The organism is Erythrobacter sp. (genome assembly GCF_035194505.1).
Taxonomy (GTDB): Bacteria; Pseudomonadota; Alphaproteobacteria; order Sphingomonadales; family Sphingomonadaceae; genus Erythrobacter.
This window is the reverse complement of the sequence record NZ_CP136573.1, coordinates 2,708,489-2,939,174: the sequence shown is the minus strand read 5'-3', so window position 1 is coordinate 2,939,174 and position 230,686 is coordinate 2,708,489. Positions and strand designations below refer to the sequence as shown.

General features: G+C 66.5%; 174 protein-coding genes, 2 tRNA genes, 1 pseudogene and 1 riboswitch (2 of these 178 cut by a window edge). Of the genes and pseudogenes, 77 read left to right on the top strand and 100 right to left on the bottom strand.

The window, feature by feature from the left end; translation table 11 throughout:
• On the bottom strand, positions 1-416 hold the beginning of the coding sequence (gene serA, locus RSE14_RS14140) for a phosphoglycerate dehydrogenase (RefSeq protein ID WP_324074725.1). It extends 1,171 nt beyond the left edge of the window; only the first 416 of its 1,587 coding nucleotides appear in the window; its start codon is at positions 414-416; the stop codon falls past the left edge of the window.
• Positions 417-534: 118 nt separating this feature from the next.
• A complete protein-coding gene (locus tag RSE14_RS14135) occupies positions 535-1,713 on the bottom strand; it encodes a phosphoserine transaminase (RefSeq protein WP_324074723.1) in 1,179 nt (392 codons plus the stop codon).
• A gap of 175 nt (positions 1,714-1,888) precedes the next feature.
• On the opposite strand from RSE14_RS14135, the gene RSE14_RS14130 reads away from it, so the two are divergent.
• Positions 1,889-3,067, top strand: a complete 1,179-nt coding sequence (locus RSE14_RS14130) for a glycosyltransferase family 4 protein (RefSeq protein WP_324074721.1) — start codon at positions 1,889-1,891, stop codon at positions 3,065-3,067.
• A gap of 12 nt (positions 3,068-3,079) precedes the next feature.
• Here RSE14_RS14130 and RSE14_RS14125 read toward each other — a convergent pair whose 3' ends face one another.
• Positions 3,080-3,514, bottom strand: coding sequence for a hypothetical protein (locus RSE14_RS14125; protein WP_324074719.1), 435 nt, complete (start codon positions 3,512-3,514; stop codon positions 3,080-3,082).
• A gap of 78 nt (positions 3,515-3,592) precedes the next feature.
• The gene (locus tag RSE14_RS14120; protein WP_324074717.1) at positions 3,593-4,243 is read right to left on the bottom strand and encodes a PadR family transcriptional regulator; all 651 of its coding nucleotides are present in this window, start codon (positions 4,241-4,243) and stop codon (positions 3,593-3,595) included.
• A gap of 113 nt (positions 4,244-4,356) precedes the next feature.
• Between RSE14_RS14120 and RSE14_RS14115 the strand changes: the two genes are divergently transcribed.
• The 3 genes from RSE14_RS14115 (at position 4,357) to RSE14_RS14105 (ending at position 6,688) form a co-directional block, all read left to right on the top strand.
• Entirely contained in the window at positions 4,357-5,670 is a 1,314-nt protein-coding gene (locus tag RSE14_RS14115) for a replication-associated recombination protein A (protein ID WP_324074715.1), read from the top strand.
• On the top strand, positions 5,667-6,551 hold the full coding sequence (locus RSE14_RS14110) for a hypothetical protein (RefSeq protein WP_324074712.1): 885 nt from the start codon (positions 5,667-5,669) through the stop codon (positions 6,549-6,551). Before RSE14_RS14115 ends, RSE14_RS14110 begins: the two co-directional genes overlap by 4 nt.
• Positions 6,552-6,612: 61 nt before the next feature.
• Positions 6,613-6,688 (top strand) — tRNA-Thr (locus RSE14_RS14105).
• Here the strand turns inward: RSE14_RS14105 and RSE14_RS14100 are convergent.
• The 3 genes from RSE14_RS14100 to RSE14_RS14090 all read right to left on the bottom strand — a co-directional run bounded on the left by RSE14_RS14100 (position 6,689) and on the right by RSE14_RS14090 (position 16,928).
• The gene (locus RSE14_RS14100; RefSeq protein ID WP_324074709.1) at positions 6,689-7,603 is read right to left on the bottom strand and encodes an acetyl-CoA carboxylase carboxyltransferase subunit alpha; all 915 of its coding nucleotides are present in this window, start codon (positions 7,601-7,603) and stop codon (positions 6,689-6,691) included. It lies immediately after the preceding tRNA gene.
• A gap of 13 nt (positions 7,604-7,616) precedes the next feature.
• Positions 7,617-11,315, bottom strand: coding sequence for an SDR family NAD(P)-dependent oxidoreductase (locus RSE14_RS14095; RefSeq protein WP_324074708.1), 3,699 nt, complete (start codon positions 11,313-11,315; stop codon positions 7,617-7,619).
• A 105-nt stretch (positions 11,316-11,420) separates the two neighbouring features.
• Complete coding sequence (locus RSE14_RS14090; RefSeq protein ID WP_324074706.1) at positions 11,421-16,928, bottom strand: AMP-binding protein; 5,508 nt, start codon at positions 16,926-16,928, stop codon at positions 11,421-11,423.
• Between the two features lie 322 nt (positions 16,929-17,250).
• On the opposite strand from RSE14_RS14090, the gene RSE14_RS14085 reads away from it, so the two are divergent.
• Positions 17,251-17,736: a PAS domain-containing protein gene (locus RSE14_RS14085; protein ID WP_324074704.1), complete on the top strand. Its 486-nt coding sequence runs from the start codon at positions 17,251-17,253 to the stop codon at positions 17,734-17,736.
• Positions 17,737-17,866: 130 nt separating this feature from the next.
• Here RSE14_RS14085 and queF read toward each other — a convergent pair whose 3' ends face one another.
• The gene (gene queF, locus RSE14_RS14080; RefSeq protein ID WP_324074702.1) at positions 17,867-18,340 is read right to left on the bottom strand and encodes a preQ(1) synthase; all 474 of its coding nucleotides are present in this window, start codon (positions 18,338-18,340) and stop codon (positions 17,867-17,869) included.
• 93 nt (positions 18,341-18,433) lie between these two features.
• On the opposite strand from queF, the gene RSE14_RS14075 reads away from it, so the two are divergent.
• The 7 genes from RSE14_RS14075 to RSE14_RS14045 all read left to right on the top strand — a co-directional run bounded on the left by RSE14_RS14075 (position 18,434) and on the right by RSE14_RS14045 (position 24,476).
• A complete protein-coding gene (locus tag RSE14_RS14075; RefSeq protein ID WP_324074701.1) occupies positions 18,434-19,291 on the top strand; it encodes a sulfurtransferase in 858 nt (285 codons plus the stop codon).
• Complete coding sequence (gene metC / locus RSE14_RS14070) at positions 19,288-20,472, top strand: cystathionine beta-lyase (RefSeq protein ID WP_324074699.1); 1,185 nt, start codon at positions 19,288-19,290, stop codon at positions 20,470-20,472. Before RSE14_RS14075 ends, metC begins: the two co-directional genes overlap by 4 nt.
• A gap of 66 nt (positions 20,473-20,538) precedes the next feature.
• A complete protein-coding gene (gene cobA / locus RSE14_RS14065; RefSeq protein ID WP_324074696.1) occupies positions 20,539-21,297 on the top strand; it encodes a uroporphyrinogen-III C-methyltransferase in 759 nt (252 codons plus the stop codon).
• Positions 21,294-21,593 carry a DUF2849 domain-containing protein gene (locus RSE14_RS14060; RefSeq protein ID WP_324074695.1) on the top strand — a complete coding sequence of 100 codons (300 nt, stop codon included), beginning with the start codon at positions 21,294-21,296 and terminating at the stop codon, positions 21,591-21,593. Before cobA ends, RSE14_RS14060 begins: the two co-directional genes overlap by 4 nt.
• 1 nt (position 21,594) lies before the next feature.
• Positions 21,595-23,265 (top strand): nitrite/sulfite reductase, encoded by a 1,671-nt coding sequence (locus tag RSE14_RS14055; RefSeq protein ID WP_324074692.1) that lies wholly within the window; start codon positions 21,595-21,597, stop codon positions 23,263-23,265.
• Positions 23,255-23,710, top strand: coding sequence for a DUF934 domain-containing protein (locus tag RSE14_RS14050; RefSeq protein WP_324074690.1), 456 nt, complete (start codon positions 23,255-23,257; stop codon positions 23,708-23,710). The genes RSE14_RS14055 and RSE14_RS14050 overlap by 11 nt, the downstream gene beginning before the upstream one ends.
• Positions 23,700-24,476 (top strand): phosphoadenylyl-sulfate reductase, encoded by a 777-nt coding sequence (locus RSE14_RS14045; protein WP_324074688.1) that lies wholly within the window; start codon positions 23,700-23,702, stop codon positions 24,474-24,476. The genes RSE14_RS14050 and RSE14_RS14045 overlap by 11 nt, the downstream gene beginning before the upstream one ends.
• A 4-nt stretch (positions 24,477-24,480) precedes the next feature.
• Here RSE14_RS14045 and RSE14_RS14040 read toward each other — a convergent pair whose 3' ends face one another.
• The 31 genes from RSE14_RS14040 to RSE14_RS13890 all read right to left on the bottom strand — a co-directional run bounded on the left by RSE14_RS14040 (position 24,481) and on the right by RSE14_RS13890 (position 57,986).
• Positions 24,481-25,398 carry an NAD-dependent epimerase/dehydratase family protein gene (locus RSE14_RS14040; protein WP_324074687.1) on the bottom strand — a complete coding sequence of 306 codons (918 nt, stop codon included), beginning with the start codon at positions 25,396-25,398 and terminating at the stop codon, positions 24,481-24,483.
• Complete coding sequence (gene proB / locus RSE14_RS14035) at positions 25,395-26,513, bottom strand: glutamate 5-kinase (protein ID WP_324074686.1); 1,119 nt, start codon at positions 26,511-26,513, stop codon at positions 25,395-25,397. The genes RSE14_RS14040 and proB overlap by 4 nt, the downstream gene beginning before the upstream one ends.
• A 9-nt stretch (positions 26,514-26,522) precedes the next feature.
• Positions 26,523-27,587, bottom strand: coding sequence for an Obg family GTPase CgtA (cgtA, locus tag RSE14_RS14030; RefSeq protein WP_324074684.1), 1,065 nt, complete (start codon positions 27,585-27,587; stop codon positions 26,523-26,525).
• 143 nt (positions 27,588-27,730) lie between these two features.
• Complete coding sequence (locus RSE14_RS14025; protein WP_324074682.1) at positions 27,731-29,674, bottom strand: TonB-dependent receptor plug domain-containing protein; 1,944 nt, start codon at positions 29,672-29,674, stop codon at positions 27,731-27,733.
• A 116-nt stretch (positions 29,675-29,790) separates the two neighbouring features.
• Positions 29,791-30,017: riboswitch (cobalamin riboswitch) on the bottom strand.
• Positions 30,018-30,128: 111 nt separating this feature from the next.
• Positions 30,129-30,204: transfer RNA gene (locus tag RSE14_RS14020), tRNA-Ala, on the bottom strand.
• A gap of 94 nt (positions 30,205-30,298) precedes the next feature.
• Positions 30,299-31,228, bottom strand: a complete 930-nt coding sequence (locus tag RSE14_RS14015) for a hypothetical protein (protein WP_324074680.1) — start codon at positions 31,226-31,228, stop codon at positions 30,299-30,301.
• Between the two features lie 197 nt (positions 31,229-31,425).
• On the bottom strand, positions 31,426-32,166 hold the full coding sequence (locus RSE14_RS14010) for a Bax inhibitor-1/YccA family protein (RefSeq protein WP_324074678.1): 741 nt from the start codon (positions 32,164-32,166) through the stop codon (positions 31,426-31,428).
• A 139-nt stretch (positions 32,167-32,305) separates the two neighbouring features.
• A complete protein-coding gene (locus tag RSE14_RS14005; protein WP_324074676.1) occupies positions 32,306-33,100 on the bottom strand; it encodes a pyrroline-5-carboxylate reductase family protein in 795 nt (264 codons plus the stop codon).
• A gap of 16 nt (positions 33,101-33,116) precedes the next feature.
• The gene (locus RSE14_RS14000; protein WP_324074671.1) at positions 33,117-33,608 is read right to left on the bottom strand and encodes a type III secretion system chaperone family protein; all 492 of its coding nucleotides are present in this window, start codon (positions 33,606-33,608) and stop codon (positions 33,117-33,119) included.
• A 184-nt stretch (positions 33,609-33,792) separates the two neighbouring features.
• The gene (locus RSE14_RS13995; RefSeq protein ID WP_324074669.1) at positions 33,793-35,355 is read right to left on the bottom strand and encodes an SPOR domain-containing protein; all 1,563 of its coding nucleotides are present in this window, start codon (positions 35,353-35,355) and stop codon (positions 33,793-33,795) included.
• A 113-nt stretch (positions 35,356-35,468) separates the two neighbouring features.
• Positions 35,469-37,193 carry a cell division protein FtsZ gene (gene ftsZ / locus RSE14_RS13990; RefSeq protein WP_324074667.1) on the bottom strand — a complete coding sequence of 575 codons (1,725 nt, stop codon included), beginning with the start codon at positions 37,191-37,193 and terminating at the stop codon, positions 35,469-35,471.
• Positions 37,194-37,332: 139 nt separating this feature from the next.
• Positions 37,333-38,652 (bottom strand): cell division protein FtsA, encoded by a 1,320-nt coding sequence (gene ftsA, locus RSE14_RS13985; protein WP_324074666.1) that lies wholly within the window; start codon positions 38,650-38,652, stop codon positions 37,333-37,335.
• Positions 38,652-39,575 (bottom strand): cell division protein FtsQ/DivIB, encoded by a 924-nt coding sequence (locus tag RSE14_RS13980; protein WP_324074664.1) that lies wholly within the window; start codon positions 39,573-39,575, stop codon positions 38,652-38,654. The genes ftsA and RSE14_RS13980 overlap by 1 nt, the downstream gene beginning before the upstream one ends.
• Complete coding sequence (locus RSE14_RS13975; protein WP_324074662.1) at positions 39,553-40,548, bottom strand: D-alanine--D-alanine ligase; 996 nt, start codon at positions 40,546-40,548, stop codon at positions 39,553-39,555. Before RSE14_RS13975 ends, RSE14_RS13980 begins: the two co-directional genes overlap by 23 nt.
• 114 nt (positions 40,549-40,662) lie before the next feature.
• Entirely contained in the window at positions 40,663-41,628 is a 966-nt protein-coding gene (gene murB / locus RSE14_RS13970; protein ID WP_324074660.1) for a UDP-N-acetylmuramate dehydrogenase, read from the bottom strand.
• The gene (gene murC, locus RSE14_RS13965) at positions 41,625-43,058 is read right to left on the bottom strand and encodes a UDP-N-acetylmuramate--L-alanine ligase (protein WP_324074658.1); all 1,434 of its coding nucleotides are present in this window, start codon (positions 43,056-43,058) and stop codon (positions 41,625-41,627) included. Before murC ends, murB begins: the two co-directional genes overlap by 4 nt.
• Positions 43,055-44,278, bottom strand: a complete 1,224-nt coding sequence (gene murG / locus RSE14_RS13960) for an undecaprenyldiphospho-muramoylpentapeptide beta-N-acetylglucosaminyltransferase (RefSeq protein ID WP_324074657.1) — start codon at positions 44,276-44,278, stop codon at positions 43,055-43,057. The genes murC and murG overlap by 4 nt, the downstream gene beginning before the upstream one ends.
• Positions 44,275-45,516: an FtsW/RodA/SpoVE family cell cycle protein gene (locus RSE14_RS13955; protein WP_324074656.1), complete on the bottom strand. Its 1,242-nt coding sequence runs from the start codon at positions 45,514-45,516 to the stop codon at positions 44,275-44,277. The genes murG and RSE14_RS13955 overlap by 4 nt, the downstream gene beginning before the upstream one ends.
• Positions 45,513-46,877, bottom strand: coding sequence for a UDP-N-acetylmuramoyl-L-alanine--D-glutamate ligase (murD, locus tag RSE14_RS13950; RefSeq protein ID WP_324074655.1), 1,365 nt, complete (start codon positions 46,875-46,877; stop codon positions 45,513-45,515). Before murD ends, RSE14_RS13955 begins: the two co-directional genes overlap by 4 nt.
• A gap of 11 nt (positions 46,878-46,888) precedes the next feature.
• Complete coding sequence (mraY, locus tag RSE14_RS13945) at positions 46,889-47,959, bottom strand: phospho-N-acetylmuramoyl-pentapeptide-transferase (RefSeq protein WP_324074654.1); 1,071 nt, start codon at positions 47,957-47,959, stop codon at positions 46,889-46,891.
• 33 nt (positions 47,960-47,992) lie between these two features.
• On the bottom strand, positions 47,993-49,474 hold the full coding sequence (locus tag RSE14_RS13940; RefSeq protein WP_324074652.1) for a UDP-N-acetylmuramoyl-tripeptide--D-alanyl-D-alanine ligase: 1,482 nt from the start codon (positions 49,472-49,474) through the stop codon (positions 47,993-47,995).
• Positions 49,471-50,961, bottom strand: a complete 1,491-nt coding sequence (locus tag RSE14_RS13935; RefSeq protein ID WP_324074650.1) for a UDP-N-acetylmuramoyl-L-alanyl-D-glutamate--2,6-diaminopimelate ligase — start codon at positions 50,959-50,961, stop codon at positions 49,471-49,473. The genes RSE14_RS13940 and RSE14_RS13935 overlap by 4 nt, the downstream gene beginning before the upstream one ends.
• Positions 50,961-52,676 (bottom strand): peptidoglycan D,D-transpeptidase FtsI family protein, encoded by a 1,716-nt coding sequence (locus tag RSE14_RS13930; RefSeq protein WP_416379384.1) that lies wholly within the window; start codon positions 52,674-52,676, stop codon positions 50,961-50,963. The genes RSE14_RS13935 and RSE14_RS13930 overlap by 1 nt, the downstream gene beginning before the upstream one ends.
• A 5-nt stretch (positions 52,677-52,681) precedes the next feature.
• The gene (locus RSE14_RS13925; protein WP_324074647.1) at positions 52,682-53,254 is read right to left on the bottom strand and encodes a hypothetical protein; all 573 of its coding nucleotides are present in this window, start codon (positions 53,252-53,254) and stop codon (positions 52,682-52,684) included.
• Positions 53,251-54,192 (bottom strand): 16S rRNA (cytosine(1402)-N(4))-methyltransferase RsmH, encoded by a 942-nt coding sequence (gene rsmH / locus RSE14_RS13920; RefSeq protein ID WP_324074645.1) that lies wholly within the window; start codon positions 54,190-54,192, stop codon positions 53,251-53,253. The genes RSE14_RS13925 and rsmH overlap by 4 nt, the downstream gene beginning before the upstream one ends.
• Complete coding sequence (locus RSE14_RS13915) at positions 54,192-54,683, bottom strand: division/cell wall cluster transcriptional repressor MraZ (RefSeq protein ID WP_324074643.1); 492 nt, start codon at positions 54,681-54,683, stop codon at positions 54,192-54,194. Before RSE14_RS13915 ends, rsmH begins: the two co-directional genes overlap by 1 nt.
• A gap of 395 nt (positions 54,684-55,078) precedes the next feature.
• Positions 55,079-55,813, bottom strand: coding sequence for a hypothetical protein (locus tag RSE14_RS13910; protein ID WP_324074642.1), 735 nt, complete (start codon positions 55,811-55,813; stop codon positions 55,079-55,081).
• The gene (locus RSE14_RS13905) at positions 55,788-56,198 is read right to left on the bottom strand and encodes a hypothetical protein (protein WP_324074640.1); all 411 of its coding nucleotides are present in this window, start codon (positions 56,196-56,198) and stop codon (positions 55,788-55,790) included. Before RSE14_RS13905 ends, RSE14_RS13910 begins: the two co-directional genes overlap by 26 nt.
• The gene (locus RSE14_RS13900) at positions 56,195-57,223 is read right to left on the bottom strand and encodes a cysteine synthase A (RefSeq protein ID WP_324074639.1); all 1,029 of its coding nucleotides are present in this window, start codon (positions 57,221-57,223) and stop codon (positions 56,195-56,197) included. Before RSE14_RS13900 ends, RSE14_RS13905 begins: the two co-directional genes overlap by 4 nt.
• 51 nt (positions 57,224-57,274) lie before the next feature.
• A complete protein-coding gene (locus RSE14_RS13895) occupies positions 57,275-57,646 on the bottom strand; it encodes a DUF1905 domain-containing protein (protein ID WP_324074637.1) in 372 nt (123 codons plus the stop codon).
• Between the two features lie 22 nt (positions 57,647-57,668).
• Positions 57,669-57,986, bottom strand: coding sequence for a 2Fe-2S iron-sulfur cluster-binding family protein (locus RSE14_RS13890; protein WP_324074635.1), 318 nt, complete (start codon positions 57,984-57,986; stop codon positions 57,669-57,671).
• Positions 57,987-58,093: 107 nt separating this feature from the next.
• On the opposite strand from RSE14_RS13890, the gene RSE14_RS13885 reads away from it, so the two are divergent.
• Positions 58,094-58,711: a DNA-3-methyladenine glycosylase family protein gene (locus RSE14_RS13885; protein ID WP_324074633.1), complete on the top strand. Its 618-nt coding sequence runs from the start codon at positions 58,094-58,096 to the stop codon at positions 58,709-58,711.
• A gap of 40 nt (positions 58,712-58,751) precedes the next feature.
• Here the strand turns inward: RSE14_RS13885 and RSE14_RS13880 are convergent, their stop codons facing one another.
• Positions 58,752-59,063: a GIY-YIG nuclease family protein gene (locus RSE14_RS13880; protein ID WP_324074631.1), complete on the bottom strand. Its 312-nt coding sequence runs from the start codon at positions 59,061-59,063 to the stop codon at positions 58,752-58,754.
• Positions 59,064-59,188: 125 nt separating this feature from the next.
• On the opposite strand from RSE14_RS13880, the gene RSE14_RS13875 reads away from it, so the two are divergent.
• Complete coding sequence (locus RSE14_RS13875; protein WP_324074628.1) at positions 59,189-61,150, top strand: S9 family peptidase; 1,962 nt, start codon at positions 59,189-59,191, stop codon at positions 61,148-61,150.
• A gap of 69 nt (positions 61,151-61,219) precedes the next feature.
• Positions 61,220-62,044: an SDR family oxidoreductase gene (locus RSE14_RS13870; protein WP_324074625.1), complete on the top strand. Its 825-nt coding sequence runs from the start codon at positions 61,220-61,222 to the stop codon at positions 62,042-62,044.
• A gap of 153 nt (positions 62,045-62,197) precedes the next feature.
• Here the strand turns inward: RSE14_RS13870 and RSE14_RS13865 are convergent, their stop codons facing one another.
• Positions 62,198-62,503 (bottom strand): 4a-hydroxytetrahydrobiopterin dehydratase, encoded by a 306-nt coding sequence (locus RSE14_RS13865; RefSeq protein ID WP_324074623.1) that lies wholly within the window; start codon positions 62,501-62,503, stop codon positions 62,198-62,200.
• A 62-nt stretch (positions 62,504-62,565) separates the two neighbouring features.
• Here RSE14_RS13865 and ccmA point away from each other — a divergent pair, with 62 nt between their 5' ends.
• From ccmA to RSE14_RS13850, 3 genes are read left to right on the top strand one after another with little or no spacing between them, the layout of a single operon-like run.
• Positions 62,566-63,171: a heme ABC exporter ATP-binding protein CcmA gene (ccmA, locus tag RSE14_RS13860; protein ID WP_324074621.1), complete on the top strand. Its 606-nt coding sequence runs from the start codon at positions 62,566-62,568 to the stop codon at positions 63,169-63,171.
• A complete protein-coding gene (locus RSE14_RS13855; protein WP_324074619.1) occupies positions 63,168-63,818 on the top strand; it encodes a heme exporter protein CcmB in 651 nt (216 codons plus the stop codon). The genes ccmA and RSE14_RS13855 overlap by 4 nt, the downstream gene beginning before the upstream one ends.
• 2 nt (positions 63,819-63,820) lie before the next feature.
• Complete coding sequence (locus tag RSE14_RS13850; protein WP_324074617.1) at positions 63,821-64,318, top strand: hypothetical protein; 498 nt, start codon at positions 63,821-63,823, stop codon at positions 64,316-64,318.
• Positions 64,319-64,488: 170 nt separating this feature from the next.
• On the opposite strand, the gene map is transcribed toward RSE14_RS13850, so the two are convergent.
• Together map and RSE14_RS13840 are read right to left on the bottom strand one after the other, a co-directional pair.
• The gene (map, locus tag RSE14_RS13845) at positions 64,489-65,316 is read right to left on the bottom strand and encodes a type I methionyl aminopeptidase (protein ID WP_324074614.1); all 828 of its coding nucleotides are present in this window, start codon (positions 65,314-65,316) and stop codon (positions 64,489-64,491) included.
• A 32-nt stretch (positions 65,317-65,348) separates the two neighbouring features.
• Positions 65,349-66,125 carry a DUF4163 domain-containing protein gene (locus RSE14_RS13840; protein ID WP_324074612.1) on the bottom strand — a complete coding sequence of 259 codons (777 nt, stop codon included), beginning with the start codon at positions 66,123-66,125 and terminating at the stop codon, positions 65,349-65,351.
• A 166-nt stretch (positions 66,126-66,291) separates the two neighbouring features.
• Here RSE14_RS13840 and RSE14_RS13835 point away from each other — a divergent pair, with 166 nt between their 5' ends.
• The 5 genes from RSE14_RS13835 to glnA all read left to right on the top strand — a co-directional run bounded on the left by RSE14_RS13835 (position 66,292) and on the right by glnA (position 71,104).
• Positions 66,292-67,677, top strand: coding sequence for a leucyl aminopeptidase family protein (locus tag RSE14_RS13835; protein ID WP_324074610.1), 1,386 nt, complete (start codon positions 66,292-66,294; stop codon positions 67,675-67,677).
• A gap of 100 nt (positions 67,678-67,777) precedes the next feature.
• Positions 67,778-68,131 carry a hypothetical protein gene (locus tag RSE14_RS13830; RefSeq protein WP_324074608.1) on the top strand — a complete coding sequence of 118 codons (354 nt, stop codon included), beginning with the start codon at positions 67,778-67,780 and terminating at the stop codon, positions 68,129-68,131.
• A gap of 3 nt (positions 68,132-68,134) precedes the next feature.
• Positions 68,135-69,058 carry an N-acetyl-gamma-glutamyl-phosphate reductase gene (argC, locus tag RSE14_RS13825; RefSeq protein ID WP_324074606.1) on the top strand — a complete coding sequence of 308 codons (924 nt, stop codon included), beginning with the start codon at positions 68,135-68,137 and terminating at the stop codon, positions 69,056-69,058.
• A 219-nt stretch (positions 69,059-69,277) separates the two neighbouring features.
• On the top strand, positions 69,278-69,616 hold the full coding sequence (locus tag RSE14_RS13820) for a P-II family nitrogen regulator (RefSeq protein WP_324074604.1): 339 nt from the start codon (positions 69,278-69,280) through the stop codon (positions 69,614-69,616).
• Positions 69,617-69,694: 78 nt separating this feature from the next.
• Positions 69,695-71,104, top strand: coding sequence for a type I glutamate--ammonia ligase (gene glnA / locus RSE14_RS13815; RefSeq protein ID WP_324074602.1), 1,410 nt, complete (start codon positions 69,695-69,697; stop codon positions 71,102-71,104).
• A 76-nt stretch (positions 71,105-71,180) separates the two neighbouring features.
• On the opposite strand, the gene RSE14_RS13810 is transcribed toward glnA, so the two are convergent.
• Both RSE14_RS13810 and RSE14_RS13805 read right to left on the bottom strand, forming a co-directional pair.
• Complete coding sequence (locus RSE14_RS13810) at positions 71,181-71,867, bottom strand: hypothetical protein (protein WP_324074600.1); 687 nt, start codon at positions 71,865-71,867, stop codon at positions 71,181-71,183.
• Positions 71,848-72,534, bottom strand: coding sequence for a hypothetical protein (locus RSE14_RS13805; RefSeq protein WP_324074598.1), 687 nt, complete (start codon positions 72,532-72,534; stop codon positions 71,848-71,850). The genes RSE14_RS13810 and RSE14_RS13805 overlap by 20 nt, the downstream gene beginning before the upstream one ends.
• A 611-nt stretch (positions 72,535-73,145) precedes the next feature.
• Here RSE14_RS13805 and RSE14_RS13800 point away from each other — a divergent pair.
• On the top strand, positions 73,146-76,631 hold the full coding sequence (locus tag RSE14_RS13800; protein WP_324074596.1) for an autotransporter domain-containing protein: 3,486 nt from the start codon (positions 73,146-73,148) through the stop codon (positions 76,629-76,631).
• Positions 76,632-76,706: 75 nt separating this feature from the next.
• Here RSE14_RS13800 and RSE14_RS13795 read toward each other — a convergent pair whose 3' ends face one another.
• Positions 76,707-77,363: a hypothetical protein gene (locus RSE14_RS13795; protein ID WP_324074595.1), complete on the bottom strand. Its 657-nt coding sequence runs from the start codon at positions 77,361-77,363 to the stop codon at positions 76,707-76,709.
• Positions 77,360-77,566, bottom strand: coding sequence for a helix-turn-helix transcriptional regulator (locus RSE14_RS13790; protein WP_324074593.1), 207 nt, complete (start codon positions 77,564-77,566; stop codon positions 77,360-77,362). Before RSE14_RS13790 ends, RSE14_RS13795 begins: the two co-directional genes overlap by 4 nt.
• A 228-nt stretch (positions 77,567-77,794) precedes the next feature.
• Between RSE14_RS13790 and RSE14_RS13785 the strand changes: the two genes are divergently transcribed.
• On the top strand, positions 77,795-78,370 hold the full coding sequence (locus RSE14_RS13785) for a lysozyme (RefSeq protein WP_324074591.1): 576 nt from the start codon (positions 77,795-77,797) through the stop codon (positions 78,368-78,370).
• Here the strand turns inward: RSE14_RS13785 and RSE14_RS13780 are convergent.
• The 4 genes from RSE14_RS13780 to RSE14_RS13765 all read right to left on the bottom strand — a co-directional run bounded on the left by RSE14_RS13780 (position 78,364) and on the right by RSE14_RS13765 (position 87,249).
• Positions 78,364-82,614 carry a translocation/assembly module TamB domain-containing protein gene (locus RSE14_RS13780; RefSeq protein WP_324074589.1) on the bottom strand — a complete coding sequence of 1,417 codons (4,251 nt, stop codon included), beginning with the start codon at positions 82,612-82,614 and terminating at the stop codon, positions 78,364-78,366. The genes RSE14_RS13785 and RSE14_RS13780 overlap by 7 nt on opposite strands.
• Positions 82,614-84,950: an autotransporter assembly complex protein TamA gene (locus RSE14_RS13775; RefSeq protein ID WP_324074587.1), complete on the bottom strand. Its 2,337-nt coding sequence runs from the start codon at positions 84,948-84,950 to the stop codon at positions 82,614-82,616. Before RSE14_RS13775 ends, RSE14_RS13780 begins: the two co-directional genes overlap by 1 nt.
• Positions 84,919-85,764, bottom strand: a complete 846-nt coding sequence (locus tag RSE14_RS13770; RefSeq protein ID WP_324074585.1) for an arginyltransferase — start codon at positions 85,762-85,764, stop codon at positions 84,919-84,921. Before RSE14_RS13770 ends, RSE14_RS13775 begins: the two co-directional genes overlap by 32 nt.
• A gap of 222 nt (positions 85,765-85,986) precedes the next feature.
• The gene (locus RSE14_RS13765; RefSeq protein ID WP_324074583.1) at positions 85,987-87,249 is read right to left on the bottom strand and encodes a threonine ammonia-lyase; all 1,263 of its coding nucleotides are present in this window, start codon (positions 87,247-87,249) and stop codon (positions 85,987-85,989) included.
• Between the two features lie 139 nt (positions 87,250-87,388).
• Between RSE14_RS13765 and RSE14_RS13760 the strand changes: the two genes are divergently transcribed.
• Positions 87,389-89,035: an amidohydrolase gene (locus RSE14_RS13760; protein WP_324074581.1), complete on the top strand. Its 1,647-nt coding sequence runs from the start codon at positions 87,389-87,391 to the stop codon at positions 89,033-89,035.
• A 143-nt stretch (positions 89,036-89,178) separates the two neighbouring features.
• Here the strand turns inward: RSE14_RS13760 and tatC are convergent, their stop codons facing one another.
• From tatC to RSE14_RS13715, 9 genes are all read right to left on the bottom strand, one after another.
• Positions 89,179-89,988 (bottom strand): twin-arginine translocase subunit TatC, encoded by an 810-nt coding sequence (gene tatC / locus RSE14_RS13755; RefSeq protein ID WP_324074579.1) that lies wholly within the window; start codon positions 89,986-89,988, stop codon positions 89,179-89,181.
• Positions 89,981-90,358 carry a Sec-independent protein translocase protein TatB gene (gene tatB, locus RSE14_RS13750; RefSeq protein WP_324074577.1) on the bottom strand — a complete coding sequence of 126 codons (378 nt, stop codon included), beginning with the start codon at positions 90,356-90,358 and terminating at the stop codon, positions 89,981-89,983. The genes tatC and tatB overlap by 8 nt, the downstream gene beginning before the upstream one ends.
• Before the next feature lie 42 nt (positions 90,359-90,400).
• On the bottom strand, positions 90,401-90,643 hold the full coding sequence (locus RSE14_RS13745; RefSeq protein ID WP_324074576.1) for a twin-arginine translocase TatA/TatE family subunit: 243 nt from the start codon (positions 90,641-90,643) through the stop codon (positions 90,401-90,403).
• A 122-nt stretch (positions 90,644-90,765) separates the two neighbouring features.
• Complete coding sequence (scpB, locus tag RSE14_RS13740; protein WP_324074574.1) at positions 90,766-91,392, bottom strand: SMC-Scp complex subunit ScpB; 627 nt, start codon at positions 91,390-91,392, stop codon at positions 90,766-90,768.
• On the bottom strand, positions 91,389-92,180 hold the full coding sequence (locus tag RSE14_RS13735; RefSeq protein ID WP_324074571.1) for a segregation and condensation protein A: 792 nt from the start codon (positions 92,178-92,180) through the stop codon (positions 91,389-91,391). The genes scpB and RSE14_RS13735 overlap by 4 nt, the downstream gene beginning before the upstream one ends.
• The gene (gene nagZ / locus RSE14_RS13730; RefSeq protein WP_324074569.1) at positions 92,177-93,199 is read right to left on the bottom strand and encodes a beta-N-acetylhexosaminidase; all 1,023 of its coding nucleotides are present in this window, start codon (positions 93,197-93,199) and stop codon (positions 92,177-92,179) included. Before nagZ ends, RSE14_RS13735 begins: the two co-directional genes overlap by 4 nt.
• Positions 93,200-93,268: 69 nt before the next feature.
• Positions 93,269-93,967: an SPOR domain-containing protein gene (locus tag RSE14_RS13725; RefSeq protein ID WP_324076933.1), complete on the bottom strand. Its 699-nt coding sequence runs from the start codon at positions 93,965-93,967 to the stop codon at positions 93,269-93,271.
• A 30-nt stretch (positions 93,968-93,997) separates the two neighbouring features.
• Positions 93,998-95,746 (bottom strand): arginine--tRNA ligase, encoded by a 1,749-nt coding sequence (argS, locus tag RSE14_RS13720; protein WP_324074567.1) that lies wholly within the window; start codon positions 95,744-95,746, stop codon positions 93,998-94,000.
• A gap of 193 nt (positions 95,747-95,939) precedes the next feature.
• Entirely contained in the window at positions 95,940-96,590 is a 651-nt protein-coding gene (locus tag RSE14_RS13715) for a hypothetical protein (RefSeq protein WP_324074561.1), read from the bottom strand.
• A 95-nt stretch (positions 96,591-96,685) separates the two neighbouring features.
• On the opposite strand from RSE14_RS13715, the gene ispH reads away from it, so the two are divergent.
• Genes ispH through rnhA form a run of 3 tightly spaced genes read left to right on the top strand, consistent with a single transcriptional unit; the run spans position 96,686 to position 99,157 of the window.
• Positions 96,686-97,684: a 4-hydroxy-3-methylbut-2-enyl diphosphate reductase gene (gene ispH / locus RSE14_RS13710; RefSeq protein ID WP_324074558.1), complete on the top strand. Its 999-nt coding sequence runs from the start codon at positions 96,686-96,688 to the stop codon at positions 97,682-97,684.
• 16 nt (positions 97,685-97,700) lie between these two features.
• On the top strand, positions 97,701-98,669 hold the full coding sequence (locus RSE14_RS13705) for a homoserine kinase (protein WP_324074556.1): 969 nt from the start codon (positions 97,701-97,703) through the stop codon (positions 98,667-98,669).
• Positions 98,670-98,698: 29 nt separating this feature from the next.
• On the top strand, positions 98,699-99,157 hold the full coding sequence (gene rnhA / locus RSE14_RS13700) for a ribonuclease HI (protein ID WP_324074555.1): 459 nt from the start codon (positions 98,699-98,701) through the stop codon (positions 99,155-99,157).
• A gap of 132 nt (positions 99,158-99,289) precedes the next feature.
• On the opposite strand, the gene RSE14_RS13695 is transcribed toward rnhA, so the two are convergent.
• From RSE14_RS13695 to RSE14_RS13685, 3 genes are all read right to left on the bottom strand, one after another.
• Positions 99,290-99,466 (bottom strand): YegP family protein, encoded by a 177-nt coding sequence (locus tag RSE14_RS13695; RefSeq protein ID WP_081095341.1) that lies wholly within the window; start codon positions 99,464-99,466, stop codon positions 99,290-99,292.
• A 67-nt stretch (positions 99,467-99,533) separates the two neighbouring features.
• On the bottom strand, positions 99,534-100,628 hold the full coding sequence (locus RSE14_RS13690; RefSeq protein WP_324074551.1) for an NAD(P)/FAD-dependent oxidoreductase: 1,095 nt from the start codon (positions 100,626-100,628) through the stop codon (positions 99,534-99,536).
• Positions 100,625-101,524 (bottom strand): alpha/beta fold hydrolase, encoded by a 900-nt coding sequence (locus RSE14_RS13685; protein ID WP_324074549.1) that lies wholly within the window; start codon positions 101,522-101,524, stop codon positions 100,625-100,627. The genes RSE14_RS13690 and RSE14_RS13685 overlap by 4 nt, the downstream gene beginning before the upstream one ends.
• 169 nt (positions 101,525-101,693) lie before the next feature.
• Between RSE14_RS13685 and RSE14_RS13680 the strand changes: the two genes are divergently transcribed.
• From RSE14_RS13680 to RSE14_RS13650, 7 genes are all read left to right on the top strand, one after another.
• On the top strand, positions 101,694-102,302 hold the full coding sequence (locus tag RSE14_RS13680; RefSeq protein ID WP_324074547.1) for an A24 family peptidase: 609 nt from the start codon (positions 101,694-101,696) through the stop codon (positions 102,300-102,302).
• Positions 102,275-103,354 (top strand): Flp pilus assembly protein CpaB, encoded by a 1,080-nt coding sequence (cpaB, locus tag RSE14_RS13675; protein WP_324074545.1) that lies wholly within the window; start codon positions 102,275-102,277, stop codon positions 103,352-103,354. The genes RSE14_RS13680 and cpaB overlap by 28 nt, the downstream gene beginning before the upstream one ends.
• Positions 103,355-103,428: 74 nt before the next feature.
• Positions 103,429-105,015: a type II and III secretion system protein family protein gene (locus RSE14_RS13670; protein WP_324074543.1), complete on the top strand. Its 1,587-nt coding sequence runs from the start codon at positions 103,429-103,431 to the stop codon at positions 105,013-105,015.
• A gap of 19 nt (positions 105,016-105,034) precedes the next feature.
• On the top strand, positions 105,035-105,733 hold the full coding sequence (locus RSE14_RS13665; RefSeq protein WP_324074541.1) for a CpaD family pilus assembly protein: 699 nt from the start codon (positions 105,035-105,037) through the stop codon (positions 105,731-105,733).
• A gap of 3 nt (positions 105,734-105,736) precedes the next feature.
• Entirely contained in the window at positions 105,737-107,017 is a 1,281-nt protein-coding gene (locus RSE14_RS13660; RefSeq protein WP_324074539.1) for a pilus assembly protein CpaE, read from the top strand.
• 113 nt (positions 107,018-107,130) lie between these two features.
• Complete coding sequence (locus RSE14_RS13655) at positions 107,131-108,102, top strand: type II secretion system F family protein (RefSeq protein WP_324074537.1); 972 nt, start codon at positions 107,131-107,133, stop codon at positions 108,100-108,102.
• Between the two features lie 15 nt (positions 108,103-108,117).
• Positions 108,118-109,137, top strand: a complete 1,020-nt coding sequence (locus RSE14_RS13650) for a type II secretion system F family protein (protein WP_324074536.1) — start codon at positions 108,118-108,120, stop codon at positions 109,135-109,137.
• Positions 109,138-109,224: 87 nt separating this feature from the next.
• Here the strand turns inward: RSE14_RS13650 and RSE14_RS13645 are convergent, their stop codons facing one another.
• The 4 genes from RSE14_RS13645 to RSE14_RS13630 form a co-directional block, all read right to left on the bottom strand.
• On the bottom strand, positions 109,225-109,701 hold the full coding sequence (locus RSE14_RS13645; protein WP_324074532.1) for a MarR family winged helix-turn-helix transcriptional regulator: 477 nt from the start codon (positions 109,699-109,701) through the stop codon (positions 109,225-109,227).
• Positions 109,694-110,566 (bottom strand): crotonase/enoyl-CoA hydratase family protein, encoded by an 873-nt coding sequence (locus RSE14_RS13640; protein WP_324074530.1) that lies wholly within the window; start codon positions 110,564-110,566, stop codon positions 109,694-109,696. Before RSE14_RS13640 ends, RSE14_RS13645 begins: the two co-directional genes overlap by 8 nt.
• Positions 110,567-110,784: 218 nt before the next feature.
• Positions 110,785-111,570, bottom strand: a complete 786-nt coding sequence (locus RSE14_RS13635) for an SDR family NAD(P)-dependent oxidoreductase (protein ID WP_324074529.1) — start codon at positions 111,568-111,570, stop codon at positions 110,785-110,787.
• A gap of 38 nt (positions 111,571-111,608) precedes the next feature.
• On the bottom strand, positions 111,609-112,778 hold the full coding sequence (locus tag RSE14_RS13630) for an acetyl-CoA C-acetyltransferase (protein WP_324074528.1): 1,170 nt from the start codon (positions 112,776-112,778) through the stop codon (positions 111,609-111,611).
• 189 nt (positions 112,779-112,967) lie between these two features.
• On the opposite strand from RSE14_RS13630, the gene RSE14_RS13625 reads away from it, so the two are divergent.
• Both RSE14_RS13625 and RSE14_RS13620 read left to right on the top strand, forming a co-directional pair.
• The gene (locus RSE14_RS13625) at positions 112,968-113,696 is read left to right on the top strand and encodes a 2OG-Fe(II) oxygenase (RefSeq protein ID WP_324074526.1); all 729 of its coding nucleotides are present in this window, start codon (positions 112,968-112,970) and stop codon (positions 113,694-113,696) included.
• Positions 113,693-115,372, top strand: a complete 1,680-nt coding sequence (locus RSE14_RS13620) for a tetratricopeptide repeat protein (protein ID WP_324074524.1) — start codon at positions 113,693-113,695, stop codon at positions 115,370-115,372. The genes RSE14_RS13625 and RSE14_RS13620 overlap by 4 nt, the downstream gene beginning before the upstream one ends.
• Before the next feature lie 118 nt (positions 115,373-115,490).
• Here RSE14_RS13620 and RSE14_RS13615 read toward each other — a convergent pair whose 3' ends face one another.
• Positions 115,491-118,451, bottom strand: a complete 2,961-nt coding sequence (locus RSE14_RS13615) for a TonB-dependent receptor domain-containing protein (RefSeq protein ID WP_324074521.1) — start codon at positions 118,449-118,451, stop codon at positions 115,491-115,493.
• A 275-nt stretch (positions 118,452-118,726) separates the two neighbouring features.
• Here RSE14_RS13615 and RSE14_RS13610 point away from each other — a divergent pair, with 275 nt between their 5' ends.
• Positions 118,727-119,278 (top strand): hypothetical protein, encoded by a 552-nt coding sequence (locus tag RSE14_RS13610; protein WP_324074519.1) that lies wholly within the window; start codon positions 118,727-118,729, stop codon positions 119,276-119,278.
• A gap of 78 nt (positions 119,279-119,356) precedes the next feature.
• Here RSE14_RS13610 and RSE14_RS13605 read toward each other — a convergent pair whose 3' ends face one another.
• The 3 genes from RSE14_RS13605 to clpB all read right to left on the bottom strand — a co-directional run bounded on the left by RSE14_RS13605 (position 119,357) and on the right by clpB (position 127,880).
• Positions 119,357-121,357 (bottom strand): alpha/beta hydrolase family protein, encoded by a 2,001-nt coding sequence (locus RSE14_RS13605; RefSeq protein ID WP_324074517.1) that lies wholly within the window; start codon positions 121,355-121,357, stop codon positions 119,357-119,359.
• Positions 121,358-121,511: 154 nt separating this feature from the next.
• Positions 121,512-124,946, bottom strand: a complete 3,435-nt coding sequence (locus RSE14_RS13600) for a TonB-dependent receptor (RefSeq protein ID WP_324074515.1) — start codon at positions 124,944-124,946, stop codon at positions 121,512-121,514.
• Positions 124,947-125,303: 357 nt separating this feature from the next.
• Positions 125,304-127,880, bottom strand: a complete 2,577-nt coding sequence (gene clpB, locus RSE14_RS13595) for an ATP-dependent chaperone ClpB (RefSeq protein ID WP_324074513.1) — start codon at positions 127,878-127,880, stop codon at positions 125,304-125,306.
• Positions 127,881-128,090: 210 nt separating this feature from the next.
• On the opposite strand from clpB, the gene RSE14_RS13590 reads away from it, so the two are divergent.
• The 4 genes from RSE14_RS13590 to RSE14_RS13575 all read left to right on the top strand — a co-directional run bounded on the left by RSE14_RS13590 (position 128,091) and on the right by RSE14_RS13575 (position 135,418).
• Positions 128,091-130,301: an acylase gene (locus RSE14_RS13590; RefSeq protein WP_324074511.1), complete on the top strand. Its 2,211-nt coding sequence runs from the start codon at positions 128,091-128,093 to the stop codon at positions 130,299-130,301.
• 47 nt (positions 130,302-130,348) lie between these two features.
• A complete protein-coding gene (locus RSE14_RS13585) occupies positions 130,349-133,192 on the top strand; it encodes a M16 family metallopeptidase (RefSeq protein WP_324074510.1) in 2,844 nt (947 codons plus the stop codon).
• A 123-nt stretch (positions 133,193-133,315) separates the two neighbouring features.
• Entirely contained in the window at positions 133,316-133,615 is a 300-nt protein-coding gene (locus RSE14_RS13580; protein ID WP_324074508.1) for a hypothetical protein, read from the top strand.
• A 132-nt stretch (positions 133,616-133,747) separates the two neighbouring features.
• Positions 133,748-135,418, top strand: a complete 1,671-nt coding sequence (locus RSE14_RS13575; protein WP_324074506.1) for an MFS transporter — start codon at positions 133,748-133,750, stop codon at positions 135,416-135,418.
• 3 nt (positions 135,419-135,421) lie between these two features.
• Here the strand turns inward: RSE14_RS13575 and acs are convergent, their stop codons facing one another.
• Both acs and RSE14_RS13565 read right to left on the bottom strand, forming a co-directional pair.
• A complete protein-coding gene (acs, locus tag RSE14_RS13570) occupies positions 135,422-137,347 on the bottom strand; it encodes an acetate--CoA ligase (protein ID WP_324074504.1) in 1,926 nt (641 codons plus the stop codon).
• A gap of 236 nt (positions 137,348-137,583) precedes the next feature.
• Positions 137,584-138,252 (bottom strand): OmpW/AlkL family protein, encoded by a 669-nt coding sequence (locus tag RSE14_RS13565; protein ID WP_324074503.1) that lies wholly within the window; start codon positions 138,250-138,252, stop codon positions 137,584-137,586.
• A 162-nt stretch (positions 138,253-138,414) separates the two neighbouring features.
• Between RSE14_RS13565 and RSE14_RS13560 the strand changes: the two genes are divergently transcribed.
• The 13 genes from RSE14_RS13560 to RSE14_RS13500 all read left to right on the top strand — a co-directional run bounded on the left by RSE14_RS13560 (position 138,415) and on the right by RSE14_RS13500 (position 153,396).
• A complete protein-coding gene (locus RSE14_RS13560; protein WP_324074500.1) occupies positions 138,415-139,176 on the top strand; it encodes a Crp/Fnr family transcriptional regulator in 762 nt (253 codons plus the stop codon).
• A gap of 65 nt (positions 139,177-139,241) precedes the next feature.
• Entirely contained in the window at positions 139,242-140,897 is a 1,656-nt protein-coding gene (gene ccoN / locus RSE14_RS13555) for a cytochrome-c oxidase, cbb3-type subunit I (RefSeq protein WP_324074498.1), read from the top strand.
• 24 nt (positions 140,898-140,921) lie between these two features.
• Positions 140,922-141,689 (top strand): cytochrome-c oxidase, cbb3-type subunit II, encoded by a 768-nt coding sequence (gene ccoO / locus RSE14_RS13550; protein WP_324074496.1) that lies wholly within the window; start codon positions 140,922-140,924, stop codon positions 141,687-141,689.
• Positions 141,686-141,847, top strand: a complete 162-nt coding sequence (locus RSE14_RS13545; protein WP_324074494.1) for a cbb3-type cytochrome oxidase subunit 3 — start codon at positions 141,686-141,688, stop codon at positions 141,845-141,847. Before ccoO ends, RSE14_RS13545 begins: the two co-directional genes overlap by 4 nt.
• Positions 141,840-142,754 (top strand): cytochrome-c oxidase, cbb3-type subunit III, encoded by a 915-nt coding sequence (ccoP, locus tag RSE14_RS13540; protein ID WP_324074492.1) that lies wholly within the window; start codon positions 141,840-141,842, stop codon positions 142,752-142,754. The genes RSE14_RS13545 and ccoP overlap by 8 nt, the downstream gene beginning before the upstream one ends.
• Positions 142,755-142,860: 106 nt before the next feature.
• Entirely contained in the window at positions 142,861-144,309 is a 1,449-nt protein-coding gene (ccoG, locus tag RSE14_RS13535; RefSeq protein WP_324076932.1) for a cytochrome c oxidase accessory protein CcoG, read from the top strand.
• Positions 144,309-144,764 (top strand): FixH family protein, encoded by a 456-nt coding sequence (locus RSE14_RS13530; RefSeq protein WP_324074489.1) that lies wholly within the window; start codon positions 144,309-144,311, stop codon positions 144,762-144,764. The genes ccoG and RSE14_RS13530 overlap by 1 nt, the downstream gene beginning before the upstream one ends.
• Entirely contained in the window at positions 144,761-146,899 is a 2,139-nt protein-coding gene (locus tag RSE14_RS13525) for a heavy metal translocating P-type ATPase (protein WP_324074488.1), read from the top strand. The genes RSE14_RS13530 and RSE14_RS13525 overlap by 4 nt, the downstream gene beginning before the upstream one ends.
• Positions 146,896-147,042, top strand: a complete 147-nt coding sequence (ccoS, locus tag RSE14_RS13520; RefSeq protein ID WP_324074486.1) for a cbb3-type cytochrome oxidase assembly protein CcoS — start codon at positions 146,896-146,898, stop codon at positions 147,040-147,042. The genes RSE14_RS13525 and ccoS overlap by 4 nt, the downstream gene beginning before the upstream one ends.
• Entirely contained in the window at positions 147,039-147,269 is a 231-nt protein-coding gene (locus RSE14_RS13515; RefSeq protein ID WP_324074483.1) for a hypothetical protein, read from the top strand. The genes ccoS and RSE14_RS13515 overlap by 4 nt, the downstream gene beginning before the upstream one ends.
• A gap of 150 nt (positions 147,270-147,419) precedes the next feature.
• Positions 147,420-148,730 (top strand): oxygen-independent coproporphyrinogen III oxidase, encoded by a 1,311-nt coding sequence (hemN, locus tag RSE14_RS13510; protein ID WP_324074481.1) that lies wholly within the window; start codon positions 147,420-147,422, stop codon positions 148,728-148,730.
• Positions 148,731-148,858: 128 nt separating this feature from the next.
• The gene (gene gdhA, locus RSE14_RS13505; protein WP_324074479.1) at positions 148,859-150,214 is read left to right on the top strand and encodes an NADP-specific glutamate dehydrogenase; all 1,356 of its coding nucleotides are present in this window, start codon (positions 148,859-148,861) and stop codon (positions 150,212-150,214) included.
• A gap of 194 nt (positions 150,215-150,408) precedes the next feature.
• The gene (locus tag RSE14_RS13500; protein WP_324074476.1) at positions 150,409-153,396 is read left to right on the top strand and encodes a CHAT domain-containing tetratricopeptide repeat protein; all 2,988 of its coding nucleotides are present in this window, start codon (positions 150,409-150,411) and stop codon (positions 153,394-153,396) included.
• Positions 153,397-153,408: 12 nt separating this feature from the next.
• Here RSE14_RS13500 and RSE14_RS13495 read toward each other — a convergent pair whose 3' ends face one another.
• Complete coding sequence (locus tag RSE14_RS13495) at positions 153,409-154,359, bottom strand: tetratricopeptide repeat protein (RefSeq protein WP_324074474.1); 951 nt, start codon at positions 154,357-154,359, stop codon at positions 153,409-153,411.
• Positions 154,360-154,480: 121 nt separating this feature from the next.
• Here RSE14_RS13495 and RSE14_RS13490 point away from each other — a divergent pair, with 121 nt between their 5' ends.
• The 4 genes from RSE14_RS13490 to RSE14_RS13475 are packed head-to-tail and all read left to right on the top strand — an operon-like array spanning position 154,481 to position 160,578.
• The gene (locus tag RSE14_RS13490) at positions 154,481-157,009 is read left to right on the top strand and encodes a cyclic nucleotide-binding domain-containing protein (protein ID WP_324076931.1); all 2,529 of its coding nucleotides are present in this window, start codon (positions 154,481-154,483) and stop codon (positions 157,007-157,009) included.
• Positions 157,009-157,890: a hypothetical protein gene (locus tag RSE14_RS13485; RefSeq protein WP_324074472.1), complete on the top strand. Its 882-nt coding sequence runs from the start codon at positions 157,009-157,011 to the stop codon at positions 157,888-157,890. The genes RSE14_RS13490 and RSE14_RS13485 overlap by 1 nt, the downstream gene beginning before the upstream one ends.
• A gap of 10 nt (positions 157,891-157,900) precedes the next feature.
• Positions 157,901-159,694 carry a cytochrome c3 family protein gene (locus RSE14_RS13480; protein ID WP_324074468.1) on the top strand — a complete coding sequence of 598 codons (1,794 nt, stop codon included), beginning with the start codon at positions 157,901-157,903 and terminating at the stop codon, positions 159,692-159,694.
• 2 nt (positions 159,695-159,696) lie between these two features.
• Positions 159,697-160,578, top strand: a complete 882-nt coding sequence (locus RSE14_RS13475) for a metallophosphoesterase (RefSeq protein ID WP_324074465.1) — start codon at positions 159,697-159,699, stop codon at positions 160,576-160,578.
• A 158-nt stretch (positions 160,579-160,736) separates the two neighbouring features.
• Here the strand turns inward: RSE14_RS13475 and RSE14_RS13470 are convergent, their stop codons facing one another.
• From RSE14_RS13470 to RSE14_RS13425, 10 genes are all read right to left on the bottom strand, one after another.
• Positions 160,737-164,885 carry an LVIVD repeat-containing protein gene (locus RSE14_RS13470; RefSeq protein WP_416379352.1) on the bottom strand — a complete coding sequence of 1,383 codons (4,149 nt, stop codon included), beginning with the start codon at positions 164,883-164,885 and terminating at the stop codon, positions 160,737-160,739.
• A complete protein-coding gene (locus tag RSE14_RS13465) occupies positions 164,885-166,753 on the bottom strand; it encodes a hypothetical protein (protein WP_324076929.1) in 1,869 nt (622 codons plus the stop codon). Before RSE14_RS13465 ends, RSE14_RS13470 begins: the two co-directional genes overlap by 1 nt.
• Positions 166,750-168,702 carry a heme-binding protein gene (locus RSE14_RS13460; protein ID WP_324074463.1) on the bottom strand — a complete coding sequence of 651 codons (1,953 nt, stop codon included), beginning with the start codon at positions 168,700-168,702 and terminating at the stop codon, positions 166,750-166,752. Before RSE14_RS13460 ends, RSE14_RS13465 begins: the two co-directional genes overlap by 4 nt.
• A 2-nt stretch (positions 168,703-168,704) precedes the next feature.
• Complete coding sequence (locus tag RSE14_RS13455; protein ID WP_324074462.1) at positions 168,705-170,090, bottom strand: multiheme c-type cytochrome; 1,386 nt, start codon at positions 170,088-170,090, stop codon at positions 168,705-168,707.
• Between the two features lie 211 nt (positions 170,091-170,301).
• Complete coding sequence (locus tag RSE14_RS13450; RefSeq protein ID WP_324074460.1) at positions 170,302-171,051, bottom strand: hypothetical protein; 750 nt, start codon at positions 171,049-171,051, stop codon at positions 170,302-170,304.
• Positions 171,038-173,086 (bottom strand): CHASE2 domain-containing protein, encoded by a 2,049-nt coding sequence (locus tag RSE14_RS13445; protein ID WP_324074458.1) that lies wholly within the window; start codon positions 173,084-173,086, stop codon positions 171,038-171,040. Before RSE14_RS13445 ends, RSE14_RS13450 begins: the two co-directional genes overlap by 14 nt.
• Positions 173,087-173,107: 21 nt before the next feature.
• Complete coding sequence (locus RSE14_RS13440; RefSeq protein ID WP_324074456.1) at positions 173,108-176,164, bottom strand: CHAT domain-containing protein; 3,057 nt, start codon at positions 176,162-176,164, stop codon at positions 173,108-173,110.
• A gap of 1 nt (position 176,165) precedes the next feature.
• On the bottom strand, positions 176,166-184,709 hold the full coding sequence (locus tag RSE14_RS13435) for a beta strand repeat-containing protein (protein WP_324074454.1): 8,544 nt from the start codon (positions 184,707-184,709) through the stop codon (positions 176,166-176,168).
• A gap of 1 nt (position 184,710) precedes the next feature.
• Entirely contained in the window at positions 184,711-186,468 is a 1,758-nt protein-coding gene (locus RSE14_RS13430; protein ID WP_324074453.1) for a ShlB/FhaC/HecB family hemolysin secretion/activation protein, read from the bottom strand.
• 382 nt (positions 186,469-186,850) lie between these two features.
• On the bottom strand, positions 186,851-187,708 hold the full coding sequence (locus tag RSE14_RS13425; RefSeq protein WP_324074450.1) for a 4-helix bundle domain-containing protein: 858 nt from the start codon (positions 187,706-187,708) through the stop codon (positions 186,851-186,853).
• Positions 187,709-187,865: 157 nt separating this feature from the next.
• On the opposite strand from RSE14_RS13425, the gene RSE14_RS13420 reads away from it, so the two are divergent.
• The 4 genes from RSE14_RS13420 to RSE14_RS13405 all read left to right on the top strand — a co-directional run bounded on the left by RSE14_RS13420 (position 187,866) and on the right by RSE14_RS13405 (position 194,604).
• Positions 187,866-188,516 carry a DUF1826 domain-containing protein gene (locus RSE14_RS13420; RefSeq protein WP_324074449.1) on the top strand — a complete coding sequence of 217 codons (651 nt, stop codon included), beginning with the start codon at positions 187,866-187,868 and terminating at the stop codon, positions 188,514-188,516.
• An 88-nt stretch (positions 188,517-188,604) separates the two neighbouring features.
• The gene (locus RSE14_RS13415) at positions 188,605-190,746 is read left to right on the top strand and encodes a S46 family peptidase (protein WP_324074446.1); all 2,142 of its coding nucleotides are present in this window, start codon (positions 188,605-188,607) and stop codon (positions 190,744-190,746) included.
• A 79-nt stretch (positions 190,747-190,825) separates the two neighbouring features.
• Complete coding sequence (locus RSE14_RS13410) at positions 190,826-191,833, top strand: glucokinase (protein WP_324074445.1); 1,008 nt, start codon at positions 190,826-190,828, stop codon at positions 191,831-191,833.
• The gene (locus RSE14_RS13405) at positions 191,830-194,604 is read left to right on the top strand and encodes a phosphoenolpyruvate carboxylase (RefSeq protein WP_324074443.1); all 2,775 of its coding nucleotides are present in this window, start codon (positions 191,830-191,832) and stop codon (positions 194,602-194,604) included. The genes RSE14_RS13410 and RSE14_RS13405 overlap by 4 nt, the downstream gene beginning before the upstream one ends.
• A 118-nt stretch (positions 194,605-194,722) precedes the next feature.
• On the opposite strand, the gene RSE14_RS13400 is transcribed toward RSE14_RS13405, so the two are convergent.
• Positions 194,723-195,757 carry a LacI family DNA-binding transcriptional regulator gene (locus tag RSE14_RS13400; protein WP_324074442.1) on the bottom strand — a complete coding sequence of 345 codons (1,035 nt, stop codon included), beginning with the start codon at positions 195,755-195,757 and terminating at the stop codon, positions 194,723-194,725.
• Between the two features lie 166 nt (positions 195,758-195,923).
• On the opposite strand from RSE14_RS13400, the gene RSE14_RS13395 reads away from it, so the two are divergent.
• The 4 genes from RSE14_RS13395 to eda all read left to right on the top strand — a co-directional run bounded on the left by RSE14_RS13395 (position 195,924) and on the right by eda (position 201,313).
• Positions 195,924-197,339 (top strand): sugar MFS transporter, encoded by a 1,416-nt coding sequence (locus RSE14_RS13395; RefSeq protein ID WP_416379351.1) that lies wholly within the window; start codon positions 195,924-195,926, stop codon positions 197,337-197,339.
• Between the two features lie 92 nt (positions 197,340-197,431).
• Entirely contained in the window at positions 197,432-198,871 is a 1,440-nt protein-coding gene (zwf, locus tag RSE14_RS13390) for a glucose-6-phosphate dehydrogenase (RefSeq protein WP_324074440.1), read from the top strand.
• Positions 198,872-198,877: 6 nt separating this feature from the next.
• Positions 198,878-200,701 carry a phosphogluconate dehydratase gene (gene edd / locus RSE14_RS13385; RefSeq protein WP_324074438.1) on the top strand — a complete coding sequence of 608 codons (1,824 nt, stop codon included), beginning with the start codon at positions 198,878-198,880 and terminating at the stop codon, positions 200,699-200,701.
• 3 nt (positions 200,702-200,704) lie between these two features.
• Positions 200,705-201,313, top strand: coding sequence for a bifunctional 4-hydroxy-2-oxoglutarate aldolase/2-dehydro-3-deoxy-phosphogluconate aldolase (gene eda / locus RSE14_RS13380; RefSeq protein ID WP_324074436.1), 609 nt, complete (start codon positions 200,705-200,707; stop codon positions 201,311-201,313).
• On the opposite strand, the gene RSE14_RS13375 is transcribed toward eda, so the two are convergent.
• A complete protein-coding gene (locus RSE14_RS13375; RefSeq protein ID WP_324074435.1) occupies positions 201,310-202,218 on the bottom strand; it encodes an alpha/beta hydrolase in 909 nt (302 codons plus the stop codon). The two genes, eda and RSE14_RS13375, sit on opposite strands and share 4 nt — an antisense overlap.
• 134 nt (positions 202,219-202,352) lie before the next feature.
• Here RSE14_RS13375 and RSE14_RS13370 point away from each other — a divergent pair, with 134 nt between their 5' ends.
• A complete protein-coding gene (locus RSE14_RS13370) occupies positions 202,353-203,360 on the top strand; it encodes an XdhC family protein (protein WP_324074434.1) in 1,008 nt (335 codons plus the stop codon).
• Positions 203,361-203,389: 29 nt separating this feature from the next.
• Here the strand turns inward: RSE14_RS13370 and RSE14_RS13365 are convergent.
• From RSE14_RS13365 to RSE14_RS13350, 4 genes and pseudogenes are all read right to left on the bottom strand, one after another.
• Positions 203,390-203,845, bottom strand: a pseudogene (locus RSE14_RS13365) (nucleotidyltransferase family protein); the annotation flags it as partial.
• Between the two features lie 23 nt (positions 203,846-203,868).
• Entirely contained in the window at positions 203,869-206,139 is a 2,271-nt protein-coding gene (locus tag RSE14_RS13360; RefSeq protein WP_324074433.1) for a xanthine dehydrogenase family protein molybdopterin-binding subunit, read from the bottom strand.
• Positions 206,136-206,618 carry a (2Fe-2S)-binding protein gene (locus RSE14_RS13355; RefSeq protein WP_324074431.1) on the bottom strand — a complete coding sequence of 161 codons (483 nt, stop codon included), beginning with the start codon at positions 206,616-206,618 and terminating at the stop codon, positions 206,136-206,138. Before RSE14_RS13355 ends, RSE14_RS13360 begins: the two co-directional genes overlap by 4 nt.
• A gap of 88 nt (positions 206,619-206,706) precedes the next feature.
• Positions 206,707-207,411, bottom strand: a complete 705-nt coding sequence (locus RSE14_RS13350; protein WP_324074430.1) for a VIT1/CCC1 transporter family protein — start codon at positions 207,409-207,411, stop codon at positions 206,707-206,709.
• A gap of 144 nt (positions 207,412-207,555) precedes the next feature.
• Between RSE14_RS13350 and RSE14_RS13345 the strand changes: the two genes are divergently transcribed.
• Genes RSE14_RS13345 through RSE14_RS13335 form a run of 3 tightly spaced genes read left to right on the top strand, consistent with a single transcriptional unit; the run spans position 207,556 to position 210,233 of the window.
• A complete protein-coding gene (locus RSE14_RS13345) occupies positions 207,556-207,936 on the top strand; it encodes an ArsR/SmtB family transcription factor (RefSeq protein ID WP_324074428.1) in 381 nt (126 codons plus the stop codon).
• Between the two features lie 13 nt (positions 207,937-207,949).
• Positions 207,950-208,615 carry a carbonic anhydrase gene (locus RSE14_RS13340; RefSeq protein WP_324074426.1) on the top strand — a complete coding sequence of 222 codons (666 nt, stop codon included), beginning with the start codon at positions 207,950-207,952 and terminating at the stop codon, positions 208,613-208,615.
• A gap of 49 nt (positions 208,616-208,664) precedes the next feature.
• On the top strand, positions 208,665-210,233 hold the full coding sequence (locus RSE14_RS13335; protein ID WP_324074424.1) for a SulP family inorganic anion transporter: 1,569 nt from the start codon (positions 208,665-208,667) through the stop codon (positions 210,231-210,233).
• Between the two features lie 41 nt (positions 210,234-210,274).
• Here the strand turns inward: RSE14_RS13335 and RSE14_RS13330 are convergent, their stop codons facing one another.
• The 5 genes from RSE14_RS13330 to RSE14_RS13310 all read right to left on the bottom strand — a co-directional run bounded on the left by RSE14_RS13330 (position 210,275) and on the right by RSE14_RS13310 (position 215,974).
• Complete coding sequence (locus RSE14_RS13330; RefSeq protein WP_324074422.1) at positions 210,275-210,640, bottom strand: ArsR/SmtB family transcription factor; 366 nt, start codon at positions 210,638-210,640, stop codon at positions 210,275-210,277.
• 13 nt (positions 210,641-210,653) lie between these two features.
• Complete coding sequence (locus RSE14_RS13325) at positions 210,654-211,829, bottom strand: hypothetical protein (RefSeq protein WP_324074420.1); 1,176 nt, start codon at positions 211,827-211,829, stop codon at positions 210,654-210,656.
• Between the two features lie 118 nt (positions 211,830-211,947).
• Entirely contained in the window at positions 211,948-214,566 is a 2,619-nt protein-coding gene (locus RSE14_RS13320; protein WP_324074418.1) for a hypothetical protein, read from the bottom strand.
• Between the two features lie 27 nt (positions 214,567-214,593).
• Positions 214,594-215,415, bottom strand: coding sequence for a fimbrial biogenesis chaperone (locus tag RSE14_RS13315; RefSeq protein WP_324074416.1), 822 nt, complete (start codon positions 215,413-215,415; stop codon positions 214,594-214,596).
• Between the two features lie 67 nt (positions 215,416-215,482).
• On the bottom strand, positions 215,483-215,974 hold the full coding sequence (locus tag RSE14_RS13310) for a DUF4402 domain-containing protein (protein ID WP_324074414.1): 492 nt from the start codon (positions 215,972-215,974) through the stop codon (positions 215,483-215,485).
• 302 nt (positions 215,975-216,276) lie between these two features.
• On the opposite strand from RSE14_RS13310, the gene RSE14_RS13305 reads away from it, so the two are divergent.
• From RSE14_RS13305 to RSE14_RS13295, 3 genes are read left to right on the top strand one after another with little or no spacing between them, the layout of a single operon-like run.
• The gene (locus RSE14_RS13305) at positions 216,277-217,905 is read left to right on the top strand and encodes a PAS domain S-box protein (protein ID WP_324074412.1); all 1,629 of its coding nucleotides are present in this window, start codon (positions 216,277-216,279) and stop codon (positions 217,903-217,905) included.
• Entirely contained in the window at positions 217,905-218,750 is an 846-nt protein-coding gene (locus RSE14_RS13300; protein ID WP_324074410.1) for an ATP-binding protein, read from the top strand. Before RSE14_RS13305 ends, RSE14_RS13300 begins: the two co-directional genes overlap by 1 nt.
• Positions 218,738-219,352 carry a response regulator gene (locus RSE14_RS13295; protein WP_324074407.1) on the top strand — a complete coding sequence of 205 codons (615 nt, stop codon included), beginning with the start codon at positions 218,738-218,740 and terminating at the stop codon, positions 219,350-219,352. The genes RSE14_RS13300 and RSE14_RS13295 overlap by 13 nt, the downstream gene beginning before the upstream one ends.
• Positions 219,353-219,362: 10 nt before the next feature.
• On the opposite strand, the gene RSE14_RS13290 is transcribed toward RSE14_RS13295, so the two are convergent.
• From RSE14_RS13290 to RSE14_RS13275, 4 genes are all read right to left on the bottom strand, one after another.
• Positions 219,363-220,478 (bottom strand): M14 family metallopeptidase, encoded by a 1,116-nt coding sequence (locus RSE14_RS13290; protein WP_324074405.1) that lies wholly within the window; start codon positions 220,476-220,478, stop codon positions 219,363-219,365.
• Between the two features lie 62 nt (positions 220,479-220,540).
• A complete protein-coding gene (locus RSE14_RS13285) occupies positions 220,541-223,606 on the bottom strand; it encodes a TonB-dependent receptor domain-containing protein (RefSeq protein ID WP_324074402.1) in 3,066 nt (1,021 codons plus the stop codon).
• A 2-nt stretch (positions 223,607-223,608) separates the two neighbouring features.
• The gene (locus RSE14_RS13280) at positions 223,609-224,580 is read right to left on the bottom strand and encodes an alpha/beta hydrolase (RefSeq protein WP_324074400.1); all 972 of its coding nucleotides are present in this window, start codon (positions 224,578-224,580) and stop codon (positions 223,609-223,611) included.
• The gene (locus RSE14_RS13275) at positions 224,577-225,965 is read right to left on the bottom strand and encodes a dicarboxylate/amino acid:cation symporter (RefSeq protein WP_324074398.1); all 1,389 of its coding nucleotides are present in this window, start codon (positions 225,963-225,965) and stop codon (positions 224,577-224,579) included. The genes RSE14_RS13280 and RSE14_RS13275 overlap by 4 nt, the downstream gene beginning before the upstream one ends.
• Before the next feature lie 214 nt (positions 225,966-226,179).
• Between RSE14_RS13275 and RSE14_RS13270 the strand changes: the two genes are divergently transcribed.
• Positions 226,180-227,844 carry a sensor histidine kinase gene (locus RSE14_RS13270; protein WP_324074396.1) on the top strand — a complete coding sequence of 555 codons (1,665 nt, stop codon included), beginning with the start codon at positions 226,180-226,182 and terminating at the stop codon, positions 227,842-227,844.
• Positions 227,841-229,181 (top strand): sigma-54-dependent transcriptional regulator, encoded by a 1,341-nt coding sequence (locus tag RSE14_RS13265; protein WP_324074394.1) that lies wholly within the window; start codon positions 227,841-227,843, stop codon positions 229,179-229,181. The genes RSE14_RS13270 and RSE14_RS13265 overlap by 4 nt, the downstream gene beginning before the upstream one ends.
• A 277-nt stretch (positions 229,182-229,458) precedes the next feature.
• Here RSE14_RS13265 and RSE14_RS13260 read toward each other — a convergent pair whose 3' ends face one another.
• Positions 229,459-230,686, bottom strand: the end of a protein-coding gene (locus RSE14_RS13260) for an ABC transporter permease/M1 family aminopeptidase (protein WP_324074391.1). It continues 2,369 nt past the right edge of the window; the window shows 1,228 of its 3,597 coding nt (coding positions 2,370-3,597); its start codon lies off the right edge, out of view; the stop codon is at positions 229,459-229,461.

Here is a 230,686-nt window from a genome sequence, read left to right as displayed (position 1 = left end):
TCCACGCCCATGAAGCCGCTCTTGGGCCACAGGCCGGCCTGGGTCTGGGCATTGGCTTCGGGGATCTGGCGGGCCAGCGCGAACATCAGCGCGATGGCGTGTTCGGCAGTGGTGATCGAGTTGCCGAACGGGGTGTTCATCACCACCACGCCCTTCGACGAGGCGTAGGGAATGTCGACATTGTCGACGCCGATGCCGGCGCGGCCGATCACCTTCAGGTTGGTGGCGGCATCGAGTACCGCCTTGGTCACCTTGGTCGAGGAACGGATCGCGAGGCCATCATAATCGCCGATGCGGGCGATCAGCTGTTCAGGGGTTTCGCCGGTGATGACATCGACGTCGCAGCCGCGCTCTTCGAAGATGCGGGCGGCATTGGGGTCCATCTTGTCGGAAATCAGAACTCTGGGCTTGGTCATTTTGAATACCTTCCACTCGTCATCCCGGGCTCGACCCGGGATCGCGCGCGACACGCGCATTGGGAACAGGGGAGAGCGGCCCCGGCGCCAAGGCCGGGGCGACGCGAATTGGACGGCCTCAGCCGTTCTTGACCTTCTCGTAGGCCCACTCGATCCACGGCAGCAGGCGCTTCAGGTCCTCCTGCTCGACAGTCGAGCCGCACCAGATGCGCAAGGACGGCGGCGCATCGCGGTAGCCGTTGAAGTCATAGCCGACATTGCGCTCTTCGAGCAGCTTGACGATCTTCTTGGGAACACCGGCCTTGTCCTCGTCCGAGAGGCTTTCGTACCACTCGCCCTGGAACATCATGCACACGCCGGTATTGGTCTGCTGGGCCGGATTGGGCACCATGTTGCGCAGCCACGGGGTGGACTCGATCCAGTCCTTGACGATCTTGGCATTGGCATTGGCGCGTTCGACCAGCGCCTTGCGCCCGCCGATCGCCTTGGCCCATTCCAGCGCCGCGATGTAATCTTCGGTCGCCAGCATCGAGGGGGTGTTGATCGTCTCGCCCGCAAAAATGCCGGCGTTGATCTTGTTGCCCTTCTTCATGCGGAACAGCTTGGGCAGCGGCCAGGCCGGATCATAGCTTTCGATCCGCGCGACCGCCTTGGGGCTGAGGATCAGCATGCCGTGCTGGGCTTCCGAGCCCATCACCTTCTGCCACGAATAGGTGGTGGCATCGAGCTTCGACCAGTCCATCTCCTGCGCGAAGATCGCGCTGGTGGCGTCGTTGATGGTAATCCCCTCGCGGCCCGGTTCGAGCCAGTCGGCATTGGGAATCATCGCGCCCGAGGTGGTGCCGTTCCAGGTGAAGACAACGTCATTGCGCTGCGGGATGGTGGTGAGATCGGGGATCTCGCCATAATCGGCCGTCAGCACCTGCAGATTGGGCAGCTTCAACTGCTTCACCGCGTCCTGGATCCAGATATTGCCAAAGCTTTCCCACGCCGCGACCGTCACCGGGCGCGCGGGATCGAGCATCGACCACATGGCGGCTTCGATCGCGCCGGTGTCCGAGGCAGGCATGATGCCGATCAGATAGTCATCGGGGATGCCGAGCAGTTCGCGGCTGAGGTCGATCGCGTACTTCAGACGCGCCTTGCCCAGCGCGGAGCGGTGCGAGCGTCCAAGCGATTCGGTTTTGAGCTTGTCCAGCGACCAGCCGGGGAATTTTGCCGTGGGGCCCGACGAAAAGAAGGGGCGCTCAGGCTTAAGCGTCGGCTCGTGTGCGAGCCCGCGTGCATACTCAGTCATGTATTCTCTCCTTGCAGAGAGCTCGCGCGGCGTTGGGACCGCGTGGCCCGCTGGCCGCTCTAGTGGGGCGGGGCGCGGAGTCAATCGAATAAACCCCGTAGCCGTGCGAATTGCCGGGGCCACCCCAATGCTCCCTCTCGCAATATTCGCAGACCTCGCCTAAACGGGCCGCTCCATGACCATTTCCGACCTCCGCATTGCCCTGTTCAGCGGCAACTACAATTACACCCGCGACGGGGCCAATCAGGCCCTCAACCGGCTCGTCGGCTCGGTGCTGGCCAAGGGCGCGAAGGTGCGCGTCTATTCCCCCAAGGTCGCCAATCCCGATTTTCCGCCGACCGGCGAACTGGTCGGCCTGCCCAATGTGCCGATGCCGGTTAAGGGGCGCGGCGAATATCGCCTGCCGACCGGGCTGGGCGCAGATGTGAAGCGCGATCTTGAGGCCTTCCGCCCCGACATCATCCACGTCTCCTCGCCCGATCCTTCGGGCCATGCCGCGCTCAAATGGGCGCAACAGCACGATATTCCGGTGCTCGCCAGCGTCCACACCCGGTTCGAGACCTATCCGCGCTACTACAACATGGCCTTCCTCGAGCCGCTGGTGATCAAGCTGCTCAAGCGGTTCTATAACCGCTGTGACGCGCTGGTCGCGCCGTCGCAGAGCATGATCGACGAACTGCTGGCGATGGAGATGCATCAGGATATCGGCCTGTGGACCCGCGGGGTGGATCGCACGATCTTCTCCTCCGCCCGCCGCGATCCGGAATGGCGCCGCGCGATCGGGCTGGCCGAGACGGACGTGGCCATCGTCTTCCTCGGGCGGCTGGTGATGGAAAAGGGGCTCGACGTCTTTGCCGAAACCATCGTCCGGCTGCGCGCGCGCGGCGTGGCGCACAAGGTGCTGGTGATCGGCGACGGCCCGGCACGCGGGTGGTTCGAAGCGAACCTTCCCGAAGGCATCTTTACCGGCTTCAAGACCGGTGATGCGCTGGGACAGGCGCTCGCCAGTGGCGACATCTTCTTCAACCCTTCGGTCACCGAGACCTTCGGCAATGTCACGCTCGAAGCCATGGCCAGCGGGCTGCCGGTGGTGGCCGCCGGCGCAACGGGCAGCGCCAGTCTGGTAACCGACGGCGTGACAGGCCGGCTGGTGGTGCCGACCAACAAGCAGGCCGATGCAAACGCCTTTGCCGAAGCGCTCGCCCCCTATTGCCTCGATCCGGCCCTGCGCGCCGCGCATGGCGCCGCGGGCGAGACCCGCGCTTGCGAATACAGCTGGGAAGCGATCAACGCAGTGGTGGCGGACATCTATGTCCGGCTGGTCGAGGAACGGCGCAGGCTGCGCGCCGCCTAGGAGCCGGAACGGCTATTTCAGCACGCCAGCCTTCACCATCCTGCGCGAATAATACAGCAGGAACAGCGTCACCACCCAGATCGCGACGTCGAGCGCGGGGGCTTGCATGCTCGCCGGCACATCGGCCATGCCGTAATTGTAGGCCGTCGTCCCGATCAGGCCGAGCAGCGCGACCAGCATAGCCGGAACCGCCCAGCGCATACGCAGCAGCAGGAGCACGGATCCGGCAAAAGCGCCCCACACACCCAGCGCCCACAAGGTGCTCGCCCATGCAGGATAAGAGTCCATGAAGGCGATCTGTTCGGGGGTCATGCCGAGATCAGCCAGCTTGCCCAGTTTGGTCATGGTGTAGCTGAACACGCCCATGGCGTTGAACAGCAGCGTCGCAATGCCGACCAGCCAGAGGTGCCACGGCGCTTTCGCGCGCGGGTTCAGATTGCTGTTCACAGGCGTCTCTCCCCATCCGCTGCGACCCGGACGGGGAGAGACTACGCCTCAAACGGCCTTGCGGCAATCGGCGGCGGTTCAGAGCCGCTCGATGCGCTTGGCCATCTCGTCGATCATGTCGACGATTTCCTTGATGGTGTTCTCGTCGAGCTTGCCCGCCCGCGCACGGTTCTTCAGCACAGAGCCGAGGTTGCCCATCGCCCGGAACACGTCATGCGAGCGGACGGTAGTGGTGCGTTCGCCGTGACGGCCGAGGCGGCGGAGCAGCGCCTTGACCTCGACCTTGCGATCCTCGAGCTCCTCAAGGCCCTGCGCGGTGGCGGCAAAGGGCTTCTTCGCGCCTTCGGCCTCGGCTTCCTCGATCGAGCCTTCATCCTCGAGCAGCTGGAGCGTCGGGTAGACCGCGCCCGGGCTCGGGGCATAGTCGCCGCCAGTCATTTCCTCGATCGCCTTGATCAGTTCATAGCCGTGCGACGGGTTCTCGGCGATCAGCGCCAGCAGCGCGAGGCGCAGCTCGCCCTGACCGAACATCCGCCCGCGCCGACCACGTCGACCGGGACCGCGTTCTTCGCCCTCGCCATCGGCTTCACGCGGGAAATCCTCGTCGAAGCGCGCGCGCATCTTGAAGCCCGGCCCGCCGAAATTGACGTTTCCGTTCATCGCCATCGTCGCCATTGCCTCGGCGAGCTTTTCCCAGCCACCGCCACGCCCGTACTTGTTCCAGGTCATGCTATCCTCCATGCATCTTCGATACATCCAAGATATATCTTAGACCTATCTTATCAAGAGGCGCACCGCGAGGCGTTTTCCTTTTCCGCCCGAGAGCCTATCACAGCCGACGAATGACTGATCTGTTCGGACAAGACGCATCCCCGCGTGCATCAGACGCGCCTGCGGCCGACGCGCCGCTGGCTGACCGGCTGCGTCCGGCGAGCCTTGCCGAAGTGATCGGACAGGAGCACCTCACCGGCCCCGAGGGCGCGATCGGGCGGATGGTGGCGGCGGGCCGGCTGTCCAGCATGATCCTGTGGGGGCCGCCGGGCACCGGCAAGACCTCCATCGCCCGCCTGCTCGCCGATGCCGTGGGCATGCGCTACGCCGCGATCAGCGCGGTGTTCTCGGGCGTGGCGGACCTGAAGCAGGCCTTTGCCGAAGCGGAGAAGATGGCCGCGGCGGGCCGCAAGACGCTATTGTTCGTGGACGAGATCCACCGTTTCAATCGCGCCCAGCAGGATGGTTTCCTGCCCTTTGTCGAGCGCGGCGTAGTGACGCTGGTGGGCGCGACCACTGAGAACCCGAGCTTTGCCCTGAACGCCGCGCTGCTGAGCCGCGCGCAGGTGCTGGTGCTGAACCGGCTGGACGAGACAGCGCTGGCCGCCCTGCTCGATCGCGCAGAGGCGCTCGAAGGCCCCCTTCCCCTCACCCCCGAAGCCCGCAACGCACTGGTCGCACAGGCCGATGGCGACGGGCGGTTCCTGCTCGGCCAGGCCGAAACGCTCTACGCCGCCGGACTTTCAGAGCCGCTTGATCCCGCCGCGCTCGGCCAGTTCCTGCAGCGCCGTGTCGCCGTGTACGACAAGGACCGCGATGGGCATTACAACCTCATCAGCGCCCTCCATAAATCCGTCCGCGGTTCTGATCCGCAGGCCGCGCTTTACTGGCTGGCGCGGATGCTCGTGGCAGGGGAAGACCCGCTGTTCCTCGCCCGGCGGCTGGTGCGCATGGCGGTGGAGGACATCGGCATGGCCGATCCGCAGGCCCTGCCGCAATGCATGGCAGCGATGGAGGCCTACCGCTTCCTCGGTTCGCCCGAGGGCGAACTGGCGCTGGTGCAGGCCTGCCTCTACCTCGCCACCGCCCCAAAATCCAACGCCGCCTACATAGCGCAGAAGGCGGCGTGGAAGGCGGCGAAAGACACCGGCAGCCTCGCCCCGCCCGCCAACATCCTGAACGCGCCGACCAAGCTGATGAAGGATATCGGCTACGGCGCGGGCTACACCTATGATCATGACGCGGCCGAGGGCTTTTCGGGTGACAATTACTGGCCCGAAGGCATAGCGGCCGAAGCCTTTTACGTGCCGGTCGAGCGCGGCTTCGAACGCGAGGTGAAGAAGCGCCTCGATTACTGGGACAGGCTGCGGAGCGAGCGCGGGTGAGCCGGTTCACCCGCTTTCTCGCAGTCGACTGGTCGGGGGCAAAGGGCGCGCGGCAAAAGGGCATCGCGCTTGGCCTCGCATTGGCCGATGGCGGCGCGCCGGTGCTTGTCACGCCGCCCGATCCCAAAGGCTGGGCGCGGGCCGAGGTGCTGGCGCTGCTGTCATCGCTCGAGGAACCGACCTTGGTCGGACTCGATCTCGGTATCGGACTGCCACACGTGGATGGGGGGGCGTTCTTCCCCGGTTGGGACGCTTCGCCAGGCGATGCCCGCGGGCTGTGGGCGCTGATCGATGCGCTGTGCACTGATGATCCGAACCTCGAGGCGGGCGGCTTTGTCTCGCACCCCGAGGCCTCGCGCTATTTCCGCCACGGTGCGGGGCTCGAGGGCGATCGCTTCCTTCTCCCCGATGCCACCAGCCGCGAGGGCCGGTTCCGGGTGGCCGAGATCGCACAGCGCGCGGCAGGCGTACGTCCGGTGAGCAATTTCAACCTTGTGGGCGCGGCGCAGGTCGGCAAGTCGAGCCTGACAGGGATGCGGATGCTCCACCGCCTAGGCCCGCGTGTCCCGGTATGGCCGGTCGACCCGTTGCCGGAGCAGGGATCGGTGGTAACCGAAATTTACACCTCCGTCGCTGCACGGCTGGGCGGGGTGACGGGCGCGGCGACGAAGATCCGCAGCTACGAGGCGCTGAACGATGCGCTCGATGCGCTCGGCTCGCCGCCAGTCAAGGGCAGCGGCCCCATCGACGACCATTCCTCCGACGCCCTCCTCACCGCCGCATGGCTGCGGCGCGTCCACGCAGAGCGCGATCTATGGCACCCGCCCGGACTCACTGCCGATGTTGCGCGAACCGAAGGCTGGACTTTCGGCGCGTTTTAGTCGCCCTACTGCTTCGCTACTTGAGGGCGGGCCGGATTGGAGTTAGGGCGCTGCGCGGATAGCCGGCTTAGCTCAGTTGGTAGAGCACCTGATTTGTAATCAGGGGGTCAGGGGTTCGAGCCCTCTAGCCGGCACCATCACCCAAGCGACAGGAAGAATTCCTCCCGCTCGGCCCGCAGTTCGTCGGCGCTTAGCGGCGCGAGGGTGTCCAGTTCGCTGCGCAGCGCGAGCGCCATGCGTTTCACCATTTCATCGGGATCGCGGTGCGCGCCGCCCTTGGGTTCGTAGACTATGCGGTGGATCACCCCGAGTTTGAGCAGATCGCCCGCGGTCACCTTCATCGCCTCGGCTGCATCGGGGGCCTGCGCGCCGCTGCGCCACAGGATCGATGCACAGCCTTCGGGCGAGATCACCGAATAGACCGCGTGTTCGCACATCAGCACGCGGTTCGCTGCTGCCAACGCGACTGCACCGCCCGATCCGCCCTCCCCGATGATCACCGCAATCAGCGGAACGCCCAGCGCGAGGCAGGTTTCGGTCGAACGGGCAATGGCCTCGGCCTGCCCGCGCGCCTCGGCATCAACGCCGGGAAAGGCGCCGGGGGTGTCGACCAGCGTGACGACCGGCAGGCCGAAACGGTCCGCCAGATCCATCAGCCGGATCGCCTTGCGATAGCCTTCGGGCCGGGCCATGCCGAAATTGTGCCTGAGCCGCCCGGGCGTGTCCTCGCCCTTCACATGGCCGATCACGACCACGCGGCGCCCTTCGAAGCGGGCAAAGCCGCCGATGATCGCGTGATCATCGCCGAACACACGGTCCCCCGCAATCGGCAGGAAATCGGTGAACAGCCCCGCCACCAGCCGCTCGAACCGGGGCCGCTGGGGGTGACGGGCGACCAGCGTGCGCTGCCACGGGGTGAGCCGCGCATAAGTGTCCGCAAGCAGGCGTTCGGCCCGCTCGGCCAGCATCGGTGCCTCGGGCGTGCCGGCGGCCTCGACAACGTGCCGGTCGAGCGCCTCGATCGGCTTTTCGAAGGGCAGATACTGGATCATTCCTGATCCTAGATCACACCGTCATCGACATGCCGCGATAGATCCGCGCCCGGTAGCGCGAGTCCTCCGCGTCCGGCAACGGCGCGCCGACCAGCAGCACTGCGCGGGCGAAGCGGCGCACCTCTTCGAGATGCTCGTCGAGATCGCGCGGTTCTTCGGACTGAACGCGGCGGGTGAGGTTGATCTGGTTGACCGGCACATCATGCACCAGCCGCTCGTTCTCCACGGCGAGGGTCGCGGTGAAAGCGTGCAGCGTCGTCTTGATGAAGTTCGCCAGCGCGAAGGCCGGGGACTTGTCGCCCATCGCAACGTCGGGGCTGGTCAACACCAGCTGGCAATCATCATAGAGCGAGGCGCGGCGCGAGACGCGGAAATGGTGGGTGAGGTTGTCGGCCACCACGGTGCGGAATTCCTCCGGGGTCAGCGGATTGTCGGTAGCGAAAAGCTTGCCCGGCAGGGCCGACATCGGGGTCGAGAGGATCGTGGTCGGCCTGCCCCACAGGGTCAGCGCCTCGTCCATCGTCGCTTCGATATCGGTGCTCTTGACCAGCGAGGTCAGCGAGGCGGCCACATCCGGTTCGAGCTGCGCCTTGATCGCCTCGAATGCCTCGGCCGTGCGGGTGATCGCCACCACATTGGCCACGCCGCAATCCTCGATGAAGGCGCGCGCGGTTTCGGCGAGATAATCGGTGAGATGCTCGCCGATGATCCACACCGTCTTGCCCCGCATCTGGTCGAGCCGCTCCTGCTTGGGACTGCCGAACAGTTCGCGCTCGGTGGTCGAACGCTCCACCGAGAGGCCGCCAGAGGGCATGAATGTCTCGCCCGACACGGCGCGGTCGGCGAGGAAGAACACGGTCGCCTGTGCCACGTCATGCTCGGTCGGCATCTTGCCGAGATAGAGCTTGGAGAGCACGCCCGTGCCGACCTTGTGCGCCTCGGTGGCGATCTTGTCGGCGGGCAGGAAGGGCGCATCCTCGGGCGGCACGCGCATCAGCCAGTCGGCATCGGCCTCGGGCGTGGCAGGACGATCATTCCATTCCGGCGCATCGAGGAACAGGCCCGCCTGCCGCAGACGGCTGACCAGTGCAGCGGCGATCTGCGGGGTGAGGAGATACTGGTCCCAGGTGCAGGTGCCATCGCCCTCGCGCGCGCAGGCCAGCGCCAGCTCGCGCAACTCGTGCGGGTTGTTGGTGTCGTGGCTCATCTTGACGGTGTCGTTGCGGGCCAGCCGCGCCAGCACCGCCTCGACCCGCACGCCGCGCCGGATCGCCTTGATCGCGGCGGCGTGGACCGCATTCAGGCGCTTGTTGGCGAGGATCAGCTTGCCGCGCCGCTCGAACAGGCCGGGCTTGCCGCCCGTGCCCGAGAGGCGATCGCCATCCACCGGCCCCGGCGCAATCGCGTTGAACTGAACTTCGGGGCCGAGATAGCGCGCCATGCTCTCCACCATCGCGCGCTGGCCGGCCTTCGACACGGCATAATCGGCGCGGTTGGGATAGGCGACCGCGAGATATTTCTCCCCGCCGAAATAGGACGAGACATTGAGGATGTAGCCCGAGCCTTGCGCCTTCATCAGCGGGGCGACGTGGTGCATCAGGAAGAAGTTCGACACGAGGTTCGCATCGAGCGTGTAGTTCCACGCATCGACCCCCATATCGACGACCATATCCTCGGCGCCGGCGACACCCGCATTGTTGATGAGGTAGTCGATCCGCCCGAAGGCCTTGAGCGTCGCGTCAACCGCGCCCTTGAGGCTCTCGAAGTTGCTGACATCGACATTGGCAAGGGTCTGCACCCGGCGTTCAACGCCCGCAAAGCCGATATCCTCGAGCTCGCTGACGATCCGCGCACGGGCGACGGCCAGCTCGCTTTCGCGGCGGGCGACCATCATCACCTTGCCGCCGGCCAGCGCCAGCAGGCGCGCGACCTGTCCGCCGATCCCGGCCGAACCGCCGGTAATCAGCGCAACCTTGCCGAGATGCAGCCCGGTGATGTTCTCGGAGAAGCCGGGCATGGCCTTCCGCGCCCCCGTCGCCTCTCCGATGTTCGACGGCACGTAGAGCGTGATCTCGCCGAGCTTGCTTTCCTTCAACAGGATGCGCGCGGCATGACCGGCGGTGAAGCGGATGTTCTCGGCTTCGGTGTTGGTGAAGCGCACGATCTGGTTGCCCCACTCGGCCTGACGGCGGCGGCCATGGGCGGTGTCGATCGCGCTCTCGTCGCGCCAGATGCGGATCAGCTGTTCGGTCGCTGCGCGCAGAACGTGCGCGTAGATATCGCCTTTCCCGTCGCTCTTGTGGCTGACGAACACGAAGCGCGGCGGTTGCAGCAGGTTGTCGTGGCGCTTCCAGTAACGGCTTAGCGTGCGCGCCAGAGCCATGTTGCCGGCAAGCTCGGCGTCCATCAACGCCTCGACCACATCGTCACCGGCCTCGGTCAGCGCGCCAGACAGTTCGCCCGCGCCCAGAGCGGGGAGGAACAGCGCGCCGCTGATCGGCGTGCCTTTCGCTGTGTAGTCCTCCAGCGCGGCTTCCATCGCGCCTGCATCCTTGCGGCTGAAGCGGATGATCGAAAGCTTGTCGGAAATGCCCATCGCCGCGCAGCGCTTTTCGGCGATGGCAACGTCGGCAGCGCGCGGCAGACCGAGCACGACTTCCGCCCCGCAGGCCAGCTGCACCTGAGCGATCTCGAGTGCCTCTTCCCAGTCATCGCCAGCAGCAATCAGCACAGCAAGGCCGGTGCCGTCCATCGAGCGCATGGTCGGCCGCGCAAGATAGGTCGCGCGCTCTTCCTTGCGCACGGTCATCCCGTGGGTGACCTCGAAATCATGGCCGTTATAGGCCGCGCTCTCGTCGGAGCCGAGGAAGACGCAGGTGGTGGCGATATCCGTGGGTGTGGGGAAGGTCTTGGCCTTGTCGTTCCCGCCAGTGGCACGCTCCAGGCTCATCATGTCGAAGAACTGGTTCGCGGTGGTGCCCTGTTCGTCGCCCCGCGCGGTATCCATCGCGGCAAAGACATTGCGGATACGCTCGCTCTCGATCGGCCCGGGGTAGACGAGATTGACCCGGATGCCCCTGGAACCGAGTTCAAGGCTGAGTTCGCGGCTCCACGCATTCATCGCCGCCTTGGGGACGACATAGGCAGCGCGCGCATAGTAAGGCGTGCGGCTGAAGATGGTCGAGACGTTGATGATCGACCCGCCTTCGGGGATGTGCGGTGCGGCGGTGCGCGCGACATTGAAGGCAACGCCGAAGATGTTGCGCAGCGCATCGCCCACGGTCTCGCTGTCACTCGCGCCCTTCTTTTGCAGGGCGACCAGTTCCTCCGCCGACAAGGGCAGGTTCTCGATCGGCTGCTTCGGGCCCGCGCTGCCGGCGTTGTTGACGAGGATGTCGATCCGCCCGAACTGTTTCACCACCTCGGCAATCGCCGCGCGCACCGAGCCGATATCCCCGCCATCAAGAGCGACTGTGGCGAGCCGTGCAGGGTCCGCGCCGGTGGCCTTGAGCAGCGCGTCGGCCGCCGCCTTGGTGCGATCGGGCGTGCGGCCCGTCATCACTACGGTTGCGCCTTCGGCAAGGTAATGGGTGACGATATGGCCGCCCAGATTGCCCGCAGCGCCGGTGACGACGGCGATCTTGCCGGCCAGACGGCCCGGAACAGCCCCCTGCAAGGCGGGCGCGGCAGCGGCAGCTTTCGATTTGGCCATAAGCTCTCTCCTCACAGAATTACCGCGAAGCCGTGCTTCGCTTTGTGTTTCGTTCAAACCCTGGGGAGGAGAGCTAAGAACGTTTCAAAATGCGCAACGCGCGGATTACGTGTCCGGTTCCCCGGCAGGCCCTGAAGCGGCCCCCGAACCAGCCCAGGCTTCGAGCAGTGCATCGCGGCTTCTGAGGCCGAGTTCGGGCAGGGCGTGATTGACGACATAGGTGGAGCCGGTGTGCCGGTTCTCCCACATCGCCTGATGCGCTTCCGGCAGGCCGTCCCAGCTCACCACTTGGGGCTCGGTCACTTCGAGCAGGCCGGCGGCGATCATGTCGTTCATCCGCGCGACCTCGTAGGCGTTGCACAGGTGCGTGCCGAGGATGCTCGCGGTCGGCATCAGGATCTGGCGCTGACGGGTCCAGACCTGCGGAGCGTAGAAGGTGAAGCGGCAGCCGGTCAGGTCCTCGGCAAAGATCACGCGGCCGGTGAAGGGCTTCACCAGCGAGGTCGAAATGCCGAGCGTGTCCTGCCCGGCGCGTTCGAACACCAGATCGGGGCTGCCGCGCGGATTGTCGGGCGAGCGCAGGATCTTGCCCACCGCCGAGCCGAAGGGCTTCATCACCCGGTCCTGATAGTCGCGCACGGCGGCCTTGAAGACCTCGATATCCGCTTTCGCGTCCGGCAGGCGCGGCATGGTGTCGGGCCAGTAGAAATTCGCGCCCTCGCGGCGGCGGATGCTCTCGAGGCTGACAATCCCCTCGATCGCGTCTTCCAGCCCCAGCGATTGCAGGAACTCGCGCTGACCATCGGTGGTGGTGGCGATCACGCTCTTGGCGTTGAACCGCCGCGCGGCTTCGATCATTTCGAGGCCGGTCTCGTCGAGCAATTCCGACGAGCCCGGCCCGTAGAAGATCAGCACCGCCTCCCCGCCCCGCAAGGCCGCGCGGCGGAGCATCTCTTCGGGGCTGGCCGCTCCCGGCTTGCCCATGAAGCTGAAGTGGTAGCCTGACGAGGCGCCGTAGAAGGCGAGCGTGCCGCCCTCGGCCAGCAGCTGGAACGAGCGCGGAAACGCGGTTTCGCCGGCGTGGCTGACGACATAATCGGCGAGCTTTCCGCCGTTCAGCGCCTTGTATTCCTCCAGCAAGGGCGCGCCGGCGGCTTCCCATGCAATCGCTTCTGCCTGGTCTTCCGGCACCACCGAGTAGAGATCGGCAAACCGCGCATCCTTGCGGTTGATCGCGCCCACCGCGCCCTGCACCTTGGTGATGAAACCGGCGCGCTCCTCCGAGGACACCAGCCCTGTCACCTGCAATCCAGTGCGCACCGAGGAGCGCAGGGCGTCAAGCCCCGTCCCGGTCGCCGCGCCCTCGACGAACAGCGTCCGTCCCGGCGCAATCTGGAGCGTCGTGAACAGGCAGCGCGCAATCGTGCCGAGGTTGAGCACATAGCTTCCGGCCTGCTCCAGCGTGAGATCGGGTGGCACCTTGTGCATCTGCGGGGCCTGCACCGTCAGGAACTGCGCGTGGCTGCCGGTCTCGGTCTCGTAACCCTGAATGCTGAAATCGGCATACATCGGGTCATTGCCCACCATCGGCGAGAGCAAGTCGTTGGTGCCGGAATAGACCGTCACCAGATCGCCGACCTTGATCCGCCCCTGCGCCCGGGTCTCTGACCCAAGCGCCGCGACCAGCGCGATCCCGCCCGAGCCGGTAATCTGGACGTCTTCCTCGTGGCTGTCGAAAGGGGAGACCGGAATGCCGGTCAGCGCCCAGATATCGTTGAAGTTGACCTCGCTCGTCAGCATGTAGAGCAGCGCCTCGTTGGCCGCTGGCTCGGGCACCTTGACGATCAGCTCCTTCTCGTGGCTCGCGGGCGGGCCGAAGCGGGGCTGGCCGGTGTCGGGATCGCGGGCGATGCCGAAGGCGTATTGGTGGCCCGGGATCGGGGTGACGCCGGGATAGAAAGGCGCGCCAACGGGCAGCAGATCACCTGCCGCCTCCAGGGCCTGCGCGCGCATTTCATGCTCGGCATCGATCCACACGCCGTCGCGCCGCACCGGGAGCGGGGGCGCGACCTTGTCCATGAACTGCCGGATGCCGGTCTTGCCGCCTTCGGGATCGACGATGGCTTCGGCGAACAGCTTGGCCTCGCGCTGCGTTCCGGCGGTGATGCCCGCTTCGAGCCCGGTGCGCACCGCATCAAGCGCCCGCGCGCCGGCCTCACCGCGCCCGGCCCAGTCGAGCTGCCTCAGGATACGCTGGAGGAAGTCATCCTCAAGCACCGCATCGAGGTTCACATCTGCCGCACGCTCCCAGCGCATCACGGCCGCCTGCCGCTCCGCGAAGGCGCAGCCGAGCGCACTCTCCGCGCCGTTCTTCACATAATCGCGTACCGCCGCATGGGCCGCCGAGAGCGCATCTTCCGCACCCTCGACCAGCGCATCGACCACCCCGATCTCGGCCGCTTGTTCCGCCGTGATGCTGCGCCCGCCAAGGATCAGGTCGAGCGCATCGCGCACACCGTCGGCTCCGCGCCTGTCAGCCAGCAGGCGCGGCAGGCGCTGTGTGCCGCCATAGCCGGGCAGCAGCCGCAGCCGGATTTCAGGCTGGCCGAAGCGCGCCACGGGCTCTGCCACGCGGTAATGACAGGCGAGCGCGAACTCCATGCCTCCGCCCAGCGCCACGCCCTGCACCGCCGCAACGCAGGGCTTGCCCATGCTCTCGATGGTGCGGAAGGCGAGGTGCGCATTGTTGGGCAGCACCATGGCTTCATCGACGGTGTGGATCTCCTCCAGCATCTGGCGGATATCCGCCCCCGCGACGAAGGAGCTTGTGCCCTCGCCCGTGAACACCACCGCCACCACGGAGTCGTCGCGGGCAAGGGTTGCGGTGACCAGCACCAGCTCGTCGATCGCGCGTTCGTTCAATGCGTTGACCGGCGCGTTGGTGACAGTGACCGTCGCCACCTGCTTGCCCGGCGCGACGGTATTGTACTGCACGAGGAAATAGCGGTGGCGATCGAACAGGGCCTGTTCGTCGCTCATGCGCTGCTTGCGCTGCCAATCGGTGATGACGGTGCGCAGTTCGTCCAGCGCTTCGCGATTGCGCAGCGTCGTGACGTCTCCGACGTCCTCCCCCACCACCAGCGCGCGGACCATGCGGCGCATATACTTGCCCGAGCGGGTTTCGGGGAATTGGCTAACCTCGATGAAGTCCGCCGGAACCGCGACCGCGCCCTTTTCGGTCCGCACGAGATCGAACAGGCGGCGCTTGTCCTCGTGGGTCAGCTTGCGGCCTGCGACCGGCACAACGAAGGCGAGCGGGGTCAGCCCCTTCTCGCGGTGCGGCGCGCCGACCACCAGCACATTTCCGACCGGCGAGTCCGGCGCCAATGCCTTGTCGCGCAGCACCGCGCCTTCGATCTCCTCGGTGCCCATGCGGTGACCCGAGACGTTGATGACGTCATCTGAGCGCCCGTGGAGCGAGAAGGAACCATCGGCATGCTGGATCGCGAAATCGCCCTGGGTATAGGCCCAGGCACCCTTCCAGCGCCGCCAGTATCCCTCTTCCCAACGCGCCGCATCCCCGCGCCACGCGGGATCGACCCGGCCGTCCTCGACCTTGAAGCCTTCGATATCGCCCCAGATGGTGCGCGCGAGATAGGGGTACGGCGCGGCGATCACGATTTCGCCCTTTTCGCCGATATCGGCCTTGCGCCAGGGCACCCCGCCGGCATCGGCGCGGGCAAAGGGCACTGCTGCGCCTGCGCCTGCCTCATCCTCGACCCACACATCGCCGACAATCCACGGCAGCGGATAGGCATGGGCATCGGGGCGCAGCGGGAAGTCGTCATTGCCGAACATATGCGTCCAGGCGATCCCGCCGTGCTCGGTCGCCCAGTAGGAGTTGATGTAGCGGGGGGTCACGTGCTCCATCCCGAAGGCCTGCACGGATGGCGAGACCGGCTCGGCGCAGAAGGTCGCGACGCGCAGCCCGCTCATGTCATAGCGTTCGACTTCGGCAAGGTTTGCCGGGTCCGACATGATCGCCTTGAGGAAGGTCACGCCCGCCTTGAAGATGCGGATATTGTGCCGCTCGATCATCGAGGCGAAGCGGCCCGCATGCGGGAACACCGGCGAGCCTTCCGAGACCAGCGAGGTCACCCGCGTCATCAAGGGCGCGCAGATCAGGTAGCTCTGGCCGGTGATCCAGCCCGGATCGGCAACCACGAACAGCGTGTCCCCGGGGCGCGCGTCGAAGCTTGCTGCCATGGTCTCGGCCACGCCCGCGGCATAGCCGTGCGAATGGACGATCCCCTTGGGCTTTCCGGTCGAACCCGAGGTGTAGATGAAGAACATCGGATAGTCGGCATCGACCGGCATGGGCTTGGAGGAAGCCCAGATCGCGCGGACGAAATCCGTGTCCGAGAGCGCCAGCAGATCGGCTTCCGCCTCTACCGCGAAACCCGCCCCGCGCGCCTTCTCTAGCACCACGGCAAGCGCCGCGTCGGTGAGCTCGTGGCTCCAGCGGTCGCGTTCTTCGCGCCAGATGATGTCGGGCTGATGGGTGTGGCGGCAGACAATCACCGCCTCCACGCGCGGCGGCAGGGTGACGAGGCTGGAGGCAATCGCGATCCGCACCCGGGCGGCGTCCGCGCTGGTAATGCGCCCTTCCGCCCCAAGGTTGATCAGCGCCCGGCCCACACCGCGCATCACATCCGAACGGTCGACCGTGATCTCGCCCGCCAGCGCCTCGCGCACGGTCTCGATGATCGTTTCGTGCCCGCCCTCGGGCAGGCCGAGATCGAGCCCGCCGAGGATTTCCAGCGCCGTCGTCACCGGCACGAAATTGTCGAGCGCAGGATCGGTATAGGCGTTCTTGAAGGCGGCGACCTGCGCGTTGCGATAGGAGCCGTCGGAAGTGACGATCACCCGCGCACCGGTATCGGCGATGCGGTCTGACAGGGTCTTGTCCGAAAAGCCGCCGAACACCGCCGTATATACCACGCCCATGCGCTTGGCGGCCTCGGTCCAGTAGATCTGGGGCACGATGCTGGGCATGTTCAATGCCATCCGGTCGCCCGGCTTCAGCCCCAGCCCCTCCAGCGCGACGGCGCATTTCGCCACTTCCAGCAGCAATTGCTTGCGGCTGACGGTGAAGCAGTCGATCGGCGCGCCCTTGCCGCCGTTCGCGCTCATGTCCCAGCGATCGCCCTCGAAGATCAGCGCGGCTTCATCGCCGTGGCCAGCGAGCACATGGCGATCGAGTTCGGAGAAGGCGGCATTGGTGCGCCCGCCCACGAACCAGCGCCAATGCGGCGCGGCCGAGCCGTCGAAACCGGCGCTCCAGGGCGTGAAACCGGCGGGGAGCGAAGGACTGACCGGAGCGCCGCTGGCCGCGTCCCAGCCGTGCCATTGCCCGTCATCCGCGCGTGCAAGCCAAGCGCCATTTGCGCCGCAATCGGCCACGAACCAGTGCATGTTGCGGCCCGCGATCTCGCCATGGAAAGCGCCGGGATCGGCCAGCGCACTGCGGCGCATCGCATCCCAATCGGCGCGGGTGCGCACGCGATTAACCTCGACCCCGCGCGCCAGCGCGCCTGCACCGCCCTCAGGCATTTCCGCTTCCCTCAGATGATCTGCAGGCCGCCAGAGCTGATCCCTGGGCACGAAGCGGCAATGCAAAATTATTACGCTGCGATTAGCCCCCGGGCAATAACGTTCCGCCAGACCTTGCGAGCCGATAACGCGCCTCTATCCGCAATGTTCCAGCCAATCGCACACATGGTGCAGAAATTGCACCGCGCGAGACCCAGCGTAACCCTTTCTCAATCGCCTTGGGTTAGGCGTCATCCGATTAACCATGGGCCAACCCGGCAAACGCCGCTTGGCCCGAACCGGAGCAATGGGTCGCGCACCGGTTTGCGGATGAGGACAGTCGATGCCGTTGGGCTTTCTGAAATCGAGTAAGGAGCACGCGGGCAAAGCCGCCAGATCCGCGCGGCACGCGGGTGGCAAGGGGCGTGACCAGTCCCACTGCGCGCCGGTCCGGACCGACATCCTCAGCGATGTCGAAGAGCTCGGGATCGGCATGTTCTGGGCCACCGACGCCGAAGGCCACCTCACCTTCCTCTCGCAGCGTGCACTTGATGATCTGGGCAGCGATGGCGGGGAGCTGATCGGCCGTCCGCTGTCGCAGGTGTTCAGCGATGTCGAGCCCGAACCCGGCGCGCCCGTCCAGCGGGCGATCGGCTTCAAGCTCAAGGCCCGCTCGAAGATCGAGGAGCACGTCGTCGGGGTCGGCGCGACCAACAAGCGCGGCAGCGAACCGACCATCCGCTGGCGGCGCTGGGCGCAGGGGCCTTCCCGCTCGCCAAGTGGCGCGAGGCGCACAAGACCTCGCCGGCCTTCGTCCAGCTTGATCTGAGCATCTGACCCGCCGAAAAACGCGCCCCAAGGGCCCGAATGTTTCACGTGAAACATCGTGAAACAGCGCGCCGAACGGGGTCATCTCGGGGTCAACTGGGGGTCAACTGCCACCCAAACCGGGTCTGGAATCAGCCCCTGCCGCGATATCCGGGCACGCCCTGGTCGGGCAGCCACAGATCGGCCGGAGGCGGACCGGACTGCCAGAACACATCGATCGGGATGCCGCCGCGCGGATACCAGTAGCCGCCGATCCGCAGCCATTGCGGGCGCATTTCCGTAAACAGGCGCACCCCGATGCCCACGGTCACATCCTCATGGAAGCCGTTGTGATTGCGGAAGGATCCCAAAAACAGCTTGAGGCTCTTGCTCTCCACAATCGTCTCGCCCGGCACGTAATCGATCACCAGATGGGCAAAATCGGGCTGATTTGTCACCGGACACAGCGAGGTGAACTCCGGGCTGACGAAGCGCACCATATAGGTGAGGCCCGGACGCGGATTGGGCACGTAGTCGAGCACCGCCTCTTCAGGCGATGCGGGAAGCGGCGTGTCGCGGCCGAGAAACTGCGGGGTGCCGGCGGGGGGCGGAGTGGTGCTGGTCATGGCCGCGCAATTGCCCCGATCCGTGTCCGGGCGCAAGCCGGGAACTGGTCGCAGCGCTTGGCGCGCGGCCCCAGTCGCGCTAGGCCTTGCGCCATGACGACACCTGTCCCGAGCCTCGTTTCGAGCGACTGGCTGGCAGCCCGGCTGGGCGCGCCCGGTCTGGTCGTGCTCGATGCCTCCTACCACCTGCCCGCCGCCAACCGCGACGCCGCTGCCGAATTCGCCGCCGGACATATTCCCGGGGCGCGGTTTCTGGCCGTAGCGAGCCTGTTCGATGCAGGTTCCTCCGTGCCCTATGCCTTCCCGACCCCCGATCAGATTGCCGAGCGGCTTGCGGGCCTCGGGGTCGGGCCGGATGATGCGATCGTGCTCTATGACGACAGCGCGATCCGCACCTCCGCACGGGCGTGGTTCGTGCTCACGGCGAGCGGGCGCGGGAATGTCGCGATCCTCGATGGCGGGCTGGCGAAATGGCGCGCCGACGGCCATCCGGTGGACAGCTCCGCCGCCGATATCGCGCCTGCCACCCCTGCCCGCTTCACCGCGCCCGCACGGGTGCGCAGCAAGGCCGCCATGCTCGCCAATCTCGCGAGCGGCGCCGAACAGGTGATCGACGCGCGCGCAGCCGAGCGGGTGTTCGGCACCGGCACCGATCCGGTCAACGGCCTGCCGATGGGCCGCATCCCGGGCAGCGGCAATCTGCCCTATACCGATCTCTTCAACGCCGACGGCACCTACAAATCGCCCGATGCCTTGCGGGCCGCTTTCGCAGCGGCGGGGATCGACCTGACGCGCCCCGTCACCACCACCTGCGGCAGCGGGGTTACGGCGAGCGTGGTGCTGTTTGCCCTGCACCTCGTCGGCAAGGACGATACCGCGCTCTATGATGGCAGCTGGAGCGAATGGGGTGCAGACCCCGCCACGCCCAAAGCGCAAGGGCCAGACGCATGAGCGGCGGCGGGGACGACAGCTCTCGCAGGCCCGCCACCCGCGTGGTGCGCGGCGGACGGCGTCCGGAATGGACCGGCCCGGTGGTCAATCCGCCGGTGTGGCGCGCCTCGACCCACCTCTATGCCAGCGACGCCGAACGGCGCGAGGCGGGCAAGCACAATAATGATGGCCAGTTCTTCTATGGCCGCCGCGGCGCGCCGACCCAGTGGGCGCTGGCCGATGCCCTGACCGCGCTGGAACAGGGCGCACATGGCACGGTGCTCTATCCCAGCGGCGTGGCGGCGATTGCGGGCGCGATGCTTGCGGTGCTCAAGCCGGGCGACCGACTGCTGATGTCGGACAATGCCTATGATCCCACCCGCAGCATGGCGACCGGCCTGCTCGCGCGGCTGGGGGTGGAGACGGCATTCTTCGATCCGCGCGATCTCACAGGCTTTGCAACTCTGGTGGAGGGCGCCAAGGCCGTGTGGCTGGAGGCGCCGGGCAGCCTCACCTTCGAGATGTGCGATGTGCCTGCCCTCGCTGCTGCCGCGCGCGCGGCGGGCGCAGTGAGCATCCTCGACAATACCTGGGCCAGCCCGCTCGGCTTTGCCGGCCTCGCGCATGGCTGCGACATCGTGATGATGAGCCTGTCGAAGCATGTCGGCGGCCATTCGGACCTGATGATGGGCAGCGCGAGCGCGGGCAAGCGCTGGTACACCGCGCTGCGCCGCACCGCGCAGGAACTGGGACAGGTGGTCTCGCCCGATGACGCCGCGCTCGCCGCGAGGGGCCTGCGCACCATGGGCATCCGGCTGGAAGCGCAGACGAAGAGCGCGCTCGCCATTGCCGAATGGCTGGAAACCCAGCCGCAGGTGGCGCGCGTGATGTGTCCGATGCTGCCCTCCGATCCCGGCCATGCGCTGTGGAAACGCGATTTTACCGGCGGCTGCGGATTGTTCGCCTTCGTGCTGGCGAGCGATGACCCGGCCGCCTCGGCCCGGGTGGTGGACGCACTGGAGCTGTTCGGGATCGGTTACAGCTGGGGCGGCTATGAAAGCCTCGCCCTCGCCATCACGCCGGAGGATTATCGCAGCTGCATGGCCGGCACCGGCGGCAAGCCCGCGATCCGCCTGTCGATCGGGCTGGAGGATGCGCAGGATCTGATCGGGGATCTGGGGCAAGCGCTGGCGCGGGTATAGTTCCGCTACTCTACTGCCAAACCATTCTCGCTGGCAGCTTGCCGCGCGCTCGCCCATCTGCCTGCCATGCGAAAGACCGGCACCATCTATCTCGTCGGCGCAGGGCCGGGTCCGGTGGACCTCCTCACCCTGCGCGCCGCCCGCCTGATCGAGCGGGCCGAAGTGATCGTCCATGACGGGCTGATCGGCCCCGATATCCTCGGCCTTGCGCGCACTGATGCGCGGCTGATCTCGGTCGCCAAACAGCGCGCCCGCCACACCCTGCCGCAAGACGGCATCAACGCGCTGCTGGTGCGCGAGGCGCTGGCGGGGCGCGATGTGGTGCGATTGAAGGGCGGCGATCCCTTCATCTTCGGGCGCGGCGGCGAGGAAGCCGAGGCTGCACGCGCGGCTGGTGTGCCGGTGGAAGTCGTCCCCGGCATTTCCGCCGCCAATGGCGCAGCGGCGGCGGCGCAGATCGCGCTCACACACCGCGAAGCCTCCAGCATCGTCAGCTTCGTCGCGGGCCAGTGCAAGGGCCTGTCCGAACAGGACTGGTCGGGATTGGCGGGCAAGGGCCGCACTCTGGTGATCTACATGGGCGTCTCCACCGCGGGCGCAATTGCCGACAAGCTGATGGCCGATGGCCTTGCTCCCGACATGGCGATCGCCGTGATCGAGAACGCCGCGCGCCCCGAAATGCGGGTGCTGCGCGGGCTGCTCGCGGGGCTCCCCGATCTGGTCGAGGCGGAAGCCGTGCAGAGCCCCGCGCTCATCGTCATCGGCGAAGTGACCGCGCGGGACGACATCACCGTAGCCGCGCTCGCGCAGGAGAGTGCAGAATGAAAATCCTCACTGGCAATGATCTGCGCTCGGGTGCTGTCACGTGGTGGACCGGCAAGGGCTGGTCGCTGTTCGTCGACGATGCCGTAGACGTGGGCGACGAGGCCGAGGTGATCCTCGCCCGCGAACAGGCCGCGCGCCGGGTCAATGTGCCCTACGCCATCGAGGCAAGCATTGACGCGAGCGGCCATGTCCGCCCCGCACACATCAAGGACCGCGTGCGCGCATTGGGGCCGACCGTCCGCCGCGATCTCGCCGTGGGCATTGCCGACAAGACCGGCTGGGACTGGGTGATCTGATATGTACCGTTATGATTCATACGATCAGGCGATGGTCGATGCCCGCGTCGCAGAAATCCGCGATCAGGCCCGCCGCCGTCTCGATGGCTCGCTGAGCGAGGACCAGTTCAAGCCCTTGCGGCTAATGAACGGGCTCTACCTGCAATTGCACGCCTATATGCTGCGCGTCGCGATCCCCTATGGCACGCTCGACAGCCGCCAGATGGCGATGCTCGCCGACATCGCGGAGAAGTATGACCGCGGCTACGGCCACTTCACCACCCGCCAGAACCTCCAGTACAACTGGATCAAGCTGGAAGATGCTGCCGACATTCTCGCCGATCTGGCGACGGTCGAGATGCACGCGATCCAGACCAGCGGGAACTGCATCCGCAATATCTCGTCCGATCACTTCGCGGGCGCTTCCGCCGACGAGGTGGTCGATCCCCGCCCCTATGCCGAGCTGATGCGCCAGTGGTCGAGCTTCCATCCGGAGTTCACCTACCTGCCGCGCAAGTTCAAGATCGCGGTGATCGCCAGCGAGAAGGACCGCGCGGCGATGCGGCTGCACGATATCGGCGTGCGCATCATCAAGCGTGACGGTGAGCTGGGCGCGCAATTCTATGCCGGTGGCGGGATGGGCCGCACACCCATGATCGCGCCGCTGATCCGCGACTTCGTGCCGCTCGATCACTTCATCACCTATGCCGAGGCGTGCCTTAGGGTCTACAACCGCTACGGCCGGCGCGACAACAAGTACAAGGCGCGCATCAAGATCCTCGTCCACGAGCTGGGCGCGGCGGAATACACCCGTCAGGTCGAAGAGGAGTTCACCCACCTGCTGGGCGTCGGCGTCGAACCGCCGCGCGAGGAACTGGCGCGGATTGCGGAATTCTTCTCCGACCCACCGTTCGTGTCGAGCGAAGTCGAGACACCCTTCGAGCAGCGCCTCTCGACTACGCTCGAGGCGAACGGCGGTCATGGCAGCGCGTTTGGCCAATGGGTCCGCCGCAACACCCATCGCCACAAGCATGATGCCTACGTCTCGGCGGTCATCAGCCTGAAGCCCGCCGGCGGCATTCCGGGCGATGCCACGGCCGAGCAGATGCGCGTCGTCGCCCGGCTGGCGAAGGAATACTCCTTCGACGAACTGCGCGTGATGCACACGCAGAACCTGCTGCTGCCCCATGTCCGCATCGCCGATCTGCACGCAGTTTGGAGCGCGCTCGACGCCGCAGGCCTTGGCGCGCCCAACATGGACACGATCGAGGACATCATCGCCTGCCCGGGCCTTGATTACTGCAGCCTCGCCAACGCCCGCTCGATCCCGCTCGCCCAGCGCATTTCGGAACGGTTCGCGCAGGCCGGCCGGACCGAAGTGGTCGGCGAGTTGAAGCTCAAGATCTCCGGCTGCATCAATGCCTGCGGTCACCACCATGCGGGCCACATCGGCATCCTTGGCGTCGACAAGAAGGGGGTGGAGAACTACCAGCTCTCGCTCGGCGGATCGGAGGCCGAGGACGTCAGCCTCGCCAAGATCACCGGCCCCGGCTTCGACGAGGACGGCGTGATCGCCGCAGTCGAGACAGTCACCGACGTCTATCTCGCCCAGCGCGCCGACGGCGAGCGCTTCCTCGATACCTATCGCCGCATCGGCATGGAGCCGTTCAAGGAGGCGCTTTATGGGCAGTGATCTGGGCACCAGCCCCGACGAGGTACAGTTCCGCTTCCGCGATGACGAGCCGGTCGATCATGCCGCCGTCACGGTCGATTCCTGCTGCGACCAGACCAACGCCACAGCCGTGCGGATCGAGCCTGGCGATGATGCGCGCCTGCTGCTGCCCTTCCTTGACCGGCTGGCGCTGGTGGAGGTGAACTTTCCCGTGTTCGGCGACGGACGCGGCTATTCCGCCGCCCGGATCCTGCGCGAGGCAGGCTACACCGGCGAATTGCGCGCGGTCGGCGATGTGCTCATCGACCAGCTCTCGCACATGCGCCGCTGCGGGTTTGACAGCTTCGCCCCGGACAAGCGGCTCGACGAGGCAGACGCGGCCCGCGCCTTTGCGACCTGGGAGAATGTCTACCAGCGCGCCGCCGATCGCAGGGCCACCATCGCGGACAAGCGCCATGAAGCCTGAGCTCTCGCTCTCCGGCAGCGATCGCACCCGCGACGCGCTCGACCTCGCCCCGCGCTTTACCGAGCATGATGCGGTGCGCCTCAACCGCATGTTCCGCGGCTCCTCGACGCAGGAGATGCTGGAGGCGGTGATCCGCGACAATCTCGCGGGGGATCTCGCGGTCGTCTCCAGCTTCGGCGCGGAGAGCGCGGTGCTGCTGCACCTCGTCGCCAGCGTCGATCCGGCGGTGCCGGTGCTGTTTCTCGACACGGGCAAGCATTTTGCCGAAACGTTGGCCTATCGCGACGAACTGGTGGCGCGGCTGGGCCTCGATCTGGTGGTGCTGACCCCCGATCCGGTAGACCTTGCCAAGAAGGACGAGACTGGCCTTCGCTGGTCCTACGATCCCGATGGCTGCTGCGAGATCAGGAAGGTTCGCCCGCTGGAAAAGGTGCTCGCCGCCTATGATGCGAGCTTCACCGGCAGGAAGGCGTTTCAGGCCGCGACCCGCGCCAATCTGCCGCGCTTTGAAGTGGACACCTCGGACGCGCAGGGGCGGCTCAAGATCAATCCGCTGATCGATTGGGATGCGAGCCAGATCGAAGGATACTTCATCCAGCACGATCTGCCGCGCCATCCGCTGATCGCACAGGGCTATCCCTCGATCGGCTGCTCGCCCTGCACGAGCCAAGTGCTGCCTGGCGAAGACCCGCGCTCGGGCCGCTGGAAGGGTTGGGACAAGACCGAATGCGGCATCCACAAGCCGGGCGAGGAACCCTTCCTCTAACCCGTCAAAGCCACCCCTCGCGGCGGTACCATTCGGCGGTCGCTTTGAGGCCTTCGTCGCCCGCAATGCGTGGGCACCAGATGCCCGGCGGCGGGCGGTGGTGCGAGCGGGACACCCAGTTGGGGTGGCACATGTAGCCCACGCGGTCGGCGGTAAGCTTGGCCCGGTCGCCGCGCACAAAGCGGTCTCCTGCGGCCGCCGCGATCAGCAACCCGGCGGGGAGATGCGGCGCAAAGACGCTGGCCTTGCCGACCGCGCGGCCGATGGCCTGGGCGAGTTCCTTGTGGCTCCACCCGCCCTCGCGGCCATCGTCAGGCTCGTAAGTCTTCTTGCGCGTCGGCGCGGCGTTGCTGGCCGCCAGCGTCACCAGCAACCGCGCCAGATCATCGGCGTGGATGATCGAACTCGCCCCGCCCGGCGGCAGGGGGACAAAGCCCCACTTCGCGGTGCGGAACATGTCGAGATAGTCGATATCGCGCGGCCCATAGACACCGGGCGGGCGCACCGTGGTCCAGTCGAGCCCGCTCGCCTCCACCACCTGCTCGGCCCGCGCCTTGGACGCACCATAAGCCGAAAGCTGCGGCTCGCGCGCCGAGAGCGAGGAGACGAACACCAGCCGCTTCACGCCCCGCGCGCGCATCGCCGCGATCACCGCGATGGTGCCGGTGACATTGGCGGTCTCGAATTCGGCAATATCGGGCGTGTTGGTGAGGCCTGCGACATGGATCATCGCGTCGGCACCCTCGCACAGGTCTGCGAGCGCTTCGGGCTTTGCAAGGTCGCCCGCGATCCAGTTCACGCCGTCCTGCGCAGCTTGCGGCTTGCGGGTGAGCGCGCGCACCTCGTGGCCCTCGGCCAAGGCGGCAGCCAGCACCGCAGAGCCGACGAATCCAGTCGCGCCGGTGATGGCGAGTGTGCTCATAGCAGCACCAAGTGATCGCGGTGGATCACGCAGGAGCGCGGGGCATAGCCCAATCGCGCCTCCTGATCCTCGGCCCGCCGGCCGGCGATCGTCTGCACTTCGGCGGCGTCATATTCGGCGAGGCCCTGCGCCAGCCGCTCGCCGCGCAAGCTCAGCACGCTGACCAGATCGCCGCGCCGGAAGGTGCCCGACACGCCGACCACGCCCGCCGCCAGCAAGCTCGCACCGCCCTTCAGTGCCTCGGCGCAGCCCTTGTCGACGCGCAATTCGCCCGAAGGCGCCAGCCGCCCGCCGAGCCATGCCTTGCGCGCCGATGCCGCGCTGACCGGCAGGAACAGCGTGCCCGTATCGCTCGCCAGCGCGCGCGCAATCGGGGCTTCGTGGGTGCCGTTGAGGATCGCGAGCGCAATCCCGGCGCGCGTCGCGATCTGCGCGGCCTGAAGCTTGGACACCATCCCGCCCGAGCCGAGGCCCGAGGACGAGGCCCCGCTCGCCATGGCCATCACTTCCGGCGTCACCGTATCGACCACCGGCACCAGCGCCGCACCGTCTTCGCGCGGATCGCAGGTGTAGAGCCCGTCGATATCCGAGAGCAGCAGCACCAGATCGGCATTCGCCGCCTGCGCCACCCGCGCGGCGAGGCGATCATTGTCACCGAAGCGGATTTCCTCGGTGGCAACCGAATCGTTCTCGTTGATCACCGGGATCACGCCCGCTTCCAGCAGCCGGTCAAGCGTCGCGGCGGCGTTGAGGTAGCGGCGGCGGTCTTCAAGATCGCCCAGCGTCAGCAGCATCTGCGCGGCGGCAATGCCCTCCCCGCCAAGCGCGCGGCTCCACAGATCGGCCAGCGCAATCTGGCCCACGGCAGCGGCCGCCTGCGCATCGGCGAGGCTCCCGCGCCCGCCCTTGGGCAGGCTGAGGCGCGCCGCACCCAGCGCAATCGCGCCCGAGCTCACCACGATCACCTGCGCGCCCGCCTTGCGAAGAGCGGCGAGATCTCCCGCCATGCGCGCCAGCCACTCAGTGCGCGGGCGTCCGCCGCCGACCAGCAGGGCCGAGCCGATCTTGACCACGATCCGCCGTGCGGTGGTGATATCGGACAACTGGCTCAGCATTGCGTCAGGTCAGAGCGGCGACCACTCGGGCGCGTCGTCATCGTCTTCGATCTCGACGGCCTTGGTCTCGGTCGCGGTGCGATCCGGCAGGAAGCTGAGCACGGCGTCCAGCAATTCGGGGATGCCCGCGCCGGTCGCGCCGGAGACGGCAAAGACCTTGTCCGCGCCCGCTTCCAGCAGCTCTTCGCGATAGGCCTCGACCAGTTCGGCGTCGGCCAGATCGAGCTTGTTGAGCACCACCAGCCGCGCCTTGTCATCAAGGCCCGCACCGTAGGCCGCCAGCTCGTCCTCGACGATGCGCATGGCTTCGGCAGGGTCGGCATCGTCGGTGCCGGTGATGTCGATCAGGTGGATCAGCACGCGGCAGCGCTCGATATGGCCGAGGAACCGGTCACCGATGCCGACACCCTCCGCCGCCCCTTCGATGAGGCCGGGAATGTCGGCCAGCACGAATTCGCGGCCCTTGTGGCGCACCACGCCGAGCTTGGGCACCAGCGTGGTGAAGGCGTAGTCGCCGACCTTGGCCTGCGCGTTGGAGACCGCGTTGATGAAGGTCGATTTGCCGGCGTTCGGGAGCCCCACCAAACCGACATCGGCGAGCAGCTTCAGCCGCAGCCACACCCACGCCTCCTGCCCGGGGATGCCCGGCTGGTGCTGGCGCGGGGCGCGGTTGGTGGAGGTTTTATACGACGCGTTGCCGCGTCCGCCCATCCCGCCTTCGAGGAAGGTGATGCGCTGGCCGACCTGCGTGAAGTCGGCGAGTACCTCTTCCTTGTCCTCCGAGAGGATCTGCGTGCCGACCGGCACCTTGATGACGAGCGGCTTGGCGCTGGCGCCAGTGCGGTCCTTGCCCATCCCGTGGCCGCCGCGCGCGGCCTTGAAGTGCTGCGAATAGCGGAAGTCGATCAGCGTGTTGAGGCCGGCGACGGCTTCGAACACGATGTCGCCGCCATTGCCGCCGTTGCCGCCGTCAGGGCCGCCATATTCGACGTACATCTCGCGCCGGAACGAGACGGCCCCGGGGCCGCCGCCGCCGGACTTCACATAAATCTTGGCTTGATCGAGGAAATGCATGGGCGCCCCTTATGCAATTCCTACCGCAAATGCGAGGATAATGGCGAGCCAGCCGTTCGTGTCGAGCGAAGTCGAGACACCATGGCCTCTCGAGTTCTACCTTCGGCAGTGCTTCGCAACCGCTCGAGGAGAACGGATTTTTCCTAGAACCTCGCTTCGATCCCCACCATGGCGCTGCGCCCCGGCGAGACGAAGCTGAACACCTGCTCGTAGTTCTCGCCCAGCAGGTTATCGACGCGGGCAAAGACATCGAGGCTGTCAGTGAGCTTCGCCCGCGCATTGAGGTTCACCAGCGTGTAGTCATCGAGGCTCACCCGCACCGGCACGAAGCTCGGATCGGTGAAGGCGACGTCGCGTGCCTGCCCGTTGTGCCGCACCACCAGCGTGGCCGAGGCGGCATCATCCGGCGCGGTCCATGTCAGCGCCGCGCTGGCGATATGGCGCGGGCGGCGCACCTCGCGCACGCCGTTCTCCTCGGCATCGAGATAGCTGTAAGCCGCATCGAGGCTCCACTGATCGGCAATCCGGGCATTGAGCGACACCTCCACCCCGCGCTGCTGGCTGGTGGTGGTGCGGTTGGCGGGGGTGGCGATGAAGGTCGGCGGCGGGAAGGTGGTGAAGATCTCGCCGTCGAGCTCGCTGTCGAAGTAAGTGACCGCTACGCTGGCGTTGTCGCCAAGCTGCTGGTCAAGGCCCGCTTCCCAGCCCGTGGACTTTTCGGGGCGCAGCGCGGCATTGCCGATGAAGCGCCCGTCGACGAAGCCGTAGAGCTCGAAGAAGCCGGGGTTCTTGACCCCGCTACCCGCAGCGGCGCGGATGCGGGTGGTGTCGGTCAGACGATAGCCCGCGCCGACGCGGAAGGTCGTGGCATCGCGGAACAGATCGTTGATGTCATGGCGCAGCGCCGCGCTGAAATCGAACGCCTCCCCCGTATAGCGATATTCGCCAACGAAGCCGACCGTCTCGATTTCGCGGCGACCATTGAAGGCAAAGCCGCCCGGCGTGGTGTTGCGGAAGCCTTCGACCTCGTAATCGGCGGCGAAGGTGACTTTATGCGCCTCCGCGATCTTGAAGGCGCTGACATAGGAGGCCTTGAAGCGATCGCCCTTGCTCGAATTGGAGCGCCCGAAGGGGCCGAAGGTGTCGCGGGTGATATCGGCCAACTGCACCGAGAGATCATGGGTCCAGCGCCCCTCCAGCGCCTCCGCCCGTGCGCCGACGAGGGCATAGATCGCCTCGTTGGTGAAGCGGGTGCCGGGGCTGTCGATGACGAAGCCGAAGGTCGGGTTGGCCGCGTTGAAGTCGCTGTCGTTGAACAGCCCCTCGGTACGGATGAAACGGGCCGCGGCGCGCAGGGCGAAGCCTTCGGCCACATCCAAGCTGGCCTTGCCCGCCAGCGTATAGCTGTCGCGCCCGATATCGCGAACGCCATTGCGGGCGTTGGGCTGGCCATCGGTGCTGACAACGACCGCAGACAAGCTTGCGTCCCAGCCATTGCCGTAAGCGCCATAGCGCGCCGCGCCGTTAACCGTGCCTTGCGTGCCGCCTTCGAGCCGGGCGGCAAGGCCGGAGAGGGAGCTGCCACTGGCGGTTTCATAAGCGATGACGCCGCCGATCGCATCGGGGCCGTAGAGCGCCGACTGTGGCCCGCGCAGCACCTCCACCCGCGCGCCGATATCGGCGGCCAGCGTGCCGATATCGAATTCGCCGGCGAAGGGATCGGACACCTCGATCCCGTCAACCAGCACGAGGACGTGGTTTGCCTCCGAACCGCGCAGGCGGATCTGGGTCTGGCCCGCAACGCCCGCCACAGCCACGCCCGGCACATCGCGCAGCACATCGGCAATGTCGCGGGTCTGGCGCGCTTCGAGCTGGCTGGTCGTGATGACCGTTACCGAACCGGTAAAGCTATCGCGTTCGAGCGATCCGTCACGGCTGGCGGAAACGAGGATTTCCGGTGGCAGGCGAAAATCGGCGATGACAATCTTTTCGCCATCGTCCTGCGCGTTCGTATCCTGCGCGCTTGCAGGCACGCCCCACACCAGCGCCGCCCCAGCGACGCTGCACAAAAATGCAAAATTTCTCACGGATTCCTCCCGTCATCAGCAACATGGGGGCCGCGAGGGGATCCCATCCCTCACAGCCCGGTGATGTCGCTCACAACGAAAGTCAGTTTCCGCGCCTGGCCAACCCCTGAACCAAGCAAAGAGCGACACGCCCCGGTCGGTCTCCTGGCTCACGGATCAGCGCATGGGGTGCTCGCCTTCCCGGATGCCCGAAAGCTCCAGTGGCTGCCCTCTTGGAAGAGGGGGCGCACTCCATACTCACCGCTTACAGTTGCAGGGACAGCTGCGGATTTGCACCGCATTCCCGTTACCGAAACGCGCGCTGGGGATAGCGTCAGGCGAAACTGACGGCAAGAGATGTAAAGCGATGAGAAAGTTTCAGAGGGAGCCCGTCGTGCTCAACCTCCTCCGGCGCTTGCGCTTGGGCGCTTTTCGGCCGAGCCTGTCCCCCGGACAGGCTCGCGTCACGAAAAACTGGTGGAGCCGAGGGGGATCGAACCCCTGACCTCGTCATTGCGAACGACGCGCTCTCCCATCTGAGCTACGGCCCCGTTCCAGGTTTTCAGCCCGCGCCAGCCGAGGCTGGCCTGCAGGCGAGGGCGGGCATTAGCGAGAAGATTTCCCCCGCGCAACGCCCGATTTTGGCTACTTCTGCGGGGGACGCGGCGTGCCGCTCTGGATCGGCTGCACCACCGGCTGCGAGGTGACGTTCTCGTTGACCGGAACCACCGGCACTGCAACCCCGGTCTCCGGGTCGGTCACCGTGGTCACCGGCAGCCCTTGCGCGGTCAGATCAGCCACGCCCGGCACCCGTGCCCCGCTTGCGCGGGCTTCCTGCACCGCCACCCAGCCGGGCTGCGATGCGCCATATTGCACGCCCCACTTGGCGTCCCATTCGGCCGAGGCGCGCTGGTAGGTCTCGTATTCGTCGAAGAAGGTCTCGAACGGCGCCAGCAGCCCGTCGAAATTGGCCTTGGCAAAGGCCAGCGGATCAGCGGGCGGGAGCGCCACTGCGCGGTTCGCCATGTCGAGCGCGGCGCGGCAGAAGCCCGAGCGCGCGGCCGGCAGGGCGAAGAAGTTGTAGACCTGCGTCACCGAACCGTCGCGCGCGACGATCGCATCGCGCCTGGTCTTGTGGCGGCGGGCAAAGTCCTTCTCCAGCCGGTCGTTCACCGCCTTCAGCGGGCGGGCGTTCTTCGTCAGGAAGGTGCGGTAGCCAGCCAGGATCGGCTCGTATTCGGGCGCAAGGCAATTCAGTGCGGCCACGTTCCACGCCGAACGAAGGTGCCACACCAGCTGATCATCGCCGAGCCCGGAATTGACGGTGATGCGCCGCCCGTCCGGCCCGCGCGCCGGAATGTCCATCACGTAGTGCGCCCCGCCCGGCGGGAGCGGACGATAGGGCACAGCCTCGACCACGCGCACAGGCGGCGGCGGAGGGGGCGGAGGCGGCGGCGGGGGTGCAGGCGTGGCGCAAGCTGCCAGCAGCGCCGAACCGACCGCCACGGCCGTGATCGTCAGGCCGAAGGGCGTGCGCCGCACGTTCGGGGACAATTGCTGCGGAACCACGGACATGTCTCTCACCCTCTTTTGCTGCCGGCGCGCACGAAGATATTGATGAAGCGCGCCTTGCTCCAGCCTTAAGCCGTCCGGCGATAGCTGCGTAAGATAACAAAGCAAATGCCCGGAGCCTATGGAAAGGCCCCGGGCATTCGACATTTCAACACCTGCGTCAGGCCGGCGGTCCGGCAGTCTGCAATTACGCGCGCCAGTTACTCACGATTGCCGAGGAACTGCAGCAGGAAGGTGAACATGTTGATGAAGTCGAGATAGAGGTTCAGCGCGCCCAGGATCACGGCCTTGCCCGCGAACTCGGTACCGCGCAGATACTGATACTCGGTCTTCAGGCGCTGCGTGTCATAGGCGGTGAGACCTGCGAAGATCAGCACGCCGATGAAGCTGATCGCGTAGTGGAACGCGGGCGACTTGAGGAACATGTTGATGATCATCGCCACCAGCAGGCCAATCACGCCCATGATCAGGAAGCTGCCCATGCCGGACAGGTCCTTCTTGGTGGAGTAGCCCCACAGCGACAGGCCGGCAAAGGCCGCCGCGGTGGCGAAGAACGTCGTGGCGATCGAGCCGCCGGTGTAAACGAGGAACACCGAGGACAGCGACAGGCCCATCAGCACCGCAAAGCCCCAGAACATCGCCTGCAAGGTGGCGGTGCTGAAGCGGTTGGCGCCAAAGCTCATCGCGAAGACCACGATCATCGGCGAGAGCGCGACGATCCAGCGCAGGATGCCGCCGGTGAAGATCGTTTCGGCGACGCCGCTGGTGAACGCCATCAGAGCCACGATCCCCGTCAGCAGAATGCCCGAGGTCATGTAGTTGTAGATCGAGAGCATGTGCTTGCGCAGGCCCTCGTCAAAACGGCCAGCGACATCGCCACCGGCGCGCGGCACCGAGCCGAGGCGCTGCGCATTGCGCGAAGTGTCATTCCAGTCAGCCATTGTGAAACCCTTTGATCCTTCCATCGGAGCGCGAAACGCCGCGCTCTCCAGTGCTGCGAATATCGGGGTTTCGTAGCGGCATTTCAAGCGAAACCGGATTGCAAAGCGCGCAATCCGTTCAGATTAACACCGGTTAATCTTAACTACCCTTGGAGAGCGCCGCGCCCTTGGCAGCGGTGGCGCGCAAAGTCTCGGTCAGCAGCCGCCGCAGCGCTGCCTCTTCGTCGAGCACGTTCAGTCCCTCGCGCGTCATCCCGCCCGGGCTCGCCACGCGGTCTGCGAGGGTGGCCGGGCCGACATCGGACGTCGCCGCCAGCGCCGCTGCGCCCTCGACCGTGGCCAGCGCCAGCGCATCGGCGCTCGCCTGATCCAGCCCGAGATCGGCAGCCGCCCCCGCCAGCGCATCGATGAAGCGGTAGACAAAGCCCGGCCCCGATCCGGCCAGCGCGGTGACGAGATCGAACTGCGCCTCGCCATCGAGCCACAGCGCCGTCCCCAGCTGCCCGAACAGAGCAAAGGCAGCGTCGCGCCGCGCTGCGTCCAGTCCTGCCTCGGCGAGGATCACGGGCGATTTGTTGATACGCGCAGCCAGATTGGGCATCACCCGCACATGGGCGGCGGCCCCGGGAAAGGCGGCCTGGAGCTGATCCAGCCTTATTCCGGCAAGCAGCGAATAGACCGTCCGGCCCGTTGTCAGCCCTTGCAGGCCCGGCCCCAATTGGCCCAGTTGCTGCGGCTTGAACCCGAGCAGCACCGCATCATGCGTGCTCGGCACCGCGGCAGCATCGCGGTAGAGCGCAACGCCTGCGGGCGCTTCGGAGAGGGCCGGATCGAGCACAGAAAGCCGTGCCGGATCGACGCCCGCTGCCAGCCAGCCGGCCAGCATCGCCCCGCCCATATTGCCGCAACCGATGATAAGAAGCTGGTTCGTCATCCTGTGCGGGAGGCTCTCAGGCCTCGCCCGCCGCGTCAACCATCGCCGCTTCGAGCGCCGCGCGCGGGCTCTTGTCGCCCCACAGCACGAACTGGAAGGCGGGGTAGAAGCGGTCGCACTCGTCGATCGCGATCTCGACCAGCGATTGCGCCATGTCGATCGTCAAGCGCCCTTCCTCGCCCAGCAACGCGCCGTGGCGATAGAGCAGGACATCGCCGTTCGACCAGATGTCGAAATGCCCCAGCCACATCTGTTCGTTGACGAGGCAGAGCAGTTCATAGGCCGAACCGCGCTTGTCATCGGTGACGCGGATATCGGGCAGGCAGAGGAATTGCAGCACCCGGTCTTCCGGCCGCCAGATCGCGCGCAGCTGGTAATTGGCCCAGCTGCCCTGCACCTCGCCGCTCATCTCCTCGTCGGAGACCATCTCGCACGGCCACCCGCGCGCCTCGAACAGCGCAGCGAGCATTTCGACCGGCGCGGCATCATCCTCGGCGGAATAGTCCATGGTACGCGGCCTCATCGGGCGTTGGTCCGAAGGGCAAGCTTGCAAGTGAGGCGGAAGGCGCGTCGTGCTGTCATCGGCGGCACGAATGGACGGGCAAGGGGGCGCTTGGCAATGCGGCGGCGCGGGCGAGTTGGGGAGAACCGCGCAAGGCTGTGCAAAGCCTGTGCAAAGAAACCCGTGGAAGCTATTTAAGCGGTTGAACCGCCTCACCTTCTTCGCTCAGCCACATGAAGGCGTCGAGCCCCTTCTTCTTGAGCTCGCGCACCACCGCCTCGGCCTTGTCGCGGCTAGCGACGGGGCCGATCACGAGCCGGTTGGTCTGCCCCCAGCGCGCCGTGTGCGGCTTGTAGGCGCTGGCGGTTGCCCCGGCCTCGCGGCCGATGCGCTTCCAGTCGAAGGCGAGCGCGTCGATCTTCCTGCCGGTCGCCACCTGCACCCAGACGCGGCTGGGGTGGACGGGCTTGGGCGGCTCCTTGGGCTTGGGCTTCTCGGCCGGCTTGGCTGCGGCTGCCGGCTGCGGCGGGGCCTCGCGCCGAACCGTGATTCGCGACAGGTCGACCGCATCGCCGCTGACCTTGGCATCGGGCAGCGGATCATCGCCGAAATCGGCAAAGACATCGGCCACCCGCTCGGTTCGCGCCGGAGCCGGAGCGGGAGTCGGAGCGGGCGCGGGAACGGGAGCCGCAACACGGGCCGGGGCCGGAGCAGGCGGCGGAGGCGGCGTGTAGGTCGAAACCGCCGGTCGCGGCGCCGGTGCGGTTGCGGGTGCGGGCCCGGGTGTCGGGACCGGAGCGGGTTTGGGAGCCGGCGCAGGGGCCGCCGCGACGCGGACGGGTGCGAGAGCCGGCGCGGGCGAAGGCGTTGGCGCAGGCTCGCTCCTGCCCAGCGGCGCACCTGCGGGCTCAAGCCGGCTGTCGACCTTCGCCTCGCTCGCCATGCGCGCCAACCGCGGATCGTCGCGCCCGATATCCGCCGCGCGCGGGAAGATCCCGAGGTTCGCCGCCGCGGCCTGCTGGGCTGCGGTGAGGCGTGGCATATAGGCAAGGTAAGGCACGATCCGCTGCGACAGATCGCGCGGCATCACCTGTTCGACAATCGCCGTGGCGCGCTCCTGATCGCCAAGGATCGCAAGGCCGAAGGCCCGGGCGCGGAAGGCGGCCATGTCGCGCTTGTCGAGCAGCGGGCGCAGCACCTCTTCAAAGCGCGCGCGGTTGCCGAGGATCGCGTGGCTCACGGCGAGACGGCGGCGCGCCTCGTCATTGCCGGGATCAAGCTCGATCGCGCGGGTATAGGCCGATTGCGCCGGGGCCTGCTCGCCCACCAGATCGAAGGCCAGCGCCTGATCGGTCAGCACATCGCGCTCGGGCACACCGGCGGCGCGGGCGCGGTCGAACTGCGGGATGGCATCGCCCGGTCGGCCCGAGCGCAGATAGACCGTGCCCAGCCCCAGCGCGACCCGCGGGTTGTTGGCATCAATATCCGCAGCCCGCCCGAAAAAGCCGACCGCCGCTTCGAGATCATCCACCCCCATCGCCGCGTTCCCGGCCTCGACCAGCGCGTCGATATCCTTGGGCGCCTTGGCGAGCGCGACCAGCGAGCGGTTGAGGCGCTGCACTTCCTCGCTGGGGAGCGGCTGCACCACCTCGCGCGAGACCACCTCCTGCGCGGCAAGCGGCAGGGACGGCAGGGCTGCGGCCAGCACCGGGGCGAGCGCAATGAGCGATGGGGAGAACAGACGGGATGTCACGCGGGCTGACCTAACGCGAAACGGCGGGTTTGCCAGAGCGGGCGTCCCGCCACGCGGCGAACAGCGCCGGATGCGCGCCGGACGGACCTGCCGCCCGGCGCGTGAGTGGCGGCTTACTGGTTGCGGTTGCGATCGATGAAGCGCGGGATGCTGAAGCCGCCGGAGCTGCCGTCGCCCTCGTCCTCATCCTCGTCCTCGTCGTCGGCGCGGCCGGTGCTGCGCGACAGGTTGGCCATGCGCTCGAACAGCGTGCTGCCGCCCGCCGCACCGCCGCCATCCCCGCCAAGCAGCGGACGCCGACGCGCCCCGCCAAGACGCGCGGTCACGGGCTGATCATCGGCAGCAAGGCGATCGGCACTCGCGAGCAGATCGTCCTGCGCAGGATAGGGAGCCGGAGCCGGAGCCTGTTCGACTTCGTCATAGGGGGCGTAGCCACCGGTCAGATCGAGCGTCTCGCCGTCTTCCTCGTCAGCGCCGTATTCATCCTGCCCGACATTGCGCAGGCCCGCGAGCGGATCGACGATCTCGTCGACATCGTCCTCGTATTCCTCGCCCATGTCATCGCCGGCCTGCATGCCGGTGAGATCGAACGGCGCCGCGATGTTGAAATCGCCTTCACCCTCGTCCTCTTCCTCGGCCTCTTCAACCGCGTCATAGGCAGGGGCGATATAGCCGGCTTCCTCGGCGATCTCTTCCTCGGCCGCCTCGTAGGAATCGGCTGCGAATGCCGCAGGCGCAGGCGCGGGTGCGGGCGGTTCCTCGGCCGGCAGTTCGACCAGGCCTTCGTCCTCGGACAGTTCCAGCACCGGACGCTTGGGCGCGCGCGACAGGCCGAGCGAGACCGGCTGCGGCCGCTCGATATGGCCGATCGCACTTTGCTCGATCCCGGTGGCGACCACCGAGACGCGGATCTTGCCCTTGAGATCGGGGTTGAAGGCGCTGCCCCAGATGATGTTCGCGTCCTCGTCCACCAGTTCGCGGATGTGGTTCGCGGCTTCATCGACTTCGAGCAGGCGCATGTCCTCGCCGCCGATGATCGAGATGATCACGCCCTTGGCGCCCGCCATGCTGACCCCGTCGAGCAGCGGGTTGGCAATCGCCTGTTCGGCAGCCTGAAGCGCGCGGTTCTCGCCCTCGCCCTCGCCGGTGCCCATCATCGCCTTGCCCATCTCGCTCATCACCGAACGCACGTCGGCAAAGTCGAGGTTGATGAGGCCCGGCATCACCATCAGATCGGTGATCGAGCGCACGCCCTGCTGGAGCACTTCGTCAGCCAGCTGGAAGGCTTCCTTGAAGGTGGTTTCCGCCTTGGCGACCAGGAACAGGTTCTGGTTGGGAATGACGATCAGGGTATCGACGTGCTTCTGCAGCTCCTCGATCCCGGCTTCGGCAGCCCGCATACGGCGCGTGCCTTCGAACAGGAAGGGCTTGGTGACGACGCCCACGGTGAGCACGCCCATGCGGCGCGCAGCCTCGGCGATGACGGGCGCGGCGCCCGTTCCGGTGCCGCCGCCCATGCCGGCCGCGATGAAGCACATGTTGACGCCCGCCAGCGCCTGCTCGACATCGAGCACGGTCTCCTCGGCCGCGGCCTTGCCCACTTCAGGGCGTGCGCCTGCGCCCAGACCGCCGGTGATATCGGGGCCGAGCTGGATGCGCTTTTCCGCCGGACTGGAGGCCAGCGCCTGCGCATCGGTGTTGGCGACGATGAACTCGACACCCTCGATCTCGGCCGCGATCATGTTGGCAATCGCGTTGCCGCCCGCTCCGCCGATCCCGATCACGGTGATGCGCGGACGCAGGTCATCGATGGCTGCGGGTCCGATATTGATGCTCATCTGTCTGTCCTCCAGAGCGGGATATACGGCCTTTTCACCCTATTCCCGCCGTCTTAGCACCTCTGTGGCATAATCGTCGGTGACATTTTATAGCGGCAAACCCCTTATCCACAGCGGCTGCCCCTGCGGCAAACGGGCTTCAGAAGTTCTCGCGCAGTGCCCGCACCAGCCGCATTGCGGTTTCCATCAACCCGCCGCTGCGCACCGCGCCGCGATAGATGCCGCCGCGCCCGCTGCCTACTGCGCGGATATCGACCGGGTCTTCGGCGGCATAGAGGCACAGGCCGGCCAGCGTCGCAAAGCCGGGCGCATGATGCGCCTCGGGCATGCCGGGAAGCTGCGGCGGACGCCCAAGCCTGACGGGTTGTCCCAGCGCGCCCTGCATGAAGTCGGCCATCCCGGCCAGTTCCGCGCCGCCGCCGGTGAGCACCACCTGACCTGCGCGCGCGCCCGAAAAGCCCATTTCCTTCAGCGCCTTGCCCACCTCTCCGGTGAGCGTGGCAAGCTGCTGGGTGACCACCGAGACCAGCTCTGCCCGCACGATCCGGTTCTTGTCATCCGCCCCGCGCGCCAGCGGCCCGGCGGCCACGCCCTCGGGCCCGTCATTGGGACCGTTCACAGGGATCAGTTCGCGGTTATCGGTCGGGCTGGCAACCGCCGAGCCCGCCACACACTTGAGCCGCTCGGCCTGCGAGCGGCGGATGCCGAAGCCGCTGGCGATGGCATCGGTGATATCGGCCGAGCCCATCGGCACCGCCTTCAGCCCGAGCAGCATCCCGCCCGCAAACACCGCGACATTGGTGACGTCCGCGCCGATCTCGACCAGCGCCACGCCCAACTCGCGCTCTTCCATGGTGAGGCAGGCATGGCCCGCAGCCAGCGGCGCGGCGACCACGCCTTCGACCGAAAGGTGCGCGTTCTGCACCGCCTCGGTGAGATTGCGCACCGGCGCGCCATCGGCCAGCATGACATGGATATCGACCCCCAAGCGCTCGGCATGAAGCCCGCGCGGATTGGCCACGCCATGCGCGCCGTCCAGCGTGTAATGCGCCGGCTGGGCGTGGAGCACGGTGCGGCCATCGGGCTGGATCATGTCCTGCGCCTGGATCAGCAGCGTCTCGATATCCTCGTCCTCGATCCGGCGTCCGCCGATCTCGATATCGACCGCCACGACATTGCTGGCGAGGCCTGCACCTGCGCAGGCGATCCACACCGATCGCACCGTGGTGCCCGCGCTCTTTTCCGCGCGCTCGACTGCGTCACGGATGGCGTGGGCGGCGGCTTCCATGTCGGTGACATAGCCGCGCTTCACCCCCGCGCTGGCACGGTGGCCGGAGCCGAGCACCTGCAATTCGCCGGTCTCGGTCTCGCCCATGATCATCGTGGAGATGCGGAAGCTACCGATATTGACCGCGCCGAAGGTGCGGGCAAGGCGGCGGGCGGCAGGTTTGCTGGCCATCAGAGCGATCCTCCCGTTGCGGCGGCCACCTGCGGCGCAGGTCCGGCGTCATCGGGCAGGCGCATGTAGAGCCGCGGGGGCGAGCGCATGTCGAAGGCCAGCACCTTGCCGCCCAAGAGGCGGTTCTGCCCGTCCAGCCGCGCGAATTTCACCAGCGCGGTCGCCGCTTCGATCTCGCCTTCGGGCAGGGCGAGCAGCTGGCCGGTCTTGAAGGTGATGTTCCAGCGGCGGTTGCCGACCCATTCGGCGCTTTCCACCTGGGGGCCAAGCGCAGGGGCGGAAGCGAGCAGGGCTTCGAGCGCCGGGGCCTGCTTGCCCGCGCCCGGGCCTGCCAGCAGCAGCAGCCCCTTGGCCTTGGCTGCGCTCACCGGCTCCAGTTCCTCTCCGGTGGCATCGATCAGCATCAGCCGATCAGGCTTTTGCAGCACGGCGTGCGGCGTGCGCTCGACAATGTCGATCGCCAGCGTGTGCGGCAGCTGGAGCGAGACGCGCGCGTCCTTGACCCACGGCAGGGTCTTCAATTCGGTGCGCAAGGCGGCGACATCGACGTCCGGCATGGCGCGGGTGCGCTGCGAGAGGACGCGGGCATAGACCAGCCGTTCGTCCATGCGGCTGGTGCCGGTGACGCGCACGTGGCGGACCTCGAAACCCGCGTCGGCGGCGATCTTCGCCACCTGCGCCTGCGCCAGCGCAGGAACGCCCGCAAGGCTGGCGATCACCAGCGCGATACCCACCGTCCCGCCGATAATCACGGCGAGCCAGATGCGGCTCCACTGTTCCTCGGTGAAGGGCAGAAGGCCCATCAGCCAGTCGATGAAGCCGCTTGCCGAGCCCTTGGCCTTGCGCGCGGTGACCGCGCGGCTCTGCGCCTTGGCGGCGCGGCGCACGCCGGTGGAGCCGTTACGCCGGATCTGCTGCGCCATGCGTGCCTCCCTTGGCTGACTTCAATGCGTGAACCCGCAAGGCCTCGGCGCACAGCATCTCGACCAGATCGCCATAGCTGATGCCGCAATGCGCCGCCTGCTCGGGCACCAGGCTGAGCGGTGTCATCCCCGGCTGGGTGTTGGTTTCGAGCACGAACAGCCCATCCTCGCCCGCCTCGTCATCCCAGCGGAAATCGGTGCGGCTGGCGCCGTGGCAGCCGAGCACCTGATGCGCCTTCACGGCATAGGCCTCGCACAAGGCGGTGATTTCGGGCGGCAGCTTGGCGGGGAAGATGTGCTCGGTCCGCCCGGCGGTGTACTTGTTCTCGTAATCGTAGAAGCCGTTGGCAACGACGAGTTCGGTGACGCCGAGCGCGCGCGGACCATCGGGTCCGTCGAGCACGGCGGCGGTCAATTCGCGGCCCTTGATGAAGGGCTCGGCGAGCAGCTCGGCAAATTCCTGCCACGGCCCGCGCGCGTCCGGGCTGATCGGATTGCCGACGTTGCTGTCGGCGGTGACGATCGCGACGCCGACCGAGGACCCTTCGTTCACCGGCTTCAGCACATAGGGACGCGGCAGGGGATCGCGCACGTAGAGTTCCTCGCGGGTCACGATCCGCCCGCCGGGCATGGGGATGCCGTGGGGCACCAGCGCCTGCTTGGTCAGCTGCTTGTCGATCGCGATCACGGACGTGGCGAGGCCAGAATGCGTATAGGCGAGGCCCATCAGATCGAGCATCCCCTGCACCGTCCCGTCTTCGCCGGGAACGCCGTGGAGCGCGTTGAAGACGACGTCAGGCTTGGCCTCATGCAGCTTGAGGGCAACATCGCGCCCCATGTCGATGCGGGTGACGCGGTGGCCCTTGCTCTCCAGCGCATCGGCCACGCCCGCGCCGCTGGTGAGCGACACGGGGCGTTCATTCGCCCAGCCGCCCATCAGGACTGCGACATGGAGGGGTTTGTCAAACATCATTCAAATCCGTTCGGGCTGAGCTTGTCGAAGCCCTGCACTTCACTTTTGCTGCGGCGAGAAAGAAGGACGGCCCTTCGACAAGCTCAGGGCGAACGGAAGTGGGTGCGTGGTGCATCACGGCCGTCCTACCCGCTGGATTTCCCATTCGAGGCTTACGCCGGTCGCGGCGTAGACCTTGTCGCGCACCAACTCGCCCAGCCCTTCGATATCGGCGCTGGTGGCGGTGCCGGTGTTGATGAGGAAGTTGGTGTGCTTTTCCGAAACCTGCGCGCCGCCCAGCGTCAGGCCGCGGCAACCAGCCTGATCGACCAGCTGCCATGCCTTGTGGCCTTCCGGGTTCTTGAAGGTGGAGCCGCCCGTCTTGGTGCGCAGCGGCTGGCTGGCCTCGCGCGCGGCGGCGATGCGGTCCATCTCCGCGCCGATGGCGGCAGGCTCGCCGGGACGTCCGCGAAACCGCGCCGAGACCACGATCGCCCCGTCTGGCAAGGCCGAGTGGCGATAGGAATACTCAAGTTCCGCCGCGTTCAGCGTGATGAAGCTGCCATCGTGCAGGATCACCGCGCAGTCCAACAGCACATCGGCCACCTCGCGTCCGTAGGCCCCGCCGTTCATGCGCACGAACCCGCCGACCGTGCCGGGGATGCCGCGCAGGAATTCCAATCCCGCAATCCCGAGATCGCGCGCGGTCGAAGCAACCAGAATGCCGCTCGCCCCGCCGCCGCAGGTGAGTTCCAGCTCGCCGGTGTGCTTGACCCCCGCAAAGGCCTTGCCCAGCCGCACCACCACGCCCGGAACCCCGCCATCGCGCACGATCATGTTCGAGCCGAGCCCCAGCGCCATCACCGGAATCTCGCCGCCGAGCCGTTCGAGGAAGGTCTTCAAATCGTCCATGTCAGCCGGTTCGAACAGCCAGTCGGCCGGGCCGCCGGTCTTGAACCACGTATAGGGCGCAAGCGGAGCCTTGCAGGTCAGCTTGCCGCGAATGCCTTCGAGCGGCACGGGCGAGGAAACCGCCCCTTCGACCGCGCAGGTTGGGGCCGAGCCGTCATCGTAATCGAAGGTATCGCCGGGCTGGTTCATGCCGCGCCCCGCTGATCGGCGATGGCCGTTGCGAGTCCCGCCGCCCAGCGCGTGATATCGCCCGCGCCAAGGCACACGATGATATCGCCAGCGGCAATCTCGTCAGCGAGGGTCGCCGCGAGCGCATCGGCACCGGCAATCTCGCGCGCGGCACGATGCCCGCGCGCCTTCATGCCCGCGACCAGCGCGGCGTGGTCGACGCCGGGAATCGGCTCCTCGCCCGCCGCATAGACCGGCGCGACATAGGCGATGTCGGCATCGTCGAAGCAGGACTGGAAGTCGTCCATCAGATCGCCGAGGCGCGAATAGCGGTGCGGCTGGGCGACCGCGATCACACGCCCTCCGGAGCCCGCCACAGCCTCGCGCGCGGCGGCGAGCACAGCGCGGATTTCGACCGGGTGGTGGGCGTAATCGTCAATCACCGTGGCCTTGCCGCCGGGCAGATCGACCGTGCCGACCCGGGTGAAGCGCCGCCGCACCCCTCCGAAACGGGCAAAGCCGGTGCGGATCACATCGTCCGAACAGCCCATCTCGATCGCCACGGCAATTGCGGCAAGAGCGTTCTGGACATTGTGGCGGCCCGGCATGGGCAGGTGCACGCCCTCGATCCGGCGATCCTCCAGCCCGCGCTGGCGCACGATCACATCGAAGGTGTTGCCCCCGTCTTCGCTGCGGATGTTGACCCCACAGATATCGGCCTGAAGCGAGAAGCCGTAGGTGACGACCTTGCGATCGCGCACCTGCCCGATCACCGCCTGCACCACCGGATGATCGACGCACAGCACCGCCGCGCCGTAGAAGGGCACGTTGTGGATGAACTCCACAAAGGCGCGCTTCACGCCGTCGAAATCGCCGTAGTGATCCAGGTGCTCGGGATCGATATTGGTGACGACCGCGATGGTGCCGTCCAAGCGCAGGAAGCTGCCGTCGCTCTCGTCGGCCTCCACCACCATCCAGTCGCTATCGCCAAGGCGCGCGTTGGAGCCATATTGTTCGATGATCCCGCCATTGATCACCGTCGGGTCGATCCCGCCCGCATCGAGCAGGGTGGCGATCATGGAGGTGGTGGTGGTCTTGCCGTGGGTGCCTGCCACCGCGACGGTGGATTTGAGGCGCATCAGCTCTGCCAGCATTTCCGCCCGGCGCACCACGGGGACGCGGGCTTCCAAGGCTGAGGCGACTTCGGGGTTGGAGCGGCGCACGGCCGTCGAGGTGACGACCACCGCCACGCCTTCGACGTTCTCGGCGCGGTGCCCGACATGGACCGTAATGCCGCGCGCGCGCAGACGCTCGACACTCGGCCCCTCGGCAATGTCCGAGCCCTGCACCTTGTAGCCGAGATTGTGCATCACCTCGGCAATGCCGGACATGCCGATCCCGCCGATGCCGACGAAATGGATCGTGCCGATATCAGTGCCAACGCCCTTCATGCGTCTGCCCTATCCTTGGCGGCCTCGCGCGAGGCGGCTTGCGGGCGTGCGGCTGCCTGCGCCGCGCGCGGGGCTGCCTCGCCGACGCGGATGACGTCCATCAGATCGATCCCGCTCATGCCTTCCACCAGATCCGCCAGCGCCTTGGCCGCATCGGGGCGGCCGCAGTTGAAGGCGCAATGCGCGGCATTGGCGAGGCTGGAGGGGTTCATTGCCATCGCCTGTATCTGCTTGGCGAGTTCCTTCGGCTGGAACGCCTCCTGCCGGATCATCCGTGCCCCGCCCGCCTTCACCATCTCGCGGGTGTTGACCGCCTGATGATCGTCGGTCGCAATCGGCAGCGGCACAAGGATCGCGGGGCGGCCCACCGCGGTCAGCTCGGCAATGGTCGATGCGCCCGCGCGGCCGATGAACAGGTGCGCGTCGGCCAGCCGCTCGTGCATGTCCTCGAAATAGGTGCCGAGTTCGGCGGGAATGTCGTGATTGGCATAGCGCGCGCGCACCGCCTCAAGATCTTCCGGGCGGCACTGCTGGGTCACCTGCAAGCGCTGGCGCAGCGCGGGCGGCAGCATGGCGAGACCATCGGGCACCACTTCCGAAAGGACGCGCGCACCCTGCGATCCGCCGGTCACGAGAATGCGCAGCAGGCTCTCTTCGGTGAAGGCGGGGAAATCCTGTTCGCGCAGGGCCAGCACCTCGGCGCGCACCGGATTGCCGGTGAGATGCACCTTGGATGCATATTGCGGCTTCAGCCGGTCAACCTTGTCATAGGAGGTCGCGATCGCATCGACCCGGCCCGCGAGCAGGCGGTTGACCCGGCCCAGCACGGCGTTCTGTTCATGGATCACGCTCGGCAGCCTGGCCGAAACGGCCGCGAGCAGCGCAGGCAGCGCCGGATAGCCGCCGAAGCCGACAATCGCGCTGGGTTCAAACGCCTCGAACAGGCGCAGCGCCATGCGCCGCCCTTCCAGCACCGCGCGGATGCCTGCGGGCCAGCCGAGCGGGTTCTTGCCGAACCGGCCTGCGGGCAGGACATGCGCGGTGAGGAAATCGGGCTTGCCGGGGATCGATGCCCCGCGCTCGTCGGTGATGAGGGCCACGTGATGCCCGCGCGCGTGCAGCTCTGTCGCCAGCGCAAAGGCCGGGATCAGGTGGCCGCCGGTGCCGCCTGCGGCCAGCACGTAATGGCGGGTGGCGCCTTTCGGAGTCTCGCTTGTCATGCGGGCGAATCCTTGCGTTCGATCAGCTCGCGCAGGCCCCCGCTCTCGTTGACGAGGAAGGGATTGCGCCGGGTGATCGCGAGCAATAGCCCAAGCGTGAAGCACACCGCCAGTGTCGATGAACCGCCATAGGAAATCAGCGGCAGCGTCATCCCCTTGGACGGGAACAGCTTCAGGTTGACGAGGATGTTGATGAAGGCCTGCCCGCCGAACTGGGTGATCAGGCCGACGCCCGCCAGCAGAGCGAAGAGATTGTCCTCGCCCGTCATGCGGTAAAGCGCGCGCACCACCAGCGCGGCATAGAGCGCGACGATCATTCCGCAGATCAGCAGCCCGAATTCCTCGCCGATGACCGAGAAGATGTAGTCGGTATGGGCCTCGGGCAGGTTCATCTTGCGCACGCCCAGCCACAGCCCGCTGCCGGTCCATCCGCCGGCAAGCAGCGTGCGCTGCGCCAGATCGACCTGATCGAAGGCCGTGCCGCCGCCCAGAAAGCTGTCGATGCGGTGGCGGGCATTGTCGTAGAACATGTAGGCGAGGCTGAGCGCGGCCGCGCCGCCGCCGATCAGCATTGCGATGCGCTGCCAGGCCACGCCCGCCAGCACCACCATCACCAGCCAGATCCCGCCGAACAGGATCGCATCGCCCAGATTGGGCTGCGCCATCAGCAGCGCGGCGATCAGGCCCATCAATCCGGTGACGAAGGCGATCACCGGCATCGAGGCATCGCGCAGCTTCCAGCTCAGCACCCAGGCGCAGATGATCGCGAAGCCGGGCTTGAGGAACTCGGACGGCTGCAAGCTCATTCCGACATTGATCCAGCGCCGCGCGCCGTTCTTCTCCTCGCCGATGACCGGCACCACGAACAAGAGCGCCAGCATGATCGCGCCCACCACGATCCCCAGCTGGCGCGCCTTGTCGCGGCTGAGGAAGCTGAGGCCGATCATCAGCGACAGGCCCATCAGCTGGAAAACGATGTGGCGCTTGAAGAACATGAATTCATCGAGCGTGACCTTGGCGGTCGAAAGCTGGTCGGCGCTGGCGGGCGACGCGGCGGCCACCGCCAGCACGCCGATCGCCATCAGCAACACGATCAGGCCGAGCAGCACCTTGTCGATCTCGCGCCACCAGATGCGCAGATTGTCGCGCCAGCGGCGCTGCACCGAGGCGGGCGGGAGATAGGCACCCGGGCCCGCCGGGGCCGCGGTGCTGCGTGACGGGGTCCAGGCCGTGCTCATGCGCCGGCGCTCCCGCTCTCGCCTGCATCGCCGCAGCCGGTGATCGCGACCACCATCTGGCGGAAGTGGTGCCCGCGCTTCTCGTAGTCGCGGAACTGGTCATAGGAGGCGCAGGCGGGCGAGAGCAGTACCACCTCACCCGGACGGGCGGCTTCGGAGGCGCGGCGCACCGCCTCGCTGATCAGCTCGCAGCGCTCCACTTGCACCAGCCCGTCGAGATGTTCGGCAAACATCGGCCCGGCCTCGCCGATGGTATAGGCCGCCGCGACATTGCCGATATGGGCCGCGCAGGCGCCCAGCCCCTCTTCCTTGGGCAGCCCGCCGACGATCCAGTGGATCCGCGGCGCTCCGCCGTTGATCGCCGGATCGGGCGGGAAGGCGGCCAGCGCAGGAGCGGCAGAGGCGGTGTTGGTCGCCTTGCTATCGTTGATGTAGATCACCCCGCCCGCATCGCACACCGGTTCCATCCGGTGCGGCAGGCCGGGATAGGTCGCAAGGCCGTGGGCGATCTGCGCCTCGCTGAGGCCCAGCTGGCGGCAGATTTCGGCGGCGACCGCGGCGTTCTGGGCATTGTGCGGCCCGGCGAGCGAGGGCGCGCGGCCCTCGGCAAGACCGGCTGCGGCAAGATCGCCGGTCTTGACCCGCACCAGCGGCTTGCCTGCCGCCTCCAGCCGCGCCGCAATCGCTTGCGTGGGCTCGTCCTCGTCGCACACCAGCGCCGTGCCGTGCGCCTGCATGGCGAACAGACGCTCCTTCGCGGCGGCATAGGCGGCGAAATCGGCATAGCGATCGAGATGATCGGGGGTGATGTTGGTGAGCGCGGCCACGTCGCAATCGAGCGTGAAGGTGAGATCGATCTGGAAGCTCGACAGCTCCAGCACATAGACCCCGCCCTCAAGCAGAGGCTCCTGCGCGAGGATCGGATCGCCGATATTGCCGCCCATCACGCTCGGCACGCCTGCCGATTGCAGGATGTGGTGGGTGAGCGCGGTGGTGGTCGACTTGCCGTTGGTGCCGGTGATGCCCACCACCTTGTGCGGCGGCAGCGCGGCGCGGGCCTGCGCGAACAGCTCGATATCGCCGATCACCGGCAGGCCATATTGCCAGGTATGCGGCCCGATGGGGTGGTTGTTCAGCGGCACGCCGGGCGAGACCACCACGCCCGCAAAACCGGTCAGATCAAGCTCCAGCGGGTCAATCAGCCGGCAGCGCCCCTCGAAGGGTTCGCGTGCGATATCCTGCCGGTCCCACCCGATCACCTCCGCCCCGCTCGCCAGCAGCGCCTCGGCTGCGGCTGCGCCCGAACGGGCGAGCCCCAGCACCGAAAAGCGCTTGGACTTGAAGGCGGGCGAGGTGATCATCCGCGCGCGGCCTACCTGAGCTTCAGCGTGGAAAGACCGATCAGCGCCAGCACGATCGCGATGATCCAGAAGCGGATCACGACCTTGCTCTCGCTCCAGCCCAGCTGTTCGAAATGGTGGTGGATCGGCGCCATGCGGAACACCCGCTTGCCGGTGCGCTTGAACCAGAACACCTGCACGATCACGCTTACCGCTTCGAGCACGAACAGCCCGCCGACAATCGCCAGCACCACCTCGTGATGCGAAGCGACCGCAATCGCGCCCAGCGCTCCGCCCAAGGCCAGCGAGCCGGTGTCACCCATGAACACCGCCGCCGGCGGCGCGTTGAACCACAGGAAGGCAAGCCCCGCGCCCATGATCGCTCCGCAGAAGATCGCGAGTTCGCCCGCGCCCGGCACATGGGGGATGCCGAGATAGGCGCTGAAATCCGCGCGGCCCGCCAGATAGCAGATGATCGCGAAGGTGCCGCTGGCGATGATCACCGGCATGATCGCCAGCCCGTCCAGCCCGTCGGTGAGGTTCACCGCATTGCCCGCGCCCACAATCACGAAGGCGGCAAACACGTAATAGGCCGGCCCCAGCGGGATGCTGACGCCCGAGAGGAAGGGCAGGTAGAGATTGGTGTTGATCTGGCTGACGATCAGCCAAGCGGCGATGCCTGCCACCACGAATTCCGCCGCCAGCCGCACCCGTCCGGGAACGCCCGCATGGCTGTTCTTGGCGACCTTGTCGTAATCGTCGAGGAAACCGATGATGCCGAAGCCGATCGTCACGGCAAGGCAGGCCCAGACGAAGGGGTTGGCAAGATTCATCCACAAGAGCAGCGACAACGTCAGCGCGGTCAGGATCATCAACCCGCCCATCGTCGGCGTGCCGCGCTTGGCGAGGTGCGACTGCGGCCCATCCTCGCGGATCGGCTGGCCCTTGCCCTGCCGCACGCGCAGAAGATTGATGAAACGCGGACCGATGACGAGGCCGATCAGCAGCGCGGTCATCAGCGTCGCGCCCGCGCGAAAGCTCTGGTAGCGCACCAGATTGAAGATGCCTTCGAAGCCCAGCCATTCGGCAAGCAGATAGAGCATTCAGCTATTCCTCGGTGCCCGGTAGCTTGGGCGTCAGCCTCCCGCGCGGGCCTTATCGGTAAAATGTGACACCAGCCTGCCCAGACCCACCGAATTGGAGCCCTTGACCAGCACCGCGTCCCCGGGAGCAAGACCATATTGTCCCAGTGCCGCGATGGCTTCGGCAGGTGATCCGCAATGGGCGAAGGTGATGGCCTTGCCAAGCGCAGCGCCGGACAGTTTCCCCAGTTCCTCCGCGAGCGCGCGCATCTCCTCGCCCACGAGGATCGCATGGGTGACGCCCGCCTCGCCCAGCGGCTCGGCCAGCTGGCGGTGGAAGGCATCGGCAAAGTCGCCCAGTTCCTTCATGGAACCCAGCACCGCAAGGCGGCGGGTGGCAGGCGTGGCGGCAAGTGCCTTCAGCGTTGCGCGCATCGAAGCGGGGTTGGCGTTGTAGCTTTCGTCGATCAGCAGCGCGGTGCCGCCGTCCAGCGCAATCTCGTGACGCGCGCCGCGCCCTTTGAGGCCGCCCATTTCCGCCAGAGCAAGGCCCGCCGCGCCCAGATCGCCGCCCGCCGCGCGCACGGCGGCCATGACGCCCAGCGAATTGACGATCCAGTGCTCGCCGGGTTCGGCCACGGTGTAGCAGATGCGCCGGTCGCCGAGGTCCGCCGTCACCAGCGCCCCGCCGCCCGCCGCCGGGATCGCATCGAGCAGGCGCACATCGGCGTCTTTGCTGCGCCCGAAGGTGATGATCGTCGCGCCGCAGTTGCGGGCATGGGCGATCAGGCGATCGGCCCATTCGCTGTCCGCCGGAATGATCGCGGTGCCGCCTTCCACGAGGCCGGTGAAGATTTCCGCCTTCTCGTCCGCGATCGCCTCAAGGCTGCCGAGGTTCTCGATATGGGCCGGGGCAATCGTGGTGATCAGCGCGACGTGCGGGCGCACGCGGGCCGAGAGCGGTGCGATTTCGTGGCGATGGTTCATCCCCATCTCGAACACGCCGAACTTCGCGCGGGCTGGCATCCGCGCAAGGCTGAGCGGCACGCCAACATGATTGTTGTAGGAGCGCACCGAACGATGCGCCGCGCCCCGGCTAGCGCGATCGAGGCAAGTGAAGATCGCTTCCTTCATGCCCGTCTTGCCGACCGATCCGGTGATGCCGATGCGCACTGCTTGTGAGCGCTCACGCGCAAATTCAGCCAGCGCATGGAGCGCCGCCGTGGTGTCTTGCACCAGCACATGCGGATAATCGACGGGGCGATCAACAATGGCTGCGACCGCGCCTTTTTCAAAGGCTTGGGGTAGGAACTTGTGACCATCCATCGCCTCGCCCTTGAGCGCGACGAAGATGTCGCCCGACTTCACATCGCGCGAGTCCATTTCCACGCCCGAGGCCTGAAAATCATGGCTGGCGATGCCTCCGCAAGCCTCGGCAATTTCGCCTGCGGTCCACAGGGCGAGCGGCATCGTGTCGGCAGGCGTGACCGGCCAGACGCGCAAGGCGGGGTGCATCAGGGGGCTTGCAAGGTTCATGCGCCTGCGCTCCCGGCACCGGCACATTCGCGCGCGACTTCGACATCATCGAACTTCTCGATCCGCATGCTTTCTCCTGACCCGAAGATCTGTCCCTGTTCGTGGCCCTTGCCCGCAATCAGCACGATGTCGCTGGCGCCCGCTTCGGCAATCGCGGCGGCGATGGCTGCGCGGCGGTCGCCGATTTCGCGCAAGGCCCCGCCGCCTCCCGCCATGATTGCAGCGCGGATCGCAGCCGGGTCCTCGCTGCGGGGGTTATCATCGGTGACAATCGCCACGTCTGCATCGCGCGCGGCGATGGCGCCCATTTCGGGCCGCTTGCCAACGTCGCGGTCACCCCCTGCGCCGAACACCACGATCAGCCGGCCACCGCTTGCCACATGCGGACGCAGCGCGGCAATCGCGGCTTCGAGCGCATCGGGGGTGTGGGCATAATCGACATAGGCCGGCGCGCCCGCAGCGTTGATCGCTGCCCGCTCCAGCCGTCCGCGCACCGGTTGCAAGCGGCCGAGCGCATCGAACACGGTAGAGGCCGGAACACCGGTCGCGAGCGCAAAGCCAGCGGCGACCAGCGCATTGGCGGCCTGATAGGCGCCGATCAGCGGCAGATTGACCTTCCGCGAACCACCTTCATGCTCGATGTGAAGAACCTGCCCCAACTGGCCGGGTTTGCGAGCTGTCAGCCGCAGGAAGTTCCCGCCCTCGCCCACGCTTAGCACCTGCAATCCGCGCGCTTCGGCTTGCGCAATCGCTCGTGCGGTCCATTCGCAAGCCTCGCCCGCGTCATGGATGATAGCCGGACTGCCGGGCGCGACCACTTCGGTGAACAGCCGCATCTTGGCCGCGAAATAGGCCTCCATCGTGCCGTGGTAATCGAGGTGATCGCGGGTGAAATTGGTGAAGGCCGAGGCCGAGACCGTCAGGCCCTCATTGCGATACTGGTCCAGCCCGTGGCTTGACGCCTCATAGGCGACATGGCTCACGCCCTCGCGCGCAAGGCCCGCCATATTGGCAAGGAAAGTGACGATGTCGGGGGTGGTAAGCCCGGTCGAAACCGAGCCGTCGGGCGTGGTGACACCCAGCGTGCCGATGCTCGCCGCGCGCTCGCCCGCCATGCGCCAGATCTGGCGGGTCATCTCGACAGTCGAGGTCTTGCCGTTGGTGCCCGTCACCGCGACGATGGTGGCGGGATAGGGGGCGAAGAAGCCCGCCGCCAGACGCGCAAAGGCGCGGCGCGGCTCGGCGTCCTTGATGTGGAGCGCGCCTTCAACACGGGCCTCGGGCCGCGCGACAATCGCCACCGCGCCCGCTTCGATCGCGGCGGGGATGAAGTCCTCGCCATTGAAGCGCGCGCCGGCAAAAGCGCCGAACACCGTGCCGGGCGCAACTTTGCGGTGATCGATGGCAAAGCCGGTGATCGCGGCATCGCCTGCATCCCCGCCCGCAGCCGTCAGTCCTGCCTTGGCCAGCAATTCATCGAGGCGCATCAGTGGCTGTCCACCAGATAACGCAGATCCGAGATATCGACATCGCGCTGCTCGTCGGGCTGGACGCCCAGCATTGGGCCGATGCGCGGCACCAGACGGCCCACCACCGGGGCCGAGGTGAAGGCCGCCGTGCGCTGGAACGAGCTGGCGACCGTGCCCTTGGGCTCGTCCACCACGACCACGACGACATAGCGCGGCGCATCCATCGGGAAGGCTGCGGCAAAGGAGGACACCAGCGCGGTCTTGTTATAGCCGCCCACGCCCGCCTTTTCGGCCGAGCCGGTCTTGCCGCCCACGCGGTAGCCCTTGGCATCGGCACTGCGGCCGGTGCCGTAGAGCGAGATCATGCGCAGCATCTGGCGCATGCGCGAGGAGGTCGATTCCTTGAACACCCGCCGCCCGCGCGGCACATCGGCCGGATCGAGCTTCATCAGGGTGGCCGGACGCCAGATCCCGCCGTTCACCATCGCCGCATAGGCGCTGGCAAGGTGCAGCGGGGTGACCGCAAGGCCATGCCCGAAGCCGACCGTCATGTTGGTCACCCGGCTCCAATTGCCCTGCGGCCAGATCGGCCGGCCCTTGGCGGGCAGTTCGATGAACGGGCGGCGGTCCATGCCAAGATCAATCATCGCGCTGCGCAACCGTTCCGGCCCCAGCGCATCGGCGATGCGGGCGGTGACGGTGTTGGAGGAGTGGACCAGCGCCTGGGGCGCGTTGAGGCTGGCGCCGAGCGGGTGCGAATCCTTGATCGTGCGGCTGCCCACCGGCACCGGCGCGGCATTCCACTGGCGCGACAGATCGCTCACCACGCCCGCGTCCATCGCGGCGGCCACAGTCAGCGGCTTGAAGGTCGAGCCGAGCTCGTAGACCCCGTTGGTGGCGCGGTTGAAGACGTTCTTGGCCCCGTTGGCACCGGCCACATTGGGATCGAACTCCGGCAGGCTCGCCATCGCCATGACTTCGCCGGTGTCGACATCGAGCACGATGCCGGCCGCGCCCAGCGCATTGGTCGCCAGCATTCCGCGCCGCAGCTCGTCCTCGAGCGCGCCCTGCACCCGCACATCGAGCGACAGCGCCACCGCCTCGCCGCGCTGCGCCGGATCGGCGAGGCGCTTTTCCAGCACCTCTTCCATGCCCAGCTTGCCGCCCTCGTCCTCGACCACATAGCCCAGCACATGGGCCGCGAGCGTGCCTTGCGGATAGTGACGATCGGTCTCGCGCGGGATTTCCAGCGCGACTTCGCCCAGCGCGAAGACCTTGTTGGCTTCCTCGGGCAGCAGGCGGCGGCGCAGATAGCCCGCGCGGCCCGAGGCGAGACGCGCGGCCATGCGCGCCTCGTCGATATCGGGGAAGATCGTCTTCAACTCGCGCGCGACTTCCTGCGGCGAGCGCACCAGCGGCGCGCCGGTATCGCCCATCGCGGCCGGATCGAACCACAGGGCATAGGCGGGGAATGCGCGCGCCAGCGGCACGCCGTTGCGATCGCTGATCTCGCCGCGCGGGGGCAGCAGGGCTTCGGCAAGGCTGGTGCGCTCGGGCGCCTGCCCGTCAAAGGCCAGCGCCACGATCCGCGTCAGCGCGATCAGGGTCACCAGCGCGAACACGGCCATCACCCACAGGATGCGGAAGCGCGCGGTCCACAGCAATTGCGCCCGCAGGTTGACGCGCTGGACCCGCCCGGCGGGGATCGAGGGGACGGCTGCAGCGGCAGCCATCGCGCTCATTCGGCCAACCCCTTCGCGCTCATGCCCTTGGCAACCATCGACTGGGCCTGCGCGGGGCGGATCGGCGAGGCATCGCCGAGGAAATCACCAAAGGCCTGGGCAAAGACCTCGCCTGCGTCCTTTTCCTTGGAGGCCGAAGCCAGCGTCACCTTCGCGCCCGACAGCGGCGAGCGCATCGGCGCTTCGGCCTTGGCGATGGCGGCTGCGGCCTCGGGGCTGCCCTCCGGCGCTTCGGCGCGGGCCAGCATGATCGGCGCCGGGCTGCCGGGTGCACGGCGCTGGCCGAGGCTTGCGAGCTGGCGCTCGCCATCGAGGAACTGATCGGCGCGCGGTGCTTCATAGCCGAATTCGACCGCGTTCCACGCCGCCAGCTGGCGCTGGCTCGCGCGGGTCTCGAACTCGGTTTCGAGCAGCATCGCCTCGCGCTTCAACCCGAGGATCTGGCGCTCGGCGAGCAGCACTTCGCTCTTCACCGCGTGCACCTTGAAGCTGAGCACCACCATCAGGGCAAGGCAGGTGACAAGCACCGCCATCCAGCCGAGCGAACGAGCCTGAAGTCCGTTGATCATGCTGCCATGCTCCTTGCCGGTGCCATGGTGCGGATCGCATGGCGCAGGGTGGACGAACGCGCACGCGGGTTGCGCAGGGTTTCGGCTTCGGTGGGGCGGATGCCCTTGGAAACGCGGGTGAAGGTGGGCGCAGGGCCAGCGATTTCGCCGGGCAGGTGGCGCGAGACGGCACGGCCCGCCCCGCTGGCTTCGCGCAGGAAGTGCTTGGCGATGCGGTCTTCAAGGCTGTGGAAGCTCACCACGGCGAGCACGCCGCCTTCGCGCAGCAGCGCTTCGGCTGCGGCGAGCCCTGCTTCGAGTTCGCCCAGCTCGTCGTTCACATGGATGCGCACGGCCTGGAAGGTGCGGGTGGCGGGATCCTTCTTGTCGTGTGGCTTGTGGCCGAGAGCGCGGCGCACCACGCGGGCGAGTTCGCCCGTGGTCGCCAGCGGACGCGCAGCAACGATCGCGCGCGCAACACGGCGCGACTGGCGCTCCTCGCCGAAGCGGTAGAGCACGTTGGCAATGGCTTCCTCGTCAGCGGTGTTGAGGAAATCGGCAGCACTCTCGCCCGACTGGCTCATGCGCATGTCGAGCGGGCCGTCATGCATGAAGGCAAAACCGCGGTCACCCTGATCGAGCTGCATCGAGGAGACGCCGATATCCATCACCACGGCATCAACCTCAGTAATGCCGATAGCGGCAAGCTCTGCCCGCATCTGCGAGAAGCGCGCGGGGTGCAGCACCAGCCGGCCTTCGTAGCGCGCCACCAGCGCGGCCCCTGCGGCAATCGCATCGGGATCGCGGTCAAAGGCGTGGACCACCGCACCCGCTTCGAGCAGGGCAGTCGAATATCCGCCCGCGCCGAAAGTGGCATCGACGATGGTCATGCCGGCAGCCGGACGGATGGCCTCGACCACTTCATCGAGCAGCACGGGGATGTGGGGCGCATCGCTCATCACGCAGCCCCCTTCTTTGCGGCGGCGACCAGCTTGGCGCAGGCCGCCTGCGCGCCCTTCCATTCGGGGCCCATGCGGTCGAGCTCGTCCGGGTTCCAGACGAAGAAGAAATCGCCCGCGCCCTGGAAATAGAGGCCCTCGCCGACATTGCCGAGATCGCGCAGATGCTCGGGCATGACGAAGCGGCCGCTTTCGTCGAAGGGGAGCTGTTCAAAGCCGAAGAGCTGCTGGGCGCGCACATCGCGGTCGAAATCGGCAAGGCCGAGGCGGATCGCGCGCTCTTCCTCGCGCTCAAGCTGGGCGTCGAGCTTTGCGGTGCGCGAGAGGCCGAAGCCGACGAGGCAGGCGAAGCGGTCGTGGGCGGCGAGGCACAGGATGCGGCCGTCCGAGCTTTCCTTCACGGCCTTGCGGAAGGCGGAGGGCAGGACAAAGCGACCCTTGTCGCCCGCGGGCGAAAAGGCCTGTCCACTATATCCTCCGAAACCCGACACTGATGCCGATCCCCTCTTGCCCCGATACGGACCGACCTCCCCACGAGACCGGCACGATCACCAGACATGCCTTCTCCGCCGCCGCCCGCGCGCATGGCGAGGCAGCACGCCGGCTCCACCAGCCGCGCGCATCGCAAACAGACATGTTTGATGGACCACATTAATATCGGGGAAGGTCGCGGGATGAAAGGGATTTTTACGGGAAATCGCGGGAAAACTCGGCAAAACTATGGATTCTTGTCATTATTCTGACCCGAACCCGCAGTTTCCCTGAGTTCAGCGCCCCTTGGAACCCCCGAATCCCGCCTAAAAATGCCCCTTTCCCGTGATTTTCCCGGCCGCAAGGCCCCCGAGTCCCGCTCCGAGTCCCTGCTCTCCCGCAAAATCCCCGAAGGTTACTGATCGAAGGCGGCGGTCAGCACCCGGGCGATCTCATCCCCGCCCTCGCCCGCCAGTTCGGCATGCTCGAACAGCGCGGCGTCCGCGATCAGCGTGACCTCGCCCTTGCCGATGCGGCACTGTGCGATGGCGCTGCCGGGCTGCGTGCAGGCCTTGGCGCCAGCGGGGAGCAGGTCGACCTTGCCGACATGGCCTTGTGCCGTTTCGTCGGCAGGCAAGGAGGTGCTCAGCCCCCAGCGCTCCACCACCGGCGGGATCAGGGCAGCATCGACCGGACGGCGCGGATCGCCCAGCGGCGCTGCATATTCGCCCGTCAGCACCGGATCGAGCACCATGAGCAGCCGCCCGCCCCCGCGCACCCAGCTATCGAGCGCGACATTATCGGCAGGCGAAAGCCCGCGCGGCTGGATCACCGCGAGCCGCACCAGCCCTTTCAAGGGATCGGTCTCCGGCCCGCCCGGGGAAAGCGCGGGGATCGGCGATAGCGTATCGAGCGGAACGATGCGGTAGCGCGTCTCGATTGCGCGGCGCTGCCACGGCAGGGCGGCGGTGCCTGCGGCAATATCGGCGAGCGAAGCGCCTTCGGCCCAGTAGAGCGGCAGGCTCGTCATCAACCCCAGCGCGGGGGTCGCTTGCGGCGGCTCCTGGGCCGGTGCCGCACCGCACGCCGCCAGCAGCAGCGCGAGCGCGGGCGCCGCGCTCTGCCTATTGACCCACAGGCGCATTGCCATTGCCCGCAGCCGGCTCCGGCGCGCCGGAGGGTGCGGCGGCAGGCTCTGCCGCGATATCGGGCACCACGCCCGCATCGGCGAGCGGATTGGCCTGCGAGGGGGCAGGCGCAGGCTCGGTGGTGGGCGCAGCTTCGGGGACGGCGGCTTCCTCCGTAAAGTCGGCCTGCGAGCCGATGATGCTCGCCAGCCCCACCAGCAGCACCATCGCGGCAATGCCGGTGACCCCGATCTGGAGCCGCTGGATCGCCTCCTGCCGCGCAATCGCGGGCGGGGTGGCGAAATCGGGATCGGGATCGATCGTCGGCGCCGGCGAAGCGCGGGGCCCATCGAACAGGCTGCGCTGGGTCATGCCCTTCAGCCGTGAGAGCAGCGAGGGCCGCGTCATGCCACGCCTGCCTCTGAACGCGCCAGCCAGCCGAACACCGGCAGGCCCTTCGCGGCCAGCCAGTCGGCATTGTAGAGCGTCGAGAGATAGCGGAAGCCCGTATCGCACAGGATCGTGACGACCTGCGGCTTTGCGCGCCCCTCGGCCACCAGTTCCTTGCCCAGCCTCACCGCGCCCGCGACATTGATGCCGGACGAGAGGCCGAGGCACAGGCCTTCCTGCTTCAAGAGCCGCTCGACCCAGACGAGGCCCTCCTCGTCCGAGACCCGGTATTGCGTGTCGATCAGCGCGCCTTCGAGATTGGCCGTGATGCGCCCCTGCCCGATCCCTTCGGCAACCGAAGAGCCTTCGGCCTTCAGCTCGCCGTGGGCATAGTAGTTATAGAGCGCTGCGCCATGCGGATCGGTGAGCGCGATGCGGATGTTCTCATCGAAGGCCTTGAGCCCGAGCCCCACCCCCGCAATCGTCCCGCCGGTGCCTGCCGCGCAGGTGAAGCCATCGACCCGCCCGCCCAGCTGCTCCCAGATTTCGGGCGCCGTGCCTTCGATATGCGCGCGGCGGTTGGCGATGTTGTCGAACTGGTTGGCCCACACCGCGCCCGGCGTTTCTTCCGCAAGGCGGCGCGAGGTGTGGACGAAGTGGCCCGCGTCGGCAAACTTGGTCGGCGGCACCAGCACCAGCTCCGCGCCCAATGCGCGCAGGGTGTCCATCTTCTCCTTGGACTGGTTGTCCGGCATGACGATGATCGTCTTGTAGCCGCGCGCATTGGCCACCAGCGCAATGCCGATGCCGGTGTTGCCCGCCGTGCCTTCGACCACCGTGCCGCCGGGCTGCAATTCGCCGCGCGCCTCGGCATCGCGGATGATCCACAGGGCCGCGCGGTCCTTCACCGAGGAGCCGGGGTTGGCGAATTCGCACTTCCCCCAGATGTCGCAGCCCGCCTCTTCGCTGGGGCCGGCCAGACGGACCAGCGGGGTGTTGCCGATAAGTGCGAGCGTATCGCCAAAGGGCTGGGTGATGTTCATGGGGGCAGAGTTAAGCCCTGATGCGGCGCGGGGCAAGCCAGCCCTGCCCTGTCACGTGAGGCTCAGCTCCGCCTCGACCACTGTCCCTTCCGCGATTTTCTCGGCCTTGCGCACCGCGGCCTTGAGAGGGAGCAGCCAGCCACCCGCCTGTTTGGAGGGGAACAGCGAGGTGCGCCATGTGGTGGAGCCGATCGTCACCGCGACATAGACCGAGCCCCAGGCCGCCGCGTTCACCGCCGCGCCGCGGATCGCCTGCGCAGTCTCGCCATCGATGGTGAGGAAATACCAGCTTCCCTTGGCGGGCGCGCCGTCGCTGCCCTGCCACAGCCATACGGGGCCGCGCACTACCCAAGGGCCAGCCGCGCTGCCTTCGGGCGCATGGCCCAATTCGTCGCGCAGGAACCGGGCGAGGTCAGCATCCATCGGCTGCCCCGCCCGCCTGAAATCAATCTTCCGGAGCGATGGTGACGTGCAGGCCGTCAAGCTCGGCGGTGAAGGGAATCTGGCACGACAGGCGGCTCGTGGCGCCACGGTGATCGGAGGATTCGAGCAGATCGTCCTCGTCTTCGCTGATCTTGGGCAGCTTGTCGGCGAAGGCCGGATCGACATGGATGTGGCAGGTCGCGCACGAACAGCAGCCGCCGCACAGCGCCAGCAGTTCGTCAAAGCCGTTGTCGCGGATCGCTTCCATCACGGTGAGGCCTTCGCTGACCTCGATCTCGCTGGTGGCGCCTTCGCGGTTGGTGACGACCAGTCTGGGCATGGATAGGGCTTCCTTTTCGGCTATTGCGCGCAAGAACAGGCGCTGTGAGAGGTTCGCTCGCGCTGCTAAGGCAGTCTGGCGACCAGTGCAAGTTAAGGAAAGTGCGAGTGGGGCTGACAGGCGAAAAATTGCGGGCAGACCTTGATGCACTCGGCGCGCGCGAGCCGCGTCTGGCGCAGGAAATCGCGCGCATCGGCTATCCCGAACCGCGCATCCGTGAGCGCGGCACCACCACCTTGCTACGCACCATCGTCGGCCAGCAGGTCTCGGTCGCGGCAGCGGCTTCGATGTGGGGGAAGCTGGAGGCCGAACTCGGCCCCGACTTCACCCCTGCCTGCCTTCTGGCGCGCGATTTCGAGACCCTGCGCGCCTGCGGCCTCTCGCGCCAGAAACAGGGCTATGCGCGGTCCTTGTGCGAATTGGTCGAGGCCGGAGAGGTCGATTTCGACAACCTGCCTGCGGACGACGAGGAAGCCATTGCCCTCCTCACCCGCATCAAGGGCATCGGGCGCTGGTCGGCCGAAATCTACCTCCTCTTCGCCGAAGGCCGCGCCGATATCTGGCCCGCGGGCGATCTCGCCGTGCAGGAAGGGGTGAAGCGCCTGCTCGATATGCCCGAACGCCCGGCGGAAAAAGCCACCCGCGCTCTGGCGCAAGACTGGTCCCCCCAGCGCGGGGCGATGGCGATCTTCACCTGGCACTTCTACGCCAACCCGGCGCTCTAGGCGCAAAATTTCGTCGCCCCGTGCTTGACACGGGGCTTGGCTAACCTTCTTCAAGCGGCGAAGCGAACCATCGCTGCCACAGATCGTCCCAGTCGGGATTCTCGGCCTCAATCAGCGCAAATTTCCATTCGCGCCGCCATTTCTTGACGAGCTTTTCGCGGGCGATCGCCTGTTCGATCTCTTCATGGCGCTCGACATAGACGAGCCGCGTCTTTCCGAAGTCCGCGACATGGCGTGAGCCTGTGCCTTCACGGTGCTGGTACACACGGGACAGGGCATTGGCCGTCACGCCAACATACATGCCGCCCCGATAGCGGTTTGCCATGATGTAGACCCAGCCGCCCTTCGCCATTCGCCGAGTATTGCGGCAATGGGGAAGAAAGAAAAGCCAAGCCCCGTGTCAGGCACGGGGCGACGGCTCGGGGAAGGCTTGCAGCCCCGCGCATGGTGTCTTACCTGTCCAACACAGGAGAGACCATGACCGCACAATCCGACACAACCCCGCTGATCCCGCGCGCTGCGCTTTTCGGCAATCCTGTCCGCATGCAGGGGCTGATCAGCCCAGATGGGCAGTGGCTCAGCTGGATCGCGCCCAAGGACGGCGTGCTCAACATCTGGATCGCGCCCGCTGCCGATCCCGAGGCCGCCCGCGCCGTGACCAGTGCCACGACACGCCCGATCCGCCAGCACTTCTGGGCGCCAGATGCCAGCGCTGTGATGTATATTCAGGACAAGGGCGGGGACGAGAACTTCCTGCTCTACCGCGTCGACATCGCCAGCGGGGCCGAGACCACCCTCACCCCGTTTGAAAACACCCGCGTCGATCTGGTCGGCGCGTCGAGCACGATCAAGGACCGGCTGCTGCTCGGCCTCAACAACCGCGATCCGCAGTGGCACGATGTCCATATGCTCGATCTGGCCACCGGCGCGCTGGAGCTGGTGATCGAGAACAATGCCTATGCCGGCTTCATGGCGGACGACAATCTGGTGCTGCGCATGGCGATGCGCCAGAACGAGGCGGGCGGGACGGACTATTTCCGGGTGACGGACAATGTGGTGGAAGCCGAGCCGTTCGAAACCTCGGCGATGGAAGATGCGCTCACCACTGCGCCCGCAGGCTACACGGCGGACGGCGCGACGCTCTACTGGATCGACAGCCGCGGGCGCGACACCGCCGCCCTGTTCGCACAGGACACCGCGACCGGCGCAAAGCGCCTGATCGCCGAGGACGAGCGCGCCGATATCACCAGCACCCTGCGCCATCCGGTCACCGGCGAGGTCGAGGCCTATGCGGTCAATTACCTGACCAGGCAGTGGGTCGCGACTGACCCCGGCATCGCCGCCGCGCTGGCATGGCTGGGCGAGCGGCTCGAAGGCGATTTCGGCGTCAACAGCCGCACCGATGACGACACGGTGTGGATCGTCTGGAACGACCCGCTGACCAGGCCGGTGCGCACCTTCATCTATGACCGGGTAACGCAGACGCTGATCCCCTTCTACGTCTCCCGCCCCGATCTTGAAGGCGCGCCGCTCCAGCCGATGCACCCCCTCGAAATCGCCAGCCGCGACGGCCTCACCCTGCCCTGCTACCTCACCTTGCCGCCGGGCAGTGATGCCGATGGCGACGGGCGGCCCGACGCTCCTGTGCCGATGGTGCTGCTGGTCCATGGCGGGCCGTGGGCGCGCGATGCCTATGGCTTCAATTCCGCGCACCAGCTGCTCGCCAATCGCGGCTACGGCGTCCTCAGCGTCAATTTCCGCGGCTCGACCGGGTTCGGCAAGGGCTTCATCAATGCCGGCAACAAGCAGTGGGGCCTCGCGATGCATGACGACCTGATCGACGCGGTCGACTGGGCCGTGGCGCAGGGCATTGCGCAAAAGGACAAGGTCGCGATCATGGGCGGCTCCTATGGCGGCTATGCGACGCTTGCGGGCCTCACCTTCACGTCTGAAGTCTTCGCCTGCGGGGTGGATATCGTCGGGCCGTCGAACCTTGAGACCCTGCTCTCCACCATTCCGCCCTACTGGGCGCCGATGGTGAAGATCTTCCACGAACGCATGGGTGATCCCTCGACCGAAGAGGGCCTTGCCCTGCTGCGCGCGGCGAGCCCGCTCTACAAGGCGGACCAGATCACCAAGCCGCTGCTCATCGCGCAAGGGGCCAATGATCCGCGCGTCAAGCAGTCCGAAAGCGACCAGATCGTGGGCGCGATGCAGGCGGCGGGGATTCCGGTCACCTATGTGCTCTACCCCGATGAGGGCCACGGCTTTGCGCGGCCCGAAAACAGCATCGCCTTCTATGCCATTGCCGAGAACTTCCTTGCCGAATGTCTCGGCGGGCGCGCCGAGCCGCTGGGCGATGCGCTGGCACCGGCGAGTGCGCAGATCATCGAGGGCGCGGGTCATGTGAAAGGTCTGGAAGCCGCGCTCGTCACCTGATTTGCCCTGCTGACAAGCGTGTCAGTCCGCTCTAGATGGGTTGCAAACAGCAATCGGAGAGGGATCACCATGGTAGTCTCAGGGGCAGAACGGCGCAGCATCTTCATCACCGGCGGGGCATCGGGCATCGGCCGCGCTGTCGCCCGCCATTTCGGCGAGCGCGGGTGGTTCGTCGGGATTGCCGACGTCAATGTCGAAGGGATGGAGGACACGCTCGGCCTGATCGAGGGCGGGTTCAAATATATGCACCGCCTCGATGTGCGTGACCGCGCGGCGTGGGACGAGGCGCTCGCGGCCTTCAACACCGCCGCCGGATCGCGGATCGACGTGGTGGTCAACAATGCCGGGATCGGTACCGGAGGCCCGCTGGCCGAGCTCGAGGTCGAAGAGATCGACCGCTGCCTCGACATCAACCTGCGCGGGGTGCTCTACGGCGCGCAGGCGGCCTATCCTTACCTCAAGGCAAGCGCGCCGGGCAGCGCGCTGGTCAATATCGCCAGCGCTGCGGGCCTCACCGGCGGCAGCGGGATGAGCGTCTATTCCGCCACCAAATTCGGCGTGCGCGGGATCGCGGAGAGCCTCGATGCCGAATGGGCGCCCGACGGGATCAAGGTCTCCTCGATCTGCCCGAGCTTCATCGAGACCCCGCTGCTCGACGGCACCGGCAACCGCAAGACCAACGAGAACATCCGCACCCGCGTCACCGCCGCCGGGCTGGAGATCACGCCGGTGGAAGAGGTTGCGCAGGCGGTGTGGAACGCGGTCCACGGAGACGATCTGCATTACCTCGTCGGCAAGACCGCGCGCAGCCTCGCCTTTGCCAAGCGCTGGATGCCCGGCAAGGTGCGCAAGCAGCAGCGCGCTGCGGGGCGGCAGGGATTGCTGGGGCGGTAAGAGTTTTTGTGTCCGCATCGCCTCCGCGATGCGAAATCCTCGCTCACACGCGCTGACGCGCGGGTGTCCCGCCTGCGGCGGTTCAGCTTCGCTTCCGCTGCGGGCGCGCGTTCGCGCTTGCGGCCCGTCCGATGGCGGGCCGAACCAGCGCGATCAGCTGCCGATTATCCCGTCGATCGTCGAAGCGAGCTTGGCATCGCGGGCCGACAATCCGCCGCTTTCGCCCGCATCATGCGTGGTCAGCGTCACTTCGACCCGGTTGTAGACGTTGAACCATTCGGGGTGGTGGTCCTGCGCCTCGGCGAGCAGGGCGACGCGGTTCATGAAGCCCCAGGCTTCGGAGAAATCCTTGAACCGGAAGGTCCGCGCAATCGCCTTGCCCTCGCGCGCCAGCGCCCACGCGGGGTGCGCCGCCAGCAATGCGGTGATTTGGTCAGAGGTGAATTCGGGGACGGACATTGACGGGTTCCTTGTGCGGGTCGCTTGTTTGCGCGCCGCCTTTTCCCTAACGCTGGCCGCCGATGCAAGCCTCGCTGCCGTCCCTTGTTGCTGACAACCTCGCCTGCCGCCGCGGCGAGCGGCTGCTGTTCCGGCGGCTGTCGTTCCGGCTGGAGGCGGGCGCGGCGTGCCATGTGACGGGCGCGAATGGCGCGGGCAAGACGACGCTGATCCGCGCGCTGGCGGGCCTCACCACGCCCTATGCCGGCAGCGTCAACCGCGAGGGCGCGCTCGCGCTGCTGGACGAGCGCACCGGGCTCGACCCCGCCCTGCCGCTGGGCAAGGCACTGGCCTTCTGGTTCGCGCTCGACGGGGCGGAGACAAGCTCCGCGATCATGGAGCGCCTGCGCCTCGATGCGCTGGCCGAAGTGCCGGTGCGCTATCTTTCGACGGGCCAGAAAAAGCGCGCAGCCCTCGCCCGCGTGATCGGACAGGCCGCCCCCGTCTGGCTGCTCGACGAGCCGGTCTCTGGCCTCGATGCCGCCTCGCAAAGCCTCGTCAGCACGCTGGTGCGCGAACATTGCGCGGGCGGCGGGATCGCGCTGATCGCCTCGCACCAGGCGCTCGATGTGCCGGGCATGACGAGCTTTGCGATCGAGGACTTTGCCCCTGCGGGAGAGGACGCATGATCGCCGCCCTGCTCCGCCGTGACCTCGCGCAGTTCTTCCCCTTCACCGGCAGCGGCGCGGCCCTGCCCGTGGTGTTCTTCGTCGCGGTCGCCATGCTGTTCCCCTTCGCGGTCGGGCCGGATGCGAACCTGATGCTCAAGACCGGCGGCGGGGTGGTGTGGATCGCGGCGCTGCTGGCGGCGATCCTGCCGCTCGAAAAGCTGGTGGCGCGCGACATCGAACTCGGCTTCTTCGACCAGCTGCGCCTGCGCGGGATGACGGAAGAGGCGATGATGGCGGTGCGCCTTATCGCCCACTGGCTGAGCTTCGGCCCGCCGCTGCTGCTGGCGACCTTCCCCGCCGCCGCGCTGCTCAAGATCGAGGGCGAGACCTTCGATATCCTGCTGCTCGGCCTTGTCGCAGGCACGCCGGGGCTTGCGGCCATCGGGCTGATGATCGCCGCGCTCACCGCAAGCTTGCGCGCAGGCGCGGCGCTTTCGGGCCTGCTGCTGATCCCGCTCGCGCTCCCGATCCTGATCTTCGGCGCAGGCGCGCTGGCCCGTCAGGACGTCGCGAGCCTAGGCTTCGTCGGCGCGATCAGTCTCGCGCTGGTGGCAATCGCGCCCTTCGCCGCAGGGGCAGCGATCAGGGCTGCTCGGGAGAACTGATCATGCACAAGCAAGCCCGGCGGTTGGCAATGGCGGCAGTGGCGGCAATGGTTGCGGCCGGAGCCACGCCATTACCCCTAACCCGCCCGGCCGCCGCACAGGACTCGGCTGCGACAGCCGAGCGCGATCTCTATCTCGAATGCACCGCCGTGAGCGGGGATTACGCCAGCATGACCCTTGCCATCAACGCTGAGCGCCGGCTCGCGTACGGCAGGCCGCATAACCACCCAAGGGGGAGGACGAGCTTCGGGGTCAGATACGAGACCGATGCGATCTGGCTTTATCGGAACCGATTGTCAAACGGTTGGCCTAAGGTCAACAGCTCGATTGATCGAAAGAGTCTGGTGCTCACCCATTGGCTGACCGCAAATGCAGAATCGCAGGAACGCGAGGTGATCGGCACCGCCCAATGTCGCGAAATCGAGCCTGTGCCGGGCTTGATGCCGTTCGAGAGGCGCAGCGATCAGGGCGGCGCGGGAGGGGCGTCTCCCCGGCCTTGAGCCGGGGGCCCGCTATTTTTCGCAGCCGGGAAGGAAGCTGGATCCCGGATCAAGTCCGGGATGACGAAAAGGGGGGCAAGGGCGCCAAAGCGCTCCGGCGCCCGCCCGCAGCGGGGGCAGCTTGCTGCAGTTCTGGCGAGGATCGCGCGCCCGGAGGGGCGTGCAAAAACCTAAACGTAAGGCGGGCAGTCCCGACCCGTCGGGCTTTTCGTGAAGATCTCGTTGCCCGTTTCGGTGATCGCGATCGAATGCTCGAACTGGGCGCTCAGCGATTTGTCGCGCGTCACTGCGGTCCAGCCGTCGCCGAGCACCTTGGCCCAGGGCTTGCCGAGGTTGATCATCGGCTCGATGGTGAAGAACATGCCCGGCTTCAGCTCCGGCCCCGTCCCGGCCTTGGCGGCGTGGACCACTTCGGGGGCGTCGTGGAACAGGCGGCCGAGGCCGTGGCCGCAGAACTCGCGCACCACGCCGTAACGGAACTGGTTGGCATGGGCCTCGATCGCCGCGCCGATATCGCCCAGCCGCGCGCCCGGCTGCGCCGCCGCGATGCCGAGCATCAGGCATTCATAGGTCACCTCGACCAGCTTCCTCGCCTTCAGCGAGGGCTCGCCCGCGTAGAACATGCGGCTGGTATCGCCGTGCCAGCCGTCCACCAGCGGGGTCACGTCGATGTTGAGGATGTCGCCATCCTTCAGCACCTTGTCGCCCGGAATGCCGTGGCAGATCACATGGTTGATCGAGATGCAGCAGCTATGCGCATAGCCGCGGTAGCCGAGCGTTGCGGGGATCGCGCCCGCATCCAGCATCATGCCGCGCACCGCATCGTCGATGGCCCCGGTGGTGACGCCGGGCTTCACCAGCTCCACGCAGGCATCGAGGATCTCGGCGGCAAGGCGGCCTGCCTTGCGCATGCCTTCAAAGCCCTCAGCCGTGTGGAGCTTGATGGTGCCGTCGCGGTAGACGGTCTGATCGCCGTCAACGAGTTGGTATTCGTGCATGGCCCCCACATAGCGAGGGCCAGCGCAAATTGCTACTTCGCCCTTGCGAAGGCGGCGGCATATTCGGGTTTGACCGCGGCGAGCACCTTGGCGGTGACGGGCAGGGTCACCTCATATTGCCCCTCGGCATAGGAGCCCGCCACGTAAGGCGCGGCGATCAGGCCGATGCGGTTGAAGCGGCGCCTGTTCGACGAGCCGAGCAGCACCGCGAGATCGGCAATCGGCGGGCAGGGGAAAATCCCGTCATCCTCGATCACCTGGCTGGTCTCGGCGCCCATGCGCTTGATCCGCTCGGCCTTCAGCCCCTTGCACCATTCCGCCCCCAGCGCATCCTGCAAGGCGGCGGGGGAGCGGAACAGGTCTTCGGGCATGATCGCGGCCATGGCCTGCCGGTCCCACAGCAGCGCATCGGTGTAGTAATTGCCGTGGGCGCCGCCCGTGTATTCATAAACCTCGACCGAGAGCGAGAGGAAGCGCGGCAGGTTGGTCACCACCTTCCAGGTCTTCTGGAAATCGCGGATCGTGCAGCCGCCGCAATCCTCGCCCGCGAATTCCTTGAGCGAGGTCTGCCATTCGCTTTTCTGCTCGGCCAGCAGCCGCTCGCGCTCGGCGGCGAGTTGTGCGGCAAGCGCGGGGATGGCCGAGACCGCAGCCGGCCAGCGATAGACGAAGTCGCGGGTGGCATTGCCCGTGCCCTCGTGCTCGACAAGCTGCGATCTCAGATCGGGTTTGGGTGCGGCTTGACCCGCAGTTGGCACTGACTGGGCGAGCGCCGCGCCCGGAGCGACGCAGGCCAGAACGGCGGCCATGATCGCCGCCAGACCCCTGCCAGACCCCCCGTAGCCCCGCTTTGATGGCCGGTTGGCATTGCGCGGCGAATGTTTCACGTGAAACATTTCCAGAACACCCATTTCCCTTTTCCCTTGCGTCCGAATCTGCTGGCGACAACCCCGTGCCCGTGATTATGGAACAGGCATGAGCGAAGCCAAAGCACTGATCCAGCCCGATCGCGGAACCGACGCGATTGCCATCCACCTCGTCAACAAGGACGGCTTCGAGGCCTTCGCCAAGGGCCTCTCGGCAGGCCAACGCGCCGCGCTTGCCGCGCAGAAATTCGAGGGCGGCACCTTCCAGACCGGCATCGTGCCCGATGGTGACAGCTGGTTCGCTGTCGGCGGCGTGGCGAACCCGGAAAGCCTGACGAGCTGGTGTCTGGCCAAGCTCGCCGAGGACCTGCCCGAGGGCACCTATCGCCTCGCCAAAGGGGAAGCCGGCCCCGCGATGTTCGGCTGGATCACCGGACAATACCGCTTCACCCGCTACAAGAGCGAGGACAAAGCCCAAGGCCCCCGCGTGCTGCTGACCGCGCAGGTCGGCCAGATCGACGCGCTCACCGCCGAGGCGCAGGCCGAATGTGCGCTTCGCGATCTCGTCAACATGCCCGCCGAGGACTTGGGGCCCGCCGCGCTCGAAGCCGAGTTCGAGAAGCTCGCCAAGGCGCACAAGGCCGATCTCACCGTGGTGCGCGGGGATGCGCTGGAACAGGGCTATCCGATGGTCCATGCGGTCGGGCGCGCGGCGGCGCGGCACCATGCCCCGCGGCTGATGCACCTCGCCTGGGGCGATCCGTCGCACCCGGTGCTGGCGGTGGTCGGCAAGGGGGTGTGCTTCGATAGCGGCGGGCTCGATATCAAGCCTTCCTCCGGCATGCGGCTGATGAAGAAGGACATGGGCGGCGCAGCCCATGCGATTGCGCTTGCGGGCCTCATCATGGGGGCGCGGCTGAAGGTGCGGCTCCATGTGCTGGTGCCCGCGGTGGAGAACGCGATTTCGGGCGGGGCTTTCCGGCCGGGCGATGTGCTCGCCAGCCGCAAGGGGCTGACGATCGAGATCCACAACACCGATGCCGAAGGGCGGCTGATCCTCGGCGATGCGCTGACCCGCGCTTCGGAGGAGAACCCCGATCTGATCGTCGATTTCGCCACGCTTACGGGCGCTGCGCGGGTGGCGCTGGGGCCGGATCTGCCGGCGCTGATGGCGCGCTCCGATGCGACCGCCGAGGCCTTCCTCGCCGCCGGCCGCGCGCAGGATGATCCCGCTTGGCGCCTGCCCCTGCCCGAAGGGTACCGCGAATATCTCGCCTCGGACGTCGCTGACATGGCCAATGCCTCGGCCAATCCCTTTGCCGGCGCGAGTGTTGCGGGACTGTTCCTCGATCGCTTCGTGGGCGAGGGGATCGACTGGGTGCATTTCGATACCTTCGCGTGGAACCCCTCGCCCCGTCCGGGCCGTGCCCGCGGCGGCCGGGGGCTGGGCCTGCGCGCGTCATGGCACGCGATCCGCGCCCGATATGGCGCCTGACCTTGCCCCGCGCGCCGCTTGGCGCTAACGGGCCTGCCACGCTGGCGCAGGGGAGAGCGCGGGCGCAGACGAGAAAGCTGACGGAACGCAGATGAGCGGCATGGCGCCCGACCAAGTGATGTATCAGGTGCCCGAGGGCGTGCTGGGTCTCAAGGGCCCGGTGGAAAAGCCTGCGCCCGGCACTCTGCCCCTGCGCGGCGATCTGGCGCATATTGCGCTCGCCGGTAGCCATCTCGCGGCCCATTATGTGATCCCCCATGTCCACGCGGTGGGCGATGCGGGCGCTGGCCTCAGGCTCAACCCCCGCGGCGATGCCGAAGTATTTGTCACCCTTGCCGCCGGAAGCCGGTTCGAACTGCTCGATGTGGCAGGCGAATGGGTGTGGGGCTGCCCCGGGCCGCAGGGGCCGAGCGGCTGGTGCAAGGCGAGCGAACTCGCCGCACCCGAGGCCTGATCCATGCCGACCCGCCTGTTCATCGACGGGGCTGCGGGCACCACGGGTCTGGAAATCCGCGAACGGCTGGAAGGCCGCAGCGAGTTTGATCTCATCATCCTCGATGATGCCCAGCGCAAGAGCGAGGCCGCGCGCCGCGACGCGCTCCATGCAGCCGACATCGCGATCCTGTGCCTGCCCGATGACGCCGCGAAAGAGGCCGTGGCGCTCGCGGAAGGCTCCGCCACCCGCTTCATCGACGCCTCCTCCGCCCACCGCGTGGCAGGCGGCTGGGCCTATGGCTTCCCCGAGCTGGTGGGCCGCGAGACCATCGCCAATGCCCGTTTCGTGAGCAATCCGGGGTGCTACCCCACGGGCTTCCTCGGCCTTGTCGCCCCGCTGGTGCGCGCGGGCCTGCTGCCTGCCGATTGGCCCTACACCGTCAATGCGGTGAGCGGCTATTCGGGCGGGGGCAACGCCCTGATCGACCGCTTTGCGCGCGAGCCCGACATCGCCTTTCGCGCCTATGGCCTCGGCCTTGGTCACAAGCATCTGCCCGAAATGCAGGCCTATGCGGGCCTTGCCCATGCGCCGGTGTTCTCGCCCGCGGTGGTGCCGGCGCATCGCGGCATGGTGGTCGATGTACCGCTGCCGCTCGCCGCGATGGGGGCGACGGTGAGCCTTGCCGCCATGCGCGAATGTCTCGCCGCGTTCTATGCAGGCAGCAGCGTCGTCACCTGCGCCGAGAGCGTGCCGGACGAATTGCTGCTGCGTCAGGGCGCGCCCGCCAGCGACGGGATGGAACTGTTCATCACCGGATCGGCCGATGGCGCGCAAGCCCGTCTGCTCGCGGTGCTCGACAACCTCGGCAAGGGCGCTTCGGGGGCTGCGATCCAGAACCTCAACATCATGTGCGGCCTCAGCGAGACTACGGGCCTTCGCCTATAGTCGCGGCGCAGTTGCTTAAAATTTAGGCAAGGTCCGTCCATGCACTGTGCACCATTGCGCGGTGCACCATAATCTTGCTACCGGCGCTGGCACGGCGAAAGACATCCCCTGTCGGGAATCCCCTGACAGCAAGGATTGTTCAGGACACCGCCGGATGGCCTTGGCACGATTCTTGTAAGGATTTGGTCAGGAATCCGGTCAGCCGCGGATAGGAACGACGTGAAAAAGATCGAAGCGATCATCAAGCCCTTCAAGCTCGACGAGGTGAAGGAAGCCCTCCACGAAATCGGCGTGTCGGGCATCACCGTCACCGAAGCCAAGGGTTTCGGCCGCCAGAAGGGCCATACCGAGCTCTATCGCGGCGCCGAATATGTCGTCGACTTCCTGCCCAAGGTGAAGCTCGAAGTGGTCGTCGCCGACGATCAGGCCGCGCGCGTGGTCGAGGCGATTGCCGCTGCCGCGCAGACCGGGCGCATCGGCGACGGCAAGATCTTCGTCAGCGCAATCGAAAGCGCGCTGCGCATCCGCACCGGCGAGACCGACGAAGACGCCATCTGATTTTCCACCCTCTCCGGCCCGCCACGGTGGCGGGCAGGTCCACCACACACGCAACCACAATTCGGAGGCACCAAACAAATGTCGAAAGCAAAAGACGTCCTGAAGCTGATCAAGGACGAGGAAATCGAGTGGGTGGACCTGCGCTTCACTGACCCCAAGGGCAAGTGGCAGCACCTCACCATGGTCGCAGGCGTCATGGGCGAAGACGAGCTCGAAGACGGGTTGATGTTCGACGGTTCGTCGATCGCCGGCTGGAAGGCGATCAACGAGAGCGACATGATCCTCAAGCCCGATCTCACCGAGACCTGGATCGATCCGTTCAGCGCCACCCCGATGCTGATCATCAACTGCGACATCGTCGAGCCGTCGACCGGCGACTGGTACAGCCGCGACCCGCGCACCACCGCCAAGCGCGCCGAAGCCTACCTCAAGTCGACCGGCCTGGGCGACACCGTCTATGTCGGCCCGGAAGCCGAGTTCTTCATGTTCGACGACGTGCGCTTCGAGGACGGCTATGCCGGCTCGGGCTTCTCGATCGACGACATCGAACTGCCGACCAACACCGCCAAGGAATATGACGCGGGCAACATGGGCCACCGCCCGCGTGCCAAGGGCGGCTACTTCCCCGTCGCGCCGGTCGACAGCGCGGTCGACATCCGCGGCGAGATGGTCACCACCATGCTCGAAATGGGCCTGCCCTGCGACAAGCACCACCACGAAGTCGCCGCCGCCCAGCACGAGCTGGGCCTGACCTTCGGCACCCTCGTGCAGACCGCCGACCGCATGCAGATCTACAAGTATGTCGTGCACCAGGTCGCCCATGCCTATGGCAAGACCGCGACCTTCATGCCCAAGCCGATCAAGGCTGATAACGGCTCGGGCATGCACACCCACATGTCGATCTGGAAGGAAGGCAAGCCGCTGTTCGCGGGCAATGAATATGCCGGCCTGTCGGAAATGTGCCTCTACTACATCGGCGGCGTCATCAAGCACGCCAAGGCCCTGAACGCCTTCACCAACCCGACCACCAACAGCTACAAGCGTCTGGTGCCGGGCTTTGAAGCACCGGTGCTGCTGGCCTATTCGGCCCGCAACCGTTCGGCCTCGTGCCGCATCCCCTATGGTGCGGGCGAAAAGGCCAAGCGCGTCGAGTTCCGCTTCCCCGATGCACTCGCCAACCCCTACCTCGCCTATTCGGCGCTGCTGATGGCGGGTCTCGACGGGATCGAGAACAAGATTCACCCGGGCGAGGCGATGGACAAGAACCTCTACGATCTGCCGCCGGCCGAACTCGCCGAAGTGCCGACCGTGTGCGGTTCGCTCCGCGAGGCGCTGGACTCGCTGGCTGCTGACCACGACTTCCTGCTCAAGGGCGACGTGTTCACCAAGGACCAGATCGAAGCCTACATGGAACTGAAGTGGGAAGAGGTGATCCGCACCGAAACCACCCCGTGCCCGGTCGAATTCGACATGTACTACTCGATGTAATCCGGCCCGGATTTCATCCAGTCACAAGAAAGGCCCGGAAGGTTCGTCCTTCCGGGCCTTTCGTTTGCCCCCGACCCTATTTGCCCGAGGTCATCACCGAGCCGATCCTGAGGTAGCGCTGGATCACCTCGCGCTGGTGGCCGGGATCGGCCCCCATGCAGGCGAACAGCAGATAGCCGATCTGCGAGGGCATCAGCGTCCAGGTCGCGCGGATGCCGTTGTCCGAGCGCGAATCCCACGCCAGCAGCTTGAGCGGGACGGCGCTACGCTGTCCGGCCGAATCGAGCACGAGGCTCTCGCGGTGCTCGATCGCGAAGCCCGCACCGGTGATGGCGCTGTCGAACTTGGGATAGAGCGTATCGAGCTCGGCCTGGATCTGCGTGATCGGGAACTTGGCGAGGCTGGCCTCCTTCACCTTGATCGCAAAGCAGGTGGTCGGGATCGTCCCGGCGGGGAAGGAGAACTGTCGCATCTCCCCTTCAAGCGCGGTGGTGCCGCCATCGGGCATCATGAAGCGATACCAGCCGAGCTCGTCAGCGAACACCACGCCGCCGGTCGCAGCGTTGTCGGGATCGGGCCGCAGCTGGCCGCGCTCGGGTGCGGGGATGATGAGCCCGCCGAAGCTATCGGTCGTGGCGGCTGCCTGCGGTGCGCGGGTGGCACCGGCAAGCGGATTGGCGTTCTGCGCCCCTGCGGGCACGGCGAGCGCGATCAGCGCTGCAGCGAGCGGGGCAACCCCAAGGCTAGGCCGGACGATTGGCATTGATCACCCCCATGTAAAGCCCGTGCGTGGCGCGCGCGGCGTCGAGCACAGCATTCTGCAGCAGCGCCGGATCGACGCGGTATTGGTAGTTCGAATAATTATAGCCCAGCGTCGGGCGGCTGGGGGCGGCCATGTTCGGCTCGGTCCACCAGGCGTTGGAGCGGATATAGGCGTTCCATTCCTCGATCTGGGCATTGTTGTTGAAGTTTCTGGTCTGCACCAGCTCCCCTGCCTGCCCGACCGCGACCCGGTCTTCGAGGATCAGCCGCCCGCCCTCGCCTGCCAGCGCGATCTTGGCGTGGTAGAAATTGAAGTGGGTGAACAGCGGCACCATGAACAGCCCCGGCTGGATGCCGACATTCGCGCCCCCGCCATAAACCCGGTGCCCGCTGCCGGTGAGCGCGGCGAAGTCCATCGCCAGACTGGGGATCATCACCAGACACTTGAGCGCGGCCGACATGGAATTGAGCGCCCGGGCATTGCCGAGGTTGAACGGCGAGCGATCGGACAGCGGCGCTTCAGGCCCGACGGTAAGCAGCGGCAGATATTCCGGGCTGACCACCGCAACCGTGCGCGAATCCGCAAACGGCTTCTTGATGAAGGGATCGGGCGTCGGATCGAGCTTCTTGAAGCCCTCGCTTGCGCTGATCTCGTCCCAGCCGAGCACGGTGGGCCCGTGGCGCGCAGCCGCTCGATGAAGTCGCTGAAGGCAAGGTGCGCCAGCTGGCGCATCAGGCCTGCATCCACCCCGACGAGATCGGCGGTGAGATCGACCGTGGTCGTGCCGGACCCGCCGCTTGCACCCATGCCGTTGCGCATCACCAGACCGAACCGGTAGGACGGCACGGCAATGCGCTCGGTCCGCGCCAGCACCTTGGCCATCACCTGATGGTAGTTCTTGAGGCTCATGGAAGTGAGCGGCACCATGCCACCGGCCGCCTGCGCCGGGCTGGCCGAAAAACCGCCTGCCGCCAGCGCTCCCATCACGCCCATGCCGCCATGCAGCACCGAACGCCGATCCCAGTCATGTCCGCTCATTTGGCTCTCCCCAAAAGCAAATGCGCGACCCGGTTATCTATGTGCCTGCAAGACTACCAATCCACGCATCTTCCTGCAAGTTCGCGCCCCGGAGATGCGCGTGGAACCGGCTGGGAAACGGGAACAATTCGCAGCTGTTGAATGTTGCCAATTTTCGAATTGCCTTCGCACAACGGGACGTTAAAGCGTCTCATCCAATTTTCGCTGCCGTCGTAAATTTTTTCGTCAAAAGGGGGCCCAATGACGTTCACCGATACCTGTCGCCGCAGCCTGCTGGCCGGCTCCGCCACCCTTGCGCTCGCCATGGCTGCCACGGCCACCCCGGCGCTGGCCGTTGTGCCCAACGAGAACACCACCTCGGGCAACATCGTCGACAACCCGGATGAATTCCGCGGCGTCGGCATGATCGTCACCAATGTCGTGGGCCAGGGCGGTATCGGCATCTGCACCGCAACGCTGATCAACCCGCGCACCGTGCTGTTTGCCGCGCACTGCGTGAACACCCGCCCGGAAACCGGCTATGACCAGACCACCGTGCGCGCCGCGGTGTCGTTCAACGTCAATGCGCTGCCGGGCATCCAGAGCTGGTTCGCCAACACCCGCACCAACACCGCCCAGCGCGTCTACAACATCAACCGCATCTTCTGGGACGCGCGCTCGCGTCAGAATCCGGCTGCCAGCGGCTTCATCGAAGCCGACATCGCGCTCGCCAGCCTTGATACTCCGGCGGTCGGCCTGCCGACCTGGGCGATGCTGTTCAGCACCCTGCCCGCTCCGGCTTCGATCGATCCGGTGCGTGGCACCGGCTACCAGGTCGAGATCGTCGGCTACGGCGGCACCGGCAACGCGACCCAAGGCGCGGTTTCGGGCATCGACTTCCGCCGCCGCGCGGCCGAGAACATGCTCGGCGGCTTCATGTCGCTGTCGGATCGCAACGCCGTGATCTTCGGCGCTCCGAACACGCTGACGCAGAACCTCTACCACCTCGATTTCGACTCGCGGAACCGCAACTTCGCGACCGACATCAATGCCCACCGCGATGCGGCCCTGCCGAACGAAGGCACCACCGCAGGGGGCGATTCGGGCGGTCCGCTGATCCTCGATTCCTCGACCAACACCCTGTCGAACGAAGACCTCGTGATCGGCGTGCTGTCGGGCGGTTCGCGCTTCTTCGGCAACCAGCCGTTCAGCTCGATCGGCACCACCAGCTTCTACCAGCCGCTCTCGCTGTTCTGGCAGTATATCGTCGCCAACAACCCCTACCGCTACGTCGGCACGGTGGCCGGTGACGGCAACTGGGAAGATCCGAACCGCTGGGTCACGCTGCTCGACCCGATGTACCGCGTGATCAACGCCAATGGTCAGGTCGTGAACGGCCTGCCGACCACGCCGGAACTCGGCCTTGGCGGCACCGGCGGCGATTTCGGCTCGGTCTGCATCGAATTCGAGAACCCGAACGATTTCTGCACCGACACCCGCACCGGCGTGACGACCAGCACCGCTCCGCCGGCCAATCCGACCAATGCCGCGACCGAAGTCGACTTCTCGCCCTTCATGAACGGCGGCGAGCAGCAGGACGCAGGCACCGCCCCGGCGCAGGTCGCGGGCGCACGTGCGGTTGCTCCGGCCAACACCGGCCGCACCGGCACCGAGCTGACCGTGCAAGACATGGCGCTGCCCGGCTTCGCCACTGTTCCGGGCGCGCCTGAAGACGCTGCGATCACCGCCACCGCCGTGGTTCCGACCGATGCTTCGGCGAGCGCGATGCTGGAGACTTCGGAAGAGACTCCGCAGAACGGCACCGCGACCCTGCCCGCCCCGACGCTGGCCAATGGTCTGCCCGGCGCGACCGGCTTCATCGCCAACAACGTCAACCCGGTGGTCAGTTCGACCAACCCGGCCGCCAACGTCCTGCCGCGCTACTTCGACGTGACCCTCAGCCAGAACGGCACCACGACGCTCAGCAGCACCGTCACCATCGATCGCCTGACGATCCGCAACAATGCGGGCCTAAATGTCGCGGCGGCGGGCAACCTCACCTCGCTGATCGACATCAACCAGTTCGGCGGCCGCGTGAATGTGGCGGGCGCGGTGACCTCGGTGGGTGACTACACGCTGTTTGCGGGCATGATGGAAGGCACCGGCATGATCACCGCGCCGTTCCTCACCAGCATCGGCGGCACCTTCTCGCCCGCCACCATGGGCACCACCGGCACGCTCAACGTCACCGGCAACCTCGTGATGGCTTCGGGCACGACCTACCTCGCCGACTTCACCGGCGCGGGCGCGTCCGACCGGATCGCGGTGACGGGTGCGGCCAATGTCGGCGGCCTCGTGGCGCTCGGCGGCGGGCTGACCCAGCAGGTCAACGGCCAGGGTCGCCGCTACACCATCCTCACCGCCACCGGTGGGGTGACCGGCACCTTCATCAACACCACCATCTCGCCGATCCTCAAGCAGGTCTTCGTCTACCAGCCCAACGCGGTGCTGATGGAGATCACTGCGGCGAGCTACAACACGGTGATCAACCAGAACGACAAGATCCAGACTGCCTATGCGCAGCTGTTCGACCAGAACCGCCCCAACGCGGCGCTGGCCGGCCTCTATGGTCTGGACTTTGCCACCACCGACACGATCCGCTCGACCTTCCGCAACCTTGCTCCGGTGAGCGAGCAGGCGGTGCGTTCGCTCGCGGCGCAGAACGTGAACCTGCTGCAGAACTTCAACGACCAGCGCATGCGCGAGGCTGATCGTGCCCGCGCCGGCGGCAAGATCGCGGTGAGCGGCGCGCCGATGGGCGTGGTGCAGGCCGGTCTTGCTCCGCAGGGCCAGCCGGTCGGTCTGGAAGTCATGGCGCTCCAGAGCGCCGGAGAAGAGACCGAGCTCAAGGACGTGAACCTGCCCGAGAACGTCGCGGCGTTCATCTCGGCCGGGATCGTGGCCGGCAACGTCAATTCGCTGCCGGGCTTCACCCAGAAGAGCGAAGTGAACGGCCTCTACGTCGCAGGTGGTCTGGAGTTCTATCCGGGCGACAAGACCATGGTCGGCCTGTCGGGCTACTTCAGCACGCTCGAAGCCGATGCGCCGCTCGGCCAGCAGGTCGACAGCGAAACCTATGCCGTCTCGCTCTACATGCGCCACAAGTTCACCGATGGTCCGGTGGTCGACGGCCAGTTCTCGATGGCGAACATGGGCTTCGACACCCAGCGCAACGTGCCCTTCCTGGCGGGCTTCCAGAGCCTCACCTCCTCGACCGACGATCTGCTGGTCTCGGGGGCGCTGGGCCTGTCCTATGACATCGACACCGGCATCGGCACGATCTCGCCGGGCGTCGAGGGCCGTTATGCCAGCGTCGATCTGAGCGCCGCGCGCGAGACCGGCGGCATCGCCGCGCTGCGCTTTGATCGCGAGAGCTTCAAGAGCACCCAGGCGCGCTTCGGCTTCGATTTCGAGAAGGAATCGAGCATGGTGCAGATCAACGCCACCGCGCAGCTGGTGTGGGAGTTCGAGGAAGGCCCGCAGCTGGTCGGCGCCAACTTCGCGCAGGGCATCGGCCCGAATGCGAACTTCGTGCTCGAAGAGGCCGATCACACCTGGGGCGAACTCGGGATTTCGGCGACCGTGGGCGATGGCCCGCTGGTGGCGAGCTTCGGGATCGACACCACCGTCGGCCGCGACACCGCCGAAGCCCGCGTGTTCCGCGCCACTGCAACCTATCGCTTCTGAGCGACGGCCACAGGCACAAAAAAGGGGGCGTCCGCGAGAAGCGGACGCCCCTTTTTTGTCGGGTACAAGGTGGCTTTAGCGGATCGTCAGCATTCCGCGCCGGCCCACCGCGATAAAGCTCGCCGCGAGTGCCAGCACATAGAAGATGGTCAGCAGATCGAGCGGCGCAGGCGCGGCCACGAAGCCGAGATGCGCGAGGATCGCCCACATCCCGATCACCACCAACGCCATGGTGTAGCTGATAGTGCTGCCTTCGAGATTGACCGCCAGCATCAGCTCGTCACTGGCGCGGTAGACGATCACCGACAGCGCGGTGCCCGCCAGCAGGCCGCCAGCGCCGATCACCAGCGCGGCGGTCTGCGGCAGCGGGCCATCGGGCGCCGCCAATGCCAGCGCCAGCAGGGCGACGCCCCACAGCAGCATTGCCGCGCCCGACCACATCAACACCCGCTTCTGTTCGCGCAGCTCGTCGGCATCTTCGACATTGAGGAAGCGCGCGCCCAGCCCCGGGCTCGCCGTGCCCAGCAGCATGCCGATTGCTATCACGCAATAGAGCACCGCCACCAGCGCCGCGATGCTGGCCGACAGGTTCAGCCCGCCCACCGCGTCGCTATCGATGAAACGCATCATCGCGAAACTCGCGCTACCGCCGGCCACGCCGCCGATCAGCGCCGGGATCACCAGCTTGCGCATCACGCGGCTGGATTGGGAGGTCTGATTCTCGCTCGTCATACTTCGGGTTCCCATTGATCGATGAACAGCTCGGGCACTCCCACGCCGAACAGCCGCGCCATGCGCAGTGCCAGCGGCAGGGAGGGATCATACTTGTCGGTCTCAACCGCATTGATCGTCTGGCGCGACACGCCGAGCCGGCGGGCAAGCTCGCCCTGGCTCCAGCCCTGCGCCTCCCGATAGTGCTTCACGCGGTTTTCCAAGTCGTCTGATCCGGTGGCTGGTTGATGGACTGCCTCCAGAGCGCGGTTTGCCGGTGAACCGAATCAATCCGCGCCCTGACAAGAGCTCTTTACAGTCAAGAACTCTTGTCAGTCAAGAACTCTTGTCACCCTCTCTGCCGCGCGGGCGAAAAGGCATTTTCCTACTCGCCCGCCTTGTGCCTAATTGCCGCGCCTCACCGCTGTTCACCCCGATGAGGAGGCCCTGCCATGCCCTATCAACCCGCCACTCCCCTGGTCTCGCTGCTGCGCAAGCTGGCCGCCCTGCCCGCTGCGGCAAGCCGCGAGAGCGCGCCCGCAGCGCCCGCCAATCCCGCGGCGGTCGGCCCGGCCGGGACTGCGCTGATCAAGCGGTTCGAAGGCTGTGCGCGGCTGCGGCCTGACGGAATGGTTGCAGCCTATCCCGATCCCGGCACCGGGGGCGAGCCCTGGACGATCGGCTGGGGCGCAACCGGCAAGGATCATTTCAACGGCGGCAGGATCGGCCCGGCGACCATGTGGACGCAGGCACAATGCGACGCGCGGATAGCCGCCGATCTGGGCCGCTACGCCGCCGATGTTGCCGCCGCCTTGGGCGATGCGCCGACCACGAAGGCGCAGTTCGATGCGCTCGTCGCCTTCCACTACAACACCGGTGCCATCGCCCGCGCCACCCTGACAAGGAAGCACCGCGAGGGCGCCGCACGCGAATTCGCGCGCTGGAACCGCGCCGGGGGCAAGGTGATGAAAGGCCTCGTCCGCCGCCGCGCCGCCGAGGCAGAGCTTTACCTTAGCGACCCTCAATAATCCCGGCTGATTTCCACCAGCACCGAATCGCGGCCGATGGTCGACACCGTGCCCAGCAGGGAAAGCCAGCTGGTGATGCGATATTCGACCTGCGTGGCGCTGTAGCCCTGCCCGTCGGTCACCAGTTCGACATAGATGCGGCGGGTGATGTTCTTGCCCACCGCCACGCCGACCTCGCGCCCGATCAGCGGATCGGCGCTGATGATGCGCAGCTGGTCGAGCCCGATCGAGCGGCGCAGATCGCCGATCGGATCGAGCCCCGCGCCTCCGCCCTGCAAGGCCGCCAGCGCTGCCGCCAGCTGCAAGGCGTCGGTTGCCGAGAGCGAGGTGACCGATCCGCCGAACAGCAGGCGCGCAACGATCTCTTCCTCCGGCAGGGCCGGATCGGAGGAGAAGCCGATCAGGGGTGACTGGGCATTGCCGCTGATCGCGATATCGACATTGGTGCCGCTGCGCGAGGTTTCGGCAAGGATGTCGAGCCGCGGATCGATCGGCCCGTTCTCGTCGAACAGGATGCGCCCGCGGGTGAGTTCGAAACGGGTGCCCGCGAAGGTATAGTCGCCGCGCACCAGCCGCGCCGTGCCGCCGATGCGCGGATCATCGACCGTGCCGCGCAGAGCGATGTCGATGCCCCATTCGCTCTCCAGCCCCAGCCCGTCGACCTGCACCCGCGAGGGAGCCGAGGCGTTGACGAGATAGCGCCACGCCACATCGCGGCCCGAGACCCGCTCGCGCGTGCGGCCATCCTGGCCATTGATCTCGCGTGTGCCGATCTGCGGCAGGGCGACATCCTCGGCCGCCATGCCCAGCGCCCAGCGCGCGCGGTCGATGGTCACCCGGCCCGCGATGGTTCCGCCGCGCCCGTTGGAGACGATCCGCAAGGGGCCGGTGATGGTCGCCTCCAGCCCGTTCGCATCGAGTATCCGCGCATTCTTCGCCGCGGCGCGCAGATCGAGGCTAGGCCCGCGCGTGGCGCTGATTCCGGCGAGATCGATCGTGCCGCTGCCGTTCACGCTCCCGCCGCCCGGCGTGGTGCCGGCAAAGCGGGTCAGCTCCAGCCGCGAGCCGGCAAAACGCCCGCGCGCGGCGACCTTCTCGATCCGCGTGCCGGAGAGCGCGCTCGATACCTTGAGCGCATCGCTCGCCAGCGCGCCGGTGATGCGAGGCTCGGCCAGCGTGCCGGTGGCGCGCGCGGAGATGGTGACGGGGCCGGTGAGATCGAGCGCCTCGATCGCCGCCAGCCGCCACAGTGTCTCGGCCGCGCCTTCGAACATCAGCCGCCCTTGCAGCCGCCCTTTGAGCAGCCGGTCAGCCAGCGCGCGTTCGTCCGGAAAATCGGTGATGCGCAGGGCAATATCGCCGAGCCGCGCCCCGCCCTCGGTCAGGCGCCCGGCAGCTGTGAGGCGCTCGGCATTGAGATCGATCACCCCCAGCACGCCGACGGGTTTGGACGACAGCACCAGTCCGGCGCGGCTGAAACGGTCGATCTTTACTTTCGCCGTGGCCGTCGGCGCGGCCTCGCCCGTCTGGCGGTAATCGACCACGCCCGACAGGCGCCCGCCAAAGCCCAGTTCCGCGCCCGCCAGATCGAGCAGGCGCAGCGGCATGCGCGCAAACTTGAGCTGGAGCGCGGTCTCCCCGCCGCCAAGCTCGCCCTCGATCAGCGCATAGCCGCCCGCAAAGCCGATCTGCGATTGCGCCAGTTGCCAGCCGCCATCCTCCTGCCGGCTCAGCACCGCGCGGCGCGGCATGGTGATCGCCTCGCCCGCAAACTGCCCGCGCGCGACCGCCGCGATCTGGTCGGCCGCGACGTCCGCATCGAAATTGAGCGCAAACCGCTCGCGCCGCCTGCCCGCCACCCCGCCGGTGACCTTGCCTCTGCCATTGTCGATATCGGCCTTGGCCTCCAGCGTGGCGAGGTAAAGCGCACCATATTCGAACCCGCTGGCGCTGATATCGGCATCGATGCGGGTGTCGTTTTTGGCATAGCGGCCCGTGGCGACAATGCGCGCGCGATCAATGCTGATCGGCACCGCTCCGCCAAAGCTCGCCTTGCGCGCCGTGAGATCGACCGCGAAGCCCAGCGCATCGCCGCTCTGCGGGCGGAAAGACAGCGTGCCATCCAGCCCGCCGCCTGCCAGCGCGAGATCGCCCGAGATACCTTCGTCACCCAGCACCACAGCACCCCTCACCTTGGTGCGATAGACATCGAGCCGCTCGATCCCGATCCGCGCAGGGCCGGTCTCGGGCAAGGTCAGCCCCAGCCGCCCGTCAAACCGCCCGAGCAGCGATCCGCCCTCGACATCGAGCGCAAAGCCCTGTTCCGAGGGCGCGACAGCGATGCGGACATTCTCAAGCCCCGCGGCGGGATAGGGATCGGCCAGCACCAGCACCCCGCGCGGGCCATCGGCGGCGATCTCGGCGTCGAAGGTGAAGGGGCCATATTGCGCCTGCTTGCCGCTGCCGGCGAGCACGGTGCGCGCGCCGCCGGGGCCGGTCACGATCTTGCTGTCGAGCCTGGCATTCAGCCGCGCGCTCTCCCCCACCACCTCGCGCAGCACCAGCGGCTGGTCTGCGCCGATGCCGAGCATCCCCTTGAAGCGCAGCGGATCGCCCGCGAGACCGGCGATGGTGTCATTGCCGATCTTCGCCAGCGTGCCCGCCAGATTGGCGCGCAGGCTCCACGGCACGGAAGGGCCGAACTTGACGAGGATCTTGGCATTGGCAGTGACCTCGCCCGCGCCGTCGACCTTGAGGNCGCGCGCTGCCACCGGACCGGCGATAGCATAGGCTCCGGCGCGGATATCGCCGCGCAGCGCGAGCGTGCCTTCGAGGCCGGGGAAGCTCACCCGTCCGGCATCGATCGCCAGCTTCTGGCGCGCAAAATCATAGGTCAGCGCGCCCGCCAGCTTGCCTTTGACCAGGCGCGGATCGGCATATTGATTGCCGGTGGTGATCCGCTCCGCCGTCACCGCCAGCGGCACCGCGATCATCTTGCCATCGAACTGCGCAAGGCCCTCCTGCACCAGCCCTGTGGCCTCGACCCCGTTCGCCAGCAGCCGCCCGACCGCAAGGCGATGATCAATCGCAAGGTCGCGGAAATCGCCTTCGATATCGGCGGCGATGCGCGTATTCTCGAACCGCCAGCCCGCACCCAGCAGATCGGGATCGCGCAAGGCAGCGCTGGTGCGCGCGCCTTCCACTCGGTTTTCCGCCAGATCGACCACGCCTGCGCCGCGCAGATCGAGCGCGCGGCTCACCAAAGCTGCGCGGCCTTCCAGCACGCCATCCTCCAGCGTGAAACTGGCCGCGAGCGCGAGCTTCTCGCCCACCGCGCGGGCCAGCAGGCTCTCCCCCGCCAGACCCGGACGCACCCGGCCCAGCACGCCGATCTTTCCGGCGGTATTGGTGACCTGAAACGCCGCCACCGCCGGGCCGCTCACCGGCTTGCCGCTGCCCTGCTCCAGCTGCCGCGCCACCGCCCAGCCGCGCCAGCGCTGCCATGTCCCGTCGCCCGCAATCCGCGCGTCATACCCTTGCGCAAACCCCGCCAGCCCCGCCAGCACGCCGCCCGCAGGCGCGCGGTATTCGCCTTCGAGATCGAAACGGTCCCCGTCCGGCTCGGCATCGAGCAGCAGCGCGATCCGGTCACGCTGGCCCAGCTCGGCCTTGGCATCCACCAGCGCGCGGCCTTCGCGGATGTCGATCTGCGCCAAGGCGTTCACCCGCTCGGCACGGGCCGTCGCCACGCCTTCCGCGATGACGAGGTTCTCAATCGCCAAGCGATCCACGCGGATATCGAAATCGGGCAACAGCGGCGCATCGGGATCGCCGGGGAGCAGTTCGGGCAGCCGCGTCAGCCGCCCGCGCCGCGCCGTCAGCTCGCGGATATCGAGCCCGCTCCACAGCCAGTTCAATGGCCGCCATTCGAGCGCGACTTCGGGGATGGTGAGGAACACGCCCTTGGGATCGCTCACCCGCACATCGCGCAGCACCGCCTTGCTGTAGATATCGCCCTCGATCCGTCCGACCGCAAAGCGCAGGCCCGATGCCGGCGCGACGGCCGCGATCTGATCGGCGATGTAGCGCTTGCCGATGGGGGTGGAGAGGAAACCCGCCACCAGCACCAGCGGTGCCAGCAGCAGCGCCAGCGCCCAGCCCAGCCGCTTGCCCCAGCGGCGCTTGTTGCGCACGGCGGGCGTGTCCTCCCCCGCGTCCAGCACGGTGTCCCCGGCCTCTGCCATCAGAAGGCCTGCCCGAGGCTGACATAGACCACGACGGGACTATCGAAGGGGGTGGGATTGAGCGGTGCGGCGACATCGATGCGGATCGGGCCGAAGCTGGTCTTGTAGCGGATGCCCACGCCTGCGCCGACCTGGATGAAGCGGAAATCGGGGGTGGAGCCGAGCGAGACCGTGCCCGCGTCGATAAAGGGCACCACCTCGACCGCGCCGCCCAGCAGCGGCGTTTCGATCCGCGCTTCCACCGAGGCCTCGACCAGCGAGCTCCCGCCCACCGGCTCGCCGCGATCATTGCGCGGGCCGACGCCCTGGAAGCCGTAGCCGCGCACCGATCCGCCCCCGCCCGAATAAAGCCGCCGCGAAGGCGCGACATCGACGCGGCTGGCGCCCTGGATGCTGGCGGCTCTGAGGCGCGCGGCCAGCACGGTCGAGCTCACCTGTTTGTAGATGCTCGCATCGGCCTGGGCGCGGACATAGAAACTGTCGTCCCCCTCCGAACGCGAGACTTCAGGCGCGAGGAAGAAGGTGGCGCGATAGCCGCGGCTGGGATCGAGCAGATCGTCGCTCTGATCGAGGGTGATGTTGCCGAACAAGCCGCCGATCCAGTAGGTCTGGCGCGGCAGGGGGATGGTGCTGCCCCGCGCACGCCGGTTGCGTTCGTCGGAATAGACCAGCTCGCCCCCCAGCTGCCAGCTGACCGGCTTCTGGAACAGGATGTTGGAGACCTTCTCGAAGGTCGCGCGCAGGCCGAAGCCGCGCGAATCCACCGCGAGGGTCTTGATATCGCTGGCATAGAGATCGGCGGAGAGGATCTGGTCGCGCCCGCGGAAATTGTTGCGGCGCACGCCGATGCTGGCCAGCGCCTCGCGCGTGCCGAGGATGCCGCGCAGCCGCAGCGCGCCTTCGGGCGGGAAAATGTTGCGATGCTCCCAGCGGCCCTCCAGCTTGAAGCCGTCCTCGGTGCCGTAACCGATTGCCCCCGCAATGGTGCGCAAGGGTGCGCGCTCCAGCGCCACATCGAGCGCGACCTCGCCCGGCTGGCCATCGGCAGGGGGCGTGGTTTCACTCGGAGTGATCGAGACGCTGGTGACAAGGCCGGTGGCGATGATCGCGCGCCGCAGATCGGTCTCCATGCTCTGCTGGTAGACATCGCCCGGCGCAAAGCGGGCAATGCGCGCTAGATGGCGGCCGGAGAGGAACTTGGGATCATTGCTGGTGACCGGCCCGAACACATATTTCCCGCCGGGATCGACCGCGAGGGTGAGATCGCCCTCGGTCCGGGCGTGATCGATCAGCAGATCGGGATCGCCGAGCTTGGCGAAGGGATAGCCGCTTTCCCCCAGCGCCACGCGCAGCTCCAGCTCGCGCTCAAGGATGCGGTCCGCATAGAGCGGATCGCCCGCGGCAATCGCGAATGCGGCCCTCAGGCGCGTGCCGTCGGGATCGGGCATCTGCGACAAGCCCCCCAGATCGACCGCGCCGAACCGGTAGCGCGTGCCGGGCAGCAGATCGAAGCGCACGGAGGGCTCGATGGCGGCGTCGGCATCGACGAGCGTATCCTCGCTCGCACTATCCTCGCCCGCGCGCCGCCCGCCGGAAAGCTGGCGCACCACCTCGCCCGCGTAATAGCCATAGGTGCGCAGCATATTGCCGAGCAGCTCTTCATCCGCCCGCGCCCGCGCGGCGACCAGCGGCGCGCTGTCGGCCCCGCCATCGAGCCCGCGCACAGTCGAAAGCTGGCGGAAGCGCTCGATGAATTCGCGCTGTTCTGGAAAGGCACCGGGCGCAGCGGGGAAGCCGAGCACCAGCGTGTCGCTGATCCGCACATCGGCGAGTTCGGGCAGCTCGCCGGTGACCGGCATGGCGATCGCAGCCAAGGCCTCGACTTCGGGATCGGGGGTCAGCGGCTCGGGCAATTCGAGCGCGAAATCGGCAAAAGCGGCGTCGATTGCGTCCTGGAGGCCGGGTGGAGGGGCGGGAAGGAAGCCACTTGACCCCTCGATGACCCCGACTTGGGGCGGGTTTGACCCCGCCTCAGCGGATGTTTCACGTGAAACATTTGCCTCTTCCGGCCCCTGCGGCGCGCCGCGGGTGGCCCAGCCTTCGGGATCCGCGACCGCTTCGGCCGGGATCAGCTCGTCCAGCGTGGCGGGGACCGGGGGCGGTTCGGGCGGAGCGGTGATCGCGGCGGGCGGCGGGGTCTCGCTCTCGTCCTGTGCCTGCTGCGCATGGAGCGGCGCTGCTGCCAGCGCGACCGGCGCGAGCCCGGCGGTCAGCAGCAGACCGCGCTTTATCGAAAGGCGCGTGTCAGCTGCCCGGGAACTTGACGGGCTGGCCATCCTTGCCTCGGGCGCCGGCCAGCGACGCGTCCTGCGGCTGGCGCGGCGCTGTCGCCGCGGCGATCAGCCGGTGCTGTTCATCGGAGTCCATCAGCTGCCAGCCCTCACGCGTCAGACGCTCGAGCGGGCGATAGCGGACCTTGTACTGCATCCGCGGGCTGCCTTCGACCCAGTAGCCGAGATAGACATAGGGCAGGCCTTCGGCGGCCGCGCGGCGGATGTGATCAAGGATGATGAAGCTGCCCATCCCCGCCCGGCCTTCGAGATCGGGATCGTAGAAGGAATAGATCATCGACAGCCCGTCACCCTGCCGATCAGTGAGGCAGGCGCCCACCAGCCGACCGGGACGACCGCCCGGCCCGGGCAGGCGATATTCGGTGACGACCGAACTGACCGGCGTATGCTCGATCATGTCGGCATAATCGAGCTCGTCCATCGCCGCCATGCCGCCATCGGGGTGGCGTGCGCCGAGATATTTGGCGAGCAGGGCGAATTGTTCATCCGTCGCCCAGGGGCGGCATTCGGTGACGATCAGATCATCATTGCGCTTCAGATCGCGCTTCTGCGTCCCCGAGGCGCGGAACTGGCTCGCCACCACCCGCACCGAAACGCAGGCCTGACAATCAAGGCAGGAGGGACGATAGGCAACCGTCTGGCTGCGGCGGAAGCCGATGCGGCCCAGCGCCTCGTTGAGCTGATCGGCGTGGGCGCCCTTCAGCTCGGTGAAGACCTTCCGCTCGCTGCGCCCGGGCAGATAGGGACACGGTGCCGGGCTGGTCACGAAGAACCTCGGGAAGCGGATCGGTGCCGTCACGTGCGCGCTCAGTCCTCTTTGCCGGTTGCTATGGCCCCGGAATCACGGGGTGCGATGCATGGTTGCTGAGAACTTTATGCATGCACGCGTGGTTCGGTAAAAGTCCCTTAACCACGAAACTGCGCGAAATATCCGTCACTGTGGACAAGCGGGGGCGCGAATTGCTGCCGGAATGGCGCAAAACGGCACGCCCCGCTGGCGCAAATGCGAAAAAATGACGGCTTAGCCGAGCTCGACGAGCTGCACCGAATAGCCATTGGCGCGCAGACCCTCGACCAGCCGCTCGACCTGCTCGGCATCGCGGGCCTCGCATTCGATATCGGTGATCAGGCCCTTGGCCGGCAGGGTGGTGAAGATGCGTTGGTGGTAGATCTCGATGATGTTGACGTTGTGCTCGTCGAACAGGCGCATCACCCGGAACAGCGCGCCCGGGCGATCCTGCAAGGTGATCCGCAGCCGCGCGAGGCGGCCCTGCCTCGCCAGATCGCGCAGAAGCACATTGGCGAGCAGGCGCGTATCGATATTGCCGCCGCACAGCACCAGCCCGATGGTCTTGCCGGCAAAGCGCGAGGGATTGCTCAGCACCGCCGCCAGCCCCGCCGCGCCCGCGCCTTCAACCACGGTCTTTTCGATCTGCAGCAGCAGCGCCACCGCCTTTTCGAGCGCGGGCTCGTCCACCAGCAGGATGTCATCCACCCGCTCGGCAATCACCTTGGAAGTGAAATCGCCCGGCACCTTGACCGCGATGCCTTCCGCCAGCGTATCGCCGCCGCAGGGTAGGCTCGCGCCCTTGATCTTGTCGAACATCGAGGGGAACAGCGCGGCCTGCACGCCCACTACCTGCATGTCGGGATTGGCTGCCTTGGCAACCGTCGCCATGCCCGAAATCAGCCCGCCCCCGCCGATCGGGGTGACGATGCAATCAAGATCGGGCTTCACCGCCAGCATCTCGAGCGCGACCGTGCCCGCGCCGGCGGCGACATGGGGATCATCGAAGGGGTGGACGAAGGTCAGCCCCAGCTCGACTTCCAGTTTGCGCGCATAGGCATAGGCCTCGTCGAAGGTCTCGCCCTCCAGCAGCACCTTGCCGCCGACGCTCTCGGTCTGCATCACCTTCACCGTCGGCGTGGGCTTGGGCATGACGATGGTGACCGGCACGCCCAGCCGGGTGCCGTGATAGGAAAGGCCCTGCGAATGGTTGCCCGCCGAGGCCGCGATCACGCCGCGCGCGCGCTGTTCCTCGGTCAGTTGCAACAGCGCATTCAGCGCCCCGCGCTCCTTGTAGGCGGCGGTGAACTGGAGGTTCTCGAACTTCAGCCAGATATCCGCGCCGGTGATCTGCGACAGAGTAATCGAATGCATCATCGGGGTGTTGACCACCGCGCCGGCAATGCGCTGCGCGGCGGCGCGCACGTCGTCGATGGTGAGATCCGCCGGAGTGGCGGCGGCGCCCTTGGGGTTCGATGCTGCTAGCTGTGTCGACATAACCTGCGCGGATTAGGCGCTCGGGCGCGCAAGGGCAATCGCCTGCGCGCGGATTTCGTATGCGCACGCAGGCGTTGGCAAGTGCGCGGCAAAGCGATAGCAAGCCCGCGCCTCCATCATCCTGCCTGCAAGGATCGCCATGTTCCGCTCTGCCGCCTTTGCTTTTGCCGCCGTCTCCGCTCTCGCGCTTGCTGCGCCCGCCTGGGCTGACACACTGGTCGACAATGTCGACGGGGTGACGATCGACGAGGCGGGCAAGGTCAAGCGCTTCACCGGCCTCGTGTTCGACGAGGAAGGCAAGGTGGTGGCCGTGCTCGCGCGGGGCGAGGCGCGCCCGCAGGTCGATTACCGGCTCGATGCCAAGGGCCGCGTGATGCTGCCCGGCATGATCGACGGCCATTTGCACGTGATGGACATCGGCTTTGCCGCGCTGACGCTCGATCTGTCGGACACCAATTCGCTCGAAGAGGCGCTGGCCAAGATCAAGGCCTTCGCTGCCGAGAACCAGGGCCGCCCGTGGATTCTCGGGCGCGGCTGGAACCAGGAGAAGTGGGGCCTCGGTCGTTTCCCGACCGCCGCCGAACTCGATGCGGTGGTGTCCGACCGCCCGGTGTGGCTCGAACGCACGGACAACCACGCCAATTGGGGCAACACGCTCGCAATTACCACTGCGGGGATCACCGCCAAGACGCCCGATCCCGCTGGCGGGCGGATCATCCGCGATGCCAAGGGCGCGCCCGCCGGCGTGTTCGTCGACAAGGCGGTTCAACTGGTGGGCGCGGTGGTTCCTGCCCCGCGCCCGGAAGACCGCGATCTTGCTTTCGCCAAGGCGCAGGAGGTGCTGCTGGCCAAGGGCGTCACCGCGGTTGCCGACATGGGCACCAAGGCCGCCGACTGGACCAGCTATCGCCGCGCGGGCGACGAAGGGCGGTTGCAGGTCCGCATCATGTCCTATGCCGACAGCTTCGAGACGCTGGAGCTGATGGCGGGGCCGGAACCCACCGGCTGGCTTTATGATGACCGGTTGCGGATGGGCGGGATCAAGTTGTTCCTCGACGGGGCGCTGGGATCGCGCGGGGCGAGCCTCAAGGCACCCTATGCCGACGAGCATGGCACCCGCGGCCTGCCGCTGCTCAGCCCTGCCCAGCTCAGAAACATGATGAGCCGCGCGAGCATGGACAATTTCCAGACCGCCGTTCACGCCATCGGCGATGCTGCCAATGCCGAGGTGCTGGCCGCGATCGCGGAGCTTTCCGAAAGCTACAAGGGCGATCGCCGCTGGCGCATCGAACACACGCAGATCGTCGATCCCATCGACCTGCCCAAGCTGGGAGAGCACGGGGTGATCGCGTCGATGCAGCCACTCCACCAGACCTCCGACCGCCTGATGGCCGAGGCACGGCTCGGGCCCGACCGGCTGGCGGGCGCCTATCCGTGGCGCAGCGTCGTCAGTGTCGGTGGGCGGCTGGCCTTCGGCTCGGACGCGCCGGTGGAACCAGCCGACCCCTGGGCCGGGATGGCTGCCGCGATCAGCCGCACCGATGCCAGCGGACAGCCTTTCGGCGGCTGGTTCCCGCAGCAGACCGTGACGCGCGAACAGGCGCTGGCAGGCTACACCTCGGGCGCGGCCTATGCGGGCTTTGCCGAGGGGCGCTTCGGTCGCCTGATCCCCGGCGAGCGCGCCGACTTCCTGCTGGTCGACCGAGATCCTCTGATGAGCGCGCCCGACGCAATCCGCGACACGAAGATCCACGAGGTGTGGATCGGCGGGGTGAAGGTGCGTTAATCATGCGGGTTCGCTAACGCGAACCGCAGACCGCCCGCCCCGCCTCCCCACCCGGCCACCAATGATACCATCAGGCTATGGTGGCCGGGTGGGGAGGCGGGGCGGGCGGTCTGCGCCACCGACAGGTGGCCGAAAACAAAACGCTACTCCGCCGCTTGCCCCTCGGCAGCCGCTTCAACCTCGCGCGCGGCCTTGTCGGCGGCGACGGCCTTTTCCTGGAAGCGCATCAGCAGCAGCGAGGCTTCGAACAGCAACCACAGCGGCACCGCCAGCACGATCTGCGAGCCGGGATCGGGCGGGGTGACGATCGCGGCGATGATGAAAATGCCGACAATCACATAACGCCGCGCCGCCACCATCTGCGCGCGGCTGACAATCCCGGCGCGGTGGAGCAACAACAGGAGCACCGGCAAGAGGAAGGTCAGCCCGAAGGCGAGGATGAACTGCATCACGAGGCCGAGATAATCGCCGGCGCTCGGCAGGGCCTGCACCTGAAGACCGCCCGCCTCTCCGCCAAAGCCGAGGAAGAATTTGAAGGCGACCGGCATCACCACGAAATAGGCGAGCGCTGCGCCTGCGCCGAACAGCACGGGCGTTGCGAAGAGGAATGGCAGGAACGCCTTCTTCTCGCGCGCATAGAGCCCCGGCGCGACAAAGGCCCAGAGCTGGTTGGCGATCACCGGAAAGCTCACCATGAAGCCGGCAAACAGCGCGACCTTCAGCTCGACGAAGAAGACTTCGGGCAGCTTGGTGAAGATCAGCTGGCCCTCGCCATCGGGGAAGGCCTGCTTGAGCGGCAGGACCAGGAGGCCGAGGATTTCGTCGGCGAAATAGAAGCAGATCGCAAAGCCCACGCCCAGCGCCAGCAGCGCGCGGATGACGCGGGTGCGCAGTTCGATCAGGTGATCGAGCAAAGGCTGGCGGGTCTCGTCGAGATCCTTCACCTCAAACATCGGCGCTGCCCCTAGGCGCTTCGACAGGTGCTTCGACCGGTGCGGGGCTCGGTGCAGGTGCAGGTTCGGCTGGCGGAGTGTCGACCGGAGGCGGCCCGGTCATCATCGGCGCGCCCGCTTCAGCTTCGGTGAGCGCGGCAGAACGGCGCATGATTTCCTCGTTCTGCGCCTTCCACTTCTTTTCCATGTCCTCCAGCTCGGCCTCGCGCACCATGGCGTCGATGCCGGAGCGGAAATGGGCCGACATGCGGCGCATCTTGCCGATCCAGCGGCCCGCCGTGCGCATGGCGAGCGGCAGGTCCTTCGGCCCGATCACGACGACCGCGACGATCAGGATGACCAGCAGTTCTCCGATGCCGATGTCGAACATGACAAGGTGCGGCCGCGCCGCCTCCTAACGAGGGGCGAGAAATCAGGCGCCGGTGGTGTCGGTCTTGTCGGCCGCAGCGGCCGTTTCCGCCGGAGCGGCAGGCGCTGCCGGAGGCTCGATCCGGGCCGCCTTGGTGACGGTGTCCTCGGTTTCGTTGAGGCCCTTCTTGAAGCTCGAAATGCCCTTGCCGAAATCGCCCATCATCTCCGAGATGCGGCCGCGTCCGAACAGCACAAGCACGATCACGAGCACGATGACCCAGTGCCAAATCGAACCAATACCCATTGTCTCAACTCCTGAACTGCGCACCGGGGGAGCAGGCCTTGTCAGCCGGGGCGGCGCATGACCGGGCCAGACCCCGGCGGGTTACAACGCAGCATTTAGGACAAGCCTTCGCGAAATGCGAGTCAGTCCGCCAAATTCTCGTCGTCCCCGCTATCGCTTTCGTCGGGTTCCTCGTCCGGCTCGAAGCGCATCTGCGCCTCCAGCGCCTCGTCGACCGGATCGAGCAGGCCGGCGGCGCGCAATTCGTCGATCCCGGGCAGGTCGCGGCGGCTTTCAAGGCCGAAATGATCGAGGAAGGTCGGCGTGGTGGCGTAGATCACCGGACGGCCGGGAACCTCGCGGCGGCCCGCAGGACGGATCCAGCCTGCCTCCATCAGAACGTCCAAGGTGCCCGCACTGGTCTGCACGCCGCGAATGGATTCGATTTCGGCGCGGCTGACGGGCTCGTGATAGGCGATGATCGCCAGCACCTCGGTCGCCGCGCGGCTGAGGCGGCGCACCTGCTCCTTCTCGCGGCGCAGCAGGTGGGCAAGATCGGGCGCGGTCTCGAAATGCCAGCGGCTGGCGCGCTCCACCAGATCCACGCCGCGCGCGATGTAATGGCTCTGCAAGCTCGCGAGCGCGCTGCGCACATCGGCAGGCTCCAGCCCGCCGAGATGGGCAGCCAGCGCCTCGACCGTCATGGGCTCCTCGGCGGCGAACAAAGTCGCCTCGATCGCGCGTTCGAGGGTGCCCAACTCTTCGCTCACGCGGCAACGCCCTGCTTCAGGCGGCGGATACGCAAGGGGGCAAAGGTGCCGTCCTGATCGAGTTCGGCAGTCCCGCGCTTGGCCAGCTCCAGCGCCGCGACGAAGCTCGATGCCAGCGCCGAACGCTTCAATTCGGGCGAGGCATGGGGCGGCAGGAAGTCGCGGATCTCCATCCATTCGAGCGTCACGCCGAGCATCGAGGACACGCGTTCCAATGCGGAATCGAGCGTCATCACCGGGCGGTTCGCCACGTGGTAGATGCGCGGCGCGGTGCGCGCCTTGACCTGCCCATAGGCCTGCATCAGCGCGAACATGTCCGAGCGCCACAGGATCTTGCGATCGGTGCGAAGGCCCTCAGGGGCCCCGCGCAGGAAGACATCGCGCCCGATCCGGTCGCGCGCCATCAGCCTTGCGGCCGCCTCGCGCATCGCGCCGAGGCGTTGCAGGCGGATCTGGAGGCGCAGCGCGAGTTCTTCGGGGCTCGGGTCTTCCTGCTCGTCCTTGGGCAGCAGCAGCGCCGATTTGAGATAGGCGAGCCAGGCCGCCATCACGAGGTAATCGGCGGCGAGTTCCAGCTTCAGCGCGCCGGCCTTCTCGATGTAGCCGAGGTACTGGTCCACCAGCGCAAGGATCGAAATCTGGCGCAGATCGACCTTCTGCCGCCGCGCCAGATCGAGCAGCAGATCGAGCGGGCCTTCCCAGCCATCGAGCGCGATGTAGAGCGCATCCGTGTCCGGCTTGGCCGGATCGGGCGGCGGGAACATGAAGGGCTGATCGAGATCGCTCATGCCGCAGCGCCCGCAAGCGCCAGCAGCGCGTCGCGCTTGGCCAGCAGTTCGCCCTGTTGAGGCGCAATTTCAGGGGCAATGCGGGTGGGTGCGAGGGCGCGGTCGAGCCGCGCGGCGGTCGCAGCCGACATGGCGGGGAGCACCGCGCAGATGCCCTCCATGTCGTCCATCTTGGCCCAGCAATTGAGGATGATGTCGCAGCCCGCCGCATGGGCGCGCGCGGCGCGTTCAGGGATGGTGCCGCCCAGCGCCTCCATGTCGATATCATCGGTCAGCAGCAGGCCGTCAAAGCCGATGCTGCCGCGGATCACATCGCGGATGATCGCAGGCGAAAGCGTCGCCGGGTTTTCCGCGTCCCACACAGGAAACACGAGGTGCCCCGTCATCCCGATCAGCGCGTGATTGAGCGTGCGGAACGGGGCGAGATCATCCTCCAGCTCCGCCGCGCTGGCCGAGACTGTCGGCAGGGCCTTGTGGGTATCAACGTCCGTCCGGCCATGCCCCGGCATATGCTTGACGCAGCCGGTCACGCCGCCAGCCGCCAGCCCTTCGAGCACGGCGCGGCCAAGGGCTGCGACCTGCATGGGATCAGCCCCGAAAGCGCGGTCCCCGATCACGTCATGCGCGCCGGGAATACGCAGATCGAGCGGCGGGTGGTAATCGACCGTGATGCCCATCGCCGAGAGTTCGAGCCCCATGGCGGTGGCATTGGCCCGCGCCGCCTCGATCGCGCTGGCGGGCGCAATGTCGTAGAGGCGGGCAAAGGCCTCTCCGGCGGGGTAAGGCGACCAGTGCGGCGGACGCAGGCGGGCAACGCGGCCGCCTTCCTGATCGATCGAGACCAGCAGGTGCTCGCGCCCGTGGATGGACCGCAGATCATCGGTGAGCGCGCGCAATTGCTGCGGGTCCACGCAGTTGCGGCCGAACAGGATATAGCCCGCCGGATCGGCCTCGCGGAAGAAGGCGCGCTCGTCAGCGGTAAGGTGCGGGCCGCCGAGGCCGAAGATCGCCGGAATCATGCATGCAGCCTTGCAGGCAAGCCCGCATCAGGCAAGCGGGCTAACCATCCGGAACGGGGAAAAGCGCGCCTACTTGACCTGGCAATCGAGCCCGTCGGCCTTGAGCGCGCCGCACAGGCGCTCGGCTTCGGCGCGGCTGCCGGCGACGGCCTGCAGGCGGAACACCGTGCCGATATCCACCTTGCCCTCGATCACGCGGTGCTTCACGCCGGTCAGCGCATCGGTGCGGCGGGCGAGATCGACCCAGCCCTGTTCGGCCCGGGCGCGCGAGGAATAGGCGGCGAGCTGCACGCCCACGCCCGACATGTCGACCGGCGCGGCAGAGGCGGCGGGCTTGGCGGCGGCAGCAGCGGTCGCCGAAGCGCTCGGCGCAGGCTTGGGCGCGGCGGGCTTGACCGCAGGTTCGCCCACGACAGCCTCGGTCGAAGCCCCCTCGCCCACCAGCGGCGCGATATTGCCCGTGCCGGCAAACTGCTTGCCGCCCGGATCCTCGGGACGCTCCTTGATCGGACCGGCAGGCGCTTCGATGATGCTGCCATCGGCCACCGCCTCGACGTTGGCCGAGCGGTTCGTGACGAACCACACCGCACCCACGACCACTGCGAGCAGCAGCAGCAGCACGCCCGCAAAGCCGAGGATCTGGCCCATGTCGAGCCCGCCTGCGTCCTCGTCCTCGGCATCGGATTCCAGCCACGGCAGATTGTCCGTGTCGGCCAGATCAAGCTCGCCGTCGAAGCCGTCCAGCTCCTCGTATTCCGCATCGACCATCACGACACCACCAGCCCCCCAAAGGCCAAATTACATGCTTTCCACCGCCTCGACGCCGAGCACGCCGAGACCATTGCGGATCACTTGCCCGATTGCCTGCGCAAGGAAAAGCCTCGCCGCAGTCAGTTCGGTGTCTTGTTCCACGATGAAGCGCTTTTCCGGACGGTCATTACCGAGGTTCCAGTAGGAATGGAGATCGGCGGCCAGATCGTAGAGATAGAAGGCGATCCGGTGCGGCTCGCGCGCACGCGCTGCGGCTTCGATCTCGCGCGGGAACTGCGCGGCGCGGGCGACGAGCGCGAGCTCCTCCGCCCCGAGCCTGTCCAGCGCAGCATCGGACGGGGTCACGCCCAGATCGGCGGCCTTGCGCAGCGTCGAGCGGATCCGGGCATGGGCATATTGCACATAGAACACCGGATTGTCCTTCGAGGCTTCGACCACCTTGTCGAAGTCGAAATCCATCTGCGCATCGGGCTTGCGGGTAAGCATGGTGAAGCGCACCACGTCCTTGCCGACCATCTCGACCACATCCGCCAGCGTCACGAAATTGCCCGCGCGCTTGGACATCTTGAAGGGCTGGCCGCCCTTCATCAGCTGCACCATCTGGACGAGCTTGACCTCGAAGGGCTTCGGCGCCGCGCCGTCCGCGCTGGTGAGCGCAGCGACGGCAGCCTTGATCCGCTTCACCGTGCCGGCATGGTCCGCACCCCAGATATCGACCAGCGCGTCGGCATCCTGTGCCTTCTGGAAGTGGTAGGCGAGGTCCGCGCCGAAATAGGTCCACGCGCCGGAGGACTTCTTGATCGGGCGATCCTGATCGTCGCCGAACTTCGTCGAGCGGAACAGCGGCAGCGAGACCGGCTCCCAGTCCTCGGGCGGGGCCTTGCCCTTGGGCGCTTCGAGCACGCCGTCATAAACGAGATCATGCGCGCGCAGCCACGCCTCGGCGGCATCGACCTTGCCCGAGGCCTGCAATTCGGCCTCGGAGGAGAACAGGTCGTGCGCGATGCCGAGCGTCGCCAAGTCCTCGCGGATCATGTCCATCATCGCCGCGACCGCGCGGGTGCGGAAAAGGATCAGCCAGTCGGCCTGCGGCGCGGCGGCGTATTGATCGCCGAACTCGGCGGCGAGCGCCTCGCCCACCGGCTTCAGATATTCGCCCGGATAGAGACCCTCGGGAATGGTGATCTCTTCCCCCAGCGCCTCGCGGTAGCGCAGGTGCACCGAGCGGGCGAGCACATCGACCTGCGCGCCCGCATCATTGACGTAATATTCCTTGGTGACCTTGTGGCCCGCAAATTCGAGCAGCCCGGACAGCGCATCGCCCACCACCGCGCCGCGGCAGTGGCCCATGTGCATCGGGCCGGTGGGATTGGCCGAGACGTATTCGACATTGACGCGCGTGCCACCGCCCATCCCCGAGCGGCCATAATCGTTGCCGAGCTGCGCGATGGCAGCGAGCTCCTCCAGCCATGCCACGGGCGCAAGGCGCAGGTTGATGAAGCCCGGGCCGGCAATCTCGGCGCTGGTGATCGCGGGGTGAGCCGAAAGCTTGGCGGTGATCGCCTCGGCCAGTGCGCGCGGGTTCAGCCCGGCGGGCTTGGCCAGCACCATCGCGGCATTGGTCGCCAGATCGCCATGCGACGGATCGCGCGGCGGCTCGAGCGTGACGTTGGCAAAGGACGTGCCGGCAGGCAGCGTGCCCTCGCCGACGAGCTCGGTCAGCACGGTGTCGATCAGCGCCGCATAGGCGGCGTAAAGGGTCTTGGGTTGGGTCATCGTGGTCTCGTGCGGATTTGCGCGGATGCAAAGAAGCAAGCGGGGTCCCGGGTCAAGCCCGGGAAGGCGTAGGATTGAAATCCCCTCTCGACGCCGCAGGCGTCGCGAGCGCAAGCGCGCGAGCCGCAGGTGCCCCGTAGCGGAGCGGAGGGAACAGCACCGAGGACGCGGGCGCGGAGGCGCCCGCGAAAAACTAACGCCTGACGTTATAGGCCAGCTGGTCCTCGGTCAGCTGGAAGCCGACGAGCATTTCGAAGCGGGTGCGGGCAATCGCCGCCTTCACTTCGGGATCGGCCAGCGGATCGAGCGCCGCATCGACATCGCCGGCGCGACGTCGTCGGGTAATCTTCTCGCGCACATCCTCGGGCAGCGCGGCATCGGCGCGGTTCACGAAGGAGCCGACCTTGGCGGTCGCCACGGCGCGCTCCTGCCCGTCGGCGAAGGTCAGCGTGACCTGGCCCACGCGCTTGCTGACCACGGCATTGCCGCCGCGCAGCACGGTGACGAAATAGGGGAGCGAGACCGTGCGGCTGCCGCGCACATCGGCGCGGCGGGCGTGAACCTCGAAGGTGCCCTCGCTATAAACCTGCTCCGCGCTGTCATTGCAGCTGGCCCGCAGATTGGTGATCGCGGCGCTGATGTCGAGGCTCGCGGTGCTGCGATCCTCGCCCGGCGCGAAGGTGGTGATATCGCCGGTATAGTCGGGAATCCCGACCGCAGGGCACGTGCTCAGCACCGAGGTGATGCCGACGCCCTGATCGATAACCAGTTCGCCTTCGCTAGCACAGCCGGCCAGCACCGCCACTGCGGCAAGGACAGGAAGAACGCGGGTGCGAGACATCATCAGGGGGGCCGTCCTCGAAAAACCGATCCATTTGCGCAACAGCTTGCGCAACCACGCCCTAGCGAGACGCGCCGCAAAGCGCTAGAGAGGATGACATGAACGCGTCCTTTCCCGTTTCGCCCCCCGGTTCACCCGATGCCGCCGCCAATGTGGCCGACCGTCCCGACCTCAATCTGCTGATTGCCGCCCCGCGCGGCTTCTGCGCCGGGGTCGACCGGGCGATCGAGATCGTCGAGAAGGCGCTCGAGCGCTATGGCTCGCCGGTCTATGTGCGCCACGAGATCGTCCACAACAAATATGTCGTCGAAGGGCTGAAGGCCAAGGGCGCGATCTTTGTCAAGGAACTGGACGAAGTGCCGGACGATGCCCCGGTGGTGTTCAGCGCCCACGGCGTGCCCAAGGTGGTGCCGGCCGAAGCCAAGCGCCGCCAGCTGCTCTACGTCGATGCCACCTGCCCGCTGGTGAGCAAGATTCACCGTCAGGCCGAACGCCAGATCGAAAAGGGCCGCCACATCATCTTCATCGGCCATGAAGGCCACCCCGAGGTGATCGGCACCATGGGGCAGGTCGAACCCGGGCAGATGACCCTCGTCGAGACCATCGAGGATGTCGACAAGCTGCCCTTCGATGCGGACGAAGAACTCGCCTACCTCACCCAGACGACGCTTTCGGTGGATGACACGCGCGAGGTGATCCAGGCGCTGGAATGGCGCTATCCCAACATCTCAGGCCCGCGCGCCGAGGACATCTGCTATGCCACCTCGAACCGCCAGGCAGCGGTCAAGGAACTGGCGCATGACTGCGATCTGGTGCTGGTGATCGGCGCGCCCAATTCGTCCAATTCGCTGCGGCTGGTCGAGGTGTCGGAACGGCTGGGCACGCCTGCCAAACTGATCCAGCGCGCGAGCGAGATCGACTTTGCATGGCTCGAAGGGGTCGAGACGCTCGGCCTGACCGCCGGGGCTTCGGCGCCTGAAATCCTCGTGCGCGAAGTCGTCAGCGCCCTCGCGGAGCGGCGGACGATCCACGAGAAGGAAATCACCGCCACGGTCGAGAAGATGGTGTTCAAGCTCCCCCGCCAGCTGACCGAATAACGCCGGAGCGGGGCGGATGGCGGTCTATACCCATCTCGGGGCGGAAGACCTCGCGCGGCTGATCGCGCAATATGACGTGGGCGATCTGGTATCGGCCAAGGGCATTGCCGAGGGCGTGTCGAACTCCAACTGGCTGGTCGAGACGACCGGCAACGGGAGCAGCGGCACGCGCTTCATCCTGACGCTCTACGAACGGCGGATCGACTATGCCGATCTGCCCTATTTCCTCGACCTGCTCGATCATCTCGCCGAACGCGGATGTCCGGTGCCGCGCACCATGCATGACCGCGAAGGCGCATCCTTCCGAATGGTCGAGGGCAAAGCCGCCGCGCTGATCGAATTCCTGCCCGGCGTCTCGCCCACCCGGCCGACCGCCGCACAGGCGAAAAGCGTCGGCGCAGTGCTCGCGCAGCTCCACCTTGCCGCGCGCGATTTTCCGCGTGCGCGCGCCAATGCGATGGATTTTGCCGCCAGCGCCGCGATCCTCGATGCGTGCGGGGCCGACCGGCTGGCGACCATAAATCCCGCCCTTCCCCCGATGCTCCCGCAAGCCGAGGCCGCCGCCGCGCTCGATCTGGCCGCCCTGCCGCAATCGCAGACCCACACCGATCTCTTCCCGGACAATGTGCTGATGCTGGGCGATCAGGTGACGGGCCTCATCGATTTCTACTTCGCCTGCACGGGGCCGATGGTGCTCGATCTGGCGGTGACCCATGCCGCATGGTGCTTCGACAGCGACAACCGTTATGCCCCCGCGCTCGGCTCCGCGCTGATCGCGGGCTACGAAAGCGTCCGCCCGCTGGAGCCGCAGGAGCGCGCGCTGTTTGCGCCGGTGGCAAAGGGCGCCTGCCTGCGCTTCGTCGCCAGCCGCGCCGAAGACTGGCTCGACACGCCCGATGATGCGCTCGTCACCCGCAAGGACCCGATGCAATTTGTGGAACGCTGGCGGTTTTACGACACTGAGGGCGCCGCGCTGCTTGCCTGACGAGCGCTCACGCCCCTAGGGCTCACCCGATGAGACAGGTCGACATCTTCACCGACGGTGCCTGCAAGGGCAATCCCGGCCCGGGCGGCTGGGCCGCGATTTTGCGCAGCGGCGGGCACGAGAAGGAGCTGGTCGGCGGCGAGCCCGAGACCACCAACAACCGGATGGAAATGACCGCGATCCTGCGCGGCCTGTCGGCGCTGAAGGAGCCCTGCGCCGTCACGGTCCACACCGACAGCCGCTATGTCATCGACGGCATGACCAAGTGGATCTTCGGCTGGCAGAAAAAGGGCTGGGTCAACGCGGCGAAGAAGCCCGTCGCCAATGAAGACCTGTGGCGCGAACTGCTCGCCGCAGCACGGCCGCACAAGCTTTCATGGGAATGGGTGAAGGGCCACTCGGGCCACCCCGAAAACGAACGCTGCGATGCGCTTGCGAGTGCCGAGGCCGCACGGCAGGCGGATCCGGGTTCAGCATTTTCGCACTGATCTCTCCTCGTCATTGCGAGGAGCCGTATGCGACGAAGCAATCCATTGACCGGGCGCGCTTCAGGCGGAAACCTCAGGCCATGGATTGCTTCGCGACGCTCGCAATGACGAGCGAACAGTTGGCGTCAAAAATCAGCTGTTGTCTTCGACCTCGGCGTCGGGGCCGTTCTTCTTGATCGAATCGATTGCGTTCTGCGCGCTGGCCTTGCTCGAATAGCCCTGCGTCGAGAACATCACTTCCGAATTGTACTTGAACCGCACGCGGAACTCGCCGGCGTTATCCTTGTAGATCTCGAACTTGTGCGCCATCGGGCCCTCCTCCTTAGCTGTGCTGCCGTTCAGCACGCCTTTACCATACAGCAGGATAAGCCGCTGGCTAGCGGGCAAAACGCGCCGGAGAATAGCGTGCCGGATCAATGGCCGCCGTCATCGCGTCGGGCGCAAGGCCTAGCGCGATCTGCGCTCCCAGCCGCGCGGCGGCAGGGGCGGTCTGGATGCCGAAGCCACCCTGGCCTGCAAACCAGAAAAACCGCTCTTCGGCAGGATCAAAGCCATAGACCGGCAGCCGGTCGGGCGCGAAGCTTCTGAGGCCCGCCCAGCGCCGCTCGAGCGCGGCGATGTGCCAGTCGCTCACCTGTTCGAAGCGGTCGATCGCGATGGCGACGTCAAGCTCGTCAGGCGCAGCGTCGACCGGATCGGATGGCACCTCGTCATGCGGGCTCAGCCACAGGCGGCCATTATCGGGCTTGAAGTAGAAGCCTTCATTGATGTCGAGCACCAGCGGCAGATTGGCAGGCGCAGGCGGATCGACGCGCAGTTGCACCACGGTGCGGCGCAGCGGCTGGATGCCGATCGGTGCAAGGCCTGCCAGCCCCGCGACCTGATCGGCCCAGGCCCCCGCCGCATTGACGATGCGCGCTGCGCGATGGACATCGCCAGCGGCGGTCACGATGCGCCAGCCATCCTCGTCGCGCATCAGCCCGGCAATCCGCGCCCGGCAGGCCAGCTCCACCCCGCCCCGCCGCGCCATGGCGAGATAGTGCTGGTGGAGGCCTGCCACATCGATGTCGGCGCAGGCCGGCTCGTGGATCGCGTCGCACCAGTCCGCATGCATGGCGGGCACCAGCCGTTCGAGCCCGGCGCGGTCCAGCCGCTCGATGGTGACGCCGGTGCCGGCGAAGGTTGCGACAAAAGCGTCCATCGCGGCGCGATCCTCGGTCCGCCCGACATAGAGCGCACCGCGCGGGGAGAGGAAGCCGTGCTCGGCCAGATAGGGGCCGGATGCCAGCGTCAACGGCACCACGCCGGGGCCGCCATAGCACTCCTCCCAGAACGCGGCCGAACGCCCGGTGGCGTGATAGCCGGGCGCATCCTCGGCTTCCAGCAGCAGCACCCGCGCATAGGGCGAAAGTTCGGCCGCAAGGCTTGCACCGGCCATGCCGGCACCGATCACCGCAAAATCATAGGTCATTGTGCGGGTGCCGCCTTGTCGAGAAACTGGGCGATGTGCGCCATTACCGGCCCGCGCACACTATCCTCCTCGCGCAGGATCTCGTGATGCGCCTCGGCCCCGAACGCGACCATCTCGCCCTTGGGCAGGCGCCGGGCGGCGCGCAGGTTGGCGGGGTGGCTCACCAGCTTGTCGCTGCTGGTCGAGAGGATCAGCACCGGCACCGCGACCTTCTCGAGCGCGCCGGGCGCTTCGAGCAGACGGGAGGAGGCATAGGCCCGCTCGACCCAGCGCCAGCTCGCCGGGCCCATCACCAGCTCAGGGCGGTGATCGCGCCACCATTCCTCATCGGCATAACGCTCGGCGTCATGGGTGAGCAGGTTCGCCCGGCCAGCGGGCAGCACGCCCGGCTTCTCGCTCCACTTCCATGCCTGCCGCATGGGATCGCCAACCGCGCACATCATCCGGGCGACCGCGTGGAGCGCCGAGAGCGGCAGCGGCGGGCCGTTGATACCGGTCATCGGCGCGCTCAGCACCACTGCATCGGGGGTGACCCTGCCCTCCACGAGCGCGCGCAGCACCAGATGCCCGCCCATCGAATGGGCCGCGAGCACATGCGGGCCGGGGGTCTCGGCCACCCAGCGCGCCCAAAGATCGGCCAGATCATCGACCCAGATCGCGAGATCCTCGACATGGCCGGTGACCGCATCCTTGCCCAGCCGTCCCGATCCGGCCTGCCCGCGCCAGTCCGACGCCGTGACCCGCCAGCCGTCGCGATGCCATTGCTCGAGGGTTTCGAGATATTTCTCGTAACAATCGCCGCGTCCGGGAAGGAACAGGATCGACCCGCGCGCGCGCGCGCCAGCACCGGGCCAGTCGATCCGGCGCACCGCATGGCCATCGCCCGCGTGCCACACGCTCTCTCGCGCCGCAGGGGGAATGGCCCTGCGGTCGATCGGCCCGGAATCGCTGGAATCGTAAATGGGAAGCCTCCGAGCGTGGTTACTTTTTGGTAAGCATACACCTGTAACACCGGCTCGAAGACCGCCCGAGAGCACTGACGCTCTTGGCCACTTCGGGGGCACGATGTTGACGACCACCATTCACTACGGGCTGCTGATTGCCTTGGCAATCGCGCTGGTTTTCGCCGCTTTCACCGACATTCGCCGGCGTCAGATCGACAATTGGCTCAATGCGGCCGTGGCGCTGGCAGCGCCCGCCTTCTGGTGGTCGAGCGGCCTGTCGCTGTGGCCCGATGTCGCGCTGCAGGTGGGTGTGGCGCTGGCCGCCTTCGTGCTGCTCGCCGGCCTGTTCGCCATGAAGATGATGGGCGGCGGCGATGTGAAGCTGCTGACCGCGCTGGCGCTGTGGATCCAGTGGGACATTTTCATCCAGCTGCTGGTGGTGATGGCCATCGCCGGCGGCATCCTGACCGTCATCATGGCGGGATACCACGCCATGCGCCGCCAGCGCGAGAAGCTGGCGATCCCTTACGGGGTCGCGATCGCGATCGGCGGCTTGTGGGTGCTTTACTTCAATCTGCTGCCTGCGGCCGTTCCGGCCATGGCTGCAGCACAACCCGATTTTAACCAATCAGGACTTACGCATCGAAACCTTACCTGCCCGCTGACGAAACCACGGGCGATTACGAGGGGGCTATTTGAGCCATGGATAGGAAGAAACTTGTTCTGCTGATTGGCGCGCTGATCATCGCGATCGGAACCGCCTTTGCTGCACGGAGCATCTTCGCCGGAGGTTCGGCCCCTGCTGCCGAAGCCGCCGCCCCGACCGGCCCGCGGGTCCTGGTCGCCAAGCGTGCGCTGACCGCAGGCACGATCATCACCGCCGATGCGCTGGGCTTCCAGCCCTGGCCCAAGGAGCTGGTGAAGGACGCCTATTTCATCGACGGCGAAGCCGACATGAACAAGCTGCTCGGCACCGTCGTGCGTTTCCCGATCACCGCAGGTGAGCCGGTCACGCAGGGCACGCTGGTGGCTCCGGGTGACCACGGCTTCCTCGCTGCCGCGCTCGGGCCGGGCATGCGCGCTGTCACCGTTCCGGTGTCGGCCATGACCGGTGTCGCCGGCTTCGTCTTCCCGGGCGACCGCGTCGACCTGGTGCTGACCCAGACGGTCGAGGGTGACGAAGGCCCGTCGCTGCGCGCCGCTGAAACGGTGATCCGCAACCTGCGCGTCCTCGCAACCGACCAGACCACCGAAACCACCACCGACGAGAACGGCAAGACTGTCGTGACCGCGTTCCGCACCGTCACGCTCGAAGTCACCCCGAAGATCGCCGAAAAGGTCGCCGTGGCCCAGACCATCGGGACGCTCAGCCTCGCGCTGCGCTCGCTGGCCGATAACGACGCCGAACTCGAGCGGGCGATTGCCGCGGGCGATGTCACCATCCCCGACAACGCCACCCCCGAGCAGGAAGAGCGTCTGCTCAAGGCTGCCATGGCCCGTCCGATCGACAAGGGTGCCAGCTTCGTGACCGGCGGCGACGTCTCGCGCTTCCAGCGCAAGACCATGCCGGCGCAGGATTCCTCGCGTCCGCAGGCTGCTCCGGCTGCCCCCACCGGCATCCCGGCCCAGGCCAACAGCGCCCCGGTCTACAAGGGCCCGAGCGTCCGCGTGACCCGTGGCAAGGAGACCGAGGAAACCCAGGTCAGCAGCGGGATCGTGCGCACCCAGTCGAGCGCGACCCGTCGCGCCGGCCAGGTGATCAGCTCGACCATGGGCAATTGAGGGGAATGACCATGGGTCTCAATCAAACGCTCGCGCACCAAGTTGCCACTGGCAAACCCGAGGGGAGCCGCAAAATGACACTGAACCTGAAAGCCAAGCTGCTGCTTGCTGCCATGGTGGCCGCACCGCTTGCCTCCATGCCGGCCACCACGGCCACCGCGCAGCAGGTCGTCAAGCCGTCGCAGGAAATCGTCCTGTCGATCGGCAAGGGCGAGCTGGTGACGGTGCCCGGCGCCATGGCCGACGTCTTCGTCGCCAATGACGAAGTCGCCGACGTCCAGATCAAGTCGCAGCGCCAGCTCTATGTCTTCGGCAAGGCCGGCGGCGAGACCACGATCTACGCCAGCAACGAACGCGGCGACGTGATCTTCTCGGCCAATATCCGGGTCGGCTCGAACATCGGCAGCGTTGATCAGATGCTGGCGCTGGCCATGCCCGACGCCAAGATTTCGATCTCGACGATGGGCGCGGACACCGTGCTGCTGACCGGCACCGTCGGCTCGCCCGAGGATGCTGCCGAGGCCGAGCGCCTGGTGCAGGCCTTCCTTGGCGACAAGGCGAACGTCATCACCCGCCTGCGCACGGCCACGCCGCTGCAGGTGAACCTCAAGGTCACCATCGCCGAAGTCAGCCGTTCGCTGCTGCGTGCGATCGGCGGCAACCTTAACAACATCGACGGTTCGAGCGGCTTCCGCTTCGGCGTCGGCACCGGTCGTCCGATCGGCGGCAAAAGCTTCCGCTTCGATGGCCCGCTGGGGGTCGGCAATGAGGTTGCACAGGCCGCCTTCATTCTGCCCGATGGCACCGAAATCCCCGGGCCAGCCGTCAGCTCGCGCGGCGGCACCACGATTGCGGGTCTTGGCCGCCTGTTCGGGATCGACATGCTCGGCGCACTCGACCTGTCGGAGCGTATGGGCCTCGTCAACACCCTGACCGAACCCAATCTGACCGCGCTGTCGGGCGAAACCGCGACCTTCCTCGCGGGCGGCGAATTCCCGATCCCGATCGCACAGGGCCTCGGCCAGGTGACGGTGCAGTTCCGCCAGTTCGGTGTGAGCCTCGCCTACACCCCGACGGTGCTCTCGAACGGCCGCATCTCGATGCGCGTGCGTCCGGAAGTGTCCGAACTCTCGACGCAGGGCTCGATCACGCTCAACGGCTTCCAGGTTCCGGCGCTGACCACCCGTCGCACCGAAACCACGATCGAACTCGGCTCGGGCCAGAGCTTCATGATCGCCGGCCTGATGAGCTCGAACTCGCAGAACGTGCTCGACAAAGCGCCCGGCCTCGGTGACGTGCCGATCCTCGGCAACCTGTTCCGCAGCCGCGAGTTCCGCAAGGGCGAGACCGAGCTGGTGATCGTCGTCACCCCCTATCTGGTGAAGCCGGTCGACGCCAAGGACATCAAGCTGCCGACCGACGGCTATCGTGCCGCCAACGAAGCCGAACAGCTGCTCGGCTTCCAATCGACCGCCGGTGTCTCGGGCGAACAGCGCCCCGGCCCCGTGTCCTCGCAGCCCGAAGCCCCGCAGCCCAAGGTGAGCGCCGCCGATCCGGCCGCGATCGTCCCCAACGCTCCGGAAGCGCCGCGCCGCGCCGACAAGAAGGGCCGCAAGGACCAGCGCGAAGCCAGCGCCGCCACCCCGGGCTTCAGCCTCTAACGTGAGAAAGGTGACCACAATGCCTGTTGCACGACCGAACACTTTGACGGGACGTCTGGGCCGCGCGCCTGGCCTCGCCCTTGCTCTCACGCTTGGCCTCGGGCTCGCCGGTTGCGGCGGGATGCCGACCAACACCACCCTCTATTCCGTCAAGCAGCCGGTGGTCGAGCGGACCAATTTCACGCTCGACGTCAACACCAGCCCGTCGGGCCTGCCGATCTCGGAACTCCAGCGCCTCAACGGCTGGTTCGAGACGATGGACCTGCGCTATGGCGACCGCATCGCGATCGAGAACCCCGGCCAGAACCCGGCGGTGACGGGCGCGATCCGCGAGCTGGCGGGCCGCTATGGCCTGATGATCAGCGATGCGGCTCCGGCCACGGCGGGCATGATTGGGCCGGGTCAGGCGCGGGTGGTGATCACCCGTTCGAACGCCTCGGTGCCGGGCTGCCCCGACTGGTCGGCCAATTCGGACATGAACTACACCAACGGCACCAGCCCCAATTTCGGCTGCGCCGTGAACAGCAACATGGCCGCGATGGTGGCCGACCCGCAGGATCTGCTGGAAGGCAAGCAGGGCTCGGGTGAAACCGTGCTCGCGACCTCGAACAAGGCGATCAAGACCTTCCGCGAAGCCGCTCCGACCGGCGCGGCTGGTTTGTTGGATGCAACCGCCGGTGGCGGCGGCGGCGGTGGCGGCACCGGAGGAGGTAACTAAGCCATGAATGCTCCCTGGAAATCGGGCCTGCCCGGCAATCGTGATCCGTTTGCAGCCTATATCTGCGACGACAGCGCCCTCGACGTTCTGCGTCCGGTCGTGATCGAACTCGGCTGGCAGCCGGAGAAGTGCAACAAGGGCGGCCTGCGCAACGCGGTGCAATCGCTCTCGGTCAGCGCCTCGCCGGCGATCCTCGTGGTCGACCTGTCGGAAAGCTGCGATCCGCTCAACGACATCAACGCGCTCGCCGAAGTGTGCGAGCCGGGCACGGTGGTGATCGCCATCGGCCAGGTCAACGACGTGCGCCTCTACCGCGATCTGCTCTCGAGCGGGATCCACGACTATCTGCTCAAGCCGCTTTCGGCCCAGCAGGTGCATGATGCGCTCAACCAGGCGCTGGCCGTGTTCATGAGCCCCAAGGGCGGCGATACGGACTCCTCGCGTCGTCACATCTCGACCGCCGTGGTCGGGACGCGCGGCGGCGTCGGTGCCTCGACCATCGCGACCTCGCTCGCCTGGCTGTTCAGCGAACACCACAAGTCGCCGACCGCGCTGCTCGACCTCGATGTCCATTTCGGCACCGGCGCTCTGGCGCTCGATCTCGAACCGGGCCGCGGTCTCACCGACGCGATCGAAAACCCGAGCCGCATCGACCCGCTGTTCATCGAACGCGCCATGGTGCGCGCCAATGACAACCTGTCGATCCTCTCGGCCGAAGCGCCGATCAGCCAGCCGCTGATGACCGATGGTGCCGCTTTCGTGCAGCTGGAGGATGAATTCCGCCAGACGTTCGAAATGACGGTGATCGATCTGCCGCGCAACATGCTGATCAACTTCCCGCAGCTGATGGCTGACGTGAATCTGGTGCTGCTGACCTGCGAACTGACGCTCGCCTCGGCGCGCGATACCATCCGGATCCTGTCGTGGCTCAAGAGCAACGCCGCGCACGCCCATCCGATGATCATCGCCAACAAGGTGCAGCCGAGCCTCGCGGAAATCAGCAAGGCCGATTTCGAAGCCTCGATCGAGCGCAAGATCGATTTCATGGTGCCCTATGATTTCAAGGCCGCCTCGAATTCGGCGAAGCTTGGTCAGGTGTTCGTCGATGCCAACCGTTCGAGCAAGGCGAGTGCGGCCATCCGCCAGATCGCCGAGCGCGTGATGGGGGCGAATGCCGACGATCTTTCGTCCGCGACCGAAGAGAAGAAGTCGCTGCTCGGCGGGTTCGACTTCAAGTCGCTGCTGGCCAAGAAGGCCAAGCCCGAGCCCGAAGCGGCAGACTAAAAGGTGCCCCGTGCGGGGCGGGCGGCTGGCACCGATGCCGGCACGCCTGCCCCCACAGGGAGCAAATTTGATCCGGCGCGGCACGCCCGCGCAGCAAGGCAGGAAGCTTCAGCATGGACTTTTTCCAATCCCTGCTCATCACGACGGTGATCTTCACCGTGCTGGTTGTCGGCTATCTGGCCGCAACCGGATCTGGCGCGGCCAAGGCCCAGAAGCGCCGGATGCAGGCGCTGCGCTTCCGCCATTCCGAGAGCGTCGATGCCAAGGTCGACGCGCAGTTCAAGCGCGCCGTCGCCGCCCGCAAGCCGAAGGGCTACAAGGTCGCCGGCTCCGGCTCGCGCACCGAAGCCCTCGCCGTCCGCCTCGAGCGCACCGGCAAGGGCTGGTCGGTCTCGCAATATATCTACACCTCGCTCGGGCTCGGCATTGCCGTCGCCGTGATCATCTTCATCCAGAGCGGCGCGCCGATGCTGTCGCTGGGGATCGGCGGCGCGGTCGGCGCAGGCCTCCCGCACATGGTCGTGGGCCACTTCATCAAGCGCCGCACCAACGCCTTCATCACCAAGTTCCCCGATGCGCTGGAACTGCTGGTGCGTGGTCTGCGCTCGGGTCTCCCCGTGACCGAGACGCTCGGCGTCGTGTCGCAGGAAGTGCCCGGCCCGGTGGGCATCGAATTCCGCAGCATCGTTGACCGGATCAAGGTCGGCAAGACCATGGAAGACGCGCTGCAGGACACCGCCGACAAGCTCGGCATTGCCGAATTCAACTTCTTCACCATCACCCTGGCGATCCAGCGCGAGACGGGCGGCAACCTTGCCGAAACGCTCTCGAACCTCGCCGACGTGCTGCGCAAGCGCGGCCAGATGAAGCTGAAGATCAAGGCGATGAGCTCGGAATCCAAGGCCTCGGCCTATATCGTCGGCTCGCTGCCCTTCATCGTCTTTGCGATGATCACCTGGGTCAACCCCGAGTATATCGGCGGCTTTTTCACCGATGATCGCCTGATCGTGGCCGGCCTCGGCGGGCTCACGTGGATGGGCATCGGCGTCGCCATCATGGCCAAGATGGTCTCCTTCGAAATCTGATCCGGGACACAAGCGATGATCGATCAACCCACCGGACCCATGCTGCTCGGTTTCGACGTGATCATGGTCGGCACCGTGCTAGCCGGCCTTGCCGCCTTCGCGATGGTGCTGGCGATCTACGCCGCCGTCACGATCCGCGATCCGATGGCCAAGCGCGTGAAGGTGCTCGAAGCGCGGCGCGAACAGCTCAAGGCGGGGATCATCACCTCCTCGGCCAAGAAGCGCACGCGCCTGACGCGCCGCAGCAACAACACCGACAAGGTCAAGGAAAACCTGTCCAAGCTCAACGTGCTTCAGGACAGCCAGATCAAGGTCATCCAGCAGAAGCTGGCCCATGCCGGCTATCGCAACAAGGAACTGGCCTATTTCATCATCGGCGCCCGCGCGATCCTGCCGCTGGTGCTGGGCGGCATTGCCGGCCTGATGATCTACATCGTCGATTTCTGGCCGACCTGGGGCCCGATGACCCGCCTGTTCGCCTTCGCGGCGGTGGTGGCTGTGGCCTACAAGGGCCCGGAAATCTTCCTCTCGAACAAGGCCAGCAAGCGTACCAAGGAAATCCAGAAGGGCCTGCCCGATGCGCTCGACCTGCTGGTGATCTGCGCCGAAGCCGGTCTGACCGTGGACGCCGCCTTCAACCGCGTCGCCAAGGAACTGGGCCGCGCCTATCCCGAACTGGGTGACGAATTCGCCCTGACCGCGATCGAGCTCTCGTTCCTCACCGAACGCCGGCTGGCCTTCAACAACCTCGCCTACCGCGTCAATCTCGAAGCGGTGAAGGGCGTGGTGACGACCATGATCCAGACCGAGCGTTACGGCACCCCGCTGGCCTCCGCGCTGCGCGTGCTCTCGGCCGAATTCCGCAACGAGCGCATGATGCGCGCCGAGGAAAAGGCCGCGCGTCTGCCTGCGATCATGACCGTGCCGCTGATTCTGTTCATTCTGCCGACGCTGTTCATCGTCATTCTCGGCCCGGCCGCCTGTTCGATCTCCGACGCGCTGATCGGCCCGGGCTCGGCCATGGGCGGCGGCTAGCCGGAGACTGCACCCCATCCCGCTGCGCCACCAACGGCGCGGCGGGATGGGGGCGCACTACCTTGGCCCCTTCTACCTCGGCCCCAACTACCTCGGGCTACGCGCCATTTCGCCAGCCCGCTTCCGCAGCGCTTCCAGCATATCGCGCAGCACCTGCTGCTCGTCGGGCGCAAATCCGCTCAACAGATCGCGCTCGGTCGCCAGCGCCAGCGGCATGACCTCGGCATGGATCGCCCGCCCCTCGCCCGTCAGTTCGAGCAGGTGCGAACGTCCGTCATCGGGATTGGGCACCCGCGCCACCAGCCCGCGATCCTCCAGCACCTTGACCGCGCGGTTGACCGCGACCTTGTCCATCAGGGTCGCCGTGGTGAGATCGCGCTGGGTCATGCTGCCGGCATCCCCCAGCACCGCCATCACCCGCCATTCGGGCACCTTCAGCGCAAAGCGGTTGCGATAGCGCTCGGCGATAAGATCGCTCACCGCGTTGGACGCGACCGACAACTGATAGGGCAGGAACCCGGCCAGCCGTCCTTCATTCGGCCGCGCCTCACCGCCCTCACTCATAGGGCCGCGCATCCCACCAGGGGTAGAAATCGGGCATGTCGGCGCTCACCTTGCCGGGATAGGCGGGGGCACGCTTTTCGAGGAAGCTGGCGATGCCTTCCTTGGCATCGGCCCCGCGGCTGAGGCGATAGATGGCGCGGCTGTCGATCTTGTGGGCTTCCATCGGGTGATCGGTGGCAGACAGGCGCCACATCATCGCCCGCGTCATGGCGACGGAAATGGCCGAGGTGTTGTCGGCAATCTCGCGCGCCAGCGTCTGGGCTGCGGGGAGCAGGTCCTGCGGTGCGTGCACCGAGCGCACCAGCCCGCCCGTCTTGGCTTCCTCGGCATCGAAGATGCGGCCCGTGTAGCACCACTCCAGGGCCTGCTGGATGCCGACGATGCGCGGCAGGAACCAGCTCGATGCGGCCTCGGGCACAATCCCGCGCCGGGCGAAGACAAAGCCGTAACGCGCCGTGCTGCTGGCAAGGCGGATGTCCATGGCGAGCTGCATCGTCGCGCCGACGCCGACGGCGACGCCGTTGCAGGCCGAAATCAGCGGCTTCTTGCTCTCGAACAGGCGCAGGGTGAGCAGCCCCCCGCCATCGCGCACGCGGGTGTCCGACAGACTGTCCACCGTATCGCCGCTGGAGAACACCTGCCCGCCGCCTTCGGGGGTCAGGTCCGCGCCCGCGCAGAAGGCCCGCTCGCCGCTGCCGGTAAAGATCACCGCGCGCACAGCATCATCGGCGTCGATATCGTCCATCGCCGCCATGATCTCCTCGCCCATGGTGCGGGTATAGGCGTTGAGCTTGTCCGGCCGGTTGAGCGTGATCGTGGCGATGCCATCGGCCTTGGTGACGATGATCTGGGTATAGTGGCTCATGCGGTGTTCTCTCCTGACAGATGGCTGTGATGCCATGGTGCGCGCAAAAGAAAACCCCCGCAAAAGCGAGGGTCTGGCTGGCTGAAGGGTGGCCGGAAGTTGGAAAAGGCGGCGATTTTAGACCCCCTCCAGCCCCGGTTTGACCCCGAGTTGGCACTCGTTTGGCAAGGCCGGGGGCAATGTTTCACGTGAAACATTGCCCCTCTGGCGGCCCCTTTTTAGCGCGGCGCCATGCGAATTGCGCCGTCGAGGCGGACGTCTTCGCCGTTGAAGTAGCCGGTCTCGATCATGGTCATGGCGAGCTTGGCATATTCCACCGGCAAGCCGAGACGCTTGGGGAACGGCACCGACGCGGCCAGCGCATCGCGCACATTCTGCGGCGCAGCGGCGAGCAGCGGGGTGTCGAAAATGCCCGGCAGGATGGTGTTGACGCGAATGCCCTCGTTCATGAGGTCACGCGCGATGGGGAGCGTCATGCCGATCACGCCGGCCTTCGAAGCCGAGTAGGCGGCCTGACCGATCTGGCCATCTTCGCCCGCCACCGACGCGGTGTTGACGATCGCACCGCGCTCGCCGAATTCGTCGATCGGATCAAGGGTCATCATGCCCGCCGCCGACTTGGCGATGCAGCGGAAGGTGCCGATCAGGTTGACCTGAATGACAAAATCGAAGGCGCTGACGGGGAAGTGCTTGATCGAGCCGTCTTCCTTCGAGCGGCTGGCGGTCTTGATGGCGTTGCCGATCCCTGCGCAGTTCACCAGGATGCGCTCCTGGCCGTGGGCGGCGCGGGCCTTGGCGAAACCGGCGTCGACGTCCTCCTCGCTGGTCACGTTGACCTTGCAGAAGATGCCGCCGAGTTCTGCTGCGAGCGCTTCGCCCTTTTCCTCGTTCATGTCGAAGATCGCGACCTTCGCGCCTTTGGCAGCCAGCGCACGCGCCGTCGCCGCGCCGAGGCCAGAGGCACCGCCGGTGACGACGGCGGGGGTATTGGCAGAAACTTCCATTATTATCTCCTGATATTCAAAGGTTTTCGCGGGGAGCCTCAAAGGCTCTCGATGATGGTCACGTTGGCGACGCCGCCGCCTTCGCACATGGTCTGGAGACCATATTTCTTGCCATGGCGCTTGAGGGCGTGGACGAGGGTCGCCATCAGCTTGGTGCCCGAGGCGCCCAGCGGGTGGCCCAGAGCAATCGCGCCGCCGTGGACGTTGAGCTTTTCCGGGTCCGCGCCAGTGTGCTTGAGCCATGCGAGCGGCACGGAAGCGAAGGCTTCATTGACTTCGTAGAGGTCGATATCGGCCATCGTCATCCCGGCGCGCTGAAGCGCGCGATCGGTCGCAAACAGCGGCTCTTCGAGCATGATCACCGGATCGCCCGCCGTCACAGTGAGGTTGTGGATGCGCGCCAGCGGGGTCAGGCCATGGGCCTTGAGCGCCGCTTCCGACACCACCAGCACCGCCGAGGAACCGTCGCAGATCTGGCTGGCCGAGGCCGCCGTGATCGCGCCATCCGGCGAGAGCAGCTTGACGCCCGCAATGCCTTCCAGCGTCGCATCGAAGCGGATGCCCTCATCGATGGTATGCATCTGGGTGCCTTCGGGGGTTTCGATCTCGACGGCCACGATTTCGCGGTCAAAGGCGCCCGCCTTTGTCGCGGCAATCGCGCGCTGGTGGCTTTCATAGGCGAAGCGATCGAGATCGTCCTTGGTGAAGCCATGCTTCTTGACGATCATTTCGGCGCCCATGAACTGGCTGAAGTTGATCCCCGGCCACTTCGCCTCGATCCCGTCGGCCTTGGCGTAGAGGCCTTCCTTCATGTGCAGCGTGACGTTGGAGCCCATCGGCACGCGGGTCATGCTTTCGACGCCGCTGGCGATCACCACGTCCTGCGTGCCGCTCATCACGGCCTGCGCGGCGAACTGGATCGCCTGCTGGCTGGAGCCGCACTGGCGATCGATCGTCACCGCCGGGGTCGATTGCGGGAGCAGCTTGGAGGCCAGCACGCCCATGCGCCCGACCTGCATTGCCTGCTCGCCCGCCTGGCTGACGCAGCCGGTCACCACATCGTCGATCGCCTTGGGATCGATGCCCGACCGCTCGACCACGGCATCGAGCGACTTGGCCAGCAGATCCACCGGGTGCACCCCGGCCAGACGCCCGCCGCGCCGGCCACCGGCCGTGCGAACCGCTTCGACGATATAGGCTGTGCTCATCTCTCTCTCCTTGAAATCCGGCTTCGGATGGGGCGTATCCGGCAATCAGTTGCGGATCGCCACTTGCCTTGCGGCAACCCGACTATTGAAGGCGCTTGCGCAAATCAAGCGGCCAAAATGATGGTCCTGCGGCGGGAGGAATGCTTGCCTTGGCGCTGGCAGGGTGGCAGGCACCGAGCGGGAGCGGCGATGAAGACCCTGTTTGAACTCAACCCTGCACTCGACATCGCTGCGCACGCGGCGCGCTTTGCCGCCACCGGGCGTGTGCAGATCCGCAATGTGCTGACCGACGAGACCGCGCGCGAGCTTCAGATGGTGCTCGCCCGCGGGACGCCATGGGGCATGGCGGTGGGTGCCGGCACCGCAAAGCCGCGCAGCTTCCGCGCCGCCGAAACCCGCAGCGCCCAGGGCCAGCAGGCCCTCGCCGCCGCCTCGCGCAGCGCCGAGGAACATTCCGCCCGCGGCGAATACGGCTTCCGCTTTGCCCATTACCCGATGCTCGACGCGCTGAAGGAAGGCTGGGACCCGGACGGCCCGCACGAGGTGCTGCTGGAGCATATCAACACCCCCGATTTCCTCGGCCTCGCCTGCGCGGTGACCGGTCTCGATCTGATCAAGGCCGACGGGCAGGCGACGCTCTATGCACCCGGCCACTATCTTGGACGCCATATCGACAGCCACGTCGCGGAAGGCTGGGAAGTGGCCTATGTGCTCAATCTCGCGCGTGATGACTGGCATCCCGACTGGGGCGGCTATCTGCTGTTCCTCGACGAGGACGGCGATGTCGTCGAGGGATTCCGCCCGCGCTTCAACGCTCTAAACCTGTTCCGCGTGCCGACTCCGCACTGCGTCAGCTATGTCCCGCCCTTCGCGCCGATGGGCCGCATGTCGGTGACCGGCTGGCTGCGCAGCAAGTGAGCAGCGCCCAAACCCTCGCGATGGCGGCCAACCAGCTCGCCCAGCAGGGCGACGACAGCGGGGCCGAGGCAGCCTTCGTACAGGCACTCGCCGCCTTTCCCGATGACGCGCGGCTGGCCAACAGCGCGGGCAATTTCCACTTCAAGGCTGGCCGGACGGACCGCGCGCTGGCGCTGTTCGAGCGGGCGCTGGCGCTGGCGCCTGACATGGTCGAGGCGGGCGTGAACGCCGCAATCGCACTCGGCCGGGTGGAGCAGCACGCCCGTGCCGCGGCCCTGCTCGCCCCGCTCGAACCCCACGGGGCAAACAACGCCGGATATTGGCGGGTGCGGGCCGATAGCCAGCGGCAAGCGCGGCGCTGGGCCGAGGCGAGCATCAGCATGGAACGCGCCGTGGCGCTCGATCCGGCAAACCCGCGCACCGCCCGCAGCCGCGCGCGCCTGTCGCTTGAACGCCATGATCCGGCAGCGATCCCCCATCTCGAAACCGCGCTTACCCTCAATCGCGGCGACCCCAATTTGCTGTTCGATTACGCGCAGGCGCTCGCCATTGCCGGTCGGCTCAGCGAGGCGCTGGAGTGCACCACCACGCTGGTGACGCATGTTCCCGGCTGGACAGATGGCCTCAAACTCCATGCCGAACTGCGCTGGGCCGCGGGTGACCGGGCGCGCTTTGCCGATCATTTCGAGGGGATTGCCGCGGCGCAGGGTGCGTCGCCATCGATATATCTCGCTTGGGCCGAGACGCTGGACGGCGTTGACCGGCCGGAGGAAAGCACCGCCGCCCTCGCCCGCGCCCGCCGGCTCTGGCCCGATGAGCCGGCTCTGGCGCTGGCCGAGGCGGTCTCTCTCGGTGAAGCCGGACAGGCGCGCGAAGCACAGACAGTGCTCGACAGTTTCTCCGCACTTCAGACCTCCGAGTGGATGACCGCGCGCGGGCGCAACCTCTTGCGGCTCGGCGACCCGCTTGCGGCCGAGGCCGCGCTGGCGGCTGTTCTGGCGGAGGCTCCGGGCGATGTCGCGGCATGGGCGCTGACCGATCTCGCATGGCGCATGACCGGGGATGATCGCCATGCGTGGCTGCACGGGCAGGAGGGGCTGGTGCGCCAGATCGCCCTGCCCCTCACCGCAGAAGAACGCAGCGAAACCACCGCGCTGCTCGATCAGCTTCACCGCCACTCGGCCATGCCGATCGGGCAGTCGGTCAAGGATGGCTCGCAGACCAAGGGCGCGCTGTTTGCCCGGGCGGAGCCGGAGCTGGCGCGGCTGGAGGCGGCGCTCTTTGCCGCGATGGAGGACTACCGCTCTGGCCTGCCCAAGGCTGACCCCCGTCACCCGCTGCTGGCGCACCGCGATGCGCGCTGGGCGATTACTGGCAGCTGGTCGATCCGGCTTGAGGGACAGGGCCACCACGCCGCGCATATCCATCCACGCGGGGTGCTGTCCTCGGCAAGTTACTGGTTGGTGCCGGACGAAGTCGATGCGCCGGGCGGGCCGGGCTGGCTTGAACTCGGTAATCCGCCGCCGGGCCTCGCTGAAGGGCTTGGCCCGCTCCATGCGATCAAGCCTGCCGAGGGGACGCTCGCGCTGTTCCCGAGCACCCTGTACCATGGCACCCGCCCGATCCATCGCGGCACACGCATGACCGTGGCCTACGACATCACTCTCGACATCTGAGACCGAACCCGAGGTCGGACGCGCCCTCGCCCCGGCTGCGACTTCTTGCAGGCAAAAGAAAAGGCGGCGGACCTTCCGGTCCACCGCCCTTCTTTTGCGTTTCGCGTTTCCGCAGGGATTAGAACCGGAAGTTCACGCCCATGAAGAAGTCGCGGCCGAGCACGTCGAAGAAGCTCGGCAGAGTGTTGGCCTGCTCGGCAGCCGAACCGAGAACCGGCGGCTGCTTGTCGAACACGTTGTTCACACCAGCGTTGATGGTCATGCGCTCGTCTATGTCGAAGCCGACAGCGAGATCGATGTAGTTCCAAGCGCTGATGTTCGGACGCGGCAGAGCAGCGTTCGGCACGCGGTTGTTGCCGTCGAAGGTGTTCCGCACGCGGAAGTCTTCGGTAGCACCTTCGTAGCGCCAACGCAGCGACACCAGAGCCGGACCCTGGGTGTAGGTCACACGCATGTTGTGACGGTACTCGGGGAGGCCGAAGGTGCCTTCGGTGATGTTCTCGCGCAGCGGCAGCACAGCCACCGGGGTGTTGCGGAACTTGTCGAGGTAGGTGCCGAGGTAGAACAGGCCGAGTTCGCCGTTGAACAGCGGCAGGGTGTAGTCGACCTGGAAGTCGATACCGCTGGTTTCGAGCTTGCCCACGTTGTCCTGCACGAACGAGGCGTTCTGACCACCGACGGTCAGACCCAGAGCACCGGTGGTCGGGTTACGACGGCCAGCGAAGATCTGGCACGACGGATCGGCAGCGTTGCGCACGGTGTTGAAGCAGATCGAAAGCGCGGTGTTCATCCCGCCCAGACGAGTGCCGATGGTGTCTTCAACCTTGATGTTGAAGTAGTCGACCGTGACGTTCAGACGCGGAATGAAGCGCGGACGGATGACAGCACCGACGGTGAAGGTGTCGGAGGTTTCCTCGCCCACGTTCGGGTTACCGCCGAAGTCGGCCTGGATCTGCGCGTTCGGCTGCACACCGCGGGTGAAAACGGCCGCAGCCGGCACGCCCGAAGCGATACAGAAGGCACGCAGAGCATCGGTACGATCCGACGCCGGACCACGATCCGAACAGGGATCGATCGCGCCCGGGAAGCCGGTCGAGGCGCCGCCGAACAGATCCTGCACGTTCGGAGCGCGAACCGCACGCGAGTACTGGCCGCGGAAGCGGATGTCCTCGATCGGAGCGAATTCGCCGCCGAAGTTGTAGGTCCAGTTGCCGCCGACGCGATCCAGCGAGTAGTCCGAATAACGGAACGCACCGTTGACTTCGAGCGCGTGGATGAAGCCATCCTCGACGATCGGAACGCGGACTTCGCCGAAGACTTCCTTCACGTTGTAGCCACCAGTGGTCGGCAGGCCGGCGTTGAAGCCGAGCACGTCGCCCGAGGCCAGGAAGGTGTCGGGAATGAATTCCGAACCCATGCTGCGGTATTCGACACCGGCCGCGAAGCCGACATCATCCGCACCGAAGCCGAGGTTGAAGAGGGTACCGTTGACCGAGGCCACGGCGTTCTTCAGTTCCGAGGTGGTGATGTTGGTCGCCTGGATGGCGAGGTAGTTGAGCGCCGCCCGGCTGGCGAGACCATTACCGAAGATGTTCAGCGGCACACAGCCGGCCGCACGGGCCGCCGCATCCTGGCAGCGAATCTCGGTGGTGCTGCCGGGCACGAATTCCACGGTCAGCGCGTTACGGAAACGGCTGGACGAGATGTTGCCCTTCTGGATGTTGGTGTTGGTCGTGCGCGAGTACGAGTAGAACGCATCGAAGTTGATGTTGTCGGTGATGCTGCCACGGACACCGCCGAGCACGCGGAACGCCTCACGGCTGAATTCCGAGTTACGCGAACCGATGTCGTTGAAGCGGAAGCTGACCGAAGTCTGCCGGTACAGCGCGTTCCCGAGGGTCGGGCCAGCGGTGGTGCTCACCGGGTTCAGGTTAAGCAGCGCGCGGGTCTGATCATTGAAGAACGGGCTGTTGACGAACAGCGGAGCCGAAATCCCGGCCGGGGTCGGCGCGAGTTCCTGGCTGACGTTGTTGCGCACGAACGACAGTTCCGAATAGGCTTCGATGCCATCGGAGAACTCGTAGTGGCCATAGGCACCGATCAGGTAACGCTCTTGCGGCAGCTGCAGGTAGTTGTCCGGCGCGAAGTTGTAGAGGTCAGCCGGATCCTGGAAGGTCCGCGAACCGCCACCGTTCGGGTTGAAGATGTAGCTGGTGCCGCCTGCGGTGAAGGTGCCAGTCGGCGTGGTCGCCGAACCCTGCGGAATGAAGCCGAGTTCACCAGCGCGTGCAAGGCAGGTTGCAGCAGAGATGCCGGTCGGGTTCGGCCTACCGATGTCACCGCGGCCGGTGCTGCCCGGAACGATACAGCCGTCGCCGCCTGCACGCTCGGAGAATTCACGCGCGTCCTGGAACACCGCCTCACGACGGGTGTAGTTGGCGAACATCGTCACCGCGCCGCGGCCGTCGTCGAACGACGAACCGATGGCAGCGTTGAACTGGTAACGGCCCGCATCGCCGCGGCCGGTCAGCGAGTAGCTGCCGCCGAGCTCGAGACCTTCGATGTCACGCAGCTTGAAGTTGACGACGCCGGCAACAGCGTCCGAACCGTAAACGGCCGAGGCGCCGCCGGTCACCACTTCAACGCCGCCCAGCAGGAACTGCGGGATGGTGTTGAGGTCGACGATCTGGTTGGTATCGTAGAACATCCAGCGGCGGCCGTTGACCAGCACCAGGGTGCGGGTGGCAGCGAGGTTACGCAGGTTCAGCGTAACGGCGCCGTTGCCGGGGTTGTTCGAGAAGCCGGTCACACCGGGAAGGATTTGCGGCAGCGTGTTCAGCACCTGCTCGACGTTGACCGCACCGGTCAGACGGAACTCTTCGGGCGAAACGACTGCGACCGGGCTGGTCGAGTTGAGATCGGTGCGCTGAATGCGCGAACCGGTGACCAGGATCGCCTGCTCTTCAGCCGGCTGTTCAGCGGTGGTCACATCGGCGTCCTGCGCATAGGCAGGCGCGGAGAACATGGCACCGGCCATGATCGTGCCCGCGAGGAGCGAAGCCTTGTTGAAACGAGTCATTTTTGTCCCCTTGATGCACGCACGCCGAAAGATCCGGCGCACGCTATCCAAAGTCACGGGCGGATGCCCGGATGGCGCTCCTCTAGGTCATTCGATGCATTCATCGCAATCATGCCGATGCGACGCGTTTCGAGATGCGAAGGAACTGTTGCATTCTGGCGACACTCTGATTTCAGTGCGGCTTTATCTCGTCCCCGTTTGGCAATAATGCTGCGCAAGGGCGTAATGCAGGCGCGCAAATCCGTCTTTCGGCGGTGCGCAGCAAGGGAGAGGACATGATGACGAGACTGAGGCCGACCATCCGCCTGACGGCGCTGTGCACCGCCGGAGCTGCGGGGCTGCTGACCCTCGCCGCGCCCGTTCCCGCTGCCGCGCAGGACGCCGATTATCTCGCCCAGCTCAAGGCCTGCCGTGCGATCACCGACGAGGCCGAGCGGCTCGCCTGCTATGACGCCAAGGTCGGCGCGATCGTCTCGGCCAGCGATGCGGGCGATGTGAAAGTCGTCAGCCGCGAGGAGGTGCGCAAGACCCGCCGCCAGCTGTTCGGCATCACCATGCCCGACATCGCGATCCTGAGAGGCGACGGCAAGGACGAGGAAGAGCTCACTGACCTGTTCGAGACCACCATCTCCAGCGGTCGCCAGAGCGGGCAGAGCACATGGCGCTTCACCACGGTGGAAGGCGCGGTGTGGGAGATCAACAATCCCCCACGCAAGATCCCGCCGATCAAATCGGGCGACAAGGTAGTCTTCAAGAAGGCCTCGCTCGGCTACTATTTCATTCGCATCAACGGCGCGATCGGGGTCAAGGGACGCCGCGTCGAATAGGCTCAGGCGCTGTGGCGCAAAGCGAAGGGGCCCGGCCTCGCGGCCGAGCCCCTTTTTTCATGCCCTCATCCGGCGCGGTTACAGTCCGCCCGGACCGCAATCATTGGCGAGGTAGTCGAGCATCTTCGTGTAGAGCTGCTGCTGGTGGGTGAACATCAGCGTGTTGTAGAAGTGGTCCGCCCCCTTCAACGTGATGAATTCGCCCGTCTTGCCTGCGGCCTCGAAAGCCTTCTGGTAGTCCTTCAGGTGGTAGTACATCACGCGCCGATCGACATCGCCATGGATCATCAGCAACGGGATGTTGACCTTGGCCACTTCACTGATCGGGTTGACGGTGGTGCCGCCGCGATGGCGGTTCCATTCGTCGAGCGTCTTGAGAGTCGGGTCACGCCGGCCGAGATACTGCTTCTCGGCGTCGGCGACGGCAGCGCCGGCAATCGCGCACTGGTAGAGCTGCTCGTCGCGGCTCAGTGACACCAGCGCGGAGTAGCCGCCATAGGACCAGCCGAAGAAGGCCACCCGGTTGGGATCGGCAAGCCCCTGTTCGATCAGGTACTTGACCCCGTCATCCTTGTCGTCCTGCATTGCCAGCCCGTGCTGCATGTAGCCGGCATCGAAATGCTTCTGGCCCCAGCCGGTCGAGATGCGGTTTTCGGGGTGGAACACCATGTAGCCGGCATTGGCCAGCATCTGGCCCCATTCGTCATAGCTGACCATGCCATTCACGGCCGGGCCGCCATTGTGCTGGACAATCAGCGGGAATGGCCCCTTGCCCTTGGGCATGGTGACGTAGCCGGGAATGATCATCCCGTCGCGCGCCTTGTAGCGGATGTACTTCACATCTGCGAGCTGCTCGGGATTGACCAGCGGGTTGCGGCTGCCGAGCTTGGCGAGACGGCCATCCTTCACCAGCCAGAACGAGCCCGGATCGTGCGGTCCGGAGTTGGTGACGACCATGGTCTGTCCGTCGAGCGAACGGCTGGCGATGCGATACTGCCAGGCATAGGGGATTTGCTTTTCGAGCGCTTCATGGAGCGCCTTTTCCTCTTCGTCGAACCAGAACCGCTCCATCCGCGCGCCGGGATAGCGGGCGGCGACGAGCTTCTCGTTGCCGGGGATCGAGTGGAACTGCACTCCCGTCACGTCGGCATCTTCGGCCTGGAACAGCTTCTTGCCGATCTGCCCCGTGGTGAAGTCGAACTCGTAGAGCCCGGCCTTGTCCTCGCCATTGGGATTGTCGATCAGATAGCCGAGGTTGGGATTGTCGGGATCGAAGCCGACGACCCCGTGGAACCCGCTGAGCACGCGATAGGTGTTCTTGGGATCCTCGATGTCGAGCTCCTGGAACTTGGTCCAGTCGCTGTCTCCGGGCTTGCGGTAGTAGTAGATGTACTTGCCGGCCGCCGTGTCGGGCGAAACGGCGAAGCGCGGGTTGCCGTTGTTATCCCACGTCGAAACGCTGCGGATCTTGCCGCCCGTGCGCAACACCAGTTCGCGCGTGCCGGTCTTGAGGTTGAACTTGTAGTAGGAGCGCGGACGGAACGCGGCCAGCGGATCGACGCCGGTCGGATCGGACACCGCCGAACCGGTGCTGATCAGCACGTGATCGGGATCATTGGGGAGCGTGTTGACGATGCCGAAATTGCCGTCGACACGGCTGAACTTGTTCTCCGCGAGGCTGTAGGAATAGGCGAGATAGTCGCGCACATCCTCTTCCGGCCCCTTCACCGTCGAACGCTTGACCTGCCAGGCCGAGCCGAAAATGAATTCATTGCTGACCCATTGCGCGCTCAGGATCTCCATCGGATCGGCGTTGAGGCGGCGGAAGGGCTTTGACAGATCGTCGGTCTTGTAGATCTCGAGCAGGTACTGACCGTCCCTGCTTTCCACCTTGTGGACCAGCAGGTGCTTGCCATCAGGCGAGATCTGCACGGCGTTGACGACATCGCGCAGCGCCCAGACGTCGACCGGAACGCTGGCAGTCGATTGCGCCTGCGTATCGGCGCCGCCGACGAGAGAAAGGCCGATAACCGAAACGCCGGCCATTGCGGCCATGAGGGGGGCTTTGAGAAGTTTCATGGGATCACATCTTCCATGGTCAATGTCAGACTAAGACGCGGGCCGGATCGGCGCAGCTGCAAAGCGGCAGACACCTTCGTATTTCAACAAAAAAGCGGCCCCTCGGCAAGTACCGAGAGGCCGCTTCATTTTGAACGGTCAGTTCATTCTGCGATCAGAAGCGGTAGAGCAGCTGAGCGAAGAATTCACGGCCTTCGAGGTCGTAACCGTTACCGATCGGCGTGTTCGCGATCTGGAGGACGCCGGAACGCGGCGACACCAGCGGCGGAGCCGTGTCGAAGAGGTTGCGGATACCGGCGATCAAACGCAGGTCGCCGTTGTCCCAGCGCACCGAGGTGGTGTGCTCGAAGTACTCGGGCGCGGTGCCGACCGGGCGACAGAACAGCCCGTCACCAGCCACAACACCGTTGGCCGAACCGCGACCAAGGCAGGTCGGGGAGAAGGCCGCAACGCCGCCTTCAGGCCCGCGGTTGAACGCGTCACCAAAGGTGACACGATCACGCCAGCCCACGCCGTTCAGGGAGTTGCCGATCGCGTCGATGTAACGGATCTGGTAGGTGAACAGGAAGTCTTCCCAGCGCGCGCCGAAGGTGGCGCGGCCGGTCCAGTCGGGGAAGCCGAAACGGTCGGTGAAGTCCGTTTCCACAAAGGTGCTGACACCGGTGCGCTGGATGTTCGAACGCTCGAGCAGCTTGTTGGCCACCAGGTTGAGCGACAGATCGAAGGTTTCCTCACCGATCTGCAGCGGATAGCCGAAGGTCGTGTTCAGATCGATCCCGCGAACCGCTTCAACGTCGCGGTTGAGGAAGCCGGCGCGCACACCGCGGATCAGCTGGCGATCCGTGTTGTTGACGTCGATACGGTCGCAGAACTCGCTGCGGGCCGTGTCATCGCGCAGGTAGCAGTCAGCCACGATGAACGCACCGCCCGGCTCGACGATCGCGCCCTTCACCTTGATGTCGTAGTAGTTGAAGTTGAACGCGAAGCGGAAGCCGCTCGCCCAATCTTCTTCGAATGCGAAACCGGTGGTGATCGAACGCGAGGTTTCCGCGCGGATGTCGAGCGAACCGCCCTGGGTGATTTCCGCGCTGACGAGCTGCTGCGTGTTCAGGTTCTGGCCATCGATACCGACGCGGGTCGGGTCACGACCTTCACGGCGGCAGTTGGCGAGAATGAACGGCTCGCGCGTGTCGAGCTCGGGACGGTAGGCAAAGTTCACGAAGGCAGCCGTCGGAACCGCACAGGGGTCCGAAAGCTGGGTGAAGCCCGACTGTGCACGCAGGAAATTCTCGCGCAGGTTCGGCGCACGGAACGAGGTGCCGTAGCTGAACTTGAACAGCAGCGGAGCCACCGGACGCCAGCCACCCTTCAGGGCGAAGGTGCCGTTGGTGCCGTAGAACTCTTCGTCGGTGATACGGCCCGAGACGTTGACGGTCAGTTCTTCGACCATCGGCTTGCCCGCCATGAGCGGGAGGTCGATTTCGCCGAAGAGTTCACGGATCCACTTGGAACCGTTGGCGCCGCCGTCAGCGAAGAAGCCCCAGAACAGACCGTTCGAAGCCACGAAGCTGGGCTGCGAGTCGATCTTGTCCTCGCGCCATTCACCACCGAGCACCACGCCGACCGGGCCGGCGGGGAGTTCGAACAGGTCGCCGGTAACGTATGCCGACAGCAGGGTCTGTTCGTAGATGGTGTTGAAGTCGCGCGAACCGAACAGGTAATCGCGTTCGGCCTGGGTGGCGAAGTCGCCCACGGCGCCGGTCAGCACGCTCGGTGCGAACAGGTTCACGGGGACGCAGCCGGCAACGAGGTCGGGCGCGGCCAGACCGGGGTTGCGCAGACCGGCAGCATTACACTCGCCGATGTAGAGCGGGTTGCCGATGCCGACCTGAAGGCCGTTGTTGTAGTCGTCGGCGATGCCGTCACGGTCGTTATCGAAGATGCCGTCGCCGTTGTAATCGGCCGTCGGGTCGAGACCCATGGCGAGCGCGAGACGGTCTTCACGGATCCCCAGACGCGAGGACTTGCCTTCCGAACGCGAGTAGCTGCCGGCCACTTCGAAGGTCCAGCTCGAACCGATAAAGGGCAGGTCGCCGCGCACACCGAGGACGCCGCGCATCTGCTCCTGCGTCACTTCGAAGTTGTTGCGGTCACCCACGATCGACACGATCGGCTGCACCGCGAAGCGCAGGCCGGTCGAGAGAGCGGGCGCAACACCGTTGGTCAGCCCGTTGATCGCGTTGTCGACCGAACGGCAGTCGACGCCGTTGGGGTTGGTGACAAAGTTACAGGGGTTGAAACGGTTGGCCGCCGGAACGAACGGGAACAGCTGCGGGTTGCCCGCGCCGGTGTTCTTGATTTCCGAACGGGTGTACTGCGCTTCGAAGAAGGGCGTGATGTTCGCTTCGCCCGGGAAGGTGTATTCCCCGTAGGCGAACACGTTGATCAGGTCTTCACCCGAAACGATCGTGCGGTTCTGTTCCTCGACGCTGCCGTTGATGTTGACGTTCTGGAAGTCGACATCGTTGATGCCGTCGTTGTTGACGTCGAGATCGACACCGAAGGCGTTGGCGTTGTCACCGAAGTTGAACGGACGGCCGGTGATCGGATCATTCGGGAAGTTGCGGATGTTGCCGTTGGCCGGGAAGTAGACCGAACCCGCACGTGCCGAAGGCAGGAAGACGCGGCCCGAGATACCCGAAACGGTGCAATCGCTTTCCGAAGCGCCAACGCGGTTGTTGGTGCGCGAACGGATCAGCTGGTTGTCCGAGATGCCGAGGCGGTAGATGTTGCCTTCGGCATCTTCTTCGAGGTTGGTGCTGCAACCGGCGAGGAAGTCACGGTCACGCGCCTTCCACTCTTCACGCTTGCGGTATTCGGCAGCGATACCGAACACGGCACGGTCGGTGTTGAAGCCCCAGGCAGCGCTGACCGAGTAGTCTTCGCCTTCGCCCTGCGGGTTGATGTCGCCGTTGGCCTGGATTTCGAGGCCATCGAAGTCCTTGCGCAGGATGACGTTGATCACGCCCGCGACCGCGTCCGAACCATAGACCGACGAAGCACCGTCGGTGAGGATGTCGTAACGGTCAACGATCGTGGCCGGGATGAGGTTGATCGACACGCTGGTCGGCGCGCCTTCCACACCGGCCGGTGCGATACGACGGCCGTTGGCGAGCACCAGCGTACGGTTGGCACCAACGCCGCGCAGGTTGATGGTCTGCGAACCCGGGCCGTTGTTGAGCACGAAGCCCTGGAAGGTCGCATCGATCTGGGTGCCGGAGGCGGCTTCCGAACGCTGCAGGATCTGCGCCGGGTCAAACGCGCCGACGGCCTGCTGGTTTTCGGTCGAGAGCACCTGAAGCGGCGAGATCGAGCTGTAGGTGTCGCGGACGATACGCGAACCGGTAACCGTGATGTTGCCCTGCTTCGCGTCCGAACGGCCCGAGGCGTCAGTCGCGACTTCGACCTTTTCTTCCTCTTCCGGCTGCTCCTCGGCGTCCTGCGCCCACACCGGGCCAGCCACAACAAAGGCGATAGCCGAGGCCGAGAAGGCCAGCGTCTTCAGCGAATTGCTCTGAAATTTCTTCATGATCACTCCAGTTGCCCTAACCGGAGACAGAACGACAATCTGGCGCGAACGTCACATAATTGCCCCATGTGACAGGCTCACGCATTCAGATTGTCCAAGTCTGCCCCCGCAGTGGGGGATTTGTGCAATAGCGAAGGTTTGATGTCAAAGCGCTGCGCCGCGACCTCCAACTTTTCCGGTGGGTGTTGCGTTAATCCCACATTCAGGGCGCGCGCGGGGGTTGGCCCGAAACTTTGTTAGAATGTGGCTTTGCGATTGTTAAAACGAAGGGCGGCCTGCACGCAACAAACCGCCCTCCATCCCGATTAGGATGTTATCTTGTCACTTTGTTGCGAACCGCAAGGGGCGGCGCGCGGCTCAGCGAATCACCATGGCCAACGCGCCGTCACCTTCATCGATCGCCAAGGTCGAGCCGTCGGGCAGCTTGCCCTCCAGCAGCATCTCGGCAAGCGGATCCTGCAGATAGCGCTGCACCGCGCGTTTCAGCGGCCGTGCGCCATAGACCGGATCATAGCCCACCCTTCCGAGCCAGCGCAGCGCGGCATCGCTGAGATCGATCGTGATCTTGCGATCGGCGAGCAGCTTCTGCACCCGCTTGACCTGGATTTCGACGATCGGCGCCATGTGTTCCTGCCCGAGGCGATGGAACAGGATGATCTCGTCGAGGCGGTTGAGGAACTCGGGCCGGAAATGCCCGCGCACCACGTCCATCACGTCCTTCTCGACGCTCGCGACCTCGGCTCCGTCAGGCAGGTTGGCGAGATACTGGCTGCCCAGGTTGCTGGTGAGGATGATCAGCGTGTTGCTGAAATCCACCACCCGGCCCTGCCCGTCGGTCAATCGGCCATCATCGAGCACCTGAAGGAGCACGTTGAACACATCGGAGTGCGCTTTCTCGACCTCGTCGAACAGCACCACCTGATAGGGACGGCGGCGCACGGCCTCGGTCAGCACCCCGCCCTCTTCATAGCCGACATAGCCCGGAGGCGCCCCGATCAGGCGGGCGACGGCGTGCTTCTCCATGAACTCGCTCATGTCGATGCGCACCATTGCGCTGTCATCATCGAACAGGAACCCGGCGAGCGCCTTGGTCAGCTCGGTCTTGCCGACACCCGTGGGGCCGAGGAACAGGAAGGAGCCGAGCGGACGGCCCGGATCCTGCAAGCCCGCCCGCGCGCGGCGCACGGCCTTGGAGACCGCCTCGATCGCCTGGGACTGACCGATCACGCGGCCGCCGAGGATCTGCTCCATCTGCAGCAGCTTCTCGCGCTCACCTTCCATCATCTTGTCGACCGGCACGCCCGTCCAGCGGCTGACGACGCCGGCGATGTCCTCCTCGGTCACCTCCTCGCGCAGCAGGGCGTTGGCGGCCTGGCCCTGGGCTTCGGCCAGCTGCTTCTCAAGCGCCGGGATGGTGCCGTAGGACAGCTCGCCGGCCTTCGCCAGATCGCCTTCGCGCTGGGCCTGTTCCAGCTCCAGCCGCGCGCCATCGAGCTGTTCCTTGATCTTGCCCTCGGCCTCGATCTTGTCGCGCTCGTTCTGCCAGCGGGTGGTGAGCTCGGCCGATTGCTGTTCGAGGTTCGCCAGCTCCCCGCGCAGGGCGACAAGGCGGTCCTTGGAATTCTGGTCGGTCTCCTTCTGGAGCGCCTGTTCCTCGATCTTCAACTGGATGATCCGCCGGTCGAGCGCCTCGATCTCCTCGGGCTTGCTCTCCACCTCCATGCGGATGCGGCTCGCGGCTTCGTCCATCAGGTCGATCGCCTTGTCGGGCAGGAAGCGGTTCGAAATGTAGCGATCCGACAGCTTGGCCGCGGCCACGATCGCGCCATCGGTGATGCGCACGCCGTGGTGCAGCTCGTACTTGTCCTTGATGCCGCGCAGGATCGAGATCGTGTCCTCGACCGTCGGCTCGGCGATAAACACCGGCTGGAAGCGGCGCTGGAGCGCGGGGTCCTTCTCGACGTACTTCTGGTATTCGTCGAGCGTGGTCGCGCCGATGCAGTGGAGCTCGCCGCGCGAGAGGGCCGGCTTCAAGAGGTTCGAGGCATCCATCGAGCCCTCCGAAGCGCCCGCCCCGATCAGGGTGTGCATCTCGTCGATGAACAGGATGATGTTGCCCTCGGCATGCTTGACCTCGTCGAGCACGCTCTTGAGCCGCTCTTCGAACTCGCCGCGATACTTCGCACCCGCAATCAGCGCGCCCATGTCGAGGCTCATGAGCGTGCGACCCTTGAGGCTGTCGGGCACGTCGCCATTGGCGATGCGCAGCGCAAGGCCCTCGGCAATCGCGGTCTTGCCGGTGCCGGGCTCGCCGATCAGGGCGGGGTTGTTCTTGGTGCGACGGGCGAGGATCTGGATCGTGCGGCGGATTTCCTCGTCGCGGCCGATCACCGGATCAAGCTTGCCCTCGCGCGCGGCCTTGGTGAGATCGCGGGCGAACTTCTCCATCGCGTCATAGGTGCTCTCGGCCCCCGCGCTATCCGCGCGCTTGCCGCCGCGCAGTTGCTCGATTGCGGCATTCAGCGCCTGAGGAGTGATCCCTGCGCCCTTCAACGCCTCGCCCGCAGCGGTCTGCGACACGGCCAGCGCGGTCAGCAACCGCTCGACCGTGACGAAGCTGTCGCCCGCCTTCTCGGCCAGCTGTTCGGCGGAATCGAGCACCCGCACCGCGTCATTGTCGAGACCCGGAGTGGCCTGCGCGCCGCTGCCGGTGACAGCCGGGATCTTGGCAAGCCCCGCATCGACCGCCGCCACCGCCAGCGCCGGCGTGCCGCCCGCGCGCTGGAGCAGGCCGGCGGCCATGCCCTCGCTATCTTCGAGCAGCGCCTTGAGGATGTGCAGCGGCGTGATGCGCTGGTGGTTCACGCGGATCGCGACGGTCTGTGCGGCTTGCAGGAAGCCCTTTGCCCGGTCCGTGAACTTTTCGAGATTCATGATCGTCAAACCCCTCCAAAGGTTGTGCCATCCAAATAGTGTTGCACTTTAGCAACACAAGACGCGACCCCGAAAAAAGCCGCATGCAGGTGTATTACCCGAGTAGGTGGGTTCGTCATTGACGCAAGACAAGAGCCCCCCCCTCGCTTGACCTTGAGCACGCGCCGCGCAATGAAGCGCTGCGCCCATGGCGCAGGGGAGAAAAACACCATGAAGTGGTTGAAGCGCGGCGCAATTGTGCTGGTGGCGGTTTGCGTTCTGGCGTTCGCCGTGCTGGCCACCTGGGAACCGCATTTTGCCAGCGCCGCCACGCCGCCGGCTACCCGCGTCTACAAGGCCGAGATCATCCGCGACAAATTCGGCGTGCCCCATATCTACGGCAAGACCGATGCCGACGCAGCCTTCGGCGTCGCCATGGCCCACTCGCAAGATGATTTCTTCACGCTTCAGGATGTGATCGCGATGAGCCGCGGGCGCTATGGCGCGATTGCGGGCGAGGACGGCGCCAAGGTCGATTATGTCTACCATCTGATCGACGCGCGCGGCACGGCGGAGCGGGAATATCCCAAGCTTCCCGCCGACACCCGTGAACTCTTCGAGGCCTATGCTGCAGGCCTCAATCACTATGCGCAGCAGCATCCGGGCGAAGTGAAGCTCGCCAATCTCTTCCCCGTCAGCGGGATGGATGTCGCTGCCGGCTTCGCGCTGCGCCAGCCGTTCTTCTTCGGGCTCGACAGCGTGATCGGCCCGCTTGTCTCGGGCGATGATCTGCGCCGTGAACATGGCCCCGACATGCCCGGCTTCCCGCGCCCGCCGCTGGAAAGTGCTCCGCCGGCCGAAGCCGCCCCCACCGCTGCCAAGCAAGCGCACAACCTGGTGCTGCCGCTCGGCGAGGATGCCGAACATCTTGGCTCCAATGCCTTTGCCGTCGCACCCGAAAAGTCGGGCGGGCCGACCACCCTCATCTCCAATTCGCACCAGCCGCTGCGCGGCGGGGTGGCGTGGTATGAGCTGGTGGTCGAAAGCGGCGAAGGCTGGCATTTCGCGGGCGCGAACTTTCCGGGATCGCCCTTCCCCTTCCTCGGCCATAACGAGACGCTGGGGTGGACCAACACGGTCAACACCCCCGACATGATCGACATCTACCAGCTGGAACTCGACGAGACCGGCATGCGCTACAGGCTCGACGGCGAATGGCGCGATCTGGAAAGCCGGTGGGTGACCCTGCCGGTCAAGGTCGGCCCAGTGGTGGTGCCGATCCGACGCGAGGTTCTGCGCTCGGTCCACGGACCGGTGATCCGCAACGACAAGGGCGCCTTTGCGGTGCGCTATGGCGGGATCGGCAGGCTCGAGCAGCTCGATGCCTATTACCGGCTCAACAAGGCCAAGTCGTTCGCGGAGTGGGAGGGGCAAATCGCGCGACTGGCGATCCCGTCCACCAACTTCATCTACGCCGATGCCGCCGGCAACATCGCCTACGTCTACAACGCCGCGATCCCGGCGCGGCCCGAGGGCGCGAAGGCCGACTGGCGTTCTGTCCTGCCGGGCAACCGCTCGGACCTGATCTGGAACGGTGCGGTCGATTATGCCGCCCTGCCCAAGATTACGAACCCCGCCTCGGGCTGGCTCTACAATTCGAACAACGCGCCCTTCACCGCAGCAGGGGCCGGGAGCGATTTGGCGCCTGATGCGTTTGCGCCGATCATGGGGATCGAACTCAAGCAGACCAACCGCTCGTGGCGCGCCTACAAGCTGCTGAGCGCGGCGGCCGTGCTTGACCGCAAGGCTCTTGAGGCGATCAAGTATGACACCGGCTACGAGCGTGAAGGCTATGTCGCCCGGCTGTTCGATGCGCTCGACAAGCTCCCTGCCGAGGGCGAACTTGCCGAAGCACGCGATCTCCTCGCAAGCTGGGATTTCAACGCTGACGGCAAGGGCAAGGCCGATGCCATCGCGCTGCTGATCATCCGCGACTTCATGTCGGCCGATTACGGCAACAAGCCCTTCCCCGATGTCGCCGAAAAGCTGGCCGCGGCGCGCGATCATCTGATGACCCATTTCGGCCGGCTCGATCCGCCGATGGGTGAACTGCTGCGGCTACGGCAGGGCGGGCTCGATCTGCCGCTGGACGGCGGCTCGGACACGCTGCGCGCCTCGACCACCTGGGATGTCGACGATGACGGCCGCCTCAGCCTCAAGCATGGCGACAGCTTCATCCAGTGGGTCGAATGGCAGCCAGGCAAGCCGGTGTTCTCGCGCTCGGTACAGCCCTTCGGCTCGGCCAGCACCCGGCCGGACAGCCCGCATTACAACGACCAGATGCGGCTGTTCGTCGAACACAAGCTGAAGCCGGTGCATTTCTGGCGCGATGATGTGCTGGCGAATGCCAGCAAAACCGTCACTGTGACCAACGCCCGCTGAGCAACCTTTTCTTTTTCCATCCCCCATCCCCTGACCGGAGATCATTGATGACCTATCGTTTTGCTGCCGCGAGCCTTTCGGCGCTTGCCCTCGCGCTGGCCGCACCCATGACCCCGGCGCTGGCAGACAATCACGCCGCAGCCGCGCCCGCAGCGACCGCCGACCTGCCCTCGCTGGTCGCGCAGGTCGGGATCCCCTACACCGAATTCCAGCTCGAAAACGGCCTGACCGTGATCGTCCACGAAGACCGCAAGGCGCCCGTCGTCGGCGTGGCCGTGTGGTACAATGTCGGCTCGAAGGACGAGCCCAAGGGCAAGACCGGCTTTGCCCACCTGTTCGAGCACCTGATGTTCAACGGTTCGGAAAATGCGCCGCAGGACTACTTCCAGTATCTCGCGGAAATGGGCGCCACCGATTACAACGGCACCACCAATTTCGACCGCACCAACTATTTCCAGACCGTTCCGCGCCCTGCTCTGGAACGCGCTCTGTGGCTTGAGAGCGACCGCATGGGCTACCTGCTCGGCGCCGTGACCCAGGAGAAGCTCGATAACCAGCGCGGCGTGGTGCAGAACGAAAAGCGCCAGGGCGACAACCAGCCCGGCGGTCTCGTTTTCTACGAAATCCTCAAGACCCTGTTCCCCAAAGGCCACCCCTATAGCCACAACGTGATCGGCTCGATGGCCGATCTCGATGCGGCATCGATGGACGACGTGCGCAAGTGGTTCACCGACAAGTATGGCCCGAACAACGCCACGCTGGTGCTGGCCGGTGACATTTCCGCCGCCGAGGCCCGCCCGATGGTCGAGAAGTATTTCGGCGCCATCAAGCGTGGTCCGGTCAATACCCCGGCCGCAGCCGACGTGCCGACCCTCGCGCAGGACGTGCGCGTGGTGATGAAGGATCAGGTCGCCGCCACAAGCGTCACCCGTTACTGGCCCGCCCCGGGCATCACCAGCGCCGATCTGACCGCTCTGACGGTGGGCGCAGAGATCCTCGGCGGTCTCGCCTCCAGCCGCCTCGATGAAGTGCTGGTGCGCGACGAACAGCTCGCTGTGGGCGTGTCGGCCGGCAATTTCGAATTCCAGCGCGTGGGCGTGCTCAGCGTCGGTGCGACGGTCAAGCCCGGCGTGGATCTGGCCGTGGTCGAAGCCCGGCTTGATGCGCTGGTCAAGCAGTTCATCGCCGAAGGCCCGACCGAGGACGAAGTGCGCCGTGCGGCGACCAGCAACCTTGCCTCGACGATCCGCGGCCTCGAACAGGTCGGCGGTTTCGGCGGCAAGGCGGTTACCCTTGCCAATGGCGAGGTGCTGGCGGGCGACGCCTCGTTCTACGCGACCCAGCTTGAACGCCTCGCCAAGGTCACCCCGGCCGAAGTCAAGGCGGCGATGGCCAAGTGGATGACGAAGCCGGCCATGACGCTGGTGCTCGAACCCGGCCCGCGCGATGCCTCCTACGAGGAAGCCGCCTCGGTCGGCGGTGCGGCCAACGCCTCGGAACGCGATCGCAGCGCCGAAACGCTGACGGTCACTGTCGAGCGCCCCAAGCCCGCGATCGACACGGTGGCCGAACTCGACTTCCCCGATCTGGAGCGGGCCACGCTCAAGAACGGGATGAAGGTCACCTATGCCCGCCGCACCGCGGTTCCGGCGACCTATGTCTCGATGTCCTTCAATGCCGGCAGCGCGTCCGATCCGGTCGCCAAGCGCGGTCTTGAAGGCCTGACGATGTCTCTGTTCGATGAAGGCACTGCCAAGCTTTCCGGGCAGGACATCGCCGAAGCGAGCGAGCGTCTGGGCGCGTCGATCTCGACGGGCAGCGGCGATGATCGCTCGACCTTCACCCTTTCGGCACTGAGCGCCAACCTTGCTCCGTCGCTTGATCTGATGCGCCAGATCGTGCGCGAGCCGGCCTTCAATGCGGCCGATCTCGAGCGCGTGCGCACCCAGACCGTCACCGGCATCAAGCAGGCGATGAAGTCGCCCCAGGGGATCGCCCAGCGCACCCTGACGCCCGAACTGTTCGGCGCCAGCAGCCCCTATGGCGGGGTCAGCACGGTCTCCAGCGTCAGCGCGATCACCCGCGATGATCTGGTCGCCTTCAAGGACAGCTGGATCCGGCCCGACAATGGCGAGGTGTTCATCATCTCGGATCGTCCGCTGGGCGAGATCGTGGCCGCGCTCGATACCGTGTTCGGCGACTGGAAGGCGCCCAAGGCGGCCAAGGGAGCCAAGAGCTTCCAGGCCACCGCAGCCGCGCAGGGCAAGCGCATCATCCTCGTCAACCGCCCCAATTCGCCGCAGAGCTTCATCTTCGGCGCGCAGGTCACACCGCTCGATGCCGGCGATCCCGCCTTCATCGCCTTCAACAGCGCCAACAACTCGCTGGGCGGCAACTTCCTCGCTCGTCTCAACATGAACCTGCGTGAGACCAAGGGCTGGAGCTACGGCGTGCGCGGCGGCACCCAGGCCCGCGAAAATGCCGTGATCTACGGCATTTCGGGCGGCGTCCAGGCCGACCGCACGGGCGATTCGCTGGCGGAAATGATCCGCGAGACCAGCGAGTTCCTGACCGCGAAGGGCGTCACCACGGAAGAACTGCAGCGCTCGATCGCCTCGGAAGTCGGCGCGCTGCCGGGCCGGTTCGAAACCTCGCCCGCCGTGCTCGGCGCGATCCAGGGCAATGCCCTGTTCGGCCGTCCCGACAATTATCAGGAAACCCTCGCCTCGCTTTACCGCGCCCAGACGACCGAAAGCCTCGATGCCGTCGCACGCGCGACGATCGACGTCGACAAGTTCGTGTGGGTCGTGGTCGGCGATGCCTCGAAGGTTGCCAGCCAGCTCGAAGCCGTCGGCCTGCAGGTCGAAGTGCGCGAGATGGCGAGCGAGTAAGGCACTGGATGCACAGCGCGCTTTAACCACCAAATCCGGTTGAAGCGCGCTGACATCAGTGTAAACAGCGCGATCAGGAGGGCGGGTCGCTGAAAGGTCCGCACCAAGCACAGGAGTTGGATTATGTCTGTTGCAGGTACCTACAAGACCATCGTGAAGAGCCCGATGGGTGACCAGTCCGGCACCCTCACCGTGGTTCCCGATGGCGACACCTTCAGCGGTTCGCTGGTCGGCAGCCTCGGCTCGATGGACATCGCTGGCGGCACTGTCAGCGGCAACACCATCAGCTGGAAGATGAACATGACCGTCCCCATGCCGATGACGCTCGATTGCGAAGCGACCATCGACGGCGACACCCTGACCGGTTCGGTCAACGCTGGTGCGTTCGGCGCGATGCCGCTGTCGGGCACCCGCGAGGGCTGAACGCCCGTCTCATGGATTGAAAGAGCCGCCGGAGTTCGCGCTCCGGCGGCTTTTTTGCGCCCTGTGCCCCCGTGACTTGCCTTGCGCCACAGGAACGGCATGGTAGCGCCACGATCGCAGACGAGGGGGATCATGACCGATACGGACGGGGGCGCGCCACCCAAGCACCACGAAGCGAGCGCGACGGAAAAGCGCGTCATTCTGGCCTCGTCGCTGGGCACGGTGTTCGAATGGTATGATTTCTACCTCTACGGCCTGCTGGCCACGATCATCTCGGCGCAGTTCTTCTCGGGGGTGAACGAGACCACCGGCTTCATCTTCGCGCTCGCAGCGTTTGCCGCGGGCTTTGCGGTGCGGCCCTTCGGCGCGCTGGTGTTCGGACGGCTGGGCGATCTGGTCGGGCGCAAATACACCTTCCTCGTCACCATGGGCCTGATGGGCTTTGCGACCTTCACCGTGGGGCTGCTGCCCGCATATGCCAGCATCGGCGTGGCGGCCCCGATCATGCTGGTCGCGTTGCGGCTGCTGCAAGGCCTTGCGCTGGGCGGCGAATATGGCGGCGCGGCGACCTACGTGGCCGAGCATGCCCCGAACCACAGGCGCGGGCTCTACACCAGCTTCATCCAGACCACAGCGACCCTGGGCCTGTTTGCAGCCCTGCTGGTGGTGATCGGCACCCGCACAATGATCGGCGAGGAGGCCTTCAAGGCCTGGGGCTGGCGCGTGCCGTTCCTGATCTCGGCGGTGCTGCTCGGCGTGTCGCTGTGGATCCGCATGCAGCTGCAGGAGAGCCCGGTCTTCCAGAAGATGAAGGAGGAAGGCAGCAATTCCAAAGCGCCGATTTCCGAGGCTTTCGGCAACTGGGAAAACGGCAAGTGGGCGCTGATCGCGCTGCTGGGCGCGGTCGCGGGCCAGGCGGTGGTGTGGTACACCGGGCAGTTCTACGCGCTGTTCTTCCTCGAGAAGATGCTGATGGTGGACGGTGCGACCACCAATATCCTGATCGCGGTAGCACTCGCCATCGGCACGCCCTTCTTCATCATCTTCGGCTGGCTGTCCGACCGGATCGGGCGCAAGAAAATCATCCTTGCGGGCTGCGCGCTGGCCGCGGCGACCTATTTCCCCGCCTTCCACCTGCTGTCCGAGGCCGCCAACCCGGCGCTCGCCAAGGCGCAGGCGACCGCGCCGGTCAGCGTGATCGTCAACTCCGACGATTGCTCGGTGCAGTTCGATCCGATCGGCAAGAACACATTCGACGCCAAAAGCTGCGACATTGCCAAGTCGTTCCTCGCCAAGGGCGCGATCAGCTACACCAATGTCGAGGCGCAGGCGGGCAGCATCGCACAGGTGAAGATCGGCGGCGAGACCTTCACCGCTCCCGATCCGGCGAAGCTGACGGGGGATGACCGCAAGGCCGCCATCAACGCCTTCCAGACCGCCTTGAAGGCCGCGCTGGCAAAGGCAGGCTATCCTTCCGCAGCTGATCCGGAGGCGATCAACACACCGGTCGTGATCGCCATCCTCACCTATCTCGTGCTGCTGGTGACGATGGTCTACGGTCCGATTGCCGCGCTGCTGGTGGAGCTGTTTCCCACCCGCATCCGCTACACCGCGATGAGCCTGCCATATCATATCGGCAATGGCTGGTTCGGCGGTTTCCTGCCGACCACCGCCTTCGCGATGGTCGCGGCGACGGGCGATATCTACTACGGCCTGTGGTATCCCATCGGCGTCTGCGTGCTGACCGTGGTGGTGGGCCTCGTGTTCCTGCCCGAGACCTTTCGCCGCAATATCGACCAATAGATCCTAGCGGTTCTGCCGCCCCTCGATCAGGCGTTCGACCAACGAGGGATCGGCAAGCGTCGAGGTGTCACCCAGCGCACTGAACTCGTTCTCGGCGATCTTGCGCAGGATGCGGCGCATGATCTTGCCCGAGCGGGTCTTAGGCAACCCGTCGGTGAAGTGGATGATATCGGGCGTGGCGACAGGCCCGATCTCCTTGCGCACCTGCGCCTTCAATTCGGCCAGCAGAGCCTCGGTGCCGTCCTCGCCCACGTTGAGCGTGACGTAGCAATAGATGCCCTGTCCCTTGATATCATGAGGATAACCGACCACCGCGCTCTCTGCGACCTTGGGGTGGAGCACCAGCGCGCTCTCGACTTCCGCCGTGCCCATGCGGTGGCCCGAGACGTTGATCACGTCATCGACACGGCCGGTGATCCAGTAATATCCGTCCGCGTCGCGCTTGCAGCCGTCGCCGGTGAAATACTTGCCCGCATAGGTGCTGAAATAGGTCTGCACGAAGCGGTCATGATCGCCATAGACCGTGCGTGCCTGCCCGGGCCAGCTATGGGTGATGCACAGATTGCCCTCGGCCGCGCCATCCAGCACCCCGCCTTCGTTATCGACCAGTTCGGGCCGCACACCAAAGAACGGGAGCCCTGCGCTGCCCGGTTTCATGTCGTGTGCGCCCGGCAGCGTGGTGATCATGCAGCCGCCGGTTTCGGTCTGCCACCAGGTGTCGATGACGGGGCAGCGCCCCTCGCCCACCACGTCGAAATACCAGCGCCATGCCTCGGGGTTGATCGGTTCGCCGACAGAGCCGAGCAGGCGCAGCGAGGCGCGGCTGCGGCTCGTCACATGATGGTCGCCCTCGCGCATCAGGGCGCGGATCGCGGTCGGCGCGGTGTAGATGATATTGACCTTGTGCTTGTCGACCACATCCCAGAACCGCCCGTGATCGGGGTAGTTGGGCACGCCTTCGAACACCACCGCGGTCGCCGCGTTCATCAGCGGGCCGTAGACCACATAGGAGTGTCCGGTGACCCAGCCGATATCGGCTGTGCACCAGAACACCTCGCCCGGCCGGTAGTCGAAGATGTAGTGAAACGTCGTCGCGGTCCATACACCATAGCCGCCGGTGGTGTGGAGCACGCCCTTGGGCTTGCCCGTCGAACCGGAGGTGTAGAGGATGAACAATGGGTCTTCCGCGTTCATGACCTCGCAGGGGCAATCATCGTCGCTGGCGAGTTCCTCAAGCCAGTGATCGCGGCCCTCGGCCATGGCGATGGTGCCGCCGGTGTGGCGGATCACCAGCACGCCATCGACCGCAACCCCGTCATGCGCGAGAGCGGCATCGACATTGGCCTTCAAGGGCACGCGCTTGCCGCCGCGCAGGCCTTCATCGGCGGTGATGACGAAGCGGCTGCCGCAGTCCTCGATCCGGCCTGCCAGCGCCTCGGGCGAGAAGCCGCCGAACACCACCGAATGGACCGCCCCGATCCGCGCGCAGGCGAGCATCGCGACCACCCCTTCGAGGATCATCGGCATGTAGATCGTCACCCGCTCGCCCCGGGCAACCCCAAGCTTTTTCAGCGCATTGGCCATGCGCACCACGTCGCCGTAGAGCGCGCCATAGGTGAGGCTCCGGCTTTCCGAGGCCGGATCATCGGGCTCGAAAATCAGCGCGGTGCGGTCTGCGTGGTGGGGCAGATGGCGGTCGAGAGCGTTGTGGCACAGGTTCAATGTGCCGTCTTCGAACCACTTGATCGCCACCGGATCATAGGCCCAATCCCCGCCGATGGTGGGCGCACTGACCCAGTCCAGTCGCTGCGCCTGTTCCAGCCAGAAAGCGTCCGGAGCCTCCACCGACCGGCGGTACATTTCGGCATAGTCTGACGCGGTGCAGTGGGTGGGCGCAGCCGGATCGGGCCGCGCGACGGCATTGGACATCAACTCTCTCCCTTGTCCCGGCCGGTCTACCAAACCCGCTGGAAGGGGCAAATGTTTCACGTGAAACATTGCGCCCGCCGCTATCATCTGGGGGTCATCTCGGGGTCAACTGTGCATCAAACCGAGGCTAGAAATCGCCCCGCTTCACACAAAAACCCCGCCGGCGGGGGGCGCCGACGGGGCCTCTGTCTCACCTCTAGAGCGGGTCTAGAGGGGTCAAGAGCAGGTCTGAAGGCTCAGAAGCGGTAGCTGACCCCGGCGCTGAGCACCCAGGGATCGAGCTTGTGCTCGGTCTCGATCGCGAGCGTGTTGCCGACCCGCCAGCGCGCCGTGGTGTCGATGAAGTAGCGCTTGGCATCGAAGGTGATGCCGAAGCCGTCATCGCCCAGCGGAATGTCGAAACCGGCTTGCAGCACAAGGCCGAATTCGTCCGACAGATCGGTATCGGTGACACCCAGCGGCAGGGTGGCCGCGCCCGGCTTGTCCGAAAGCCACATGAAATAGGCACCGCCCGCGCCGACATAGGGCTGCACGCCGCCCAGATCGAAGTGATATTTCGCCGTCACCGTGGCCGGCAGCAGCAGCGCATCCGACACCAGTTCAGCGCCCGCCGGCAGGCCCGCGACGGTATCGACATCGTGCTGGGTCGTCCCGGCGATGGTTTCGATCGAGACATTGTCGGTCACGAACCATTCCACCGCGATGGTGGGCACGACATTGTCGTTGGCCTTCGTCTGCAAGGTGGCCGGAAGCCCCGGCAGATTGACGTTGATGTCGGTGATCTTGCCGTCGGGCAGAACCGCGGTTGCCAGCAGCTTGATCTGGATGTCCCCGGCGCGGTCACTCTCGCCGTCCTGCGCCATTGCAGGGCTTGCGGCAAGCATGGCCATAGCCGATCCAAGCATCAGCAAATTCTTCATTTTTGCGTCCTTCAACAGCAGCAGTGGCCACCCCTCGCGGCCCAGGTTTCTTGCTGCCTGTGCCCTTTTGGGTGCCGCGCAAATCGCTGCTGCTCATTGATCCCGATCAAAGACCCGTGACGATTGCAGGTCCATTCCCACAGCATCATGGCAAGCCTCAGCATCACATCCGAGCCTGACAGCATGGCGGCATTCCGGACCGCATTGCCCGATGGGCCGGGCACGGCGGCGATTGCGGAAAAGCTCTGTGCGATCGGTGCCTCGCTGCATCTCGCCAAGGGCGAGTCGCTGGCGCCCGACGCTCGCGAGGACCGGCTGGTGCACCTTGCCAGCGGCGCGGCCAAGCTGGTCGCCCAGCCCCAGACCGGCGCGCTAGGATCGCCGGTCGCGCAGGTGCTGGCCTTCCATTTTCCCGGCGACATGATTTCGGTGCTGCGCCAGACAGACGGCGATTTCCGGCTGGTGGCGCTGATCGAAACCGATCTGGTGGTGTTCCCGGCGGAACGCTTTCTCGACATTGCCCAGAGCAACCCCGCAGTGCTGCGCTCGGTGCTGGCGCGCAGCCTTCAGGCGCTGCACCGCAGCCGCACGCGGATGATGCAGATGGGCCACAAATCCGCGCAGCAGCGGATTGCCGACTTCCTTGTCTCCATGGCCGAGCGGCTGGCGGATTGCACCACGGGGCCTTGCGCCTTTTCCCTGCCGATGAGCCGGCGCGACATCGGCGACAGTCTTGGCCTCACGATCGAGACTGTCAGCCGCCAACTCACCGAACTGCGCGAAAGCGGGCTGGTGGAGACCGAGGGCCGTTCGAAAGTCTGCCTTTCGGATGTGGGCGCGCTGGCGCGGCTGGCGGGGCGGCAAAGCCCTGCGGCCGGCACAAATTCACCCAAACTCACTCAAATTTGATCTGGATCAACAACGCGATTGCGGGGGCCGGTTAGAACACCGGTCGACGGAAGGGATAAATCACCATGGAAACAGTCGTTAAGCGGCTGGGCATCTGGGCACTTGTGCTCTTTGCCTCAATTGCTGCCATCGCGCTCACGCCCGACACGGGCTTTGCCATCCATATGGGCATCGTCGGCCTTGTTGCCGTGATCCTGATCATCGCAACGGCGACAACCTATGATCCGCTGGCCCGCGCGCAGAGCATCTTCCGGATGCCCCCGGGGCCGAGCCGATACGACGATGATGTGGTGCGCTGGGGCGTGATTGCCACCATGTTCTGGGGCGTGGCGGGGCTGCTCGCGGGCGTGTTCATCGCGCTGCAGATGGCCTTCCCCCAGCTCAATCTTGAGCCCTATCTCAATTTCGGCCGCCTGCGCCCGCTGCACACCAGCGCGGTGATCTTTGCCTTTGGCGGCAATGCGCTGCTGGCGACGAGCTTCTATGTGGTGCAGCGCACCTGCCGCGCCACGCTGGCCCTGCCGGGCGTCGCGCGCTTCGTGTTCTGGGGCTACCAGCTGTTCATCGTGCTGGCCGCGACCGGCTACCTGCTCGGGATCACCCAGGGCAAGGAATATGCCGAGCCCGAATGGTATGTCGATCTGTGGCTCACCCTCGTGTGGGTCGCCTATCTTGCGGTGTTTGTCGCCACGATCCTGCGCCGCAACGAGCCGCATATCTACGTCGCCAACTGGTTCTACCTCGCCTTCATCGTCACCGTGGCGATGCTGCATCTGGTGAACAACCTGTCGATGCCGGTAAGCCTGTTGGGCAGCCGCAGCTATTCGGCCTTTGCCGGCGTGCAGGATGCGCTGACCCAGTGGTGGTACGGCCACAATGCGGTGGGCTTCTTCCTCACCGCGGGCTTCCTGGCCATGATGTATTACTTCGTGCCCAAGCAGGCCGGGCGGCCGGTCTATTCCTACCGCCTGTCGATCATCCACTTCTGGTCGCTGATCTTCCTCTACATCTGGGCCGGCCCGCACCACCTGCACTACACCGCCCTGCCCGATTGGGCGCAGACGCTGGGGATGGTGTTCTCGGTGATGCTGTGGATGCCCAGCTGGGGCGGGATGATCAATGGTCTCATGACCTTGAACGGCGCGTGGGACAAGGTCCGCACCGATCCGATCATCCGCATGATGGTGATGGCGCTCGCCTTCTACGGGATGAGCACCTTCGAGGGGCCGATGCTGTCGATCAAGGCAGTGAACAGCCTGTCGCACTACACCGACTGGACGATCGGCCACGTGCACTCGGGCGCGCTGGGGTGGAACGGGATGATCACCTTCGCCTGCGTCTATTACCTCGTGCCGCGCCTGTGGAACCGCGAACGGCTCTTCTCCTTGCGCATGATCAACTGGCACTTCTGGCTCGCGACGCTGGGGATCGTCTTCTACGCCGCCAGCATGTGGGTGGCGGGGCTGACCCAGGGCCTGATGTGGCGCGAATACGGCTCGGACGGCTACCTCGTGAACAGCTTCGTCGACACCGTCGCGGCGCTGCACCCGATGTTCGTCGCCCGCGCCGTGGGCGGGCTGATGTATCTCGCCGGTGCACTGATCATGGTCTTCAACATTGGGATGACCATCACCGGCCACCTGCGCGCAGAAGCCCCGATGGACGATGCCTCGACCGATCTGTCGGCCGATCGCCCGATCCTTGCCGAACCGGCCGAATGACCATCAGCCAGGGAAACTGAGACAATGAGCAACACCACACCGCAACCCGGCGCCTTCGAGGGTCACAAGAAGCTCGAACGCAATGTCACCCTGCTGGCCGCCGCCACCTTTGCGACCGTCACGATCGGCGGGATCGTCGAGATCGCTCCGCTGTTCTGGATCGACAACACGATCGAGGCGGTCGAGGGGATGCGCCCCTACACCCCGCTCGAACAGGCGGGGCGGGACATCTACATCCGCGAGGGCTGCTATGTCTGCCACAGCCAGATGATCCGGCCCTTCAGGGACGAGGTGGAACGCTATGGCCACTACAGCCTCGCCGCCGAGAGCATGTATGATCACCCCTTCCAGTGGGGCAGCAAGCGCACCGGGCCGGATCTGGCGCGGGTCGGCGGGCGCTATTCGGACACCTGGCATGTCGATCACCTGAAGGCGCCGCGCTCTGTGGTGCCCGAGAGCATCATGCCGAGCTACGGCTTCCTCGCCGAGGCCGATCTCAAGGTTGCCGATCCGTCCGCCACGCTCACCGCATTGCGGCGGGTGGGTGTGCCTTACAGCGATACGGACATCGCCAAGGCTGCGGGTGATCTGATGGCGCAGGCCGATCCCAATGCCGATGCGGGCGATCTCGCGACCCGCTATCCCAAGGCGCAGATCCGCGACTTTGACGGCGATCCTGCCCGCGTGACCGAGATGGATGCGCTGGTCGCCTATCTCCAGATGCTCGGCACGCTGGTCGATGTCGATAGCGCCGCGGCGCAGGAAGCGTTGAGCGGGGAGGCACCGAAGTGAGCCTCTACGACACCCTGCGCCACTTTGCCGACAGCTACGCGCTGACGGTGATCTGCGCGCTCTATTGCGCCCTGTGCCTGTGGCACTTTCGCCCGGGGGCAAAGGACCACCGCACGGCTGCCAAGCACGCGATTTTCAGGGATGAGGACAATGACTAAGCGGATAGACGAGCCCACCGGCACCGAATTCGTCGGCCATGAATGGGACGGCATCGAGGAGCTGAACACACCCCTGCCGCGCTGGTGGCTTTACACCTTCTACGCGACGATCGTGTTCGCGCTGGTCTACGTGGTGCTCTACCCCGCCTGGCCGCTGCTTGACCGGGCGACGGCAGGCACGCTCGGCTGGTCGAGCCGGGGCGATCTGGCGCGCGAGACCGCCGCGAGCAATGCCGCAAGGGCGGGTGTGTTCCAGACAATCGCCGCAACCGATATCGAACAACTCGGCAACGATCCCGAACTCATGGCGCAGGCCGTGACCGGGGGCGCGGCGGCGTTCAAGGTCAATTGCGTCCAGTGCCACGGCGCGGGCGCTGCGGGCTCGCCGGGCTACCCCAACCTCAATGACGACGACTGGATCTGGGGCGGCACCCTCACCGAGATCGAGTATTCGATCACTCACGGCATCCGCTGGGAGGGCGCGGACGCGACCCGCACCAACTTCATGCCGGCCTTCACCGGCGTGCTCGATGCCGGCCAGGCCAAGGCGGTGACAGGGCACGTGCTCTCGCTTTCGGGCAAGGCCGCACCCAATGCTGCCGGAGCGCAGCTGTTCGCGGATAATTGCGCGGCCTGCCACGGCCCGGACGGCGCAGGCCTGCCGGCGATGGGCGGCCCGGCTCTCAATGACGCGATCTGGCTCTACGGCGGCAGCGCAGGCGAGGTGACCCGCCAGATCCTGAACCCCCGCCACGGCGTCATGCCGGCATGGCAAGGACGGCTCGATCCGGTGACGATCCGGATGCTGGCGGCTTACGTGCACTCGCGCGGCGGCGGCCAGCAGGCGGCCCCGGCAACCGAGGCCGTCGCAGAGGCACCTGCAGGCGAGGCGAACACCGGTGGCTGAATCCGACGAGCTTGAGCGCACCACCAAGGAGCCGGGCCAGCCCCGCGACTGGGCGGGTGCGCTCGGCTCGGGCTCTACCCCTGCGCCCGAGGCGGACACGGGGTTCATGGGCGCAGCGCTCTATGAAAAGGGACACACGGTCCACAACAAGCGCATCGACGGGCCCTTCCGGCGCTTCAAGTGGCTGGTGATGCTCGTCACGCTGGCGATCTATTACATCACGCCGTGGATCCGCTGGGATCGCGGGCCCTATGCCCCCGATCAGGCGGTGCTGGTCGATCTCGCCCACCGCCGCTTCTACATGTTCGACATCGAGATCTGGCCGCACGAATTCTACTTCGTCGCAGGCCTCCTCATCATGGCCGGGATCGGCCTGTTTCTCGTCACCAGCGCAGTGGGCCGGGCGTGGTGCGGCTATGCCTGCCCCCAGACCGTGTGGACCGACCTGTTCCAGCATATCGACCGCTTCTTCGACGGTGATCGCAATGCCCGCGTCCGCCTTGATGCAGCGCCCTGGACCGCCGCCAAGACCGCCCGCCGCCTTGCCAAGTGGAGCGTCTACCTCGTCGTCTCCTTCTGGACCGGCGGCGCGTGGATCATGTATTTCGCCGACGCACCGACGCTCACCTACGAATTCTGGCGCGGAGAGGCGGCGCCGGTCGCCTATGCCACCGCCGCCATCCTCACCGGCACCACCTTCTGGCTGGGCGGTTTCATGCGCGAACAGGTGTGCATCTACATGTGCCCCTGGCCGCGCATCCAGACCGCGATGCTCGACGAGAAATCGCTGATCGTCACCTACAAGGACTGGCGCGGCGAGCAGCGCGGCAGCCTCAAGAAGGCGGCGAAGAACCCGGGCCAATACGGCGATTGCATCGATTGCCAGCTGTGCGTGGCGGTGTGCCCCACCGGGGTCGACATCCGCGAAGGCCAGCAGATCGGCTGCATCACCTGCGGGTTGTGCATCGATGCCTGCGACCGGGTGATGCGCGAGACCGGACGCCCCCGCGGGCTGATCGACTATGCCACGCTCGACCAGTGCAAGGCCGAAGCCGGCGGCGCGCCCGCCCAGCCGGCGTGGAAGGCGCTGATGCGGCCGCGGACGTTCATCTATTTCGGCGTGTGGGGCGCAATCGGCGCAGGGCTGCTGTTTGCACTCGGCACCCGCAGCCACACCGATCTCACCGTCTCGCCCGATCGCAACCCGCCTTTCATGCTGATGAAGGACGGATCGGTGCGCAATGCCTACACCTTGCGCCTGCGCAACATGGAGGCCCGCCCGCGCGACATGGAGGTGGCGCTGGAAGGCCTGCCGAAAGGCGCGGTGATGTGGACCGATAGCCTCGCGATGGAAGCGGCAGCACCGGCACAGACCATCACCGTTCCCGCCAACGAAACCCGCGTGCTGCGCACCTATGTGATGCTGCCCCCCGGCGTGCAAAGCGATGAGGACGATGATGATGGCCTTGCCTTCGCCTTCCGCCTCACCGCGCGTGACGCGCAGGCCGAAACCGATACCCAGCAAACCACATTTGCCATGCCGGAGGATGATTGATGCAAAAGGCCCGCAAACCCATTGGCGGCCGGCAGGTGGCAGCGATTTTCGTGACCGGCTTCGGCATTGTCATCGCGGTCAATATCGCCATGGCGAGCCTTGCGGTGGAGAGCTTCCACGGCACGGTGGTCGATAATTCCTATGTCGCCAGCCAGAGCTACAACGGCTGGCTGGACAAGGCCGCCGCCTCGAAGGCGCTGGGCTGGCAGGCCGCGCCGCAGCGGCAGGCCGACGGGCGGCTGGTGCTGATCACCACCGGCGTGCCTGCGGGTGCGACAATCACCGCATGGGCAGAACGACCGCTGGGGCTGCGCGAGGATGCCGCGCTGACCTTTGCTGTGGACGGTGTGGGCCGCTGGGTCTCGACCGAACCGCTCGCTCCGGGACGCTGGCAGCTGCGCATCGCAATCCGCGCAGGCGGCCAGGAATGGGCCGGAGAAAGCGAAATCCGGTGAACGCGCCCGCTCTTCTCGAAGCCGTTGAGGCCACCCCGCTCGCCACCACGCGGCTGACTGTGCCGGGAATGAAATGCGCCGGCTGCATCGGCAAAATCGAGCGCGAATTGCTTAAGACTCCCGGCATTGCCGCTGCCCGCGCCAATCTTTCGGCCAAGCGGGTGGCCTTGAGCCATGATCCGGCGCTGGGCGAGGATGCGCTGGTGGCAGCCCTGCGCGATCTGGGCTTCGAAGCGCAGCCCGTCGCCGACAATCCGCTGGGTGCCGACGATGCCGAACGCAAGCGCCTGACGCGGGCGCTGGGCGTCGCGGGCTTCGGGATGATGAATGTGATGCTGCTCTCGGTCAGCGTCTGGTCGGGCGCGGACGGGGCGACGCGGGGCCTGTTCCACTGGCTCTCGGCGCTGATCGCGCTGCCGGTGATCGCCTATTCGGGTCGCCCGTTCTTTGCCAGCGCATGGATGGCGCTGTCGCACCGGCGCACCAACATGGATGTGCCGATTTCGATCGGCGTGATTCTGGCCACCTGCCTCAGCCTCTACGAGACGATCACCGGCGGGGAGCACGCCTTCTTCGATTCTGCGGTGATGCTGCTGTTCTTCCTCCTCGCAGGCCGCACGCTCGATGCCGCGATGCGTGACAGGACGCGTGCGGGCATCGGCGCGCTGCTGGGCCGGATGGGCAAGAGCGCGAGCGTGATCGGCCCGGATGGCACCACCCGCCGGGTGGCGGCCAAGGATCTTGCTCCCGGAATGCTGGTGCTGGTCGCCGCCGGAGAGGCGCTCGCCGCCGATGGCGAGGTGGTGGAAGGCGCAGGCGCGCTCGACAATGCGATGCTCACCGGCGAGAGCGCGCCCCAGAGCGTGGGGCCGGGAAGCATCGTCCATGCAGGCGCGATCAATCTCGCCAGCCCGCTGCGGGTGCGCCTCACCAATGTGGCCGAGGATACCGCGCTCGCCGAAATCGCGCGGGCGATGGACGAAGCGGGGCAATCGCGCAGCACCTATGTGCGGATCGCGGATCGCGCCTCGCGGCTCTATGCGCCGGCCGTGCACAGCCTTGCCGCGCTCGCCTTTGCGGGATGGATGGTGGCAGGCGCGGGCTGGCACGCCTCGCTCACCATCGCGATTGCGGTGCTGATCATCACCTGCCCCTGCGCCATGGGCCTTGCCGTGCCCGCCACGCAGGTGGTGGCATCGGGCGCGCTGATGAAGCGCGGGCTCTTGGTGAAGGACGGCAGCGCGCTCGAACGCCTCGCCGAATGCGACATCGCGCTGCTCGACAAGACCGGCACGCTGACCCTCGGCACCCCGCGCGCCGATGTGCGCGGGCTTGACCCTCAGGCGCGCAGCGTCGCGCTTGGCCTTGCCCAGACCAGCCGCCACCCGCTGAGCCGAGGGCTTGCCGACAGCTTGCGGGCCGAGGGGGTCATCCCCGCTCCCGTCACGGATGTGGAGGAGATCGGCGGGGCGGGTCTGGCGGGGCGCTGGCAGGGCATGGCGGTTGCGCTGGAGCGGCCGGAGGATGCAGGCGCAAGTCTTGCCACGCGCCTGCGGCTCGGCGGCGCGGCGCAGACCATTACCTTTGCCGATCCGCTGCGCACCGATGCGGCAGAGACCGTTGCGGCCTTGCGCACCCTGGGCCTGCCGGCCTCGATCCTTTCGGGCGATCGCGCCGCGCCGGTTGCGGACCTCGCCGCAAGGCTCGGGCTTGAAGCGCGGGGCGAGGCGAGCCCCACGGCAAAGCTTGCCGTGCTGGAGGGCTTGAAGGCCAGGGGCCACCGCCCGCTGATGGTGGGGGACGGCCTCAATGATGGCCCCGCGCTCGCCGCCGCCCACGCCTCGATCGCGCCCGGCACGGCGTCGGATGCAAGCCAGCAGGCGGCCGACGCAGTGTTCATCGGCGAAGGGCTGATGCCGGTTGCGCTGGCGGTGCGGGTGGCGAGGCAAACGATGCGGATCGTGCGCCAGAACTTCGCCTTCTCGATTGCCTACAACCTGCTCGCCGTGCCGCTGGCGCTGGCGGGCCTCGTCACCCCGCTGGTGGCGGCGATTGCCATGTCGGTGAGTTCGCTGGTGGTGGTCGCCAATTCGCTGCGCCTTGCGCGAAGCACACGTGACGGGGCACGCGCATGACCGGTCTTGCGCTCCTCATCCCGATTGCGCTGGGCATGGGCCTGATGGGTCTTGCCGCCTTCTTCTGGTCGATGCGCGACGGGCAATATGAAGACATGGACGGGGCTGCGAGCCGCATCCTGATCGAGGAGGACGAGCTGTGAGCGCCGCTCTCCCGCTGGCGCTCGCCGCACTGGTGCCGGTGATGATCGGTCCGCTGCCGATGGCGCGCGAGACGATCACCGCGAGGCTGTGTGGCGGCGGCACGCTTACGATCCCGCTCGAAAAGGAAGCGCCCGCAGATGACGGCCGCTGCCACCCCAAGGGCTGCCACGCGGGCACCTGCCGCGATGACAAGCGCGCCAAATTGATCTCGCGCAAAGACGCCTGACGGCGTTGCCTTATCGAGGGTTCGCTGGCGCGAACCGCAGACCTCCCGCCCCGCCTCCCCACCCGGCCACCATAACATAGTGGTACTACTGGTGGCCGGGTGGGGAGGCGGGGCGGGAGGTCTGCCGCGACGAAGGAGCGCTCGAAAACAATGTGGACCTATCACCCAGACCTCCTCGCCCAGCCGGTGCCGCGTTACACCAGCTATCCCACCGCCGCCGATTTCGGGGAGCTTGAAGAAGGCACCATCGAACGCGCCATCGCGGGCGCCGTCGGCGACGTCTCGCTCTATCTCCACATCCCCTTCTGCGAGAAGATCTGCTTCTACTGCGGCTGCAACACCGGGGCATCGGGCAAGCGCGCGCGGGTGGAGACCTATCTTGCCGCGCTGCATCAGGAACTCGCCACGGTCGCCAGCCTCCTGCCGCAGGGTGCACAGGTGCGGCGCATCGCATTTGGTGGAGGCAGCCCCAACGCGATCGAGCCGCAGGAATTTCTCGCGCTGGTGGACGCGCTCCACGCCCATTTTCCCCTATACGATCCCGAATGGTCGATCGAGCTCGATCCGCGCAGCCTCACCCCCGAATGGAGCCACGTGGCGCGCACTGCCGGGATCACCCGCGCCAGCATGGGGGTGCAGACCTTCGCGCCCCATTGCCAGAAGGCGATCGGCCGCGAGCAGTCCACCGCCATGATCTGCCGGAGCATCGACTGGCTGCGCAGCGGCGGGGTGACCTCGCTGAACTTCGATCTGATGTATGGCCTGCCGCAACAGACCGCGGAGGATCTCGCCGAAAGCCTCGAATACACGCGCAAGCTCGGCGCGGACCGGGTGGCGGTGTTTGGCTATGCCCATGTGCCCCATCTGGTGCCGCGCCAGACGATGATCCCCGAGGACGCTCTGCCCGGCGCTGAGGCACGCTTTGCCATGGCAGGGCAGGCGCATGACGTGCTGACCGGCCACGGCTACGAGGCGATCGGCTTTGATCACTTCGCCTTGCCCCATGACAGCATGGCCAAGGTCACCCGCGCAGGCGCGCTGCGCCGCAATTTCCAGGGCTTTACCGATGATCCGGCAGATGTGCTGATCGGCATGGGATCGAGCGCGATCAGCGGCTTTCCCGGCCTCTTCGCCCAGAACGACAAGCATAATGGCCGCTACCGCACCCTGTCTGCCGAAGGGCGCCTGTCGGCCAACCACGGCTTTGCCCGCTCGGCCGAGGATGCTTTGCGCGGCGGCGTGATCGAGGCGCTGTTGTGCCGCAGCGAGGCCGATTTGCCCGCGCGCCTGCTCGGCGAAGTGCAAGAGCGGCTCGCCCCCTTCACCGCCCGCGGGCTCGCCAAGCTGTCAGGCAGCCGCTTGCAAATCACGCATGACGGCCTGCCCTATGCCCGTGTCATCGCATCGCTGTTCGACGCCTATCGCGCCGTCACCCAGCGCCGTTTCAGCTCGGCGATCTGACACAAATTCATCCCCCCTGCGAAGCGCCTTGCAGGAATTGCACTTTGCGCAGATAGTTTGCCGCAAATCGACAAGCGGAGTCTCTATCGGTCGCATAGGCATAGCAATTCATTGGGGGGAGAATCATTATGGCAGTTAACGATCACGTCGACTTGAACGGCTTCATGGAGGGCGTGAAGAAGCGCAATCCGTACCAGCCGGAATTCGTCCAGGCCGTTCAGGAAGTGGCCGAAGACATCTTCGAATTCATGCAGGACAAGGAGGAGTATCACTCCCAGCAGATCCTGCGCCGCATTGCCGAGCCGGACCGCGTGGTCTCTTTCCGCGTGTGCTGGGAGGACGATAACGGCAACATCCGCGTGCAGCGCGGCTGGCGCGTCCAGAACAACAACGCGATCGGCCCCTACAAGGGCGGCATCCGCTTCCACCCTTCGGTGACCGAATCGGTGCTGAAGTTCCTCGCCTTCGAGCAGACCTTCAAGAACGCGCTCACCGGCCTGCCGATGGGCGGCGGCAAGGGCGGCTCGAACTTCAATCCCAAGGGCAAGAGCGTGCGCGAGATCATGCGCTTCTGCCAGTCCTTCATGACCGAGCTCTATCGCCACATCGGCGCGGATATCGATGTGCCTGCGGGCGATATCGGCGTGGGCGGGCGCGAGATCGGCTTCATGTTCGGCCAGTACAAGCGCATCACCAACAACTTCACCGGCGTGCTGACCGGCAAGGGCCTCGAATGGGGCGGCTCGCTGATCCGCACCGAGGCGACCGGCTATGGCGCGGTCTATTTCCTCGAGAACATGCTCGCCACCAAGGGCGAGAACCTTGAGGGCAAGACCGCCGTCATCTCGGGCTCGGGCAACGTTGCGACCCACGCGGCGGAAAAGATCGTGCAGCTGGGCGGCAAGGTGCTGACCCTGTCGGATTCGGGCGGGTTCATCCATGATCCCGACGGCATTACCCAGGAAAAGATCGACTGGGTGAAGACCCACAAAACCCACCGCCGCGGCCGGATCGAGGAATATGTCGAGGCCTTCCCCAAGGCGACCTTCCACGCGGGCAAGACCCCGTGGGGCGTGCCCTGCGATGTGGCGCTTCCCTGCGCCACGCAGAACGAACTGCTGGGCGAGGATGCCAAGATGCTGGTGGCCAATGGCTGCCGCGCAGTCTCGGAAGGCGCCAACATGCCGACCGACCTCGACGGCGTGCACACCTTCAAGCACCACAAGATCCTCTACGCTCCGGGCAAGGCCTCGAACGCAGGCGGCGTTGCCGTTTCCGGCCTCGAAATGAGCCAGAACTCCGAACGCCGTTCGTGGAAGGAGGAGGAATTGCAGCAGATGCTCAAGGACATCATGTCGGGCATCCACAATTCCTGCATCCAGTACGGCAATCAGGGCGGCGGCTATATCGACTACGTGAAGGGCGCGAATATCGCGGGCTTCAAGAAGGTCGCCGACGCAATGCTGGCCTTCGGGGTGGTGTAATCACGACGCTGCCATAGCGGCACAAACAAGGCCCCCGCGCTTGTCCTGAGCGCGGGGGCCTTTGCCTTGGGAGGAGGCGCTGCTTTGCGATGCGGCACCGGTGCGGTGCTAACCGGTTGCCTTTTGGCGCAAGCCAAGTGAGACAAGAACGGGGTCGCGACGGCAAGTGCTGGTAATTGGGCATGAGGGGAAGAATGGCCAAGGGAGACGACGCGCCGCCGAAGTCCGGCAAGCGAGCCAGATGCGCCGCCGCAGGGACGGTCACATGCTGGGCAGCACTTGCCGCGAGCCTTGCGCTTGCCACGGCGGCTATTCCCCAGCACGCCTACGCACAGGTTGCGACATCCGGACCCACCGCCGCCCAGCGCGAACGGCTCGATGCGATGTTCGCCGCCGCCGATGCGCTCGACGAGGGGGCCGATCCTGCGGCCTATCGCCGCGCGTTCGAGGACGTGCTGGCCTATGGCCGGACGCTGTTTCCTGCCGATCACCCCGAACTGGCCTGGCTTGAAGCCGAACTGGCCACCGCCGATTATCTGCAAGGCGATGTGGCCGGCGCCGAAGTCCGGCTGGCACGCGTTGCCTCGGTGCTTGAAGCCGCCACCGCCGCGCGCCCGGACGAACCGCAATGGCGCCAGCGCCGAATGCTCGTCGCCAACGCGCAGGTGGTGATGTATCTGACGCTCAGCGCCTTCGACAAGGCCACTAAGCTGGGCGAGCAGGTGCTGGAATACCGGCTGGAGCAGGCCCGCCTGCAGCCAGAAAACGCACGGGCAGGCACCGAGCTGTCCGCCGCATGGTCCAACCTTGCCAATGCACAGATCCGCAATGGCGAGACCGAACGCGCCATTGCCAGCGTGCGCGAAGCGATCGCCATCAACCGCAGGCTTGACCCCATCCCGGTCAACGCCGCCCCGCATTTCGCCAATCTGGTCACCTTTCTCTATGCCTCCGGGCGGCTTGAGGAAGCCGCAGAGGAAGGGCGCCGGACCCAGGCGATCCTCGAAGGCTTCCTTCCCGAGCGCCATCCCTTCCTGGCCGTCAACCTCAACACCCTTGCTCGCGTGCTTGCCGATCTCGGCCGGCTTGACGAGGCGGAAAGCGTGGCCCGCAAGGGGCTCGACCTCGCCTATGCCAGCTTCGGCGAGAGCCAGCAGACGCTGACCTATCTGGCGACCCTCGCGCATATCCTGACGCTGAACGGCAAGACCACCGAGGCCGAGGCGCTGGCCCGCGCTGCAACCGAAAAGATGACGCGCGATCTCGGTCCTGAAGCCGACCGCGCGTTGCTGGCCCGCGACAGCCTGGCGCAGGCCTTGCTTGAAGGGGGCAATGCCGCCGAAGCCTATGCTGAACTGACCAGAGTGTCTGCCATTCGCACTGCGCGCTTCCCTGCACACCACCGCGAGCGGATCGACGGCGAGGACCGGCTCGCGCTCGCCGCTTCCGCGGCCGGCGATCCGGCCACAGCGCGCATGGTGCAGCAGCGCGCACAGCAATTGCGATCGGGCAGCGGCGCGGCTGACGACACCGCCGCTCTGGTGGGCGAGGCGCGGCTGTCCCTGTTCGAGACGCTGGCAGGAGAGGCCCCCGCCGGCCTTGCGCGCGCGCGGGCTGCGGCGGCGCGGCTCGACACGCGGCTCGGCGAGCTCGAGGCGGGCGGAGCGCGACGTTCCGGACTCGACCTGCAATTGCGCCGCGGCTTCGGCTGGGCGCTGGAGGCGAGCGCGCATGCGGGCGATGTGGAGCAATCCTTCATCCTCGCGCAGCCGGTGGTCGAGGGCGCGGCCGGAATCACAGCGCGGGCTGCCGCCTTGCGGATGGCTGCGCTTGATCCGGCCAAGGCCGCACTGCTGCGCGAACGGCAGGATGCCGCTTTGGCGTTGCAGACACTGCTCGACCGGCAATTGCGGCTGGCCGGGCTGGGGGCACCGGCGGATCGGCTGGCGGCGCTGGAGGCCGAGCGGGCGCAAGCTGCGCAGCGGTTCGAGCAGGCCGCGCGGCAGCTTGCCGAGGTTGCGCCCGAGCTGGGCCAGAGCGAGGCGACCGAGCGGCTGACGCTCCAAGCGGCGCAGGCCCTGCTCGGACGGGACGAGGCGCTGCTGATGATCGCGCCGGGGCCGCAGGGGCTGGTGGTGATCGCGGCCAACGGGACCGAGGCGGCGGTGGTGCGGCATGAATCGGGCCGCCGTGCCGCCGCGCTGGTGCGCCATCTGCGCGCCGGGCTGGAGCAACCGGGCAGCTTCGATTTTTCGGCCAGTGCCGAATTGCGCGCGCTGCTGCTACCCGATGCCATCGCCCGCGTTATCGGCAAGCGGCAGCGCGTGCTGGTGTCGGCAGGTGGGGTGTTCTCGTCATTGCCTCTGAGCGTTCTGGCGGCCGGCACGGCGGAGCGACCCCGCTGGCTGATCGCGGATCACACGCTGGTGACGCTGCCTTCGCTCGCGACCTTGCGCCAGCCGCGCCGGACCGACGCGCGGGCGCGCCTGCGCGGCTATCTGGCGCTGGGCGCGCCGCTCCTTGGGGAGAGCCCCGCGGTGCAACTGGCCAGCGCCGAGCGGGCGCGGCCGTTCCGCTCGGCAGAGAACGCGCTGCGGCTCGCCGATCTGCCGCCGCTACCCGCCGCAGAGGGAGAACTGGTCGCCCTTGGAAAGGCGCTGGGTGCGCGGCAAAGCCTCGTCCTGACCGGTGCCGAGGCAACCGAAGCCGCGCTGCTGAGCGCTGATCTGGCCAGCATCGATGTGTTGGCGCTCTCGACCCATGGTCTGGTCGCAGGCGAGCTTGACGGGCTGGACGAGCCTGCGCTGGTTCTGACACCAGGCGGCCCGGATGGCGGCGACGGCCTGCTGACCATGGAAGAAATCATGGCATTGCGCCTCGACGGAGCCTGGGTGGTGCTTTCGGCCTGCAACACGGCGGCCGGATCGGGGACCGACGGCAGCGGCCTTGCCGGGCTGGCACGGGCCTTCCTGCATGCCGGCGCGCGCAATTTGCTGGTATCGCACTGGGCCGTGCGCGATGATGTTGCGGCACGGCTGTCGACCGGAACGCTCACCCGCTATGCCAAGGGCAGCGATCCTGCCGAGGCGCTGCAACGCGCGATGCTGGCAATGGCGTCCGGACAGAATGGGGAACTGCGCGACCCGGCGCTATGGGCGCCGTTCGTGTTCGTCGGGCGGTAACCGCCGCCCGCCCTAGCTGATCCCCAGCGCGGCAGCCTGCCGCTTCAGTTCCGCCGCATCGCCCGGATTCGCCTTGATCGCAGCATCGAGCGCGGCCTTGGCCTTGGCCGGTTCGCCCAGCGTCATGCGGCTCCTCATCAGCATCACCCAGCCATCGGGGTTCTTAGGCTGGGTCTTGAGGCGTTCCTCAAGCTGGGCGACCATGCCTTCGGCCATGGTGCGCTGTTCGGAGGGCTTCATGCTGCTCGCCGCGGCGACATCCGCCGCACTCGGCCCGCGGACATTGGGCGAGGCCGCATCGCCCGCGACGCTGCCCGATCCCGGCGCGATGATCGCCGGGCCGCGCCCTTCCTGCGCCTTGGCAAGGCGGGCGGCGACATCAATCTTGTTCATCTGCCCGACCTGTTCGATCGTGCGCACAAGGTCTGCCTCCCACGGCGCGCCTTGCGGCGTATCGGCGAGCAGATCGAGCCATGCGGCAATCGCGCCCTCGTGATCCTTGTCGATATCCTTCTTCACGGCGAGGAAATAGCGCGAGCGCGGGTCTTGCGGATCGAGCGACAGGGCTTTCTCGAAAGCGGCGAGCGCTTCAGGCGGGAGCGGATCGCGCGCGCTCCCCATCACCAGCGATTCGCCCAGCGCCGACCACAGCACCGCCTCGTCCGGCGCGATTTCCACCGCGCGGCGATAGGCGTCCGATGCTTCCTTGAACTGGCCCTGGCGGAAATAGGCAAAAGCAAGGTCGCTCCACGGCCCTGCATCATTGGTCGAGGCTTCGGCGGCAGCGCGCAATTGCTCGATGCTCGGCTCCCCGCCCTCGCCCGCTGGCGCAGCCTCTTCGCTCGCCTGCCCCTCGTAGACATTATAGCCGATCGAGCCCGCAGCCAGCAGCAGCGCCGCCCCCAGCAATACCCAGCCCGCTTTCGATGATCCGCCCTGAGCGGATGGTTCCGTCGTTCCCATGCGCCCTTCGCTAGCATCGCGCGCAAAAACGGGCAATTCGCTCTGGCATCGGGGCCGCTTTTGATTATGGTGTGCGGCAGGGGTGCGATCTATCCGCAAAGGGGGGGGATAGGTGAGCGGGATGTTCAAAGTCGCGATCATCGGATCGGGTCCTGCGGGACTCAGTGCGGCTGCGCGTGCAGCGGCGCTGGGATTGAGCCATGTCCTGCTCGAAAAGACCGATCACCTCTCCGACACGATCTACAAGTACCAGAAGGGCAAGCACGTCATGGCGACGCCCAGCAATCTGGTGCTGCGCTCCGATATCGATTTCGACGCGGGCAAGCGCGAGGTGATCCTCGGCACCTGGGACGAGCAGATCGAAGGCCACAAGGTCAACGTCAAATACATGGCCGAGGCGAAAGCGATCCGCGGCACGGGCGATGCAATCCCCGGCTCGGTGCAGACGCTCGTTTCTCGCGCCCGCGACGGCAGCACCACCACCCGCGAAATCCAGCGCCACGCCCCGCCCTATGCGATCGAGCTGACCAATGGCGAGACGGTGATGGCCGAGAACGTGATTCTCGCCATCGGCACGCAGGGCAATCCCAACCGGATGCGATGCCCGGGCGCGGACCTGCCGCATGTGCAGTACCAGCTCGATGATCCGGCCGAATATGTCGACGAGCACATCATCATCGTCGGCACGGGCGATGCAGGGATCGAGAACGCGCGCGGCCTTGCCGAGGATCCGGCACAGCGCAACACCGTCTCGATTCTCAACCGCGGCACCGATTTCCCCACCGCCAAGGCGGCGAACGTCAGCACGCTGATGGCCGATCACGAAGCCGGCAAGCTGATGGTCCGCACCGAAAGCGAGACCAAGTCGATCGAACCCGGCTTCATCACGCTCACCACCCGTGACGGCGAAATCCGCATCCCGTGCGACCGGATCATCGCCCGCATCGGCTCGGCCCCGCCGCGCGCCTTCGTGGAAGAATGCGGGATCGAATTTTCGAGCAATGATCGCACCGCCTTCCCCAAATTGTCGCCGGTGTTCGAATCGACCGCGCCCGGCATCTTCGTCATCGGCGCGCTGGCGGGCTATCCGCTGATCAAGCACTGCATGAACCAGGGCTATGACGTCATCGAGTTCATCAACGGCAATACCGCGCTGAAACCCGCGGACGAGCCGATCATCGCTGCCAAGTTCGCCGCCCTGCCGGGCAATCGCTCGACCGATGAATGGCTCGAATTCCTGCGCGCCAATGTGTCGATCCTGAACGGCATGAACCCGCTGCAGATGCGCGAATTCATGCTCGATTCCGACGCGCGTTTCTTCCGCAAGGGCGAGGTGATCTTCGAGCGCAACGCGCCCGGATCATCGCTGTTCGGGATCGCCAGCGGATCGGTCGCGGTGGAAGTCAATCCGGCCGACCCGTCGATCACCATTCCGATCGAGACCGGATCGATCTTCGGCGAAGTCGGCCTCATCTCGGGCCGCCGCCGCGGGGCAACCATCCGGGCGGCGGAAGACACCGTCGTGGTCGAAATCTCGCGCCTTGCTGCGCTGAAGCTGCAATCGCAGGTGCCGTCGGCCAAGAAAGCAATCGAACGCATCTCGATCGAGCGGCAATTGCTGCAGATGTTCGGATCGGGCCTGACGCGCGACGATGTCGCGCCGCTGGTGGAAGCCGCGCAGGTGCTCGAAAAGCGCGCGGGCGAGGTGATCGTCACCGAAGGCGCGGACGACAAGGATGTCTACATCATCCGCCGCGGATCGATGATCGTCGAGAAGGCGATCGGCGATCGTCCCGTGTTCCTCTCCTATCTGCCGGCGGGCAGCTATTTCGGGGAAATGGCGGTGATCGACGGCAGCACCCGCACCGCGACGGTGAAGGCCGCGATCAAGTCCGAAGTCATCCGCCTGCCGGGCGAAGGCTTTCTCGCGCTGCTCGAGAAGAACCCGCGCCTGCGCGAACGTGCGCTGACCGACATGGCCGGACGGCGCGCCACCAACGCCTTCATCGAAAGCCGCAAGGACGAGTTTTCCGGCGCGGTCGATCTCTATTCGCAGACCGCGCAGTTCCTCGTCGACAACGGCATCGGCGAGGCGACCGACGTGCTCCTCATCGATGAAAAGCTGTGCGTGGGCTGCGACAATTGCGAAAAGGCCTGCGCCGACAGCCATGACGGCCTCTCGCGCCTCGACCGCGAGGCGGGGCGCACCTATGCCCACCTCCACGTGCCGACGTCATGCCGCCACTGCGAGCATCCGCATTGCATGGCCGATTGCCCGCCCAATGCGATCAAGCGCGGCCCGGATGGCGAGGTCTTCATCGACGAGACCTGCATCGGCTGCGGCAATTGCCAGCGCAACTGCCCCTATGGCGTGATCCGCATGGACGCCAAGCCGCCCAAGAAGCCGAGCCTGCTCCAGTGGATGCTGTTCGGCAAGGGGCCCGGCCCGGGCGAGGCACCCTATGGCTGGCGCAAGAAGGAGGCCGAGAAGGAAGGGGTCGCCAAGGCCAAGCTGGCGATCAAGTGCGACATGTGCTCCGGCATCGACGGCGGCCCTGCCTGCGTGCGCGCCTGCCCGACGGGCGCGGCCATCCGCGTATCGCCCGACAAGTTCCTGACCTTCACCAAGCTTGCCGAGGACGCCGAGTAATGGCGAGCAAGGCACCAGACGGCAAAATCGGGGGCACCGGGCGCTTCAGCCAGGACGAAAAGCGGCGCGATTCCGATCACGTCAGCTTCCTGAAGCACAAGGGCTTCCGCTGGGCATGGATCGCGCTGGCGCTGTGCGTCACGGCGGCGGCGGGCTATCTCTTGATCGATCAGCAGCCCCGCCCCAATGGCGGCAGCTGGTATGGCTACACGCTCGGCACGATCGGCTTTGGCCTCATCATCTGGCTGTCGCTGCTGGGGGTGCGCAAGCGGCGCATCAATCCGGGCGCATGGAGCCTCAAGGCGTGGACCAGCGCCCATGTCTATCTCGGCCTGTCGCTGGTGGTCATCGGAACGCTCCACACCGGTTTCCAGATCGGCTGGAACGTCCACACCCTCGCCTATGTGCTGATGCTGCTGGTGATCGCCACCGGCATCTACGGCGTGGTGGTCTATGCCACCCTGCCGCAGAGCCTTTCGGCCAACCGCAAGGAAATGACGCGCAAGCAGATGCTCGACGCGCTGACCGCGATCGAGCGCCAGCTGGAAAGCGCCGCCCAGCCGCTGGGCCGGGCCGAGGCCGATCTGGTTATCGAAGCGCTGGGGCAGGACGTGTTTGCCGGTGGGCTGATCGCGCGGCTGACGGCCCGCTATCCCGGCTGCGCCACAGCCCGCGCGCTGGCGGGCATGGGCGGCGGCGGCGAAGCGCGGGAACGGGTTGCCGGGCTGCTCGAAAAGCGCAGCGAACAGCTTGCCCAGATCCGCGGCGCATTGCGCATCCGTGCGATGCTGGAAATCTGGCTCTACATCCATGTGCCGCTCACCATCGCCCTGATCGCTGCGCTGACCGCGCATGTCATCTCCGTGTTCTTCTATTGGTGAGGAGGCAGCGATGGCATTCCTGATCCGCACCATCGATTTCACCGCCGCCGGACGCGAGATCGTCCGCGACCGCGTGGTGGAGCAGACGGCGCTCACCATCGGCCGCGCGGCAGAGAACGACATCCACCTGCCCGATCTGGCGGTGGAGCAGAACCACGTGCGCCTTGCCTTGCAGAGCGATGGCACGCTGGCGGCAGCGGCGCTTGGCACGCTGGGCTTCGGGCTCGATGGCCGGGTGGTCACCGAAGGCACGATCGATCCGCGCACCGGCGGCGAGATCGCGCTGGGCGCAGCGCGGCTCGCAATCACCCGCGAGGCCGATGGCAATATCGCCATCATCATCCGCCAAGTCACCGAGGATGAAGGCAAGGGCGATGCCCTGCGCGGCTTCACCCTTGCCAGCGTGCTCCCCGGCAAGCGGGCGACGAGCTGGATTCTGGCAGGCGCGATCGTCCTGCTGCTGCTGATGGTGCCGGTCGCGAGCTTCCTGCTGCGTGCTCCGGCCAAGGTCGATCCCACCGGCAAGACCCCGGGAACGGTGGTGCTCGATGCCGCATGGGATCCGGGCGCGTTGTCGCTGAAGCACCACAGCCTCAAGGATAATTGCGAAAGCTGCCACGTCGCCGCTTTCGAGAGCGTGCAGGACGAAACCTGTGCCAGCTGCCACAAGGAAACCGCCGATCACGCGGCCATGGCACGCCAGAGCAAGGGCATGCCGTCCCTGCCCGCTGGCGAGGCGCTGCAATGGCGGATCGGCCAGGCCCTGGGCAAGGAAGGCCCGCTGGGCTGCGTCTCGTGCCACTCCGAACACGAAGGTCCGGTGCGCCAGAAGGCGGGCGACGAAGCCTTCTGTTCGGACTGCCACAAGGATCTGGACAGCCGCCTCACCGATACCAAGCTCGCCGATGCGCATGACTTCGGCAAGGGCCACCCGCAGTTCCGCCCGGTCTACTTCGCCAGCTTCGGTGCCGCGAAGCCCGTGCGCGCCTCGCTCGATACGAAGCCGGTGGAGCGCAGCGGGCTGAAGTTCCCGCATGACGTTCACATGGACGCGCGCGGCGGTGCGGCGCGGATGGCGGTGAGCCTTCCGCGCTATGGCAATCCGCTCGAATGCAAGGACTGCCACACACTGAATGCGGACAAGATCGGGTTCAAGCCGGTCGAGATGGAGAACGCCTGCGAAAGCTGCCACAGCCTCGTCTCGGGCCGCGGCGCGGGCGGGTTCAGCAAGCTGCGCCACGGCAATATCAAGCAGCTCGCCGAGGATCTTGCGCGGATCACCACCGGCCCGCGCCCGGTGCTGGGCGGCAATCGCCAACGCCCCGGCGCCTTCGGCGGCAGCGGAGCCTATGCCGCCGATTTCGGCCGCCCGGTGCGCGCCTATATCGGCCTGTCGAACGCGCTGTCAGCCGGCGGAATCTGCACCGAATGCCACCTGCCTGCGCGGGGCAGGACGGGCCAGGCCGATCTCGTGCCGGTCAACCTGCCCGATCGCTTCCTCACCAGCGGCTATTTCAACCACGAGGCGCACAAGAAGGAAGAATGCACCGATTGCCATTCGGCGGACACCTCCAAGGCGGCCAGCGATCTCTTGATCCCCGATCTCAAGTCCTGCCGCGATTGCCACCTTGGCGCGACGGCGGTGAAGACCAAGAAGATCGTCCCCTCCGAATGCGCCATGTGCCATTCCTATCACGTGCCCGCCGGCCAATGGTCGCCCCAGGGCCGCGAACCCAAACGCGCGCCCGCACCGCCTCCGTTAAAAGCACGGGTTGCAGTGGTGAGCGGGGTCGCTAGGAAATAGGGATGGAACGGGCCGCCGCCTCCTCAGGGACCGTGCTGATCGCACAGATGACCGACATTCACGTCGGCTTTGCCCCCGAGGAAAAGCCCGAAGAGCTCAATCTCACCCGCTTCCGCGCGACACTCGCCCGCCTGCTCGATGGACCGAACCGGCCGGACATGCTGGTGCTATCGGGCGACATCACCGATCATGGCGACACGGAAAGCTTCGCCAAGACCGCCGAGTTGATCCGCGATGTGCCCTTCCCGATCCTACCGATGGTGGGCAATCACGATAGCCGCGCAGGGCTGCTGGGCGCTTTCCCTCATGTCGAGACGGCCGATGGCGGGTTTCTGCACTATGTGGTCGAAGCGCCGCTCGGCCTCCGGATCATCTGCCTCGACACGTTGGAAGACGGTCGCCACGGCGGAGCCTTCTGCGAGGCGCGCGGACGCTGGCTGGCCGATCGCCTCGGCGAAGCGCCCGATCAGCCGACCCTGATCTTCATGCACCATCCGCCGGTGGTTGCCGGGATCGACTGGATGGACCCGGCCCCGAACGAGCCTTGGATCGAGCGGCTGCGCGAAGTGCTGACCGGGCAGACGCAGGTCCAGGCGATCCATTGCGGGCACCTGCACCGCCAGATCACCACCAGCTTTGCCGGCATCCCGCTCGGCGTGACACCCTCGGTCGCGCCGCTGGTGGCGATGGACCTGTCGCCCATCGACCAGAACGTGCCCGATGACCGCGAGCTCATCACCACCGAACCGCCGACCTATGCGCTCCACCGCTGGGACGGGGAGAGCCTCGTGTCGCATTACGAGAGGGTGGGCGACTGGCAGGTGCTGGCGCGCTTCCACGCCGGCCTTCAACCGATGATCGCAGGCATGTTCGCCGAGCGGTAGTAGCACTGCTGCCACCGCTACTACCTTGCATCGATACATAGAAGTTCATCGGCCCGCCGCAGGACGGGCCGCGAGCGCACGCGCGCGAGCCGCAGGCGCTCAATCTCGCAGGGATTGAAACAGCGCCGAGGACGGGGCCGCGGAGGCGGCCCCGCAATCTACTTGCGCGCGGCCGCCCGCTGCGCGCCCTGCGCACCGCGGCCAACCCAGCGGCGCATGTCGACATCGTCGCTGACCTTCCACGGCACGCCCGAGCGGGTCATGAACAGCTGCTCCATCTCCTCGCGGGTGAAGGGCCGCGAGCCGAGGCGGCCGAACACCGCCATCTGCCCGCCGGTCTCGTCCACCGCACGGTCACGATCGAGGCCCTTGGACAGGGCAATCGCGGGCGAAGGCGTCTTCGCCCAGGCGATCAGCTCGGGCACCGGCGCGGGGCTGAAGCCGTAGAAGTTGCGCTGGCTGTCCGGGCTGGTGAGTTGCAGCACCTTCATCCCGTTCCTGCCGTCCGCGACATAGGCGAACAGCGAAGCATTGGTGGTGGCGACGATCACGTCCTCGGCATCATTGAGGCTGCCGCCCAGCGTCACCTTCTGGAAGATGCGGGGGGCTCGCGGGTTCTTGACGTCGAGGATCACGAGGCCATCGCCCTTGGCGGCAACATAGGCATAGGTGCGCGCGATATAGATCCGCCGCGCATCGGCCAGCGGCACGGTGGCTTCAGGCACCGCGACCGGATTGCGCATCGAAGTGACGTCGAACAGCTTCACCCCGTCGGCATCCGAGACCCACAGGTAACGGAACTGCATCGCGCTCGCCTTGGCTCCGCGCAGCGGGCGCACAGCGGCGAGTTTCGGCGTAGCGGGATCGGAGAGGTCGACCACCACGAGGCCCTTGGCCGCGGTGATATAGGCCACCTCGCCCGCCAGCGTGATGTGCTGCGCCCCGTCGAGCACCCCGTCGGGGTTCCACGCGCTGGAGCCATCGGCAAAGGTCTTGCGGCGCAGCTGGTTGTTGCGGAATTCGCCATCGGCCAGCGTGTTGACGTTGACGAGGATCAGCCCCTCCACCGCGTCGGTCACGACGGCGTAGTTGTAGATCGGCTTGAAGGCCTGCTCCTGGTTCATCTCCCGCATCTTTTCGGTGTTGCGGGTCGGCGCAATCGGCTGGTTGGTGGCGAGCGCCATGCAGGTGGCGTTGCTGGTCTTCACGCTGGTGTCATGCCCGAGCGCCGAGAACGGCCCCTTGAGGATGCGTTCGGAGACGCCCTTGTTGGCGATCGAGGCGACATCATAGACGGCAAAGCCGCCCTTGCCCTCGGCCACGAACATGTATTCGCCGCGCAGCTGCAAGCAGCCGACCCGGTCAGGCGTGCCTTCATGGACGTTGAGGAACTGTTCGAGCGGCTGGGTTTCGCCCGACATCTCGCCGTCGAAGGTCTTGCCACGCGTCCAGTTCTTCAGCTCGCGCCCGTTCTGGTCGACATGAAGCTTCCAGTAATCGGGATAGGCATAGCGGTGGAGATAGGACCCGATCACCGCCTGCGGCTCGTCATATTCGGTCACGCGCGTTGCCTGGAACCCGCCTTCGAGCCCGGTCCATGCATTGAGCCCGACGAAATTGACGTAGTTGGTGCCGAGCAGCAGCAGCTGCGCCATGATCGCGTTGTTGTCGTCATTGGACGACAGGTGGCAATCGGTGCAGGTCTTGGTCTCGGTCTTGCGCACGGTGTGCGGGAAGTGCGGCGCGAAGGCCTGGCTGGAGAAGCCGATCGCCGAAATCGGCGGCTGCTGCACGTAGATGCGCTCGCGGTTGATGTTCGTAGAGGACAGCACCAGCGCCGAAGACGAGCGCACCGGAGCCACCTGATTGCCCTTGGTCGTCATGTGCTTGCCGAGCTGGAACATCTCGTCGCGCGCGACCTGCGGGTTGTAGGTGGCAAAGTTGCGGGACTCGCCGCCTTCATAGCGGTGGATGCCAGTCTTCCAGTTGGCCTCGATCGGCAGGTGGCAGCCGCCGCAGCTTGTGGTCCACGACAGGTGGCAGGTGAAGCACGCCATCTCGGGTTCGCGGTGTGCGCGGTCGCCTTCGGAAATACCGATGCCGAATTCGAAATTGCCGGTTTCCGCGCCATAGCGGCTGACGAGCTTGGCGCGCGCGGCCTTGGCGTTGAATTCGGGCGTGGCAGGATCGACCGAGTCCTTGACGAGGCTCATGTCCCATTCGAGGTTCGGATCGACGATCGAACGCTGGACGAGTTTTCGCCTGCCGTCCGGCCCTTCCATCCATTCGAACCGGCGCTTGCCATCGGGGTTGCGCAGCAGGGACAGGTTATGGCCTTCTGGCGGCGCGGCCGACCCGCTGGTGCGCAGCGTGGGATAGGCATCGGACGTCCCGTGGCAATCCTTGCAGGTGATCTCGATCGCATTGGCGACTTCGCCGTAGATCAGGCCATTGCCATGGCTGTCTTGCTCGAAGTGGCAATCGGCGCACTGCATGCCCTTTTCGGCATGGATATCCATCATGTGGACCGCCTTGCCTGGGTTCACGCCCGCCGGCACGAACTTGCCCTCGCCCTCGCGGCGCCACTTCTCCGGATCATCGGGATCAACGATCTTGCCCTCGGCATCGAGCAGATTGCCCTCGCGGTCGCGCTTGAAGATCGCGCGGAAGTTCCAGCCGTGGCCGTGATAATCGGCGAACTGGGTGTCCTTCAGCGTCGGGTTCAGATCATAGACGTTGCGCAGGAAATCGATATCGCCCCAGCGCCCGCGCGGAGCGGCACCCTCGGGGTTGCGATCGGTGATCGCGCGCACTTCCTCGGCGGTCGGGTATTTCTGCTGCGCCGGCCACATCTTGGGCGCGTCGGATTCATAATCCCACATGGTGTAGCCGAGGAAGGAATTCAGGAATATATTGGGCTGGTGCATGTGGCAGTTCATGCACTGGCTGGTCGGGATCGCGCGGGTGAAGACGTGCTGGAGCGGGTGGCCCTTCTCCTTCTGCTTCCCGTCATAGGTGAGCGTGTCGTCATCGCGCTTGCCCGGTCCGGTTGCGTCCCCGTGATCATCGTGATGGTCGCCCGGCTGCTTCAAAGCGCCGTGCCCGCCCGCCTTCGCGCCGCCGTGATCGTCATAGCCGGCTGCGTGCTCGATCTTGCCGGCAATGGTGGGATCGACCGTGATCGTCTGCCCGTCACGGCCATATTGCGCATAGGTGAGCGAATGGCGCGGCTCGCGGTCATTGGCATAAACCACGTGGCAGCTCGCGCAGCCCGAATGGCGATAGTCGCCCGGCTGGTCATTGGTGCCCATGAACCAGGTGAAGGGATCATTGAGGCGGGTCTTGTGGATGTTGAGCGCCGGGATTGCCACGCGCAGACCCGTGCCCGGGCCGCGGTTCGACTGCTTCAAGTCGGGCCGTCCGGGCTCTTCGAGACGCTGGATCGAGCCTGACGGATTGGGCAGGCCGATTTCGGGGAACTGCGAGTTGATCGTGCGCCCGCCGCGCTCGAACACGCGGAAAACGTCGCCCGGCGGGATCACATGCCAGGTAGGCAGCGGATACATCTCGGCCAGCACACCGCGCGCGATCTGGTCCTGCGACAGCTTGCCGTCCGGCCCGGCGCCCGGTGTGGTCAGCTTCGCGGCATCGCCATCGCGGGTATAGGCCTCGCCCAGGAGGTAGTTCTTGAAGGGCAGGATGCCGTTATTGTAGCTCGCCCCGCCCCACAGCATCGCGCCGGTCGCCATGATCGAGCGTTCGGCGCTTTCGATCGCCTGCACGTGGCAGGCCCCGCAGGCCTCGCGCGCGACGCGGTAATCCGACGGGTTCACGAACTTGATGAACTCCGGCGATTCCTTGTTCAGCAGCGCGTAGGAGCGCTTGGGGTTCGCCGAGGTGGGGAAGTGCCAGCTGGCCGGATACTTGGGCAGCACATGCGCCTGATCCCGCGCGGCGACATAATCGGGGTGATCATGGGGAAGCTGCGAATTGCCGCGCACCTTGGCATCGCCGCCGTGGCAATCGGTGCAACCCAGCCGCACCGCCGGGGTCATGTGCATGGTCGGCGCGTCGGATTTGACGTGGCAGGTGTTGCAGCCTTCGGACTTGGCCTGCATCTCGGCCACCGATTGCCGTTGCGGCGCAGGCGGGGCGATCACGCGCGAATAATCGCGCTTCACCGGCTTTTCGCCATCGGCTGCCATGGTGTCGCCCGCGAACAGCGCCAGCGCGAGGACCAGCGCCGCAACCAGCAGCGCGAAGTGACGGACGAAGGGTTGCCCCCAGAGACGATCGGCCTTGAGCATCAGTAGGTCAGCACCACGTTGGCAAGGATCGAGACAAATTCCTGCCCGCCCCCGCGCTTGTCGAACAGGTCCTGGAACCCGTCACCGGCAAGCAGCGTCGCGGCGGAAAGGCGGAAAACGAGGTTCTGGTTGGCCTTGGGCCGCCAGATCGCCGCAGCGGAAAGATCAAAGCCGATATCCTTGGGGATCGATCCTTCGTTGCGCAGCACCTGCAAGGTCGAGGTGTTCTCGAACCACAGGTGGTTGGCATTGGCCGAAAGCCGGAATTGCGGCGTCAGATCGAAATCCGCGCCCATCCCCAGCAGCATCAGGCCGGGGTTGTTGAAGTTCGACTGCCCCTGCTCCTTCGAGGAGCGCAGCGAATTGAGCAGGCCATTGCGGCCATTGACGCTGATCGCACGCCCGCCACCGGCAAAGGGAATGGTCTGGCGGATCCAGTAGGAGGTATCGGCGCCCGCAAACACCGGGTTCTCGAAGATCGCGTCGAAACCGCCCTCGGCGTTGTCATAGGGATCGCTGTCACCGCTGGCATAGGCGCCCGAGAGGCGGAAGCGCATCCAGTCGCGGTCAATGCTGGCTTCCACCGCCGCGAACTGCGCGTTGATATCGGCCGGACGATCGGTGAAGAAGCTATTCCGGTCCTCGCCGAGAGCCCAGTAGAAGCTGCCGGTCAGGTTCACCCGTCCGATGCGGCCATCCATGTTGTAGCCGAGATAGGCGACATCATACTCGCGCCCGCGCAGCGTGCCCAGCAGCGCCGGGCGCACCGGGAAGCCGTTGGTGTCGATCTGGATATCGTCGGCCTCGCGGTTGCGGTTGTAGACCACCGTGATCTGGCTGGTGAGCGCCGGGATCAGGAAGTCCTGCCGATAGGCGTTGGCCACGAACACGAAATCATCGCGCGGGGACCGCAGGATCGCGTTGAGGCCGGAATTGGTGTCCTTCTCCAGCCGCCAGAAGGCGCCGAGATTGAACTGGAAGCGGTTGTTGTCGCGCGATCCGAACAGGCGCACGCCCAGTTGCTGATCGTTGAACAGGAAGCCGCGGAAGTCCGACTGGAACGGCTGGATGCCGGCGCGGATCGAGATGAAGTCAAACCGGTCATTGTCGAACTGGCTGAAGTGGTAATCGACGAAAGCTTCCTGCACCCCGAGGAACTGGTCAAGGCGGTGACTGGGCTTGGACGGTTCAACAAACAGCACGCGCTGCTCGGGCACATCGACATAACTGACGTTGTAGGCCAGCGTCAGGCGATATTCGATCGCCGGCGGCTTGAAGGTGGTCGCCCCCTTGAGCAGCGCGAAACCGGCGATGAAGGTCTGCGAGAAGACCTGGCTGAAATCATTGCCGAACACATCGTTGCGGCCGGGATCCTCGGTGGTCTGCACGCCCACGGGAATGGGGAAGGTGCGCGGTTCGTAGACAGAGTCCGAAATCAGGTTGGCGACGAAGAACCAGTCATCGCCCTTGATCGGCAGCCACGGCACCTTGGCACGGTTGATCGGGCGATCGCCCTTGTAGGTGTTCTGGTTGTAGGGATCGAACAGGTTTTCCTTCACCAGACCCAGCGTCTCGATCAGACGCCAGCGATCGGGGATGGGAACCTGATCGGTCGGGAAGGCCTCGGGCGGCGGCGGACGGATTGCGCCCTCGTTGCGCTGCTCGATCCGATCGGGCAGCGGCGCGGTGTAGCCGGGCCGCTCGCGCCCTTCGATGATCTCGGGATCGACCGGGGGGATGTCCTGCTCCCAGTCCGGCTTGCGCGCTTCCTCGCCCGGGGCCACCACCGCAGGCGCCAGCTCCTCTGGCGGGGGCGGCGCGGCCTGTGCCAGCAACAGCGCGGGGAGCAGCAGCGCGGACACGCCTATAGCCCCTCACACACGTTCTGCGCCGCCGTATCGAGGAACGGCGCGAAGGGACAATTGACGTAGCGCAGCCGCACCTGACGGCTGCCGACCTGCACCAGAATGCGGTCGGCGCGGCGATCGGCAGGCGCATTGCCAAGGCCCCCGCCTGCCCGCACGGCGCCATTGTGGAGGCCGAGGAAGCTGATCATGTCGTCCTGATCGATCCCGTCGCCCGATACCCCGATGCCGCCCACCAGCTGCCCGCCGCGATAGACCGGCACAGCGCCGGGGAAGATCTGGATCCCGTTCGCCAGCCGGGAATTGCCGCCCGCGATCTGCGGCAGACCGGTGCAATTGCGGGGCGTATCCGCGCCGCTCGCCCCGGTGACGAAAGCGAGGTGCTGCGCGAGATTGCCGAGCACCAGCGCGCTCTGCAGGCCGGTCGAGAAGGGATTGAACTGCTGGATCGGGCGCGAGAGCGGGCCATTGGCCTGTCCCAGCTCGCCATCGGGGAAATAGGGCCGCGCAAGGTTGCCCACGGAACGGTTGGCGATCCCGAATGCGCCCCCCAGCGCAGCAGGATCGCCGAGGAACGTGCGCGTGCGGCTGACGAATTGCGGCACTTCGCCGCCCGCCGCCAGCAGATCATTCGCGGCAAACGTTCCGGAAAAGAAATTGGCCGTGCGTGCTTTCTGAAGGGACACGTCGATTCCGAAGATCGGCGCATCGGGCGAGCGCACGATGCCCAGCACCCGCCCGCGCGTATCGACGAGGCTGATCGTCACCTGCGCACGGCTGTCCAATGGCTGGCGGATCTGCGCGCGGGCGCGGCTCATGATGGTGAAGGCTTCCTCGAGGATCGACTGCGCCTCACCCGAGGTCAGCGGGCTTGCCACATCGCCTGCATCGGTTCCGCCGCGCACCGGAAAGCGGTTCGCCCCTGCCCCGTTGGTGAGGATGAAGGCGTCGCGATTGGAAAACTCGGCTGTGGTCGAGGCGCGCACACCCGAGGCTTCGGTGCCATAGGTCGTGCCCGCGATCAGCCCTGCGGCAGTATAATAGCCCGTCACCGGCACCAGCGCGCCTGCGGTTCCGGTGAAAGACGCGCCTGCGACATTGCCGATCTGGGAATATTCGACATCGGTGTAGCGCAGGCTGGTGCCGTCCGCCGTGATGCGGTCCGCGCGGACACCCACGGGGGCCTCGAAGCCCACCGTTCCGGCCAACGCGATCGCCTCGTCGACGTCATTGTCGCGGTCGAGCACATTGGGATCAAAGCCGTAGACCCCGTCGGCAATCACACCGATGCCGCCGACCACCACACCGTTCTGGTAGAGCGGGAAGCCGCCCGGGTCTGCCGCAAGGCCGAGCGGCGAGCGCTTCGGCCCGATCAGCCCGTCGCTGGCACGCGCAGCGAGATCGGAGCACGGCAGCTGGCTGAACTGCACCCCGAACAGCGGGCCGCTTTCGAGCCCGGCGGTGGTCGGCGCGGGCGGGAAATGCTCCTGCACGATGAAGCTCGCGGTGCGGCTGGAGAAGGCATTGCCGCCGCTCGACAGGTATGCGCCCGTGATCGCCTTTGCGATGGCCGCTCCGGCGCTGGGGATGGTAAGTCCCTGCACGTCGATGTTCTGGCCGTTGGGCGCATTGGAAATGCGTGCGGTGCCGGACGCGCCGGGCATGGCAAAGACAGCGAGGACATTGCCGACCCGGTCGGTAACCGCGATGGTCGCCGCGACATTGCGCGCACGCGCCTCGGCGGCGGCCTGGGCGATGATCTGGCCGACCTCGGTGGTCGAAAGGCTTTCGGCCGCAGGCACGGCAAACACGCCAGTCGCCGGCGGAGTAACAGGCGGCGTGGTTCCGCCCCCGGTTGATCCGCCGCCACCGCTGCTGCTGCCCCCGCCTCCGCAAGAGGCAAGCACCAGCGCCGCGCCTGCAATCCAGCCTGTCCTCGCCCCCCAGCGCATCGCTATTGCAACCTTCCGATCGCGCCCGCTGCCGATTTCAGCGCGGTGCGGAAGTCGGCCGGGCGATAGGCATTCGGCTCCTCGACCGCCTTGTAGGCGCGGGCGATGTCGCCCCGGATCCCGGCTGCCGCGCCCTGTGTGATGCGGCCTTCCTTGACCAGCGCATTCAGCAGCGTGTCGATCGCCATCACCGCCTGCACCGATCCGGCATAGTCGGTAAAGCGCGGGGACGTAGCCTCGCCCGCGATCATGCCGACGACCTTGAAGGCTTCGGCCCCGCCATAGTTGCGGGCCGAGAGCGCATCGGACAGCGCGCCCGCGCGGGCAGACAGGGCCTGTGCGGCGGTGCGGGCCTCGGCCGGGCCAGCGCCCATCGCCTTGTGGAAGTCGCGCGCAGCGGCCTGGAAGGCGCTCGCCTCGCCCGGCACCAGCACGCTCGCCACCGCCTGCAGCATGATGATGTTCTCGTCATTGAAGGGCGGATTGCCGAAGGGGATCGGGCGCGCGGGATTGGACTCGAAGGTCAGCTTGCGCTGCGGGCCATCGGTGATCGTGCGGTGGCACGAATGGCAGTCGTAGAAATAGAACTGCGGGAAGGCCCCCTGCATCGCGAATTTGGGCTGCGCGAAGAGCGAGGTGGCGCGGCGCACCGCTTCGGCCTGGCCCACCGCCCAGAACCGCACCGCGCTCGGTGCGGCTTTGCGGCGGGTGTAATCGGCGTCGACATTGTGGTGCTGCTGAAGCGCGCTGAACAGATCGAGCTCGAAGGACACGCGCGGGTGGCCGGCGGCCATCATCGAATGGGTGACGAACTGCCCGGGCTTGGACGAGCCATAGTGGCAATCAAGGCAGACTCCGGCGCGCGCCTTGGGGTTGTCGAGCGGGGTCATGCCGGCCGCGATGTTGGAGGCGTGGGTGGCCGGCAGGGCATAGTGTTCGGCCAGCCACCCGCCGCCCGAGGGACCATGGCAGCTTTCGCAGCCAACCCCGTCGGTCAGCGTGAACTTGGGCCCGCGCTGGTCTGCCGGCGCGAAGGTCGAATGGCAGCCGAGGCAGGCCGGCGCCTGGGTCGCATTGCCAAGCCCGAGACTGGCGGCGATCTGCTGCCCGCGGCGACCGGCGAGGACGGAATAGGCGCGGCTGTGCGCGCCGCTGGCCGAAGACGGCTCCTGCCAGGTCGCGATCTCGTCCTGCCGGACAACCGCGCCATTGCCCTCGGCCCGGCCGTGACAGGTGGAACCCGCGCAGCTGGCGACGCCTTCGAAGGTCGGATTGCCAATGGCTGTGGAGGCGGGATAGAGCACCGCCAGGCCGAGAACGGCGAGCAGACGCACGACTTGCGGCCTGCCAAGAAGGCCAGCGACCCGTTTCGCGACAACTCCCGTCATCCCATCCCCCCCGAGATGCCTTACCGCCAAACTATCCGGCGAGCCGGATCGCGCGCCGTGCAGGCTAGCAAGCCCGGCACACCCGCGCTTGTAGAGCCGCGTCAGGAATAAACCCGAGCCCCGACTCCCCCGTCAAGCCGACCCGCACCCCTTGTCCCAATTGTACGGGCCCGATGCAACAGGCAATCCGCGCTTTTTCGCGCAGGAGCGCTCAACCGGCCGCTTCGGCCGAAGCCTCCATGCTCGCGCCCAGCGCTTCGAGCTGCACTGTGCAGCCCTTGGAGATCAGCGCCTCGGCCAGCGCATCGGGCGCGGCATAGTCTTCGGCCAGCAACACGAAGCTCAATTGGGCGCTGGTGGTGCCGTCGGGAGCGGTGATCATGTAGTGACTGCCCTCGGCAATCGGCAGGCGCGCCGGATCGAGCGCGGCAACGGTGACGGTGTCATCGAAGGTCACCTCGGCCTCGCTGCCGGCAGCAGCGCCATGGGCGGCGATGCGATAGGTCGCCGTGCCCTCGGTCCCCGGCCGCCACAGGCGCACGGTCGCCAGATCATAGAGGCAGATCGTGCCCGAGCGGTTCACGTCGACATACCAGAGGTTGGGATTGCTCGGGACGGCGTCGGTATCGCCGCGCACGGCCCCAGTGCGCACGCGGGTCGCGGCGCGCTTGCGGGTGAGCGAGGCAAAGCGGTCGGAGGCGACCTGCGGACGATCGCCGACGCGGAAGCTGCCCGCACCCTTGATCACGCGCGTGCCTTCGGCGGTGAGCACGGTCACCACATCGCCGGCCTTCAGCGTGATCGAGGCATTGTCATCAAGCTTGGTGCCGACGGGATATTTGACCGCGGAAGGCCCGGTGGACTTCACCACCACGCCGGCGACCGCCACAACCGGCATGGCCAGAGCCGCACCGCCAAGCGCAAGCGCCGCACAAACCCGCTTCAAGTTAGCCGAGAACATAGGTTCCTCCATCATCGCCATCCTGCATCCGCTTTACCAGATTACGCAAGGCTGAATCATCCCGATGGCGATCAGCCACCGCTTGTGCAAGCCGGATCGCATCCGCGCGCTTGCCGGCCGCCGCATGGGCACAGGCCTCGCTCAGCGTCGCCTTGTCGGCATCGGGGAATTCGGGCGCGGGTTCAAACAGATCGACCGGCTTGGCCCGCCCGCGCAAAACCACGCGGCCCATTTCGCGCCACCAGCCCAGCCCCGAGGCTTCGGCGAATTCGCGGCTCGCCATGATGCTGGATTCGAGCGCCTTGTTGGCGGATTCAAGCCGCGCGGCGGTGTTCATCGAGTCGCCCAATGCGGTGTACTGGATGCGGGTCGCCCCGCCGAAATTGCCAATCACCGCCTCGCCATAGTGGAGGCCCACGCGAGTCTTGCCGATCTTGGGCAGAGCAGCGTCCATCGCGGCGACTTCGGCACGAAAGGCCTCGCCCGCCTGCCACAGCGCATAGCCTGCCTTGGCCGCCCGCTCGCCATCATCGGGGCGACTGATCGGCGCGCCCCAGAAGGCGACCACGGCATCGCCGACGAACTTGTCGATCACCCCGCCATGATCGAGCACGACCTGGCTCAGCATCTCGAGATAGCGGTTGAGGAGCTTGGCCACCATTTCCGGCGCGATCGCGTGGCTCATCTTGGTGAAGCCCTCAAGATCGCTGAACAGCACGAAGATCGCGCGCTTCTCGCCGCCCAGCGACAGCAGTTCGGGCTTGTCGATGATAGCCTGGGCAATGTCGCGCGGGATGTATTTGCCCAGCGCGCTGGCGGCAAAATTGCGCTGCACCGCGCCAGCCGCGCGCGCTGCCGAGGTGACGGCGGTAAAGGCCATGATCCAGCCGATCAGCCAGCCGAATGCGGGCAGGCCATAGGTGTCGACATCGCGCAGTTGCAGCGCCAGCGGCGTCCCGATGAAACCGGCGAACAGCACCACCATGAAAGGCGCAAGCCGCCTTGCCGGCCATTCGAGCAGTGCGGTCAGCGCGGCAGTGAGCACCACCAGCACCGCCATCGCCCACAGGAGCCACTGCGGGATCGGCGCGAGCATCCGGTTATCGAGCATCTGCGAGATGATCTCGGCATGGACCGCGATCCCCGCCGGCACCTCGCCATTGACCGAGGTGAAGGTCGTCTCGACCCGGTCATAGTCGACGATATCGCCGCCGATGAGGACATACTTGCCTTTGATCTGCTCGGCCAAGAACGGCAGCACCTCGGGATCGGGATCGGCGAAAAGATCGATCTGGAGCGAGGGGAAGAGCGGGGAATCCACGAATTTCGGGCGACGATAATCGATCGCGCCTTCATAGGTCTCGAAGGTCGGCGCATTCTCTCCCGCATCGGCGAGCAAGGCGCGGCCCAGCAGCGGTGGCAGGCCTTCGACGATACCCGGCCACACCCGCGTCGCGCCGAAAGTGTTGTCGAGCCGGATCGAGGCGCGCCGCGACTTGCTGCCAGTCAGTTCGTTCTGGAAGGCTTCGAGATATTGCTGCTGTTCGTAGACGATATCGTCGCGGTTGGTGGCAAGGTTGGCATAGGCGACCCCGACGGGGGTCTGCATGCCGCGCAGGGCTGCGATCAGATCCTCGTCCTCGTCCTGCGGCTGATCGAACAGAATGTCGATCCCGATCGCCTTGGCCCCCATGGCATCGATATTGCGCAGTGCGCGGGCGAGCATTCCGCGATCGAGCGGAGAGCGCTTGCGGGCATTGATCAGGGTCTGATCGGTATAGACCACCAGCACGACGCGGGCATCCTGCTCGACTAGATCGGCGGCGTAATAGGCGCGCAGATCGTAGAAGGCGCGTTCGGCCTCGCTCGTGAGCGGGGTGGGCGTGGAACCGTCCGGCAGCACCCAGCTGAAGCGCGCGATGAACAGCGCGGCAACCAGCACGATGAAGGTGCCGAGCAACTGCACCCCGCCCGCCTCGCGAACATTGCGCCAGCCGCGCCGCAGCCAGCCAAAGCCTTGCCCTGCCTCATTCATCAGGTGCGACCCTCGATCCGGTCAGCGCGCGAGCTTGGCCGCGCCGTCGCCGACCACGGCAAAGGCCGACCAGTAGAACGGGTGCGAGGTCTCCGGATCGTCCATCAGCGCGACCTGCGAGGTCCGCAGCGCCTCGGCGGTCTCGGTGCCGTCGCCCGCAAACAGACCCGAGATCAGCCGCCCGGTGGCGTTGAAATCATCGGGCACCGGCCAGTGGCTCGCCAGCACCGTACGTCCGCCCGCGCCCACGAAGGCGCGCACCAGCCCGTCGAGCGCAAACTCGCCGCCGCTGGTGACGCCGGCTTCCCGGGTTGCGCCGACCGTGGCGCTGCCGGCGGTGTCGCAGGCCGAAAGGATGACGAGATCGGCATCGATCCGGAGGCCGAAGATTTCCGAGAAGCTCAGCAAGCCGTCCGAACCTGCGGCCGCATCGAAGCTGGTCACCAGCGCGGGGCGCGGGGGACATTCGGGCTGCGGCGCCGTCACCAGACCATGCGTGGCAAAGTGCAGGATGCGGAAGTTCGCAAGATCACCCAGCCCCATGATCGCGGTGTCGGAAAAGGCATTGTCGGTCAGCACGCTTGCGGTCTCGCCAAAGCGCGTGGCCGCTTCGCGCAGCTCGGTCGCCTTGATCGGATTGGCCCAGATATTGGGCGACCACTGGCACCTGTCGCCCGCTGCCAGCGCCGCCTGCATCCGCGCAGCGCCCGGCGTATCCGTACCGACCGGCGAGTTTTCGCCAAGCCCGATATAGGCGCGCTTGGCACTGGACGGACGCGCGGCGCGCACATCGCGGAAGGCCGAGGCCGCCACCGAGGTGCTGATCTCCGCCGTCCGGCCCAGCCAGGCCGTGCCGCGGAAGTCATATTCGTCCGGGTTCTTGCCAGCCATCCGCGCCTTGTAGGCGGCGACGCTGGCATCATCGGTGACGAGCAGGTTGATCGGCAGCTTGAGCAATGCGCCATCGGGTTCGAACACGATGTGCTGGAGCTTGGGCAGCTGCTCGCCCACCGGAGCGAACAGGCGAACATAGAGCTCGCGCGAACGTTCGATATCGAAGGGGTAGGTCAGCACCTGACCACCTTCGATCACCGCGATGCTCTCGCGGATCTTGCCCACCAGCGCCTCGAGTTCGGCCGGGGTGGCATCGGCGCGCCACACCTTCACATCGTCGGCGGTGGCATAAAGGACGTAGGTGTCGCGCTCGAGCGTCACCAGCTTCACATAGGCCTCGCCCGGCTTGAGCGCGCCTTTCAGATCGCCGAGCGTGATCCCCTGCTCGGTCACCGCCCGGTAGCGCGGAAAGGCCGCGAGCTTTTCGAGCACTTCGGCCTGCTGCTGCTGCAATTGTTCGAGCCGCTGTCGGCGATCGGCAATCAGCGCGGTTTGCTGCGCGGTCGGCTGGGGGGCCGATTCCAGATCGAGCAGGGCAATGCGCTGCTGTTCGATCCCGCGCCCGAGATTGGTGGCGGTGCGGATCATCTGCGCTGCCTCGTCGCTGCCCCCCGAAAGCTCGCGCGCGAGCGCTGCCTGGGTCTGGGCAAGGCCCGGGCGCAGGAGCAGCTGGCTGGCGGCGAAGAGATCGGTCGCTGCCTCGCCGGCGGGCGATTTGCCGTCGGTCAGCAGCGCGAAATAGGGGGTCAGCAGATTGCGCAGCGAAGGCATGGCCCGCCCGCGGGCGCCCTTCACGATTTCGCGGTAGATGCCCAGTGCATCGTCGCGCCGGCCGCCACGGGCATAGAAGCCGGCGAGCTGGGCGCGGGCGCTGTCGAGCACCGGAGCATCGGGATAGGTCGCGGCCAGCAGCGCAATGCCCTGCTGGTGCAGCCGCTCGGCCTCGGCCGACTGGCCAGTGCGTTCGGACACCTCGGCCATTTCGCCCAAAACCTGCGCACGCAGCCATGCCATCGAGACAACCCGGCCGCCGCGCACTTCGCCCAGCGTCGCTTCGGCCTGGCGCAGCAGCGCCGTGGTCTCACCCGCGCGGCCAAGCTGGCGCAGCGTCGTCGCCTTGAGATAGGCGTGCTGGCCATCGAGCAGCTTGGCGCGCTCAGGCGGGGTCAGACCGCTGCTGAAGGCACCAGCGATCCGCTCGTTCTCGCTCGCCAGCTGTCCTGCCATCGAAGCCCCGATGCGCAGGGCGCGCAGGTCTTCGACATCGGTGAAGTTGGCCGTCACCGGCCGGTCAAGGATCGCAAGCGCCGCGGAGGCCTTGCGCTGGTTGAGCGCGTCCATCGCCTCGTAATTGCGCAGCTGACGGGACAGGACGGGGCTGGCCGCGGTGTCCGCACGGCTGGCAGCGAACAGACGGCGCGCCTCGGCGAAATTGCCGAGATTGGATTGTTGCAAGGCGCTGTTGAGGCGCGCCTCGATCGCGCCCGGCCCGACCAGCGCCGCCGATGAAACGGCGAAGAATTCGGCCGCCTCGGCGAAATTGCCGGCATTGCTGCGGCGGTAGGCTTCGATCAGCGCCTGGTCGGCCGAGATCGCCTCGGCCTGCTGGCGCGCGAAGGCCAGATCATCGGTCGCGCTGGTCAGCGGAATCTCGACCGTGCCGGGCATCACCCGGTCATTGGCGAGCGAGGCCAGCCCGAGTTCGAGCGCCTTGGAATAGGCCGCCAGTCCGCTTGCAGCATAGGTTCGCCCGCCGCGCGTGCCGATCAGCAGATCGTTGCGCACGATGCTGCCGGACCGCGAACAGGCGAGCCGCTGGGCACCGGCGAGACCAGGGACATCGCCCCCGCCGCTTCCCGGATTGCAGGTCGCATCCTGCCCGGCAAAGCGTGCCGGTGTGCCGGTGCCCTCGCTGCCCTTGACCACCCACAGCGTACCGACCGGCAGGGCAGCATCGCGGCAGATGATCGAATAGCGCCGGTCAAACAGTCCGGCGCCCGGTTCGGGTGCAAGGATCTGCGCCTCGCACAAGCCGTTGGAACCGATCGGGAAAGTGTCGCGCAGACTGAGGCCGGAATCCTGCGCGGTTCGCGCCGAACCCGGTGCGGCCAGCATCGCCGCTCCGATTGCCACGACCCCGGTAAGTGCAAGCGCCTGACGGATCATTGTGCGGGTCCTTGCCATCTTACTTCTTCTCCCCGCCGCCAGGGGCAGCATTGGCATCGCCCGAGTAGAGCGAGGCATCGCCGCCGCTCGAGACCGGATCATCAAGCAGCGATTCCTGCGTAATCAGCGGAGCATCGGGACGCTCGGGGAAGTCCATCCCGAAGCGTTCCTCTTCCTCCTCCGACGTCATCGGCGGCTCCTCGCTGGACAGGAACGGCGTATCGATGATGGTCGGGTTGTTCACCACCGGCGGGGCCGGCGGGGCATTGATCTCAAACGTCGCGCCAACATAGTTGATGGTGTAATTGCTGCCCGCGCTCAGCGTGCCCTGCCGGATGGCGTAGGAGCCGATGGCATTGCCTTCGTCACGCACCAGCACGCCCCCCAGCAGATCGCCGTTGACCAGTCCGTCGCCGGTCAGCGTGTAGGTCAGTTCGGGATCGGGCTGGCCGAGCAGGATCGACTGGTTATTCGCCGTCACCGTCAGCAGGCGCGGCGTGATCGAGAGCTGGCCGTTCACGAAGGTCAGGATGTAGTTGTTGGTCGCGGCCAGCGTGCCCTGGGTGATGGCGACAGTGCCAACTCCTGTGGTGGCCGTGGCAGTGGTGGCCAGCGCGCCAGTGAGCTGATCGCCGTTGACCAGCCCCTGTCCGCCGACCGTGAAGGTCAGCGCCGGGTTGGCATTGCCGTAAAGACGCGAGAGGTTGTTCGCCGTCACTGTGATCGGCCGCGCCGTGATCGTCAGCACGCCGGGGGCAAAGGCGAACTGGTAGCCCTCTGCACTCACCAGAGTACCGAGCGCTGCCGCAATCGCGAAGGTGCCGACATTGGATGTGCCGGTGGCCGTGGTGGTGAGCGAGGCTGCACCCGAGATGCCGGAGAGCCCGTCACCCGGCAGGAAACCGGCAAAGCTCGCCGTGAACAGCGGATTGGCACTGCCATAGAAGCGCGTGGCGTTGTCAGCTGTCACCGTGATGACCGGCGCAATCCGGAAGGCGGCAAAGTTGCCGCCCGGATTGAGCGCGTCATAGGCGACCTCGGTCTGGACATTGTAGCGCCGCACGTAGTTGGCGGGGTTGCCGATCTGCGATCCGGTGGGGGTCGCGGCGAAGATACCGAAATGCCCGCCGCCGGTCAGCACGAGGCCGGCATCATTGGCAAAGTTGATCACCTCGCCATTGAAGGAGGCCAGGTCGATTGCCCGTCCGGTGCCCGATGCGGTCAGCACGCCATTGGACAGAACAACAATGTTGCTACCCGCGCTCGAACCGCGGTTGTCGACTGCGATCGATCCGCCGGTGACATTGGCCAGCGTGATCGCTCCGGTAGCGCGTTGCGGATCGCCCGCGCCGTCGGCCAGATTGATTGCGACTTGTCCTGTGCCTGCATGGATGGTGAAACCGGAGCCCATGGTGATGACCGAGGGCTGCGGCGTTGCCAGCGCCGGCCCGCCGCCGAGGTTGGCAGCGAGCGAAACCGCGCCGCTGCGCGATGTCAGATTGCCGTCGAGCAGGATCGAGCGTCCGGCGCGCATGGTGATATTGCGCCCGACAATGCCGCCGGTCCCGATCGGGTCGTTGGCGCTGCCCGGGCCGCTCGGGGGAGCAACGGCCAGCAGCCGGATCGTGCCATTCGCATCAAGCTGGATGTTCGTGTTGTTCCCGGTCGTCGCCGTATTGCCGATCACCGAGTTCGTCCCGATGCGCAGCAGCATGTCGCCGTAGGTCGTCGCCGTGAGGGCACCCGTCACATTGATGTTGCCGAACTCGGCCAGCAGGCGCGAGCTGGAAAGATCGACGTTCAGGGCATTGCCGAGCGACGATGCGGTGAGCGAGCCCAGGTTGATGTTGCCGCTCTCCGCATTGACGAGGAACTGGCCGGCAAAGTTGGTGGTGCCATCCGTCGCGTTGGCCGTCATCTGCACCGATGTGGCGTTGAGCGTCGAAGTGCTGCCGTTCGCGGTCCTGAGCGCAGTGATGCCTGCGCCTGCCTCACCGAAGCGGCCGTTTGCACTGAGCAAGAGCGAGGCGAAATTGGACGTGCCGCCGTTGAACGCCTGTGCCTCGGCAAGGCCGCCATCGCCGGAACCGGCGGTTGCCCCCGCTCCGCCCGTGCCATTGGCAAGCACGCGGGTGTTGCCACCGATGGTGCCATTGCCCGCGCCCGTGCCGAGCGTGCCGACGCGGGCGTTGCGCCCGATCCCGTCGCCGCCGCGGCCCGAGACGGAGGTCCCGCCAAAGCCGCTCGCATCGATCAGCACGTCACCCGTGATGGTGGCGTCGATCTGCGAGAAGTCGAGGAAGGCCTCGCCGCCCGTACCGGTGCCGCCGACGCCCGCACCGGTGCTGTTGCCGCCATAACCTTGCGAGAAGATCTCGAGCGCGCCGAGGCTGAGGCTGCCGCCAAGGCTGCCGAACACCCCGGCAACGCCGCCCGAGCCGTTCCCGCCGGTCGAACCATTGCCGCCGTAGCCGATCGCCGACAGTTCGACATCATTTGCGATGACATCGCCCGCACGGACGGCCAGCCCGGAGGTGCCGCCTATGCCGATGCCGCCCGCGCCGCCAAGTGCCGGGTCGCTGGCGGTGCCGCCATTGCCGGCAAAAGCGTCAGTCTGCGCGAAGACGGTATTGAAACGCGCGACGCCCAGACCGACCGAACCATTGGCGCCCAGCAACGTTAGGCCCGCAATGGCAATTCCGCTCAGCGCATTGCCGCCATTGCCGCCTGCCGTGCCGGTGCCACCATTGCCGCCGCGCCCGCCCGCAGCGGTGGCGACTGCGACAGCCTCACCGCCAATTTCGATCGTGCCGTTGTCGCCGCCGGCCAGAATGAAGGCACCGCTGCCCAAGGCCGGGTCGGCCTGGTTGGGGACATTGCCCTGACCACCGCCAATGCCAGCGCCGCCGGCACCGCCAGCCGTTACGCTATCGCCATTGCCGCCATTACCGCCCACGCCCTGCGCAAAGGCGATCGCGTTGCCGCCGATCGTAATCCGCGCAGTGCGGGTCAGGTCGCCATTGGCCTGGAAGAAGGAGTTGCCGCCGCGGCCGAAGCCGCCAGCGCCGCCCACCCCGTAGGTGGCGCTGCCGCCGATGCCCTCGCTGCCAGCAAAAGCATTTCCGGTGATCGCGACCTCGCCGAACGTCGCAATGGCCCCGGCGATGCCGGCCACGCCATTGCCGCCGATCCTGCCGTTGCCGCCCTGCGCCAGAGTATCGGCATTGAAGCTGCCAATCCGGATGGTGCCGTTGCTAAAGGTCGCCGTCGATGCCCGGCCACCCAGCGCAAGCCCGCCCGTGCCGCCGGCATTCTCGCCGCCTCTTGCCTGGGCATCGAGCCGCAGCCGGCCCGTGATCTCGATCAGGCCCGTATTGGTGACATTTGCCACAGCCGTACCGGCATCCGCCAGCGATCCGGCCCCGGTGTTGTTTGAGCTTCCGCCGATGGCATTGGCGTTTGCGGTCGCGTCACCTCTGATGATCAGCGATCCGCCGGTATCGCCGACGTTGATGATCGCCGTGCCGCCAAAGGCATTGGACGCGCTCGATGCGTTGACCAGCGACCCCGTCGCCCCGACCGCGCTGGCATCGAGATTGATGTTGCCGTTCAGCGTGACAGTGCCGCCAAGCCGCGTGAAGAGCTGCGCGACGCCGCCGCGCGAGGTTGCGCCCGAGAGCAGGTTGGACGACGTCGCCCCGATCCCGCGCGCGCTCGCAAGCACGTTGCCGTTGAGCGTCAGGTTGCCGCCGTTGGAAGCAAGCAGAGCCTGTCCGCCCTGAGTCGCGCCCGCGATCCCGGCAGTATTGTCGGCTGTCGAGCTGGCATCGGCCAGAAGGTTGATCTGCGGTGCGGTGATGGTCGCGGTCGAACCGGCCTCGGCCTGAAGCGAGGCGAAGCCCGCAGTCGCACTGCCTCCCTGGGAGGTCGCCGCGCTGGCGTTGAGTTCGAGCAGGTTCGCTGTGATCCCACTGGTCCCGGTCAGGCCGATCCGCGCCTGTTGACTGGTCGCCGTGCCGCCAAGCTGGCCGGCGCCGAAGATCTCGGAAAAGGCGCGGGATTCGACATAGACGCTCGTTGCCGAGAGCGTGCTGTCGACGAGATTAAGCAGCGCGCGCCGCGATGTGGCATTGCCGATAGTGCCGCCCTGTCCGCCCTTGGCCTGCGCGCGCACCCGCAGGATGCCCGGCGCGCCCTGCGCGGTGGCGGCAATCGCCATGGTCGTGCGCGTCAGCACGATGTCGACATCGCCGGTGGTCGCACTGCCGCCCACGCCGTTGGTGCCGCCGTTGCCGCCAGCCGCATCGGCAGCCAGCAGAACCTCACCGCTGAAGTTCAGCATCGAATCGATGAAGTTGGCTGCGAGGGTCGCGCCGGTCGCATTGCCGCCGACGCCATTGGCCGCCAAGGCATTGCCGCCGGTCGCTGTCAGCCGGGTGCCGAAGCTCCCACCAGTAATCTGCGTGCCGTCAACCGTGACCAGCACAAGGCTGCCCTGCGCGCTGCCGCCCGCGGTAACCCCGTTGCCGCCGAGCACCTCGTTGTTGATCCCCAGCGCCGTGGCTCCCGCCGCGTTGGGCAGAAGGTTGATGAGCGAATCGACCGCGTTGAAGGTGATCGTCCCGCCCGAAACATTGCCGCCGATCTGGCCGTTGCCGCCGTTCGCATTGTTGAACACCGGAGCACCGCCAATCAGATTGACGGTGGAATTGATCACTTCGAACAGCACGTCGCCCGCAATCGCGTTGCCGCCATTGCCGGTTCCAGAGCCATTGCCGGCCTGCGCCCCAGCGCCGCCGCCAAAGTTCTCGATCGTCAGCTGACCGCCATTGATCACGCGGATGTTGCGGCTGCCGCCGCTGGCATTACCGCCGCTGATGTTGCGGGTTGCATCACCCGATGCACCGGCTTGCGAGAAGGTGGAAGGGGTGGCCGCACCGGCATTGATCGTGCCGCCATCGGCCAGCAGCGTGACAGTGCCGCCAAAGGCATCGCCGCCCGCGCCGCCTTCAACAATCGAATTGCCGCCAAAGCCACGCGCAAACACGGCGTTGTTGATCGACTGACTATTGTCGGTCGAGAGGGCTACGGTGCCGCCTGCAATCGCGTTTACTTCGGCTGTGCCGCCCCGCCCGGTGCCACCGATACCGGTGCCGCCGCGGGTGATCTCGCCAATCCCGTTGGCGTTGATGATCGCAAATCCGCCCGAGGTGTTGTTGAAGGCGATCGGGACGAGGCGCTGGATCGTCACCCGGCTGTTCGTGCCGGTCGCCGCAATCCGCGCCGTGCCGCCGGTGCCGTTGCCGCCCTGATGCACCTGCGCCGTGCCGCCGCGACCGACGGCGTGGACCTGCGCCGAGCCGATATTGACCGCGCTGCCGCCATTGGCCTCAATATAGGCGGTGCCGCCGGTGCCATTGCCACCGGCAAAGTTGGTGATGGAGTTGCCGCCCTGCCCATTGGCGAGGACCTGCGCGTGGCCGGTGATCGTGATCGCGCCGGGGTTGTTGCCCGTAAGCGTTGCCACATAAGCCTGCCCGCCAGTGGCATTGCCGCCCGCGCCATCCTCCGAATTGCCGCCGCTGCCCACCGCCTTGAGGAAGACATCGCCGTTGACGGTAACGGTCATCCCGTCACCCTGGATCGCGGCCAGTCCGCCAAAGCCTTCGCCGCCCGTTCCGGAGAGAGCAACGCCGCCAAAGCCGATCGCTGTGAATTCCAGCGAGCTCGCCGTCAGGTTTCCACCGAGACTGCCAAGGGTCGCCGCCTGTCCGCCGCGACCGAACCCGCCACTCGTCCCCTCGCCGCCGACACCGCTGGCTGTCAGGACGATCTGGTTAGCGATGACATCGCCCGCCCGGACAGTCAGGAAAGCATTGCCACCGGTGGCATTGCCGCCGGGAGCACCGGGGAAATCGCCGACCAGACCGCCCCGGCCGCCAAATGCGGTGGCATCATTGCGGACGTTGGCAAAGTTCGCCTGCCCGAGGCCGACCGAACCATTCTGGCCGAACAGCGCAAACCCGGATTGCGCCAGGCCGCCGAAACCGTCCCCGCCGCGTCCGCCGGGAATTGGCGTCCCGGGAGGCTGGGCGCCTTGCCCGCTGCCGCCTTGGCCACCGACGCCGACTGCCGAGGTCCACGCCAGTCCGCCGACATTGATCCGGCCATTATCGCCGCCGGCCAGAATGTAGGCGCCACTGCCGAAGGCCGGATCGGCCTGGTTTGTAACATTGAACTGTCCGCCATAACCATCGCCGCCGCGCCCGCCCGGAAGGCCATCGCCATCGGTCGATCCGCCTACGCCGCCGTAGCCTTCCGAAAAGGCGTAGGCATATCCGAGAATCGAAAGCGTGGCTGTCTGGGTAAGGGTGCCATTGGCCTGGAAGAAGCTGTTGCCGCCGCGACCAAGGCCGCCGTTGCCGCCGAACCCGAAGAACGCACCGCCGCCAAAGCCCATGCTACTGGCCACTGCGTTGCCGCCTATGGCGATGCTGCCGGTCACCACATTAGCTCCGGCGATCCCGCCGAAGCCGTCGCCGCCGTTGACGCCGTTACCTCCGTTGCCGGCCGCAAAGGCGTTGAAATCACTCCCGACTTCGAAAGTGCCGCCCGAGGGCACGAAGGCCGAAGCGCGCCCGCCCAGACCAAGACCACCGATCCCGCCAGCATTGCTGCCGCCAGAGCCCTCGGATTCGATAAGCAGACCACCCGTGATGCGAATCAAGCCAGCGTCGTTGACGTTGGCAACGGCGACTCCCGCATCACCAATCGATCCAGCACCGCTATTGTTCGAGCTGCCGCCACGGGCATTTGCCATGATCCGCGAATTGCCGCCGATCGTCAGGCTGGATCCGGCGTTTTGCAGCCGCATTGCAGCAAACCCGCCATAGGCGTTGGACACACTCGACGGGCTGGACAACGAGCCTTGCGCACCGAACGCGCTGGCAAAGACCTCGGCATCGAGCCCGATGGTGATGTCGCCGCCAAAATCAGCAATGATCTCGGCCGTGCCGGCGCGCGATTCCGCCCCGGTGATGATGTCGTTGATCGGGGCGCCGAAGGCATTGGCGCTGACACTGGTGCTCCCGGTGATGTTGATCGCCCCGCCATTGGCCCAGACCTGCGCCGTCCCGCCCCGTGCGATTCCGGCAATCCGGTTGAGATCATCCGCGCCCGCAAAGGCATCGGCGGTGACCCGCGCATTGCCGCCGACATTGATCGTGCCGCCAGTCTGCGCCTGCACCAGCGCCACGCCGCCGAAGGCGTTGATCTGAGCCAGCGACTGGAGGCTGGAGCTGACCACGCCGTAATCCTGTGCCGACACAAGCAGATCGCCACCGATGGTGATTGTGCGGTTGGCGCTGGCGAACAGTTCCGCCCGGTTCTGGGCCACCAGCATCAGGTTCCCTGCCGCCGAAATGGCCGCATTGTTGGCGCGCGCAGTGACGTTGTTGGTGCCGATTGCCAGCAGGCTGCTCGATGCCGAGAAGTCGGTCAGGAAAACGTCGGCAATCGTATCGGTAAAGCCGGCATTGGCGCCAAATACGCCATTGATCCCGTCGCTGACCGATCCACCGTTCACATTGCGGCCGAACACATTGTGGTTGGCCGACAGGATGATCTCGCCATTGACGACGCCTGCGCTCTGCGCCGGATCGAAGCCGAGGTTGCCGGAAAACAGCATGGAGATCGGATCGACCCGGCCGCGCGCCAAGGCGTAGATCATGTGGTTGTCGCCCGCACCCGTGCTCGACTGGCCACCGATATTGCCATTGAGCGTCATCACCTCGCCTGCCGCCGACGTGCCGACGGGGATAGAGATGTTGAACAGACCGTTGGAATACTGGAGATTGACCACGTCGCCCGCGACATAGGCATGGCTACCGTTGATCCGCGCGGTGCCGAACATTTCGACATCGGCGGCGACCACCGCGAAGAAGGCGTTCTCGGGGGATGCGATAATGTTTGCGCCGGGCCTGATCTGGATCTGCGCGGTCGTCCCCGCGGTCAGCGTCATGTTGCCGCCGAATTCGGCAAAGTTCTGGAAGTCGGTGTCGGTGGTGTTGAGCGTGGTCAGCAGCAGCTTGCCGACATCGAAGGTCGCCGTGTTGCCGATCAGCAGGCCGGTCGGCGAGTAGAACGCCACGAAGCCTGCCGGGGTCGCCGGTCCGCCCGCAGCGTTCTGGAAGCGCGAGATCACAGCGCCGTTGATCTCGGCGATATTGCCGTTGGGCGCCGGCAGGATCCGGTTGAGCACGGCAAAGTCCGGGAAGGCCGTCGTTTGGAAGAGAGCCGTGGCGTTGTTGGGCAGGAAGGTCAGCGCATTGCCGTTGCCGTCCTGGTTTGGCGTCCAGTTGATCACGACCGTCTGGCTGAAGCTGTTGACCGTGGTCTGGGAAGGCACCGAGTTATCGATCTGGGCCGAGCCGAAGACGACATTCCCGGTGGCCTGGATGCCTTGGGCCTGCGCATCCTGCGGCGCCATGGCCAGAGCCAGCGCCAGAGCGGTGCTGCCGCAGCCAAGCAGCAGACGCGAGCGGTTCCGGATCGGTTGGGTCATCTCAGAATCTCCAGGGGAGCAGACGGGCAGTCAGGGAAAACATGAAGCGCACATCGCCGCGGGTAAGGGCAAGGTCGGGACGCTCGAGCGGCACAGCGATCAGGAAATCGCTCTGCAAGCCCGGCCCCCAGGCCACGCGCACACCGCCGCCGACCGACCACAGCCGATCGGGATTGGTGGGGCTGCGGCTCGGATCCTCGTTCCACACGAAGGCGACGTCGCTGAAGACATAGGGCTGCAGCGCCCAGCCATCGACGCTGGCCGGCGCCAGCGAGCCGTAGCGCATCTCAAAGGATGACATCACGCCGCTATCCCCCAGCACCGAACCCGGATCATAGCCGCGCCCGATCGAGAAGCTGCCGCCCGCGAGCTCTTCGAAGGCCGGCAGTGCGTCGCCGGTAAACTGCGCCTGACTGGTCAGCGCCAGCGTGAACTTGGGGACAGGGCGATATTCGACCGAGGCGTTGAACCGGGCGAGCAACGGGGTGGGATCGGCTTCGATCCGGCTCGGCGGGGTCCCGCCACCGAACAGGCAACCCAGCAGATTGGGACGGCAATCCGGGCTCGCCGACATCACATCAAGGCCCTGACGCAGCTCGACGCCGTAGCGCATCCGGAACTTGGGCTCGTAGGGCGAATAGCCGCCCGCACGCAGCACCGATTGCTGATCAGTCATGTCGCCCGAAAGCCGCGCGAATGCCATGCGCACCCGATCCCGCGTCAGGCCGAAACCATTGAGCACAACGTCCTGATCGACATAATCGAACCCGGCATCGGCAAACAGGCTGGAGCGGCGGTTGCGCACCAGCGGGTAGCTGGCAAAGACGCTGGCGAACCAGGTTTCGGAATCGACATTGAACCCTGCGAGGCCGACAGAGGGGTTGACGGTGCTCCACGTCAGTTGTCCGCCAAGCCGCAGGCCTTCGCTGCCGACGCGGAAATCATGGCCCAGCTGCACCGTCTGCTGCTCGGTGAAATCGAGCGTGCTGAACAGCGCCAGCGTGGTGCGATCGCCCAGTCCGGTGACATCATAGGCCTCGCCGCGCAGCACTCCGCCGAAGCGGCCGATGGCCTGCGAACCGAGGTTCTGGACGTTGAGATCGACCATCGCGCGCTGGCGGATCACCGCAATTTCGCCCACCAGATCGCCCGGCGCGCCGCCTGCCGCCGGACGCAGCGAAAGGCGCACGTCAAGGCCCGGCAGGTCATCGGCGAGCAGCAGGTAGCGCTCGGCCTGATTGGTGTTGAACACGCTCTGCGCGGTGAGCTTTTCGAGGTAGCCCGCCACGATCTTCTCGGACGGCCCGGCATCGCCGCGCACACGCACCGATGTCAGACGGCCGAACACCACGTTGAAATCGGGGGTGTTGTCGGCAAGGGTCTGCTCGGGGATCTCGACCGTGGCGAGATAGCCCTGCCGGCGGAGGATGGCATTGGCCTCAGCGCGGATATCGCACAGCACCGATACCGGCACCTCGCGCCCCTTGTAACTGGCAACGGCGTCTTCGAGCGACAGGCCGGGAACGCGGTCCAGCCCGTTGAACTGCGCTCCGGCGACGGTGAACTTGATATCGGCGAATTCGGGCCGGTCGAGCGCGCAGGGCGGGCGCTCGAAATCGCCATCGATGGTCAGCGTCGGGCGCTGTTCCTCGCGGCGCAGCTCGGGCGGGACGAGATCGGTGCGGTTAGGCGGCGTTATCTGCGCCTGGGCCGATGCGGCGCTGACCGGCACCAGCATCGCGCCAAGTCCCAAAGCCATGGCCGAAGCCGCCCCGCGCCATAGGGCAGTGACTGCGCTTGAAGAGGAACCACGGCCCGATCCGCGCGAATCAGGTTGCACGTAACCTTGCGGTTCTTGGCGATTAACCGACAAATTTCCCCCCAGACCGTTCACTCAACAGGCAGCCAGATCTGGCCACCCAAATAAAAACATTCATGTTTTTCGCGCCAAGACCGCTGACGCTTTGGCGTCATGCTTTGCCCCAGCCGGAACGACCCCGGTTTTTATCTTCAAACCTACAGCGGCAGCCGGTAAACACAAGCGCCCTTACGACAAAGACGCGGGGAGAGTGCGCCTTTGTCGCATTTGCACAAGCCCACGCTCAGCACGAGTGGTGTCGGGATTGGAGCAGCGCTCCTGATCAGCTGCCCGCAGCGAGCATGACCTTGGAGGATGCCGCCGAAACCGCGCCCGGTTCCACCGCCATCTTGGCCGGACGCGCAGCGCCCGGATAGGCCTGCTTCAGCACAGCCAGCGCCGCGGTGATGCCGGCGTGGAGCTGGGGATTTTCGGCCTTGATCGCATTGCCGCTGCGGGCAAAGGCGCTCTCGGCCACCCGCGCAAAGCCGTATCCGTCGAGATAGGGCTCGTAGGCATCGCCCTTGGCGGCGGTGCGATACATGGTGCTGGCCCGCTCGATCTGGTCGACGATGACGGCGGCGGCAATCTTGGCCTCGCTGGCTTCGCTCTTGGGGGCCTTGGTCGCAGCAGCGCGCAGCGCGGCGATGATCGCGTCGTAGCGCTTGCCCACTTCGGCGGCACTCTTGCCTTCGATCACCGCGACCGAGGCATCGGTGAGAAGCGGCTTGAAGTCCTTGACCCCGAGCTTGGTGAACACCGGGTCCATTTCCACCAGCACTTCGGACGCGGGGTGCGCGAACATTTCGGCTGCGGCATCGGTCTTGCCCGCCGCAAAGGCATCGCGCGCAGCGACAACATGAGCCTCGGTCACAGCAAGCGCGGTGCCATAGGCGACCGGATCGGTGGCGGCATTGGCGACGGCAACCCCGCCCTCGCCCTCACCACCTGTGGCCCCTCCGCCTTCGCCTTCGCCGCCGGCGCCGCCTTCGCCCTCTCCGCCGGGAGCGACCGCAGCCGCCTCGCCGCCAGCCTCGCCGCCACCTTCGCCGCCAGCCTCGCCGCCGCAGGCAGCGAGCAGACCGCCCGCGATGGCGGTGCCGAGGCCGAGCTGGGTCCAGAGCTTGAGTTTGCTGTTCATCGGGCAGGAATCCTTGGGTGGAATGGAAAAGTGGAGCGCGTCATGACGGAAATGATAATCATTCGCAAGTGGCCTTTTTCGGACGCGCGGCACTTGCCAGCTTCACCCTCACCCGATAGGTTATGTGATAATATCTCTTCTGGAGCACCCGCCTTCCATGACCATGCTGCTCGCCTGCCAGTCCCGCCTGGCGAATGCGCCTGATGTGCTGGACGCGATCCGCGAGGAGGATTGCAACCTTGCGATCTGGGAGCGCACGCCCTTTGCCAATTTCGCCCCGCTGACCGAGGGTGATCCGCAGGACATCCGGTTCGAGACCACGCCGGATGATCTGCCTGCCAAGCTCATGGCAGCCCTTGCTGAAAACGGCTTTGCCGCACCCGGCCTGTGGGACGTTCTGGTGGCAGACGCCGCCCAGCTCGCGCGCCGATTCTGCGCGGCGATGGATCTGGCGCGGATCGAATTGCGGCTCGAGGTGGTGCGCACCGATTCCTGCCGCAAGTTCCACGCCGACTATGTCAGCGCGCGCCTGATCACGACCTATGTCGGGGCCGGGACGGACTGGCTCGACGATGCCGAAGCCGCCCATCTCGCCGCTGGTGGCGAGCCGCGCAGGATCAATCGCATGGCCGCTTTCGATGTCGGCCTGTTCAAGGGCAAGCTTGCGACCGAGCGTCCCGCGATCCATCGCTCTCCGCCGATTGCGGGCACGGGAGCCACGCGGCTGCTGCTGGTATTGAACCCGTCAGCCAAGCCTTTCGTCGAACGGCCAGATTCGCCCTTTTCAGAAACCGGCGAACTGGCCTAACAGCGCGGCTTCCGTCCGTTCGGGCGAAAACACGCGCACGACGCTTCCGCCATCGGCCGGAGCGCGGCGCCATGACAGGGTGATGCTAGTGACGAGAACTTTCCTGCTTGCCGGGGCCAGTGCCCTGACCCTTGCAATTCCGGCCGCGGCGCTCGCCGATGAAGGCATGTGGCTGCCCAGCCAGACCGGCGCGATTGCCGACCAGATGAAGGCCGCCGGGCTTGAGCTCGATGCCAAGACCCTCGGCGATCTCCAGCGCCCGCCCTTGACCGCGATCGCCTCGCTCGGCGGTTGCTCGGCCGCGTTCCTTTCGCCCGAGGGCCTCGTCGCCACCAACCACCACTGCGTGGCTGGCTCGCTCCAGTACAATTCCTCGCCCGAGAAGGACTACCTCACCAACGGCTTCCTCGCCCAGACCCTGGCCGACGAACTGCCCGCAGCGCCCGGCAGCCGCGTCTACGTGATCGAAGACCTGCGCGATGTCTCCAAGGACATGCTCAAGGGTGCCGAGAAGCTCGAAGGCCGCGCCCGCTATGACCGGCTGCAGGCCAATCGCACCGCGTTGATCGAGGCGTGCGAGAAGCAGGCCAACCGCCGCTGCGATGTCCGCGCCTATTTCGGCGGGCAGCAGTACTGGCTCCAGCAGCAGCTCGAAATCAAGGACGTGCGCCTGGTCTACGCGCCGGCTGGCGGGGTCGGCAATTTCGGCGGCGAGAAGGACAACTGGATGTGGCCGCGCCACACCGGCGACTTCTCCTTCTACCGCGCCTACGTCGCGCCCGACGGCTCCTCGGCCCCGTTCAGCAAGGACAACGTGCCCTTCAAGCCCAAGGCCTGGCTGCCGATCGCCAAGGAAGGCGTGAAGGACGGCGACTTCATCATGGTCGCCGGTTTCCCCGGCACCACCGAGCGTCTGCGCTCGGCGGAAGAAGCGCGCTTCTATTACGAGGAACTCTACCCCTACCAGCAGGCGATGCTGACCGAGTATGGCAACCGCATCGACGAGCTGACCGCGGGCAATCAGGCCGCGACCATCGCCTATGCCGCAACGCTGCAGGGCATCGAGAACTACGAGAAGAAGATCGCCGGCCAGATGGCCGGGGCCGATGCCATCTCGCTGGTCGAGAAGAAGCAGGCCGACGAGGCGGGCTTCCGCGCGTGGATCACGGCCGACCCCAAGCGCGAGGCGACCTATGGCGCGGCGCTGGCTGAGCTCGACAAGCTGGTGGCCGAAAGCAACGCCGAAGCTCTCGCCGATGCCAAGCGCGGGATGCTCGGCCGCGGCCAGCTTTACGGTGCGGCACGCTCGCTCTACCGCTGGGCCAACGAACAGGCCAAGCCCGACAAGCAGCGCGAGCCCGGCTTCCAGGAGCGTGACCGCGCCTTCATGACGCAGGGCATGCAGCGCATCGAGCGCCGCTATGTCGAAGCGATCGATCAGGCGCTTTGGGCGGATGGCCTTGCCGAATACCGCACCCTGCCCGCCGAACAGCGCATCAAGAGCTTCGATGCCTTCATGGAAGGCCGCGATCTTGCCTCGCTCTACGCCGGCAGCGAACTCGCCAACACCGCCAAGCGCCTCGAATGGATGGGCAAGTCGGTTGCCGACTTCAAGGCATCGAATGATCCCTTCATCCAGCTTGCGATTGCCACCTATGACGAGGCAATGGCCAGCGAAGCGGCGGAAAAGGAACGCTCGGGCCGGGTCCAGAAGGCCCGTTCGAGCGTGATGGAAGCGCGCCTTGCCTATGCCGCATCGCTCGGCAAGACGATGTACCCGGACGCCAACGGCTCGTTGCGCTTCACCTATGGCAATGTGACGGGCAAGGCGGTCGACGGGCAGGTGTGGACCCCCTTCACCACTGCCGAGGGCATTGTCGCCAAGCACACCGGCCGCGGCGAATTCGACGCGCCCGACAAGATGATCGAACTGATCAAGGCCAAGGATTACGGCCGCTGGGCTTCGCCTGAGCTGGGCACGCTGCCGGTCGACTTCCTCTCGACCGTCGACATCACCAACGGCAATTCGGGCTCTTCGACCCTGAATGCCAAGGGCGAGTTCGTGGGCCTTGCCTTCGACGGCACGATCGAGGGCGTGGTCAGCGACTGGATGTATGATCCCAAGATCAACCGCACCATCCACGTCGACAGCCGCTTCATGCTGTGGACCATGGAAAAGGTCGACGGCGCGCAGCGTCTGCTCAAGGAAATGGGCGTCGAGACCAAGTAAAATCTGAATAAGTATGCGGCGCGTGGGAATCCCGCGCGCCGCCTGCTAACATCCTCGCCAGCCTCGCGGGGAGACGAATATGCACGAAGTTGTCGCGGTCGATATCGGCGGAACCCATGCGCGTTTCGCCATCGCGAGCATTGCCGCGGACGGAGCGATCACGCTGGGCGAGCCCGAGACGCTCCACACCGCCGATCACGCCAGTTTCCAGACCGCATGGGAAGCCTTCCGCGAGCGTATGGGCGGCACCCTGCCCGCCGTCGTCAGCATGGCGATTGCAGGGCCTGTGGGCAGCCCCGGCAACCTCAATCCGGTGATCCGCTTCACCAACAATCCTTGGATCATCCGCCCGCCGCTGATCCCCGAAAAGCTCGATGTCGAGCGCTTCACAATCGTCAATGATTTCGCTGCCGTGGCCCATGCCGTGGCGCGCGCGGATGCCAGCCAGTTCCTCCACCTTGCAGGGCCGGACGAACCCCTTGGACATGACGGCACGATCAGCGTCATCGGGCCGGGCACAGGCCTTGGCGTTGCCCATCTCTGGCGCTCGGGTAGCGCCTACCGCGTGCAGGCGACCGAGGGCGGGCATATCGACTTTGCCCCGCTCGATTCCATCGAGGATGCGATCCTTGCCCGCCTGCGCCGCCGCCACAACCGTGTCTCGGTGGAGCGCGTGGTGGCAGGCCCCGGCATCGTCGATATCTATCACGCGCTCGCCGCGCTCGAACAGCGCAGCGTGCCGGAACGTGACGCGATCGAGATCTGGACGCTTGGTACCAGCGGCGAAGACTCTCTGGCCGCTGCGGCAATCGATCGCTTCTGCCTGTCGCTGGGATCGGTGGCGGGCGACCTGGCGCTGGCGCAGGGCGGCTTTGCAGGCGTGGTGATCGCCGGCGGGCTTGGCTACCGCATCCGCGACACCCTGCTCGCATCCGGCTTTGCCGAAAGGTTCAAGGCCAAGGGGCGGTTCGAAAGCCTGATGGCCTCGATCCCGGTCAAGCTGATCGTGCACCCGCAGCCCGGCCTGTTCGGCGCGGCGGCCGCCTATGCTTCCGAGCACCTGCCGCCGCCGGGAGCCCCCGCGTGAAGACCATCGCAGCGCTCGACGCGCGGCTCGGCGAGTTGCACCAGCGCACGCGCGAGACGCCGCTGTTCAATCCGGTGTTCCAGCTCTCGCTCGATCTGTCGCGCGCGCTGGAAGGCGGTGAAATCAGCCTTGATGACATGGGTGCGCTGGTGGCCGAGCTGGAATGCGAAGGCCTCAAGGCCCGCGCGGGCAAGCTGCGCCGCCTGCTCGCGCCGCAAGGCCCGGCGGCACCGCTCGCCGGTGAAGATGAGGACTTCGCGGATTTCGCTGCCCGCTGGGAGCGTCCGCAGCTCCACGCCGTGTTCACCGCCCACCCCACCTTCCTGCTCACCCCTGCGCAGAGCGAGGCGGTTGCGGTTGCGGCTTCGGCCTCGGCTTCGGCTGGCGAAGACGCGGGCGACGTGGTCTGCGCAGTTCCGCCGACCCGGGCAGGCGTCACGCTCGAACACGAACACCGCGCCGCCCTGGCTGCCATGGCCCGCGCCCAGGACGCACGCGATGTGATCGTCGCCCGGCTGCTGGAGCAGGCGCAGAGCCGCTGGCCGCAGGAATGGCAGTCCCTGCGCCCGCTGCCGTTCCGCTTCGCCAGCTGGGTCGGCTACGACATGGACGGGCGCACCGATATCGGCTGGCACACATCCATCGCCTTCCGCCTGTCTGAAAAGGCCGAGCGGCTGGCACGCTACACCGCCAGCCTTGAAGCGATTGATCCTGCCCATGCCTTGCTCGGGGTTCTGCGCCCCGCCACCGCTTTCGCTGCCACGCGAGCCGCGGATTTCGCGGGCGACCTGTCGAGCGCCGAAGCGCTGGCCGAGGCGGCCAACCGCCTGACCATGCCGAGCGCGGAGAACCTGCTTTCGCTCACCCCGCTGATCGCTACCCTTGAAGACGAAGCGGCCAGCGCCGCACCGCCGCGGGCGATCAGGCTGCTGACCCTCGCTGCTGCGATGCGCGCAGACGGGCTGGGCATGGGGTGGATCCATTTCCGGGTGAACGCCAAGCAGCTCCACAACGCGGTCCGCCGCCGGATGGGCGACCACGAGACCATCGACCTCGCCAGCAAGGGGGCCATCGCCACCCTGCGCAGGCTGGTGGAAGAGGCCAAACCGCTGCGCACCAATTTCGCCGCGCTCGCCACCGAAAGCTCGACCGCGATCCGTCAGTTCCTCGCGATGGCGCAGATCCTCAAGCACATCGATGCCGACGCGCCGATCCGCATGCTGGTGGCCGAGTGCGAACAGCCCGCCACGGTGCTCGCCGCGCTCTATTTCGCCAAGCTGTTCGGGGTCGAGGGCAAGGTTGATGTCTCGCCTTTGTTCGAGACCGAGACCGCGCTGGAGCATGGCGGCCGCTTCCTCGACGCGCTGCTGGCTGAGCCGGCCTACCGCGCCTATGCGCGGGCCCGCGGGCGGGTGGCGGTGCAGACCGGCTTTTCCGATGCCGGGCGGTTCGTCGGGCAGGTGCCCGCCGCGCTCGCCATCGAGCGCCTTCAGGGCCGCCTCGCCGAAGCGATGGCGGCGAACGGCCTCGGCGATGTTGCCGCGCTGGTGTTCAACACCCATGGCGAAAGCATGGGTCGCGGCGCGCACCCCGCCTCGTTCCGCGACCGGATCGAATGGCCACTGTCCCCTTGGGCGCGGCGGCGCTTTGCCCGGGCGGGGATCCGGCTGGAGCCGGAGGTGAGCTTTCAGGGCGGGGACGGCTATCTGTTCTTCGCCACGCCCGAACTGGCACTCGCCACCCTGTCGCGCATCGCCGAACTGCGCCCGGCCGAAACCGATATCGCCGCGCCCGCCGATCCCTTCTACCACCGCACGGACCTGAGCCTCGATTTCTACCGCGCGGTGAAGGAGCATCAGGGCGATCACTTGGCCAGCCGCACCTATTCGCGCGCGGTGACGGCCTTTGGCCTCGGGCTCTTGAACCCCACCGGCAGCCGCGTTTCGCGCCGCCAGAGCGACATCAATGCCGACCGCGAGATGAGCCTGCGCCAGATCCGCGCCATCCCGCACAATGCGATCCTCCAGCAGCTGGGCTATCCGGTGAATGTCATCGCCGGGATCGGCAGCGCGGCGGACGGCAATCGCGAGGAAATCGCCGCTCTGCTGACCGATAGCCCGCGCGGGCGCCAGATCATGCGGCTGGTGCGGGCCGCCAACGGGCTTACCAGCATCAAGACCGTGGCGGCTTACGGCGAGCTGTTCAACTCGGCCTATTGGGCGAGCCGCACCTATCGCGGCTCCGAGGATCACCTTGCGGGGCCTTGCGCGGCGCTGGCCGAATATCTCGTCGGAGATGATCGCACCGGGGTGTTCCGCCGCCTCGCCTCGCGCCTCCGGATCGACGCGTTGAAGTTCCACCGTCTCAGTGATCTGGTGCCGGACGAGACCCCCGCGCAGGACCGCGAGGCGGTGCGCCGCCGGATCGGGGTGTTGCAGGCGCTGCGACTGGCGCTGCTCCAGCACATGTTCCTCAAGGCGGTGGGCGTCCCCGCCTTCAGCCGCGCCAACGACATCAGCCGCCGCGACGTGATCGACATGGTGCTGTCCCTGCGCGTCGACGAGGCACTCGCCCAGCTGCGCCGTGCCTTCCCCGTCAGAGTGCCCGGGCCACGCGATTTCCCATTGGACGAACCCTCCGATTATCCCGATGGCGGCGGGGAAGGCTACGGCGCGATCGAGCGTGATTTCATGACGCCGATCGCCACCGCACAGGAGCTCAGCCTGAGGATCTCGACCGCCATCGCCAACGAGTTCGGAGCGCATGGTTGAGGGCTCGCAAGGGCCGCAATGTTTCACGTGAAACATTGCCCCTCGCCTGCCAACTGCACCTCATCTCGGGGTCAAAGCGAGGCTAGAGGGGGTGTAAATTTGCCGCTTTTGGCGATTTTCAGCGCGCCGTGCTGCCCCGCCGGATCAGGCTGACCGGCACGCGGCGGCGCGCCTTGGTGCCATCCTCGTCCAGCACCGCCTCGACCAGCGCTGCGCCGGCTTCGGCCGGATCGGGCGCGAGGGTGGTGAGCGGCGGGCGGCTGAAGCGGCCAGCGACGAGATCATCGAACCCCATCACGCCGACTGCGTCCGGCACGCCGATATCCGCCGCCGCCAGCGCCTCGATCGCGCCCAGCGCCATGGCATCGCAGGCGGCGAACACCGCATCGACATCGCCCTGTTCGATCAACCCCCGCTCGATCAGCCCGCGCGCGGCGCGGCGGCCTTCCTCCTCGCGGGTCTCGGCATTGATGGTGGGGACAAGGCACGGCTCCAGCCCGGCGGCGCGCATCGCCTCGGCATAGCCTTCATAGCGCTCGGTGAACTGCACCTGCGGCGTGTTCAGCGCGCCAAGGAAGCACGGGCGCTTGTAACCCGCCGCCAGCAGATGCTCCACCGCCAGCCTTCCGGCCGCGCGGTTATCCGATCGCACCCAGTCAAGCTCGTCAAACGGCGAGCCCCAATAGGCGACCTTGCGCCCCTCGTCCTCGAGCGAGCGGAAATACTCCCATGCGGGCGCATTGGTGGTGGTGCCGATCACGACAAGGCCATCGGCGCGGCCCTGTTCCTGATAGTGGCCGAAGAAATCGTCGGGGCGGGCCTGAAAGCTCACCAGCGTCTCGAACCCGCGCTCCGACGCGGCGACGCACACGCTCCCGAGCAGCGCATAGGCGAAAGGATTGATGGAGGAGGCGCTGTCGCCCTCGCGGCAGATCACTACCACCGCGAGCGTGCCGGTGGAGCCTCGCCGCAGCCGCGCGGCGCGTTCATCGACGAAATAGCCCAGCGCTTCAGCCGCTTCGATCACCTTGCGACGGGTCGCCTCGGCAATCGCGGGACTGCCCGACAGCGCACGGCTGACGGTCGGCTGGCTGACGCCCGCCCGCTCCGCCACATCGAAGGATGTCGGCCGTCTCTTGGGTCCCCCGTTCATGGGTTCCTCTCTAGGGCGCAAGCTTATCCCCGCGCAAGGCTGGCTTGCATTGCTATTCGCACTGGAAAACCATCCAGGTCTCTTGCAAGTTGACATGTGAGCGCGAATTGTGAACGTTCGCAACACAGCTGCGCGGAGCAACCGCGCGCGGGGAGAGGGATCAGCGATGGCAATGGCACCGGGAGCAGGCGCGGCGGGGGATTATGCGCAAGGGGCAGGCGATACGCCGCAGGTCCACGCACCGGGCCTCAACTATTTCGTCTTCGCGCTGTTCTTCATCTTCGGCGGGATAACCTCGCTCAATGATGTCATCCTGCCCAAGCTGCAGGAACTTTTCACGCTCAGCTACACCGAAGCGATGCTGGTGCAGTTCTGCTTCTTCACCGCCTATTTGCTGATCGGCATCCCGGGGGCAGAGCTGGTCAAACGCGTCGGGTATATGCGCGGGGCAGTTGTGGGCCTGCTCACCATGATGGCCGGCTGCCTGCTGTTCATCCCCGCCAGCCAGACGGCCACCTATGGCCTGTTTCTGGGCGCCTTGTTCATTCTCGCCAGCGGGGTTGTGGTGGTGCAGGTTGTCACCAATCCGCTCATCAGCCTGCTGGGGCCGCAGAAAACCGTGCACAGCCGCCTGACCTTTGCGCAGGCGTTCAACAGCCTTGGCACCACGATCTTCCCCCGCGTTGGATCGGGCCTGATCCTCGGCGGGTTGGCCGGGGTTTCCGCCAAGGAGTTGAGCGGGGCCGAGCTTGACGCCTATCGCACAGCGGAAAGCGCGGCGATTGTTTCGACCTATATCGGCCTTGCCGTGGCGCTCGCCGTGATCGCGGCGGTGGTGTGGGTCTATCGCAACAAGCTGCCGCATGATGCCTCTGCCGCCCGAGACGCCGCGCTGACGACGCCCGGACGCTATGTGGCCGGACTGGTACCGATCATCGTCGGTGGCTGGATGGTGATTCAGGGCATGGAATTGCCCGGCATCGCGCTGTTGATCGCAGGTCCGGCGATCTGGCTGTGGGGCAACCCGCTGCTAACCCGCACCCGGTTTTCCTTCGGGGCGCTGTGCATCTTCCTCTATGTCGGCGCGGAAGTCGCGATTGGCTCGCTGATCGTCGGCTATCTGATGCAGGACAGCGTCATGAGCCTCACGGAACGAGCCGCGGGCGACCTCATCTTCATCTATTGGGGCGGCGCGCTGGTGGGGCGGATCATCGGTTCGGCGGTGCTGCGCTTCGTCAGCCCCGGCATGGTGCTGGCCGGCGTTGCGGCAGGCGCGATTGCGCTGGTGCTGTTCTCCACCAGCGCCACCGGAACGACAGCGGGTTACAGCCTGCTGGCCGTGGGCCTGATGAATTCGATCATGTTCCCGACGATCTTCAGCCTCGCCTGCGAAAAGCTGGGCGCGCAGGCGGCAGACGGATCAGGGATCATCAACATCGCCATCTTCGGCGGCGCGGTGATCCCGCTGCTGACGGGTATCCTTGCAGACGCCAGCGGCAGCCTTGGCACGGCGATGATCCTGCCAATTTCCTGTTATGCGATCATTGCAGGCTTCGGGTTTTACGCCAGAAAGCCCGCGTAGGGCATAGTGTGGCTTGAATAAGTATGCGCTGAACTGGCAGTTGTAGCGTCGCGCGCCTAGTTAGGACGCGACGTTACAAGGGGCTATCCGCCATGGGTTTCACCGCTGACCGCCTGCTGCTGTTCGGAGCCACCGGCGACCTTGCCCAGCGCATGCTGTTGCCGAGCCTGTTCGCGCTCGATGCCGACGGGCTGCTCGCGCCCGACATCAAGATCATCGGCACCGCCCGCAGCGCGATGTCGGACAGCGAATATCGCAATTTCGCCCGCGCCGCGCTGGAGAAGTATCTGCCCGCCGAACGGCGCGGGAGCATGGCGGGGTTCCTCAATCGCCTCGCCTACCAGACCCTCGATGCGACCGCGATGGAAGGTTACGGGCCGCTGGCCGAGAAGGTCGGCACGCCCGAGCGCGGCCTTGCGATCTTCCTCTCGACCGCGCCCAGCCTGTTCGGCCCGACCATCAAGGGGCTCCAGTCCGCCGGGTTGACGGGCGACAATGTCCGCATGTGCCTTGAAAAGCCGCTGGGCACCGATCTTGCCTCCAGCCGCGAGATCAATGATGCGGTCGCGGGCGCCTTCCCGGAAAGCCGGATTTTCCGGATCGACCACTATCTCGGCAAGGAGACGGTGCAGAACCTCCTCGCGCTGCGCTTTGCCAACCTGATGTTCGAGCCGCTGTGGAACGCCGCTCACATCGATCACGTGCAGATCACTGTCGCCGAGACGGTGGGCCTCGAAGGGCGCGTTGCCTTCTACGATGATGCCGGCGCAATCCGCGACATGGTGCAGAACCACATGCTCCAGCTGCTGGCGCTCGTCGCGATGGAGCCGCCCGCCCACTTCGATGCGACCGCGGTGCGTGACGAGAAGGTCAAGGTGCTGCGCGCCCTGCGCCCCGTTTCCGCGGGCGAGACGGTGACGGGGCAGTACCGCGCCGGAGCCATCGGCGGACAGGCCGTGCCGGGCTATGACGAGGAGCTGGGCAAGGACAGCGACACCGAGACCTTCGTGGCGATCAAGGGCCATGTCGATAACTGGCGCTGGAAGGGCGTGCCCTTCTACCTTCGCACCGGCAAGCGAATGCCCAAGCGCGTGACCGAGATCGTGATCCAGTTCCGCTGCGTGCCGCACTCGATCTTTGCCGGACGCGGGGCGACGATGCAGCCCAACCGGCTGGTGATCGGCATCCAGCCGGAAGAGAACATCACCCTGTCGCTGATGACCAAGGTGCCCGGCCTTGACCGCGAGGGCATTCGCCTGCGGCAGGTGCCGCTCAACATCGCCATGCCCGACGCCTTCACCGGCGCGGTGCGGCGCATCGCCTATGAGCGCCTGCTGCTCGATCTGGTCGAGGGTGACCAGACCCTGTTCGTGCGCCGTGACGAGGTGGAGGCGCAGTGGGAATGGGTCGATGCGATCCGCGCAGGCTGGGCGAGCGAAGGCCTCACTCCCAAAACCTATACCGCCGGCAGCTGGGGGCCGAGTGCCGCCATCGCGCTGGCCGAACGCGACGGCGTAACGTGGCATGAGTAAACTGGCATGAGCACTCTCAACGACACCCTTCACCGCGTCACCCAGCGGGTGATCGAGCGATCGAAGCCGACCCGCAGCGCCTATCTCGATCTGATCCGCCGCGAAGGCGACAACATGGGTGAGCGCAGCGCCGTGTCGTGCTCGAACCTCGCCCACGCCTATGCCGGTGCGCTGGAAGATCAGGCCGCGCTGGTGGCAGGTCGCGGTGCGAATATCGGCATCGTCACCAGCTACAACGACATGCTCTCGGCCCACCAGCCCTATGGCCGCTATCCCGACCGGCTGAAGATCTACGCCCGCGAAATCGGCGCCACGGCGCAGGTGGCAGGCGGGACTCCGGCAATGTGCGACGGGGTGACGCAGGGCGAAGTCGGCATGGAGCTGTCGCTGTTCAGCCGCGATGTGATCGCGCTGTCGGCGGCGGTGGCGCTGTCCCACGCGATGTATGACGGCGCGCTGATGCTGGGCATCTGCGACAAGATCGTGCCCGGCCTTTTGATGGGGGCGCTGCGCTTCGGCCACCTACCGACCATCTTCGTGCCCTCCGGCCCGATGCCGACCGGCATTCCCAACAAGGAAAAGCAGCGCGTCCGCCAGCTCTATGCGGAAGGCAAGGCCACCCGCGCCGAGCTGCTGGCGAGCGAGATGGCAAGCTACCATTCGCCCGGCACCTGCACCTTCTTCGGCACCGCCAACTCCAATCAGATGATGATGGAGATGATGGGCCTGCACATTCCGGGCAGCGCCTTCATCCAGCCCGGCACGCAGCTGCGCCAGGCTCTGGACCGCGAGGCGGTGCACCGGGTCGCGGCGATCGGCCGCAAGGGCGATGACTACCGCCCGCTCGGCCTGTGTGTGGACGAGAAGGCGGTGATCAACGCCGCTGTCGGCCTGCTCGCCACGGGCGGCTCCACCAATCACGCGATCCACCTTCCCGCCATGGCGCGCGCAGCGGGCGTGATCTTCGACTGGGACGACCTCAGCGAACTGTCGGGCGCCGTCCCGCTGATCGCGCAGGTCTATCCCAATGGCTCGGGCGATGTGAACCAGTTCCACGCGGCGGGCGGCATGGGTTACGTGATCGGCGAGCTGCTCGAGAGCGGCCTTGCCCATGGCGACATCCTGACGGTCGGGCGCGGGGACTTCAGCGACTATGCCCGCGAACCCGGCCTTGATGGAGAGGCATTGGTGTGGCGCGATGTCGGCCCCAGCATGGACGACACCATGCTCCGCCCCGTCGCCAACCCCTTCAAGCCCGATGGCGGCATGCGCCTCATCACCGGCAATCTCGGGCGCGCCTGCTTCAAGACCTCGGCGGTGGACCGCGAGCGCTGGACCATCGAAGCACCTTGCCGCGTGTTCGAGGATCAGGCCGCCGTCGCCGCCGCGTTCAAGGCAGGCGAGCTTGACCGCGACGTGGTGGTGGTGGTCCGCTTCCAGGGGCCGCGCGCCAATGGCATGCCCGAACTCCACAAGCTCACCCCGGCGCTGGGCGTGTTGCAGGATCGCGGGTTCAAGGTCGCGCTGGTCACCGATGGCCGCATGTCGGGCGCGAGCGGCAAGGTGCCCGCCGCGATCCACTGCACCCCCGAAGCACTCGGCGGCGGCCCGCTCGCGCGGCTGCGCGATGGCGACATGGTGAAGGTCTGCGCGGTCACCTGCGAACTCACCACCACCGCCGATCTTTCCGCCCGCGAGCCCGCGCCCGATCCGCAAGGGCAAAGCGGCACCGGGCGCGAGCTGTTCGGCATGATGCGCCACTTTGCCGACGGGGCCGAACAAGGTGCCAGCGCAATGCTCGCAATTGGGCTCGCCACCGGAGGAATGTAAGCGATGAATATCGACGCCATCATGCGCACCGCGCCGGTGATCCCGGTGATCGTGATCGACGAGGTCGCCCACGCGGTGCCGCTTGCCGAGGCGCTGGTGGCAGGCGGCCTGCGCGTGCTCGAAGTCACGCTGCGCACCCCGGCCGCGCTTGAAGCGATCACTGCGATGAAGGCGGTCGAAGGTGCAATCGTCGGCGCAGGCACGGTGACCAACCCGCGCGAGCTTGATGCCGCGCTGGAAGCGGGAAGCGAGTTCATCGTCTCGCCCGGCCTCACCGAGCCGCTCGGCAAGGCAGCGGTTGCGGCAGGCGTGCCGTTCCTCCCCGGCATCGCCAATGCGGGCGACATCATGCGCGGGCTCGATCTCGGGCTCGACCGGTTCAAGTTCTTCCCGGCCATGGCGGCAGGCGGACTTCCGGCGCTGAAGGCGCTCGCCGCGCCTTTCGGCAATGTGCGTTTCTGCCCGACCGGCGGGATCAGCCTTGAGAACGCGCCCGAATGGCTCGCCTTCGATCCCGTCCTGTGCGTGGGCGGCAGCTGGGTTTCCCCCAAGGGCGCGCCCGACAAGCCGGTGATCGAAAAGCTCGCGCGCGAGGCCTTCGCGCTGCGTTAGTCGCGCTTGGCGAGCAGCCAGCCGAAAATCTCGGACAGACGCGCCGCCCAGGCGTTTTCCTCGTGCTCTGCGCCTTCGTAGACGCGGCTTTCGAAGTCGCGGCCCTTCTGCCAGCCCTGCGCCACCATGCGCGCATCCACCACCTGCTGGTAGGGCGCGTAAAAGGCATCAAGCGTTGCCGTGCCGTGGTCCATCCACACGCGGCGACCATCGGGTGCACCGAGCCTTGCGGCGAACCATCCGTCCCACAGGCCCTGCAATTGCGCCGCATCAATCGCGCGCGGATCGACCGCGGGCCAGTGCGAAGAGACGCAGCCCGCGCGCCCGAACACCTGAGGCTGTTCGAGAAAGGCATAGCAGCTCATCAGCCCGCCCATGCTGGAGCCGACAATCGCGGTATCATCCCGTCCCGGACGGGTGCGGAAACTCGCATCGACCCAGTTCTTCAATGGCCCGGCGATCCACGCGAGATAGTGCTGCGAGATCACCCCGCCCGCCGTCATCCCGTCCATCTGCGCGCGCAGATTGCCCGATGTCAGATCATAGAGGCTGCGCGGGAGATATTGCCGGTGCCGGTCAGGCCCGGGCGCCCAGATGCCGATGATGATATGCGGCTCCACCTTGCCGCTCGCCACCGCTGCCAGCATCGCTGTGTCGGCAGCCCAGATCTTGTTGAAGTTCGACTTCTTGACGTCGAACAGATTGTGCCCGTCATGCATGTAGAGCACCGGGTAGCGCTGACCCCCAGCGTCATAGCCCGGCGGCAGCCAGATCGAGAGGCGCTGATCGGGGAGCCCTGCGGCAGGCACGCGCTCATACTCGATAGTGCGCCCCTGATCCTGCGCCATCGCAGGCGATACCGCCAGCGCCAGCACCGCCATCAGCAAGGTCAGCAAACGTGCCAAGATCCCACTCCCCGCAAGGTTTTGTTTGCCGCGAAAATAACAGCCCTGCGCCATTTGGCCACCGGGCAAGGCAATTGCGCGCGGCCCGAGCGGGGATTACAGCCGGTCACCCGCTTTCCCGGAAACGCCCGCGCATGACCTCCTGGCGAATGACCGCCCCGATTGACGATATCAGAGGCCCGCTTGCCGAGGTGCTGGCGGCGGGAGAGCCTTGCGCGATTGCGACGCTGGTGGCGGTCGACGGCTCGGCCCCGCGCGATGCGGGCGCGCAGATGCTGGTCACGGCGGGCGAATATTGGGGCTTCCTCTCGGGCGGCTGCATCGAGGCAGATGTCGCCCGCCATGGCCGCGAAGCCATGGCCGAGGGCACCCCGCGATCCTTGCGCTATGGCGAGGGCAGTCCGTGGATCGACATCAAGCTGGCCTGCGGGAGCGGGATCGATGTGCTGGTGGAGCCAGTCGCGGCGGGCGATGCGGCATTGGCAGCGCTGGTGGCAAGCCATGCGACACGCCAGCCTGTTGTCTGGTCGAGCGACGGGACTGCGCGCCTTGTGGAACCTGCGGGGGAAGCGAGCGCCTTTGCTTGGAACGGCAGCGGTTACGCGCGCCTGTTTGCGCCCACCACGCGGCTGCTGCTGATCGGTGAGGACGGCGCGGCGCTCTCTGCCGCAGCGATTGCGCTGGAGGCGGGGATGGAGGTTGCGCTCGTCACCCCCGGCGGACCGGACGCACCGCCGCCGCTGGACGGCATCATCTACCATCGCTGCGCCCCCGCCGAGGCGCTGGCGACCATCGGCATCGACCAATGGACCGCCATTGCGGTGCTCTCGCATGACCGCGAGGATGACGAACGCGGGCTCGCCGCAGCGCTCGCCTCGCCCGCCTTCTATGTCGGTGCCATCGGTGCGCGGGCGCGGCTCGATGCGCGGCTCGCCAAGCTGCGCGGGCATGGGGTGAGCGAGGCGGAAATCGCGCGGCTCCACGCGCCGATCGGGCTTCAGGGCTTCGGCAAGTCCCCGCGCGAAATCGCGCTGTCGCTGGTGGCGGAGGTGGCGCAGGCGGCCCATGCGCGGGCAGCCTCGGCAAGATCGGCCGGGGTGTCGATATCAAGCACTGCGCCGCGTTCCTCGGTATCGAGGTAGGCGACGCCTTCGGTGCGTCCCTTCAGCAGGGCCGCCGCGCCGACATCACCTGTAAGCTGCGCCAGTTCGGCAAAGGCCGCGCGGGTGAAGGCCGCCGGATGGCCGGGCTGGCCTGCCACACGCGGCCTTGCGGCATATCCCGCCTGTTCGGCCAACTGCGCCAGCAGGTCGCACAGCTCCACCGGCGCCAGCGGCATATCGCCGAGGAAGATAAACACGCCCTTCGCTTGCGGAGGCAAGACCGCAAGCCCGCGTCGGAGCGAGGCGGCCATGCCTTCCTCCCAATCGGGGGCCTCAAGGATGCGGCAGTCACAGCCAGCAAGCGCTTCGGTGATGGACGCGTGGGCGGCGCCGGTCGCCACCAGCACCGCGTCAAATCCGCCCGCCAGCACCGCGTCCACAGTGCGCCGGATGACCGGCGCGCCCGCAAAATCCGCCAGCAACTTGTCGCTACCAAAGCGTCGCCCCGCCCCGGCAGCGAGCACCAGCGCCGACCAGCCGCGCAGGATCAAGCCTTGGCTTGGGTCAGCAGCGGCAGGTTGCGGATGCGCTTGCCCGTCGCCGCCGCCAGCGCATTGGCCAGCGCCGGGGTCGCGGGCGGCGTGCCCGGTTCGCCGATCCCGCCGGTCTTCGCGCCGCTCTCGATGAAGTGGACATCGATCTGCGGCGGCGCGTCAGCGAGCTTGAGGATCGGGTAATCGCCGAAATTGCTCTCGACCACCGCGCCCTTGTCGAGCGTGATCGCCTCGCCGATCGCCGCCGACAGGCTCATGATGAGGCCGCCTGCAATCTGCGCTTCGGCATTCAGGGGGTTCACCGTGGTGCCACAATCGACCACCGCCCAGGCCTTCAAGACCTTGGGGGAGCCGTCTTCCTTGGTGGTCGCCTCGATCACCTCGGCAACGATGGTGCCGAAGCTCTCGACAATCGCGATCCCCCGGCCCGTGCTTGCGGGCAGCGGACTGCCCCAGCCCGAACGTTCGGCCACCATGTCAAGCACCTTCTGGTGGCGCGAGCCTTGCGCCAGATGCTTGCGGCGGAACTGGTAGGGGTCCTCGCCCGCAGCTGCGGCGAGCTCGTCCATGAAGCTTTCGGTGTAGAAGCCAAGCTGGGTCGCATTGACCGAGCGCCACGGCCCGTCGATCTGGTTCGACTGATAGGCAAAATGCCGCCGCGAGGTGGCCGGGATGGCGTAGATGAAGGGCACCTCGCCCTCGGCATTGCCGCTCTGGGCATAGTCGATCCGCAGCGCGGTGATCGCGCCATCCTTGAGCGAGGCCTTGAGCCCGGCGGAGGATTGCGGGCGATAGGTGCCGTGCCGCACTTCCTCCTCGCGGCTCCACACCAGCTTGACCGGATAGGGGACTTGCTTGGCGACGAGCGCGATCTGGTCGATGATCTCGACCACATCGGGGAAGCGCCGGCCGAAGCCGCCGCCCATGATCATCGGATGGAAGATCACGTTCTCGACATCGAGCCCGGCTGCCTTGGCCGCGCGATTGCGGGTGCTGAGCGGATCCTGCAACCCGCCCCAGATAGTCAGCTTGCCGTCCTTGAAATGGCCAGTCAGCGCGAAGGGCTCCATCATCGCATGGTGGATGAAGGGGACGCGGTATTCCGCCTCGACCATCTGCACGCCATCCGCCGCGAAAGCCGCATCGACATCGCCCTCGCCGCCTTCGTTATCGGGCTTGCCGCCTGCGCGCAGCTTGGCCTGTGCGGCATAGATCGCCGGGGTCGAGACCGCCGCATGGCCGCCGTCGGTGAACTTGGGCGTAAGCGCGGCGAGCCCCTTGGTCGCGGCCCAGTAGCCCTTGCCGATCACCACCACGGCATCGGGCAGCTTCACCACCTTCTCGACGCCGGAGACCGCCATGGCCGGGGCCTCGTCGACCGATTCCAGCGTGCCGCCGCGCACCGGCGCGGCCGCAATGGTCGCCACGCGCATTTCGGGCAGGGTGAAGTCGATCCCGTAGACCGCAGAGCCATCGACCTTGGCCGGGATGTCGCGCCGGGGCACGGGCTTGCCGATCAGCTTCCACTGATCGCGGGTCTTGAGCACGGGATCGCTCGCCAGCGAGCGTCCGGCAGCGCCCGCCGCCAGCTCGCCATAGCGCAGCGACTTGCCGGACTTGGCATGGGTGACCTTGCTGTCGGCGGTGGTGAGCTCGCTTTCCGGCACGCCCAGCCGGTCGGCTGCTTCGGCGATCAGCGCCGCGCGCACCGCCGCGCCGGTTGTGCGCATGCCAACCTCGCCGGTGAAGCGGATCGCGGAGGAGCCGCCGGTGATCATGATCGGCATCGAACGCGCCATCATGCCGATCACCGCATCGGGCAGCAGGCCTGCCAGCGTCTCACCCGCCATTTCGGGCAGGAAGCCCTTGGCAAGGTCCGCATTGGCGAAGGCGAAATCGGCCGGAGCCTGTTCGATCTTGAGCTTGGTCCAGTCGGCATCAAGCTCGTCCGCCAGCATCTGGCCAAGGGCCGTGTGCGAGCCCTGACCGAAATCGATATGCGGCGAATAGACCGTGACCGTGTCGTCTTCGGCAATCTTCATCCAGGTGTTGAAGGCGTGCTCGCCCTCGCCTGCAATCAGCGCCTTGGCGGTCGATTTGGCGGACTTGTCGGTCCACCACACGCCGAAGATGCCGCCGCCCACCAGCAGCGCGGACCCGGCAAGGAAGATGCGGCGCTTGACGCCCTTCTTCTTGACCGGCGCAGTCTCGGCCGGGCCGGTTTCGATCTCTTCGAGATTGGGGTTGGGATTATCAGCCATCATGCCTCTCCCTGCACGGTGGCCGCGGCGCGGCCGGTGGCGGCAAGGATCGCGCTGCGGATGCGCGGATAGGTGCCGCAGCGGCAGATATTGGTCATCACCTCGTCGATCTGCGCATCGGACGGCGTGCCGGCGCTTTCGATCAGCGACACGGCGGCCATGATCTGGCCCGACTGGCAATAGCCGCATTGCGGCACCTGCGCGTCGATCCAGGCCTGCTGCACCGCGTGAAGCGTGCCGTCCTCGGCCTTCAGGCCCTCGATCGTGGTCACCGCCTTGCCGGCAATCTCGCTGACGGGCACGCTGCACGAGCGGGTGAGCTGCCCGTCGACATGCACCGAACAGGCCCCGCAGGCGGAAATGCCGCAGCCGAATTTGGTGCCGGTGAGCGCAAGATCCTCGCGCAAGACCCACAGCAACGGCGTATCGGGCTCAGCCGAAACGCTCACATCCTTGCCATTGACCGAAAAACCGATTGCCACGCGTCTGGCTCCTTGCCCCGTGTTTTGCGAGTGCGCCTTCTAGCAGCCGAGCCGGGGCGCGGCCATGTCAAAAACGGCAGGCCTCAGCTTACACGCTCACGCCGAACAGCGAACCGATCGCCGCAGTCACGGCCATGGCGAAGATCCCCCAGCCCACGACCCTCACAGTCGCCGGAACCAGCGGAGCGCCGCCAGCTTGCGCGCCGAGCGCGCCGAGGATCGCCAGCACTGCCACCGACACGCCCAGCACCAGCGCTACGATCAGGCCCGCAGGCGCGAGCCATGCTGCCACCAGCGGCACCGCCGCCGCCGCGCTGAAGGTCACCCCTGAAGCCAGCGCCGCCTGCAAGGGCCGCGCAGCGAGATGTTCGCTGAGGCCCAGTTCGTCGCGCACATGCGCCCCGAGCGGATCCTTGGCGGAAAGCTCGCGCGCCACGGTCAGCGCCGTTTCGGGCATGAGGCCGCGCGCCTGATAGATCGCCGCCAGCTCTTCCAGCTCATGCTCGGGCGTATCGACCAGCGCCTGCTCTTCGCGCTTGATGTCAGCCGCCTCGCTATCGGCCTGCGAGGAGACCGAGATGAACTCGCCCGCCGCCATCGACATCGCGCCTGCCACCAGCCCCGCCACACCCGCCACCATCACCGCCCCGCGATCAGGCGTGGCAGCCGCCACCCCGAGGATCAGCGAGGAGACCGAGACGATCCCGTCATTGGCCCCCAGCACCGCGGCGCGCAGCCAGCCGGTGCGGTGGACATAGTGCGGATCATCGGGATGTGCGCTCGGTCTCGGCATGGCTCATGTCTCCAGTAACCGGACAAGACTCCGGCTGCGCCCGAGCCAATCTCCTCCCCTGAGGCGGAGATTGCAAGGCTCGGGTCTTGACCGACTCAGGTTTCCTACATAGGTTGTCATCTGAATATCTGCAAAGATATGAATATGTGGGAGGACATATTGCCGAGCCGGATCATGGTATCGCGCGAGCTGGCCGAGCTGCTCAAGCTGCTCGCCCATCCCGATCGGCTGCGGCTGATCGAGGAGCTGCGGCTCGGCGAACAGGATGTCGGCGGCATCGCCCTCGCGCTCGATCTGCCCGCGACCCGCATTTCCCAGCACCTCTCCCTGCTGCGCAGTCACCGCATCGTCGAAGACCGGCGCGAGGGCCGCAACCATTTCTACCGCCTCACCCATCCCGGCATCGCCGCATGGATCGTCGAGGCACTCGAATTCGTCGAGGTCCGTCACCGCATGGGTGAAAGCTTGCAAATCAACGAAGTGCGCGAGCTGTGGACCACCGGCACCCCTGCGACTTCCAGCTAGAAGGAATATCCCAATGTCGAACTTTGCCCGCGGCGTCATCAAGTTCCAGCGCGAGGTTTACCCCGAAAAGCAGGCGCTGTTCGAGCGTCTGAGCACCGGCCAGAGCCCCGAGGCGCTGTTCATCACCTGCTCGGACAGCCGGATCGAGACCGCCATGCTGACCCAGACCGATCCGGGTGAGCTGTTCATCTGCCGCAACGCGGGCAATATCGTGCCCCCGCACACCAACCAGACCGGCGGCATGACCGCCTCGATCGAATTCGCCATCGGCGCGCTGCACATCCCGCACATCGTGATCTGCGGTCACACCGAATGCGGCGCAATGAAGGGCGCGATGAACCGCGACGGGCTGACAAGCCTGCCGCACGTGCGCGAATGGCTGGGCTATTCGCAGGGTGCAGTCGATATCACCGAGGCGCTTGGCGCCGGGCTCGATCCCGATGCCAAGATGCGCATGCTGCTCGAACAGAACGTCATCCTGCAGTTGCAGCATCTCAAGACCCACCCGACTGTGGCCGTCGCGCTCGCCCAGAAGGCAGTCCAGCTGCATGGCTGGGTCTATGACATCAAGACCGGCGAGGTCTCGGCCTATGACGAGGTGACCGGCACGTGGATCACCGTCGAGGAGCGCTATGCCGCCGACCTCGCGGAAGCTGCGGTGGCCCATCACGCGCATTGAGGCGCCAGCGCCCCGTTCTTCCGCCCCCTTCCCCGGAGCACCCCTGCCCATGACCTCGCCCGCCACGTCCACCATGTCATCCGCAATCGTCGGACGAGACTTTCTCGCCTCGATCGTGGTGTTCCTCGTCGCCCTGCCGCTGTGCATGGGGATTGCGATCGCATCGGGCGCGCCGCCGGCGCTGGGTCTGATCACCGGGATCGTCGGCGGGATCGTGGTCGGCAGCCTGGCCGGCTCGCCCTTGCAGGTGAGCGGCCCGGCGGCAGGGATGGCGGTGCTGGTCTACCAGGCGGTGCAGGAACACGGGCTGATGATGCTCGGCGTGATCGGGCTGATCGCAGGGGCCTTGCAGCTGCTCGCCGGGGTGCTGAAGCTGGGGCAATGGTTCCGCGCGATCTCGCCCTCGGTGATCCACGGGATGCTGGCGGGGATCGGGGTGCTGATCTTCGCCTCGCAGTTCCACGTGATGCTCGATGATGCGCCGCGCTCTGGCGGCCTTGCCAATCTCGCGGCAATTCCCGAGGCGATCATCAAGGTCTTCCCGGCCGATGGCTCGGTCCATCATCTTGCCGCGATGGCAGGGATCATCACCATCGCCACCATCACCCTGTGGAACAAGTTCAAGCCCAAGAGCCTCGCGCTGCTGCCCGGGCCGCTGCTGGGGGTGATCGTCGGCACGATCTTCGCCTTCATCTTCGCGCTGCCGATCACGTTGGTGGCCGTGCCCGCCAACCTCACCGATGCGCTCAACATCCCCACCATGGACGCGCTGAAGGGCGCGATGGATCCCGACATCCTGACGCTCGGCATCGTGTTCGCCTTCGTCGCCAGCGCCGAAACGCTGCTGTGCGCCACGGCCGTCGACAAGATGCACATCGGCGTGCGCACCCAGTACGACAAGGAACTGCGCGCGCAGGGCATCGGCAATCTGATCTGCGGCGCATTCGGTGCGCTGCCGATGACCGGCGTGATCGTGCGTTCGGCCGCCAATGTCGAAGCAGGCGCAACCACCCGCATCTCGGCGATCATGCACGGCGTGTGGCTGCTGCTGGCGGTGGTCGCCTTCCCCTTCGTGCTCAACGAGATCCCGACCGCGGTGCTCGCCGCGATCCTGGTGTTCACCGGCTACAAGCTGGTCAACATCGCGCAGATCCGCAAGATCGCCGAATTCGGCAAGCAGGAGCTGGCGATCTACTTCGTCACGCTGGGCGGGGTGGTCGCGATCGATCTGCTGACCGGCGTGATCCTCGGCTTCGTGCTGGCGACCCTGAAGCTCGTGTACACCTTCTCGCACCTCTCGATCGAAGTGACCCACGAGCAGGACACCAATCGCACCGATGTGCTGATGACGGGCTCGGCCACCTTCTTCTCGATCCCGCAGCTATCGGGCGCGCTTGAACAGGCGCCGCGCGGATCGGAGGTGCACATCCATGTCGAGAAGCTCGACTATATCGACCACGCCTGCCTCGAAATGCTGGCCTCGTGGGAGAAGCTCCACCAGAGCACCGGCGGGAGCCTGATCGTCGAATGGAACGAGCTGGTGCAGCGTTACGGACGGCGCTCGCAGGATCCGAGCAAGACCGACATCCCCGCGCTGATGCGCCGCCCCGCAGCCTGAACGGGCGTACAGGCAGCGAGGGGGGGGCTGCACGGACCGGTTCAGTGAACCGGTTCGAGTGCCTCGCGGTGCCACAGCTCCTTGGCTGTGGCGATATCCGCTTCGCTGGCACGGCCAAGCCGGTGCGCGATGAAATCGATACCGTCGATCAGCCAGTCGGCCAGTTCGGGCTGGTTGAGACGGTAGACCCGCTTCTGGGCCTGAGCCTCGGTCTCCACCAGCGCGATGGCGCGCAGCACCCCCAGATGCTGCGAGACGCGGGTGGCGGGAATCTCCAGCGCGTCGGCCAGTTCGTTGACCGTCAGATCCCCCGCCTGAAGCTTGAGCAGCAGACGGATCCGGTCCGGATGCGAGATCTGGCGGAGCACATTGGCCAATTCGTTGGCAACGATCTTGCGGCTTGGCATCGGGGTGAACCTTTCAGGAATGAGCGGTCAGGGGGGAGGCATTGGACGCAATAAGACTAAGACGCGCCGGGGCCGCGATTGTTCCGCAGGAAAGGCTCGCCGCAAGGGCCTGCCAATGCGGCGCGGCGCGGTGGCCTTCGCCCATGCCGGCGCAGACTAGCTCAAGGAAATCAGCATCCTCGAGCGTGCGGGCATAGGGCACCGAGGATCCGCGCGAGACTGTCACGATGCCGCTGTCGCGCAGCCGGGTGGCCGCCTCGTGCAGTCGGCGCGCAGCCGCCGCCATGCCGCAATGATGCAGGGTCAGCGCGAGCGTCTGGATCAGCACCGGGGCATCGAGCGCAAGCCGCCCACCCGCCTCGACCAGACCCTCGCTCGAAGCCCGGACCAGCGCCTGTCCATTGGCGAACCACAGCAGCGGCCAGGGGCCCTTGCGCCCCGTGGCGGTCGCAACCAGCGTGAAGACGATGCTGCGCCATTCGGGCATGACGATCACCGCGTCCCAGCGCGGGCTGGAATCGGCGAGGCCCGGAAGGGCCGCCTCGATCGCCAGCACTTCAAGCGTCATCCCCTCGCGGGTGAGATTGCGGTCGGCCCTTAGCAACCGGCTGGCGAAGGCATTGCGCTGCGAGGCCGACACCAGGATCGCGATCCGCGTGCGACCCTCGGCGCGGGCGGCGTGCAGCATCGCCTCGATCACCGCGAGGCGAGGCAATGGCAGGGCGCCTTCCTCGTCCCGCGTGCAGGCGGAAGGATGGGGCGAGAACAGGGCGAAATCGAGCGTCCCGGCGCGCACCGCGCTGCCCGGACCATGCTCGAACATATAGCTCACCATCCAATCGGCACGGGGGCCATCGGCGGATGCACCAGGCTGCAGGGTGACTGGTGAGAACACCTCCCACGGGGCGAATTGCGGGATGATCGCGGAAGCGGGGCTGCGCGCCCAGTCGGCCATCTTGCGCAGTCCCGAAGCGCGCGGTGCGGCAACCGGATCAAGCGCAATGCCGAGCCAATCGCGCAAGGCCGCAAAGCCTGCGTCCCACTGCGGATCGGGCGCGGCAACAGGCTCGGCCAGACGCAACCCGCCGCCCACCACCCGCAGCGGCGAAGGCGCCTTGGGCACAGCGCGCAGCGCCTCGCTCCCGGATGTGTCGGAGACGGCTTGGGGTTGGAAACTGGCTCTATCCACGATCAGGACCTTTCGCCTTGGCACTTGCGGAGCGCGGTCTAGACGAGCCGTTCCTGTCTGAAAAATTCAATATATCTTCAAAACCATTCTCTTTTGTAGATATATGAATTGTCGCCTGTCACGCCCCATTTGCCGGGGGCAGAAGCAGGCGCGTGGCCCCGTCGGGTGCCTCGCGCGACAGGGCGAGCGGGGCCGAGACCTGCCCCTGCGCCTCGGCCTGGAAGCTGGCGCTTAAAGGCAGCGCGTCGAACAGCACAAAGCCGTCGAAATCGGTCATCGCGCGCGCCACCTCGCGCCCTGCTTCATCGCGCAAGACCACCGGCACGCCCGAACGCGGCGTCTGCCGGTCACCGGCTGCCAGCAGCACCTGCACCTCGATGCTGCCGGTGGGACGCAGCGGCACCAGCACATGGCGCACCTCGCCCGGGCGCAGCGCCAGCCGGTCTCCAGCGCGCGCGGGGCGCAGAGTGAAATCCTCGAGCGAGGACATCTGCGTCTCGATATCGACATCCGGCCCTGCCGGAACTCCGCGGATCAGCACACGCCCGGCACCGTCGGTCGTCTCGCGCCGCAGCGCCGCATCGACCACGAAGCGCCCGCCCGCAACGCCGTTTTCACCTGAATCGCGCGCGCCATCACCATCATCGTCAACGAACATCTCGGCCATGATCGCGCCGCTGCGGGCGATCCCCGCGGGCGCGCTCGCCCAGCGCTCCGGCCCGCGCCATAGGCCCATCGTCAGCCCGATCCCGAAGCGCCAGCCATCACCCTGCCGCCCGGCGCTGGCGCTGAGACCGAAGGGGCCGAGCTGCTGGCTGAACGTCACGCCGCCGCCCAGCCGTCCGCTTTGCGCCTGCCAGTCGAGATCGAGCGCCAGCGCGCCCTCGCCGAAATTGCGCGCGGCGCTGAGGCTTGCGCCTTCCAGTGACCAGCCCCCGCGATCGGCGGCGGTCAACCCGCTGCGCAGCCGCCAGCTTCCGCGCCTTGCGGTAAGGCCGAGTGCGGCCGTGCCCTGCCATGGCGCGCTGCCTTCGCGCACCGCACCCAGCGCAAGGTTCGCCTGCCAGTCGGCCATCGGCAGCACCATCCGCGCCGCCAGCGCCTGCCGCTTGCCCCCGCGGCGCAGATCGCCGCTCAGCATCCGCGCCTGCCACGGCAGGCTCAGGCATCCGAGCCCGATGCGCCCCTGCCCACCAAGCGAGACGACCTGCGCAAATTCCCGAACCGGTTGCGGCAGGCCCGGCCCGTCATCGCGGCCGTGACGGGCAAGATCGAAGGTGATGTCCTGCGCGCCGATGCGCCGGGCGAGCCTGATCGCCCCGCCGATGCCGCCCAGCCGATCCCGCGCAGCCGTGACCGCCCACAATCCGCCGCCCAGCGCGCCATTGAACCCGAGCGCCAGCGCGGGCGCGCCCGCGAGCCCGGCGCGCAGATCGAGCCGCGCGGTCACCGCAGGGCTCATCCCCCAGTCGAGGCTGGCAAAGGCGGTCGGCCCGGCAGGCTCTCCCGCCAGCACCGCACCCAGCAGCGGCCGTCCGCCATCGACCACGCCGAAACTGTAGCCGATCTCGTTCTCGGCATTCATCTCGGTGCCCACCATCCGCGTGAAGACCTGGCTCTCGCTCTCGCCATTGGGGCCGTAGAGCCGCACCTCCCAGCGGTTTGCGCCGATCCGCAAGGGGATTTCGCCGAACACCCAGTTGCCCGCGGCATCGGGATCGCGCGTCACCGCGACCAGCCGTTCTTCGTGCCACAGCTCGGCCTCCCATCCCTGCGGCAGCGGGCCGGAAAGCGTGATCGTGTCGAGCAAGTCAGCCTTCCACGGCGCGCGCGAGGAGATCACCAGCCCGCGTCCCGAAAGACTGTCGGCGATCAGCGGCTGGGCCGGCGCGGCAATATCGCCAAGCGCCAGGCTGCGCGCGCCCAATGGCCCCAGCAGATCGGGGGTGTCACGCGCCTGCGTGAGAGCAAAGCCGGGGGTCAGGCGCCCGTCGCTGGTGGCGGCAAGGCTGAGCCGTCCGGCAAGCCCGAAAACCTCACCACTCGCCAGCACCGAGCCGGATATCTGCCGGCCTTGTGCGCCCAGCGCCATTGCGGCGGCCACATCCGCGCTCCACAACCGCACGGCAGCCTCAGGACGGGCAAGCAAAGGGAAATCGGGCCGCAGGGTCTCGGGCCGCAGCCGCGACTGACGCTCTGCCCGGGCAAGGCGCATCAGCACCGGCAGGCTCGCCCGCGCCTCGAGCACAAGGCGCTGGCTCACCTTATCATGCGACAGCGAGAGCGGCAGGACATCGGGCAGGTCAGCGAGCGGCAGACAGTCCCCGCTGGGGCTGGGCAGCAGCATGGCGGCGGGCAGGATGACGGTGCGACGCGGATCGGGCAGCGTTATCGCGATATCCGCGCCCGCCTGTGGCTGCTCCCAAGCCAGTTCCAGCGCATCGAGCAGCGGTGCGATCGCCACGCATTGCCCGCCACCGGCGCCCAGATCCTGCAAGGGGATCGTGTCAGCAATCAGCTTGCCATCGGCGAAAAGGGCCGGAAGGGCGAGCCCGTCAGCGGCCTGACCGGCGCGCTCGGCGGCGGGATCGGTGCCGAACAACCGGTCGAACAGGCCCCCATCCTCGGCAGCACCCTGCGCCCGAAGCGGGGCAGGGACGGCCGCCAGCAGTCCGGCGGCGCAGCACCACAGCACAAGGGACAGCAGGCGCTGCGGCCGGAAAGGACGGCGGGACATGGGTAGGGACCGCGGCAGGCCATGGGCTCAGAGCGCCGCGGTGAGGCTGGCGAGGCGCTTGCCCGCATCGGCGGGAGCGGCAGCGTCAGTCGAGACATAGTCGATCCGCACCCGCTGGCCCTTGAGCCGGGCGCGCACTTCGGGCGGCAGCGGCAGGATCACGTCGCGCGCCGTGTTGGGGGTATAGATCGCAACCCCGCGCACCAGCCAGGCGGGCTCCTTCTCGCCTTCGACCGTCAGGCTGACATCGCCATAGGTCGAGCGGGTGCCGGAACGGGTGAGGTGGACCACGAGCTGCTCGGGCGCGTCTTCGGCCATCGCGGCGGTGTCCATCGTCACGCTGGCATCAAGGCTGCCGACGCGCAGGATCACCGGGATGGTGATCGAGCGGACCGCGACCAGTTCGATCGAAAGGCTGTTGTCGCTACCCGCCTCTCCGGCGAGCTGGGTCGTGCCGGCGCTGACCGGGGCCGACATCAGCCGCAGGTGCGAGCGATACTCGCCCGGCGCGAGCGTGCCCGGCGCGCTGGCCATGATCCGCACCACCTGGCGCGCACCGGGTTCAAGCACCAGCTGGCGCGGGGAGTATCGCAGCTTGTCATCGGCAAAGGCCTCGCCAGGTTGCGGGGTGGCGGCTTCTTCAAGGCTGCCATCCTCGCGCATCCGGCGGTTTTCGATCGCGATGCGGAAGGCGGCGGTCTCGGCGCCCTTGTTGACGAGCACGAGTTCGGAAGAGCGCGCGTCCGGGGTCAGCACCACGCGGGTGGGGGCGACCAGCAGTTCGGCAGCGGCAGGCACAGGGGCGGCGAGCGCCGCGACAGCCGCGGCGAGGACGGGAAAACGGATCATGGGAAAAGACCTTACAATGGCAGGGGTTGGTCTTTGGGGGTCTGGCGGGTGGGGGTCGGGAGCTGGATTACTGGTATTCGACAGCGACGGTGAAGCTACCGGTGTACTTGCCGGCTTCCTGACGCACGCCGACATCGAGTGCGCCACCGACGGTGAAGCTGTCTTCACCCTTGAGCAGCTGGCCGCCCGACTTCGAGCCGGTGAATTCCGACACCAGCATGGCGGTGCCGTTCTCGTTCGCGATCTTGATCTCCTTGGGGAGCGAGATGGTGTAGAAAGCGTCGGCTTCACCGGTCACGGCGAAGGCCGCAGCGGTGTGATCGGCGGTGAGGCAGGTCAGCGCCGGGCCGCACTTGCGGCTGCCGTCGGCCAGCACGACGACGCGGTCGGCAACCGTGGTCGAAGGCGCGACGGTGCCGAAGTAGAGATCGGCGACGTTGGAGATTTCGAGCGGGGCGATGATCTTCGCACCGGCGCCGGCATCAGCCGACTGGGCATTGGCCGAGGTGGCGGCAGCGAGCGAGGCGAGCACGACGGCTCCGGCAAACAGCTTGTTCATTGGGTAGGTCCTTTCTGGTTGGTCTCGTCCAGCGGCGTTGTGCCGTGGCTGAACTACAGATGCCGGGCCGCGCCCGTCCTGTCATTGGCGCGAGGGGATATCCGGCGGCGCGCAAGCAGGGGTCGCGCTGCCGGATGGTTAGCGGGCTTCAGCCAGAGACATAGGTATGCCTACGGAGGCAGGGGGTGACGTATACGAAAGGATAGGATTTCATGCCCATAAGGCCGGATTGCGCGCGCATTGCGGGCGTGAAACAGGGAATCTGAAACCAAACCCAGACTATTGCCGGACCAGCCACTGCCATGACCCCGCCCGATCCCTCCCAGCCCCCGGTGCTTCCCGACGAGCCCGCACGCCTCGCCGCGCTGGAAGCACTGTGCGTGCTCGACACGGCGCCGGACAGCGAGCTTGACGTGATCACGCGGCTGGCAGCCGACCGCTTCGACACCGCGATCGCGCTCGTCAGTCTGGTCGATGCCGACCGCCAGTGGTTCAAATCGCGCCATGGCCTTGCGGCAAGGCAGACCTGCCGCCGCCACAGCTTCTGCGGCCACACCATCGTGAGCGACAACGTGATGGTGGTGCACGACGCCTCCAGCGACCCGCGCTTTGCCGAAAACCCGCTGGTGACCGGCGATCCCAACATCCGCTTCTATGCCGGTGCGCCGCTGGTGCTGGCCGATGGCCACCGCATCGGCACGCTGTGCGTCATTGATCCGGCCCCCCGCGCGCGCTTCACCAGCCGCGATGCCGACATCCTTACGCTGATGGCCGGCCAGGTCGTCGCCCTGCTCGAAAGCCGCCGCATCCGGCACGACCAGCGCATCTCGCAGCTGATCGCGCAAACCACGACCGATGCCTTCGTCTGTGCCGATGCCGACAGCCGCATCACCCTGTGGAACCGCGCCGCCGAGACGATGTTCGGGTGGAGCGCCGAAGAAGCCATCGGCCAGACGCTCGACGTGATCATCCCCGATCGCCACCGCGCCGGGCACCATGCGGGCGTGGCGCGGTTGCGGACGCGCGGGCCGATCAAGCTCGTGGGCCGGACGGTCGAGGTGCCGGCCATCTGCAAGGCCGGTCACGAAATCCCGGTCGAACTCTCGCTCGCCATGTGGCCGGCCGAGGGCGATGGTGCGGGCGGGCCCGAGGGCTTCGCCGCGATCATCCGCGACATCACCGCGCGCAAACAGGCCGAGGACGAGCGCGTCGTCACCGAGGCAAGACTCGCCCGACAGGTGGCCGCAATCGAGGCTTCGGACGACGGGATCGCCATCACCGATGCCGATGGCGCCTTCATCTTCATGAACCGTGCCCACGCCACCATGTTCGGCTATGATGCACCCGAGCCTCTGATCGGCCGGCAATGGAGCGCACTCTACGATCCGCTCGAGGCTGACCGGATCCGCGAGGAGGCCATGCCGATCCTGTTCTCCGCCGGCCAGTGGCGCGGCGAGACCCAGGGTCGCAAGCGCGACGGTTCGCCGATCGAACAGGAAATCGCTCTCTCGCTTTCGCCAGAGGGCGGGATCGTGTGCGTCACCCGCGATGTGGGGGACCGGCGGGTGGCGGAGCGCGAGAAGGCGCGCCTGCGCGAACAGCTGATGCTGGCGCAGCGGCAGGAAGTCGTGGGCCAGCTGGCGAGCGGCATCGCGCATGATTTCAACAATCTCATCGCCGCGATCTCCGGCACGGCCGAATTGCTGCGCAACACCGAGAACGAAAAGGTCCGCCACCATGCCCTGCGCATCCAGTCGGCCGCTTCGACGGCGGCGGGGCTGGTGGAGAAGCTGCTGACGCTGGGCCGCCGCGTGCCGCATCCGCGCCTTGTCGATCTGCGCCGCACCTTGTGGGACGTGCGCGATCTGGTCGCCCCGAGCCTCACCGATCCGCTCCACCGCATCGAACTGGAGCTGCCCCCTTCCCGCTGATGGCGCTGACCGATGATACCGAGCTCAATCAGGTGGTGCTGAACCTCACGCTCAATGCCCGCGACGCGCTGCCGCCCGGGCAGGTGGGGCGCATCAAGCTCGAAGTGATCGCCAATCAGGAATACCGGCCGAGCGGCGAAGTCGTGGTCGGCACCCTTCCGCAGGTGCCTGCCGCCGTGATCCGCGTCAGCGACACCGGCTGCGGCATCGCGCCCGATGATCTGAAGCGCGTGTTCGAACCCTTCTTCACCCACAAGGGCGAGGCCGGCACAGGGCTTGGCCTTGCTGTGGTGGCAGGGGTGATCGCCAGCAATGACGGCGCACTGGCGATCCAGAGCTGGCCCGATTGCGGCACGATCTTCGAGGTCTGGTGGCCGCTCCAGCCAGCCGATGCCGATACGCAAGGCGCGCCCGGCACGATGCTGGCAGCCGGCAACGTGCTGGCCGGCAAGACCGTGCTGGTGGTGGACGACAATCCCACCGTGGCCGATACGCTGGTGGCGATGCTGGAGGAAGTGGGCGCCGAAGTCGGTCCCTGCATCGATCCGCATGACGCGATCACCGCGCTCAGTGACGATGCCGCATCGTGGGATCTGGTGATCACCGATTACGATATGCCGGGGATGAACGGCGCGCAGCTGGCGCGGGCCTTGCGCAAGGTGCGCGATGATCTGCCGATCCTGCTGCTCACCGCCCTGCCCCGCGTCCACCAATTGCACCAGAACCAGATCGGGCTGTTCGACGGCGTCATCGGCAAGCCCACCGGAACCACCCAGCTGGCCGTTGCCGCCGCCGCCGCGATCGAAGCGGCCCGGGCAGGGAGCACACCCCTATGCGCATCCTGATTGCCGACGACCACGAGCTGCTGCGCGATGTGCTGCGCTCCTATCTCGAAGCCGAAGGCGGCTTCGTGGTCGAGACCGTGGCCGACCTGCCGCAGGCGCTCGCCGCGATTGCCGCGGCACCTGCGCCCTTCGATCTGGTGGTGCTCGATTACGGGATGCCGGGCATGGACGGTTTTGCCGGACTCGACCGCGCCATGGCCGCGAGCGGCGGGCGTCCGGTGGCGCTGATGTCAGGCCTTGCCCCTGCGGGCGTGGCCGACCGCGTGCTGGCAGCTGGCGCGGCAGGCTATCTGCCCAAGACCCTGCCGGCGCGCTCGCTGGTCAATGCCATCCGCTTCATGGCGGCGGGCGAGGTCTATATGCCGCTCGATCTGCACCGCCCCTCGCGCCAACCCGAAAGCGGCGCTCCGGCGGGCCTCTCGCGGCGCGAACTCGAAGTGCTGGCGGGCCTGTGTGCGGGCCATGCGAACAAGGGAATCGCGCGCGAGCTCAACCTGCGCGAGCCGACCATCAAGCTCCACGTCACGACCATCTGCCGCAAGCTCGATGCCAGAAACCGCACCCACGCCGCGATGATCGCGCGCGAGCGGGCGCTTTGTTGAGGGCGCGCGGCTAGTCCTTGGCAGCGTCCAGCGCCGGGATCAGGCTGCCTGCCAGCGCCCGGGCTGCGGCGACAGTGGCGGGGCGGTCCGCATCATCGCCCACCTCGTAGGTGTAGGAAGGGATCGCATAGGTCTGGTGAAACCAGTTCTTGGCCGTGCCGCTGCCGGGATTGGCGTTGCGCGGCTCGATGGTGAAGGGATAGCCCGCCAGCGCCGTTTCGCGCCCTTCGAGCCATGCGGCAAGGAAGCGCTGTTGGTCTACGCTCGCCTCGCCCTTGCCCTGCACGTAGAACAGGTTGCGCCCCGTCGAGTGGAAATCCACCATCAGCGCCGGGCGCACGCCTGAAGGCAGGGCATCAAGCCACGCCTTGACGGCGCGGGTTTCGGGCTGGGTGAATAGGCCCCAGTCGCGGTTCAAATCGACCGCGCCGCGATTGGCCCGCCAATGGCCGTGCGCCGTGCCATCGGGATTGAGCATCGGCACCACCAGCACCTGCACATCGCCGAGCGTGTCCGCGCGGGCCGCAAGCGCATCGACAAAGGCGCGCATCGCGATGGCACCGGTCACCTCGGGTGGATGCTGGCGGCCGAGCAGCACGATCAGCCGCGGCGCATCCTCGCGCCCCAAACGGATAGCCCCGATCGCCCGTGCATCATGCGAAAAGCCGATGGTGAACACCGGCGCACCGCTCAGCCGGCTCCAGCGGGCGAGATCGGCGGCCGCATCGCCGGGCGCGATCACTTCCTGCGCCGAGACGACACCGCTCCCGGGCGGCAGGGCGATCACGGCCTTTGCGCCATTATCGCTGACTGCGGCCGCCAGATCGCGGGTCTCCTCCCCGCTGCGCCAATTGGGCGCGTAACGGTGAAAACCGCCAAGATAGCGCAGCGTCACAGTGACCGGCGCATCGCCCTCAGCCTGATAGCGGAAGGCATACCAAGGGCTGGGGTTGATCGGCGGGAAATGCTCGGGCGTGACCAGCAGCGTGAAGTCACGCTCGCCCGTCACCGAACAGGCCGAAGCCGAGGCTCCGTCGAAATCGAAATGGAGGCTCGCCGTCGCCGTCCGGCACGCCGAACCTGCGACAACCGGCGACGGGGCAGGCTCCGGAGGCGGCGTCTGCACGCACGCCCCCGTTGCCCATCCTAGCCCCAGCAGCAGGGCAAACCGCTGCTGGCGCTTCATCATCAGAAGGGCTTGCGCACTTCGACGCGGAACACCCGCCCACGCGGCGAATGCAGCTGGCTCAGGAAGCCGTAGGTGTCGTCTGCCAGCGGCGGATCCTCGTTGAACAGGTTGTTGATCCCGAACCGCAGGCGCAGGCCATCAAGCGCGGTGTCGTTATCGACCGTGTAGCTGACCGAGGTGTTGATCGTCAGCATGTCGTCAATGCGGAAGAAGTTCGCATTGGGATCGGTGGAGACGATCGGCACGTCGCGGGTCACGCTGGTGTTCCACACCTTGCCGACGTAGCTGGCGAACAGCGCCACATCGACCGGACCGCTGCCCCAGTTGACCGCGCCGCTGAAGCGCCACTTGGGACGGCCTTCGATTTCGAGCAGCTGGCCCAGACCTTCGATCCGGACTTCGGGCGGCAGCTGGCCGCTGGCGACCGCATCGAGCAGCTCCTGCCCGTCAGCCCCTGCCGACTGGACGAAGCTGTCGAGCCGTGCCGCGTTGAAGCGCAGGCGGAAATCGCCCGCACCGAAATCGGGGACATTGTAGGCCAGCCCGAAGTCCCAGCCCTTCGACACGCGGCTGTCGAGGTTGAGATAGGGATCTTCCACGCGAATGATGTCGCCAGCCGGCTGCAGGCGCGTGCCGGTGTAGAGCGCGATCTGCTCCGCCGTCGGCGCGCTGCGGATCACGGCGGGGTTGAAGCTGCCGTTGAGGCGCAGCAGCAGATCGAGCGCGATCGCGTTGTCATCGCCGAAGGTGCCGACCAGCCCGGTCTGCTTGACGCGCCAGTAGTCGGCGGTCAGCGTCAGGCCCGGGATGAACTTGGGTTCGAGCACGATGCCAAGGTTGATGCTCTCGCTGTCCTCGGGCTGGAGCTGATCGGTGCCCGAACGGAAGCTGATCACACCCTCGCCCGGACACAGGCCGAGGTTGGCCAGCTGGCCGCGTTCGACCTGCGCCTGACAGCGCACGAAATCGTCACGGGTGTTCGAGCGCGTGGTGCCCTCGTCATTGACCTGCACGAGGTTCGGCGCGCGGAAGCCCTGCGACCATGCACCGCGCACCATAAGGCCGGGAACCACGGTCCACGAAGCAGCAGCACGCGGGACGATGGCGGTCTCGCCGATATCCTTGAAGTGCTCCATGCGCCCGGCGAGCTGGAGGTTGAGCGCGGTGATCAGCGGGATATCCATGTCCTCGCTCACCAGCGGGACGAAGGTTTCGACGAAGGCCGAATAGACCTCGCGCGAACCGCTGGTATCGGGCGAGGCGCTGGTGCCGACCACATCGCTGCCGTCGAACACGCCGGTGACGCTGTCGCGCCAGGTGATCGTGCCGTCGATGCGCGGATCGCGATCATCGATGAAGGTTTCGCGCCGCCACTCGACCCCCGCCGCGATGCCGACATCGCCGCCCGGCAGGCCGAACAGCGCGTTGTTGCTGACCTTGAAGTCAGCGAGCGCGAGGGTGGTCTTGCCCTTGCGGAACACGTCGATCAGGAAGGGATCGATCGAGCTCTGCGGGTTGGGGGTGCAATCGCCATTGCCCACGTTGTCGATGCAGCCGCCGTTGAAGGGGTTGTAAGCGTCCGGCGTCGAGCGGTTGATCGCCTGCTGGAGCAGGGTCAGCGAGACGCGGTTGCCTTCAAGGTCGGTCGACTTGGCTTCGGAATAGACAAAGCCGGTGTCGAAATCCCATGCCCCGAAATTGCCCTTGAGGCCGGCGACGAGGCGGTAGGAATCCTTGTCCACGTCAACCGTGCGATTGCCCGAATCGACGAAGCGGTAGCGCTCCATAATGAGGTCTGCGCCGCCGGTGGGAATGGTGGTGCCCGGCCGGCGGTTGGGGTTGGCAGCGCCGCCCGGGAAGGTCACCGGACCAAACGGGTTCCAGTAGGCGTTGCGCGAAATCCCGACCGGCACGGCGCTGAGGATCGCCGCCGGGGTGATGTTGCGGCTGCTTTCCGAGCGGTAGAAGGTGCCTTCGAAATAGCCTTCGATATTGTCGCTGAATTCGTAGTTGAACAGCAGCGCGGCGTTGTAGCGCTTTTTCTCGCTGATCAGCGTGGTGCCGAATGCGCGGTTGTAGCGCACTTCGGCCGCCGGGTTGTCACCGTTGCGCGCGCACAGGCCATTGCCCAGATCAAAGCGGCAGCCCGTGAAAGTCGAGGGCTGGATGTAGAAGTCATCGTCGCGGATCGGGGTGAGGTTGTTGTTGGTGATCTGGATGTCGAACTGCCCGAAGGGTCCGAAGGTGTTGCGGTTGTTGAACTGGGTGTCGTTCTCGAACGGAGTGCCGACCAGCAGCGGACGCTTGTCGTCATCACGCGAATAGGCGCGCTCCGAAGCGGGCAGGCCGTTTTCGTAGAAATAGCCGCCATAGATGGTGAGGTTGGCGCGGCCGTCGGCGAAATCGAAGCCGTAGCCGCCGTTGATCTGGGTGCTGTAGAGGCTGGTGCCGTCCGATGCGCGCCATTCGCCTTCGATGAAGCCGCCCTTGCGGTTGCCGCGCAGCACGGTGTTGACCACGCCCGCGACCGCATCGGCGCCATAGATCGCCGAGGCGCCGTCACGCAGCACTTCGAGGCGCCGCACGCTGCCCGGGGCGATTTCGTTAGTGTCTGGGCTGACCACCGGCACCAGCAACTCGGTCTGGAAGCCGGGGTTCAGCACCATGCGGCGGCCGTTGATCAGCAGCAGGGTGTTGCCGGTGCCGAGATCGCGCAGGTTGATCGAGGCGACGTCGCCGCGCGCGTTGTTCGAGGTGACGTCGTTCTGTTCGTTGAAGGCGACGGCGCCGGCCTGCGGGATCGCGCGGAACAGTTCGTCACCCGAGGAGGCGGCGATGTTCTGGATATCGACCTCGTCGACCACCGTCACCGGGAGCACGTCATTGATCTTGGCACCCTGGATCTGGGTGCCGGTGACGATGATCTCGCGCTCGGAGGTTTGGCCATCGGCGGTGGTCACATCCACCGGAGCGCTCGCCGCCGGGTCTTGCGCATGGGCGGCGGTGGCGGCGATCAGGCTCGCCCCGCACATCAGGGCCAGCTTGCCCAGAAGCTTCGTCGACATTGTCATTCTCCCTGTTTTTCAACAATCTTTAGTGTTTGTGCCCACTTTTCGAACAAAGCGGGCCATTGGCTGATCACCTGATCGGGGTTGCCCAAACCCCAACCGTGTCCGCCGTCGCGGAACAGGTGTAACTCGGCACTGGCACCTGCCGCCACCAGTTTCTCGAACAAGAGCAACCCGTGGCCCGGCGGCGTGGTCGGATCATCGGCTGCGGCAAAGATGATGGTCGGCGGCGAATCCTTGGCGGCATAGGTATCGAGCGACCATGCCGTCTCGGCCGCCGCGCTGGCCTTCTCGCCCACGATCTCGCGCCGGGTGCGGGTGGTGTCATAGGGCTTGCGCAGCGTCACCACGGGGAACAGCAGCACAGCAAAATCGGGCCGCGCCGAGACCGCTTCGAACCGGTCGGCCCCGGCATAGAGCGCGCGGGCAGGCTGATAGGCGGTGAAGCCCGCCAGATGCCCGCCTGCCGAAAAACCCATGATGCCGATGCGCCCCGGATCGACCGCGAACTCGCCCGCGCGGGCGCGGATGATCTTCATCGCGCGCTGTGCGTCCATGAAGGGTGCCGCCGCATCCCAGCCGTCATTGGGCAGGCGGTAGATCAGTTCGAACACGGTAAAGCCGCGCGACTGGAGCCACCCTGCGGCAGGCGTGCTTTCCTTCTTCAGCTGGATGCGGAAATACCCGCCCCCGCCCGCCACCAGCACGGCTGCACCATTGGACTTGGCCGGACGGTAGACACGCATGCGCGGGACCGAGACTTTCGAGACCGCGCCGAGGCCTGCGCCTTCGGTGCCGATCACCTCCGGGCCTTCGACCCGGCCAGCGCCCGGCGGGGTGCCGGGCCACAGCCTGATCTCCTCGTGGGCCTGAGCAGCCCCCGCCGTATCGGCGAAAGCCGCCGCCGGGACAAAGCCCGTCAGCAGCAAGCAGGCCAGAACCCGCACAATGAGACCGCGCTGCGCAATCATGGCGTGTGCTCCAGCACCTCGGCGATCTTCTCGCTCACCGGCCCGCTGCGTTCGTGCCGCTCGATATCCTGCGCCGGCAGTTCGAGCGGCGCGCCGGCCAGCGCTGCCGTCAGCCGGTCGCGGTCAAGTGCGCCTTCCCACTTCGCCACGACGATCGTCGCCACCGCATTGCCGATGAAATTGGTGAGCGCGCGGCATTCGCTCATGAAGCGGTCGATGCCGAGGATCAGCGCCATGCCCGCCACCGGCACGCTCGGCACCACCGAGAGCGTCGCGGCAAGGATCACGAAGCCCGATCCGGTGACCCCGGCAGCGCCCTTGGAACTGATCATCGCGACCAGCACCAGCGTCAGCTGTTCGGCAAGGCTGAGCTCCACGCCCACGGCCTGCGCGATGAACAGCGCGGCGAGCGTCATGTAGATATTGGTGCCGTCGAGGTTGAAGGAATAGCCGGTCGGCACCACCAGACCGACAACCGCCTTGCGGCACCCGGCGATCTCCATCTTCTCCATCAGGCTCGGCAGGGCGGCCTCGGAAGAGGAGGTTCCCAGCACCAGCAGCAGTTCTTCGCGCAGATAGCGGATCAGCGCGAAGATCGAGAAGCCGTTGAACCAACCGACCAGCCCCAGCACCACCAGCACGAACAAGAGCGAGGTGAGGTAGAAGGTGCCGATCAGTGCAGCGAGATTGGCAAGGCTGCCGATCCCGAACTCGCCGATGGTGAAGGCCATCGCCCCGAAAGCGCCGATGGGGGCGAGCTTCATCAGCATGCCCACCAGCTTGAACACCACCTCGCCGAAGGAGGCGAGCACGTCGGTCACAAGGTCGCTGGCCGGACGGGTCGCGGCAATCGCTACCCCGGCGAGGATTGCCACCAGCAGCACCTGCAAAATCTGCCCGTCGGTGACCGCGCTGAACAGCGTGTCGGGGATGATGCCGAGCAGGAAACCGGTGATCGTGGTCGCTTCGGCCTTGTCGGCGTAGTCGGCGATGGCACCGGTATCGAGTGTGGCGGGATCGATATTCAGCCCCTCGCCCGGGCGCACGATATTGCCCACGGCAAGGCCGATGACGAGCGCGAGCGTGGAGAAGGTGAGGAAGTAGGCAAAGGCCTTGCCTGCAACGCTGCCCACCGCCTTCAAGTCACGCATTCCGGCAATTCCGGTGACGACGGTCACGAAGATCACCGGCGCGATGATCATCTTCACCAGCTTGATGAAGCCATCCCCCAACGGCTTCAAGGCAACGCCAAGATCGGGGGCAAAGTGGCCGAGCGTCGCACCCAGCGCGATGGCGCAGAGCACCTGCACATAGAGCTGGCGATAAAGCGGAACGCGCGCCCGCGCACCCTGCGGCGCCGCCGTGACAGCTGTGTGCATACCCATGTTGTGGCGGCTTCCCCGGCTCTAACCTCTCGGGGCGCACCATCGGCGCTTGGGGAGAGCACCGCAAGCCTTGCAGGGCCGGAGTGCCTTCGCGCGTTTCTTCAGAGGCTTATCCCGGAACGCGGGCAAATTCGTGCGGAAATCCGCACAAATTTCTTGCAGCCAGTGCGGAAAAGCGCACATGCCTGCTTGCGGGAGGAGCGAGAGGCCGATCATGCAGAACAGGCTGGGGCGGTGGTATCTGGCAAGCGTGGCGCTGATCGGCGCGGCGCTGATCGCCGGGCTTGCCATGCTCGGGCTCGAGCGTGCGATGCGGGTCCGGGCGCTCGACGAAACCCGCGCTGCGGCCGAAGCGCAGGCGGCCATCCTTGCCGCAGGGCTGGAAAGCGAGCTCAACAAGTTCACCCTCGTCCCGCGCGTGCTGGCAGTCGATCCCGAAGTCGCCGCGCTGCTTTCAGGCGACACGGGCCAGCGCAACCTGCTCAACCGCCGTCTCGCCGCGCTGGCCGATCAGACCAATGCCGCAGCGATCTATCTGATGGACGCGCGCGGACTGACGCTGGCGGCGAGCAACTGGGACCGGCCGGACAGCTTCATCGGATCGAATTACGGCTTCCGCGAATATTTCGCGGGTGCCTTGCGGGAAGGCACCCGCACCGAATTCGCGCTCGGCACCGTCAGCCGCCGCCCGGGTCTTTATCTTGCCGAGCGGGTCGGCCCGGCAGATCGCCCGCTTGGTGTGGTCGCGGTCAAGGTCGAGTTCGACGGGCTCGAGCGCAAGTGGAAGGACGCCGAGGACGGCGTGTTCGTCACCGATGCCGACGGGATCGTGCTGCTCGCCAGCAACCCGCAATGGCGGTTCCGGGCAAGCGAGGGCACGGCTGCGCGCGATCCGGCGCGCGATGCGATGCGCTTCGGTGTGAGCCGGATCGAACGCTTCGAACTGCCGGCGGGCGACGGGGCGAGCCGCACGGTGCGGCTGATCGAGAAAATCCAGCCGATTGCTCCGGCGGGATGGGAGCTGCACCTGCTGGCCGATCCCTCCGCGCGGCTTTCGGTCGCGGTCGCCAATGCGCGGCTGGCGGGGCTGGGCCTGCTGGTGGCGCTCGGGCTGGCAGGGCTGAGCGCGGTGCTGTGGCGACGCCAGCGGCAGGCGCGCAGCGCGGCCGAGGTCGCCGCGCAGACCGCCACCTTGCGCGAGCAGTTGCAGCAGGCCAACCGGCTCGCGACCCTCGGCCAGATCACCGCAGGCCTTGGTCACGAGATCCGCCAGCCGCTCGCCGCGATGCGGGTCTATGCGGAGACCGGCGAACGCCTGCTCGGCGCGGGCCGCCAGGGTGAGGCCGCCGAAAACTTCGGCAAGATCGCCGGGCTTGCCGGACGGATCGGCGAGATCACCGAGGAACAGCTCCATTTCAGCCGCCGGCAGGTGGAAGAACCGCGCGATATTCGCCTCGGCGAGGTGATCGACGGATCGCTGCTCTTGCTGCGCGACCAGATCCGCCAGAAGGGCATCGCCCTCACCCTGCCCGCCCCCGAGGCGAGCGCCGCGATGGTGCGCGCGCGCCATGTCCAGCTTGAACAGGTGCTGGTCAATCTGCTCCAGAACGCGGTGCAGGCCTGCGGCGAGGGCGGCCAGATCGTGCTGGAGATATCGCCCGGCGCCGGTGTCGTCCGCCTCGGTGTCGCTGACAATGGCCCCGGGGTTCCACCCGCCCTGCGCGACACGCTGTTCCAGCCCTTCGTCACCGGCAAGGCTGAGGGCATCGGGCTCGGCCTTGCGATCGCGCGGGACATCATGCGCCAGCTCGGCGGCGACCTGACCCATAGCGAGAGCGCGGATGGCGCGCGCTTCATCATGACGATCCCTGCCGCATGAGCGCCGCTCCGCCCCTTCAGGTCGTGCTGGTCGAGGACGAGGAGCCGCTGCGCGACGCCACGATGCAGGCGCTCACGCTTGAAGGGGCCGAGGTGACGGCCTTCCCCGATGCCCGCGCGGCGCTCGACTGGCTGACCGCGGACTATCCCGGGGTGATCGTCAGCGATGTGCGGATGCCCGGCATGGACGGGATCGCTTTCTTCGCGGCCCTGCGCGCGATCGATCCCGATCTGCCGGTGATCCTCACCACCGGCCATGGCGACATCGCGATGGCCGTGGCGGCGATGAAGGACGGCGCGGCCGATTTCCTGACCAAGCCCTATTCTTCGGCCGATCTGTTCCGGGCGGTGCGCGCGGCAGCCGAACGGCGCGCTCTGGCGCTCGAAAACCGCGCCTTGCGCGAGGAGGCGGGGCGCAGTTCGGCGAGCGCCATTCCCGGCCATTCGCCAGCGGCAGAGCGGCTGCGTTCTGTGATCGAGGGGGTCGCCCGCTCGGAGATCGACGTGGTGCTTACCGGCGCGCATGGCACAGGCAAGAGCCACGCTGCCCGCCTGATCCACGATCTCAGTCCGCGCCGCGGGCGGGCCTTCGTGACAGTCGATGCCGGCGTGCTCGCCCACGAGGATGCCGAACTGCTGCTGTTCGGACGCGATCCCGCCGCCGCGCGCGAAGGCGCGGGCCTGTCGCGCACCGGCCTCATTGAACGCGCCAATGGCGGCACCTTGTTCATCGACGAGATTGCCGCCGCCGATGCGGTGCTGACCGCGCGGCTGGTATCGCTGGTGGAAAGCCGGCAGGTGCTCCCCATCGGGGCGGCCGCCGCGCGGCGGCTCAACCTGCGGATCATCATCGCGCGGCTCGACGCGGACGAGCCGGACGCCGCCGCGCCATCCTTGCGCGATCCCCTGTGGCACCGGCTCGGCGCGGTGCAGATCGCCTTTCCGCCATTGAGCCAGCGGCGCGAGGATGTGGCAGAGATCTTCCGCCTGTTCGTCAGCCGCCACGCCCGCGAACTTGGGTTGGCCGTGCCCGCCATCGGCGAGATGCAGTGGAGCCATGTCCAGAGCCATGACTGGCCGGGCAATCTCCACGAGCTGGCCGGCTATGCCCGCGCCTTCGTGCTGGGCCTGACAGAGATCGTCACGCCGCCTGCCCCGCTCGCCGGGCAGCGCCCCTTGCAGCAGATCGTCGCCGATTTCGAACGCACCGTTCTCGAAGACGCCCTGCGCCAGTGCCGCGGCGATGTCGCGAGGTTGCAGGCAATGATGCAAACCCCGCGCAAGACCATCTACGACAAGCTGGCGAAATACGACCTCAAGCCGTCACGCTACCGCTAGAGCACTTTCCGGCCACTCCGATCCACCCTGATCGCGTCAGGAAGCCCGCTGGACAGGAGTGGCGCGCTAGCCACGGGCCCTTCGGCCCCCGGGCAAGCGTCGCGACGAAGCCAGCGGGCTTCCTGACGCGACCCCGCAAGGGGCGGGCCGATTTTGGCCCAGCGCGGCGTCTCTCCTCGCTCACTATGCTTGGGCATGGCTCGCTCGTCGTTCCTTGCGCTGAGCCAAAATCGGCTCCGTCAGAGCGGGTCGGAGTGGCCGGAAAGTGCTCTGGAGGCTATTCCACCTCGATCACATTATCGTCCGAATTGCGGTCGATCATGAAGTTGTAGGGATCGATCCCGGCAAACAGCGGCTTCTTGGCGGTCACCACCTCGATAACCTGACTGCCCGCACGCACCGGCATGGCCTTCATCGAGAGCACATTGGCCCGCTCGAAGGCGCCCTGCCCCGGGCGTTCGGTGAACAGGCCGATCTCGATGTTCTCGGCCAGCGTCGTCGGGGTTTCGCCTCCCTTCGCGTCGGCATAGAACTTGCCCGCCTCGACGGTGATGCGGGTGCTCCAGCGTCCATCGGCAAGCTTGCGCGTGGTCGCCGCCTTGGCCTTCAGATCATAGATCGTGATCTTTTCGAACAGATCGCTGATCAGCGCCTGCTGCGCGGGCGTTTTCGCCTCCTTGCGCAGTTCGGCGATCAGATCGAGGCTGCGCGGATAAGGCGCACCCTTGAAGCGGAACTTCGCCACCAGGCGCGACAGCGCACGGTTGACCGCGTCCTCGCCCAGCCGCTCCTGCAGCAGGTACATCACCAGGCTGCCCTTGCGGTAATGGATGTACGACTGGTTCTCGATCCGGATCATCGGCTGTTCGCCCAGCACGTCGCCCTTGCGCCCTTGCAGGTAGCTATCGAGCTCGAACTTGAGGAAGCGGCGGATCTTGTCCTCGCCATAGAGCTGCTTCATCACCATCAGCGCCGAATACTGCGCGAGGGTTTCCGAAAGCAGGGTCGAACCCTGCATGTCGCCGCCCACGATCTGGTGTGCCCAGTACTGGTGGCCCAGCTCATGCGCGGTCACATAGGACACATAGTCGATCGTTTCGGGATCGCGCACATCGGCGGCAAAGCCGATGCTTTCCGAATAGGGCATCGTCCCGGCAAAGGCCTGCGCGAAGCTGTCGTAGCCCGGAAACTCGATGATCCGCGCATAGCCGAACTGGTAGGGCCCGAAATTGGCGGTGAAGTAGCCGAGCGAGGTTTTCATCGCCTTCAGCATCGCCGGCACGTTCCACGCGTGGCGCGGATCGTGATAGACCGAGAGCTGCACGTTGCCGAAGCTGTCCTTGGCCTCGGCATAGCGGGCCGATTGCACCGAGAAGAAGTTGAGGATCGGCGCGGGGCTGGCGAACACCGCGACCCGGCGGCCACTCTTGACCTCGTCGGACAGCTTGTTGCCCGGCGCAATCGGCACCTGATCGGCATCGGTGCTGATGGTGATGCGCGAATTG

What these genes read in the sequence shown, in the direction of transcription:
- gdhA (WP_324074479.1), top strand. Translation starts at nt 148,859, where the DNA reads ATGGCAGTTAACGATCACGTCGACTTGAACGGCTTCATGGAGGGCGTG.
- rnhA (WP_324074555.1), top strand. Translation starts at nt 98,699, where the DNA reads ATGAGACAGGTCGACATCTTCACCGACGGTGCCTGCAAGGGCAATCCC.
- RSE14_RS13665 (WP_324074541.1), top strand. Translation starts at nt 105,035, where the DNA reads ATGCCTGTTGCACGACCGAACACTTTGACGGGACGTCTGGGCCGCGCG.
- map (WP_324074614.1), bottom strand. Translation starts at nt 65,316, where the DNA reads ATGCACGAATACCAACTCGTTGACGGCGATCAGACCGTCTACCGCGAC.
- RSE14_RS13285 (WP_324074402.1), bottom strand. Translation starts at nt 223,606, where the DNA reads ATGTCGACGAAGCTTCTGGGCAAGCTGGCCCTGATGTGCGGGGCGAGC.
- RSE14_RS13410 (WP_324074445.1), top strand. Translation starts at nt 190,826, where the DNA reads ATGCACGAAGTTGTCGCGGTCGATATCGGCGGAACCCATGCGCGTTTC.
- RSE14_RS13475 (WP_324074465.1), top strand. Translation starts at nt 159,697, where the DNA reads ATGGAACGGGCCGCCGCCTCCTCAGGGACCGTGCTGATCGCACAGATG.
- RSE14_RS13480 (WP_324074468.1), top strand. Translation starts at nt 157,901, where the DNA reads ATGGCATTCCTGATCCGCACCATCGATTTCACCGCCGCCGGACGCGAG.
- queF (WP_324074702.1), bottom strand. Translation starts at nt 18,340, where the DNA reads ATGACCAGCACCACTCCGCCCCCCGCCGGCACCCCGCAGTTTCTCGGC.
- RSE14_RS13810 (WP_324074600.1), bottom strand. Translation starts at nt 71,867, where the DNA reads ATGCCAATCGTCCGGCCTAGCCTTGGGGTTGCCCCGCTCGCTGCAGCG.
- RSE14_RS14085 (WP_324074704.1), top strand. Translation starts at nt 17,251, where the DNA reads ATGCCGTTGGGCTTTCTGAAATCGAGTAAGGAGCACGCGGGCAAAGCC.
- murD (WP_324074655.1), bottom strand. Translation starts at nt 46,877, where the DNA reads ATGATCACCTCGCCCGCCTTCAAGTCCAAGCGCTTTTCGGTGCTGGGG.
- RSE14_RS13275 (WP_324074398.1), bottom strand. Translation starts at nt 225,965, where the DNA reads ATGGGTATGCACACAGCTGTCACGGCGGCGCCGCAGGGTGCGCGGGCG.
- RSE14_RS13690 (WP_324074551.1), bottom strand. Translation starts at nt 100,628, where the DNA reads ATGACCTATGATTTTGCGGTGATCGGTGCCGGCATGGCCGGTGCAAGC.
- RSE14_RS14100 (WP_324074709.1), bottom strand. Translation starts at nt 7,603, where the DNA reads ATGATCCAGTATCTGCCCTTCGAAAAGCCGATCGAGGCGCTCGACCGG.
- RSE14_RS13875 (WP_324074628.1), top strand. Translation starts at nt 59,189, where the DNA reads ATGACCGCACAATCCGACACAACCCCGCTGATCCCGCGCGCTGCGCTT.
- RSE14_RS13630 (WP_324074528.1), bottom strand. Translation starts at nt 112,778, where the DNA reads ATGAGCACAGCCTATATCGTCGAAGCGGTTCGCACGGCCGGTGGCCGG.
- cgtA (WP_324074684.1), bottom strand. Translation starts at nt 27,587, where the DNA reads ATGCATTTCCTCGATCAAGCCAAGATTTATGTGAAGTCCGGCGGCGGC.
- tatB (WP_324074577.1), bottom strand. Translation starts at nt 90,358, where the DNA reads ATGTTCGACATCGGCATCGGAGAACTGCTGGTCATCCTGATCGTCGCG.
- RSE14_RS13295 (WP_324074407.1), top strand. Translation starts at nt 218,738, where the DNA reads ATGCGCATCCTGATTGCCGACGACCACGAGCTGCTGCGCGATGTGCTG.
- RSE14_RS13580 (WP_324074508.1), top strand. Translation starts at nt 133,316, where the DNA reads ATGTCTGTTGCAGGTACCTACAAGACCATCGTGAAGAGCCCGATGGGT.
- RSE14_RS13395 (WP_416379351.1), top strand. Translation starts at nt 195,924, where the DNA reads ATGGCAATGGCACCGGGAGCAGGCGCGGCGGGGGATTATGCGCAAGGG.
- RSE14_RS13315 (WP_324074416.1), bottom strand. Translation starts at nt 215,415, where the DNA reads ATGATCCGTTTTCCCGTCCTCGCCGCGGCTGTCGCGGCGCTCGCCGCC.
- ccoS (WP_324074486.1), top strand. Translation starts at nt 146,896, where the DNA reads ATGACCGGTCTTGCGCTCCTCATCCCGATTGCGCTGGGCATGGGCCTG.
- RSE14_RS13460 (WP_324074463.1), bottom strand. Translation starts at nt 168,702, where the DNA reads ATGCGCTGGGGGGCGAGGACAGGCTGGATTGCAGGCGCGGCGCTGGTG.
- edd (WP_324074438.1), top strand. Translation starts at nt 198,878, where the DNA reads ATGAGCACTCTCAACGACACCCTTCACCGCGTCACCCAGCGGGTGATC.
- RSE14_RS14120 (WP_324074717.1), bottom strand. Translation starts at nt 4,243, where the DNA reads ATGACCTGGAACAAGTACGGGCGTGGCGGTGGCTGGGAAAAGCTCGCC.
- RSE14_RS14005 (WP_324074676.1), bottom strand. Translation starts at nt 33,100, where the DNA reads ATGACGAACCAGCTTCTTATCATCGGTTGCGGCAATATGGGCGGGGCG.
- nagZ (WP_324074569.1), bottom strand. Translation starts at nt 93,199, where the DNA reads ATGATTCCGGCGATCTTCGGCCTCGGCGGCCCGCACCTTACCGCTGAC.
- RSE14_RS13350 (WP_324074430.1), bottom strand. Translation starts at nt 207,411, where the DNA reads ATGCCGAGACCGAGCGCACATCCCGATGATCCGCACTATGTCCACCGC.
- ccmA (WP_324074621.1), top strand. Translation starts at nt 62,566, where the DNA reads ATGCAAGCCTCGCTGCCGTCCCTTGTTGCTGACAACCTCGCCTGCCGC.
- RSE14_RS14130 (WP_324074721.1), top strand. Translation starts at nt 1,889, where the DNA reads ATGACCATTTCCGACCTCCGCATTGCCCTGTTCAGCGGCAACTACAAT.
- RSE14_RS13310 (WP_324074414.1), bottom strand. Translation starts at nt 215,974, where the DNA reads ATGAACAAGCTGTTTGCCGGAGCCGTCGTGCTCGCCTCGCTCGCTGCC.
- RSE14_RS13895 (WP_324074637.1), bottom strand. Translation starts at nt 57,646, where the DNA reads ATGGATGCTGACCTCGCCCGGTTCCTGCGCGACGAATTGGGCCATGCG.
- RSE14_RS14075 (WP_324074701.1), top strand. Translation starts at nt 18,434, where the DNA reads ATGACGACACCTGTCCCGAGCCTCGTTTCGAGCGACTGGCTGGCAGCC.
- tatC (WP_324074579.1), bottom strand. Translation starts at nt 89,988, where the DNA reads ATGTTTGAGGTGAAGGATCTCGACGAGACCCGCCAGCCTTTGCTCGAT.
- zwf (WP_324074440.1), top strand. Translation starts at nt 197,432, where the DNA reads ATGGGTTTCACCGCTGACCGCCTGCTGCTGTTCGGAGCCACCGGCGAC.
- RSE14_RS13745 (WP_324074576.1), bottom strand. Translation starts at nt 90,643, where the DNA reads ATGGGTATTGGTTCGATTTGGCACTGGGTCATCGTGCTCGTGATCGTG.
- ccoP (WP_324074492.1), top strand. Translation starts at nt 141,840, where the DNA reads ATGACTAAGCGGATAGACGAGCCCACCGGCACCGAATTCGTCGGCCAT.
- RSE14_RS13265 (WP_324074394.1), top strand. Translation starts at nt 227,841, where the DNA reads ATGAGCGCCGCTCCGCCCCTTCAGGTCGTGCTGGTCGAGGACGAGGAG.
- RSE14_RS13850 (WP_324074617.1), top strand. Translation starts at nt 63,821, where the DNA reads ATGCACAAGCAAGCCCGGCGGTTGGCAATGGCGGCAGTGGCGGCAATG.
- RSE14_RS13670 (WP_324074543.1), top strand. Translation starts at nt 103,429, where the DNA reads ATGACACTGAACCTGAAAGCCAAGCTGCTGCTTGCTGCCATGGTGGCC.
- RSE14_RS13725 (WP_324076933.1), bottom strand. Translation starts at nt 93,967, where the DNA reads ATGGTCGATGCGGAATACGAGGAGCTGGACGGCTTCGACGGCGAGCTT.
- mraY (WP_324074654.1), bottom strand. Translation starts at nt 47,959, where the DNA reads ATGCTCTATCTGCTTGCCGAATGGCTGGGCTTCGAAGGCATCTTCAAT.
- RSE14_RS13435 (WP_324074454.1), bottom strand. Translation starts at nt 184,709, where the DNA reads ATGACCCAACCGATCCGGAACCGCTCGCGTCTGCTGCTTGGCTGCGGC.
- RSE14_RS13830 (WP_324074608.1), top strand. Translation starts at nt 67,778, where the DNA reads ATGGCGCCCGACCAAGTGATGTATCAGGTGCCCGAGGGCGTGCTGGGT.
- RSE14_RS13735 (WP_324074571.1), bottom strand. Translation starts at nt 92,180, where the DNA reads ATGAGCGATCTCGATCAGCCCTTCATGTTCCCGCCGCCCGATCCGGCC.
- RSE14_RS14055 (WP_324074692.1), top strand. Translation starts at nt 21,595, where the DNA reads ATGTACCGTTATGATTCATACGATCAGGCGATGGTCGATGCCCGCGTC.
- RSE14_RS13500 (WP_324074476.1), top strand. Translation starts at nt 150,409, where the DNA reads ATGGCCAAGGGAGACGACGCGCCGCCGAAGTCCGGCAAGCGAGCCAGA.
- RSE14_RS13855 (WP_324074619.1), top strand. Translation starts at nt 63,168, where the DNA reads ATGATCGCCGCCCTGCTCCGCCGTGACCTCGCGCAGTTCTTCCCCTTC.
- RSE14_RS13890 (WP_324074635.1), bottom strand. Translation starts at nt 57,986, where the DNA reads ATGCCCAGACTGGTCGTCACCAACCGCGAAGGCGCCACCAGCGAGATC.
- argS (WP_324074567.1), bottom strand. Translation starts at nt 95,746, where the DNA reads ATGACCCAACCCAAGACCCTTTACGCCGCCTATGCGGCGCTGATCGAC.
- RSE14_RS13485 (WP_324074472.1), top strand. Translation starts at nt 157,009, where the DNA reads ATGGCGAGCAAGGCACCAGACGGCAAAATCGGGGGCACCGGGCGCTTC.
- RSE14_RS13840 (WP_324074612.1), bottom strand. Translation starts at nt 66,125, where the DNA reads ATGGCCGCCGTTCTGGCCTGCGTCGCTCCGGGCGCGGCGCTCGCCCAG.
- murC (WP_324074658.1), bottom strand. Translation starts at nt 43,058, where the DNA reads ATGAAGGGCGTTGGCACTGATATCGGCACGATCCATTTCGTCGGCATC.
- argC (WP_324074606.1), top strand. Translation starts at nt 68,135, where the DNA reads ATGCCGACCCGCCTGTTCATCGACGGGGCTGCGGGCACCACGGGTCTG.
- RSE14_RS13425 (WP_324074450.1), bottom strand. Translation starts at nt 187,708, where the DNA reads ATGAACAGCAAACTCAAGCTCTGGACCCAGCTCGGCCTCGGCACCGCC.
- RSE14_RS13320 (WP_324074418.1), bottom strand. Translation starts at nt 214,566, where the DNA reads ATGTCCCGCCGTCCTTTCCGGCCGCAGCGCCTGCTGTCCCTTGTGCTG.
- RSE14_RS14045 (WP_324074688.1), top strand. Translation starts at nt 23,700, where the DNA reads ATGAAGCCTGAGCTCTCGCTCTCCGGCAGCGATCGCACCCGCGACGCG.
- RSE14_RS13775 (WP_324074587.1), bottom strand. Translation starts at nt 84,950, where the DNA reads ATGGCCAGCCCGTCAAGTTCCCGGGCAGCTGACACGCGCCTTTCGATA.
- eda (WP_324074436.1), top strand. Translation starts at nt 200,705, where the DNA reads ATGAATATCGACGCCATCATGCGCACCGCGCCGGTGATCCCGGTGATC.
- RSE14_RS14015 (WP_324074680.1), bottom strand. Translation starts at nt 31,228, where the DNA reads ATGTCCGTGGTTCCGCAGCAATTGTCCCCGAACGTGCGGCGCACGCCC.
- RSE14_RS13400 (WP_324074442.1), bottom strand. Translation starts at nt 195,757, where the DNA reads ATGAACGGGGGACCCAAGAGACGGCCGACATCCTTCGATGTGGCGGAG.
- rsmH (WP_324074645.1), bottom strand. Translation starts at nt 54,192, where the DNA reads ATGAGCGATGCGCCCCACATCCCCGTGCTGCTCGATGAAGTGGTCGAG.
- cobA (WP_324074696.1), top strand. Translation starts at nt 20,539, where the DNA reads ATGCGAAAGACCGGCACCATCTATCTCGTCGGCGCAGGGCCGGGTCCG.
- ftsA (WP_324074666.1), bottom strand. Translation starts at nt 38,652, where the DNA reads ATGGCCAGCAAACCTGCCGCCCGCCGCCTTGCCCGCACCTTCGGCGCG.
- RSE14_RS13880 (WP_324074631.1), bottom strand. Translation starts at nt 59,063, where the DNA reads ATGGCGAAGGGCGGCTGGGTCTACATCATGGCAAACCGCTATCGGGGC.
- ispH (WP_324074558.1), top strand. Translation starts at nt 96,686, where the DNA reads ATGAACGCGTCCTTTCCCGTTTCGCCCCCCGGTTCACCCGATGCCGCC.
- RSE14_RS13590 (WP_324074511.1), top strand. Translation starts at nt 128,091, where the DNA reads ATGAAGTGGTTGAAGCGCGGCGCAATTGTGCTGGTGGCGGTTTGCGTT.
- RSE14_RS13345 (WP_324074428.1), top strand. Translation starts at nt 207,556, where the DNA reads ATGTGGGAGGACATATTGCCGAGCCGGATCATGGTATCGCGCGAGCTG.
- RSE14_RS13330 (WP_324074422.1), bottom strand. Translation starts at nt 210,640, where the DNA reads ATGCCAAGCCGCAAGATCGTTGCCAACGAATTGGCCAATGTGCTCCGC.
- hemN (WP_324074481.1), top strand. Translation starts at nt 147,420, where the DNA reads ATGTGGACCTATCACCCAGACCTCCTCGCCCAGCCGGTGCCGCGTTAC.
- RSE14_RS13655 (WP_324074537.1), top strand. Translation starts at nt 107,131, where the DNA reads ATGGACTTTTTCCAATCCCTGCTCATCACGACGGTGATCTTCACCGTG.
- RSE14_RS13270 (WP_324074396.1), top strand. Translation starts at nt 226,180, where the DNA reads ATGCAGAACAGGCTGGGGCGGTGGTATCTGGCAAGCGTGGCGCTGATC.
- RSE14_RS14060 (WP_324074695.1), top strand. Translation starts at nt 21,294, where the DNA reads ATGAAAATCCTCACTGGCAATGATCTGCGCTCGGGTGCTGTCACGTGG.
- RSE14_RS13980 (WP_324074664.1), bottom strand. Translation starts at nt 39,575, where the DNA reads ATGGCGCAGCAGATCCGGCGTAACGGCTCCACCGGCGTGCGCCGCGCC.
- RSE14_RS13495 (WP_324074474.1), bottom strand. Translation starts at nt 154,359, where the DNA reads ATGGGAACGACGGAACCATCCGCTCAGGGCGGATCATCGAAAGCGGGC.
- RSE14_RS13660 (WP_324074539.1), top strand. Translation starts at nt 105,737, where the DNA reads ATGAATGCTCCCTGGAAATCGGGCCTGCCCGGCAATCGTGATCCGTTT.
- RSE14_RS13490 (WP_324076931.1), top strand. Translation starts at nt 154,481, where the DNA reads ATGTTCAAAGTCGCGATCATCGGATCGGGTCCTGCGGGACTCAGTGCG.
- ccoG (WP_324076932.1), top strand. Translation starts at nt 142,861, where the DNA reads ATGGGCGCAGCGCTCTATGAAAAGGGACACACGGTCCACAACAAGCGC.
- RSE14_RS13650 (WP_324074536.1), top strand. Translation starts at nt 108,118, where the DNA reads ATGATCGATCAACCCACCGGACCCATGCTGCTCGGTTTCGACGTGATC.
- RSE14_RS13615 (WP_324074521.1), bottom strand. Translation starts at nt 118,451, where the DNA reads ATGACTCGTTTCAACAAGGCTTCGCTCCTCGCGGGCACGATCATGGCC.
- RSE14_RS13335 (WP_324074424.1), top strand. Translation starts at nt 208,665, where the DNA reads ATGACCTCGCCCGCCACGTCCACCATGTCATCCGCAATCGTCGGACGA.
- RSE14_RS14090 (WP_324074706.1), bottom strand. Translation starts at nt 16,928, where the DNA reads ATGCCTGAGGGCGGTGCAGGCGCGCTGGCGCGCGGGGTCGAGGTTAAT.
- RSE14_RS13430 (WP_324074453.1), bottom strand. Translation starts at nt 186,468, where the DNA reads ATGGCTTTGGGACTTGGCGCGATGCTGGTGCCGGTCAGCGCCGCATCG.
- RSE14_RS13305 (WP_324074412.1), top strand. Translation starts at nt 216,277, where the DNA reads ATGACCCCGCCCGATCCCTCCCAGCCCCCGGTGCTTCCCGACGAGCCC.
- RSE14_RS13565 (WP_324074503.1), bottom strand. Translation starts at nt 138,252, where the DNA reads ATGCTTGGATCGGCTATGGCCATGCTTGCCGCAAGCCCTGCAATGGCG.
- RSE14_RS13955 (WP_324074656.1), bottom strand. Translation starts at nt 45,516, where the DNA reads ATGAGCACGGCCTGGACCCCGTCACGCAGCACCGCGGCCCCGGCGGGC.
- RSE14_RS13360 (WP_324074433.1), bottom strand. Translation starts at nt 206,139, where the DNA reads ATGATGGCTGATAATCCCAACCCCAATCTCGAAGAGATCGAAACCGGC.
- RSE14_RS13765 (WP_324074583.1), bottom strand. Translation starts at nt 87,249, where the DNA reads ATGTCGACACAGCTAGCAGCATCGAACCCCAAGGGCGCCGCCGCCACT.
- RSE14_RS13695 (WP_081095341.1), bottom strand. Translation starts at nt 99,466, where the DNA reads ATGGCGCACAAGTTCGAGATCTACAAGGATAACGCCGGCGAGTTCCGC.
- RSE14_RS13645 (WP_324074532.1), bottom strand. Translation starts at nt 109,701, where the DNA reads ATGAGTGAGGGCGGTGAGGCGCGGCCGAATGAAGGACGGCTGGCCGGG.
- RSE14_RS13530 (WP_324074489.1), top strand. Translation starts at nt 144,309, where the DNA reads ATGCAAAAGGCCCGCAAACCCATTGGCGGCCGGCAGGTGGCAGCGATT.
- RSE14_RS14010 (WP_324074678.1), bottom strand. Translation starts at nt 32,166, where the DNA reads ATGGCTGACTGGAATGACACTTCGCGCAATGCGCAGCGCCTCGGCTCG.
- RSE14_RS13785 (WP_324074591.1), top strand. Translation starts at nt 77,795, where the DNA reads ATGCCCTATCAACCCGCCACTCCCCTGGTCTCGCTGCTGCGCAAGCTG.
- cpaB (WP_324074545.1), top strand. Translation starts at nt 102,275, where the DNA reads ATGGATAGGAAGAAACTTGTTCTGCTGATTGGCGCGCTGATCATCGCG.
- RSE14_RS14135 (WP_324074723.1), bottom strand. Translation starts at nt 1,713, where the DNA reads ATGACTGAGTATGCACGCGGGCTCGCACACGAGCCGACGCTTAAGCCT.
- RSE14_RS13835 (WP_324074610.1), top strand. Translation starts at nt 66,292, where the DNA reads ATGAGCGAAGCCAAAGCACTGATCCAGCCCGATCGCGGAACCGACGCG.
- RSE14_RS14115 (WP_324074715.1), top strand. Translation starts at nt 4,357, where the DNA reads ATGACTGATCTGTTCGGACAAGACGCATCCCCGCGTGCATCAGACGCG.
- acs (WP_324074504.1), bottom strand. Translation starts at nt 137,347, where the DNA reads ATGTCCAATGCCGTCGCGCGGCCCGATCCGGCTGCGCCCACCCACTGC.
- RSE14_RS14040 (WP_324074687.1), bottom strand. Translation starts at nt 25,398, where the DNA reads ATGAGCACACTCGCCATCACCGGCGCGACTGGATTCGTCGGCTCTGCG.
- RSE14_RS13605 (WP_324074517.1), bottom strand. Translation starts at nt 121,357, where the DNA reads ATGAAACTTCTCAAAGCCCCCCTCATGGCCGCAATGGCCGGCGTTTCG.
- RSE14_RS13575 (WP_324074506.1), top strand. Translation starts at nt 133,748, where the DNA reads ATGACCGATACGGACGGGGGCGCGCCACCCAAGCACCACGAAGCGAGC.
- proB (WP_324074686.1), bottom strand. Translation starts at nt 26,513, where the DNA reads ATGCTGAGCCAGTTGTCCGATATCACCACCGCACGGCGGATCGTGGTC.
- RSE14_RS13600 (WP_324074515.1), bottom strand. Translation starts at nt 124,946, where the DNA reads ATGAAGAAATTTCAGAGCAATTCGCTGAAGACGCTGGCCTTCTCGGCC.
- RSE14_RS13640 (WP_324074530.1), bottom strand. Translation starts at nt 110,566, where the DNA reads ATGAGCCACTATACCCAGATCATCGTCACCAAGGCCGATGGCATCGCC.
- RSE14_RS14095 (WP_324074708.1), bottom strand. Translation starts at nt 11,315, where the DNA reads ATGGCCAAATCGAAAGCTGCCGCTGCCGCGCCCGCCTTGCAGGGGGCT.
- RSE14_RS13300 (WP_324074410.1), top strand. Translation starts at nt 217,905, where the DNA reads ATGGCGCTGACCGATGATACCGAGCTCAATCAGGTGGTGCTGAACCTC.
- murG (WP_324074657.1), bottom strand. Translation starts at nt 44,278, where the DNA reads ATGACAAGCGAGACTCCGAAAGGCGCCACCCGCCATTACGTGCTGGCC.
- RSE14_RS14050 (WP_324074690.1), top strand. Translation starts at nt 23,255, where the DNA reads ATGGGCAGTGATCTGGGCACCAGCCCCGACGAGGTACAGTTCCGCTTC.
- RSE14_RS13280 (WP_324074400.1), bottom strand. Translation starts at nt 224,580, where the DNA reads ATGATTGCGCAGCGCGGTCTCATTGTGCGGGTTCTGGCCTGCTTGCTG.
- RSE14_RS13760 (WP_324074581.1), top strand. Translation starts at nt 87,389, where the DNA reads ATGTTCCGCTCTGCCGCCTTTGCTTTTGCCGCCGTCTCCGCTCTCGCG.
- RSE14_RS13450 (WP_324074460.1), bottom strand. Translation starts at nt 171,051, where the DNA reads ATGTTCTCGGCTAACTTGAAGCGGGTTTGTGCGGCGCTTGCGCTTGGC.
- RSE14_RS13705 (WP_324074556.1), top strand. Translation starts at nt 97,701, where the DNA reads ATGGCGGTCTATACCCATCTCGGGGCGGAAGACCTCGCGCGGCTGATC.
- clpB (WP_324074513.1), bottom strand. Translation starts at nt 127,880, where the DNA reads ATGAATCTCGAAAAGTTCACGGACCGGGCAAAGGGCTTCCTGCAAGCC.
- RSE14_RS13900 (WP_324074639.1), bottom strand. Translation starts at nt 57,223, where the DNA reads ATGAACATCACCCAGCCCTTTGGCGATACGCTCGCACTTATCGGCAAC.
- RSE14_RS13800 (WP_324074596.1), top strand. Translation starts at nt 73,146, where the DNA reads ATGACGTTCACCGATACCTGTCGCCGCAGCCTGCTGGCCGGCTCCGCC.
- glnA (WP_324074602.1), top strand. Translation starts at nt 69,695, where the DNA reads ATGTCGAAAGCAAAAGACGTCCTGAAGCTGATCAAGGACGAGGAAATC.
- murB (WP_324074660.1), bottom strand. Translation starts at nt 41,628, where the DNA reads ATGAACCAGCCCGGCGATACCTTCGATTACGATGACGGCTCGGCCCCA.
- RSE14_RS13340 (WP_324074426.1), top strand. Translation starts at nt 207,950, where the DNA reads ATGTCGAACTTTGCCCGCGGCGTCATCAAGTTCCAGCGCGAGGTTTAC.
- RSE14_RS13610 (WP_324074519.1), top strand. Translation starts at nt 118,727, where the DNA reads ATGATGACGAGACTGAGGCCGACCATCCGCCTGACGGCGCTGTGCACC.
- RSE14_RS13585 (WP_324074510.1), top strand. Translation starts at nt 130,349, where the DNA reads ATGACCTATCGTTTTGCTGCCGCGAGCCTTTCGGCGCTTGCCCTCGCG.
- RSE14_RS13560 (WP_324074500.1), top strand. Translation starts at nt 138,415, where the DNA reads ATGGCAAGCCTCAGCATCACATCCGAGCCTGACAGCATGGCGGCATTC.
- RSE14_RS13680 (WP_324074547.1), top strand. Translation starts at nt 101,694, where the DNA reads ATGTTGACGACCACCATTCACTACGGGCTGCTGATTGCCTTGGCAATC.
- RSE14_RS13370 (WP_324074434.1), top strand. Translation starts at nt 202,353, where the DNA reads ATGACCTCCTGGCGAATGACCGCCCCGATTGACGATATCAGAGGCCCG.
- RSE14_RS13940 (WP_324074652.1), bottom strand. Translation starts at nt 49,474, where the DNA reads ATGAACCTTGCAAGCCCCCTGATGCACCCCGCCTTGCGCGTCTGGCCG.
- RSE14_RS13420 (WP_324074449.1), top strand. Translation starts at nt 187,866, where the DNA reads ATGACCATGCTGCTCGCCTGCCAGTCCCGCCTGGCGAATGCGCCTGAT.
- RSE14_RS13925 (WP_324074647.1), bottom strand. Translation starts at nt 53,254, where the DNA reads ATGATCAACGGACTTCAGGCTCGTTCGCTCGGCTGGATGGCGGTGCTT.
- RSE14_RS13715 (WP_324074561.1), bottom strand. Translation starts at nt 96,590, where the DNA reads ATGATGTCTCGCACCCGCGTTCTTCCTGTCCTTGCCGCAGTGGCGGTG.
- RSE14_RS13455 (WP_324074462.1), bottom strand. Translation starts at nt 170,090, where the DNA reads ATGACGGGAGTTGTCGCGAAACGGGTCGCTGGCCTTCTTGGCAGGCCG.
- RSE14_RS14000 (WP_324074671.1), bottom strand. Translation starts at nt 33,608, where the DNA reads ATGGACTATTCCGCCGAGGATGATGCCGCGCCGGTCGAAATGCTCGCT.
- RSE14_RS13440 (WP_324074456.1), bottom strand. Translation starts at nt 176,164, where the DNA reads ATGGCAAGGACCCGCACAATGATCCGTCAGGCGCTTGCACTTACCGGG.
- RSE14_RS13975 (WP_324074662.1), bottom strand. Translation starts at nt 40,548, where the DNA reads ATGATGTTTGACAAACCCCTCCATGTCGCAGTCCTGATGGGCGGCTGG.
- RSE14_RS13865 (WP_324074623.1), bottom strand. Translation starts at nt 62,503, where the DNA reads ATGTCCGTCCCCGAATTCACCTCTGACCAAATCACCGCATTGCTGGCG.
- RSE14_RS13445 (WP_324074458.1), bottom strand. Translation starts at nt 173,086, where the DNA reads ATGAATGAGGCAGGGCAAGGCTTTGGCTGGCTGCGGCGCGGCTGGCGC.
- RSE14_RS13795 (WP_324074595.1), bottom strand. Translation starts at nt 77,363, where the DNA reads ATGACGAGCGAGAATCAGACCTCCCAATCCAGCCGCGTGATGCGCAAG.
- ccoO (WP_324074496.1), top strand. Translation starts at nt 140,922, where the DNA reads ATGAGCAACACCACACCGCAACCCGGCGCCTTCGAGGGTCACAAGAAG.
- RSE14_RS13470 (WP_416379352.1), bottom strand. Translation starts at nt 164,885, where the DNA reads ATGCTCAAGGCCGATCGTCTCTGGGGGCAACCCTTCGTCCGTCACTTC.
- RSE14_RS13635 (WP_324074529.1), bottom strand. Translation starts at nt 111,570, where the DNA reads ATGGAAGTTTCTGCCAATACCCCCGCCGTCGTCACCGGCGGTGCCTCT.
- ccoN (WP_324074498.1), top strand. Translation starts at nt 139,242, where the DNA reads ATGGAAACAGTCGTTAAGCGGCTGGGCATCTGGGCACTTGTGCTCTTT.
- RSE14_RS13935 (WP_324074650.1), bottom strand. Translation starts at nt 50,961, where the DNA reads ATGCGCCTCGATGAATTGCTGGCCAAGGCAGGACTGACGGCTGCGGGC.
- RSE14_RS13905 (WP_324074640.1), bottom strand. Translation starts at nt 56,198, where the DNA reads ATGACGCGGCCCTCGCTGCTCTCACGGCTGAAGGGCATGACCCAGCGC.
- RSE14_RS13870 (WP_324074625.1), top strand. Translation starts at nt 61,220, where the DNA reads ATGGTAGTCTCAGGGGCAGAACGGCGCAGCATCTTCATCACCGGCGGG.
- metC (WP_324074699.1), top strand. Translation starts at nt 19,288, where the DNA reads ATGAGCGGCGGCGGGGACGACAGCTCTCGCAGGCCCGCCACCCGCGTG.
- RSE14_RS13625 (WP_324074526.1), top strand. Translation starts at nt 112,968, where the DNA reads ATGAAGACCCTGTTTGAACTCAACCCTGCACTCGACATCGCTGCGCAC.
- ftsZ (WP_324074667.1), bottom strand. Translation starts at nt 37,193, where the DNA reads ATGAGCATCAATATCGGACCCGCAGCCATCGATGACCTGCGTCCGCGC.
- RSE14_RS13910 (WP_324074642.1), bottom strand. Translation starts at nt 55,813, where the DNA reads ATGGCAATGCGCCTGTGGGTCAATAGGCAGAGCGCGGCGCCCGCGCTC.
- RSE14_RS13930 (WP_416379384.1), bottom strand. Translation starts at nt 52,676, where the DNA reads ATGGCTGCCGCTGCAGCCGTCCCCTCGATCCCCGCCGGGCGGGTCCAG.